At 73.7% G+C, this 162693-nt stretch carries 130 protein-coding genes and 2 pseudogenes (1 of these 132 only partly in view); 55 read left to right on the forward strand and 77 right to left on the reverse strand.

Annotated elements, in window-relative coordinates; genetic code table 11:
• The 4 genes from IE313_RS15520 to allB form a co-directional block, all read right to left on the reverse strand.
• A protein-coding gene (locus IE313_RS15520; protein WP_189932417.1) for a guanyl-specific ribonuclease crosses the window boundary here: on the reverse strand, positions 1-403 show its 5' portion. The gene continues 17 nt to the left of window position 1, outside the view; 403 of the gene's 420 nt are visible here — the first part of the coding sequence; the start codon lies at positions 401-403; the stop codon falls past the left edge of the window.
• A gap of 178 nt (positions 404-581) precedes the next feature.
• Positions 582-1406, reverse strand: a complete 825-nt coding sequence (locus IE313_RS15525) for an AIM24 family protein (RefSeq protein WP_189932419.1) — start codon at positions 1404-1406, stop codon at positions 582-584.
• A gap of 233 nt (positions 1407-1639) precedes the next feature.
• Positions 1640-2833, reverse strand: coding sequence for an allantoicase (alc, locus tag IE313_RS15530; protein ID WP_189932421.1), 1194 nt, complete (start codon positions 2831-2833; stop codon positions 1640-1642).
• A 4-nt stretch (positions 2834-2837) separates the two neighbouring features.
• The gene (gene allB, locus IE313_RS15535) at positions 2838-4316 is read right to left on the reverse strand and encodes an allantoinase AllB (protein WP_229924681.1); all 1479 of its coding nucleotides are present in this window, start codon (positions 4314-4316) and stop codon (positions 2838-2840) included.
• 643 nt (positions 4317-4959) lie between these two features.
• On the opposite strand from allB, the gene IE313_RS15540 reads away from it, so the two are divergent.
• A complete protein-coding gene (locus tag IE313_RS15540) occupies positions 4960-5760 on the forward strand; it encodes an IclR family transcriptional regulator (RefSeq protein ID WP_189932425.1) in 801 nt (266 codons plus the stop codon).
• 229 nt (positions 5761-5989) lie between these two features.
• On the opposite strand, the gene IE313_RS15545 is transcribed toward IE313_RS15540, so the two are convergent.
• Positions 5990-6259, reverse strand: a complete 270-nt coding sequence (locus IE313_RS15545; protein WP_373316996.1) for a DUF5955 family protein — start codon at positions 6257-6259, stop codon at positions 5990-5992.
• Between the two features lie 501 nt (positions 6260-6760).
• Between IE313_RS15545 and IE313_RS15550 the strand changes: the two genes are divergently transcribed.
• A complete protein-coding gene (locus IE313_RS15550) occupies positions 6761-7459 on the forward strand; it encodes a nucleotidyltransferase family protein (RefSeq protein WP_229924665.1) in 699 nt (232 codons plus the stop codon).
• A gap of 347 nt (positions 7460-7806) precedes the next feature.
• A complete protein-coding gene (gene aceB, locus IE313_RS15555) occupies positions 7807-9435 on the forward strand; it encodes a malate synthase A (protein WP_189932429.1) in 1629 nt (542 codons plus the stop codon).
• A 341-nt stretch (positions 9436-9776) separates the two neighbouring features.
• On the opposite strand, the gene IE313_RS15560 is transcribed toward aceB, so the two are convergent.
• The 11 genes and pseudogenes from IE313_RS15560 to IE313_RS15610 form a co-directional block, all read right to left on the reverse strand.
• A complete protein-coding gene (locus tag IE313_RS15560; RefSeq protein ID WP_189932431.1) occupies positions 9777-10673 on the reverse strand; it encodes a HipA family kinase in 897 nt (298 codons plus the stop codon).
• A gap of 548 nt (positions 10674-11221) precedes the next feature.
• On the reverse strand, positions 11222-12130 hold the full coding sequence (locus IE313_RS15565) for a polysaccharide deacetylase family protein (RefSeq protein WP_229924666.1): 909 nt from the start codon (positions 12128-12130) through the stop codon (positions 11222-11224).
• Positions 12127-12843, reverse strand: a complete 717-nt coding sequence (locus tag IE313_RS15570) for an isochorismatase family protein (protein WP_189932433.1) — start codon at positions 12841-12843, stop codon at positions 12127-12129. The genes IE313_RS15565 and IE313_RS15570 overlap by 4 nt, the downstream gene beginning before the upstream one ends.
• A gap of 18 nt (positions 12844-12861) precedes the next feature.
• On the reverse strand, positions 12862-13761 hold the full coding sequence (locus IE313_RS15575; protein WP_189932435.1) for a cyclase family protein: 900 nt from the start codon (positions 13759-13761) through the stop codon (positions 12862-12864).
• Positions 13758-15308: a sugar ABC transporter ATP-binding protein gene (locus IE313_RS15580; protein WP_189932437.1), complete on the reverse strand. Its 1551-nt coding sequence runs from the start codon at positions 15306-15308 to the stop codon at positions 13758-13760. Before IE313_RS15580 ends, IE313_RS15575 begins: the two co-directional genes overlap by 4 nt.
• Positions 15308-16477 (reverse strand): sugar ABC transporter substrate-binding protein, encoded by a 1170-nt coding sequence (locus tag IE313_RS15585; protein ID WP_189932439.1) that lies wholly within the window; start codon positions 16475-16477, stop codon positions 15308-15310. Before IE313_RS15585 ends, IE313_RS15580 begins: the two co-directional genes overlap by 1 nt.
• Positions 16478-16582: 105 nt before the next feature.
• Positions 16583-17602 carry an ABC transporter permease gene (locus IE313_RS15590; protein WP_189932441.1) on the reverse strand — a complete coding sequence of 340 codons (1020 nt, stop codon included), beginning with the start codon at positions 17600-17602 and terminating at the stop codon, positions 16583-16585.
• On the reverse strand, positions 17599-18903 hold the full coding sequence (locus IE313_RS15595) for a CaiB/BaiF CoA transferase family protein (protein WP_229924667.1): 1305 nt from the start codon (positions 18901-18903) through the stop codon (positions 17599-17601). The genes IE313_RS15590 and IE313_RS15595 overlap by 4 nt, the downstream gene beginning before the upstream one ends.
• Entirely contained in the window at positions 18896-19792 is an 897-nt protein-coding gene (locus tag IE313_RS15600; protein ID WP_189932444.1) for an HpcH/HpaI aldolase/citrate lyase family protein, read from the reverse strand. Before IE313_RS15600 ends, IE313_RS15595 begins: the two co-directional genes overlap by 8 nt.
• The gene (locus IE313_RS15605) at positions 19789-20520 is read right to left on the reverse strand and encodes an IclR family transcriptional regulator (protein ID WP_189932446.1); all 732 of its coding nucleotides are present in this window, start codon (positions 20518-20520) and stop codon (positions 19789-19791) included. Before IE313_RS15605 ends, IE313_RS15600 begins: the two co-directional genes overlap by 4 nt.
• A gap of 472 nt (positions 20521-20992) precedes the next feature.
• Positions 20993-21100 (reverse strand): annotated as a pseudogene (locus IE313_RS15610) (IS5/IS1182 family transposase); the annotation flags it as partial.
• A gap of 612 nt (positions 21101-21712) precedes the next feature.
• Here IE313_RS15610 and IE313_RS15615 point away from each other — a divergent pair.
• Both IE313_RS15615 and IE313_RS15620 read left to right on the forward strand, forming a co-directional pair.
• Positions 21713-23011 (forward strand): VWA domain-containing protein, encoded by a 1299-nt coding sequence (locus tag IE313_RS15615; protein WP_189932448.1) that lies wholly within the window; start codon positions 21713-21715, stop codon positions 23009-23011.
• On the forward strand, positions 23011-23850 hold the full coding sequence (locus tag IE313_RS15620; protein WP_189932449.1) for a hypothetical protein: 840 nt from the start codon (positions 23011-23013) through the stop codon (positions 23848-23850). The genes IE313_RS15615 and IE313_RS15620 overlap by 1 nt, the downstream gene beginning before the upstream one ends.
• A gap of 232 nt (positions 23851-24082) precedes the next feature.
• Here the strand turns inward: IE313_RS15620 and IE313_RS15625 are convergent, their stop codons facing one another.
• Entirely contained in the window at positions 24083-24826 is a 744-nt protein-coding gene (locus IE313_RS15625) for a winged helix-turn-helix transcriptional regulator (RefSeq protein ID WP_189932451.1), read from the reverse strand.
• A gap of 150 nt (positions 24827-24976) precedes the next feature.
• On the opposite strand from IE313_RS15625, the gene IE313_RS15630 reads away from it, so the two are divergent.
• From IE313_RS15630 to IE313_RS15650, 5 genes are all read left to right on the forward strand, one after another.
• Positions 24977-26185, forward strand: coding sequence for a pyridoxal phosphate-dependent aminotransferase (locus IE313_RS15630; protein ID WP_189932453.1), 1209 nt, complete (start codon positions 24977-24979; stop codon positions 26183-26185).
• A gap of 141 nt (positions 26186-26326) precedes the next feature.
• Positions 26327-26926 carry a histidine phosphatase family protein gene (locus IE313_RS15635; protein WP_189932455.1) on the forward strand — a complete coding sequence of 200 codons (600 nt, stop codon included), beginning with the start codon at positions 26327-26329 and terminating at the stop codon, positions 26924-26926.
• Positions 26927-27086: 160 nt separating this feature from the next.
• Positions 27087-27872 (forward strand): hypothetical protein, encoded by a 786-nt coding sequence (locus IE313_RS15640; RefSeq protein ID WP_189932458.1) that lies wholly within the window; start codon positions 27087-27089, stop codon positions 27870-27872.
• A 247-nt stretch (positions 27873-28119) separates the two neighbouring features.
• Entirely contained in the window at positions 28120-28569 is a 450-nt protein-coding gene (locus IE313_RS15645; protein WP_189932460.1) for an acyl-CoA thioesterase, read from the forward strand.
• Positions 28570-28815: 246 nt separating this feature from the next.
• A complete protein-coding gene (locus IE313_RS15650) occupies positions 28816-29622 on the forward strand; it encodes a chitosanase (RefSeq protein WP_189932692.1) in 807 nt (268 codons plus the stop codon).
• A gap of 293 nt (positions 29623-29915) precedes the next feature.
• Here the strand turns inward: IE313_RS15650 and IE313_RS15655 are convergent, their stop codons facing one another.
• The 10 genes from IE313_RS15655 to ybiA form a co-directional block, all read right to left on the reverse strand.
• Positions 29916-31301 carry an 8-oxoguanine deaminase gene (locus IE313_RS15655; protein ID WP_189932462.1) on the reverse strand — a complete coding sequence of 462 codons (1386 nt, stop codon included), beginning with the start codon at positions 31299-31301 and terminating at the stop codon, positions 29916-29918.
• A 201-nt stretch (positions 31302-31502) separates the two neighbouring features.
• Positions 31503-32585: a factor-independent urate hydroxylase gene (gene pucL / locus IE313_RS15660; RefSeq protein ID WP_189932464.1), complete on the reverse strand. Its 1083-nt coding sequence runs from the start codon at positions 32583-32585 to the stop codon at positions 31503-31505.
• 5 nt (positions 32586-32590) lie between these two features.
• Positions 32591-33118 carry a hydroxyisourate hydrolase gene (locus IE313_RS15665; RefSeq protein WP_189932465.1) on the reverse strand — a complete coding sequence of 176 codons (528 nt, stop codon included), beginning with the start codon at positions 33116-33118 and terminating at the stop codon, positions 32591-32593.
• The gene (gene uraD / locus IE313_RS15670) at positions 33115-33663 is read right to left on the reverse strand and encodes a 2-oxo-4-hydroxy-4-carboxy-5-ureidoimidazoline decarboxylase (protein ID WP_229924668.1); all 549 of its coding nucleotides are present in this window, start codon (positions 33661-33663) and stop codon (positions 33115-33117) included. The genes IE313_RS15665 and uraD overlap by 4 nt, the downstream gene beginning before the upstream one ends.
• A 366-nt stretch (positions 33664-34029) precedes the next feature.
• Positions 34030-34407: a helix-turn-helix domain-containing protein gene (locus IE313_RS15675; RefSeq protein ID WP_189932469.1), complete on the reverse strand. Its 378-nt coding sequence runs from the start codon at positions 34405-34407 to the stop codon at positions 34030-34032.
• The gene (locus IE313_RS15680) at positions 34404-34655 is read right to left on the reverse strand and encodes a hypothetical protein (protein WP_189932471.1); all 252 of its coding nucleotides are present in this window, start codon (positions 34653-34655) and stop codon (positions 34404-34406) included. Before IE313_RS15680 ends, IE313_RS15675 begins: the two co-directional genes overlap by 4 nt.
• 285 nt (positions 34656-34940) lie before the next feature.
• A complete protein-coding gene (locus tag IE313_RS15685) occupies positions 34941-36326 on the reverse strand; it encodes an NAD(P)(+) transhydrogenase (Re/Si-specific) subunit beta (protein ID WP_189932473.1) in 1386 nt (461 codons plus the stop codon).
• Positions 36326-36640, reverse strand: coding sequence for an NAD(P) transhydrogenase subunit alpha part 2 (locus tag IE313_RS15690; protein ID WP_189932483.1), 315 nt, complete (start codon positions 36638-36640; stop codon positions 36326-36328). Before IE313_RS15690 ends, IE313_RS15685 begins: the two co-directional genes overlap by 1 nt.
• A complete protein-coding gene (locus IE313_RS15695) occupies positions 36640-37749 on the reverse strand; it encodes an NAD(P) transhydrogenase subunit alpha (protein ID WP_189932485.1) in 1110 nt (369 codons plus the stop codon). The genes IE313_RS15690 and IE313_RS15695 overlap by 1 nt, the downstream gene beginning before the upstream one ends.
• Before the next feature lie 267 nt (positions 37750-38016).
• Positions 38017-38595 (reverse strand): riboflavin biosynthesis intermediates N-glycosidase, encoded by a 579-nt coding sequence (gene ybiA / locus IE313_RS15700; protein ID WP_189932487.1) that lies wholly within the window; start codon positions 38593-38595, stop codon positions 38017-38019.
• 289 nt (positions 38596-38884) lie between these two features.
• On the opposite strand from ybiA, the gene IE313_RS15705 reads away from it, so the two are divergent.
• The 3 genes from IE313_RS15705 (at position 38885) to IE313_RS15715 (ending at position 43198) form a co-directional block, all read left to right on the forward strand.
• The gene (locus IE313_RS15705) at positions 38885-39808 is read left to right on the forward strand and encodes a TIM barrel protein (protein WP_189932489.1); all 924 of its coding nucleotides are present in this window, start codon (positions 38885-38887) and stop codon (positions 39806-39808) included.
• 67 nt (positions 39809-39875) lie between these two features.
• A complete protein-coding gene (locus IE313_RS15710) occupies positions 39876-40805 on the forward strand; it encodes a 2-hydroxy-3-oxopropionate reductase (RefSeq protein WP_189932491.1) in 930 nt (309 codons plus the stop codon).
• A 320-nt stretch (positions 40806-41125) separates the two neighbouring features.
• Entirely contained in the window at positions 41126-43198 is a 2073-nt protein-coding gene (locus tag IE313_RS15715; RefSeq protein WP_189932493.1) for a phosphocholine-specific phospholipase C, read from the forward strand.
• Between the two features lie 163 nt (positions 43199-43361).
• On the opposite strand, the gene gcl is transcribed toward IE313_RS15715, so the two are convergent.
• Entirely contained in the window at positions 43362-45146 is a 1785-nt protein-coding gene (gcl, locus tag IE313_RS15720; protein ID WP_189932495.1) for a glyoxylate carboligase, read from the reverse strand.
• A gap of 504 nt (positions 45147-45650) precedes the next feature.
• On the opposite strand from gcl, the gene IE313_RS15725 reads away from it, so the two are divergent.
• Together IE313_RS15725 and IE313_RS15730 are read left to right on the forward strand one after the other, a co-directional pair.
• Positions 45651-46412: an SDR family oxidoreductase gene (locus IE313_RS15725; RefSeq protein WP_189932497.1), complete on the forward strand. Its 762-nt coding sequence runs from the start codon at positions 45651-45653 to the stop codon at positions 46410-46412.
• 146 nt (positions 46413-46558) lie between these two features.
• Positions 46559-47239, forward strand: a complete 681-nt coding sequence (locus tag IE313_RS15730) for a TetR/AcrR family transcriptional regulator (protein WP_189932499.1) — start codon at positions 46559-46561, stop codon at positions 47237-47239.
• On the opposite strand, the gene IE313_RS15735 is transcribed toward IE313_RS15730, so the two are convergent.
• The 5 genes from IE313_RS15735 to IE313_RS15755 all read right to left on the reverse strand — a co-directional run bounded on the left by IE313_RS15735 (position 47202) and on the right by IE313_RS15755 (position 51554).
• The gene (locus IE313_RS15735) at positions 47202-47789 is read right to left on the reverse strand and encodes a TetR/AcrR family transcriptional regulator (protein ID WP_189932500.1); all 588 of its coding nucleotides are present in this window, start codon (positions 47787-47789) and stop codon (positions 47202-47204) included. The genes IE313_RS15730 and IE313_RS15735 overlap by 38 nt on opposite strands.
• 67 nt (positions 47790-47856) lie before the next feature.
• Positions 47857-48285: an ester cyclase gene (locus IE313_RS15740; RefSeq protein WP_189932502.1), complete on the reverse strand. Its 429-nt coding sequence runs from the start codon at positions 48283-48285 to the stop codon at positions 47857-47859.
• Between the two features lie 227 nt (positions 48286-48512).
• Positions 48513-50024: an FGGY-family carbohydrate kinase gene (locus IE313_RS15745; RefSeq protein ID WP_229924669.1), complete on the reverse strand. Its 1512-nt coding sequence runs from the start codon at positions 50022-50024 to the stop codon at positions 48513-48515.
• A gap of 34 nt (positions 50025-50058) precedes the next feature.
• A complete protein-coding gene (locus IE313_RS15750) occupies positions 50059-50853 on the reverse strand; it encodes a DeoR/GlpR family DNA-binding transcription regulator (RefSeq protein ID WP_189932504.1) in 795 nt (264 codons plus the stop codon).
• Positions 50850-51554, reverse strand: coding sequence for a histidine phosphatase family protein (locus tag IE313_RS15755; RefSeq protein WP_189932506.1), 705 nt, complete (start codon positions 51552-51554; stop codon positions 50850-50852). The genes IE313_RS15750 and IE313_RS15755 overlap by 4 nt, the downstream gene beginning before the upstream one ends.
• 217 nt (positions 51555-51771) lie before the next feature.
• Between IE313_RS15755 and IE313_RS15760 the strand changes: the two genes are divergently transcribed.
• The gene (locus tag IE313_RS15760) at positions 51772-52926 is read left to right on the forward strand and encodes a 2-hydroxyacid dehydrogenase (RefSeq protein WP_229924670.1); all 1155 of its coding nucleotides are present in this window, start codon (positions 51772-51774) and stop codon (positions 52924-52926) included.
• Positions 52923-54401 carry an FGGY-family carbohydrate kinase gene (locus IE313_RS15765; protein WP_189932508.1) on the forward strand — a complete coding sequence of 493 codons (1479 nt, stop codon included), beginning with the start codon at positions 52923-52925 and terminating at the stop codon, positions 54399-54401. Before IE313_RS15760 ends, IE313_RS15765 begins: the two co-directional genes overlap by 4 nt.
• 277 nt (positions 54402-54678) lie before the next feature.
• Here IE313_RS15765 and IE313_RS15770 read toward each other — a convergent pair whose 3' ends face one another.
• Genes IE313_RS15770 through IE313_RS15785 form a run of 4 tightly spaced genes read right to left on the reverse strand, consistent with a single transcriptional unit; the run spans position 54679 to position 58587 of the window.
• Positions 54679-55392, reverse strand: coding sequence for a glycerophosphodiester phosphodiesterase (locus IE313_RS15770; RefSeq protein WP_189932510.1), 714 nt, complete (start codon positions 55390-55392; stop codon positions 54679-54681).
• Positions 55389-56756: an ABC transporter substrate-binding protein gene (locus IE313_RS15775; protein WP_189932512.1), complete on the reverse strand. Its 1368-nt coding sequence runs from the start codon at positions 56754-56756 to the stop codon at positions 55389-55391. Before IE313_RS15775 ends, IE313_RS15770 begins: the two co-directional genes overlap by 4 nt.
• Positions 56753-57631 (reverse strand): carbohydrate ABC transporter permease, encoded by an 879-nt coding sequence (locus IE313_RS15780; RefSeq protein WP_189932515.1) that lies wholly within the window; start codon positions 57629-57631, stop codon positions 56753-56755. Before IE313_RS15780 ends, IE313_RS15775 begins: the two co-directional genes overlap by 4 nt.
• Positions 57628-58587 carry a carbohydrate ABC transporter permease gene (locus IE313_RS15785; RefSeq protein ID WP_229924671.1) on the reverse strand — a complete coding sequence of 320 codons (960 nt, stop codon included), beginning with the start codon at positions 58585-58587 and terminating at the stop codon, positions 57628-57630. The genes IE313_RS15780 and IE313_RS15785 overlap by 4 nt, the downstream gene beginning before the upstream one ends.
• 348 nt (positions 58588-58935) lie before the next feature.
• Here IE313_RS15785 and IE313_RS15790 point away from each other — a divergent pair, with 348 nt between their 5' ends.
• A complete protein-coding gene (locus IE313_RS15790) occupies positions 58936-59730 on the forward strand; it encodes a polysaccharide deacetylase family protein (RefSeq protein ID WP_189932699.1) in 795 nt (264 codons plus the stop codon).
• Between the two features lie 180 nt (positions 59731-59910).
• A complete protein-coding gene (locus IE313_RS15795) occupies positions 59911-60405 on the forward strand; it encodes an SRPBCC family protein (protein WP_189932517.1) in 495 nt (164 codons plus the stop codon).
• A gap of 175 nt (positions 60406-60580) precedes the next feature.
• Here the strand turns inward: IE313_RS15795 and IE313_RS15800 are convergent, their stop codons facing one another.
• The 5 genes from IE313_RS15800 to IE313_RS15820 all read right to left on the reverse strand — a co-directional run bounded on the left by IE313_RS15800 (position 60581) and on the right by IE313_RS15820 (position 67627).
• Entirely contained in the window at positions 60581-61948 is a 1368-nt protein-coding gene (locus IE313_RS15800; protein WP_229924672.1) for a glycoside hydrolase family 6 protein, read from the reverse strand.
• 219 nt (positions 61949-62167) lie between these two features.
• Entirely contained in the window at positions 62168-63361 is a 1194-nt protein-coding gene (locus IE313_RS15805; protein WP_189932519.1) for an XdhC family protein, read from the reverse strand.
• 356 nt (positions 63362-63717) lie between these two features.
• Positions 63718-66195 carry a xanthine dehydrogenase subunit D gene (gene pucD, locus IE313_RS15810; RefSeq protein WP_189932521.1) on the reverse strand — a complete coding sequence of 826 codons (2478 nt, stop codon included), beginning with the start codon at positions 66193-66195 and terminating at the stop codon, positions 63718-63720.
• On the reverse strand, positions 66192-66728 hold the full coding sequence (locus tag IE313_RS15815; RefSeq protein WP_189932523.1) for a (2Fe-2S)-binding protein: 537 nt from the start codon (positions 66726-66728) through the stop codon (positions 66192-66194). The genes pucD and IE313_RS15815 overlap by 4 nt, the downstream gene beginning before the upstream one ends.
• Positions 66728-67627 (reverse strand): FAD binding domain-containing protein, encoded by a 900-nt coding sequence (locus IE313_RS15820; protein WP_189932525.1) that lies wholly within the window; start codon positions 67625-67627, stop codon positions 66728-66730. The genes IE313_RS15815 and IE313_RS15820 overlap by 1 nt, the downstream gene beginning before the upstream one ends.
• 308 nt (positions 67628-67935) lie before the next feature.
• Between IE313_RS15820 and IE313_RS15825 the strand changes: the two genes are divergently transcribed.
• Both IE313_RS15825 and IE313_RS15830 read left to right on the forward strand, forming a co-directional pair.
• Entirely contained in the window at positions 67936-69660 is a 1725-nt protein-coding gene (locus tag IE313_RS15825; protein WP_189932527.1) for a helix-turn-helix domain-containing protein, read from the forward strand.
• 278 nt (positions 69661-69938) lie between these two features.
• Positions 69939-70715: a hypothetical protein gene (locus IE313_RS15830; protein WP_189932529.1), complete on the forward strand. Its 777-nt coding sequence runs from the start codon at positions 69939-69941 to the stop codon at positions 70713-70715.
• 69 nt (positions 70716-70784) lie between these two features.
• Here the strand turns inward: IE313_RS15830 and IE313_RS15835 are convergent, their stop codons facing one another.
• Positions 70785-71711 carry a GntR family transcriptional regulator gene (locus IE313_RS15835; protein ID WP_189932531.1) on the reverse strand — a complete coding sequence of 309 codons (927 nt, stop codon included), beginning with the start codon at positions 71709-71711 and terminating at the stop codon, positions 70785-70787.
• Between the two features lie 590 nt (positions 71712-72301).
• Here IE313_RS15835 and IE313_RS15840 point away from each other — a divergent pair.
• Together IE313_RS15840 and IE313_RS15845 are read left to right on the forward strand one after the other, a co-directional pair.
• Positions 72302-73198: a (2Fe-2S)-binding protein gene (locus IE313_RS15840; RefSeq protein WP_189932533.1), complete on the forward strand. Its 897-nt coding sequence runs from the start codon at positions 72302-72304 to the stop codon at positions 73196-73198.
• 262 nt (positions 73199-73460) lie between these two features.
• The gene (locus tag IE313_RS15845; protein WP_189932535.1) at positions 73461-74513 is read left to right on the forward strand and encodes a DUF2637 domain-containing protein; all 1053 of its coding nucleotides are present in this window, start codon (positions 73461-73463) and stop codon (positions 74511-74513) included.
• Positions 74514-74681: 168 nt separating this feature from the next.
• Here IE313_RS15845 and IE313_RS15850 read toward each other — a convergent pair whose 3' ends face one another.
• The 3 genes from IE313_RS15850 to IE313_RS15860 form a co-directional block, all read right to left on the reverse strand.
• Complete coding sequence (locus IE313_RS15850; RefSeq protein WP_189932537.1) at positions 74682-75092, reverse strand: ATP-binding protein; 411 nt, start codon at positions 75090-75092, stop codon at positions 74682-74684.
• Between the two features lie 308 nt (positions 75093-75400).
• Complete coding sequence (locus tag IE313_RS15855) at positions 75401-77143, reverse strand: pyruvate dehydrogenase (RefSeq protein ID WP_189932539.1); 1743 nt, start codon at positions 77141-77143, stop codon at positions 75401-75403.
• A gap of 110 nt (positions 77144-77253) precedes the next feature.
• On the reverse strand, positions 77254-79452 hold the full coding sequence (locus tag IE313_RS15860; RefSeq protein ID WP_189932541.1) for a protein phosphatase 2C domain-containing protein: 2199 nt from the start codon (positions 79450-79452) through the stop codon (positions 77254-77256).
• Between the two features lie 699 nt (positions 79453-80151).
• On the opposite strand from IE313_RS15860, the gene IE313_RS15865 reads away from it, so the two are divergent.
• The 3 genes from IE313_RS15865 to IE313_RS15875 all read left to right on the forward strand — a co-directional run bounded on the left by IE313_RS15865 (position 80152) and on the right by IE313_RS15875 (position 82906).
• Positions 80152-80631 carry a DUF456 domain-containing protein gene (locus IE313_RS15865; RefSeq protein ID WP_189932543.1) on the forward strand — a complete coding sequence of 160 codons (480 nt, stop codon included), beginning with the start codon at positions 80152-80154 and terminating at the stop codon, positions 80629-80631.
• Positions 80632-80960: 329 nt separating this feature from the next.
• Positions 80961-81335, forward strand: a complete 375-nt coding sequence (locus IE313_RS15870; protein WP_189932545.1) for a PPOX class F420-dependent oxidoreductase — start codon at positions 80961-80963, stop codon at positions 81333-81335.
• A gap of 185 nt (positions 81336-81520) precedes the next feature.
• The gene (locus tag IE313_RS15875) at positions 81521-82906 is read left to right on the forward strand and encodes a bifunctional transcriptional activator/DNA repair enzyme AdaA (protein ID WP_189932547.1); all 1386 of its coding nucleotides are present in this window, start codon (positions 81521-81523) and stop codon (positions 82904-82906) included.
• A gap of 208 nt (positions 82907-83114) precedes the next feature.
• Here IE313_RS15875 and rsgA read toward each other — a convergent pair whose 3' ends face one another.
• On the reverse strand, positions 83115-84200 hold the full coding sequence (gene rsgA, locus IE313_RS15880; RefSeq protein WP_229924673.1) for a ribosome small subunit-dependent GTPase A: 1086 nt from the start codon (positions 84198-84200) through the stop codon (positions 83115-83117).
• Between the two features lie 409 nt (positions 84201-84609).
• Complete coding sequence (locus IE313_RS15885; protein WP_189932551.1) at positions 84610-86001, reverse strand: radical SAM protein; 1392 nt, start codon at positions 85999-86001, stop codon at positions 84610-84612.
• Positions 86002-86252: 251 nt separating this feature from the next.
• On the opposite strand from IE313_RS15885, the gene IE313_RS15890 reads away from it, so the two are divergent.
• Together IE313_RS15890 and IE313_RS15895 are read left to right on the forward strand one after the other, a co-directional pair.
• Positions 86253-87521, forward strand: coding sequence for a D-arabinono-1,4-lactone oxidase (locus IE313_RS15890; protein ID WP_189932553.1), 1269 nt, complete (start codon positions 86253-86255; stop codon positions 87519-87521).
• 56 nt (positions 87522-87577) lie between these two features.
• Positions 87578-90583, forward strand: a complete 3006-nt coding sequence (locus IE313_RS15895; protein WP_189932555.1) for a glycoside hydrolase family 2 TIM barrel-domain containing protein — start codon at positions 87578-87580, stop codon at positions 90581-90583.
• A 162-nt stretch (positions 90584-90745) separates the two neighbouring features.
• Here the strand turns inward: IE313_RS15895 and IE313_RS15900 are convergent, their stop codons facing one another.
• Positions 90746-92002, reverse strand: a complete 1257-nt coding sequence (locus tag IE313_RS15900) for a YihY/virulence factor BrkB family protein (protein WP_189932557.1) — start codon at positions 92000-92002, stop codon at positions 90746-90748.
• 17 nt (positions 92003-92019) lie between these two features.
• Between IE313_RS15900 and IE313_RS15905 the strand changes: the two genes are divergently transcribed.
• The 12 genes from IE313_RS15905 (at position 92020) to IE313_RS15965 (ending at position 105541) form a co-directional block, all read left to right on the forward strand.
• Positions 92020-93669: an acyl-CoA dehydrogenase family protein gene (locus IE313_RS15905; protein WP_189932559.1), complete on the forward strand. Its 1650-nt coding sequence runs from the start codon at positions 92020-92022 to the stop codon at positions 93667-93669.
• Between the two features lie 393 nt (positions 93670-94062).
• The gene (locus IE313_RS15910) at positions 94063-95349 is read left to right on the forward strand and encodes a GAF domain-containing protein (protein ID WP_229924674.1); all 1287 of its coding nucleotides are present in this window, start codon (positions 94063-94065) and stop codon (positions 95347-95349) included.
• Positions 95350-95855: 506 nt separating this feature from the next.
• A complete protein-coding gene (locus IE313_RS15915; protein WP_189932561.1) occupies positions 95856-97553 on the forward strand; it encodes a nitrite/sulfite reductase in 1698 nt (565 codons plus the stop codon).
• A 145-nt stretch (positions 97554-97698) separates the two neighbouring features.
• Positions 97699-97881: a hypothetical protein gene (locus tag IE313_RS15920; RefSeq protein WP_189932563.1), complete on the forward strand. Its 183-nt coding sequence runs from the start codon at positions 97699-97701 to the stop codon at positions 97879-97881.
• On the forward strand, positions 97878-98591 hold the full coding sequence (locus tag IE313_RS15925) for a phosphoadenylyl-sulfate reductase (RefSeq protein ID WP_189932565.1): 714 nt from the start codon (positions 97878-97880) through the stop codon (positions 98589-98591). The genes IE313_RS15920 and IE313_RS15925 overlap by 4 nt, the downstream gene beginning before the upstream one ends.
• Positions 98588-99157, forward strand: a complete 570-nt coding sequence (cysC, locus tag IE313_RS15930; protein WP_189932566.1) for an adenylyl-sulfate kinase — start codon at positions 98588-98590, stop codon at positions 99155-99157. Before IE313_RS15925 ends, cysC begins: the two co-directional genes overlap by 4 nt.
• Positions 99158-99221: 64 nt before the next feature.
• Positions 99222-100148 carry a sulfate adenylyltransferase subunit CysD gene (gene cysD, locus IE313_RS15935; protein WP_189932568.1) on the forward strand — a complete coding sequence of 309 codons (927 nt, stop codon included), beginning with the start codon at positions 99222-99224 and terminating at the stop codon, positions 100146-100148.
• 3 nt (positions 100149-100151) lie between these two features.
• A complete protein-coding gene (locus IE313_RS15940) occupies positions 100152-101489 on the forward strand; it encodes a sulfate adenylyltransferase subunit 1 (RefSeq protein WP_189932570.1) in 1338 nt (445 codons plus the stop codon).
• Between the two features lie 286 nt (positions 101490-101775).
• On the forward strand, positions 101776-102918 hold the full coding sequence (locus tag IE313_RS15950) for an aliphatic sulfonate ABC transporter substrate-binding protein (RefSeq protein WP_373316998.1): 1143 nt from the start codon (positions 101776-101778) through the stop codon (positions 102916-102918).
• Positions 102919-102988: 70 nt separating this feature from the next.
• Positions 102989-103777, forward strand: a complete 789-nt coding sequence (locus IE313_RS15955) for an ABC transporter ATP-binding protein (protein WP_189932574.1) — start codon at positions 102989-102991, stop codon at positions 103775-103777.
• Positions 103764-104681, forward strand: coding sequence for an ABC transporter permease (locus IE313_RS15960; RefSeq protein WP_189932576.1), 918 nt, complete (start codon positions 103764-103766; stop codon positions 104679-104681). Before IE313_RS15955 ends, IE313_RS15960 begins: the two co-directional genes overlap by 14 nt.
• Before the next feature lie 107 nt (positions 104682-104788).
• Complete coding sequence (locus IE313_RS15965) at positions 104789-105541, forward strand: sirohydrochlorin chelatase (RefSeq protein WP_189932578.1); 753 nt, start codon at positions 104789-104791, stop codon at positions 105539-105541.
• Between the two features lie 58 nt (positions 105542-105599).
• On the opposite strand, the gene IE313_RS15970 is transcribed toward IE313_RS15965, so the two are convergent.
• The 8 genes and pseudogenes from IE313_RS15970 to IE313_RS16005 form a co-directional block, all read right to left on the reverse strand.
• Entirely contained in the window at positions 105600-106001 is a 402-nt protein-coding gene (locus IE313_RS15970; protein WP_189932580.1) for a nuclear transport factor 2 family protein, read from the reverse strand.
• Positions 105994-106539 (reverse strand): DUF1697 domain-containing protein, encoded by a 546-nt coding sequence (locus IE313_RS15975; RefSeq protein ID WP_189932582.1) that lies wholly within the window; start codon positions 106537-106539, stop codon positions 105994-105996. The genes IE313_RS15970 and IE313_RS15975 overlap by 8 nt, the downstream gene beginning before the upstream one ends.
• 251 nt (positions 106540-106790) lie before the next feature.
• Positions 106791-108040 (reverse strand): annotated as a pseudogene (gene mgt / locus IE313_RS15980) (macrolide-inactivating glycosyltransferase).
• Positions 108041-108276: 236 nt separating this feature from the next.
• Positions 108277-109647, reverse strand: coding sequence for an ABC transporter substrate-binding protein (locus tag IE313_RS15985; protein ID WP_189932587.1), 1371 nt, complete (start codon positions 109645-109647; stop codon positions 108277-108279).
• 29 nt (positions 109648-109676) lie between these two features.
• Positions 109677-110525 (reverse strand): carbohydrate ABC transporter permease, encoded by an 849-nt coding sequence (locus IE313_RS15990; RefSeq protein WP_229924675.1) that lies wholly within the window; start codon positions 110523-110525, stop codon positions 109677-109679.
• Positions 110526-110533: 8 nt separating this feature from the next.
• A complete protein-coding gene (locus tag IE313_RS15995) occupies positions 110534-111466 on the reverse strand; it encodes a carbohydrate ABC transporter permease (protein ID WP_189932589.1) in 933 nt (310 codons plus the stop codon).
• Positions 111467-111811: 345 nt separating this feature from the next.
• Entirely contained in the window at positions 111812-112291 is a 480-nt protein-coding gene (locus IE313_RS16000) for a RidA family protein (protein ID WP_189932591.1), read from the reverse strand.
• Positions 112292-112557: 266 nt separating this feature from the next.
• Entirely contained in the window at positions 112558-113760 is a 1203-nt protein-coding gene (locus IE313_RS16005) for a cytochrome P450 (RefSeq protein WP_189932593.1), read from the reverse strand.
• 1664 nt (positions 113761-115424) lie between these two features.
• Here IE313_RS16005 and IE313_RS16010 point away from each other — a divergent pair.
• Together IE313_RS16010 and IE313_RS16015 are read left to right on the forward strand one after the other, a co-directional pair.
• The gene (locus IE313_RS16010; protein ID WP_189932595.1) at positions 115425-116924 is read left to right on the forward strand and encodes an amidase; all 1500 of its coding nucleotides are present in this window, start codon (positions 115425-115427) and stop codon (positions 116922-116924) included.
• 639 nt (positions 116925-117563) lie between these two features.
• Complete coding sequence (locus IE313_RS16015; RefSeq protein ID WP_189932597.1) at positions 117564-118430, forward strand: phosphotransferase enzyme family protein; 867 nt, start codon at positions 117564-117566, stop codon at positions 118428-118430.
• Positions 118431-118544: 114 nt separating this feature from the next.
• Here IE313_RS16015 and IE313_RS16020 read toward each other — a convergent pair whose 3' ends face one another.
• Positions 118545-119645 carry a LacI family DNA-binding transcriptional regulator gene (locus IE313_RS16020; protein ID WP_308439177.1) on the reverse strand — a complete coding sequence of 367 codons (1101 nt, stop codon included), beginning with the start codon at positions 119643-119645 and terminating at the stop codon, positions 118545-118547.
• 682 nt (positions 119646-120327) lie between these two features.
• Between IE313_RS16020 and IE313_RS16025 the strand changes: the two genes are divergently transcribed.
• Positions 120328-121968 carry a glycoside hydrolase family 13 protein gene (locus tag IE313_RS16025; RefSeq protein WP_189932710.1) on the forward strand — a complete coding sequence of 547 codons (1641 nt, stop codon included), beginning with the start codon at positions 120328-120330 and terminating at the stop codon, positions 121966-121968.
• A 454-nt stretch (positions 121969-122422) separates the two neighbouring features.
• Here IE313_RS16025 and IE313_RS16030 read toward each other — a convergent pair whose 3' ends face one another.
• Positions 122423-123142, reverse strand: a complete 720-nt coding sequence (locus tag IE313_RS16030; protein WP_189932599.1) for an exonuclease domain-containing protein — start codon at positions 123140-123142, stop codon at positions 122423-122425.
• 374 nt (positions 123143-123516) lie between these two features.
• Positions 123517-124770, reverse strand: a complete 1254-nt coding sequence (locus tag IE313_RS16035) for a DUF5919 domain-containing protein (protein ID WP_189932600.1) — start codon at positions 124768-124770, stop codon at positions 123517-123519.
• Positions 124771-125332: 562 nt separating this feature from the next.
• Here IE313_RS16035 and glgX point away from each other — a divergent pair.
• The 3 genes from glgX to IE313_RS16050 all read left to right on the forward strand — a co-directional run bounded on the left by glgX (position 125333) and on the right by IE313_RS16050 (position 131766).
• Positions 125333-127453 carry a glycogen debranching protein GlgX gene (gene glgX / locus IE313_RS16040; protein ID WP_189932602.1) on the forward strand — a complete coding sequence of 707 codons (2121 nt, stop codon included), beginning with the start codon at positions 125333-125335 and terminating at the stop codon, positions 127451-127453.
• A gap of 195 nt (positions 127454-127648) precedes the next feature.
• Positions 127649-130303 carry a malto-oligosyltrehalose synthase gene (gene treY / locus IE313_RS16045; protein WP_189932604.1) on the forward strand — a complete coding sequence of 885 codons (2655 nt, stop codon included), beginning with the start codon at positions 127649-127651 and terminating at the stop codon, positions 130301-130303.
• Positions 130304-130476: 173 nt separating this feature from the next.
• Positions 130477-131766 (forward strand): M14 family zinc carboxypeptidase, encoded by a 1290-nt coding sequence (locus tag IE313_RS16050; protein ID WP_373316999.1) that lies wholly within the window; start codon positions 130477-130479, stop codon positions 131764-131766.
• Between the two features lie 140 nt (positions 131767-131906).
• On the opposite strand, the gene IE313_RS16055 is transcribed toward IE313_RS16050, so the two are convergent.
• The gene (locus IE313_RS16055) at positions 131907-132458 is read right to left on the reverse strand and encodes an FHA domain-containing protein (RefSeq protein WP_373317000.1); all 552 of its coding nucleotides are present in this window, start codon (positions 132456-132458) and stop codon (positions 131907-131909) included.
• A 396-nt stretch (positions 132459-132854) separates the two neighbouring features.
• On the opposite strand from IE313_RS16055, the gene treZ reads away from it, so the two are divergent.
• Together treZ and IE313_RS16065 are read left to right on the forward strand one after the other, a co-directional pair.
• On the forward strand, positions 132855-134624 hold the full coding sequence (treZ, locus tag IE313_RS16060; protein ID WP_189932608.1) for a malto-oligosyltrehalose trehalohydrolase: 1770 nt from the start codon (positions 132855-132857) through the stop codon (positions 134622-134624).
• Between the two features lie 151 nt (positions 134625-134775).
• Positions 134776-135795: an aldo/keto reductase gene (locus IE313_RS16065; protein ID WP_189932714.1), complete on the forward strand. Its 1020-nt coding sequence runs from the start codon at positions 134776-134778 to the stop codon at positions 135793-135795.
• A gap of 136 nt (positions 135796-135931) precedes the next feature.
• Here the strand turns inward: IE313_RS16065 and IE313_RS16070 are convergent, their stop codons facing one another.
• Entirely contained in the window at positions 135932-137077 is a 1146-nt protein-coding gene (locus tag IE313_RS16070) for an aminopeptidase P family protein (RefSeq protein WP_189932610.1), read from the reverse strand.
• Positions 137078-137437: 360 nt separating this feature from the next.
• Between IE313_RS16070 and IE313_RS16075 the strand changes: the two genes are divergently transcribed.
• Entirely contained in the window at positions 137438-137890 is a 453-nt protein-coding gene (locus tag IE313_RS16075) for a VOC family protein (protein ID WP_189932612.1), read from the forward strand.
• A gap of 79 nt (positions 137891-137969) precedes the next feature.
• Here the strand turns inward: IE313_RS16075 and IE313_RS16080 are convergent, their stop codons facing one another.
• Positions 137970-138593 carry a LysE family translocator gene (locus IE313_RS16080; RefSeq protein ID WP_189932614.1) on the reverse strand — a complete coding sequence of 208 codons (624 nt, stop codon included), beginning with the start codon at positions 138591-138593 and terminating at the stop codon, positions 137970-137972.
• Between the two features lie 236 nt (positions 138594-138829).
• Positions 138830-141010 carry a germacradienol/geosmin synthase Cyc2 gene (gene cyc2 / locus IE313_RS16085; protein WP_189932616.1) on the reverse strand — a complete coding sequence of 727 codons (2181 nt, stop codon included), beginning with the start codon at positions 141008-141010 and terminating at the stop codon, positions 138830-138832.
• 650 nt (positions 141011-141660) lie between these two features.
• On the opposite strand from cyc2, the gene IE313_RS16090 reads away from it, so the two are divergent.
• The gene (locus tag IE313_RS16090) at positions 141661-143283 is read left to right on the forward strand and encodes a phytoene desaturase family protein (protein ID WP_189932618.1); all 1623 of its coding nucleotides are present in this window, start codon (positions 141661-141663) and stop codon (positions 143281-143283) included.
• Between the two features lie 95 nt (positions 143284-143378).
• On the opposite strand, the gene IE313_RS16095 is transcribed toward IE313_RS16090, so the two are convergent.
• The 5 genes from IE313_RS16095 to IE313_RS16110 all read right to left on the reverse strand — a co-directional run bounded on the left by IE313_RS16095 (position 143379) and on the right by IE313_RS16110 (position 150141).
• Positions 143379-145154 (reverse strand): MOSC and FAD-binding oxidoreductase domain-containing protein, encoded by a 1776-nt coding sequence (locus IE313_RS16095; protein ID WP_189932620.1) that lies wholly within the window; start codon positions 145152-145154, stop codon positions 143379-143381.
• A gap of 119 nt (positions 145155-145273) precedes the next feature.
• Positions 145274-145399 (reverse strand): hypothetical protein, encoded by a 126-nt coding sequence (locus IE313_RS36005; RefSeq protein ID WP_268256709.1) that lies wholly within the window; start codon positions 145397-145399, stop codon positions 145274-145276.
• A 263-nt stretch (positions 145400-145662) separates the two neighbouring features.
• The gene (locus IE313_RS16100; protein WP_189932622.1) at positions 145663-147276 is read right to left on the reverse strand and encodes an NHL repeat-containing protein; all 1614 of its coding nucleotides are present in this window, start codon (positions 147274-147276) and stop codon (positions 145663-145665) included.
• A gap of 99 nt (positions 147277-147375) precedes the next feature.
• Complete coding sequence (locus IE313_RS16105; protein ID WP_189932624.1) at positions 147376-149187, reverse strand: flavin-containing monooxygenase; 1812 nt, start codon at positions 149185-149187, stop codon at positions 147376-147378.
• A gap of 189 nt (positions 149188-149376) precedes the next feature.
• Positions 149377-150141 (reverse strand): SDR family NAD(P)-dependent oxidoreductase, encoded by a 765-nt coding sequence (locus tag IE313_RS16110; protein WP_189932626.1) that lies wholly within the window; start codon positions 150139-150141, stop codon positions 149377-149379.
• A gap of 259 nt (positions 150142-150400) precedes the next feature.
• On the opposite strand from IE313_RS16110, the gene IE313_RS16115 reads away from it, so the two are divergent.
• Positions 150401-151045: a TetR/AcrR family transcriptional regulator gene (locus IE313_RS16115; protein ID WP_189932628.1), complete on the forward strand. Its 645-nt coding sequence runs from the start codon at positions 150401-150403 to the stop codon at positions 151043-151045.
• Positions 151046-151255: 210 nt separating this feature from the next.
• On the opposite strand, the gene IE313_RS16120 is transcribed toward IE313_RS16115, so the two are convergent.
• Both IE313_RS16120 and IE313_RS16125 read right to left on the reverse strand, forming a co-directional pair.
• Positions 151256-151813 carry a CGNR zinc finger domain-containing protein gene (locus IE313_RS16120; protein WP_189932635.1) on the reverse strand — a complete coding sequence of 186 codons (558 nt, stop codon included), beginning with the start codon at positions 151811-151813 and terminating at the stop codon, positions 151256-151258.
• A 137-nt stretch (positions 151814-151950) separates the two neighbouring features.
• The gene (locus IE313_RS16125; RefSeq protein WP_189932637.1) at positions 151951-153033 is read right to left on the reverse strand and encodes an agarase; all 1083 of its coding nucleotides are present in this window, start codon (positions 153031-153033) and stop codon (positions 151951-151953) included.
• Between the two features lie 403 nt (positions 153034-153436).
• On the opposite strand from IE313_RS16125, the gene IE313_RS16130 reads away from it, so the two are divergent.
• The 3 genes from IE313_RS16130 to IE313_RS16140 all read left to right on the forward strand — a co-directional run bounded on the left by IE313_RS16130 (position 153437) and on the right by IE313_RS16140 (position 156244).
• A complete protein-coding gene (locus tag IE313_RS16130; protein WP_189932643.1) occupies positions 153437-154114 on the forward strand; it encodes a haloacid dehalogenase type II in 678 nt (225 codons plus the stop codon).
• Between the two features lie 188 nt (positions 154115-154302).
• A complete protein-coding gene (gene ku / locus IE313_RS16135) occupies positions 154303-155355 on the forward strand; it encodes a non-homologous end joining protein Ku (RefSeq protein ID WP_189932650.1) in 1053 nt (350 codons plus the stop codon).
• Between the two features lie 178 nt (positions 155356-155533).
• Complete coding sequence (locus IE313_RS16140; protein WP_189932652.1) at positions 155534-156244, forward strand: restriction endonuclease; 711 nt, start codon at positions 155534-155536, stop codon at positions 156242-156244.
• A gap of 27 nt (positions 156245-156271) precedes the next feature.
• Here the strand turns inward: IE313_RS16140 and IE313_RS16145 are convergent, their stop codons facing one another.
• Positions 156272-157297, reverse strand: coding sequence for a LacI family DNA-binding transcriptional regulator (locus tag IE313_RS16145; protein WP_189932654.1), 1026 nt, complete (start codon positions 157295-157297; stop codon positions 156272-156274).
• 124 nt (positions 157298-157421) lie between these two features.
• Between IE313_RS16145 and IE313_RS16150 the strand changes: the two genes are divergently transcribed.
• Positions 157422-157742: an L-rhamnose mutarotase gene (locus IE313_RS16150; protein ID WP_189932716.1), complete on the forward strand. Its 321-nt coding sequence runs from the start codon at positions 157422-157424 to the stop codon at positions 157740-157742.
• An 82-nt stretch (positions 157743-157824) separates the two neighbouring features.
• Here IE313_RS16150 and IE313_RS16155 read toward each other — a convergent pair whose 3' ends face one another.
• From IE313_RS16155 to IE313_RS16175, 5 genes are all read right to left on the reverse strand, one after another.
• Complete coding sequence (locus tag IE313_RS16155; protein ID WP_189932656.1) at positions 157825-158523, reverse strand: DUF624 domain-containing protein; 699 nt, start codon at positions 158521-158523, stop codon at positions 157825-157827.
• Positions 158520-159416, reverse strand: coding sequence for a carbohydrate ABC transporter permease (locus tag IE313_RS16160; RefSeq protein WP_189932657.1), 897 nt, complete (start codon positions 159414-159416; stop codon positions 158520-158522). The genes IE313_RS16155 and IE313_RS16160 overlap by 4 nt, the downstream gene beginning before the upstream one ends.
• Positions 159413-160384 (reverse strand): carbohydrate ABC transporter permease, encoded by a 972-nt coding sequence (locus IE313_RS16165; protein WP_189932659.1) that lies wholly within the window; start codon positions 160382-160384, stop codon positions 159413-159415. The genes IE313_RS16160 and IE313_RS16165 overlap by 4 nt, the downstream gene beginning before the upstream one ends.
• Positions 160385-160419: 35 nt before the next feature.
• Positions 160420-161727 (reverse strand): ABC transporter substrate-binding protein, encoded by a 1308-nt coding sequence (locus tag IE313_RS16170; RefSeq protein ID WP_189932661.1) that lies wholly within the window; start codon positions 161725-161727, stop codon positions 160420-160422.
• A gap of 19 nt (positions 161728-161746) precedes the next feature.
• On the reverse strand, positions 161747-162693 hold a 947-nt coding region (locus tag IE313_RS16175), incomplete at its 5' end, for a polysaccharide lyase family protein (protein WP_268256710.1).

Raw genomic sequence — 162693 nt, forward strand, 5'->3', positions numbered from 1 at the left:
CCAGGTCGAACGACTCGTAGTGGTCGGAGGTGTAGTAGTCCTCTTCGGTCTGCTGGCCGGTGATGATGCGGCGTGCGCCGCGGTCCGGGGAGCCGGGGGTCTCGACGGTGTACTCGTGGTAGTAGCCGCTGGACTGCTGAGGGAGCAGGCCCTCGCGGTTCTGGAAGACGCCGTCGTCCTCCGGGTAGGGGTAGGGGCCGCCCTGGTCGATCAGATCCAGCGTGTCGTGTGCCTCGGCGGGCAGGTCGGAGTAGCAGATGTCGCCGACGGCCGTGATCTGCTGGGTGATTGCGGGGGCGGCCGCGTGCGGGGCCGGGGCCGCGCTCGCGGCGGCGACGGGGCCGCCGAGGAACAGGGCGGCGGCAACGGCAGAGATGCTGAGGATGCGTGTGGGGGTTCGCATGCCCCCTAGCATGACGCGCGTAGACCGTGTCGTGTCAATGTCAAAGACGGTGAGTTTGCTGAACGTTCACGAATCACGGGCCCGTTGACGGTGCCGCGGCCGGGCGTGCGAACGGCGATCGGGCCGACGCCTGGGTACGGCTCCTGCACGGCGCCGGGCAGGCGCCGCGCACGTACCCTCACCCGGCGTGGGTCGAGAACATGCCTCCGGTGGGGCCCTGTTTGTCGCCGCCCTGGGCCTTCTTGAGGGCGTTGGCCAGCCCTTCGATGGTGAGGGACTGGAGGATGACGCGGCCCTGGCCCTCGAGGGTGGCCAGGGAGAGGCCCTCTCCGCCGAAGACGGCGTTCATGATGCCCTGGCGGTTGAGGCCGCCGACGCGCTGGATGCCGTACTGGATGCCCTCCTCGAACGCCACCACGCAGCCGGTGTCGACCTCGATGCGGCCGCCGAAGTCGGCGGGGTCGAGGTCGATGAAGTTGCCCGCGCCGCAGATGATGACGGTGCCGTGGCCGGTGAACTTCTCCAGGATGAAGCCCTCGCCGCCGCTCATGCCGGTCCTGCCGCCCTGGAAGGCGATGCCGAACTCGACGCTGGACTCGGCGGCCACGAAGGCGTCCTTCTCGGCGAACCAGGCACGCGAACCGGTGAGTTCGAGGGCGCGCATCTCACCGGGCAGGACGCCGGCGAAGCCGACGGTGCCCTCGCCCCCCTGCGAGGTGAAGTACTGGAACGCCAGGGACTCACCGGCCAGGTAGCGCTGGCCGACCTGCATGGCGGTGCCCATGGCCTGCCGGAGCATGCCGCCCATACCGCCGCCGCCCTGCTGGCCCTGGCCCTGGCGCTGGCCGCCGCCGGACGACGGACCCGCCAGCCGGGTCTCCATCGTCACATTGGACGTCTTGAACAGGAACTTGCCCGCCTCGCAGTAGACGGTCTGGCCGGGCTGGAGGTTGACGACCGCCATCTGCATGGCATTGCCGACTATCTCTTGCTGCAGGGTCACGGCGGTCTCCTTGACGCGCACGATCGGGCCGGTGCGGAACGCGGGTGCTCCCGCTTCCGTGCCGGGTGGGGCCGGCCGGTTCCGAGGGGTCAACGAAGGAAGCGGCCCGTTCGGTTCCGGTCAGGCGCCCACGGTATCCGCCCGGGCTCCCCGCTCGGACGGCGGACGCCCCCGCCCCGGCGCGGGCCGCGGCGGAAGCCGGGCCCGCCGGGGACGTGGCGTACCGGCCGGGCTCAGCCCGCGAGCTCCGCACGGCGCTCCGCGAGCCGCCGTGCGCCCCGCGCGGTGAGGGAGCCGTGCAGCCGCAGCCGGGAGATGCCCCCGTCCGGATGGATGTCGATCCTCGCGTGGGTGCCCGCGACGGGGGCGGGGAGCACGAAGCGGTGGTTGGTGTCGGGCTGGAGGCGGGTGCGGGGCAGTGCCTCGGTCCAGCGCCCGGTGGGACCGTCCGCACCGGGGTCGCCACCGGGTCCCGCGGGGCCACCGGGCCCTGTGGGTCCGGTGGGCTCGGGTCCGTCCCCGGCGTCCATGACCGACACCGAGGCCCAGCCCGCGGCGTTCCCCTTGAGGCAGGCGGTGTCGATCTCGATGGCGCGGATCTCGGCGTGCGCGGCGAGCCGGTAGCGGATCCAGTCGTGGCCCCGGTCGCGGCGCCTGCGGGTCTCCCAGCCGTCGTCCATCCGCCGGGAACGGCCGGGCCTGATGGTGTTGGCGGCCGGCGAGTAGAAGAGGTCGGAGGCGCCGACGACCCGGCCGCCGTGCTCCAGCGCCACCACGTCGAAGGTGCCGAGCAACGTCAGCCAGTCCACGTCGGGCACCACCTCGCCGTGCACGCGCAGCCGTGCGATCCCGCCGTCCGGATGCTGGTTGACCCGAAGATGGGTGAAGCGCCGCGGGTCGGCGACGGCGAAGCCGTTGGCGGCGTGGCCGCCGACCTGTGTACGGGGCACCAGCGTGTGCCAGGGCGTCCCGCCGGCCAGCAGGTCCTGCGGGTCGGGCGTGCCGTCGTGGCAGGTGGCCTCGACGGAGACGGCGTGCGGGTGGTTGCCGCGGAAGTGGGCGGTGTCGACGACGATGCCGTGCACCACGCCGCAGGCACCGAGCCTGATCAGCGCCCAGTCGTGGTCCCAGGCCGCAGGCCAGGGCTGCTCGTCGCAGGCGCCGCGCCTGCGGCGGGTCTCCCAGCCGTCCATGATCTTCCCCTTGGGCCCGAAGCGCTCGGGCTCGAAGACGGGGCGGTCCGGCGCCAGCAGGTTCTCGCGCGGTGCGAAGAACTCGTCGTTGGCCGCGATGACACCCGCCCCGAGCTGCCGGTCGGCGAGGTCCGGGTAGCCGGTGAAGGGCAGGTCCGCGGAGCGGTAGTCGGCGTAGGGGTCGCCTCCGGCGTAGGGCGCGGCGGGACCGGTGAAGTGCGGGATGGCCGTCACGTGATCAGCTCGTCCTCTCCAGGAGCCGCCCGGTGGGTGCGGCGAATGCGGGGCCGAACGCGTGCGCGGATGCCTCGGGGCGCGCGAGGTGCGGTGCCGGATCGGGCGCCGCGGGGCGCGCCGTGCGCGCGGGGTTCTGGGTGCGCGCCGTGTGTTCGGGGCTGGGTGCCTGGGCCGCGTGTGCGTAGACGCACCGGCCGCGCAGCCAGGTGGAGGTGACCACGCCGTACAGGGTGCGGCCCGCGTACGCCGTGACCGGGTTGCGGTGCTGGAGCCCGGCCGGGTCGACGGTGAAGGTCCGCTCGGGCTCGAACACCGCGAAGTCGGCGTCGCGGCCCGCCTCGATGGCGCCCTTGCGTCCGAGGCCGGCCAGAGCGGCGGTGCGTGCGGACATCCAGCGGGCGACGTCCTGAAGCGTGTGGCCGCGCCGCCTGGCCTCGCTCCACATGACGGGAAGGCTGAGCTGGAGCGAGGAGATGCCGCCCCAGGCGGTGGCGAAGTCGGCGGTCTTGAGGTCCGCGGTGGACGGGGAGTGGTCCGTGACGACGCAGTCGATGGTGCCGTCGGCGAGCGCGGCCCAGAGCAGGTCCCGGTTGGCGGCCTCCCGGATCGGCGGACAGCACTTGAAGGAGGTCGCGCCGTCCGGGATCTCCTCCGCGCAGAGCGCCAGGTAGTGGGGACAGGTCTCCACCGTGATCCGCACGCCCGCGCGCCGGGCGGCGGCGATCGCCGGCAGGGCGGACGACGACGAGAGGTGGAGCACGTGCACCCGGGCACCGAGCTCGCCCGCGAGGCCGATCAGGTGCTCGATGGCGGCGTCCTCGCTGATGGCGGGCCGCGAGCGCAGGAAGTCCGCGTACCGGGGGCCGCCGGCCCGCGGGGCGCCGGCGAGCCGGCCGGGATCCTCGGCGTGCACGATGAGCAGGCCGCCGAACCCCGCCGTCTCGGCCATCGCCGCGGCGAGCCGGGCCGCGTCGAGCTCGGGGAACTCGTCGACGCCGGACGGCGTCATGAAGCACTTGAACCCGAACACGCCGGCCTCGTGCAGTGCCCGCAGGTCCTCGACGTTGCCCGGCACGGCGCCGCCCCAGAAGCCGACGTCGACGTGCGCGGTGTCCCGGGCGACGGCCTGCTTGGCACGCAGGTGGGCGACGGTCGTGGTGGGGGGCAGGGAGTTGAGCGGCATGTCGACGAGTGTGGTGATGCCGCCCGCGGCCGCGGCGCGGGTCGCCGTGGCGAAGCCTTCCCACGCGGTGCGGCCCGGGTCGTTCACGTGCACGTGGGTGTCGACGAGGCCCGGGAGCAGGACGGCGTCGCCGAGGTCCCTGACCGCGGCGCCCGCGGGCGGCGCGGCGTCGTACGGAAGCACGGCCGCGATGCGCTCCCCCTCGACGGCGACGGCGGCCGGCCGGGTCCCGTGCGGGGTGACCACACGGGTGGAGCGCAGCACCAGGCCGGGCGCGGACGAGCGGGCGCCTGCCACGGCACGGGACGGGACGGCGGCCCCGTCCGCGCCACCCGGCGGCGGGGATCCGGACGGCACGGCGCGCGACGGCACCGCATCCGACGGCAGGGCGTCCGACGGCACGACACCGGACGGCGTGCCTCCGAACGGCGAAGCACCGAAGGACGAGATACCGGAGGCCGAGGCGCCGAAGGACGAGGCACCGAAGGACACGGCGTCGGACGGTTCGGCTGGTGACACGTGTACCTCCCTGTCGCTCGCGCGGCTGCGGTGTACTCCCGGCCCCATCCACAGGATTTCAACGTTCTGTTGAAGAAGTCTTGCCCCACGCCTCATGCCACGTCAAGGCGCACCCGTACCGCCCACGGCACCGCACGGCACCCTCGGGAAGCCGGGCAACCACTCCTGGACTTTTCCGTTACTCGGAATTAGGATTCCGAAGTCGCCCATATCCGTATACCGGCCGCCGCCGCGCGCCAGAGCCCGCCGCGTCCGCGAGCCGCACCCCGCACATGGGCTCTGACCGGCGCGAACGCCCGCCGATCGGCCACCGGGAAGCCCCCCGCCGGGTACGCTGACTGCTTGCCCGTCCATCGACCGACCACCCGCACCCAGAGGCCCCAGGGCCCCTCCGGCTCCTGAGTCTCGAAAGGAACGCGCCGTGCCGCCGTCAAGCGCCAGCACCACCGACGCCGACAAGTCCCCTGCCGCCACCGGCTCCTCCGGTGGCGTCCAGTCGCTCGAGCGCGCCTTCGACCTGCTGGAGCGGATGGCGGACGCGGGCGGCGAGGTCGGCCTGAGCGAGCTCTCCGTGAGCAGCGGGCTGCCGCTGCCCACCATCCACCGGCTGGTACGCACGCTGGTGGCCTGCGGCTACGTCCGCCAGCAGCCCAACAGGCGGTACTCGCTGGGCCCCCGCCTCATCCGCCTCGGCGAGTCCGCGTCCCGACTGCTGGGCACCTGGGCCAGGCCCCATCTCGCACACCTGGTGGAGGAGACGGGCGAGACGGCGAACATGGCCCTGCTGGACGGCGACGAGGTCGTCTACGTGGCACAGGTGCCCTCGAAGCACTCGATGCGGATGTTCACGGAGGTCGGCCGGCGGGTGCTGCCGCACTCGACGGGCGTGGGCAAGGCCCTGCTCGCCCAGTTGACCGCCGAGCAGGTGCGCGCGCTGCTGGCCCGTACCGGCATGCCCGCCGCGACCGAGAAGACCATCACCACCCCGGACGCGTTCCTGGACGCGCTCGAAGAGGTCCGCCGCCTCGGCTACGCGCTCGACGACAACGAGCAGGAGATCGGCGTCCGCTGCCTCGCCGTCTCCGTGCCCGGCTCCCCCACCGCCGCGGCCATCTCCGTCTCGGGACCCGCGGGCCGCGTCACGGAGGCCGCCACGGAGAAGATCGTCCCGGTGCTGCAACAGGTAGCGGCGGAACTCTCGGTGGCCCTGACGACCAGTTAACCGATCGGTTAATCAGCGTTCCCGGTGACGGCCCGGATCTTCGGCAGGCCGGTGCCGGATTCCTACCGGTCCAGACCATGGCCCTTACCGGAGCCATATCCGTCCGAGGAATTACCGGAGAATGTTGGGACGGCTCCAGCAGAAAGCCCGAAGGCTCCCGGGAGAAGTCCGAGGAATATCGTTCGATAACCTCGGCTCCCGGGAGCCTTCGGGCTCGGGGTGAGGGGTCCTACGGGCCCTCGGTCCGCGGCCGCTCGCCGAACAGCTCCACCGCGATCCGCACCTGGGCGAGGCTCGGCGCAAGGGCGCTGACCGACCCTATGGCCCCCGCCACCAGCAGCAGCGACCTGCGCAGCCGCCGGATCTCAGGTTCCCCGCCGAGCGCCATCGCACAGAGCGCGGCGAGCTCGTCCTCGGCGATGCCGCGGTCGGGGAACTCGGCCGGATGCGCGGCGAGTTCGCGGCGCAGCCGGGAGACGGCGGCTCGTAAATTCGCCACCCTGACGTCCTGCTCTCCACTGCCTTCCACGGTTCTGTGCCCCACGCTCTGCAACACAGCCCTCCCCCTTGCACGCCGTTGTGCGCCGCCGTCGCATTCCCCTGTTGTCACGCACACCCCAGGACGACCCCTATCGCGCATAGGCCAAAGCCTGGAGTCGCGGTCAGTAAACGCCACGCGCCGGGCTCGGCGCCACAGAATGGACGGAATTTGCCCGCTGTACGAGATGTCCGAACGTGATAACCAGCGCGTCTGTGATTCCGAACCGCAGGTACTCCGCGCCTCTTCCCGTACCGGGAAGGCGCCATTCCCCCGGAGCGCGCACACGGAGGCGCGTCCGGGGGCACGAGCGCGCACCGAAGGGCGCGAGCGCGCACCGGCAGACGCGGGCCCTGCCGGTGCGCGGGCGGGACCTGCCGGTGCGCGGGGCGGGTCGCGGGATGATGACCGCGGTATGCAGGCGGTAGGCCGATCCTCGGCCGGGCTCGGGAAGGCGGGCGGTTGACGGTGACGGATGGCGGACGGGGCGTGCGGGCCCGCCCGGCGGGCGAGGTGGTGGGGCTGCTGCTGGCAGCGGGTGGCGGTCGGCGGCTCGGCGGGCGCCCGAAGGCCCTGCTGCGGCACCGCGGCCGCCCGCTCGTGGAGCACGCCGTACGGGCGCTGCGGGCGGGCGGGTGCGAGCGGATCCATGTGGTGCTGGGCGCCGAGGCCGCCCGGGTGCGGGCGGAGGCCGAACTGTCCGGGTGCGCGCTCGTCGGCAACCCGGCCTGGGAGGAGGGCATGGGCTCGTCGCTGCGTACGGGCCTCGCATCGCTCACCGGACCCGCAGGACCCACCGGGTCCGCCGGACCGGCCGAAGGCACAAGGCACGTGGACGCACACGTCCCCGGTGCCGCAGTGGACGCCGTCCTGGTGATGCTCGTCGACCAGCCGGGCATCGGGGCCGAGGCGGTGGCGCGGGTCCGGGCCGCGTACCGCTCCCGCGACTCGCTCGCGTCGGCCGCCTACGACGGGCGGCGCGGGCACCCGGTTCTGTTCGGCGCGGAGCACTGGGCAGGGATCGCGGCCGGCGCCCGGGGCGATCAGGGGGCGCGCGCCTATCTCGCGGCGCACGCCGATGCGCTCACCCTCGTCGAGTGCGGGGACGTGGCGGAGCCGTACGACATCGACACGGCCGAGGACCTCGGGCGCCTGGAGTGACCGGCCCCGCGCGGGGAACAGGGCATCCACGGCTCCGTACGGAAGAGGGTGGCACCGTGCGCCGGGTTGTGTCGACGGAAAGAGTCTCGACATCAACAAACCATTGAAGTTCCACCATAAGAAAACTAGTATCCACTGATCAGAAGCACTCGATCGTCACGACGGCATACCCGGCCGCGCCCTCCGCTCTGGCACACAGTGCCCGCCATCCCGGCGACCGGTGGCCGGCGACCAGCAGCCGGCGACCAGTGACCGGTGGCCGGCGGAGCGCCCGGGGACCGGTGGCCGGGCGCACCGGCCGGGTCCGTGCGTGATGCCCCGAAGCTCGCTGAAGGAAGTGAGAGTTCATGTCCGCACCAGCGCCCTCCGTGCCGGTCATCGTCGACGCGGAGCCCCTGCCCCGGCAGGACGAGGTCCTCACCCGGGAGGCCCTGGCCTTCCTGGGCGAGTTGCACCGGCGCTTCACCCCCCGGCGCGACGAACTGCTCGCGCGCCGGGCCGAGCGCCGCGCGGAGATCGCCCGGACGTCGACGCTCGACTTCCTCCCCGAGACGGCCGCGGTGCGCGCCGACGACTCGTGGCGGGTCGCTCCGGCACCGGCCGCGCTGGACGACCGGCGGGTCGAGATCACCGGTCCCACCGACCGCAAGATGACCATCAACGCCCTCAACTCCGGAGCGAAGGTCTGGCTGGCCGACTTCGAGGACGCCTCCGCGCCCACCTGGGAGAACGTCATCCTGGGCCAGCTCAATCTGATCGACGCCTACGAGCGGCGCATCGACTTCACCGACGCGGCCAGCGGCAAGTCGTACGCCCTGAAGGACGCCGACCAGCTCGCCACGGTCGTGACCCGGCCGCGCGGCTGGCACCTGGACGAGCACCACCTCCAGGTCGACGGGCGCCCGGTGCCCGGTGCGCTGGTCGACTTCGGCCTCTACTTCTTCCACAACGCCCGGCGGCTGCTGGACCTCGGCAAGGGCCCCTACTTCTACCTGCCGAAGACGGAGTCGTACCTGGAGGCCCGGCTGTGGAACGACATCTTCGTCTTCGCCCAGGACCGGCTCGGCATCGAGCAGGGCACGGTCCGCGCAACCGTGCTGATCGAGACGATCACGGCGGCGTACGAGATGGAGGAGATCCTCTACGAGCTGCGGGACCACGCCTCCGGCCTGAACGCGGGCCGATGGGACTACCTGTTCTCGATCGTGAAGAACTTCCGCGACGGTGGCGCGCGGTTCGTCCTGCCGGACCGCAATGCGGTGACGATGACGGCCCCGTTCATGCGCGCCTACACCGAACTGCTGGTGCGCACCTGCCACAAGCGCGGCGCGCACGCCATCGGCGGCATGGCGGCCTTCATCCCCTCGCGGCGCGACCCCGAGGTGAACGAGGTGGCCTTCGAGAAGGTCCGCGCCGACAAGGACCGTGAGGCGGCCGACGGCTTCGACGGCTCCTGGGTGGCGCACCCGGACCTGGTGCCGATCGCGATGGCGTCCTTCGACGCGGTGCTGGGCGACGCGCCGAACCAGAAGCACCGGCTGCGCGAGGACGTCTCGGTTGCCGCGGGCGATCTGATCGCCGTCGACTCGCTGGACGCCCGCCCCACCTACGAGGGTCTGGTCAACGCCGTGCAGGTCGGCATCCGCTACATCGAGGCCTGGCTGCGCGGCAGCGGCGCGGTCGCCATCTTCAACCTCATGGAGGACGCGGCCACCGCGGAGATCTCCCGCTCCCAGATCTGGCAGTGGATCAACGCGGGCGTGGTCTTCGAGAACGGCGAGACGGCCACGCCCGAGCTGGCGCGGAAGGTGGCCGCGGAGGATCTCGCGGCGATCCGCGCGCAGACCGGTGAGGACGTCTTCGCGGCGGGCCGCTGGCAGGAGGCCCACGACCTGCTGCTGAAGGTGTCGCTGGACGAGGACTACGCGGAGTTCCTCACCCTGCCGGCGTACCGGCAGTTGGTGGCACGGGGCTGAGCGCCGGCCCCGGTCCCCCGCAAGGGCCTGGGCCGCACGACCGGGGCGGCGGGCCGCCCCCGCGGGCCCTGCGCCCCGGGGGACGGGCCGCCGCCCCGGTCTTCGTACCGTCGGTCGAGCCACGCACCGGTCGAGCCACCGCACCGGTCGAGCCGCCGGTGCCCGCCGGATGACACGATCCCCGCGGCGCCGGTGCCCGCGGGATCACACGATCCCCGCCTTTGCCTGGGGATCACACGGTCCCCGCCCGTATCTGCGGGATCACACGATCCGGTCACCGTCGCGCGCACGACGCCCCGCAGCGCGGCCGCGGGGAGTCCCGGCCGCAGGAAACCCCGCCCTCAGCGCACCGCGGGCTTTCCGCTCAGGTCCGGAACGTGCTTCAGCCAGGCCGGGCGGGCCGCTTCCGTGGCGGCGGCGCGGCGGGCGTCCTCGGCGGCGAGCTGGTCGCGGTGCGGGAAGTCGCGGGGCAGCCAGGCCGCGGAGTCGCGTGCGCGGGCGGCGAGGTAGGCGACGTAGCCCTCGCGTACGGCGTCGGGGCCCGTGAAGCCGGGTTCGCCGGCCAGCCACTCGTCCGGCACCAGGCCGACGACCTCGCGGAGCAGCGCCTCGGTGACGCGGGGCGAGAGCTCGGCGTCGGCGGCGACGGTGTCGGGACCGTAGCCGCCGAGGGCGTGGGTACGGAAGTCGTAGGCCTTCCCGACGGTGGCGGCCGCGGTGTCCCAGCGGTGGTGGAAGACGAGGGCGGCACCGTGGTCGATCAGCCAGAGCCTGGGTTCGCGGGTGCCGGAGCTGGGCCAGACCATCAGGTTGGGGCTGTGCACGGTGCGGTCGACGTTGGCGGTGAGGGCGTCGAGCCAGACGACGCGGCCGGCTTCCAGCGGGGTGACGGTGACCGTGTTCAGGTCGGTCGCGGTGAAGTCGACGGCACCGGGCAGGAGGTCCATGCCGAGGTTGGGTCCGGCGCTGGCGCGCAGGAGGTCCTGGACCTCCTGGTGCGGCTCGTCCGCGGCGACGGCGGGGTCGAACTCCATCCGCACCAGCTCGGGCACCCGCAGCCCGAGCCGCCGCCCCAGCTCTCCCACGATCACCTCGGCGACCAGCGCCTTGCGGCCCTGCGCGGACCCGGTGAACTTCACGACGTACGTCCCGAGATCATCGGCCTCCACGATCCCCGGCACCGACCCACCGGAGTGCAGGGGAACGATGTAGCGCGTGGCGGTAGCCTCTCTCAGCATCTTTCAAGGATCCACATCTGTTTTGCCTTGCGTACCACGGCACACTCCAACGCTGCGCAACCCAGGAAACTTCCCGATCAGCTCTGGGGAGAATCCGGGGGGCGGCTGGCATCCTCGTCCCCTGGCTCCCCGGGAGTCCGTCGACGGCGACGCGGCCCTTGCCGCCGGCCTCCGGCATGAAGTGAGCATAATAACCAAGCGCGACAGCCGGGGAGGAGTGTCCGAGCCCTGCTGCCAGGGCCACCGCGGACCCCCCAGCCTCCAGCACCGTCGAGGCGTAGGTGTGTCGCAGCAGGTGGAGGCCGGCCTCCATCACCGGCCCACCGGCCCACCGGCGCGCTCGCCACGTGGGCGGCGACTGGTTCGACGTGATCCCGCTGTCCGGCGCCAGGGGCACCCTGGTCGTCGGCAATGTGGTCGGGCACGGCATCGAGCCCGCGGGCGCCACCGGCGCCCGACGGTCCGGGGGCGGTCCCGGGGCGGTCCCTGGACCGCCCCGCGGCACCCCCCGACACGCCCGCCGGCGTGGCCCGCCCCCGGTTCGCCGCTCAGGACGGCGGCGGGTGCTGGGCCTTCCATGTCGCGGCGATGTCCTCGCGGCGGGCCACCCACACGTCGCCGCGGGCCGCGACATGGTCGAGGATCTCGCGGAGCGCCGAGGCCCGGGCGGCCTGGCCGGTGAAGCGGGCGTGCAGGCCGATCGTCATCATCTTGGGCCGGTGTCCGGCCTCCCGGGCGAGTTCGTCGATGCCGCGCACACACGTGTCGACGAAGCCCGCGGGCGTCAGGCCGTGGGCGGCGTAGCGGGAGTCGTTGTAGGTCAGGGTGTAGGGGACGACGAGGTGGGAGCGGCCGGCGACCCGCGTCCAGTAGGGCAGGTCGTCGTTGTAGGCGTTGGAGTCGTAGGCGAACCCACCCTCGGCGACAAGGAGTTCGCGGGTGTGCTCGCTGGGCATCCAGCGGTTGTACCAGCCGGCCGGGCGGCGTCCGCAGGTGCGGGTGATCGAGTCGACGGCGGCGGTGATCCGGGCTGCCTCCTCCTCCCGGTCCACGGTCCAGTCCTCGCTCCAGCGGTGGCCGTGGCCGCACACGTCGTGCCCGGCGCGGCGGATCCAGGCGCACACCTCCGGGTTGCGCTCCAGAGCGACGGCGGCGGCGAACAGAGTGAGGGGCATGGCGTACTCGTCCATCATCCGCAGGATCCGGAACACCCCGGCGCGGCTGCCGTACTCGTAGACCGATTCGGTGGCCAGGTCGCGCGCGGGCGCGGCGACCGGTCGGCCGATCTCGCCCAGCGACTCGTTGACCCCGTCGCCGGGCATGGTCCGCTCGGAGCCCTCCTCGTAATTGAGGGCGATGTTGAGGGCGAGGGCGGCGCCGCCGGGCCAGACCACCTCGGGCGGGACGGCTCCGTGGCCGATGAGGTCGCGGCCGTCCCCGCAGGCCGGGGCGGTCACGGGGCGGCCACCCGGCCGGCCAGTTCGGCCAGGACGTCGGCGGCCGGCCGTACGTCGCCGTACTGGCGGTCGAGGTCGAACAGGGCGGTGGTGTGGGAGCGTTCGAACCGGTCGAAGACGCAGTCCTCGACGATGGTGGTGCGGTAGTTGTACGACATGGCGTCCACGCAGGTGGCGCGTACGCAGTTCGACGTGGAACCGCCGGTGACGAGCAGCGAGTCGACGCCGCGGTCGACCAGTAGCGGCAGCAGCGGGGTGCCGAAGAAAGCGCTGGGCTTCTTCTTCACCATGACGATGTCGCGCGGGCCCGGTGCGGCGGCCGGCACGATCTGCGCGCCCACGGTGCCGGACAGGCACCAGCCGTCGATGGCGAGCAGGTCCCGCTTGCGCAGGTAGACGCCGCCGTCGGAGCCGTCGGGCGCCAGTTCGAAGCAGGTGTAGAAGATGGGGACGTCCAGTTCCCGGGCCGCGGGGAGGAACCGGGACAGCACCTCGACGGCCGCCTTCCCGGCTTCCCCGCAGGCCGACGGGTAAGGGCCGGCAGGGGCAGCGGGCGGCGGGCCGACCATGTAGTTCTGCACGTCGATCACGACGACGGCGGGCCGCTGCCCAATGCCGACGCGGCGGCCGAATCCGGCGCCGTCGATCCGGGCGCGTTCCTCGCCGTTCAGCCGCGCGCGCCAGTCGGGGGCGCCCCCCGTTCCGTGCTCCATGTTCCCTGCTCCGTTCACTCAGACCACCGCCACGGGATTGACCATGGATCCGGACGCGCCCTGCAGGCGCAGCGGCGCGACGACGCACAGGAACTCGTGCGCCCCGTCAGCGGCCAGTTCCTCGGTGCGGACGTTCTCCATCAGGTAGACGCCGTGGCGGGTGATCGTCTCCTGGTGCACGGGGAAGGACTCCTCGCCGGGGGTGAGCGGTACGCGTTCGACGGCCCAGTTGTCGGCGCCGATGACCGTGACGCGGCGTTCCAGCAGCCAGCGGGCGCCGGTGAGGTCCAGGCCGGGCTCGCTGCGGGCGTAGCGGTCGCCGTCGCCGTCCCAGTGCGCGCCCCAGCCAGTGTGCAGCAGAACGATGTCACCGACGCGAACCCGCACGCCGGCGGCCTCTTCCGCAGCAGCGAGGTCCTCGGCGGTCACCGGCTGCTGGTCGCCGAGCACGTCGGTGGCGTGCACGGCGGCCACGTCGAGCAGGATGCCGCGGGTGACCAGCGGCGGAACGTGTTCGATGCCGAGGTCGGTCAGGCCCTCGGCGCTGATGATGTCGGCCCAGGGCCGGCCGCCGTAGGCGTGGGAACCGATGCCGATGTGGCCGAGGCCGTCGAGATGGGTGCCGCTGTGCAGTGCGCCGCTGACGGCTTCCTCGACGAACGTCTGCCGGTTGGTACCGAAGCCGCGTTCGGGCGCGGTGCGGTCGGTGAGCAGCGTGTGCTTCCAGTAGCGCCACATCTGGTGCGGTGAGCTGGGCCGCAGCACCTGGCCGAGCGCGTACCGGCGGCCGTCGGCGACCAGGCGGGCGGCAGCGGTAACGGCCTCTGGACCGATCTCGTTCGCGGCGCCGATGCGGTCGTCGTCGCCGTAGGGGCGCGGTACGTCGGAGTGCGGGGCCCTGCGTGCGGGCTCGGTCATCCGTGGTCCTTTCGGGGTGCGGTGGTGGCGGCTCCCGGCGGGGCGGCGAGCAGGCAACTGCGGGTGAGAGCGTCCTCGGTGAGCCCGGCGCCGGACAGCTCTGCGCCGGGCCGGCCGTGGTGCAGTACCAGTACCCGGTCGCACAGGCTGGCCAGGTCCTCGTACTCCGAGGAGGCGATCAGCACGCCGGTGCCTGCGTCGGCGGCGGCCCGGATGATGCGGAAGATGTGGGCGCGGGAGGCGATGTCGACACCGTGCGTGGGCTCGTGCAGCAGCACCACGCGGGGGGAGTCCTGCAGCCACTTGGCGAGCAGGACCTTCTGCTGGTTGCCGCCGGACAGGGCGCCGAGCCGCTGGCCGGGGCGGGGCGGCCGTACGTCGTAGCGGGTGATGAGGCCGCGCACGGCGGAGCGTTCGCGGGCGTGGCGCAGGCGGCCGCCGGTGAAGAAGCGGTCGAGCACCGGCAGGGTCATGTTCTCCCCGACGGTGGCGCCGGGGGCGCCGCTGGCGCGGGCCCGGTCGGCGGGCAGCAGAGCGACGCCCGCCGCGCGCATCCGGCGGGGCCCGACCCGGTCGACCGGGGTCCCGTCGACGCTGACGCGCCCGGAGCGCAGGGGCAGCGCCCCGTACAGCAGGTAGGGCAGCTCGTCCTGGCCCATACCGACCAGGCCGGTGATGCCGACGACCTCGCCGCTGCGAATGCGGACGTCGACGCCCTGGACGAGCCGGCCGCTGACGTTCTCGGCCGCCAGGACGACATCGGTGCCGGGGGGTTCCCGATCCGGGTAGACGCGGCCGGCGTCGCGGCCCAGCATGAGGCGGACGAGTTCGTCCCGGTCGGTCTGCGCGGTCTCCACGGTGGCGACGTGGAGACCGTCGCGGAGCACCGAGACCCGGTCGGAGACGGCCATCACCTCGTCCAGCCGGTGCGAGACGAACAGGACGGCGGACCCGGCGGCCGTCACTTTCCGCACGGCGCGGAAGAGGAGCTGCGCGCCGCTGGGCGGCAGGCAGGCGGTGGGCTCGTCGAGGACGAGCACGCCGCCGCGCTCCGGCAGGGCCTGGACGGCGGTGGCGAAGCCGAGCAGGGCGCGTTCGGCCAGCGGCAGCCGGGAGGCGGGCTGGTCGGGGTCGGCGGTCAGGCCGACGGAGGCCAGCAGGGCGCGCACCCTCTCCCGTTCGCGGCGCCATCGGATGCGGCCGAGGGCCCGGTGCTCGTAGCGGCCGACGCGGATGTTCTCGGTGACGGTCAGGGCGGGGGCCACGGGGGCGTCCTGGTGGAGGAAGGCCATGCCGAGGCGGGCGGACTCGCGGGGCAGCAGGGGCAGCCTGACCGGCTCGCCGTGCACGGCGATGCTGCCTTCGTCCGGCTCGTGGTAGCCGGCCAGGGTCTTGATCAGCGTGGACTTGCCGGAGCCGTTCTGGCCGATGAGGGCGTGCACCTCCCCCGCCCGCAGCTCCATGTGCAGGTCGCGCAGCGCCCAGACGGCGCCGAACCTCTTGCCCAGGCCGCTGAGGGCGACGACGGCGGCCGGTGGCGTGCTCATCAGGACAGGCCCCAGACCTTCTTGTAGGAGTCACGGAAGGAGGACCCGAACAGCGCGCCGGTGTCCTGGGTGTCGACGCCCTTGAGGTTGCCGGCGCCGAACAGGCGCAGGGGGATGTTCGGCGGCACGGGCCGCTGGCCGGCCAGGGCGCGGCCGAGCATGTCGACGCCTGCCCAGCCGGACCAGGTGTCGGGCTCGCCGACGTCGGCGACCTGGACGTCGCCCTTGGCGACGAGATCGAGGTTGGCGCTCACCGCGTCCGAGCCGACGACCTTGACCTTGTCGGCCAGGCCGGCGCTCTTGATGGCGGGGACCACGTAGATGCCCTGGGCATCGTAGGTGGGCAGCACCCAGGCGATCGCCGGGTCGCGGCGCAGCAGGGTCTGCGTGGTGCGCTGCAGGTCGGTGCCGATGGTGGCGACCTGAGTATCCTGCACGGTCAGCTTGCAGTCGGGGCACAGCTTCGTGAACTCGTCGCGCATGCCCTGGACGCGGGTGACCTCGCCGGGGAACTCGTTGTCGCTGAAGATCAGCACGTGGGCGTCGCGGGTGCCGTGGGCGATGACGTAGTCGGCCTGGAGGCGGCCGGAGTCGTAGAAGGAGATGCTGGCGTGGGCGAAGGTGCCCGGCACCAGGGGGTCGCGGCTCTGGTCGGCGGTGAGGGTGTCGACCACGGGGATGCCGGCCTTCTTGGCCGCGGCGATGGCCGGCTTCATCTGTGCGGGTGAGGCGCCGACGGTGATGATGCCGTCGACCTTCTGCACGACGGCCTGGTTGATCACGCGTGACCATTCCGTGACGCTGCCCTTGCCGTCGACGACGGTGGCCTTCCATCCGATCTCGCCGGCGGCCTCCCGGGCGCCCTTGGCGATGTTCGCGACGAAGGGCACGGCGAGGGTGGAGGCGAGCACGGTGATCCGCTTGCCGGCCAGCTTCCCCATGTCCACCGGGGGGTTGGCGGTGAACACGGGCGTGGCCATGGCCTTGTCGACGGCGGCCACGGCGGTGGCGCGGCCGGGTGCGGTCTTGGCGGCGGGGGCGGCGGCGTCCTTGGCGCCGCCCGTGCCGGCGGTGGTGGATCCGCAGGCGGCGAGGGCCGCGCCGGTGACTGTGGCGGTGACGCCGAGGACGGCCCGGCGGCACAGGGCAGAGGTGGGCAGGGATCGCATGTCGTGCCTTTCAGTCGTGCTGGTGTGCTGGTCCTTCGCGGTGGGCCGCCGGGTCGGCGGCGGCGGTGTCGAGCCGTGGTGCGGGGTCGAGGGCGGGGAGCGGGGTCAGACCCGGTCGGCGCGGGAGACGAGCCGGGCGAAGGTGACGGCGAGGACGAGGGCGGCGCCGTTGAAGACCTGCTCGACCCAGGAGGCGGCGCCCAGCAGTTGCAGTCCGGTGACGCCGACGACGAGCAGCGCGAGTGCGACGACGGTCCCCCAGGCGTTGAAGCGCCCGGGCTTGATGACGGTCGTGCCGAGGAACGCGCCGGCGTAGGCGGGCAGCAGGTAGGAGCCGCTGGCGGAGGGGTCGGCCGAGCCCAGCAGGCCGACGGCGAGGATCCCGCAACCGGAGGCGATCACCGAGGCTGCGACGAACGCACCCCACCGCAGCGGCTTGACGGCGACGCCGGCCAGCCGGGCGACCTCGGGGCCGAGGCCGATGAAGGTGAGGTAGCGGCCGAGCGGGGTGTACTCGTACAGGTACCACAGCAGGACGGTCAGGGCCAGGGCGATCCACACCGGGACGGCGAGGCCGGCGACGGTGGTGGTCATGGCGGTGCCCAGGGCGGACGGGATGCCGCTGAGGATCTGACCGCCGGAGACCAGCAGGGTCAGGCCGGTCAGGACGGTGCCGGTGCCCAGGGTGATGATGAACGCGTTCACCCCCACATGGACCACGAACAGCCCGTTGACCAGTCCGACGACGGCACCGATCAGGAGCACCACAGCGATGGTGGCGGGCAGCGGCCAGTGCGCGGTGCCGCTGAGGTAGCCGGTGAGGATGCCGCCGAAGCCAAGTCCCGAGGCGACCGACAGATCGAACTCGCCCACGGCCAGCGGGAGGGTCAGCGCCAGTGCGAGGATCAGCAGGACCGCCTGGGAGTTGGCGATCGTGGTGAAGTTGCCGACTGTGAAGAAGGTGGAGGGCCGCAGCAGGGAGAAGGCGGCTGTCATCGCCACCAGGACGATGACCACCGTATAGCGGTACAGGAGTTCGCTGCCGCGGCTCTGGGTCCGCCGGACGCGTTCCACCGGGGGCGCGTCGTCGTGCACCGGTGGTGAGGAGCCTGCTGTGACACTCATCTGGGGCCTCCTGGGGCTGGCGGGCCGGACGGCGCGGCCGGGTCGTGCGGGGTCGGGTCGTGTCTGGGAGGGGCGGCGAGCCAGCGGTCGAGGGCGGCGCGGTCTGCGTCGATCTCGGTGCGGCCGGTGTGCCGGATGGTGCCGGGCGTGCGGCTGAAGTGCGGCAGCGTGTTCTGCATGACGACCTCGCCGAGGTCGGGGTCGGGGACGGAGACGATGGAGGCCCTGGCCAGGAAGTGCGGGTCGGCGACGATCTGGGCGGTGTCGTAGACCGGGGCGATCGGCGCCTGATTGGCGGAGAAACGTTCCAGCACGTGGGCCTGGTCGTGCTGGGCGATCCATTCGGCGACGATGGCGTCGATCGCGTCGGAGTTCTCGCGGCGGGCGAGCGGGCTGGCGAAGCGAGGGTCATCGGCCAGATCGGGGCGGTCGATGGCGGCGAAGATCCGGTTGGCGATCTGCTGGGTGCCGGCCGACAACGTCACGTAGCGGTCGTCCGCGGTGCGGTAGGCGTTGCGGGGGGCGGTGCGCGGTGATCGGTTGCCCGTGCGCTTCTGCACCCTGCCGGTCTGGGTGTACTCCACGACCTGCGGGCCGAGCAGCGAGAACAGGGGCTCGTACAGGCTGAGGTCGATCACCTGGCCGGTACCGCCGCGCGCGTCGCGCCAGTACAGGGCCATCAGCGCCGCGGCGGCGCCGACCGCGGATGCGACGCCGTCGGCCAGGCCGAACGGCGGCAGGGTGGGCGGGCCGTCGGCGGCGCCGGTCATGTGGGCGAAGCCGGCGAACGCCTCGGCGAGGGTGCCGAAGCCGGGCTCCTGGCTGCGCGGACCGGTCTGCCCGTAGCCGGTGACCCGCACCATGATCAGTCCGGGGTTGTCCGCGCTCAGCCGGTCGTAGCCCAGGCCCCAGGACTCCAGCCGGCCCGGCCGGAAGTTCTCGATGACGATGTCGGCACGGGCCGCGAGCCGGCGCACCACATCGCGGTCGCCGGCGTCGTGCAGGTCGAGGCGGACGAGCTCCTTGTTGCGGGAGATCACCTTCCACCACAGCGGCACGCCGCCGCGCGAGAGCCCCCAGCGGCGGGCGTCGTCGCCGCGCGGATGTTCGACCTTGAGGACTTCTGCGCCGTGGTCGCCGAGGTTGGTGGCGATCCACGGCCCTGCGTAGAGACTGGAGAGGTCCAGCACCCGCACGCCCTCCAGGGCCGCGGGGCCCGTCGCGGGCGGCGTGGGCGGCACGTCGGGGAAGCGGGGCGGCCCGCCGGGGGCCCCGGGTGCGGCGGGGCGCGAGTCAGTCACGGCCCACCGCCGGGGCGAGGGCGCGGGCGGTCTCCAGCAGGGCGCGGGCGCGGTGGGCGACCGGGTAGTCGACGAACTGCCCGCCGATGACGACGTTGCCGACCCCGAGCCGCTCGCTCGCGTCGAACTCCTCAACGATCCTGCGGGCCCGGCCGATCTGCTCGTCGGTGGGCGTGAAGACCGCGTCGATCACCGGTATCTGGTCGGGGTGGACCGCATGCTTGCCGAACATGCCCAGGTCGCGGGCCTGTTCGGCCTCCCGGCGCAGTCCTTCGGCGTCGCGGAACATCGGGTAGGTGCCGTCGTGCGGGGCGGCGATACCGGCGGCGCGGGAGACCAGCACCAGGCGTTCCTTGGCGTGCAGCACGAGCGCGCTGACCCCGTTGCGGGCCGGCCAGTCCAGGCCGACGTCGAGCGAGAAGTCACCGGCGCCCAGGACCAGGCACTCCACCCGGGACCCGGCGCGGGCGATGTCCGCGGCTGCCTCGAGACCGGTGACCGACTCGATGATCGGCATGATCCGGACGGTGCCGACCGGCAGCCCGGCCTGCTGCTCCAGCCCGGTGAGGTACCAGTCCACGGCCTCGACGTCCCTGGCCGACTCGGCCTTGGGCAGCAGCACGCCGGCCAGGTGCGGGCTGAACACGGCTCGCAGATCGGCCTGGCAGGCGCCGGGCCGGTCGGCGTTGATCCGCACCCACAGCGGGACGCTGGTGAGCGGCGCGGCCAGCACGGCCGCGACGGCGGCGCGGGCGGCCTCCTTGCGCTGCTCGGCGACCGCGTCCTCCAGGTCGATGATCAAGGCCGGGGCGGTCAGGTCGGGGATCTTCGCGAGTTTGCGCCCGTCCCCGCCGGGGACGAAGAGCATCGAGGTCATCAGGGGGCTCACAAGGTTGCTCCTAGCCGTGACGAAAGGGCGGTCGCGGCGTCGAGCACCGCGCCCTCCATGGCGGTCGCCGCCGACCGTGTCCAGCGGTCGGCGGGGCCGGCGACGGTGATCGAGGCGATCACGCCGTGCGGGTTGAAGACGGGGGTCGAGACCGCTCGGATGCCGGTGGTGCGGTCGTTCTCGGTCTGCAGCACGCGGGCGGCCCGCGCCTCGGCGAGCACCCTCTCCATCGCGTCGCGCTGCGGACCGGCCAGGCCGGCCGCGTCGTAGACGGCGTCGCGGGCGGTCTGCTCCAGGTGGGCGAGGATGACCTTCCCGGATGGTCCGACGTGCAGGGGTATCGAGTCGCCGAGCGGCACCACCCGGCGGACCGGGTGATGGCTCTCGGCGCCGTCGACACACACCCGGTGGGTGCCGGCAAGCAGGTGGAGGCTGCTGGTCTCGCCGCTGCGGTCGCGCAGGGCGGCCAGGTGCGGCCCGGCCAGCGACCGGATGCTGCTGCGGGCGTTGACCGCGGCGGCCAGGCCGTACATGGCCGCGCCCACCTCGTAGCGCCGGGTGGCGGCGTCGCGCGACAGCAGTCCGCGCTCGACCAGGGAGGCCAGCAGCCGCTGGGCGGTGCTCTTGTCGACGCCGGTCTGCCCGGCGACCTCGGTCAGGGAGACGGGCCCGCTCGCGCCGACGACGGCGACGAGCAGGGCCAGAGCACGGTCGACTACTTGGGCCACGTCTGTCCTCTCACTAGATGAGAACGCATCCCACTGAGTGGGTGCGAAGAGAGTGAGGGTCGAGAGGCCGCGAGTCAAGGGCTGGAAAACGTCTGGTTACAGGCGAAACATCAATGTCACACGATTAGTCCAATTTGCACAGTGTCCTACCTGGTCAGTTCGAGGCAGCGCTCGTAGCCGCAGAGGGCTGCGGCGAGCTAGCGAAGAGGGGCAGGTGCGTGGGTGACGTTCGCACCGAGGAGACGGGCGGAGTCAGCCGGTCAGCCAGGAGGATGGGGCGTCCGCGCGGTGAGGCGCACACTGTGAGGCGAGTCCTTGTCCGCGCGGCCTCCCGCCGCACCGGACATGGCGGTTCCCCGGTCACCCGGCTTTCCCAGTCACTACTGCGCGGGTGGTCTGGCCGGCCGTTCCGATCGGACGCGGTCGTGGCAGATGTCGCAGGTCACGAGGGTTCCAGGGCGTCGGTTGAGCATGATCCCAACGTGCCGCGAGCGGTCGGATTCGGTCCCGTCAGCGGTCCCGCTTTCGCGGCCCGCATGCCGACGGAGTCGATCGCGCGCCGCGACCAGTCGATTTCTCCGCCCCGCTCCGCCCGCGCGCCGCTCCGCGCTCCGCCCGCGCCCGGCTCGCACCCCGGTCCGGACCGGCTCCGAACCGGCTCCGGACCGGCGCGGGCGGGCCGTGCGGCCACCTGCACGGCCCGCCCCGCCGGGTCATACCCGGGCCACCCCGACGTCCACGAAGAGTTCGGAGCCGGTGACGTAGCTGCTGTCGGCCGAGGCGGGGGGAGCGCCGCGGGGCGACCTTCCCGGGCTGTCCGACACGGCCGAGGGGCAGCGTGGCCGCGATCCGCTCCAGGTGCGCGTGGACGCGGATGCCGCGGTCCCTCGGATCGAGCGCCATGGACCGCGCCTGCGGCCTGACCGCCGTCCTGGCGGCGCCGTAGGCACCGAGCCCCTCCCATGGCCAGGGCGCTGACGGCGGAGGAGACCGGCACGACCGACGCGCCGTCGCCGTGCCGCGGACACCGGTCCTCGTCACCTTCGAGCCGACGGCGGACGGCTGCGGTCCAAGCCGTGCGCTCGACCGGTTGGCGGTCCGGAGCCTTGCGCACGCGGTGGACGCCCACGGCGGCCGACGCCCGCCCGGGCCCGGTTTGAGCCCGGCGGCCCGCGATCAATAGGATCCGCCGATGATCACAAGAAAACGGTCGGCGGCCGCGCTCTGCGCCCTGCTCGCCGCCCTGGCCCTTGGGCTGCCCGCGGCGGGGCCGGCCTTGGCGGCGGCCCCCGCGGCCGACGACACCCCGGCACGGTCGGAGCAGGACGCGCCCAAGGTCGATCTGGTCCTGGACGTCAGCGGTTCGATGCGGGCCCGCGACATCGACGGCGGCTCCCGGATGGCCGCGGCGAAGCAGGCGTTCAACGAGGTGCTGGACGCCACCCCCAAGGAGGTCCAGCTCGGTATCCGCACGCTCGGGGCCAACTACCCGGGCGACGACCGCAAGGTCGGCTGCAAGGACACCGCCCAGTTGTACCCGGTCGGCCCGCTGGACCGTACCGACGCCAAGGCGGCCGTCGCCACCCTCGCGCCCACCGGCTGGACCCCGATCGGCCCGGCGCTGCTGAAGGCGGCCGGGGACCTCGAAGGCGGCAACGGCTCCCGCCGTATCGTGCTGATCAGCGACGGCGAGGACACCTGCGCGCCGCTCGACCCCTGCGAGGTGGCCCGCGACATCGCGGCCAGGGGCATCCACCTGACCATCGACACACTGGGCCTCGTCCCGGACGCCAAGACCCGTGACCAGTTGCTGTGCATAGCCGAGGCCACCGGCGGCACCTACACCTCCGTCCGGCACACGGACCAGCTCACCGACCGGGTGGGCCAGTTGGTGGACAGGACGGCCGATCCCGTGGTGACCCCGGTGGGCGTCAAGGGCGCCGACCGGTGCGCCGACGCGCCGGAGCTGAAGCCGGGTCTGTACGACGACCGGGAGGTGTTCGGCGAGCACCGCTGGTATCGGGTGGACGTCGCGCCCGGCGAGGAGCTGCGGGCGTCGGTGAGCGTGGCGGCCGACCGGGCCGTGAACCGGGACTACGGGGTGCTGCTGCGAGCGGTCACGGAGCACGGCAGGGAGATCGTGCGCGGCTCCGAGGCCGGCGACGGGCGCACGGACGTGATCTCGACCGGGCTGCGGTATCCGAGCCCGGAGCGCGACGACGACTCCGGCACCGCCCCGGACGTGGAGCGGGTGTGCCTGGAGGTCAGCAACTCCTACTCGGCCGCCCCTTCGGTGAAGACGACACCGGGTCTGCCGGTCGAGTTGACCGTCGACGTGGTGGACGGCCCCTCCAACGCCTCGGACGTGGCCGCGTTCGGCCTGGGCCGCGGCTGGTGGCTGCTCGGCGCCCTGGTGGTCACCGGGTTCGTCGCCGGTGTGGTCTGGGGATGGCTGTCGCGGTGGCGGGTCGCGGTCTGGAGGAGCAACTGATGCGTACTCATCGTGGCAACGGCGGAGCACGCCGGGCGGTGGCCGCTGCGCTGCTGGGGCTCGGCGCTGCGCTCGGCCCCGTGGCGGTGCCCGCGCTCGCGGACACCTCACCGTCGCCGGCGGAGTCCGGCAGCTCCTCACAGGACGCGGCGCCCACCGAGGCGGGCACCTCGTTCCGTACCGCGGCGGCGATCCGGCAGGACCAGCAGGCCACCGCGAGCGCGTCCACCGGTGACTACCTGTACTGGTCGTTCCCCGCGGACTCGGGGCAGCGGCCCACGGTCCGCGCGACCGTGCGGCTGCCGCCCGCGTCGGCCCGGCATGCCGACACCACGTGGCAGATCGACGTCTACGACGGACTGCGGCGCAGGCAGGCGTGCATGTACGGGGCGCAGACCAGGACGGCGGCGCCGGGCACCGGCTCCCTCGAACTCGCCTGCACGTTGCGGCCCGTGCGGGCCTGGTCCGAGCCGTGGGCCGACGATCCGCTGCCCGGCACGTACTACGTCCGGCTGACGGCGGTCGGTCTGGGCGCCGCGGACGTCGGCCAGCCGGTGCAGGTGTCGGTGGAGGCACTCTCCCACGACGTGGGCGGTGCACACGCCGTGGGCGGCGGCCTTTCCGAGCCGCTGGTCCCCGGCGTCTCCGTGAGCACCGACGACTCCGGCACGGCCGCCCTCTCCAAGGGCGAGCCGGACGGCGGCTGGTCCTCCGGCTGGTGGACCGACCGCTGGCTGTGGACCGCGGCGGGCGGCATCCTGGCGTCCCTCGCGGGCATCGCCGGCTACGCCCTGACCCGCGGCCGGGGCCGCCCGTACTCGGTGCCGCCGCGCGTCTGAGCGCCGGCCGACGGGCCCGCCGCCACCCTCTTCGCGAGGCGGCGGCGGGCCCGTCGCCTGCCGTCCCGGGTCCGCGGGGCGCCGGCCCGGGTCCTCGGTCCACGCGACGGGCCCTGCCGCCGCCCCGGCCGCCACCAGGCCCCGACCGCCACCAGCCCCGGCGGCCACGCCGCCAAGCCGCCAAGCCGCCGCGGAGAAGCGCAGGCGCCGGGGAGTGCGCGCCCGAAGGCGGTCAGCGGGAGCCCGCGGGCTCGTTCCCGGAACAGAGGGCTTCCGCGAACGCGCCCTCGCCCTCCACCCTCGCGCGCCCCTCGCGCACCGCGTCCCCCACCGCCAGCTCTCCCGCCGCCACCGCGGCGCAGGTCCCGGCGTCCAGCCACAACCGGACATCGGGCCCGTCGGGCGCGGCCCCGTCCCCGTAGACCCGGCCGGAGACGGCCGGTTCCCCGATGTACAGGTGGAACACGCCCTCGTCCAGGTGAACTTCGGCCACCCCCGTGCCCCCCGACTCCGCCAGTCTGCGGCGCAGCGGAAGCGCGAACCAGTGCGCACGCACCGCGTCCGTCGGGCGCCGCTCGGCCAGGTCCGCCGCGCCCCACGCGTAGAGGGCTTCGAGGACGGGAAGCAGGCCGCGGCCGCGGCCGGTCAGCTCGTAGACCGCCGCGGAGGCGGGCGGCGGCAGCCGGCGGCGCGTCGCGATCCCCTCGCGCTCCAGGTCCTTGAGCCGGGAGGCGAGCACGTCCGTGCTGACGCCGGGCAGATCCGCGTGCAGGTCCGTGTAGCGCCGCGGGCCCGCGAGGAGTTCGCGGACGATCAGCAGGCTCCAGCGGTCCCCGACGGCATCGAGGGCACGGGCCGCGCCGCAGTAGTGGGCGTAGCTGCGGCGGTTCAGGGGGCCCGGCTGCCCGGTACGCGCCGGCGCGGCTGCCCGGTCCGGCTGAGGTGACTGACGTGGCATGCGTCGCAGTCTAGACATGTTGTTGGACTTTCCAAGCCCGCACTTGGTAAAACCAAGTTGGACGCGGGGCCGCAGCACCGGCACGACGCCGCGTTCCGTGGGACACCGCAGGCGCGGGCCACGGAGGTCCGAAGGCGCCGGGGTCAGCAAGTCGGAGGGGCGGTCGTCATGGAGTTCCGGCAGTCGAGCAAGCTCAGCGAGGTCTGTTACGAGATCCGGGGCCCGGTCATCGAACAGGCCGACGCACTGGAGGAGGCCGGGCACAGCGTGCTCCGGCTGAACACCGGCAATCCCGCGAGCTTCGGCTTCGAGGCGCCCGAGGAGATCGTCCAGGACATGATCCGGATGCTGCCCCAGGCGCACGGCTACACCGACTCCCGCGGCATCCTCTCGGCCCGGCGCGCCGTCGCCCAGCGCTACCAGACACTGGGCCTCGACGTGGACGTGGACGACGTGTTCCTCGGCAACGGCGTCTCCGAGCTGGTCTCCATGGCCGTCCAGGCGCTTTTGGAGGACGGCGACGAAGTCCTGGTCCCCGCCCCGGACTTCCCGCTGTGGACGGCGGTGACCACGCTCGCCGGCGGACGGGCGGTGCACTACCTGTGCGACGAACAGGCCGACTGGTACCCGGACCTGGACGACCTGGCATCGAAGATCACGGACCGTACGAAGGCCGTCGTGATCATCAACCCGAACAACCCGACGGGCGCGGTCTACCCGAAGGAGATCGTCGAGGGCATCCTCGACCTCGCCCGCCGGCACGGCCTGATGGTCTTCGCCGACGAGATCTACGACCGGATCCTCTACGACGGCGCGGTGCACCACGGCGCCGCCGCGCTCGCCCCCGACCTGGTGGTGCTCACCTTCTGCGGACTGTCCAAGACGTACCGGGTGGCGGGCTTCCGGTCCGGCTGGCTCGTGGTCACGGGCCCGCGGCAGCACGCGCGCGACTACCTGGAGGGCCTGACGATGCTCGCCTCCATGCGGCTGTGCCCGAACGCGCCCGCCCAGTACGCCATCCAGGCCGCGCTCGGCGGCCGCCAGTCGATCCGGGAGCTGACGGCGCCCGGCGGCCGGCTGCACGAACAGCGCGACCGCGCCTGGCAGAAGCTGAACGAGATCCCGGGCGTCTCCTGCGTCAAGCCGCGCGGCGCGCTGTACGCGTTCCCGCGCATCGACCCGAAGGTGCACGCCATCCACGACGACGAGAGGTTCGTCCTGGATCTGCTGCTGCGCGAGAAGATCCAGGTAGTCCAGGGCACCGGCTTCAACTGGCCCCGCCCCGACCACTTCCGCATCCTCACCCTGCCGCACGCCGACGACCTGGACGCCGCCATCAGCCGCATCGGGCGGTTCCTGGAGGGCTATCGGCAGTGAGAGCGGCTGCCGCAGCGCGCCGGGCGGCACGTGCGGTGCGGCGGCGCGGCAGTGCGGGTGGCAGCCTTGGTGTCGTCCCGGAGCACAGGGTTGCGGGACGAGGCGCAGGCCGGCGCACGCCGGCGGAACAGGAAGACGCACATGGGTGACCTGCTGCTGGTGCGGCACGGCGAGACCGAGTGGTCGCTTACGGGACAGCACACGAGCTGGACCGATCTGCCGCTCACCGGCAACGGCAGGGAGCGGGCACGGGCGTTGGCCCCGATGCTGGCCGCCCTGCCCGTCGCCGCGGCCTACACCAGCCCGCTGCGGCGGGCCCGGGAGACCGCGCAGCTCATCGGACTCGGCGACGCCCGCGTGGACCCCGATCTGCACGAATGGGACTACGGGGGGTACGAGGGGGTCACCACGGCCGACATCCACCGCACCCGGCCCGGCTGGTTCCTCTTCACGGACGGGGTGGCCGAGGGGCCGCCCGAGCACCCCGGCGAGAGCCCCGAGCAGGTGGGAGCCCGGGCCGACCGGATGCTGGCCAAGGTGGACACCGCCCTGCGCGAGGAGGCGGGCCCCGTCGTGTTCGTGGCGCACGGCCACTTCCTCCGCGTCCTCACCGCCCGCCGCCTCGGCCTCCCGCCGTCCGCCGGCGCGCTCTTCCAACTGGCGACGGGCACGGTGTGCCGCCTCAGCACCGAACACGACCGGCCGGTCGTCGCCGGCTGGAATGTCAGTCCCCGGCCGTAGGCTGCATCCGCAACGGGCCGGTGCACCGACCTCGGGGGGGCGCCGGCCTCCGGCCCCTGCCCCCCCGCACCCGGCCGAGGCCGGGCCCGTGCACGTCCCCGGACCCGCGCTCGGCCCCGAGCCCGGGTGCCGCCGGTCCGCCCATGGCGAGGAGGCAGTCGTGGCACAGGCACCGAACGCCGCGCAGCGGCGGATCATCGCGGCCGCCGACCCCGTGACGGGCCGGCTCGGCGGACCTGCGGGGCAGCTCGCCGCCCTGGTGCGCCTCGGCCTCGCCTTCCGGCACCCCCGCCCTCCGCACGACACCTTCCTCACCCCGGCGGGCCACCGCGCCCGCGAGGCCGCGAGGGCAGCCGCGGCGGACGCGCCCTCCTCCGGTCCGCCCGCCCCCGCCGGCCCCGTGCCGGGACCGGACGCACGCGCAGCGGGCCGCTCCCCCGGGTCCGGGCCGGCCGGGCAGGGGCCGGTGCCCGCACCGGACACGGACGGACGCGAGCCCGGCGGGTCCCCGGCCGGGTCCGGCGCGGGCGGGCAGGAGCCCGCGGACCGCGTCTTCGCGGCCCGCACCGGCGACGAACCTGAGCGGTACGACGGCCCCGGACGGGCGCGGCAGGTGCGCAGCGCCTGGCAGGGCCTCGTCGAACTGCGCCGCATGACCCATCCGGACGCCGCCACCGACCGGCCCTGTCCCTGGGAGCGCACGCACCTGGTGCAGGCGGCCGCGCTCGCGCTGGAGGCGGCCGGCTGCCCACCGGGCACCGCCGGGTCCGGCGGCTACCGGGTGGCGGCGACGGCCCAGCCGGAGGCCGTCGCCGTCCACGCGCCGACCACCAGGGAACTGCGGGTTTGCGCCGCCGCGTTGGAGCGCGCGGGCTGGCAGCCCTCGGAGCACACCGACCGCAGGACCGGCGCCCGGTACCTGCTGGCGTCACCGCGCAGGGCATGAGGCAACCGGCGGCCCCGACACCCCGGCGGGGCCACCGCGGCCGACGCGTCCGGGGGCCGCGGCGACCCGCAGCGGCCCTGCGACGGCGAGGCCGGACCGGGCAGCGGCCCTCCCTCGCACTCCTGTCGCCCACGGCGACTGCCTAAGATGAGCAAGCGCTCAGAAACCAGTAGACCCAGGGCCCGGCACCCCACGCGGCCCGTCCCGCGCGCCATCGCACCGTCCACACCATCCGCAGGAGAGCACCATGTCCGAGCCCACCCCCGACGCACCGTCCGGCCCGCCCTTCGCCGTGCCGATCACGGTCCGCGGCTACGAGACCGACACGCAGGGCCACCTCAACCAGAGCGTGTACCTCCAGTACGCCGAGCACGCCCGCTGGTCGCTGCTGAAGGCGGCCGGCATCGGGCAGCAGGACCTGGTGGGCCACGGCGTGGGCCCGGTGGCCCTGGAGACCACCATCCGCTACCTCAAGGAGCTGCGCGCGGGCGACGAGACGGTGATGAGCTGCCGGTTCCGCTGGGGCACGGGCAAGACCTTCCGCATCGAGCAGACGCTCACCACGGCGGACGGAACGGTGGCCGCCGAGGTCGCGGCGGTCGGCGGGCTGCTCGACCTGACGGAGCGTCGGCTGATCAAGGACCCGGGCGGGTTCCTGCGCGAACTCGCCGCGGATCCGGGCCTGCTCGACCGCTGAGCGCCCAACTCCCGCCTCCCGACGGGTAGGCGTCGCGCCCCAACTCTGGTAGGAAAGTTTCCTAACAGTGCGCACCGCCGTACACGGCATTCCCACCGCGTACGCAGGCACCGCGTTCCGGCAGGACCCGCGTTTCGTCAGGACCCACCGCGGTGCGCACCGTCCACCGGCACGACCCACCCTCTTGGAGGTCACGTGCACTCCCCCCACACCCCCCGCCCCCGCCCCCGCCCCCGCCGGCGCACGATGCTCACCCTGATGGGCGCCGCGCTGGTCGCCGGACCCGCCCTGTTCGCCGGCCAGGCCGCGGGCGCCGCGGGCCGCAGCCCCGTGGGCGCCGCAGCCGTCGGGCTCGACGACCCGGAGAAGAAGGAGATCGCGATGCAACTGGTCTCCAGCGCGGAGAACTCCTCGCTGGACTGGAAGGGCCAGTACGGCTACATCGAGGACATCGGCGACGGACGCGGCTACACCGCAGGCATCATCGGGTTCTGCTCCGGCACCCACGACATGCTGGAGCTGGTGGAGCTCTACACGGACCGGGTGCCAGGCAACCCGCTCGCGCCGTTCCTGCCCGCGCTGCGGGAGGTGGACGGCTCGGACTCGCACGACGGCCTCGACCCGGGCTTCACCGACGCCTGGGAGGAGGCGGCCGAGGACGAGGCGTTCCAGCAGGCGCAGAACGACGAGCGCGACCGCGTGTACTTCAACCCGGCGGTCAGCCAGGGCAAGGAGGACGGCCTCGGTGTCCTCGGGCAGTTCGCGTACTACGACGCGATCGTGATGCACGGCGGCGGTGACGACCCGACCGGCTTCGGCTCGATCCGGCAGCGCGCCCTGGACCGGGCGAGCACTCCCGCGGACGGCGGCGACGAGGTGGAGTACCTGAACGCCTTCCTGGATGCCCGGGTCTGGGCGATGGAGCAGGAGGAGGCCCACTCGGACACCAGCCGGGTGGACACCGAGCAGCGGGTCTTCCTGGACGCGGGCAACCTCGACCTGGACCCGCCGCTCGACTGGCACGTCTACGGCGACCCCTTCCACATCGGCTGACGGGCCCGCACCGGAGCAGGCCCGCACCGAGCGGGCGGCCGGCCCGCCCCCGGTGCGGACGGGGCCGCCGCCACGACCGGGCGGTGCGGATCCGGCCTCCGCACGGATCCGCACCGCCCCCGGTTCACGGCACCACGGCGATACGGAGCCGTGGTGCCGCGGCCGGAGACGAGCGGGGAGGCACCGGCCCGCCCCCGGAGTCCCGCACCCACCGGCCGGGTCCGCGCCCACCGGCCGGGGTCTGTTGTCTCCTGCCGGGGTCCGTCGTCTCCTGCCGGAGGCCGGGCGGGCGGTCAGCCGATGCCCGCGCGGCGGGCCAGCCGCCGGGCCTCGTCGCGGGTGGCGCGGGCGACGGCGTCCTCGTCGACGTGCAGCAGACGGCCGTGTTCGGTGACGGGCCTGCCGCCGACGAGGGAGAGCGTGACGGGTGCCGGGGCGCCGAAGACGAGGGCGGTGACCGGGTCGGCGATCGAGGCGTGCGCGAGGGTGTCCATCTTCCACAGGACGAGGTCGGCGAGCTTGCCCGGCTCCAGGGAGCCGATCCGGTCGGCCCGCCCGAGCACCGTGGCGCCGCCGTGGGTGCCCAGGCGCAGTGCCTGGCGGGCGCCGAGGGCCCGCTCCCTGTGCGGGCCGAGGCGGTTGACGAGCAGGGCGTTGCGCAGTTCGGTGTGGAGTTCGCCGGACTCGTTCGAGGCGGTGCCGTCCACCCCGAGTCCGACCGGGACGCCCGCGGCCAGCAGGTCGGGGACCCGGGCGATACCGGCGGCGAGCCGGGCGTTGGACGACGGGCAGTGCGCGACGCCCGTGCCGGTGCGGGCGAACGCCGCGATGTCGGAGTCGTCCATGTGGACGCAGTGCGCCATCCACACGTCGTCGCCCAGCCACCCGGTGGACCGGAGGTAGTCGGTCGGGCCCATGCCGAACTTCTCGTGGCAGAACTTCTCCTCCTCCACCGTCTCCGAGCCGTGGGTGTGCAGCCGCACCCCCTTGCGGCGCGCGAGTTCCGCGCTGCGCCGCAGCAGTTCGGTGGAGACGGAGAACGGTGAGCAGGGTGCGACCGCGATCTGCGTCATCGCGTCGGGCGAGGGGTCGTGGTGGGTGTCGACGGCCGCCTCGGTGGCGGCGAGGGCGTCGTCGAGGGACTCCACGGCGAAGTCCGGCGGCAGTCCGCCGTCCGACTCGCCGAGGTCCATGGAACCGCGGGCCAGCGTGAAGCGGACGCCCGTCCCGGCCGCCGCCCTGATGATCGCGCCGGTCAGGTCGCCTGCGTCCTTCGGGTAGACGTAGTGGTGGTCCACGGCGGTCGTGACGCCGCCGCGCACCATCATCGCCAAGGAGCCCTGTGCGGCCGTGTAGGCCATCTGCTCGTCGATGCGGCCCCAGACGGGGTACAGCGCGACCAGCCAGTCGAAGAGGTTGCGGTCGGTGGCCATGCCCCGGGTGAGCCACTGGTAGAAGTGGTGGTGGGTGTTGACCAGGCCCGGTGTGAGCAGGTGGCCGCCGCCGTCGATCCGGCGGGTCACGGCGGCGAGGCCGGCCGGGGCCGGACCCGGTCCCACGCTCTCGATCGTGTCGCCCGCGACCACCACGTGCCCCGAGGCGTACTCGGTGTCCCGGGCGTCGACGGTCGCGATCGCGCAGTTCTCGATGACGAGGCGCTGGGCTGCCGTGGGTGCCATGGTGGGTGCGTCCTCACTTCTGTCGGTGTGCGGTCTTTTGGGCCCTCGTGGTGCTGTCGGTGCAGGGGCTCAGCGAATCTCCCCGGCTGCGCCGGCGCGCGGCTCCTCGTGCTCCTGTGCGGGCACCGGCTCCTGCCTGTGCGGGTCTTTCCCATGGCGGCTTCCCCGCGTGCGGCACCTGACGCCCTCGGATGCCGGGGCTCAGGGATGGGTCAGGTCGGCGGGGATGCGGGCCTCGCGCCCGGCGCGCAGGACGGTGCCCTCGATGAGGCCGAAGGGGCGGTCGGCGGCGAAGTACACCTCGTTGTCGTTGCCGAGGCCGAACGGTTCGAGGTCGACCAGGAAGTGGTGCCGGTTGGGCAGCGAGAAGCGCACCTCGTCGATCTCCGGCCGGTGGTCGATGATCCGCTCGCCCATCCGGTACAGCGTCTGCTGGAGCGAGAGGGAGTAGGTCTGCGCGAAGGCACCCAGCAGGTGCCTCCTGGTCTCCTGGTAGGACTCGTCCCAGGCGGGTGCCGGCTGCTCGCCGCCGTGCCAGCCGAACCGCCAGCAGCCGGTGACCCGGGTGGCGAGGATGCGGTCGTACGTCTCCGCGAGGGTCGTGTAGCGGTCCTTGGCGTAGCCGTGGAACTCGGAGTCGGTGGAGTTCATGACGACCAGGTCCCGCAGGCCCGAGACGACCTCCCAGGTGTCCCCGTCGAAGGTGACCTGGGTGGTGCGGGTCTCGCGGCCGCCGCGGACGAAGGAGTGCGGCGCGGGCGCGGTGCCGTCGGCCCCGGCGGCACCCGCCTGGCCGTCCGCAGTGCCTGTTGGACCGTCGGCGGTGCCGGTCCGGCCGTCGGCAGTACCGTCCGTGCCGGGGCCGCCCTCCGCGGGGCGGGCGATCTCGATACGGTCCCAGCCGTACTCCTCGACCCTGATCCTGGCCCGGTGGATGGCTTCCTGGGAGGTGACGAAGTGCCGGGCCAGGTGGATCGCGAACTGCTCCGCGGACTCGACGCCGTGCTCCTTGGCGAAGGCGAACACGGTGTTCTTGGCGGTGTCGGTGGGCAGCACGTGGGCGTTGGAGCCGCGGTAGTGCGCGTCCTCCATGGCGCCCGACAGCGCGACGGAGACGTTCAGGTCCTTTATGTGGTGCGTTTCACCGTCCCGTGTGATCCGCACCACGCGGGTCTCGGCCTTGCCGTACTGGTTCTGGCCGAGCAGCACCGGCCTGGTGCCGCCGGACGGCTGTGCGGTGCGCGGGTCGGGCGCGCCGGTCGCGGCGCGGGCGTCGGTGGTCATCTCTGCTAGCTCCCTCGGTATACGGAGTAGCCGAACGGGCTGAGCAGCAGCGGTACGTGGTAGTGCTCCCCCGGCGTGACGGCGAACGTGACCGTCACCTCGGGGAAGAACGCACCGCCGCCCCCTGCGCGGGGGGCGTCCCGTTCCGCCTCGGCCGGCCCGCCGGACGGTGCGGGGCCGCTCGTGACGCCGGCGCCGTCTGCGGTGCCCGGGGCGTCCGCGGTGTCTGCGGTGCCCGGGGCGTCTGCGGGGGCTGTGGCGGCTGCGGCGTCCGCCACGAGCGTCTCGGCGCCCGTGGCACCGGCGACGTAGGTCCCGGTGCCGAAAGTGAGCCGCACATGGGCGGTGTCCTGGGGCGGCACCGGCAGGTCCCTGCACCTCCCGTCCCGGTCGGTGTGCGACCCGCCGAGCGGCAGCCACTCGGCGCCGCGGTCCGGGCGGGCGGCGAGAGCGACCGGCACGCCCACCGCCGGACGGCCCGCCGCGGTGTCCAGGACGTGGGTGGACACCGTCGCCGTGCGGCCGCTGGTCACGGGCGCTCCTCTCCGGCCTCCGCGAGCCGGGTCAGCCGGATTCGGTTGATCTTGCCCAGCTCGCTGCGGACGACCTCGCGCTCGCGCCGGGGCGGGTTGCCGATCCGCTCCCTGAGCGCGTCCCGCATCTCCTCGCCGCTCCGGCCTGTCGCACAGATCAGGAAGACATGGCCGAACGTGTCCTGGTACCTCAGGCCGAGTTCCAGCATCTCCCGCCTGAGCCGCTCGGACGCGCCGGCCATCCCGCGCTGCTCCCGTGCCGCGAGGGCGTCACCCGGCTCGGGACGGCCGATCGGCGGATGGCCGGCCACCGCCTCCGCCAGGTCGGCGGCGCTCAGCGCGGCGGTGGCGGCGTCCTGGGCGCCGAGCAGGTCGCCGACGGTGGCGTAGGGGCGCCGTGCGAGCAGGATCCGCACCCAGGCGGCGCAGGAGCACACCTCGCGGAGTGCGGCGGCGGCCTCGGCGACCGGGAGGGAGTTGAACCGGACGAGGCCCGCCGGGGTCTCGGGGACCGCGCGCGCGGGGCCCTGGGTACACGACGTCACGGACGCCTCCGGCCTGGTACTGGACGGGCTGGGCTGCGCCCATCCCATACCCTGGACCAGCAGCCGTCAACACTTTGTTGAAAAAGGTCGTCCGTCCGTGGCCGCACCGGGGCCACGCCGCGGGTGCGGGGCGCCGGGCGGGGGCCCGGGCGGTTTCGCGGCCGGCGGTGCGCAGGGCGTGCAGGGCCCGGAACCGGCCCCACCGCCTCGGCGTCCCACCCGCCGCCGGGACAGCAGGCTGCCGCACCGGCCTGCCGCGGCCCGGCAGATGCACACGGGAGCCCCGTACGCGGAGGCACACGCGCGCGAGCCGTGCACACGGCAGCCAGGCAGGCGCGGGCCGTGCACACGAGAGCCGTGCACCCGCTAGCGCTCCTTCGCCGCCTGCTCCCTGTTCAAGTAGTTGTAGACGGTGAACCTGCTGACTCCGAGGGCGCTCGCGACGGTCTCCACGCCGTGCCGTACCGAGAACGCGCCCCGCGCCTCCAGTTGCCGCACCACCTTCTGCTTCGTCCTGCGGTCGAGGTCGGCGAGGGGTCTGCCGTGCTCGCGCTCCAGTGCCGCAAGGATGCGGTCCAGGGAGTCGGCGAGCTGCGGCAGGCGGACGGCCACGACGTCCCTGCCCTGCCAGGCCAGTACGACGTCGTCGGGGCCGGCCTGCGCCGGCGGCAGCATCTCGCCGCCGATGGCGTCCACCAGCGGCTTGACGGCCCGGGCGAAGGGGTCGTCGGCGCGGCCGGTCAACGGCCCGCCTCCTGGACGACGTTGACCTGGAGGGAGATCCGGGTGGCGCCGGCCTGGAGGCTGCGGCGCAGCACTGCCTCGATCGCGCCCAGCACGGCCGGCGCCTCGCCCTCCGCGGTGTTCCCGAACGGGCCCACGTCGACGGCGTCCAGGTCGGCGGCCTGGATGACCTCGCGGGCGGCCAGCGCATGCCCGGGCGGCTCGTCCAGGTCGAAGGGTTCTGTCGTGAACTCCACGGTCAATCGCACGGTTCCCCCAGGCTCCTCGATCCGGCCCGAGCATTCTCGCAGCCGGTCGCAGGGCGGGGCACGTCCCGGGCACCGCTGCCGGCCCAGAGGACCCGCCTCGCAGGCTGCGCCACCACAACCGGGCCAACAGCGCGCACCGGGCCGCCCGTGACCGCCGCCGCCGTCCCCGCGCGCGGGCCCGCCGCATCGTGCGTGCGACGGGCCCGCGCCGCCCCGGGCCCGGGGCGGCTGCCCCGCGGCCCGGGCGACCCGGACCGCGGGGAGCGCCGGGCCGCGGGGGCCGGTTCACAGCGCCTTGAGCTCCTCCGTCACCTCCAGCACCGACTTCTTCGCGTCACCGAACAGCATCGAGGTGCGGTCCGCGTAGAAGAGCGGATTGTCGATGCCGGCGAACCCGCTGCTCATCGACCGCTTGAGCACGATGACGTTGCGGGACTCGTCGACGTTCAGGATCGGCATCCCGTGGATCGGGCTGGACGGGTCGGTGCGGGCGGCCGGGTTGGTGACGTCGTTGGCGCCGATCACCAGGGTGACGTCGGTACGGGCGAACTCGTCGTTGATCTCGTCCATCTCCTTGAGCGCGTCGTAGGAGACGTCCGCCTCGGCGAGCAGCACGTTCATGTGTCCCGGCATCCGGCCCGCGACCGGGTGGATCGCGTACTTGACCTCCACGCCCTTGGCCTGGAGGAGCTTCGCCAGGTCCTTGACGGCATGCTGGGCCTGCGCCACCGCCATGCCGTAGCCGGGTACGACGATCACCTGCGAGGCGTAGGCCATCTGCACGGCGGCGTCGGCGGCGGAGGTGGAGCGGACCGTGCGGTCCACGCCGTCGGCGGCGCCCGGCACGAGGCCGCCCGAGCCGCCGAACCCGCCGGCGACGATCGCCGGGATGGTGCGGTTCATCGCGATCGCCATCTGGTGGGTGAGGATGGACCCGGACGCACCGACGATCATGCCCGCGACGATCATCGCCGTGTTGTCGAGCGCGAGCCCCGCGGCCGCGGCGGAGAGTCCCGTGGCGGCGTTGAGCAGCGAGATGACGACGGGCATGTCGGCGCCGCCGATCGGGAGGACGACGAGCACGCCCAGCACCGCGGAGAGCACCAGGAGCAGGATCACCCACACCTGCGGCGCGCCGCCGAGCCCCGCCACCACCGCGCACGCCACGGCAACGGCCAGCAGCAGGAGGTTGACGCCCTGCTGGGCCCTGCCGAGCCCCATCGGCCTGCCGGGCAGCACCTCCTGGAGCTTGCCGAACGCGACCAGCGAACCCCAGAAGGAGATGGATCCGACGAGCGCGGCGAACATCGAGGCGACGACGACATGGCCGGGGCTGTCCGCGAAGCCGTCCGAGGTGCGGAACTCCGACCAGGCGATGAGCGCGACGGCCCCGCCGCCGACGCCGTTGAACAGTGCCACCATCTGCGGCATCGCGGTCATCTTGACCCGCCGGGCGGCGGGCACGCCGAGGACCGTGCCGGCGAGCAGCCCCACCACGATCAGCGCCCAGTTGTGGTCGACCTTCAGCAGGGTCGCGACGACCGCGACCAGCATGCCCGCGGCGGCCGTCTTGTTGCCGCGCACCGCCGTCTTCGGTCCGGTCAGACCGGACAGGCCGTAGATGAAGAGGGCGAACGCGACGATGTAGAGCACCCGGACCGTGGTGTCCATCAGTCGTCCGCCTTCTTCTCGGCCGGCCTGGACTTGAACATCCCCAGCATCCGGTCCGTCACCAGGAAACCGCCGATCACGTTGATCATGCCGAACGCGATGGCGATCACCAGGATCACCGAGTCGAGGACCGAGGGGTCCTTCAGCTCGCCGAGCACGGTGAGGCCGCCGAGGAGCACGATGCCGTGGATGGCGTTCGTACCCGACATCAGCGGGGTGTGCAGGGTGTTCGGCACCTTGGAGATGACGGCGAATCCGACGAACCCGGCCAGTACCAGGATCGCGACGTCGGCCACCAGACTGCCCGACTCCATCAGGACTCCCTCCTCGTGACGCAGGACGCGGCAAGGACCTCGTCGGACCAGTCGGGTGCGACGGCGCCGGACTCGTCGAGGACCAGCGCCAGCAGCGCCGCGACGTTGCGTGCGTACAGTTCCGAGGCGTGCTCCGGCATGGTCGCCGGCAGGTTGAGCGGTGCGGCGATGGTGACGTCGTGCCTGACGACCGTCTCGCCCGGCTCGGTCAGCTCGCAGTTGCCGCCGCTCTCGCCCGCCAGGTCGACGACGACGCTGCCCGGCCGCATCCCCTTGACGGCGTTCGCGGTGACGAGCGTCGGCGCCTTGCGTCCCGGCACCAGCGCGGTCGTGATCACCACGTCGAAGCCGGTGATGGCCTCTTCGAGGCGGCGCTGCTGCTCGGCCCGCTCCTCCCCGGTGAGTTCACGGGCGTAACCGCCCTCACCGGCCGCCTCGATGCCGAGGTCGAGCCACTGCGCGCCCAGCGACCGCACCTGTTCGGCGACTTCGGGGCGGACGTCGTAGCCGGTGGTGCGGGCGCCGAGGCGCTTGGCCGTGGCGAGCGCCTGGAGGCCGGCCACGCCGACGCCGAGCACCAGGACGGTCGCGGGCTTCACGGTGCCGGCCGCCGTGGTCAGCATCGGGAAGAACCGGGTGGAGCGCTCCGCGGCGAGCAGGACGGCCTTGTAGCCGCCGACGTTCGCCTGCGACGAGAGGGCGTCCATGGACTGCGCGCGGGAGATCCGCGGTACGGACTCCATCGCGAAGCCCAGCACGCCGGCCTCGCGCAGCGCCGCCACCGTCGTGGTGGCGACGAGCGGGTCGAGGAACCCGATCAGGGCGGTGCCCGGGCGCAGCCGGCCGATCTCCCCGGGTGTCGGCGGGGCCACCTTCACCACCACGTCGCACGCCCACGGATCGCCGATGGTGGCGCCCGCGGAGACGAACAAGTCGTCGGGGATGAGGGCGCCGAGCCCGGCGCCGGACTCGACCACCACGCCTCCGCATGTGCCGCGGAGCCTTTCGATCACTTTCGGTACCAGGGCAACCCGGCGCTCACCGGCGCCCCGTTCACGGGGCACCCCCACGGTCGCGCCCGGGGAACGCTGCACGGTCTCAGCGCTCATGGACACATCCTTGCGATCGCACTGCCGTACCTCCAACGTCGGAAACCGATGCCGTCCCGGATCCGGCCGACCGCGTCCGGCGGGGCCACTGGCCCCGCGCGCACCCCGCCGCCCGGCACAGGACGGACGGCGCCGGCACGGGTCGGTGCCGCCGGCGCCGCGCAGCAGGCTATGCGCCCTGGCCGCGCCGCGCCGGGCACACGGCAATGCACTGGCCGACCGGGTGGTCGCGGCGTGGGTGGGCGGAAGGGCCCGTCTGCGCTGCGGCTACGGCTCCTCGCGGCGGCCCGCCAGTCGGGCGCGGGCCTCCATCAGGGCGAAGCCGAGCAGGTTGCGGCCGCGCCAGCGGGACGGGTCGGTGGCGCGTTCGTCGGACGCGGCGAGCCCGATGCCCCAGAGCCGGTCGCGCGGGCTGGCCTCGACCAGCACCCGCTCGCCGGTGCCGAGCAGATAGGCGCGCAGTGCGGGATCCTGGCCGAACTTCGCCGTATTGCCCGCGACGACCAGCTCGAAGCGGGCCCGGGCCCAGCGCTCCTCGTCGAAGCCGGTGACCAGGCGGCCCAGCTTCTTCGCCTCGGCGGGGGTGCGGGCGGCGAGGATCGCCGGAAGCGAGGCGTCATCACCGAACAGCGCCGCCTTGCCCGCCATCATCCAGTGCTCGGCGGTCGCGTACCGGGTGCCGTCGACGGTGAACGGGGCGGGCCACCACTGGCTGAGCGCGCCCGCGCCCACGGAGCCGTCCCGCTGCGGGCGGTGGCCCCAGAACATCAGCCACTTGACGCGTGCGCCCGCGGCGATCAGGGCGGTGAGGTCCTCGGGGGTGCGGGCTCGGGCGACGGTCTCCATGCCCGCCATCCTGACACCCGCGCCGCCGCGGGAGCGAGGTATATGCGCCCACCCCTCCTCCTCCCGCCCGCTCCCCTCCTCGTCCCTTGCCCCGTACCCGCTCTTGCCCTTGTCCCTCCCCGCCCCTGCCCCTGCCCCTGCTCGATGACCCGCTGCTCCCGCCGCGGCGGGCCCGGGGCGCATGGACCGGGCGGCCCCCTCCCGACCCTTGACAAGGCTCACCCCCGGCGGCAGGCTTCCGTAAAGCAAAATTACACTTCCGACATACGGAAGGAGTGCCGCCCCTCCCATGGCCCCTCTTCCCTCACCCTCCCCCTCCGACCCCGCCACACCGGACGGCGCGGCCGCCGCCCCGCACCCGGGGCCCGGTGCCGCCTTCGGCACCGACCACCGCTTCGACGTGAACCTCTCCATCCTGTTCACGGAACTCCCCCTTCTGGAGCGCCCGGCCGCCGCCGCGGCCGCCGGCTTCGGTGCGGTCGAGCTGTGGTGGCCCTGGGTCGAGACGCCCACGCCCGAACGGGCCCGGCTCGACGCCCTGCGGGGCGCCATCGAGGACGCCGGCGTACGCCTGGTGGGACTGAACTTCTACGCGGGCCGGCTACCCGGCCCTGACCGCGGCGCGCTCTCCGTGCCCGGCGCCGAGTCCGAGAAGTTCCGCGCCAACGTGGACGTGGCGGCCGACTTCGCCGACTCGCTCGGCTGCCGCGCGCTGAACGCGCTGTACGGCAACCGCGTCGAGGGCGTGCACCCGGCCGAGCAGGACGCCCTGGCACTGGAGAACCTGCGGATCGCCGCCCTGGCCGCCGACCGGATCGGCGCGAGTCTGCTGATCGAGGCCCTCAACCGGCCCGAGTCACCGCGCTGTCCGATCGTCAGCGCCCCCAAAGCCGTCGAGATCGTGGACCGGGTGAACGAGGTGACGGGTCTCGACAACGCCCGTTTCCTGATGGACCTGTACCACCTCTCCATGAACGGCGAGGACCTGCCCTCGGTCATCGACCGCTACGCCGACCGCACGGCACACGTGCAGATCGCGGACAACCCGGGCCGCGGTGCACCCGGCACCGGCTCCCTGCCGCTCGCCGACCTGCTCGGCCGGCTGCGGAAGGCGGGCTACGACGGCTGGATCGGGCTCGAGTACAGGCCGGGCGAGAGGCCGAGCGCCGAGGCGTTCGACTGGCTGCCCGCCGCGGCCCGCACCGCGCGCTGACGCGCCCCGGCACGCTCGGCCGGCGCGCGGCGCCCCCACGCAGCAACGCATCCGGAGAGGCACCCTCATGACCAGCAGCAACCTTCCCGACCCCGCCGCCACCACCGAAGCCGCGCGGCCGCGCATCGCCTGGATCGGCCTCGGCATCATGGGTTCGCCCATGTCCGAGAACCTGGTCAAGGCCGGATACCCCGTCACCGGGTACACGCTGGAGCCGGAGAAGCTGGAGCGGCTGGCCGCGGCGGGCGGCACTCCGGCGGGCTCGATCGCCGAGGCGGTCTCCGAGGCGGACGTGATCATCACCATGGTGCCCGCGTCCCCGCAGGTCGAGGCCGTCGCCTACGGTCCCGACGGCATCCTGGAGAACGCCCGCAGCGGTGCCCTGTTGATCGACATGTCCTCCATCACCCCGGGCACTTCGATCGATCTGGCGGCCGCGGCCCGCGAGAAGGGCGTCCGCGTGCTGGACGCGCCGGTCTCCGGTGGCGAGGCGGGCGCGATCGAGGCCGTGCTGTCCATCATGGTCGGCGGCGAGCAGGCCGACTTCGACGCGGCCCGGCCGATCTTCGACGTCCTGGGCGCGACCGTGGTCCTGTGCGGGCCGCACGGCGCCGGCCAGACGGTGAAGGCCGCCAACCAGCTCATCGTCGCCGTCAACATCGAGGCCTGCGCGGAGGCGGTGGTCTTCCTGGAGAAGTCCGGGGTGGACCTCGGGGCCGCGCTCGACGTGCTGGGCGGCGGTCTGGCCGGCTCCACCGTGCTGGCGCGCAAGCGGGACAACTTCCTGAACCGGGACTTCACGCCGGGCTTCCGGATCGATCTGCACCACAAGGACATGGGCATCGTCACGGACGCCGCGCGCAGGGTGGGTGCCGCGCTGCCCGCCGGTGCGCTCGTCGCCCAACTGGTCGCCTCGCTGCGCGCCCAGGGCGACGGCGGCCTGGACCACTCCGCGCTGCTGCGGGCCGTCGAGCGGCTCTCCGGCAACCAGGTCTGAGAGGCCGGGCGCCCGCAGCACCGAGGACCCGCAGGGGAGCATCCGCACCGGGGCACCCCGGGCGGAGCACCCGCACAGCAGGACACCGCACCCGGACTCCGGGCCGCGGCGGCGCTGACACCTGCCCTGTCGCGCCCGTGCGCCGCCGCGGCCCGGCCCCCTCGTGCCCCCGGCACCGCCCCGCCGAACACACCGGGTTGGCCGAGGTTTTCCCTCCGTTTCCCTTGCGCGCCGTGGAGAGTTCGCGATCACATGACGAGACTGGCGCGCTTCCCCCCACCCTGCCTGGTCCCGGCACGACCCAGAAAGACAGGTCCTTCATGACCGCGCTCAACCGCAGACATTTCCTACGGCTTGCGGGCGGCACCGCCGGCGCGACCGCGTTCGGCACGCTCTCCGCCAGCATCGCCCGGGCCGCGGACATCCCGGCCAACCGCCGCACCGGCTCGATCCGGGACGTGGAGCACATCGTCGTCCTCATGCAGGAGAACCGCTCGTTCGACCACTACTTCGGCACGCTGCGCGGCGTGCGCGGCTTCGGGGACCCGCGGCCCGTGACGCTGCCGAACGGCAAGCCGGTGTGGCACCAGTCCGACGGCGCCAAGGACGTCCTGCCGTTCAGGCCGGACGCGGACGACCTCGGACTGCAGTTCATCCAGGACCTCGCACACGGCTGGAACGACACCCACGCCGCCTTCGACCAGGGCAGGTACGACGGGTGGATCCCGGCCAAGACGGCCACCTCGATGGCGTACCTGACCCGTGAGGACATCCCCTTCCACTACGCGCTCGCCGACGCCTTCACCGTCTGCGACTCGTACCACTGCTCGTTCCTGGGCTCCACCGACCCGAACCGCTACTACATGTGGACGGGTCACACCGGCAACGACGGCAAGGGCGGCGGCCCGGTCCTCGGCAACGACGAGGCCGGCTACTCCTGGACGACGTACCCCGAGCGCCTGGAGCAGGCCGGGGTCTCGTGGAAGATCTACCAGGACATCGGCGACGGCCTCGACGCGGCCGGCTCCTGGGGCTGGATCGACGACGCCTACCGGGGCAACTACGGTGACAACTCCCTGCTCTACTTCGACCAGTACCGCACCGCGGCCCCCGGCGACCCGCTGTACGACAAGGCACGCACCGGTACGAACGCCAAGGGCGGCGACGGCCTCTTCGACATCCTCAGGGCGGACGTCAAGGCGGGCAGGCTGCCGCAGGTCTCCTGGATCGCGGCACCGGAGGCGTTCACCGAGCACCCCAACTGGCCCGCCAACTACGGCGCCTGGTACGTCTCCCAGGTGCTGGACGCGCTGACGTCCAACCCGGACGTGTGGTCCAGGACCGCGCTGCTGCTCACCTACGACGAGAACGACGGCTTCTTCGACCACGTCGTGCCGCCGTACCCGCCGTCCTCGCCGGAGCAGGGCCGCTCGACCGTGGACGTCGGCCCCGACCTGTACGAGGGCTCCGACACGTACGTGCCGGGCTCGTACGGTCTCGGGCAGCGAGTGCCGATGCTGGTCGTGTCGCCGTGGAGCAAGGGCGGCCGGGTCTGCTCCCAGGTCTTCGACCACACCTCGATCATCCAGTTCATCGAGAAGCGCTTCGGCGTGCACGAGCCGAACGTCTCGCCGTGGCGGCGGACCGTGTGCGGCGACCTTACCTCCGCGTTCGACTTCTCCGGCAAGGACACCGGCGTCCCCGCCCTCCCGGACACCAAGGGGTACGAGCCGCAGGACAACGACCGGCACGACGACTACGTGCCCACGCCGCCCGCCGACCCCGCGCTGCCCCGGCAGGAGCGCGGTCTGCGCCCCGCGCTGCCGCTCCCCTACGACCTGGCCGCGGACGGCACCGTGAGCGACGCGCCGGGCAGCCTGCGGATCGACTTCGCCAGCCGCGGCGAGGCGGGTGCGCAGTTCTACGTGACGTCCCGGACCCTTGCGGAAGGGCCCTGGACGTACACCGTCTCGGCCGGCAAGCAGCTCTCGGGCACCTGGAGCGTCGGCACCGGGGACGGCGGCGCCTACGAGGTGTCGGTGCACGGCCCGAACGGCTTCCTGCGGCAGTTCGCCGGCCACGCCGCCGGCAGGGGCCCCGAGGTGACCGCGCGCCACGCACCGCACGGCGGGCAGGTCGAGCTGGTCCTCACCAACCACGGCACCGCCTCCGTACGCCTGGCCGTCAGGGACGGCTACGGGGCCGGGCACGCCGCCGTGTACCCGCTGAAGCCGGGCGCCAGTGCCGTGCACACCGCGCAGACGGGTGCCGGGCACGGCTGGTACGACCTGTCGGTGACGTCCGCTCAGGACGTCGCGTTCCTGCGCCGTCTCGCCGGCCATGTGGAGACCGGCGAGATCAGCACCAGCGACCCGGCCGTCATCACCGGCTGACCCGCCCCGGCCGGCCGCGCGTCCGCGGTGCCGCGGTGCCGCGGTGCGCGGCACCGTGCACCGGCGTGCGGTGCGGGCCCGCCCGTCCGGCGAGGGCCGGTCGGACGGGCCCGCGGCCCGCGGTCGCGGGCCGCGGGTACCGGCGTATTCGGCGTATTCGGCGTCAGACCTTCAGCGGCTTGATGGAGGTCGGCGCGTGCCAGGGCTCGGTGGCGATCTCCTCGAACTCGACGACGTCGCCGATGTCGTTGGTGCCGCTCATGGAGATGTTGGTGATCCGCTCCAGGATCGCCTCCACGACGACCGGCACACGATACTCCGCGGCGAGCTTCTTGGCCTCCTCGAAGGCGGCGCCCAGCTCCCTCGGGTCGGTGACCCGGACGGCCTTGCAGCCCAGCCCCTCGGCGACCTTCACGTGGTCGACGCCGTAGACCCCGAGCTCCGGCGAGTTGATGTTCCTGAACTCCAGGTTGACCTGGAAGTCCATGTCGAACGCGCGCTGCGCCTGGCGGATCAGGCCCAGGTAGGAGTTGTTCACCAGGACGTGCACGTACGGGATCCTGTGCTGGGCTCCGACGGCCAGTTCCTCCAGCAGGAACTGGAAGTCGTAGTCACCGGAGAGCGCGACGACGGGGGTGTCGGGGTCGGCCACGGCCACCCCGAGGGCGGCGGGCACGGTCCAGCCGAGCGGCCCTGCCTGGCCGCAGTTGATCCAGTGCCTCGGGCGGAAGACGTGCAGCATCTGGGCGGCGGCGATCTGGGAGAGACCGATGGTGGAGACGTAGCGGGTCTCGGGGCCGAATGCCTTGTTCATCTCCTCGTAGACCCGCTGCGGCTTGATCGGGATGTCGTCGAAGTGGGTGCGGCGCTGGAGGCGGGCCCTGCGCTCCTGGGTTGCCTCGGCCCACGCGGAGCGGTCGGGCAGCCGGCCCGCCGCCTTCAGCTCCCCGGCCACCGTGACGAACAGCTCAAGGGCGGCGGCCGCGTCCGAGGCGATGCCGTAGTCGGGGGCGAAGATCTTCCCGATCTGGGTGGGTTCGACGTCGACGTGCACGAAGGTGCGGCCGGCCGTGTAGACGTCCAGCTTCCCGGTGTGGCGGTTGGCCCACCTGTTGCCGATGCCGAGCACGAAGTCGGACTGCAGGAAGGTGGCGTTGCCGTAGCGGTGCGAGGTCTGCAGGCCGACCATCCCGGCGTTCAGCTCGTGGTCGTCCCCGATGGCGCCCCAGCCCATCAGAGTGGGCACCACGGGCACCCCCGTCAGCTCGGCGAACTCCACCAGGAGGTCGCAGGCGTCGGCGTTGATGACCCCGCCGCCCGCGACGATCAGCGGGCGCTGCGCGGCGTTCAGCAGGGCGAGGGCCTTCTCGATCTGCGCGCGGGAGGCGACCGGCCTGTAGACGGGCAGCGGCTGGTAGGTGTCCGGGTCGAACTCGATCTCGGTCTGCTGGACGTCCAGCGGCAGGTCGACGAGGACGGGTCCCGGCCGCCCCGAGCGCATCAGGTGGAATGCCTGCTGGAAGACGCCGGGAACCTGCGCGGCCTCCAGCACGGTGACGGCCATCTTGGTCACCGGGGCCGCGATCGAGGCGATGTCGACGGCCTGGAAGTCCTCCTTGTGGATCACCGCGGTCGGGGCCTGTCCCGTGATGCACAGGATCGGGATGGAGTCGCCGCTCGCCGAGTACAGACCGGTGAGCATGTCGGTGCCCGCGGGCCCCGACGTGCCGATGCACACACCGATGTTGCCGGGGCGGGTGCGGGTGTAGCCCTCGGCCATGTGCGAAGCGCCCTCGACATGGCGGGCGAGGGTGTGGCGGATCCCTCCCGACGCCCTGAGCTGCGCGTAGAAGGGGTTGATCGCGGCACCCGGTACGCCGAAGGCGTCCGTGACGCCCTCGCGCTCCAGGATCTCGACTGCCGCACGGGCAGCGGTCATACGAGCCATGGGTACTCCTGCTTCGGCTGTTGGCTTCGCCGCTCCCGTCGCGCCCCGCGGTGAGCATGCGTGGTCCGTTCCTGCCCTGCTCCTTGCTCCCACTCCAGCCGCAGCCGCCCGCGCGCCCGTCCGCTGCGGGTCCACGGACCCATAGCGAGGTATTTCGCATCGCGGAAGTCTGATTCTGTTATGTGGAAGCAACAGCAATGTAGAAGGGTGCGGAGACACCGTCAAGGACGACCCCGCGCCGGCAGGCCCGTCGACACCGCGCCGCACACCCGGGGCCACCCGGAACCCCGGACGGCGGCTCGCAACCCCGGGGGGTGCGCCCGACACCCCTCGACGGCGACGCCACCCAGGGCGAATGCGATGTGACGCCCGCCACACCCCGGACGAGCCCTCCAAAGATATGGACGTGGCGTTCATCTCTGTGCTTATATGAACGCGGCGTCCACAAAATGGTGTCGGGAGGGTCCCGGCACCGGCGGGCGCGCACGAGGAGAGGACTGGGCCATGGCCACCACGCAGAACACCACTTCGGGCAGCGGGTCCCCACGCGTCGCGGTGGTGACCGGAGGCTCCGGCGGAATAGGCCGGGTGGTCGCCGAACGACTGGCCGCCGACGGCATGCACGTCATCATCGGCTACGCAGGCAACGCGGCCCGCGCCGAGGAAGCCGTCGAAGCGATCACGCAGGCAGGCGGCACCGCCGCGGCCGTCAGGGCCGACGTCGCCGACGACGACGAGGTCACCGCGCTCTTCGACCGCACCGAGGAACTCTTCGGCGGCATCGACGTCGTGGTCCACACCGCCGGCATCATGCTGCTGTCCCCCCTCGCCGAACTCGACCTCGCCGACTTCGACCGCATGCACCGCACCAACGTGCGCGGCACCTTCGTCGTCAGCCGGGAAGCCGCCCGCCGCCTGCGCCGCGGCGGCGCCCTGGTCAACTTCTCCACCAGCGTCACCAAACTCGCCCTGCCCGGCTACACCGCCTACGCCGCCACCAAGGGCGCCGTCGACGCCATGACCATGATCCTCGCCAAGGAACTCCGCGGCCGCGACATCACCGTCAACGCCGTCGCCCCCGGCCCCACCGCCACCCCCCTCTTCCTCCAGGGCAAGGACCAGACCACCATCGACCGCCTCGCTGCGGTCCCACCCCTCGAACGCCTCGGCCGCCCCGAGGACATCGCCGAAACCGTCTCCTTCCTCGCCGGACCCGCCCGCTGGATCAACGGCCAGATCCTCTACGCCAACGGCGGAGCCGCCTGAACCCCGATAACCGGACGCGAACAAGCACCCCGCCACCGGCACCGGGCCATCCGACGCCGAGGAGGAGGCCACCGCGCCGTGCGGGCGGCCCCCGCGGGCGGGAGCCGGCACCGTCCACCGCGCACACCCCCGTGAGGAGCACCGCCGTGGCACCCACCCCAGACGGCCCGACCGCCTCCGCCGCACCGCGAAGTGCACGGCCCCGCGCGCCGCAGGGCACCCACCGGGGCCGCGGCCGGCGACCGGCCGGCGAGGTACGCGCCGACATCCTCAGGGCGGCCGGGGCGCTGCTGCTCGACGAGGGCATGGCCGCCTTCACCATCGAGCGCGTCGCCCGTGCCGCGGGCGCCAGCAAGACCACCATCTACAAGTGGTGGCCGTCCAAGGGCGCCCTCGCGCTGGACGGGTACATGCACGCCGTCGAGGAGACGCTCGCCTTCCCCGACAGCGGCGACATCGTCGCCGATCTGACGGCGCAGCTAGGCGCCTTCGCCACGCTGCTCACCCGCACGCGGGCCGGCCGGGTGCTCGCCGAACTCATCGGCCAGGCCCAGACCGACCCCGACCTGGCCGCCGCCTACCAGGCGCTCTACTCGGCGGGGCGCAGGCGGCTCGCGGGCGAGGTCCTGCTGCGCGCACGGCAGCGCGGCCAGCTCCGTGCGGACGTGGACCCGCGGGTCGTCATCGACCAACTGTGGGGTGCCTGCTACCACCGGCTCCTCGTCCCCGACGAGCCGATCACCGAGGAGTTCACCGCCGCGCTCGTCGACAACCTGGTGCGCGGGCTGCTCAGCGGCCCGGGAGCGGGTCGCCGGTCAGCGCGGTGACCAGGGTGGCCGCGGTGTCCCTAAGCTCTGCGGGCCCGTAGTGGGCGCGTTCCAGCACGGCGAGGCCCCGGGTGGTGGTGACCACGAGGCGGGCCGCGGCTGCCAGGTCGACGGTCAGGTCACCGTCGACCGCGGCCAGCCCGTCACGGACGACGTCCTCCAGGTCGCCGAGGAAGCCGCGCACCGCCGCCTGGACGGCCGGCACGTCCGTGCCGGCGTCCACGGCCGTCCGGGTGGACAGGCAGCCGCGCGAGGGCGCGCCGGCCGTGAACGTCCGGACGCAGAAGTCGAAGAAGGCGAGGAGCGCGGCGCGCTTGTCCGCGCGGCGCAGTTCCCGGGCCGCTTCGGCGAGGAACCGGCCGGAGTAGTCGCCGAACACCTTCAGGAAGAGCTGCTCCTTGCCGCCGTAGGCGTGGTACAGGGAGCCCCGCTGGACTCCGGTGCCGGCGGCGAGGTCGAGCATCGAGGTCGCCCGGTATCCGTGCGTCCCGAACACCTCCAGGGCACGGCCGAGCACATCGCCCTCGTCGAATCGGCGTACGCCTGCCACCTGGCTCCCTCCGTCCCACCGGCCCCGGGGGCCGCTTGCGCGTGCGGCGCTCCTTCGGCGCCGCTCCTCAGTGTGCCGCGGTCTGCGGCGCGCCCAGCCGCTGGAACAGTTCGTGGGACGCGCGCTCGACCCAGTTCTGGAGCAGCTTGCCGTCCTCGCGCACCGCCCAGACCGCCGTGCCGGTGAACGAGATCGGCCGCCGGTCGGGCTCGGAGCCCATGATGCCGTTGTTCTTCCCGTGCACCTGCCACCGTGACACGACCCGGCTGCCGTCGTGGTTCTGGAAGGTTTCGATCACCTCCATCTCCAGGTCGTGCACCTGGTCCAGGAACGCCCTGATCCACGCCTTGAAGTTCTCGCGCCCCTCGATGCGCCGGCCCGCGTTCGTGATCACGAAGTCCTCGACCACGAAGTCGTCGGCCTTCTCCGGATCATGTGCGTTCCACACGTCCCTCCAGAACGCCTCCACGACCTCGACCGGGTTCACACGCGCCATGTCACCCTCCGCTCGCACTGCGCTTTATGTTTGACAGTGCTGTCAAACATAACGGCAGGCGTCCGCCGTCGGCAACCCGCGCCGGATCACGGCACCCCGGGACGCGGCCCCCTCGCCTCCGCCGGAGCGTGCGCCGGATGCGCGAAGGGCCCGGTCCATCGACGGCACGGCCCGCCGGCCCTCGCGGCGGCGGGACGTCCGGCGGCTCACCGCGCGGCGTCCGGCGGCTACGGGAGCCAGCCGCGTGCCGCCAGCTCCTCGCGGAAGCAGCCGTAGGAGTCCTCCAGCGCCCCGCGCTCCGCCTCCAGCGGCTCGATCAGGTGACCCCGTCCGGTCATCTCGCGGGCCGCGGCCGCGAGGTCGGGGTGCAGGGTTCCGCAGGCAGCGAGCAGCGCCGCGCCGAAGGCCGTCTCGGCACGCTCCACCACCCGCAGGGGCAGGCCGAGGACGGTGGCGCGCACCCGGTTCCACAGCGGACTGCGGCTGCCGCCGCCCGCCGCGTACAGCGGCGCGGCCACATCCGCCCCCAGGGCGCGCACCCGTTCGAGGGCGAGCCTCTCGACGAACGCGACCCCCTCCAGGACGCCGCGGTGCCGGTCGGCCTCGTCCACGGGCTGCGCCGTGCGGAACCCGCGGGCCGCGCCCGCCACGAACGGGAAGCGCTCGCCCTCGCGCCGCAGCGGATAGCAGACGTGGGAGGCCGGGCCGCGCGCGTCAGCCGCCGCGTCCAGTTCGGCCAGCCGCCCCGAGCCGGCCGGGGTCCCGGCCGGCTCCCGGTCGTCCGGCGCGGGGACCGTCAGCGCCTCACCGCCGGTGTTCGAGGCTCCGCCGGGCAGCCACCAGCCGTCCGGGTGCCGGTGGCTGTAGAGCGCGCCGGCCGGGTCGGTCACCAGCTCGCGGGCGACCCCCTTGAGGACGTACGTCGTCCCGAGCACGCCCACGAACTGCCCCGGCTCCACCGCCCCGGTCGCCAACTGCCCGGCGCAGCCGTCCGTCATCCCGAGCCTGACCCGGCAGCCCGCAGGCAGCCCGGTCTCCGCCGCGGCCAGCGGGCTCACCGTGCCCACCTGCGTACCGGGCGGCTGCACCCTGGGCAGCAGCCGGGCGGGCACGTCCAGGGCGTCGAACACCTCGAAGGCCCAGCCGCCCGCTCCCGGGTCGTAGCCGGTCTTCAGGGTGTGGCTCCAGTCGGCGGCCACCGGGCCTCCGGTGAGGCAGTGGCCGAGCACCTCCGGGGTGTGCAGAACGTGGCGGACGCCCGCGTGGTTGCGTACGCACCAGACGAGGCGGCCGAGCGCGGCCGTGGGGCCGACGGTCAGGCCCAGCGACCGCCAGCGGCCCGCGCCCAGCTCCTGGGCGAGGGCGTTGATGTCCGCCGCACGCCGGTCGTCGTACATCAGTGCGGGGCCGAGCGGTATCCCGTCGGCGTCGGCGGGCACCAGCGTTCCCGAGGTGGCGGACACGGCGACGGCCACCACCTCACGGCCGAGCCCGGGCAGTGCCGAGGTCGCCTGCCGCAGTGCCGAGGCGGTCGCGGGCCACCAGGTGCCCGCGTCCTGCTCGCTGCGCCCGCCCGGCCCGCGCACCGGCCGCGGCAGCTCCGCCCCGCCCTCCGCGAGCACCCGCCCCCGGGCATCGGCGCACACCACCCGCACCGCGGCGGTGGCGACGTCGACACCGGCCACGACGGGCACCGGACGGCGTTCTGCGGGAGCACCGGCGCTGGTACGAAACATCATGCCTGTGAAATTAACACGTCAGCATGAGAGTTTTTCAGACAGTGTCGGCCACGCGCACGTCGGTGCGCTCCCGCAGCTCCCCGAGCAGTTCCCCGCCGATTCCCGCGTCCACCACCAGGTGGTCGAAGTCGCCGACCGGCGCGAGGCGGTGCAGGGCCGTCCTGGCCAGTTTCGTACGGTCCATGAGCAGGACCTTCCTGGTGCCCGACGCCAGCATGGCGCGCTTGACGAGGACCACGTCCTGCTCCTGGTGGTAGGTCATCCTGGCGTCCATGGCCGAGGTGGAGACCAGCACCATGTCCACGGAGAGCGCGTCGACGGCCTCGACGCACGGCACTCCGAGGAAGGAGTCGTGGGTGTGGGAGTACTCGCCGCCGAGCGCGATCAGCCGGATCCCGTCGCGGCCCGCGAAGACGTCCACGACCCGGCGGGCGTTGGTCACCACGGTCAGCGGCTGCTGGTCGACCAGCAGCCGGGCGAGCGCGAGTGCCGTCGTCGAGTCGTCGAGCATCACCGACATGCCCGGTTCGACCAGTGCGCAGGCGGCCCTGGCGATGGCCTCCTTCTCCGCGACGTTCACACCGAGCCGGTAGTCGAGGTTGCTCTCGAAGACCGTGGACGGCAGCGCGGACACCCCGCCGCGGAACCGCCGCAGCACCCCGCGCCTGGCCAGCTCGTCCAGGTCGCGGTGGACGGTCATCACGCTGACCTTGGTCAGCTCCGAGAGCTCCGCGACCGTCGAGGTGCCCCGCGCCAGCACGTGCTCGGTGATCAGTTGCCTGCGGGCGTCCTGGGGGCGGGCCGAGCCACTCGTCGTACCGGTCGTCATGCGCTCAAGTCTGTCCCATACGGTGCGGGCGCCTCGCGGGCGGCCTCGGCGCCGGCCGGGACGGCGGGCAGCGCGGGCACGTTGAGGGAGCGCAGCGCGGTGCGTCCGCCCGCCACCTCGATCTCGGTGACGGCGGCGTTGTCGAGCCGGGGCAGCACGAGCCGGTAGCGGCCCACCGGGATGCCGAGCATGCTGCACAGGGCGATCCGCAGCAGCGTGTTGTGCGCCACGACCAGGACCGTACGGCCGGCGTGCCGCACCGCCAGCCGGCGCAGCGCCGCGGTGGCGCGGGCCGCCGCGGCCGACGGCGGTTCCGAGCCGGGGAACGCACCGGTCTCGGCGTCCGCGCGGAAGCGGCGCACCGCCTCGGCGTCCTCGGCGGCCATCTCCTCGATGGTGCGGCCCTCGCCCCAGCCGAAGTCCACCTCGCGCAGTTCCTCGACCACTTCGAGCGGGGTGCCCAGCAGATCGGCGGCGGGCTGCGCGGTCGCGCGGGTGCGGCCGAGCGGTGAGCAGGCGACGGCGTCGACACCGCGCCGGGCGGCCCACTGCCCGAGCCGGGCCGCCTGGCGCAGGCCGCGGTCCGTCAGGGCGACATCGGAGACGCCCGCGTAGCGGTTCTCCGCGTGCCACACCGTCTCGCCGTGCCGTACCAGCAGCAGCCGGGCGGGTTCGGTCGGCGTCGTCGGCGTCGTCGGCATCTGTGCGCCTCCTCGGGGCGTCCGGGCGGGTACTGACCGTCCTCGTGCGCGGGGTGATCGCGGTGTACGGGGGCCCCTGGTGGACGGGGGGGCCGGGCAGTCGGGCTCCGGTCCGTTGATTCTTCACGTGGCGGCTGTTAAATCTATCAAGGGCGGTGATGGGGAGCTGTGATGCCTTCCCGCCGTCTGCGCCCCCGACCCGTACGAAGGGCCCTCCATGCGTATTCTCGCCGCCGGCGACCACTTCGTCCGCCCGGATCTGATCCGTGCGGCACTCGATGAGGAACTGGCCCTCCGCTCCCCCGCCGCCCCCCTCGATCCCCCCGGTCCCCTCGGACCGCCCGAACCTCTCGCATCGCTCGATCCACTCGATCCACGACGTGCGGCCGCTCCCGCGGACGGACCGCGGCTGGACGTCACCGACCTGGTGCTGCCCTGGCCGCACGAGCCGTTCGGCCCCGTCGGCGGTGTGCAGGAGGCCAGCGGCACCGAGCAGCGGCTGATCGACGCGCTCGGCGGCGCCGAGGTCTGCGTCACGCAGATGGCACCGTTCACCGCACGGGTCTTCGAGGCCAGTCCCGCACTGCGGATGGTCGCGGTGTGCCGGGGCGGCCCGGTCAACGTGGACCTGGACGCCGCCACCCGGCACGGCGTCGCCGTCAGCTTCGCGCCGGGCCGCAACGCCCCGGCCGCCGCCGAGTTCGCCATCGGTCTGATGCTGGCCGCGATGCGCCGCATCCCCACCGCCGACGCGGAGCTCAAGCAGGGCCGCTGGCGCGGCGACTTCTACGCCTACGACGAGAGCGGCGGCGAGCTCGACGGCGCCACCGTGGGCCTCGTCGGCTACGGTGCGATCGGCCGGATCGTCGCCCGGGTGCTGCTCGCCTTCGGTGCGAAGGTGCTCGCCGCCGACCCCTATGCGGACCCCGAGGCGGTGCGCGCGGACGGCGTGCAGCCGGTCGGGCTCGACGACCTCCTGCGGCGCAGCAGCGTCGTCAGCCTGCACGCCCGCCTCACGGCGGAGACCCACCACCTCATCGACGCCGAGCGCCTCGCCCTGCTGCCCGAGGGCGCGGTACTGGTGAACTCGGCACGCGGCGCCCTGCTCGACCACGCGCCGCTGCCCGGCCTGCTGAGGAGCGGCAGGCTGCGGGCGCTCGCCCTGGACGTGTACGACGTGGAGCCGCCACCCGCCGACTGGCCCCTGCACGACGCACCGAACGTCGTCACCGCACCGCACCTCGCGGGCGCCACCCGGCAGACGGCGCACCGCGCGGCGGCCATCACCGCGGCCGAGGTGGGCCGGTTCCTGCGCGGCGAGGCGCTGGCCCACCCCGCCAACCCCGAGGTCGCGGAAGGCCCGAGGCCATGACCCCGCCCGCGCCCTCCGGCGCCCCCTACATCGGGGTGGACATCGGCACCTCCGTCACCAAGGCCGTGGCCTACGGCCCCGATGACACCCCGCTCGCCTCCGCCTCCCGCGCCAGCCGGCTCGACCGGGGACCCGGCGGCCGGGTCGAGCAGGACCCGCAGGACGTGCTGCGCACGGTCGTCGACGTGGTGCGCGAGACCGCGGCCCGGCTGCCCGCCCCGCCCGCGGCCCTCGCGCTCACCGGGCAGGGCGACGGGCTGTGGCTGCGGGACGCGGCGGGTCGCCCGGTACGGCCCGCGATGTCCTGGATGGACGGCCGGGCCTCCGACATCGTCAGCGGCTGGCTGGCCGACGGCACCGTCCAGAAGGTGTACGCACACACCGGCTCCGGCATGTTCCCCGGCTGCCACGCGCCGCTGCTCGCCTGGCTCCAACGGCACGAGCCGGACGTCCTTGCGCGCGCGGCGACCGCCGGGTACTGCGTGGACACCGTCGCCGAGCGGCTGACCGGCCGGGTCTGCGTGGACGCCTCCGACGCCACCCTGCCCTTCCTGGACCCGGTGCGCCGCGGCTATGCCCCCGAGGCGCTGGCGGCGTGCGGGATCCCGGCGCAGGCCCGGTTGCTGCGCCCGCCCGCGCCCCCCGGCACCGTCCTGGCCCTGGACGCGGCGGGCGCCGAGCTGCTCGGCCTGCCGGAGGGCCTGCCGCTCACCGCGGGCCCCTACGACCTGCCCGCCTGCGCCATCGGCAGCGGTGTGCGCGAGGTCGGCGACGGGCTGCTCATCGTGGGCACCACGCTCGCCTGCCAGGTGCTCACCGACCGGGTGGAGATCGATCCGGCCGCGGAGCCCGCGGGCATGTGGATCTGCCTGCCGGAGCCGGGGCGCTGGCTGCGCGCGATGCCCGCGATGGTCGGCACCGCGGCCCTGGAGTGGGTGCTCGCGCTCACCGGTGCCGGCACCGACGACCTCGACGCCCTGCTCGGCGCCAGCCCGCCCGGCGCCCGCGGGGTCACGGCGCTGCCGTTCCTCTCCGACGCGGGCGAGCGCGCGCCCTTCGTCGAACCGGCCGCCCGCGGCAGGCTCGACGGGCTGACCCTCGCGCACACCCGCGCCGACGCGGTGCGCGCGGTGTGCGAGGCCATCGGCTACGCCGCCCGGCACTGCCTGGAGAGTGCCGGGCTCACCGGTACGCTCGCCGCCTGCGGCGGCGGGGTGCGCTCCGGCACCTGGGCGCAGTTGTTCGCCGATGTCCTCGGCACGCCGGTGCGCATCCCGCTGGAGGCGGAGGTGGGCGCGCTGGGAGCGGTGACGGTCGCCCGCCGCGCCCTCGGCGAACGCTCCGCCGACCGGAGCGCCGGCCCCGAACGCTTCCGGGTCGTGGCACCCCGCCCGGCCGTGCGGGACGTCTACGAGGCCGGGTACGCCGCGTACCGGGCGGGCCTGGAGGCGGCTCGCACGCAGTGGGCCGGGTAGCCGCAACGGTGCCGCGTACCGCGCAACGACCGGCTGCGCGGGCGAGGTCGGCGAGCTGTGCGCCCTGAGGGCCGGGCCGCACGCGGACGGGGGCGGGCCGCGCACGGTCGACGGGGGCGCGCCCGCCGGGGCGGCCCGCCTGCCGCTGCCGGGCGCGTGACGGCGCCTGCGACCGGCCGCGCGCCGCGCCGCCGCCGCACAGCGCCGCACGGGGCCGCACCCGATCGGATACGGCCCCGTGCGGTCCGGCCACCCCCGTACGGCGGCCAGAGCCGGCTCACCGCCCGGTGTCGCCCTCCGTCAGCCACTCCGCGATCCGCCCGGGGTGGTCCGTGGTGACCGCGTCCGCCCCGATGTCAGCGAAGAGCCGGGTGTTGCCGCGGTCCGCGGCGGGCCACGCGTCGACCTGGACGCCCGCCGCGTGGCAGCGGTCCACCAGCTCGCGGGTGAGTTCGGGCTTCAGTTCCGGGCACACCCAGGTGGCCTTGAGGTCCAGCGCCGACTGGAGCATCTCGGCGCCCGGGTGGTGGCTGATCAGACCGCGCGGGACGTGCGGCAGCAGCCGGGCGGCCTCCTCCACCGCGGTCCTGCTGAAGGAGGTCAGCACCACCTGCCCGGGCAGCGGGGTGCGCCGCTCGCGCTCGGCGAGCGCCTGGACCGCCTCCAGCGCCTTGATCTCGACCTGTACGAGGTCGCCGCAGACCTCCATGGCCTCGTCGAAGGTCGGGATCCGCTCCCCCTGGCCGGCGTCCAGCTCCTTGATCTCCGCGAGCGTCAGCTCGGCGATCGGGCCGCTGCCGTCGGTCGTGCGGTCGACGTTCTTGTCATGGATCACCACGAGGTGGCCGTCGGCGCTGACGCGTACGTCGAGTTCGATGCCGTCGGCACCGAGGGCCAGGGCCCGCCGGTAGGAACGCAGCGTGTTCTCCGGCTCCTCGGCCCTGGCTCCGCGGTGCGCGTACACCAGGGGACGCGTCACGGGGTGGTTCACAGATGCTCCTCGATCATGGTGCCGTAGCGGTCGACCCCCTTGCGCAACTGGTCGGCGACCTCGGAGAAGGCCTGTTGTGCGGGGGTGTTTCCCGACCATATGCGTTGCAGGGCGATATAGATACGCACATTTGCGTTCGGGATCATCATCCGCACCTGATCGCCCTTGCGGGTGCGTTCGAGCTGCTTGACGGCGGTGGTGAAGTTCGGGTCGTCCCGCATCAGCCTGACGAGCGGGGCCTGTTCCACGGCGGCGGGCACGACGGGCAGGTAGCCGGTCTCGACGGTCCACTGGGCCGCGTTCTCCGGCCGGGCGAGGAAGCGCACGAACTCGGCCGCCGCCTCCTTGCGTTCCCTCGGCACGCGTTTGAACATGCCGAGGCCGCCGCCGCCCGTGTTGACGGCGAACTTCTTCTGCCGGGGCAGGAAGCCCGTGCCCAGCTCCCAGCCGTTCGCCGCCGCCATCTCGTTGATCTTCTTCAGGCCGCCCGTGGAGGTGACGAGCGTGGCGATGAGCTGGTTGCCGATGTCGGCCGTCGGCTCGGTCGCCATGTAGGCGATCCGGTCCTTGAAGATCAGTTTGCGTTGCCACTCGCCCGCCTCGACGGCACCGCCCTCGTCGATGGTGACGTCCAGGCCCCTTGAGTAGGCCCCGCCCCACTGCCATGCACTGCACTGGAACTGCCAGTCGCCGTCGACCTTCTGGTACGCCTCCAGGGCCACCCTCTTGCCGCCCGTGGTCTGCTTGGTGATGCGGTGCGACCAGTCGTAGAGCTCCTCGTAGCTCTCCGGGGCGCGGACGGGGACGCCGGCCTTCCTGAAGAGCGTCTTGTTGTAGTAGAAGAGCGGTGTGGAGCGGGCCAGCGGCAGCCACCAGGTGCGGCCCCTGGCCTGGCCCTCGCTGAGCAGTCTCGGGTTGTAGGTGGCCGCCAGCTCGCCGGGGTCGAAGTAGGAGTCCCAGGGCTCCAGGGCGTCACCGAAGTAGAACTTGTACCACTTCACGTCGGACAGCACGCACAGGTCCGGGGCCTGGGCGCCGAGCAGGCTGATGACGGCCTTCTGGGCGCACTCGTCGTAGGTGCCCTGGAACTGCACCTCCACGTAGACGTCGCGCTGCTCCCGGTTGAAGGCGTCGACGAGCTTTTGCAGGGCGGGGCCGACGGGGTCGGCGAAGGTCGACCAGAGCACGACCTTGGTGCGCCCGCGGTAGGCGTCCGGGACCGCCCCGCCCGGCTGGGAGACCGCTCCGGTGGTCTGGCCGCAGGCGCTCAGCGCCGCGCCGAGCCCGAGCCCGGCCCCCGCGCCGAGCAGCCGGCGCCTGCCGAGCGCGGGGCCCGTGCGGTGCCCCGGCGAAGGACGCGTCATTTTCCGGCTCCCTGGGTCAGCCCGGCGATGATGTAGCGCTGGGCGAAGAAGAACACGACAAGAACCGGCACGATCACCATCACGGCTCCGGCCAGGATCGCTCCCCAGTTGGCGAAGGTCTCCGTGTTCTTGAGGAAGAGCAGCCCGATGGGGAGGGTGCGCATGTCGTCGCTGCTGGTGATGATCAGCGGCCAGATGAAGTCGTTCCACTTGCCGACCATGACGACCAGGGCGACGGTGATCACCATCGGGCGCGACATCGGCAGCACCACCCGGAACAGGGTGCGCAGATGGCCCGCGCCGTCGATCCTGGCCGCGTCGGTGATCTCCTTCGGCAGCGTCAGCATGTGCTGGCGCAGCAGGAAGGTGCCGAAGACCGAGCCGAGGCCCGGTGCGATCAGGCCCGCGTAGGAGTTGACCCAGCCGAGCTGTGCGACGGTCAGGAAGTTCGGCAGCAGGGTGACGTGGCCCGGCACCATCATCGCGCCGAGCAGGAAGAGGAAGAGCACCTTCTTGCCGGGGAACGGCAGGAAGACGAAGGCGTACGCGCACAGCAGCGCGGCCACCAGCTCGATCGCGGTGCCGACCGCCGAGACCACCAGGGAGTTGAGGAAGTAGCGGCCGAAGGCCGCGGCGTGCCAGGCGTCCGAGAAGTTGGACCAGCGCAGGTCGGTGGGTATCCAGTGCGGCGGGTAGCTGTAGATCTGCGGATTGGTCTTGAGCGCCGAGGAGATCAGCCAGTACAGCGGGCCGCCGGCGATCAGGGCGACCAGGACGAGCAGGGCGTGGAGGCCGAAGCGCCGGGCGCGTCGGACACCGGTGCGGCTGCCCGCGTCGGCCGGGCGGAGGTCCGGCGGGGACTCGAGGGCGGTCACTGGTAGTGCACCTTTCGCTCGAGGAAGCGCGCCTGGAAACCGGTGATCAGCAGCAGGACCACGAACATGATCATGGCGGCGGCGGAGGCCCGGCCCGCGTCGAAGGTGCGGAAGCCCTGGTCGTAGATGAACCAACTGAGGATCGAGGTGGAGGTGCCGGGCCCGCCCTGGGTCATCATGGCGATCACGTCGAAGGCCTGGAAGGTGCTGATGGTGCAGGTCACCAGGAGGAAGAAGGTGACCGGTGAGAGCAGCGGCAGGATGATCCTGCGCAACCGTGTCCAGGCACCGGCGCCGTCCAGGGCCGCGGCCTCGAAGACGTCCCTGGGCAGGCCCTGGAGACCGGCGAGGTAGACGACGGCGACGAAACCGGTGTTCTTCCAGAGGTAGACCAGTACCAGGCCGAACAGCGCCCACTTGGAGTCGGTCATCATCGCCGGCGCGGCCATGCCGAGGGGGGCGAGCAGTGGGCGGACCAGGCCGTAGTTGGGGTCGAAGAGGAACAGCCACAGGGTGCCGACGGCGGCCCCGGAGAGCACGTAGGGGGCGAAGGTCAGGGTCCGGACGACATCGCGGCCGCGCAGCCGCTGGTTGAGCAGCAGCGCGGTGGCGAGGCCGAGCACCAGGCCGCCCGCGACGACGCCGACCACGAACAGCACCGTCGTCCACAGACTGCCGCGGAAGTCCGGGTCGTCGAACAGGGACGCGTAGTTGTCCAGGCCGATCATGTGCCAGGACGAGGAGACCATGTCCCAGTCGGTCAGGCTCAGATAGGCGTTGTAGACGACCGGCCAGTAGGCGAAGACCAAAAGGAAGAAGAAGTTCGGCGCGGCGAAGGCGGCGAAGAGCAGGTAGTCGCGCCGCCGCCGGGCGCGGAGCCGGCGGCCGGCCTCACCGGGGGCTGCGCGGCCCGGCGGGGCGGCGGCGGTGCCGTCCTGCTGCACGTCGGTGGTCAAGGCAGCGGTGTCCTTCCGGTGAACCGTACGGCGCCCCGGACTGGGCGCAGTCCCGCCCCTAGGAATACCAACAAGGTGAACGAGAAGAGAACACCGTGTCGTGTTACGACTTGGCAGCCGATCCGGCCCCAACGTCCCGCACGCCGTCGGCCGCTTCCCCGCTGATCTGCTGTTACAGCGGAGGCGGACGCGGCCGTCCGGACTTCACACATTCCATGTGATGACGACTTCCCCCGCGCCCGCACCCCTCGCTATACACTCGACGTATACAGCGAGTGTATAGTCGTCCGCATGCTCGTTTCGATCAAGAAAGCCCTCGGGGCCGAGACCCGGCGGAAGAACGGCGACATGCCTGCGGGGGGCGCGACGCGCCCGGCCCGCGGGCGGCTCCTGGTGCGACGTGCGGGGCCGGCGCTCGCCACGGCCGTGTCCCTCGCCCTGGCCGTCGGCGGCTGCACCCGGTACGACACCACCGCGCCCAGTGACGCCCGCGCGCAGGCCGGCGCCGACCACCCGGCCCCGCTCGGCGCCGTCGACTGCCGCAAGGTCAAGTGCATAGCGCTCACCTTCGACGCCGGCCCCAGCGGGAACAGCCCGCGACTGCTGGACATCCTCAAGGAGAAGCACGTCCACGCGACGTTCTTCCTGCTCGGCAAGAAGCACATCGAGCGCTACCCGCAGTTGGTGAAGCGGATGGCGGCCGAGGGCCACGAAGTGGCCAGCCACACCTGGGACCACCGGATCCTCACCGAGATCGAGCCCGACGAGGTCCGGGCCGAGCTGAACCGCCCCGACGCGGCGATAGAGAAGCTCATCGGCCGCAGGCCCACGTTGATGCGCCCGCCCCAGGGCCGCACCAACGAGGAGGTCAACGACATCTGCCGCGAGCTGGGCCTCGCCGAGGTGCTGTGGAGCGTCACGGCGAAGGACTACCTGACCACCGACTCCGACCTGATACGCAAGCGCGTCCTGGACCAGGCGGGCCGGGACGGCATCATCCTGCTGCACGACATCTACAAGGGCACGGTGCCCGCCGTGCCCGGCATCATCGACGCCCTCAAGGCACGCGGCTACGTGTTCGTCACGGTGCCGCAGCTACTGGCTCCCGGCACCGCGAAGCCGGGAACGGTCTACAAGCCCTGACGGGGACTCACCCACGGCACGGCCGGGCCACTGCCCCCGCGCGGCGCCGTGAGCGCCGTGAGCGACAGCGGCGACAGCGGCGACAGCGGCAAGGAAGGGCTCCGGCACGTGCCGGGCCCCACCGGCGGGTCGCCCCGCCAACCACCGGACAGTGCCGTCCGACGTGCCTACCATCGGCGGATGGCCCTCTTCCACGTGGTCCGCGACTCCCCGTACGACCTCGGCGAGACCTGGCGGCGCCTCACCTCGTGGGAACGGCACGCCGACAGCGTGCCGTTGACCCGGATCACCGTTCTGACACCGGCTCCGAACCGGGTCGGCACCACCTTCGTGGCGCGTTCGGGCCCCGCCCACTCCCGGTGGGGGCGCACCCGCGCGGGTGCCGCGGTGCTCCGGTGGACGGGGGCCCGGCGGCTCGGGTTCGACGACCCGATGGAGGTCACGAGGTGGCAGCCGCCGTCGGACGGCGCGGCGGGCCTGTGCCGACTCGACAAGCGCGGCGGCCTCGTCACCGGCTGGGCAGAGATCGAGGTCCGGCCCCGCGCCACCGGGGCCAGGGTCCTCTGGCGCGAGGAGCTGCGGGTGCGCGGACTGCCCCGGTTCCTGGATCCGCTGCTGGGGGCTGCGGCCCGGCTCGTCTTCGGACGTGCGGCGGGACGGCTGCTGCGGGACTGACGGCGGCGCGGCGGGACGGCCGCCGCGGGCCCGGCGGCGGGCGCGCCGGAGTGCGGCGGAGGGATGGGCGGCGGGCGCTCGTGGGCGAGGTGCGCGGGCGCCTTCGGCGGGCCGCTCGCGGCGCGCCGCGACGGACGCGCGGCGGTGTCCGCGGGGTGGGCGCCGCCGGCGAACGTCACCGCCGCGGCCCGCGGCCGGCGTCGGCCGTCCCGCCCGCGGACGGGTCCCGGCTGCCGGGAAGCACCGGTGGGCGGGCCCCCCGGACCAGTTCCAGGGCCATGTCGGGGAACCAGGCGCCCGCCGCCGGGTCGGGGCGCCCGCGCCCGGGGTCGTCGGGCCCCCTCGTCCCGCGCAGGCAGGCACCGTCCGACTCGCCCGGGATCTTGATCCAGAGCCGGGCGTCCTGCAACGGGTCGCCGGTGCGCCGGGTCGGCCGGGCGCCGAGGCCGCGGTCGGGCGGATTGCACCAGACCTCGGCGGACCGGAACCTGCCGCGGGGCGCGGTCCACGGCCCGCGGCCGTTGCGGCCGGTGTCGGTGACGAAGTGCGGCAGGGCGGACGGCGGGGTGTGCACCCGGGCGGCGAGCCAGGCCCGTGCCCGCGCGTGCGGGGTGCCCAGGTCGGGGCAGTCGGCCACGGCACCGCCGTGCGCGGTGTGGTCGACGCACGCGGCGACCAGCTTCCCGTACCAGGCGTTCGCCGCGTCCGTCTGGTAGTTCGCGACGTTGACGAAGAACCCCGCGGTACGCGTGACACCGGCACGGACGAGCCGGGCGGCGGTGGTCCTGACGCCGCGCCAGGAGGGGTTGCCGCCGTCGAGGTAGAGCCGGACCCCGGCGAGCGGAGCGAGCGCCGCGACGGCGTACCGGAGGTCCGTGTAGCGCGCGGCGGTACGGGTGCCGCGGCGGTCGTCCCTGCCGCAGTCGGCGGGCAGCAGCGCCAGCGAGTCCGGCTCCAGCACCACCAGCGCACGGCCGCCGCCGAGGCCCCGCGCCACCGCGTCGAGCCAGGCCCGGTACGCGGCCGATCCCGTGGCGCCGCCCGACGAGTACTGCGCGCAGTCGCGGCCCGGCACGTCGTAGAGGACGAGGACGGGCACGCTCCCGGCGCGGGCCGCTTCCCGCACCAAAGTCCGGACGCCGCGCTCGGTCCCGTCCGGGCCGCGTCCGCCGAACCACACCGCACGCGGCGTCCGCGCCATGGCCAGCACACCCGCCGCCTCGGCCCGCCGCCCCGCCCGCCCGAGCTCCGCGGCCTGCCGCACCGCGCCCGGCGGGGCCCCGGGCGCGTAGAGCCGTTCGGCAGGGGGGACGGCGGCGGCCCGGTCGGCGGCCCAAACCGCGGAACCCACCCGGTCGGCGGCACCCGGTCGGCTGCCGGGTCCGGCCCAGGTCCGGCCGTTCGCCGGCGCGGCGGACCGCGCGTTCGGTGCGGGCGGAGCGGGCCGCGCGGCCGCGCCGGCGCCCGCCGCGAGCACGGCTCCGGCCACCACGGCCGACACCCCGGCGGTCAGTACCGCCGGCCAGCCCGGCATGCGTCCCATACAGGTGCTCCCGCGTCGAGAAGGGCCACGGAGTCCAGCATCCGGGAGCGTTCCCGGACACGCATCCGCCGGATTCGCGTGGATCGTACGGGAACGTTCCCAGGGGGTGCACGGAAGGGGGACGGCGCGTCCGAGCGGCGGTCACCACTGCCCCGCCGCCGGTGCGGGCGCGGCCGGGACGGGCACGCCCGACACGGGCGAGGGGCCCGCGGCGGCGGCCTACGCGATCGGGTCGGCCCTGTTCGGAGGCGCGGCGGTGGGCGGCGGGGCGCGGTGGATGGGTGAACGGGCGTCCGTCAGCGGGGTACCGGTGCCGCCGCGGCGGTGGGCGACGATCTCCGAGGCGATGGACAGGGCCGTCTCCTCAGGCGTACGGGCACCGAGGTCGAGGCCGATCGGCGAGCGCAGCCGGGCCAGTTCGGGTGCGTCGACGCCGACCTCGCGCAGCCGCCGGGCGCGGTCCTCGTGGGTACGGCGGGAACCCATCGCGCCGACGTAGGCGACCGGCAGCCGCAGCGCGAGCCGCAGCAGCGGGATGTCGAACCTGGCGTCGTGCGTCAGCACGCACAGCACCGTGCGCCCGTCGACGTCGGTGCGCTCCAGGTACCGGTGCGGCCACTCGACGACGACCTCGTCGGCGTCCGGGAACCGGGCCCGGGTCGCGAAGACGGGCCGTGCGTCGCAGACCGTCACCCGGTAGCCGAGGAAGGCGCCGACCCGTACCAGCGCCGCCGCGAAGTCGATCGCGCCGAACACGATCATGCGGGGCGGTGGCGCGGAGGACTCCACGAAGAGGGTGAGCGGGGCGCCGCAGACCGCGTCCGCGCCCGGCTCGCCGACCGCGTCCGCGTCCTCGTCCGCGTACCGCAGCTCCACGGTGCCGGTGCGTCCCGCGTCGAGCAGGGCCCGCGCCTCCGCGGTGGCCGCGCGGTCGAGTCCCTCGCCGGCGCCGAGCCCGCCCGTGCGGTGACCGCCGGGGCGTACGCACAAGGTGCGGCCGACCAGGTCGGAGGGGCCCGACACGATCCGTGCGACGGCCAGGGCCTTTCCTCCCGCCGCGGTGGCCAGGGCGGCGGCGACGGCATCGCGCCCGGGCGATGCCGCGCGTACCGGGGTGACGAGGACGTCGATCACTCCACCGCAGGTCAGTCCGACCGCGTAGGCGTCCTCGTCGCTGTACCCGAAGCGTTCCACCACGGAAGCACCGTCGTCGAGCGCCTGCCGGCACAGCTCGTAGACGGCGCCCTCCACGCAGCCGCCCGAGACCGAGCCGACGGCGGTGCCCTCGGTGTCGACGGCGAGCGCGGCGCCCGGCTGCCGCGGTGCGCTGCCGCCGACGGCGACCACCGTGGCCACGGCGAACTCGCGCTGCTGCTCGACCCACCGGTGCAGTTCCTCGGCGATGTCCAGCATCTCGGCCTCCCGTGCGCGGACGACGGCCGCGGCTACCGGGGCTCCGGTGGGGCGGTCCCGGGTGGACGGGCACGCGGCCGGGTTCGGGTTTCGAGTATGGGCCCACGGCAGTCGCCGGTGCCGTCGGCGAGGAACGCCTTGGGCGGTCCCGCCCGTCCGCCCCCGGCCGCCCTCGGTGCCGGCCCGCCTCCCCGGCGCCGATGCCGGAGGGGACGGCGCGGGCCCGTAACGCGAAGCGCGAAGCACAGCAGGAGCGTGCGGGCGAGGAGGAGGAGCGGGACGGGCAGGGCTCCGGGTTGGCCGGCTCGTCCAAGGGCCGTCGGGGTCGTTCTGCCCCGGTGTACGAGACCGGCCCCTCAGTTGCGCGCGGTCCGCCCCGGTGCGGCGGCGAGCGCGGCGGCGACCAGGTGCTCGGGGCGGACCGGAGTGTGCGTGAGGTCCAGGCCGGTGGCATCGCGGACGGCGGCGAGGACCGCGGGGGTCGACGAGAGGGTGGGCGCCTCCCCCGCCCCGCGCAGCCCGTACGGGGCGTGCGGGTCGGCGAGTTCGAGCACGTCGACGGGGAGGGGCGGGGTGTCGAGGATGGTGGGGATCAGGTAGTCCGTGAAGGACGGGTTGCGCACCTGCGCCGTCACGGGATCGACCACGATCTCCTCCATCACCGCCATGCCGAGCCCCTGCACACTGCCGCCCTGGATCTGGCCGACCACGGAGAGCGGGTTCATCGCCTTGCCGACGTCCTGCGCGCAGGCCAGCTCGACGACCTTCACCAGGCCGAGCTCGGTGTCCACCTCGACGACGGCCCGGTGCGCGGCGAACGCGTACTGGACGTGTCCGTCGCCCTGCCCGGTGTGCGGGTCGAAGGGCCGGGTGGGGCGGTGCCGCCACTCCAGTTCCGCCTCGACGGCCTCGTCACCGAGCACGTCCGCCAGGTCCGCCAGGGCCTCACCGGCGTCGGTGACGACCTTGCCGCCCTCCAGCAGCAGCTTTGCGGTGGCCCACGCCCGGTGGTACGTGCCGAACTTGCGGCGGCCCATCCGGAGCACCTGTTCGCGCACCTCCCGGCAGGCGTTGCGTACGGCGCCGCCCGTGACATACGTCTGGCGGGAGGCCGAGGTGGAGCCGGCGGATCCGACACCGGTGTCGGCGGGCTGGATCGTCACCCGGGAGATGCCCAGCTCGGTTCGGGCGATCTGGGCGTGGACGGTGACGCCGCCCTGGCCGACCTCCGCCATCGCGGTGTGCACGGTCGCGACCGGCTCACCGCCGCTGACCTCCATGCGCACCCTGGCCGTGGAGTAGTCGTCGAAGCCCTCCGAGAATCCGACGTTCTTCATGCCGACCGCGTAGCCGACACCGCGGACCACGCCCTCGCCGTGGGTGGTGTTGGACAGTCCGCCGGGCAGTTGGCGGACGTCCGCCCCCTCGGTGGTCTCCCACTGCCGCTCGGGCGGCATGGGCCGCGCCTGTACGCGGCGCAGGAGTTCGGCGACCGGCGCGGGCGCGTCGACGCGCTGCCCCGTGGGCATCAAAGAGCCCTGTTCCATGGCGTTGCGCTGCCGGAACTCGACCGGGTCCATGCCCAGCTCCGCGGCGAGCCGGTCCATCTGGGCCTCGTAGCCGAAGCATGCCTGGACGGCGCCGAAGCCGCGCATGGCCCCGCACGGAGGGTTGTTGGTGTAGAGCGCGAGGGCCTCGATGTCGACGTGGTCGACGACGTAGGGGCCCACGGAGAGCGAGGAGGCGTTGCCGACGACGGCCGGGGAGGCGGAGGCGTAGGCACCGCCGTCCAGCACGATCCGGCACTTCATGTGGGTGAGCTTGCCGTCCCTGGTGGCACCGTGCTCGAAGCGGAGCTTCGCCGGATGGCGGTGCACATGGCCGAAGAAGGACTCGAAGCGGTTGTAGACGATCTTGACGGGTTTTCCGGTGCGCAGCGCCAGCAGGCAGGCGTGGATCTGCATCGACAGGTCCTCGCGGCCGCCGAAGGCACCGCCGACGCCGGCCAGCGTCATGCGGACCTTGTGCGCGGGCAGGCCCAGCACCGGTGCGATCTGCCGCAGGTCGGAGTGGAGCCACTGGGTCGCGACGAACAGGTCGACGCCCCCGTCCTCGCCGGGCACCGCGAGCCCGGACTCCGGGCCGAGGAACGCCTGGTCCTGCATGCCGAAGGTGTACTCGCCGGTGACGACCACGTCGGCGCGCCGGGCGGCCGCCCCGACGTCGCCGCGGACGATCGGCTGGCGGTGCACGATGTTCGGGTGCGCGCCGTGCGGAGCGCGGTCCGGGTGGAGGACCGGTGCGCCGGGCGCCAGCGCCGAGGCCTCGTCCGTGACCACGGGCAGCTCGCGGTACTCGACCCTGATCCTGTCCGCGGCACGGCGTGCGGTCTCGGGGTGGTCGGCGGCCACCAGCGCGACCGGCTCGCCGTGGTGGCGGACCCGCCCGTGCGCGAGGACCGGGGTGTCCTGGATCTCCAGGCCGTAGTACCGCACGTCGGTGGGCAGGTCGTCGTAGGTCATGACCGCGTGGACACCTGCCTGGGCGAGGGCCCCGGAGACGTCGATGGACACGATCTCGGCATGGGCGACCGGTGAGCGCAGGATGTGGCCCCAGATCATGTCCTCGTGCCACATGTCGGAGGAGTACGCGAACTCCCCGGTCACCTTGAGCGTTCCGTCCGGCCGGAGCGTGGACTCGCCGATGCCGCCCCTGGCCCGGGAGCCCTGGGTGAGGCCGGTGGGCGCGCCGGTCGCCTTGCGGGTCCGGGCCCGCGGCGGCGGACCGGCGGGCCCGGTGGCCGCGCCGGGCGGGGTGTGGTCGTGCGTGCTCATCGTCGTGCCGCCTCCCCCTGGCGCGAGGCCGCGAGGCGGACCGCGTCCATGATCTTCTCGTAGCCGGTGCAGCGGCACAGGTTGCCCGACAGGGCCTCGCGGATGTCCGCGTCCGACGGGTTGGGCTGCCGGTCGAGCAGTTCGTCGGCGGCGACCAGCAGGCCGGGGGTGCAGAAGCCGCACTGCACGGCGCCCGCGTCGATGAACGCCTGCTGGATCGGCGCGAGCGCCGCCTGGCCCCCCTCGCTTCGAGCGGGGGCCCCGCCGGAGCGCTGGGCGCGCTGCCCGGCGTGCGCGGCCAGGCCCTCGACGGTGACGACCTCGCGGCCCTCCGCCTGTCCCGCGGCGACCAGGCAGGCGCAGACCGGCACACCGTCCAGGCGCACCGTGCACGAGCCGCACTCGCCCTGCTCGCAGGCGTTCTTGGAGCCCGGCAGTCCCATGCGCTCGCGCAGTACGTACAGCAGGCTCTCGCCCTCCCACACGTCGTCGGCCTCGTGCTGTCGGCCGTTGACCGTGAAGTGCACACGCATCAGACGGCTCCTCCTTCCCGGCGGTCCGCGGCGGGGGCGGCACGGTATGCCTCCCAGGTCCAGGTCAGGGTGCGGCGGGCCATGACGCCCACGGCGTGCCTGCGGTAGTCCGCGGTGCCGCGGACGTCGTCGATGGGGTCGCAGGCGGCGGCGCACAGGCCGGCGAACTTCTCCGCGAGCGAGGGCGCGATACGGGCCCCGCTGTCCCACAGCCGCTCCTCGTCCAGGGCCGCGGCCAGGAACGCCTCGGCCTCCTCGGCACGGACGGGGGTGGGCGCGGCGGAACCGATACCGGTGCGGACACGGCGCTCGGCGGGGTACAGCGCGATGGCGAAGGCGCACACCGCGATCACCATGGCGTTGCGGGTGCCCACCTTGGAGAACTGCTGGGGTCCCCGGGCCTTCCTGATGCGCACGGCCCTGATGAGCTCGTCGGGGGCGAGGGCGTTGCGCTTGACGCCGGTGTAGAAGGCGTCGATCGGGATCAGCCGGGAGCCGCGCACCGACTCCGCCTCGACCTCGGCACCCGCGGCGAGCAGCGCGGGGTGGGCGTCGCCGGCCGGCGAGGCCGTTCCCAGGTTCCCGCCGACCCCGCCGCGGTTGCGGATCTGCGGGGAGGCCACGGTGTGCGAGGCGAGGGCGAGCCCGGGCAGCTCGGCCCGCAGGCTCTCCATGATCTTCGTGTAGGGCACGCCGGCACCGAGCCGTACGGTGTCCCGGTCGGTCTCCCAGGTGGCGAGTTCCTCGATGCGGCCGAGGTCGAGCAGGTGTTCGGGGCGCCGGTGGCCGAAGTTGATCTCGACCATCACATCGGTGCCGCCGGCGATCGGCACGGCCGCCGGGTGCTCCGCCTTGGCGGCGAGGGCGTCCTCCCAGCTTGCGGGGCGGAGGAAGTCCATGTGCGGCTCTCTTCCACGTCTGGTCGGCGTCTCTTCGTCCGGTCGGGCTGCCCGCCCTCGGACGGCTGCTCGTGGGGGGTGCTCCGGCAGGGCGGTGGCTGCTGCCCTGCCGGTGCGGCGGCTGGGGGGAGGCCGGCGCCGCGTCGCCCTCCGGGGCCTCCCCGCCAGTACACCGCACCGCCACCGGTCAGGTCAGTCACCGAAACTCTGAAGGAGTCGGCTGGCCAGAGAGCCCATCTTGTAGATTCGTATGAATGGCGGGGTGAGGGCGGCCCGGCCTCCCTCACGAGAGATCGGCGGGCGAGGAGATGCGGCTGCGCGCACTGCTGGACACCGATGCGCTGGGTCTCAGGCTGCTCGGCGGCGGCAATGAGCTGGACCGCGTGGTGCACGGCGTGATGACCACCGACCTGCGGGACCCGAGCCGCTATCTGTCCGGGGGTGAGCTGGTCCTCACCGGGCTTGCCTGGCGGCGCGCACCGGCCGACTCGGAGCGTTTCGTCGCCCTGCTCGCGGCCGCCGGTGTGGCGGGCCTCGCGGTCGGGGAGGCGGAGCTCGGTGACGTCCCGGAGGACCTGGTGCGGGCCTGCGCCGGAAACCGTCTGCCGCTCTTCGCCGTACACGAGTCGGTTGCCTTCGCCACGATCACCGAGTACATCGTCCGCCAGGTCTCCTCGGAACGCGCCGGGGACCTGGCCGCCGTGGTGGACCGCCACCGCCGGCTGATGTCACCCGGGTCCGTGGGCGGCGGCCCGGACGCCGTGCTCGACCTGCTCGGCTCGGACCTGGACCTGCGGGCGTGGCTGCTCTCCCCGACCGGCCGGCCGGTGGCGGGCCCACGGCCCTCGGGCCCGGCGCTGCCGGCCCAGGCCGCGGGCCGGCTGGCCGCGGCCTACCTGGGCGCGGCCCGCTCCGGGCGGCCGGGACCGTACCGGGTGGCGCTCGGCCCCACCACCTACTCCCTGTTCGGGGTGCGCGGCTCGGCAGCGCAGCCGCCCGGCACGGGTGCCCCGCAGGGCACCGACGGCCCGCGCGGTGCCGTGCTGTCGGACTGGCTGCTCGCCGTGGAGGCCGACGCCGGGGACTGGCCGGCGGAGCGGCTCGACCTGCTGCACGGCGTCACCCGGCTGATCGCGGTCGAACGCGACCGGCGCGACGCGGCCCGCACGGTGCGCCGCCGGCTCGCCCAGGAGATCGTGGAACTGCTCGGGACCGGCGCGCCCTCGGCCGAGGTGGCGGCACGGCTGAGGGTGGCCGCGCCGGTGCTGCTGCCGGGGCTCGGCGCCGCGCCGCGCTGGCAGCTCGTGGTGGGCCGCGTCGACTGGGACGCGGCCGGCCCGGCCCCCGACGCATCCGGCGCACCGGGCCATCCGGAGACGGGTGCGGTCGCCCGGGCACTGCTGGAGGAGGTCCTCGTCGACCCGCGGTCCACCGGTACCGAGCCCTCCGACCGGATCGCCGTCGCCCACACGGGGGACGAGGCGGTGGCACTGGTGCCGCTGCCCTCGGTGGGCGGCGCGCGGAGCGCCGAGGCCCCGGAACTGCGCGCCGAAGCACTGCTCTCCGCGGTGCGCGAGCCGCTCTGCGCAGGGCTCGACGGCGAGGGGCGGCTCACCCTGGGCGTCAGCGCCGCGGTGCGGTCCGCCGAGGGACTGCGCGGCGCGCTGGAGGAGGCCCGGCACGCCCGCCGGGTGGCCGCCGCGCGCACCGGCCGGGTCTGCGCCGCCGGCCACGAGGAGCTGGCCTCGCACGTGCTGCTCCTGCCGTTCGTGCCGGACGACGTACGGCACGCCTTCACCGCCCGGTTGCTCGACCCGCTGCGGGAGTACGACCGGCGGCACCGGGCCGAGCTCGTCCCGACCCTGGAGGCGTTCCTCGCCAGCGACGGCTCCTGGACACGGTGCGCCGCCCGGCTGCACCTGCACGTCAACACCCTGCGCTACCGGATCGGCCGGATCGAGCAGTTGACGGGCCGTGACCTGGCACGCCTGGAGGACAAGCTGGACTTCTTCCTGGCCCTGCGGATGAGCTGAGCCCGTCCCTGCGGGCGGGGTCCGTCCCTGCGGGTGAGCCGGGGCCGTCCCGCGGGTGGGCCGGGTGCGTCCCGCCGGTGGGCCGGAGGCGCCCTGCGGACGGGCTGACCGGACACCCGGGCGGCCTCGGTGGCGGTTGACCCGCCGCACGGCCGCGCCGCCCCGCCCGGTCCGGACTTTGTGAAATCATTCACCCACGCCCTCTTGGCCGGGCCCGCCCTTCCGTGCTGAGATGCGGCCACGACTCAACATCACAATGGCGTGCTAGGGGAGGGAACGTGGCGCGTACCGCCATGTCTGGTACCGGAACGACCGCAGGAAACGATCCACTCCAGACCGCGGTATGGCGGCTGCGCTCGCGCGCCTGCTGGGCCGACGCTGCCGCCCTCCTGGAAGAGCGCGCGGCGACGGACGCGGCGACTGCGCTCCAGCGCGTCACGCTGCTCGTCGAGCGCTGCCTGTACACCGAGCAGGGCTGGGCCGAGGCCGAGGACGCACTGCGCACGGCGGAGGCGCTCGCCCAGGACGACGGCGAGCGGGGCGCCGCCGCCTGCGAGCGCGGCCACCTCGCGTACGCGGCCACGCTGTTGCGGGTGCGCGACCGCGCGGACGAGGCGCGGGCTGCGCTGGGTCGCGCCGCCGCCCTGATCGCACCCGGCGCGCCCGGCCGCGCGCTGCTCGACTTCAGACGCGGGCTGATCGCGGAGAACCTCGCCGGCTCCGCCCAGGCAGCGCGCGCCGCCTACCGCAGGGCGCACGCGGGCGCCACGGCGCACGACGACCAGTTCCTGCTCTCCTACACCTGGCGCCACCTGGCCGGACTGGCCCTGCGCGAAGGCGAGTTGACCGAGGCCAGGCACGGCTTCGCGGAGTCGCTGCGGATCCGTGAGGAGCTCGGCTACCTCGTCGGGACGGCACCGGCACTGGTCGCGCTCGCGGATGCGGAGGCGGATCCGGAGGCGGGCCGGCTGCGCGCCGAGGCGACGCGGCTCTTCCGGTTGCTGGGCGGCGTACCCACCTGGCTCGCGGACCGGCTGACGCCTTCGGCCGCATAGCCGTGCCGGGCCCCGGCGGCCCGGCACGGCGGGCGCCCGGGCACCGGACGCGGTCCGGCCGGGGCGCGCTCAGGTGCCGGCGCCCCGGAAGTGCTCCCGCATCAACGACTCGACCACCGCGAGGTCGCGGACGGTGAGGGCGTCGAGGAGCGCGGCGTGCTCCGCCGCGTCAGCCAGCAGGCCGGCGCGGCGTCCCGCGGGCGGCCCGCCGGGCACGGGCCACTGCGCGCGGCGGTGCAGTTCGTCCGCGGTGCGCACCAACTGCTGGTTCCCCGACAGGGCCAGCACCGCACGGTGGAACGCGCGGTCCGCGACCGCGTAGCCCGCCAGGTCGGCGCGGGACGCGGCGACCGTGGTCGCCTCGGCCAGCGGCCGCAGCTCCACCCAGCGCGCGGCCGACAGGGTACGGGCCAGGTGCAGCACGACGGGCACCTCGAGCAGTGATCTGACCTCGGCCAGCTCGGCCAGCTCCCGATCGCTGCGGCGCACCACCCTGAAGCCCCGGTTGGGCACCACCTCGACGGCACCCTCGCCCGCCAGTTGCTGCATCGCCTCGCGGACCGGAGTGGCGGACACCCCGAAGTGCTCGGCGAGCACCGGTGCCGAGTAGACCTCGCCGGGCACCAGGTCGCCGTCCACCAGCGCGGTGCGCAGCGCGTCGAGGACCTGCCCGCGCACCGAGCACCGCTGCACCTGCGGGCGCCCGCCGGGCGTCCGCACCTCCTCGGACGGCGGGCCGCCCGTGCCCCGCGCGCGCTGCCCGGGTACGTGGCCGGCAGCCGCCCGCGGCCCGTGCCCCGTCGGGGCCGGCGCCCCCCGGGCCGCTTCCGCCGCGGCCCGAGGGCCCGCCCGGTCGCCGGCCGCGGCCCGGCCGTCCGCACCGGCGAGGCCGTCCTGACCCTCCGCACCGCCCCGCCCGTCCGCGCCACGGGCGGCCTCGGCACCACGGGCGGCCTCGGCACCGTCGCCGGCGTCCGCGGCATCCGCCGCACGCACACCACCCGAGGCGTCCGCGTGAGCGAGGGAGGCGTCCGCACGGGCGGGGGAGGCACCCGCGTGAGCCGGGGAGGCACCCGCGTGAGGCGAGCCGGCCGCATCAGCCGACGTTCGCGGACCGTCGGGGGCGGCCCGCGCCTGAGGGGTCCGCGGGCCGCCGCCGACACCCGGTACCGGCCCTTCCGGGTCCGGCCCTTCCGGGTCCGGCCCTTCCGGGTCCGGCGGCAGGCCCGCGGCCTGCCGGCGCCGCTCGGCGGGTGGCGCCTCGTGCCCGGTGGCCGACGCACCGCCGCCGCCCCCGCCGGCCCCGCCGGCCGCGATTCCACCGTCCGGCGGGCAGGCGTCCCCCGTCCGCGGCAGCCCCGCGGTGCCGGCCGCGGCGCTCCGTGTGCGGGGCTGCTCCACTCTGCGCTCCTTCTGGCCGTTTCCCGGTCGTGCACGACTCTGTGCGGTTCTGCGCGGCTTGTACCGCGGCGGGCGAGGTGCACCGTCGGTGAGCACGATAGGACGCCCCGGCTCCGGTGGAAACCTCGATCAACTCAGGTAAGGTAAGGCTTACCTGTCAACGATCGAGGTTCGGTGGTCCCTGCATGCCCGCTCCCGCCCTGGTCGCACCCGCCGCGGGCCGCCGCGCCACGCGGCCGGGCGCCGCGCCCGCACCCCACACCTCCCCGGTGGCGGACGCGTACGCGCGGCTGACCGGGGTCTTCCCCGGGCTGCGGGTGAGCGAGCTGGGCCCGGGCGAGCGGACTCCGCGGGAAGAGGGCTGGGTCTCGGCGGCCGCCCTCGCGGACGGCGGCGCCGCGCTCGACGCCTTCCTCGCCCGGGACGACGAGCAGGTCCTGCGCGACCACGGCCGCCGCGCCCGCCCCGACGTCGTCGCCACCTTCGCGCTGCACCGCTATGCGTGGCCCGCCTGCCTGCTGTTCACGGTGCCCTGGTTCCTCGACCGCCGGGTGCCGCGCCTGCCGGTGTCGGACGTCTCCTACCAGCGTCGCGCCGGTCGGATGGCGGTGCGCACCGCCGCCTTCGCCTGCCTGCCCGGCGACCCCGCGGCGGCACTGCCCACCGCACGGGTGGTGTCCGGCGAGGAGGAGCTGCGCGCGGAGCTGCGCGCGGCCGTGGCGGAGCACCTCGGGCCGCTCCTCGGTGCGTTCGGGCCGCGGATGCGCCGCCGGGGCCGCGCGCTGTGGGGCATGGCGACCGACGAGGTCGTGGAGGGCCTCTGGCACATCGGGCACCTGCTCGGCGAGGAGCGGCGCGCGATGCGGGAGCTGGGCCTGCTGATGCCCGGGTCCACCGCGCCCTACGCGGGGAACGCCGCGTTCCGCGAGCTGACCGGCCCGCGGGGCCGGGCGCTGCCCACCCGGGACCGCGTGAGCTGCTGCCTCTTCTACACCCTGCGCCCGCAGGACACCTGCACGACCTGCCCGCGCACCTGCGACGCGGAGCGCGTCGCACGGCTCGCGGGGCCCGCCAGCGGCTGACGGCCACTGACGGCCACCCTCCCGGGGGTGGCACGGAAGCGGTTCCGCGCATCGGCTATTCTTCGATTCCCTTGCGGGCGGCCTGCATTCGCATGCGTCGAACGCAACTGGCATGATCCATACGGGAGTTCGAGGAGAACGCCGTCATCGGCCCGTACGGGCACCTCCTTGGCGTCCTCTTGCTCCGAAGACCCCCGGCATCCCACCGGAACTGAGCCACTATGGCGCCCGAAACGCCCGAACCCGATGCAAGGGACCCCAGATGAGATTGACCGACATATCGATGGACTGGTTGCTCCCCAGTGCCGTGCTGCTCCTGGGCATGGGCGTGGCGGTCGCGGTGCTCGCCCACCAGCGGCGCGCCAAGGAGACCAGCTCCTCCGATGACTCGTGGGAGCGCAGTGAGGAGCGCAGGCGCCGCAAGGAGGCGCTGATGGGCACAGCGTCGTACCTGCTGCTGTTCTGCTGTGCGGCGGTGGCCGCCGCGCTCTCCTTCCACGGTCTGGTGGGTTTCGGTCAGCAGAACCTGGGGCTGTCCGGCGGCTGGGAGTACCTGGTTCCGTTCGGGCTCGACGGTGCGGCGATGTTCTGCTCGGTGCTCGCGGTGCGTGAGGCCAGCCACGGTGACGCGGCGCTCGGCTCCCGCCTCCTGGTGTGGACGTTCGCCGGTGCCGCCGCCTGGTTCAACTGGGTGCACGCGCCGCGCGGCATCGACCACGCGGGCGCCCCGCAGTTCTTCGCCGGTATGTCCCTGTCCGCCGCCGTGCTCTTCGACCGCGCGCTGAAGCAGACCCGCCGGGCCGCGCTGCGCGAGCAGGGCCTGGTGCCCCGCCCGCTGCCGCAGATCCGTATCGTCCGCTGGCTGCGTGCGCCGCGTGAGACGTTCGGCGCCTGGTCCCTGATGCTGCTGGAGAACGTCCGCACCCTCGACGAGGCCGTGGACGAGGTGCGTGAGGACCGCAGGCAGAAGGAGCAGAACCGGCTGCGCAGGCGGGACCAGCACAAGATGGAGCGGGCCCGGCTGAAGGCGATCACCCGCAGCCACCGGCGCTGGCCGACCCGGGGCGGCCGCCAGGTCGACATCCAGGGCGGACACAGTTCCTCTGCGCCCGCCCTGCCCTCTCCCGAGAGCGCCGGGGAGTCCTCGGCCCATGCCGAGCAACTGCCGATGCGTTCCCGGCCGTCCCTGCAGGCCATCAGGAGCGGCGGCGACTCGATCACGGTGGACCTCACCGCGGAGGACGACACACAGACCCTGCCGCGGCTCGACTCCCTGGAGCGGAAGCTGAAGGACCTGGAGCAGCAGTTCGGCTGACGGGCGTGAGGCACGGGCCGGGCAGCCGCTGCGGCCACCGGCACGGGCCCGGGAGCAGCCGCAGCGAAGGCGCCACCGCGATCTCGCGGTGGCGCCTTCGCGTGTGCCGTGTGCGGTGTGGCGTGTGCCACGTGTAGTGCGTGAGGTGCGCCGTGTCCGGCCGGCCGGTCACCCGCCGTCGGCGTCGAGCTCGAACCACACCACCTTCCCGCTGCCCTGCGCCCGCACTCCCCAGGCATTGGCCAGCGACTGAACGAGCAGCAGGCCCCGTCCGTTCGTGCCCTCGTCCGCGCCGGGCGCTCTCGGCCTGGGGACGCGGTCCACGAAGTCCTTGACCTCCACCCGCAGGACGTGCGGCCCGACGGTGGCCGTCAGGACGGCCTCGTCGTCCGTGTGGACCAGGGCGTTGGTGATCAGCTCCGTGGTGAGCAGCTCTGCTGTTTCGGACCGTCCCGGCTTCCCCCAGTGCTCCAGCAGGGCCCGCAGCGCATGCCGTGTGTCGGGAACCGCCTGGAGATCAGCGCGTCCCAGCCTGCGCCTCAGCCTTGTCCGCTCAGTGTCCCGTGCTTCCCTTGCCATGTCCCCCGTCCACACGTTGCTACCGGTCCTTCCCCCTGAATGCCCCCTCGAACAGGTACACGAGATGCATGCCCCACCCGGTGTGCTGCACTCATGTCCTTTCATGGGACACCCAAGGCGTCACGGGACAGTCATGATCAGGTCATGGAAAGTCATGGTCGCGTACCAACTTGGGACGGCACGGGAAAGCGGCCACGAGCGGGATCCGGAGCGTTTCGGGCAGGGCTCGCCGTACCGCTCCGGATCATGGTTGTGCCGGGGAATTTCTGACCTGAAACGTTCAGGGCCCTGAAAGAAAGCCCGCGAGGTCAGGGACGGGGGACATTCCGCAGATTGGAGCGCGCCATCTGGACCATCCGGCCGACGCCGCCGTCCAGCACCATCTTCGACGCGGAGAGCGCGAATCCGGTGACCATGTCGGCGCTGATCCGCGGTGGAATGGAGAGCGCATTCGGGTCGGTGACCACGTCCACCAGGGCGGGCCCGTCGTGTGCGAAGGCGTCCTTCAGCGCGCCTGCCAGTTGTTTCGGCTTCTCCACCCGCACCCCGTACGCCCCGCAGGCCCGGGCCACCGCGGCGAAGTCAGGATTGTGATTGGTCGTGCCGTGCGCGGGCAGACCGGCGACGAGCATTTCCAGCTCGACCATGCCGAGCGAGGAATTGTTGAAAAGGACGATCTTCACGGGCAGCCCGTACTGGACCAGCGTGAGGAAGTCACCCATCAGCATCGAGAAACCGCCGTCGCCCGCCATGGCCACCACCTGGCGGTTCCGGTCCGTGAACTGCGCACCGATGGCCTGGGGCAGGGCGTTCGCCATGGAGCCGTGCGAGAAGGAGCCGATGATGCGGCGCCGTCCGTTCGGCGTGATGTAGCGGGCCGCCCACACATTGCACATTCCGGTGTCCACGGTGAAGACCGCATCGTCCGCGGCCAGCTCGTCCAGGACGGACGCCACGTACTCCGGGTGAATCGGAACGTGCCGCTCCACCTTCCTGGTGTACGCCTTCACCACGCCCTCCAGGGCGTCCGCGTGCTTCTTCAGCATCCTGTCGAGGAAGCGGCGGCTCGTCTTCGGAGAGACCTTGGGGGTGAGGCAGCGCAGCGTCTCGCGGACATCTCCCCACACGGCCAGGTCGAGCTTGGTCCGCCGGCCGAGGTGCTCCGGCCGTACGTCGACCTGGGCGATGCGCACGTCGTCGGGCAGGAACGCGTTGTACGGGAAGTCGGTGCCCAGGAGGATCAGCAGATCGCACTCGTGGGTGGCCTCGTACGCGGCGCCGTAGCCCAGCAGACCGCTCATTCCGACGTCGAAGGGGTTGTCGTACTGGATGAACTCCTTGCCGCGCAGGGCGTGCCCCACCGGCGACTTGATCTTCTCGGCGAACTCCATGACCTCCGCGTGCGCACCGGCCGTGCCACTGCCGCAGAACAGGGTGACGCGGTCGGCCTCGTCGATCATCGCGGCCAGCTTCTCGATCTCCTCGTCGCCGGGCCTGGCGGTGGGGCGCGAGGTGACCAGGGCGTGCTCCGCGGCCTGCTCCGGGGCCGGCTCGGCCGCGATGTCCCCGGGCAGCGAGACCACGCTCACCCCGGACCGGCCCACCGCGTGCTGGATGGCCGTCTGGAGCAGGCGCGGCATCTGCCGGCGGTTGGAGATCAGCTCGCTGTAGTGGCTGCACTCGCGGAACAACTGGTCGGGGTGGGTCTCCTGGAAGTAGCTGAGTCCGATCTCGCTGGAGGGGATGTGCGAGGCGAGCGCGAGAACCGGCGCCATCGAGCGGTGCGCGTCGTACAGCCCGTTGATCAGGTGGAGGTTGCCCGGGCCGCAGGACCCCGCGCAGGCGGTCAGGTGGCCGGTGACCTGGGCCTCGGCCCCTGCGGCGAAGGCGGCGGTCTCCTCGTGCCTGACGTGGATCCACTCGATCCCCGAGTGCCGTCGGACCGCGTCCACGACGGGGTTCAGGCTGTCGCCCACCACCCCGTACATGCGGGTGACCCCGGCGCGCACCAGGATGTCGACGAACTGCTCCGCGACGTTCTGCTTGGCCATGGTTTCGGGCAACTCCTCGGTGGATCCTTCGTGCCGCCCGGCCGGGCGGCACCGCTGAAGACCATGGTTGACACACATGGGCCCCCTACGCCTCCCCCGACACCGGGGTCCTACGCGTCCCACACGCCGACGGCCGTCCGGTCGTCGGCGTAGCCCTTCACCCTGACTTGGGTGTCCGCGAGGAACTCCGCGAGCCCGGGCGGTCCGCCGCGCGTCCAGCGGGTGGCGAAGTGCTCGACGAGCGCCGGGGCACCGCGCAGCGGCTCCGCGAGGCCCGCGCTGCACATCAGCAGGACGTCACCGCGGGCCCCCGCGGCGGCGTGGAAGCGGAAGGCCGGGCGGGCCGGCTCGGGCACGGGCTCGTACGGACCCGCCGGTGCCGTGGTGCCGAGCCGCATGGTGCGCGGGTCGCCGTCGATCGGCCGCGCGGGCATCGCGCCGGGCCCCGGCACGACGTTCCGCGGCTCCTGCGGCGGCCCCGGCTCGATGTCCTGCCAGGCGCCGCCGCGCAGCCGGAAGAGACCGCCGGGCCCGACGCCGAAGAACACCCGCATCCGGCAGCGCGGATCGGCCGGCAGCAGCAGGCACCGCAGGGTCGCCGCGTACTCCCCGGGCCCGGCCCCGGACTCCGCAGCCCGGCTCCTGGCCCTGCCGAGGCAGCGGTCGGTCAGCCGGTGCAGCCCGGCCTTGAGCGCGCCGCGGCGCCCCGCTGCCATGTCCTCCGCGAGGCCGCGGTGGTGGCGGCCGACGAACCTGCCGATCTCCTGGCAGACCTCCGCGGCGGCCCGGTGCGCGCCCTCGGCGGCCCGGGCCCCGGTGGCCACGGCGACCAGCACCAGCGCACGCTCACCCGTGCCGAAGCGCGCGGTGAGCAGGGAGTCGCGGCGCGGCTCGCCCCGGTAGCGCGCCGAGTCACCGCGCATCGACACCGCGCGCACGGTGCAGGCGCCGTACCGAGCGCCGTCCAGCACGGTGTCGGCGACCAGCTCGCCCAGGTGCTCGGGGTCGGCCGCGGGGAGCGCGGTGGGCTCGGCGTCGTACGTGGGCGGCCGGTCGCCCACGTGGCGGACGGCGGGGGTGGGCGGCCCACCGGCCGGGAGCGCCCACTCCTCGACGTCCTCGGTGTCCTCGGCGTCCTCGGCGTCGGCTTCGGAAAAGGCCGAAATTCGGGGGGTCGGGACGGGGGGCTGCTGTGGCGGTCGGGAAGCGGGTGGGTGATGCGGCCCGGGTACCGCCGGGCCTGCACCGGGTGCGGTGGGACTCGGACCGGGTGCGGTGGGACTCGGACCGGGCGGTGCCGGGTTCGGGGTGGGCGCGGCGGGGCCCCGGGGTGGCGGGGCGGGGTGGTCGGGGGTGTCGGCCGGCGGGCGTCCGGTGGTGGGCGGCGACTGCCAGGGGGCCGCGGTGGCGGGCTGGCCGAGGTCGGGGGTGGACGGCCGGTGGGGCGGTCCGGAGGGGGCAGCGGTCTCGGCGGTGCCCGGGGCGGGGGCCGGGGCCCTGCCGGTGCGTGCGTCGGGGACGGGGACCTCGCCGGCGGGCGGGGCGGGCTCGGAGCCGGGACCCGGAGCGCGGTCCTCGTCGGGGCCAGGGCCGGGAGCGCGGTCCTCGTGGGGCCCGGGGGCCGCGGACGGGGATGGGGCAGGCCGGTTCGCGGGGGCGGCGGGGCCCGGGGCGGGGGCACCGGGGGCGGCCGGGGGGCGCGGTGGCTCCCACGGTTTGCCGGGTGGCTCCCACAGGGTGTCCGCGGGATCCGGGATGTCCGCGATCAGGGCCTCGCTCGGCATCGGCGGAGGCGGTGAGACCGCCGCGGTGGCGGCGGAGCCCGCGGGGTCGTAGGCGGGCGGCTCGTACTCCGGGGGCTCGTACGGCGGCGGCTCGTAGGCCGGCGGCTCGTACGGGGGCGCCTCGAAGGGCAGGGCCGGATCGTCGGTGAGGGCGAAGGCGGGGCTGTCGGCGCGGGTCGGCGACTCCGGCAGGCGGGGCGACCGGACGGTGGGCGGCTCGGGAAGGTGCGGCGCCTGCGGAGCGTCCGGGGTGCGCGGAGCGGCCGGGCCCCCGCGGGTGCCCGGCCGCTCGGGGCCGGCGGGCTGTCCGGGCTGTCCGGAGGGCAGGCGCGGGTCCGGGACGGGCGCGTTCTCGGGGGTGTCCGGTGCCGTGGGCGGCTGGTTCACCGCGGTGCAGGCCGAGGCGAAGCGGTCGTCTAGGGTGTCGCCGGCGCGGGTGGGTCCCGTGTCGTCGGCGGCGCCGTCGTACAGGTCGCCCCACCAGTCGTCCTCGTGGCCCGAACGCCTCTCCCCCTGCTGACTCATGACCTTAATTGTCCACCGCGCAGGCGGTCGGAAAACGAAGCGGAGGGAAAAACCCGCGGCGTGGCGCGCCCCCGGCGTGAGAAGACCGCCGGGCGACCCCACCCCCCACGGGAGAGCCGCCCGGCGGTCGCCGGTGTGACCTGGGCCCGCCTCTGTCGTGCCCGACAGGCCCGGATCACGGTCTGGGCGGCGGCAGCACCGTATGCATGCGTCAGTCCCCCGAACGGGTGACCCGACCGGCCCAAGCGTCCTATGCGGAAGCATTGTCGTCGAGTCCACCTCGGCGCGTCCACGTGGTCCACGTCCTGAGCACGGCATGATGCGCCACGCTGAGCACCTATCACGATAGTTTTCCGCCATAGGCGCAGCGAAACGGAACCTCGGGGTACGGATTCGCGTCGTTGCCTTCCGGAGATGTGTGTCCGCTGACCGGTGCCGTGTGCCCGTTCGCCCCGCACGTACGCGCGCCGGATCTGCGCATCCGCCGGCCGTGTGACGCGGTGGAGCCCGTGGAGCTGGGCGGCACGGGGAGGCGCCGGGCCGCGTACGCCGGCGCACACGGCCCCCCGCGTGCTCTGCGCCCGTGGCCACGTGCGCCGGCGTAGGACACCCCGTGCGCACCGGGCGCACCGTGTGGCCGGTGGCGCCGCCGCCCGTTCATCCCCTGCGGTGTGCCGTGTTCTCCTGCACCCTGGGCAGATGGGAGTGTGGGAGCTCCTGCTGGTCGGCCTCGTCATGCTGCTCGGCCTCTGCGGGGTGCTGGTACCCGGTGTGCCGGGGCCGTGGCTGGTGTGGGCCTCGGTGCTGTGGTGGGCGCTCCAGGACCGCACGACGCTCGCGGGCCTCGTGCTCGCGGGCGCCACCCTCGTCCTGCTGGTGGCCCAGGCCGTGCGCTGGCAGTTGCCGCCGCGCCGTCTCAGACAGGGCGTGGTCACCCACCGGCTGGCGGTACGCGCCGGTGCGGGCGCGCTCATCGGGTTCTGCGTGCTCCCGGTGATCGGGGCGATCCCGGGCTTCGTCGCCGGGATCTACCTGGCGGAACGGGTCCGTCTCGGCGGGCACGGCGCGGCGGCCGCGGCGACCAGAGCGGTGCTGCGGGCCGGCGGCTGGAGCGTCCTGACCGAACTCTTCGCCTGCCTGCTGATCATGGGGGCGTGGCTGGCGGCGCTGTCCGCCTGACGGGCGGCACGGCACGGCACCGGCGGGACCCACGGGGCGGACCAAACAGGACGGCTCCCACGGCGGGACTCGGACGGACAGGGACCGGATGCACCGGAGACACCGGGCGCACCGGAGACACCGGGCGCACCGGAGACACCGAGACACCGGAAGCACCGCGCGGACCGGGCGCACCTGGCGGACCGGGCGGACCGGGAGCGCTGTAAGGGGCCGGCACCTCCGGGTCCCGCGCCGCGCTCGGCCCCGACCGGCCCGACCGGCCCCCGCCCCCGTGCCGTGCTCCCGTGCCTCCCCGTGCCGAGGCCGCCGCCGCGTGGCACGCTCGGTCCATGGTGGAGTTCAGCGAAGCGGAACGCGCCTACCTCCGGTCCCAGCGGCTCGGGAGGATGGCGACCGTCGACCCGCACGGCCGGCCCCAGGCGAACCCGGTCGGGTTCTTCCCCCAGGACGACGGCACGATCCTGATCGGCGGCCGTGCGATGGGCGCCACGAAGAAATGGCGCAACCTGCGGGCCAACCCCGGCATCGCGCTCGTCGTCGACGACATCGCGAGCCTCGACCCCTGGCGGGTACGGGGCGTGGAGGTCCGCGGCGAGGCCGAATTGCTCACCGGGCCCCACGAGCTGGGGCCGCGGTTCAGCCCCGAGGTCATCCGGATCCATCCGCGCCGGATCCTGAGCTGGGGCCTGGAGGACGCCTCCTAGCGCCTCCCGCCCCGGCCGCCCGCTGTCCCGGCCCCTCTCCCCGGGCCCGGCCCGTCCGGTCCGTCCGGCCCCTCCAGGCCCCCGGCCCGCTCGCCCTTGGGAGCCGCGGCCCTGCCGGCCGCCGGACCCGGCCCTCCGGCTCCCTGTCCGATTCCCGCCGGAACGACGCCCTCCGGCGCCGCAGAATGGGCGGTGTGACCGACGAGGAGACCAGGTACGAGGCGGTGCGCAGCAGGGATGCCCGCTTCGACGGGGAGTTCTTCTTCGCCGTCGAGACGACCGGCATCTACTGCCGTCCCAGTTGCCCCGCCGTCACGCCGAAACGCGCGAACGTCCGCTTCTACGCCACCGCGGCCGCCGCCCAGCGCTCCGGCTTCCGCGCCTGCCGCCGCTGCCGCCCGGACGCCGTGCCCGGCTCGGCGGCGTGGAACGTGCGCGCCGATGCCGTGGGCCGTGCCATGCGCATGATCAATGACGGCGTGGTGGACCGCGAAGGCGTCGCCGGGCTCGCGGCCCGCCTCGGCTACAGCGCCCGGCAGGTGCAGCGCCAGCTCACCGCGGAGCTGGGCGCGGGCCCCGTCGCGCTCGCGCGCGCCCGGCGCGCCCACGCCGCGCGCGTGCTGCTGCAGACGACCGCGGTGCCGATCACGGAGATCGCGTTCGCGGCGGGGTTCGCGAGCGTACGGCAGTTCAACGACACCGTCCGTGCCGTCTACGGCGTCACCCCGACCCAACTGCGCAGGTCCGCCGGGACCCGCCGGCCCGCCGCCCGGCACGCGCCGGCGGCGCCCGGCGCCGCCGGCATCCCGTTGCGCCTGTCCTACCGGGGCCCCTACCGCGCGGGGCCCGTCTTCGACCTGCTCGCCGAGGAGGCCGTCCGCGGCGTCGAGGAGGTGACCGGCGCTCCGGGCGCCCGCACCTACCGCCGCACTCTGCGCCTGCCGTACGGCACCGCGGTCGCGGCCGTCGACGAGGGCACGCCCGCGGCTCCCGGCGGCTGGCTCGACGCCCGGCTGCACCTCACCGACCTGCGCGACCTGACGACCGCCGTGCAGCGCCTGCGGCGGCTCTTCGACCTGGACGCGGACCCGTACGCCGTCGACGCGCGGCTCGCCGCGGACCCCGCACTCGCACCGCTCGTCACGGCCCGCCCCGGGCTGCGCTCACCGGGCGCCGCCGACCCGGAGGAGATGGCGGTGCGCGCACTCGTGGGGCCCGCGGGGGCCGAGCGGCTCGTACGGAGCCACGGCAAGCTGCTGGACGCGCCGTACGGCACCCTCACGCATCTCTTCCCAGAGTCCGCCGCCCTCGCCGCGGCCGAGCCCGACGGGCCGCTCGGCGCCCTGACCGCCGCACTCGCCGACGGGGTGCTGCGGCTCGACGCAGGCGCCGACCGGGAGGCCGCCCGGGAGGTGCTGCGCGGCCTGCCGGGCGTGAGCGCCCGCACGGTCGCGGACATCCGCGTCAGGGCCCTCGGCGAGCCCGACGTGGCCCCGCCCGGCGTCACCGCCCCTGGCGCCTGGCGCCCGTGGCGCTCCTATGCCGGACGCCACCTCCGCACGGCGGCGTGAGCGGCGGCCCCTGGCCGGGCCGCCGCACGTCCGCCCCGGCCGCCGCGCCACGACCGGCCGGGCACCCGGGCCGACCGGCACCGCGGGCCCCCGGCACGGGACCGCTCCTCGGGTGTCCCACCGCCGGGCGGAAAGGGGTGCGGCGGACCGGGCCGGAATCGCGACCGGGACCGGGACCGGCTCCCGGGAACCGCCGGCGGGAGCGGCCCTACCGGAGCCGGCCCCGCTTGGCCTCGCTCGCCGCGCGTCCCTGCGCGCCACGGAGCTTCCACTGGCGCCTCAGCTCCGCCCGTGCCCGTGCGTCCGTCTTCGCCACGATCCGCTCGTTCTCGCGCAGCAGCTTCCGGTACGAGTCGAGCCGCCGCCCCGGCAGCGTGCCGTCCGCCACCGCGGCCAGTACCGCGCAGCCCGGTTCCGCGAGGTGCGCGCAGTCGTGGAACCTGCACGACCCCGCCAGTTCCTCGATCTCGGAGAAGACCTGGCCGACGCCCGTCCCGGCGTCCCAGAGCCCCACGCCGCGCAGACCGGGCGTGTCGATGAGGACGCCGCCGCCGGGCAGCACCAGCAGGTTGCGGGTCGTCGTGGTGTGCCGGCCCTTGCCGTCCACCTCCCGGACGTCCTGCACCTCCATCACGTCGTCGCCGAGCAGCGCGTTCGCCAGCGTCGACTTGCCGGCGCCGGACTGCCCGAGCAGCACGCTCGTCGTGCCCGCGACCACCGCCGCGAGTACGTCCACGCCCTCACCGGTCGCCGCGCTGACCGGCAGCACCTGCACCCCGGGCGCCGCCGTCCCGGCGTCCTGCACCAGGTGCTCCCTGACCACCGGGTGCGGCACCAGGTCGGCCTTGGTGAGCACCAGCACCGGCTGCGCTCCGGACTCCCAGGCCAGCGCGGTGAACCGCTCGACACGGTCCAGGTCGAGTTCGGCGGCCAGGGAGACCGCGATGAGGGCGTGGTCGACGTTGGCCGCGAGGATCTGCCCCTCGGACCGCCTGGAGGAGGTGGAGCGTACGAACGCGGTGCGCCGCGGCAGGTAGTCCCTGACGAACCGGGGGCTTCCTGCGGGCTCCACGGCGGCCCAGTCGCCGGTGCAGATCACCCGCAGCGGGTCGTGGGGCGTGACGAAGGAGGTGTCGGCCCGCAGTGTCCCGCCGGGGGTGAGCACGTCGCACTGGCCGCGGTCGACGCGCACCACCCGGCCGGGCAGCAGGCCCTGGGCGGCGTACGGGGCGAAGGCGGTGGCCCACGCGTCGTCCCAGCCGTAGGGGGCGAGCGCGGTGTCGATGTCGTTCAAGGGGAGACCCTTCACGCAGGGGCGGCCCCGGCGCCGCGCGCACAGGCGCGGCTTGGCGCTGCTCAGGCAGCGGTTCGAAGGCGGCCGGGAGCCACGGGGGTGGACAGGAGGTACTTCCTGGTGCGGACAGCGCCCGTCTCGGAGACAGCCATCGGTCACACCTCCCTGTCCTGCGCTCGGTCTGCGGTGCACGCACGGGTGCGCACGCCCGGTACGGCGGGCCGCGCCCGCCGTGGGGAACGCACGAACCCTAGCCCGGCGGGTCCGTGCGCCGCCAACGTTTTTCCGTCGCCGCCGCGGGCCTTCGGGCCCGGCCCGGCCGGGCCGCGACCACCGCCGTGCCCGACCGGCTCCCGTCCGGCTCCCGGCCGGTCCGAAGGCCCTGCTCAGCCGGCTCGAAAGGCCGGGCTCAGCCCCCGGCCGGAGCCTCGTCGTGGGCGGCGGGCGCCGCCTCGTCGGCACCCGGCAGGCTGTCCATGAACGAGCTCACCGAGAACACCGCACGCCCGGCGCCCGGCAGACCGTAGCCGGGCGGCGAGGAGAGGCCGTACTCGTCCATGGTGGCGCGGTAGGCCTGGAGCAGCCTGATGTGGTATTCGAGCGGCGCGCCCTGCGGGTTGGCCTTGCCGAGCGGGGTGGTCGGCTCGGGGCACCAGGTGGTGAAGCGGGGGGTGATGCCGCGGGACATGAAGAACCTGAGGCCCTCGGTGGTGGAGTCGATCGCCTCGTCGACCGTGGTGAAGCCGAACGGCTCGGCCATCTCGACACCGGCCACGAAGTTGGGGATCACGTTGCGCGGCCCGAACACCTCGGCGGAGTCCAGGATGCGGCGGTGCCACTCGTCACGGCCGACGTAGCGCTCCTTGCCCGGGCAGTACAGCTCGAACAGGCGGCGGTCCCACACCTCGAAGTTGGGGTGGTAGATCTGCACGCCGTGGTCCTTGAAGCGCTGCACGTCCGCCTTCGGCAGCGCCTGGGCGACGACCTTGCCGATCCAGCGGCCCGGGAAGCGCTCCTCGATGGCCTGCGCGTACTGGCCGTAGAACTCGGCCTCGTCCTTGCCGCCGATGTGGGAGGTGATCGCGCCCCCGGTGAGCGTGTAGGCGGTGGACGCCTTCGCGGTGTCGTACCGGTCGATGATCTCCAGCGCCTCCAGGACCTCCTCGACGGGCTTCACACCGGTGTAGGGGCGCCCCGCGGCCTTGTGCTGGCGCCAGTTGTGGTTGATGTCGCAGTACTGGCACTCCTCCTTGGCGCCGAAGTACTGGCAGACGCGGAAGACGGTCAGGTAGATCAGGTAGCCCCACTGGATGGTGGGCGCGACCTCCATCACCGACTTCCCGTTGGCGAGGGTGTGCCGGTAGTAGTCCGGCATCGGCGGCACGCCGACGTCGGCGATCCGCCTGCCGTCCAGGTAGAGCCCGAGCATGCCGTCGTCCGAGGCGGCCACCCGGTACGGCGAGCCCGGGTTGACCCGTACCGACACCACGGTGCGGCGCAGGTCGTAGGGGCCGCCGGTGAGGACGATCTCCTCGGGCGGCCGGCGCAGCGCGGCCTCGCCCAGTTCCGGCAGGGTGCCGTGGTCGAAGGAGAAGATGAAGTAGGACTTGGGCTTGACCTCTCCGTTCTCGTTGTCGCTGAGTGCGGAGTCGTCGAAGGCGACGCCGCCGCGCAGCAGGTCCTCCTTCAGGACGGCCTCCCGCGGCACTCCGGGGAACCGCTCCATCAGTTCCTCGACCAGTGCGGTGCGGTGCTCCGGCCGTGTCCGTGACGTCCCCGGCCCGGTGCGGGTGACACTCATCGCTTCTCCTCGCTTCCTGCGGTGTGCGCGGTCCCTGCCACGCCCGCGCACGCCTCTCACGGTATGCCCCCGCCGTCCGGCGCCCCGCCAGGGGCGCGGGAAACGGCACGCGCGGGCGGGGCACCGGCCGGTGTCCCGATACGACCGCAACCGCCCCTTCGGCCCCCGGGGACCCCTGCGCACCCCCATGACGGACAATGGCGCACGTACCACGCGCACCAGCATGCGCACGGCGGCAGTGAGGGGCTTCGATGACCGACGGCATACGGGCCGTGACGAACTGGGCGGGCAACATCACGTTCTCGGCACGTGAGGTCGCCTCGCCCGGCTCGCTCGGCGCACTGCGTGAGCTGGTGGCCGCGAGCAGACGCGTGCGCGTCCTGGGCAGCGGTCACTCGTTCAACGAGATCGCCGACACCGACGGGGTGCTGCTGTCGCTGGCCGCCCTGCCGGCCGAGGTCGACGTGGACACCGCGGCGCGCACGGTACGGGTGTCGGGCGGGGTGCGCTACGCCGAGCTGGCCCGCCGGGTCCACGCACAGGGGCTCGCGCTGCACAACATGGCGTCGCTGCCGCACATCTCCGTCGCCGGCTCGGTGGCCACCGGCACCCATGGCTCCGGCATCGCCAACGGATCCCTGGCGTCGGCCGTCCGTGCGGTGGAGCTGGTCGCGGCGGACGGCTCGACGCGCACGCTGCGCCGCGGCGAGGACCGGTTCGACGGGGCGGTGGTGTCCCTGGGCGCGCTCGGCGTGGTGACCGCACTGACGCTCGACCTGGAGCCCGCGTACGAGATGCGCCAGGACGTCTACACCGGGTTGCCGCTGGCGGAGCTGGACTTCGAGGCGGTGGCGTCGGCCGCGTACAGCGTGAGCCTGTTCACGGACTGGCGTGCGCCGCGCTTCAACCAGGTGTGGTTGAAGCGGCGCGTGGACGCCGCGGGCCCGCCCGCGCCACCGCCGGCCGGCCTGACGTGGACGCCGGCCACCGAGCCGCAGCACCCGGTGCCCGGGATGCCCGCGGTCAACTGCACCCCGCAGCTCGGCGCCGTCGGCCCCTGGCACGAGCGGCTGCCGCACTTCCGCGCCGAGTTCATGCCGAGCAGCGGCGCCGAGTTGCAGTCCGAGTACCTGCTGCCCCGGGCCCATGCGACGGAGGCGCTGCACGCCCTGGACCGCATCCGCGGGACGCTGGCCCCGGTGCTCCAGATCTGCGAGGTGCGCACCGTCGCGGCCGACCGCCAGTGGCTCAGCCCGGCGTACGGCCGCGACACGGTGGCGCTGCACTTCACCTGGGTGCAGGACACCGCGGCCGTGCTGCCCGTCGTCGCGGCGCTGGAGGACCGCCTCGCGCCCTTCGAGGCCCGGCCGCACTGGGGCAAGGTCTTCACCGTCGCGCCCGAGGTGCTGCACGCCCGCTATCCGCGGCTCGCGGACTTCGCCGCGCTGGCCGCGGCGCTCGACCCGTCCGGCACGTTCCGCAACCGGTTCCTGGACAGGATCCTGTCAGGGGGGTCTTGATCCACGCGGTCCTCTCGGGTGGGGTGGTGTCGTCACTCCGCAGCACGAGGAGACCGATGGCAATCGAGCACGACACCGTCTTCGCCGCCCCCGGGGCCGTCCCCGGACCCGGGGGCACCCGTTCCGACGACACCACCGGCGACCGGCCCCGCGCGGGCCTGCCCTACTACGAGGACGTCTCACCGGGCCGCGGCTGCCTGCCGCCGCGCGCCTGGTACGCCGGCTCCGACGCCGCCGTCCTCCCGCTCGACGGCGACTGGCGCTTCAGGCTGTCCGCCACCGCCGACGCCCACGACACGGCCTTCGCCCTGCCCGGCCACGACACCTCCGGCTGGTCCACGGTCGCGGTGCCGGGCCACTGGGTGCTCCAGGGCGGCGGCGCGTTCGGCGCCCCGGCCTACACCAATGTGGACTACCCCTTCCCGGTGGACCCGCCGCGCGTGCCCACGGCCAACCCCACCGGCGACCACCTGCACACCTTCGACCTCCCCGACGGCTGGCCGGACGGGCCCGCGGTGCTCAGGTTCGAGGGCGTGGAGTCCTGCGCACGCGTCTGGCTCAACGGCACGGAGCTGGGCGAGTTCAAGGGGTCCAGGCTGCCGCACGAGTTCGCGGTCGACACGCTGCTCAAGCCGTCGGGCAACGTGCTCGCGGTCCGTGTCCACCAGTGGTCGTCCGGGTCGTACCTGGAGGACCAGGACCAGTGGTGGCTGCCCGGCATCTTCCGCGAGGTGACCCTGCTGCACCGGCCCGACGGCACCGCGGCGGACTTCTTCGTGCACGCCTCCTACGACCACCTCGGCGGCACCGGAACGCTGCGCGTCGACGCCTCGGTACCGGGCCGCGTCACCGTCCCCGAGCTGGGCGTCGACTGCGCGGCGGGAGAGAGCGTCACGGTCGCGGTGCGGCCCTGGACGGCCGAGACGCCCCGGCTGTACGACGGCGAGCTGGCCACCGCCGGGGAGCGGATCCCGCTGCGCATCGGCTTCCGCACGGTGCTGGTCGAGGACGGCCTGATCAAGGTCAACGGCCGGCCGATCCTGCTGCGCGGCGTCAACCGCCACGAGTTCCACCCGGACACCGGCCGCACCGTCGACGCGGACACCATGCGCCGCGACGTCCTGCTGATGAAGCAGCACAACATCAACGCCGTCCGCACCTCCCACTACCCGCCGCACCCGGCGTTCCTGGCCCTCTGCGACGAGCTGGGCCTGTGGGTGATCGACGAGTGCGACCTGGAGACCCACGGCTTCTGCCGCGACGACTGGCGGCGCAACCCGGTCGACGACGACCGCTGGACCCCGGCGCTGCTGGACCGCGCCGCCCGCATGGTGGAGCGCGACAAGAACCACCCGAGCGTGATCTTCTGGTCGCTCGGCAACGAGTGCGGCACCGGCGCGGGCCTGACCGCGATGGCCGACTGGATCCGCGGCCGCGACCCGGACCGGCTGCTGCACTACGAGGGCGACAGGTCGAGCAGGGACACCGACGTCTACTCGCGGATGTACGCGGACCACGCCGAGGTCGACGCGATCGGCAAGCGCGCGGACGACGGCCCCGAGCGGCGCCGCGCGCTGCCGTTCGTGCTGTGCGAGTACGGGCACGCCATGGGCAACGGGCCGGGCGGGCTCCTGGAGTACCAGCGGCTCTTCGAGACCCACCCGCGCTGCCAGGGCGGGTTCGTCTGGGAGTGGATCGACCACGGCCTGAGCCACCCGGACCTCGGCTACGCCTACGGCGGCGACTTCGGCGAGGAACTGCACGACGGCACCTTCGTCTGCGACGGGCTGCTCTTCCCCGACCGGACCCCCTCCCCCGGTCTGACCGAGTACAAGAAGGTCATCGAACCGGTCCGCATCGACGGCGACGGCGTCCGCGGCACGGTCCGCGTCACCAACGGCCACGACTTCGCCGACCTGGGCCACCTCGCCTTCACCTGGTCCTACGAGGTCGACGGCGAGGCCGTGGCGAGCGGCGACCTCGGGGTGCCGGCGCTCGCACCGGGCGAGAGCGCCGAGTGCGCCCTGCCTCCGGTGCCCGCCGCGGCACCGGCGTCCGGCGGTGAACGGCACTGGACGGTGCGGGCCGTGCTCGCCCGGGACACCGCCTGGGCGGCGCGGGGCCACACGGTGGCGTGGGGGCAGTGGGCCGCGACGCCCCGGGTGCCGGTGGTCCCGGCGCGCGGGGACCGGCCCGTGCGGGCCGGGCTGGACGCGGCGGGGCGCGAGGTGGTCGCGCTCGGCCCCGGCGTCTTCGACGCGCGTACGGGCGCGGTGCTGCGGATCGGGGACGTGCCCGTGAAATGGCTCGGGCTCGATGTGTGGCGGGCGCCCACCGACAACGACGGCGGCTCGCCCGGCGGACCGCCCGCCGCGCTCGTCGGCAGGCAGTGGCGCCGGATCGGCCTGCACCGCGTGCAGCACCGGCTGGACGGGGTGGGCACGGACGAGGGGCCCCACCCGGCCCTCGTCGTGCGCACCCGGGTGGCACCCGCGGCCGCACAGCTCGCCCTGGCCACCGAGTACCGCTGGACCGCGGGCGGCGGCCGGCTCACGCTGACCGTCTCGGTCACGCCCGAGGGCAACTGGCAGGTGCCGCTGCCCAGGCTCGGGGTGCGGTTGGGGATCCCGGCCGGGTACGGGCGGGTGAGCTGGTTCGGCGGCGGGCCCGGGGAGGCGTACCCGGACACCCGTACGGCGGCCCGGCTGGGGCGCTGGACGGCCGGGGTCGACGAGCTCCAGACGCCGTACGTGCACCCGCAGGAGAACGGCGCACGCACGGACGTGCGGTGGGTGGAGTTCACCGGTGGACGCGCCGCACCCGGCGGGCTGCGGGTGGCGGCGGAGCCGGTCTGCTCCTTCGCCGCCCGGCCCTGGACACCGCAGGCGCTCGACGCGGCCCGGCACCGAACGGACCTCGTCCCCGGCGACACCCTGTGGGTGAACCTCGACCACGGCGTCCAGGGCATCGGTTCCCAGTCGTGCGGCCCCGGTGTCCTGCCGCAGTACGAACTCACCGCGGCACCCGCGCAGTTCTCGTTCACGTTCGGGTCCGGGGGGTGACCAGCCTCCCCGTCCACCCGCCTACCGCCGCGTCCATCAGCCGGTCCCGGGGGTGAGGACGGCCCCGCCGGTGCGTCGGCGGGGCCGGGCCCGCCCCCAGCAGGGGGCGGGCCCGTTCCCACGCCCTGTCCGATCCGGCAGGGCCGGCCTCGCGCCCGGGGCCTAGGAGCGCCCCTGGCGGCGAGGCCCCTCCCGGCCCGTGCCGCCCGGCCGGTCGGCGTCCGCGCCGCCCGGCTCGCCGCCGCCCGCGTCGGAGCCCCGGGGCCGGCCGGTGCGGCGGGCGTGGGCGCGCAGCCGCGAGGTGACGTCCTCCGGCGGCAGGAACTTCGACCAGCGCTCGGGGAACTCCGAGGGCATGGCGGCCTCCCGGCCGTCGGCGCCGTCCGCCTCCTCGTCGCCTTCGTCGCCGTCGCCGCCCAGCGCGCGGTGGGCCGCCCACCAGGCGCGGTACTCGGTGCTGAGCGCGGTGCGTGCGCGGTCCTGCGCGGCGCGCGCCGCCGCGGTGGCCACCGACGGCCAGACCCGGTCGAGCGCGGCGTTCACGGCGGCGCCGACGAGCACCGCGAAGGCCGACACGCCGATCCACAGCAGCACGGCCACCGGCGCGGCGAGCGACCCGTAGATGGTGGGGCCCTCCACGGTGTTGGTGAGGTAGATGCGCAGCAGGAAGCTGCCGAGCACCCACATGGCGAGCGCGACCAGCGCGCCAGGCATGTCCTCCACCCAGGGGGAGCGCACCGGCACGGAGACGTGGTAGAGCGTCGTCAGGAAGACGATCGACAGGACGATCACCACCGGCCAGTACAGCACCCGCACCACCGTGGTGGACCAGGGGACGACCTGGACGACCGCGTCCGGCCCCGCGACCATCAGCGGCAGGGCGACGGAACCGATCAGCAGCGCGACGACGAAGAGCCCGAACGACAGCAGCCGGGTCTTGACGATGCCGCGGGTGCCGTCCAGGCCGTACATGACGGTGATGGTGTCGACGAAGACGTTCACCGCCCGGGAGCCGGACCACAGCGCGAAGACGAAGCCGATGGAGATGACGTCCGGTCTGCCGCCCTTGGTCACGTCCTCCAGCAGGGGCCGGGCGATCTGCCGCACGCCCTGGTCGGACAGGACGGTCCGGGACGCCTCCAGGATGTTCTTCTCCAGGCCGGCGATGGTGTGGGCGCCCGTCCAGGCGTCCACGTAGCCGAGCAGCCCGATGATGCTGAGCAGCAGCGGCGGCACCGAGAGCAGCGTGAAGAAGGCCGCCTCTGCGGCCAGGCCGAGGATGCGGTACTCCATGCAGGAGTTGACGGTGTCCTTGAGCAGCAGCCAGGCGGTCCTGCGCATCGACATGTCGCGGTACATCGCACGGGCACGGCCCAGTCGGCCGGACGGCCCTGCAGGTGTTTCTTTTGCCTGGTGCACCTCCTTACCGTATCGGCATGGCAGCGACCACCCACACAGTGACCAACCAGGCTCCGCCGCTGGTCGGATATGACGTATTCGCCGCGGACCGGGCCCTTCGCGAGGCCGTGGCCCGGCACCTCGATCCCGCGCAGGCCGAGCAGGCGCGCACGGAACTGTCCGTGCTGGGCCGCGCCGCGGGCTCGGCGCAGGCCAGGGAGTGGGGGGCGCTGGCGAACGAGAACCCGCCGAAGCTGCGCACCCACGACCGCTACGGCCACCGCATCGACGAGGTCGAGTTCCATCCGGCCTGGCACCGGCTGCTCGCCAAGGGGGTCTCCGCGGGCATGACCGCCGCCTGGACGCGGCCCGGGGGGCACGTCCGCAGGGCCGCGGCGTTCCTGGTGTGGACGCAGGCCGAGGCGGGGCACGCCTGTCCGCTGTCGATGACGCACGCCGCGGTGCCCGCCCTGCGCGCGGAGCCGGAGCTGGCCGCCGAGTGGGAGCCGCGGCTGACCGCGATGATCTACGACGAGGGGCTGCGGCCCGCCGCGCAGAAGGCCGGCGTGCTCTTCGGGATGGGCATGACGGAGAAGCAGGGCGGCAGCGACGTCAGGGCCAACACGACCCGCGCCGAGCCGCTGGCGGCGCAGGGCGAGTACCTGCTGACGGGGCACAAGTGGTTCTGCTCGGCGCCGATGTCGGACGGTTTCCTGGTGCTCGGCCAGGCGGCCCCCGCCACCGGGGAGGGCGGCCTGACGTGCTTCCTGGTGCCGCGGGTGCTGCCGGACGGCGAGCGGAACGTGTTCCGGATCCAGCGTCTGAAGGACAAGCTGGGCAACCGCTCGAACGCCTCGGCCGAGGTCGAGTTCGAGGGGACCTGGGCCCGCCGGGTCGGCGCGGAGGGCCGCGGGGTGCGCACCATCATCGAGATGGTGGCGGCCACCCGGCTGGACTGCGTGCTGGGTTCCGCGGCGCTGATGCGGCAGGCCGTGGCGCAGGCGGTGCACCACTGCGCGTACCGGGAGGCGTTCGGCGGCAAACTGATCGACAAGCCGCTGATGCGCAACGTACTGGCCGACCTGGCGCTGGAGTCGGAGGCGGCGACGACGCTCGCCCTGCGGCTGGCGGCCGCCTACGACAGCGACGAGCCGCACGAGCGTGCTCTGCTGCGGCTCGCCGTGCCGGTCGCCAAGTACTGGGTGACCAAGCGCTGCACGCCGATGGTGGCGGAGGCGCTCGAATGCCTGGGCGGCAACGGCTACGTCGAGGAGTCGGACATGCCGCGGCTGCTGCGCGAGTCGCCGCTGAACTCGATCTGGGAGGGCGCCGGCAACGTCCAGGCGCTGGACGTGCTGCGGGCGCTGCAACGCGAGCCGGAGGCACTGAACGCCTTCCTGGAGGAGCTGGGCCGCACCCGCGGCGCGGACCACCGGCTGGACGCCGCCGTCAAGGGCCTGCTGACCGAACTGGCCGACCTGGAGGGCATCGAGGCGCGGGCCCGGCGGCTCGTGGAGCGGATGGCGCTGGTGCTCCAGGGCTCGCTGCTGGTGCGGTTCGCACCGCCGGAGGTCGCCGACGCGTTCTGCGCGTCCCGGCTGGGCGGGGACCACGGTGCGGCCTTCGGCACCCTGCCGGGCACCCTGGACCTCGCCCCGGTGGTGGAGCGGGCCCGCCCGGTGGAGTGAGCCGCGGGGGCGGCACGGCGCCGATCCGGTGCCCGCGGCTCAGGTCGCACGGGGGTGGTGCCGCGCCGACACGGCACCACCCCCGCGTTCGGGCTTCCGCGAGGGTGCCCGACTGCCGCCGGGGCGGCATGGCGCCAGCTTCATCGACCGCACGGCTGTTCGCCAGGGTTGCGGGGGGTTGCAACGCCTGCCGGTCCGCCGGGGGAGGCGTCCGCCCCCGGGGCCCGGCCACGGCACGATAGGAGGTGTACCGGCCGTGCGCGCCCGTCCGCTCGCTGTGCGGCGGGGCACCGGCCCGGCCACCGGCTCCGCCGCCGGGCCCGGCGGCACGGGCACGTCGCCGTACATCCGGCTCGGCCCCCGGGGGGCAGGGGGCGCTATGGGGAGGGCCAAGTGGGGCAGGCACTGCAGATCGATCCGACCGGGCTCACGGGCCCGGACGCCGGCCGGGCGGCCCGGCTGCTGAAGGAGGCACGGGCCGCGGCGCTCTCCGGCCGGCGCTCGCGGCTGGTGCCGCGGCCGGTGATCGGTGAGTCCTGGGAGCGCGTGATCGAGCGGGGCGTGGACCCCGACCACGACCACCGGGCGGGGCTGCTGAGTCTGGAGGAACTGGAGGAGCGCCGCAGGCGCTCACCGCTGGCGGAGGTGCTTCCGGTGCTGCGCGAGGGCCTGCTCTCCGTGGCGGACGCGGCGCAGCACATCATGGCCGTCTGCGACGCGGAGGGCCGGGTGCTGTGGCGGGAGGGCAGTGCCGCGGTGCTGCGGGTCGCCGACGGGATGGGCCTGGAGGTGGGCTCCGACTGGCGCGAAACCGTCGTCGGCACCAACGGGCTCGGTACCCCACTGGTGGTGCGCCGTCCGGTGCAGGTGTTCTCCGCCGAGCACTTCGTGCGCACGCTGCACCCCCTGACCTGCGCCGGGGCCCCGATCACCGATCCGCGGGACGGCAGGCTGCTGGGTGTGGTGGACGTCAGCGGCCCGCTCGACAGCATGCATCCGGTGATGCTGGCGCTGGTCGGCTCGGTGGCCCAGTTGGCCGAGGCCCGGCTGCGGGAGCGGCACGCGGTGGCGCTGGACCGGCTGCGGGCGGTGGCGGCACCGTTACTGGCCCGTGTCGGGGGCCGGGCACTGGCCGTGGACAGGCACGGCTGGACGGCCGCGGTGGCGGGCATGGCACCGGTGGACCGCCTGGCGCTGCCCGCGTCCTTCGGGGTGGGGCGCAGCCGTCTGGCCGCGCTCGGCATGTGCCTGGTGGAGCCGCTGCCCGGTGGCTGGCTGGTGCGGGTGGAGGACGGCCGGGAGCGGACCGGGACCACCCGGGTGGTGCTGGACCTGCGCGGTCCGCGCTGCTGGTGCGTGACCGTGTCGGGCGGTGCGGGCGAGTGGACGCACGAGCTGAGCCCGCGCCACGCCGAGCTGCTGTACCTGCTGGCGGCGCACCGCGGCGGGCGCAGCGCCGCGCAACTGGCGCAGGACGTGTTCGGGGACGCGGCCCGCACCGTGACGGTGCGGGCGGAGGTGTCCCGGATCCGGCGCTATCTGCACTGCCTGCTGGAGCACCGGCCCTACCGGTTCCGGGAGGGCACCGAGGTGGGGCTGCTGCTGCCGGACCGCCCCGCGGACCTGCTGCCGCACTCGACGGCGCCGGCGGTGCGGCGGGCCCGGGTGGGCGGGGGCTAGGATCCGGCCATCCGCGCGGGGCCGGCCGGCGGGCGCTGGATCGCCCGCGCTGGATCGCCCCGCGCCACTGCCCGCCCCCACTGCCCACCGCCCGCACCCACCGCCGCGCTCCCTGCGCGTACGCCCGGGGCACATGCCCCCGGCCCGCTCCGCCCCGGCACCGGCCCGGATATGACAGCGACCGATCAACGTATTAGGGTGTGAGACAAGAGTGTCCACATCTCGGACTTAGGTGGACTGCCCCGAGATCTCCGTGACACGCTTCCCTCATGTCTGGAGCTGGAATTGTCTTGGTGAGCCGGCGGCACGTCGACCACGGCCGCATGTCCAGCGCCATCTGTCCGGCGGGCTGACAGTCACAGCACCGCCGGTTTTCCCGTGTCCCCGCGGCACCCTCTGTTTTCCTGAGACCACTGCGCAGCGCCGCGCCCGTATGCCCGCATCTGTCTGCACGTGCCCGTATGCGCAGGTCAGAGCCGCCTGCCTGTCCCGAAGGACGTACCACCATGGCTGCCACCCCACGCAAGCCCGCCGCTGCCACACCGCGCCGCAAGGCGGGCCGCCATCGTGGCGAGGGCCAGTGGGCCAAGGGCCACTTCACGCCGCTCAACGCCAACGAGCAGTCCAAGAAGGACGACGACGGTCTCAACGTGCGGACGCGCATTGAGACGATCTACTCCAAGGCGGGCTTCGACTCCATAGACGGGGCCGACCTGCGCGGACGCATGCGCTGGTGGGGCCTCTACACGCAGCGCAAGCCCGGGATCGAGGGCGGCAAGACGGCCATCCTGGAGCCCGAGGAGCTGGACGACCGCTACTTCATGTTGCGGGTCCGCATCGACGGCGGCCGGCTGACCACCGGGCAGCTTCGGATCATCGGCGAGATATCCGCGGAGTTCGCCCGGGGCACGGCCGACATCACCGACCGGCAGAACATCCAGCTCCACTGGATCCGCATCGAGGACGTCCCGGAGATCTGGCGGCGCCTGGAGTCCGTGGGCCTGTCCACCACCGAGGCATGCGGCGACGTGCCCCGGGTCATCCTCGGCTCACCGGTCGCGGGCATCGCCGAGGACGAGATCATCGACGGCACTCCGGCCATCGAGGAGATCCACCGCCGGGTGATCGGCAACCCGGCCTACTCGAACCTGCCGCGCAAGTTCAAGACGGCGGTCTCCGGCTCGCCGCTGCTGGACGTCGCCCACGAGATCAACGACGTCGCGTTCATCGGCGTCGAGCACCCCGAGCACGGCCCCGGTTTCGACGTCTGGGTCGGTGGCGGCCTGTCCACCAACCCCATGATCGGGCAGCGGCTCGGCGCCTGGGTCCCGCTGGACGAGGTCGCCGACGTCCACGAGGCGGTCGTCTCGGTCTTCCGCGACTACGGCTACCGGCGCCTGCGCACCCGCGCCCGTCTGAAGTTCCTCGTCGCCGACTGGGGCGTGGAGCAGTTCCGGCAGGTCCTGGAGGACGAGTACCTGCGGCGGCGGCTGGTCGACGGCCCCGCGCCCGAGCAGCCCGTGGCGCGCTGGCGCGACCACGTGGGCGTGCACCGCCAGAAGGACGGCCGCTTCTACGTCGGCTTCGCCCCGCGGGTCGGCCGGGTCGACGGCACCCTGCTGACCAAGATCGCCGAACTGGCCGAGGCACACGGCTCGGGCCGGGTGCGCACCACCGCCGAGCAGAAGATGCTGGTGCTCGATGTCACCGAGGACCGCGTCGACTCGCTGGTGGAGGGCCTGGAGGTACTGGACCTGACGGTTCGCCCCTCGACGTTCAGGCGCGGCACCATGGCCTGCACCGGCATCGAGTTCTGCAAGCTGGCGATCGTCGAGACCAAGGCGCGCGGCGCACAGCTCGTCGACGAGCTGGAGCAGCGCCTGCCGGACTTCGACGAGCCCATCACCATCAACCTCAACGGCTGCCCCAACGCCTGCGCCCGCATCCAGGTCGCCGACATCGGCCTCAAGGGCCAGCTCGTGCTCGACGAGAACGGCGAGCAGGTGGAGGGCTACCAGGTGCACCTGGGCGGTGCGCTCGGGCTCGAGGCCGGCTTCGGCCGCAAGGTGCGCGGACTCAAGGTGACCTCCAGGGAACTGCCCGACTACATCGAGCGCGTCCTGCGCCGCTTCCAGGCGGAGCGCAACGAGGGCGAGCGGTTCGCCACCTGGGCGGCACGCGCCGACGAGGAGGCCCTGTCGTGAGCGGCGCGGCCCCCGGCCCCGGCCACAGAGGGCTGCGCCCCGACCGCGTCCCGCTCACGGCCTGCGCCGCACAGCCGGGCGAGGACGCCGCGCACCCGGGCACCGCACGTACCCGAGGCACCAGCGCACGCCCCGGAGGCGCCGCATGAGTGAGCGTGCCGCCCCCTTCTACTGCCCGTACTGCGGTGACGAGGACCTGCGCCCCAGTGAGCAGGGACACGGTGGCGCCTGGGAATGCGCGGCCTGCAATCGAGCCTTCCAACTGAAGTTCCTCGGGTTGCTGACCCGTGGACTTCAGCGCGACACGAGCGGAAGGAACGGAACATGACCACGGTCTCCGCCCAGGGGCGGGCCACTTCGGAGCTCAGGGAACTGGCGGAGCGGGCCGGACGCGACCTCGAAGGTGCCTCCGCCGCGGAGATCCTCGACTGGGCCGCCGGCACCTTCGGCAGGCGCCTGTGCGTGACGTCCTCGATGGAGGACTCGGTGGTCGCCCACCTCGCCTCCCGGGCGCTGCCGGGCATCGACGTCATCTTCCTGGACACCGGCTACCACTTCCCCGAGACCATCGGGACCCGGGACGCCGTCGCCGCCGTCCTCGACGTCAACGTCATCACGCTCACGCCCCGTCAGACGGTGGCCGAACAGGACGCCAGGTACGGACCGGGGCTGCACGACCGCGACCCCGATCTGTGCTGCCGGCTGCGCAAGGTGCAGCCGCTGGACGAGGGCCTTGCGGGGTATGACGCCTGGGTGACCGGCCTGCGCCGCGACGAGTCGCCGACCAGGGCGGGCACACCCGTCGTGGCCTGGGACGAGAAGCGGGAGAAGGTCAAGGTCTCCCCCATCGCCCGCTGGACGCAGGAGGATGTGGATGCGTACGTCGAGGAGCACGGTATGCTCACCAACCCGCTGCTGATGGACGGATACGGCTCCATCGGCTGCGCGCCCTGCACCCGGCGGTTGCTGGAGGGTGAGGACGCCAGGGCCGGCCGCTGGGGAGGCCGCGCCAAGACCGAGTGCGGGTTGCACGGATGAGCCAGGACTCTCACGAACCCAGGGGGAAGCACGTGACCGGAGCCACCGTCTGGCTCACGGGTCTGCCGAGTGCGGGCAAGACCACCATCGCCCACGAACTCGCCGGGCGGCTGCGCGGCGACGGGCACCGCGTGGAGGTGCTGGACGGCGACGAGGTGCGCGAGTTCCTCTCCGCGGGCCTCGGTTTCAGCCGCGAGGACCGGCACACCAACGTCCAGCGCATCGGCTTCGTCGCGGAGCTGCTCGCCAGCAACGGCGTCACGGTGCTGGTGCCGGTGATCGCACCGTACACCGACAGCCGCGAGGCGGTGCGCAAGCGCCACCAGACCCAGGGCACACCGTATGTGGAGGTACACGTCGCCACTCCGGTGGAGGTGTGCTCCGTACGTGATGTGAAGGGACTCTACGCCAAGCAGGCGGCGGGCGAGATCGCCGGCCTGACCGGTGTCGACGACCCGTACGAGGAGCCCGAGGCGCCCGACCTGCGCATCGAGTCCCAGCACCAGACCGTTCAGGAATCGGCGTCGGCGCTGTACGCGCTGCTCATAGAGAAGGGCCTGCTGTGAGCGGTGCACGCGCACGCGCGGCCGCTCAGCGGCAGGCCACGACGGCGAGCGAGAGGGGTGTGGCATGACCGTGATCGCCCAGGAGACCGACAGTCCCTACGCACTCAGCCATCTGGACGCGTTGGAGTCCGAGGCCGTACACATCTTCCGTGAGGTGGCCGGCGAGTTCGAGCGGCCGGTGCTGCTCTTCTCCGGCGGCAAGGACTCCATCCTGATGCTGCACCTCGCGCTGAAGGCGTTCACCCCGGCCCCGGTGCCCTTCGGCCTGCTGCACGTCGACACCGGCCACAACTTCCCCGAGGTGCTCGACTTCCGCGACCGGACCGTCGAACGGTACGGGCTGCGGCTGCACGTCGCCTCCGTGCAGGAGTACATCGACGCAGGCAAGCTGCGCGAGCGTCCCGACGGCACCCGCAACCCGCTCCAGACCCTGCCGCTGACCGAGGCCATCCAGCAGCATCGTTTCGACGCGGTGTTCGGCGGCGGGCGGCGCGACGAGGAGAAGGCCCGCGCCAAGGAGCGGGTGTTCTCGCTGCGCGACGAGTTCTCGCAGTGGGATCCGCGCCGCCAGCGCCCCGAGCTGTGGCAGCTCTACAACGGCAGGCACGCGCCCGGCGAGCACGTGCGCGTCTTCCCGCTCTCCAACTGGACCGAGCTGGACGTCTGGCAGTACATCGCCAAGGAGCAGATCGCCCTGCCCCCGATCTACTTCGCCCACGAGCGCGAGGTCTTCCAGCGCGCCGGCATGTGGTTGACCGCCGGGGACTGGGGCGGGCCGGCGGACGGCGAGCCCGTGGAGAAGAGGAAGGTCCGCTACCGCACGGTCGGCGACATGTCGTGCACCGGTGCCGTGGAGTCCGACGCGGACACGCTGGACGCCGTCATCGCCGAGATCGCCGCGTCCCGGCTCACCGAGCGCGGTGCGACACGCGCCGACGACAAGCTCTCCGAGGCAGCCATGGAAGACCGCAAGCGCGAGGGGTACTTCTAAGCCATGACCACCACGGACCACCTCGCCGACCCCACCGCCACCACCCTGCTCAGGTTCGCCACCGCAGGCTCCGTCGACGACGGCAAGTCGACCCTCGTCGGGCGGCTGCTGCACGACTCCAAATCCGTCCTCAGCGACCAGTTGGAGGCCGTCACGCGCGTCTCGCAGGGCCGCGGCCAGGACGCCCCCGACCTGGCGCTGCTCACGGACGGGCTGCGGGCGGAGCGGGAGCAGGGCATCACCATCGACGTCGCCTACCGCTACTTCGCCACCCCCCTGCGCCGCTTCATCCTCGCCGACACCCCGGGCCATGTGCAGTACACCCGCAACATGGTCACCGGCGCCTCCACCGCCGAACTGACGGTGATCCTCGTCGACGCCCGCAACGGCGTGGTCGAGCAGACCCGCAGGCACGCGGCCATTGCGGCGCTGCTGCGCGTCCCGCACGTCGTGCTGGCCGTCAACAAGATGGACCTGGTCGGCTACGAGGAGCGCGTCTTCGCCCGGATCGCCGAGGAGTTCACCGCCTACGCCCGGGAGCTGGGCGTCCCCGAGGTCACCGCCATCCCGATATCGGCGCTGGTCGGCGACAACGTGGTGGAGGCCTCCGCCACCATGGACTGGTACGGCGGCCCGACGGTGCTCGAACACCTGGAGACCGTGCCCGTCAGCCACGACCTGGCGCACTGCCACGCCCGCCTGCCGGTGCAGTACGTGATCCGCCCCGGTACCCCGGAGCACCGCGACTACCGCGGCTACGCCGGCCAGATCGCGGCGGGGACGTTCCGCGTCGGTGAGCCGGTGACCGTACTGCCTTCCGGGCGTACGTCCACCATCTCGGGCATCGACCTGCTCGGCACCCCGGTCGACGTCGCCTGGACGCCGCAGTCGGTGACGGTACTGCTCGATGACGACCTCGACATCTCGCGCGGCGACCTCATCGTGCCCAGCGAGGACGCGCCGGCCACCACGCAGGACGTCGAGGCCACCGTCTGCCACGTCGCCGACCAGCCGCTCACCGAGGGCCAGCGGGTGCTGCTCAAGCACACCACCAGGACGGTGAAGGCGATCGTCAAGGAGATCCCCTCCCGTCTGACCCTCGACGATCTCTCCCAGCACCCCCGCCCGGGTCGGCTGGTGGCCAACGACATCGGCCGGGTGAAGGTCCGCACGGCCGAGCCGCTGGCGCTCGACTCCTACGAGGACTCCCGCCGCACCGGTTCCTTCCTCCTGATCGACCCGGCGGACGGCACCACTCTCGCGGCCGGCATGGCGGGCGACGCCTTCTCCGCGGAGCACACGCCCGTGGCCGCCTCCGACGACGACGGCTGGGACTTCTAGACATGACCGCGATCGACGTCTTCTCGACGTTCGCCAAGGAGGGCGGCCGCATCGGCAGCGGCGCCCTCGGCAGCGGGCAGGGCGGAGTGGCGCGATGTGCGGGCTGACGCCCGCGCACCCCGCCCTCCGCCTCCGGCGCGGGGCGGGTGCCGCCACCGTCCGCACCACCCCCCACCGCCTGCCGCGTCGCCTGCGACGAAGACCTGACGATCACCCGGTCGCGTCCCGCTCACACCCCACCGCACGGGGGACGTAAGTTTCCGGGCCAACGAGAGGACACCCTCCCGTGCCTGCACACCTGCCTCGCGCGCGAACCCGTTCGACCGGGGGGCCGCTGCTCACCGCCCGCCGTGGCCGCGCCGCCACCGCGCTGGCCCTGCTCGCCCTGGCCGCCAGCGCGTGCGGTTACGGCTCCAAGGCCGACGAGAACGCCTCCCACGAGGCCAAGGCGCACGGCAAGAAGCTGTCCGCCGACTCCGTACGGATCGGCTACTTCCCCAACCTCACCCACGCCACGGCGCTGGTGGGCGACGAGAAGGGCATCTTCCAGAAGGAGCTGGGCGGCACCAGGGCCTCCTACGCGCAGTTCAACGCCGGTCCTTCCGAGATCGAGGCGCTGAACTCCGGCTCGATCGACATCGGGTGGATCGGCCCCTCCCCCGCCATCAACGGCTACACCGCCTCCGACGCCAAGAGCCTGAAGATCATCTCCGGTTCGGCGTCCGGCGGGGTGAAACTGGTGGTCAACCCCAAGAAGATCAAGTCGCTGAGCGACGTCAAGGGCAAGAAGATAGCGACGCCGCAGCTCGGCAACACCCAGGACGTGGCGTTCCTGCACTGGATCGCACAGCAGGGCTGGAAGGTCGACGCGCAGAGCGGCAAGGGCGACGTGTCCGTGGTCCGCACGGACAACAAGATCACACCGGACGCCTACCGGTCGGGATCCGTGGACGGCGCGTGGGTGCCCGAGCCGACCGCGTCCAAGCTGGTCTCGGAGGGCGCGAAGGTGCTGCTCGACGAGTCGACGCTGTGGCCGGGCAAGAAGTTCGTGATCACGAACGTCATCGTGTCGCAGAAGTTCCTCAAGGAGCACCCGGACGTGGTCGAGGCGGTGCTGCGCGGCTCCGTGAAGAGCAACACGTTCATCAACGAGCACCCGGCCGAGGCCGAGAAGGCCGCCAACGACAAGCTCAGGGAACTGTCCGGCAAGGCGCTGCCGGCCGACGTGCTCGACCCGGCGTGGAAGTCCATCCGGTTCATCGACGACCCGCTGGCGGCCACGCTCGGCTCCGAGGCGGACCACGCCGTCAAGGCCGGACTGCTGGAGAAGCCCGACCTGAAGGGCATCTACGACCTCGCCCCGCTGAACAAGGTCCTGAAGGCCGAGGGCAAGCCCGCGGTCGGCGCCGCGGGTCTCGGCGCCCAGTAGCAGGCCGCGCTCCTGCCCGTGCCGTCCCGGCCGGGGAGGGCCCCATCGTTCCCCGAGGAGGAGTCCGACCGTGGCAACCACTATCGCCAAGGCCGCCGATGGAGTCGATGCGAGGGACTACGCGGCGCGCATCACCCACGTCTCGAAGTCGTTCGACGCCCCGGGCGGGCGGAACACCGTCCTGGACGACATCACGCTCGATGTCGCGCCCGGCGAGTTCGTGACGCTGCTGGGCGCCTCAGGGTGCGGGAAGTCGACGCTGCTCAACCTGGTCGCCGGGCTCGACCTCCCGACGGCGGGGACGATCAGCACGCAGGGCCGACCCGCGCTGATGTTCCAGGAGCACGCCCTGTTCCCGTGGCTGACCGCGGGCAAGAACATCGAGTTGGCGCTGAAGCTGCGCGGGGTGCCCAAGGCCGGGCGGCGCCAGGCGGCCGAGGAACTGCTGGAGCTGGTGCGGCTGGCCGGTGCGCACGGCAAGCGGGTGCACGAGCTGTCCGGTGGGATGCGCCAGCGGGTGGCACTGGCCAGGGCGCTCGCCCAGGACAGCAGGCTGCTGCTGATGGACGAGCCCTTCGCGGCGCTGGACGCGATCACCCGGGACGTGCTGCACGACGAGCTGACCCGTATCTGGCGCGAGACCCAGGTCTCGGTGCTGTTCGTGACGCACAACGTCCGCGAGGCGGTCCGGCTCGCGCAGCGCGTGGTGCTGCTGTCGTCGCGGCCCGGCCGGGTGGCCCGTGAGTGGACCGTGGACATCGCCCAGCCGCGCCGCATCGAAGACGCCGCCGTGGCGGAGCTCTCTGTCGAGATCACCGAACAACTGCGTGGGGAGATCCGCCGCCATGGTCAGCACTGAGACGGAGCAGAATCCCGGCGCGAAGCCCGGGCCGGCCGCCGCGGACACGGGTGACCTCGCCGGTCTCGAAGCCGGTCTGGACGCGCTGGAGACCCGGCACACCGGGCGGCCGCCGCTGAGCCAGACCCTGGTGCAGAAGGTGCTGCCGCCGGCCACCGCCATCGTGCTCGTGCTGGTGGTGTGGCAGCTACTGGTGTGGGCGAAGGTGACCGACAGCTACAAGCTGCCCGCGCCGTCCTCGGTGTGGAGCGAGGTCGAGGACTCCTGGACCCGGGGCACGCTGCTCGGCTTCATCTGGACCAGTGTCTCGCGGGGCCTGCTCGGTTTCCTGCTGGCACTGGTGATCGGCACGCCGCTCGGGCTGCTGGTCGCCCGGGTGAAGTTCGTACGGGCCGCGATCGGGCCGATCCTGTCGGGCCTCCAGTCGCTGCCTTCGGTGGCGTGGGTGCCGCCGGCGGTGATCTGGCTGGGCCTGAACGACTCGATGATGTACGCGGTGATCCTGCTCGGCGCGGTGCCCTCGATCGCCAACGGTCTCGTCTCGGGCATCGACCAGGTGCCGCCCCTTTTCCTGCGGGCCGGCCGTACGCTGGGGGCCACGGGGCTGCGCGGCACCTGGCACATCGTGATGCCCGCGGCGCTGCCCGGATACCTGGCGGGCCTGAAGCAGGGCTGGGCGTTCTCGTGGCGTTCGCTGATGGCCGCCGAGATCATCGCCCAGTCACCCGACCTGGGCATGGGCCTCGGTCAGCTACTGGAGGCCGGCCGGACCAACAGCAGCATGTCGCAGGTGTTCCTGGCGATCCTGCTGATCCTGATCGTCGGCATCGCCATCGATCTGCTGATCTTCAGCCCGCTGGAGCGCTGGGTGCTGCGCAGCCGGGGCCTGCTGGTGAAGAACTGACCGGCCCCGCCGGAGCACCCGCCGCCACGCGCCGCCCCGTCCGACCTCGCACCGACCCGTCCGCCCGCACGCCGATCCGTCCGACCCGTTGGGAACCCTCCGTATCGATGTCCGCGCCCGCCCTGCTCCTCATCGCCCACGGCAGCCGTGACCCACGGCACGCCGCCACCGTGCACGCGCTGGTGGCGCGGCTGCGGGCGCTGCGTCCCGGGCTGCGGGTGACGACGGGCTTCCTGGACTTCAACGTGCCCTCGGTACCGGGCGCGCTCCAGTCGCTGGCGGCGCGGGGGGTGCACGAGATCGTGGCGCAGCCACTGCTGCTGAACCGCGCCTTCCACGCCAAGGCGGACATCCCGGCAGTGCTGCGCAGGGCCCCCGCGCAGCTCCGCATCCGGCAGGCCGAGGTGCTCGGCCCCTCGCCACTGCTGACCGCGGCCCTTGAGCGGCGGCTGCACGAGGCGGGTCTCGCTCCCGCGGACAGGGCCTCGACCGGGGTGGTGCTGGCCTCGGCCGGATCCTCGGACCCGGAGGCGGTGGCGGCGTCGCTGGCGATGGCGCGGCAGTGGCGGCGCGCCGGCTGGGGCGGGGCGCTGGCCGCGTTCGCCTCGGCGTCCGCACCCCGGACGCCCGTGCCCGCCACCGAGGAAGCGGTGCGCCTGCTGCGCGCCGAGGGGGTCCGCCGGGTCGCCGTCGCCCCCTATGTCCTGGCTCCCGGTTTCCTGCCGGACCGGATCGCACGGGGCGCGGCGGGCGCCGATGTGCTCGCGCCGGTGCTGGGCGCCTCGCCCGAGGTGGCGCAGGTGCTGCTGCGGCGCTACGACGAGGCCCGGACGCCGGTGCTCGGGGCGCTGGGCGCCTGAGCCGCGCACTGCGCCCTTGCGCTGGTGCCCGCCCCGCCGAGGGCGCGCGGCGCCGGGGTCAGGTGCCTTCGGCGGGGGGTTCGGCGGCGCAGAGGGTGCCCTGGTGGAAATAGAGCTGCCAGCCCCGGTCGGTGCGGCGCCACAGGGAGCTGCGGTGGGCGCGGCGGCCGTTGTCGTCCGTGTCGAAGGTGAGGTGGACCAGGTCGGGGGCGAGCTGGACGCCGTGCATCCGGCTGGCGGTGGCGGCCCGGTCGCCGGGTTCGGTGGACGCGCTCAGCATGGCGAGGGTCGCCTTGCGGTCCCAGATCCGGCCCGAGGCGCCGATCTCGGTGAACTCCGGGTGCAGCAGGGCGCCGGCCAGCTCCGGCGAGCGGCGCACCTCCGGTTCGAGGAGGCGCAGCTCGGCGTCGACGGCCGCCAGGACGGCGGAGTCCGCAGGGTCGGATGCGTGCTCAGGCACCGGTCATCTCCACGAGTCTGGCGACGGTGTTCCAGTTGCGGCTGGTGGCGACGAGGCCCTTGAGCACGGTGGGCCTCGCGAGGGCGGCGGCGAGCGGGGAGCGGCCGAGGCCGTCCGGGACATAGAGGTAGAGCACCCGGTCGCCGAGCCGGAACTCCTCGGGGAGGAAAGACTGCTGGTCGAGCCCCGCGAAGCGGGACGCGTCGACCGGCTCGGCGAAGAACGTGGCGTGCAGTTGCCTGCCCTCCAGGGTGGCCGCCGGGAAGGGGCAGGCGGCGGACACCGCCCGCAGGTACGCGCCGTCGCGCACGAGGCAGGCGACGGGGAAGCCGAAGTGCTTCTCCACGGCCCGCTCCAGTTCCGCGGCCAGCAGCTCCTGATCGGCCGTCTCGCTCGTGAAGACGGCGTTGCCGCTCTGCAGGTAGGTGCGTACGGCGCCGTGGCCCAGCCCTTCCAGCAGGGTGCGCAGCTCGGGCATGGGCACCCGCTTGCCGCCCACGTTGATACCGCGCAGCAGTGCCGCGTACGTCGTCGTCATGCCAACACCCTATGGCCGGGCCCGGGCCGGGCAACCGCACCGCTGCCGGGCGGCGGGCCCCGCCTGGCGCCGCGCCGGGCGGCCGGGCGGGCGGGGCCGGCGCGTGCACGGGTCGACGGCACCGGTGGGGCGCGGCACCGCTGCCCCGCGAGCCCGGGCCCGGCGCCCGCCCCCGGCACGGCCGGTGCGCACGGCCGGTGCGCACGGCCGGTGCGCACGGCCGGTGCGCACGGCCGGTGGCGGTGTGCGGCTCACTCGGGGCGCAGTACGGCCTCGATCAGGTCGGCGGCGCGTGCCGTGCCGCCCTCCTCCGCCATCCCGGCCCGGATCTCACCGAGCCGCCGGGCCACCTCGGGGTCGCCGACCAGGTCGAGGACGGCGGCACGCAGGGCGTCGGCGGTGGCCTCCGCCATGGGCAGGTGGCGGGCGACGCCGAGGTCCTGGAGGATGTCCGCGTTGCCGAACTGGTCGACGGCCTGCGGGACGGCGACCATCGGCGTGCCGGTGGCCAGGCCCTCCTGGCAGCCGCCGGCGCCCGCATGGGTGACGAAGGCGTCGGCCTCGCGCAGGATCGCCCGCTGGGGCACCCAGGGGTGCACCTCCACCTGCGGCGGGATGGCGCCGAGCTCGGCGACGTCCACGTGCCGGCCGATCGCGAGGACCGTGTGCCAGCCGGGCAGGGCGCCGAACGCCTCGATGCACTCGCGGTAGAAGCCCGGCTGCTTGGTGAAGGTGGAGCCAAGCGAGACCAGCAGGACCTTCTCGGCGCCGGGCGGCCGGCGCCATTCTTTCTGCGCGGGCGGCTGGTCCTGGCAGCTTCCGACGAAGGTGTAGACGGAGCGGTCGACGCGGTCGGCGTGCGGCTGGAGGACCTTGGGGATGAGGACCAGGCAGCGGTCGGGGCGGCCCATGAAGTGCTCGACGTCGATGTCCATGCCGTTCTCGGCGATCCAGCCGGCGAAGGTGTCGTAGAAGGCCTTGCCGCGCGGGGTCCGCTTGAGCGGCTCGAAGAGCGCTCTGCCGACCTCCTCCTCGTACCCCTCCCAGGCCACCATGTTCGGTGACAGTTGGATGATCGGGACGCCCCAGCGGTGCGCGAGGATCCTGGCGGGGTAGGCGGTGATGTCGTAGAGCACCAGGTCCGGACTGTCGTCCTGGTAGGCGGCGGTGAGCTGCGGGAGGGCCTGGACGGCATCGGCGAGGAACGGCTCGACGTGGTCGATCAACTCGGTGCCCCAGGCCTCGGGGTCGTCGTCGGTGGGCAGCGTCGAGTGCCAGATCCGGGGCTCCGCGCCCGCTTGCGCGACCTTGTGGGCGAAGGCCGGGGGAATCGCGTACGACACCCGGTTTCCGCGGGCGACCAGCTCCCTGATGACGGGGAGGCTCGGGTTCACGTGCCCGTGGGCCGCAATGGAGAACATGGCGATATGGGCCCGTTGGGAGCTGTTCCTGCGGATCATGCCACCAGCGTAACGAGACGAGACGTCTCGTGCAAAGCAATAACGGTTGCGGGGCGCAGGGGCGCGGCGGGACGCACTCGGCCGCACGGCGGCACGGCAGGACCGCGGGACGGCAGGACCGACGGTCGCCGGGGTGAGCGGTGGCCGGAAGGCAGGCGGCGGTCGACGGGGCGGCGGGGCTGCGGGGCGACCGACGGTGGCCGGGGGATGAGCGGTGGCCGACAGGCGGGCGGCGGGCAATGCGGTCGGCGGACGCGGGCGGGGCGGGCCGGGCGGGTCAGCGCTGGTAGCGGGCCAGGAGCAGATTGCCGTCGTGTTCCAGGCGGTGGCGCAGTTCGGCCAGGTCGATGGCCCCGCTGTAGTACTCCTGGAGCGCGGGGGTGGCGATCTTGTCCTTCCACTCGGCGTAGCCCCGCACGGACTGGGCGGGTGCCGGGCGCAGTTGGCCGGCGAGCGCGGCCCCGGTCGCCCAGTCGTACTCCTCGGTGTGCAGGGCGGGGTCGGCGAGGGCGCGGCTGCCGGTGGGCAGCAGCCAGTCGCCGAGCGCGAGCCGCACCATGTTCGCCGGCCTCAGCAGGAACGCGACGAAGGCGGCGGCCGCCTTCTTGTGCGGGCAGTCCTCGGCGATGGACAGCGTCTGCGGGCTGACGCCCTGGGCGAGTCCGCCAGGCCCGGCGGGGGCGGGCAGCACCTGCCAGTGGAAGCCCTTCGGCGCCTGCTGGGCGATCTGCTGGCGGTAGGAGAACCCGAGCGGCACCATCGCGTACCTTCCGCCGAAGAACCCCGGCAGCGTGTCGGAGCCGCCCATCCCGAGGGTGGCCGCGGAGGCGCTGCCGTCCCGGAGCACCTGGTCGTGGACCGTGCGCGGCACGACCGCGTCGGCGGCCTCGAAGCGGATGGTCACCTTGCCGTCGGGGCCCCGGTGGAAGAGCCGGCCACCGGTGGACAGGCCGAGGTTCAGGGTCGCGGAGACGGGCTCCTTCAGCGGCCAGGCGACGCCGTACCTGCCGGGCCCGCTGAGCCGCTTGGTGACGGTGCGGAACTCCCGCCAGCTCCAGGGGTGCCGGGGCGTCGGGATGCGCACGCCCGAGGCGCGCAACCGGTCGGCGTCGGCGATCAGGACCCGCGGCTCCTGGAGGAACGGTACGCCGTACACGCCGTCGCCGAAGGTGGCCATGGACCAGCTCCGTGCCGGGATGTCGTCCACCAGCGCCTTCGGCAGCAGCCCGCGCAGGTCGGCGAGGTACCCGCCGTAGGCGAAGTCGGCGAGGTCGTCGGAGGCGTCGTGGATGACGTCGGGTGCCTCGCCGCCCTCGAAGGAGGTGAGCAACTGGTCGTGGACGCCGTCCCAGCCGCCCTGGACGTAGCGCACCCGGATGCCGGGGTGCGCGGCGTTCCACTCCGCGACCAGTTCCTTGTTGGCCTCGACGGACTCCTTCTGCCAGGCCAGCGACTGGAACGTGAGCGTGATCCGGCCGTCGTCGGGCGCCTGCGAGGAGGAGCACCCGGCGAGCAGCAGCGTGAGCGACAGCGCGGCGGCGGCAGCGGCGCGCACGGCGCCCGTGCCGCGCAGCAGCCGTGCGCGGGCCGTGGCGCGCGGGCGGGGGCGTGTGCGTGCCTGGGAACGCGTGCATACCTCCGGACGCATGCCTGCCCGCGGGTACGTGCGGCGGCGCATCAGTGCTTCACCGCCCCGGCGAGCATGCCGCCGGTGATCCGCTTCTGGACGGCGGCGAAGACGACCAGCGAAGGCAGCGTCGCGCACAGGGCCCCGGCGGCGAGCGGCCCGAGATCCGCGGTGCCCTCAGCGCCGAGGAAATGGGTGAGGACGACCGGCAGCGTCTGCTTCTGCGGGGTCTTGAGCAGGACCAGTGCGAAGAAGAACTCGTTCCAGGCGCTGACGAAGGCGAACAGGCCCGTCGCCACCATGCCGGGCCCGAGCAGGGGGCCGGTGACGGAGGCCAGGATCCGGGCGCGCCCGGCGCCGTCCACCGCGGCGGCCTCCTCCAGCTCCACGGGCACGGCACGCACGTACCCCACCAGCATCCACAGGGCGAACGGCAGCGCCCACACGACGTAGACCAGGATGAGGCCGGGCAGCGAGTCGATCTGGTGAAGGTTCTTCAGGAGCAGGAACAGCGGGACGATGACCAGCACGAACGGGAAGGCCTGACTGACCACCACCCAGCCGGCGGCGGCGCGGGCCGGCAGCGAGCGGCGCCTGGCCAGCACATACGCCATCGGCGTACCGACGGCCACCGCGAGGAACGCGGCGCAGGAGGCCGCGACGAGGGAGTTCAGTCCGGCCCGCAGCAGGGGCTGCTCGTCGAAGGCCTGCCGGAAGTTGGCCAGTGTCGGGTCGGCCGGGATCCAGGTCGGGTGCAGGCTGCCCAGCTCGCGCGGCGGCTTGAATGCCGTGGAGAGCAGCCAGAGGAAGGGGAAGGCGAGGAAGGCCAGATAGGCGAGGAGCGCGAGGTACTGCCCGGCCCGCACCAGGCGCCCCGTCCGCCGCGTGGTGGGCGGCACCGCAGGTCTCACCGTTCGCCGCCCTTCAGCCGTCCCGCCAGGTAGCAGGCGAGGATCACCGAGATCACCGCGACCATGACGCACCCCATCGCTGCCGCGTAGCCGAACTGCCCGTACCGGAACGCCTCTTCGTAGGCGAACAGGCCCGGCAGCCGGGTGCGTCCGCCGGGGCCGCCCGCGGTGAGCACGTAGACCAGGGCGAAGGAGTTGGCGTTCCAGATGAAGTTGAGCGAGCTGATGGCGAGGGCGACCGGGCGCAGCGCCGGCCAGGTGACGGTGGCGAACCTGCGCCAGGCGCCCGCACCGTCCATCGCGGCCGCTTCGTGCAGCTCCCGCGGGGTGTTCTGGAGGCCGGCCAGCAGCGCGACGGTGGTCTGCGGCAGCCCCGCCCACACGCCCACCACGATCACCGCGGGCAGCGCGGTGCCGAGGCCGGCCAGCCAGTCGTGGCCGTCGCCGAGGCCGAGCCGGCGCAGCGTCTCGTTGAGGACGCCCGCGTCCGGGTGGTAGACGAGGCGCCACATGATCCCGACGACGACCTCCGGCATCGCCCACGGGACGAGGGCGAGCGCCCGTGCCAGCCAGCGCAGCCGCAGGTCCTGGTCGAGCAGCAGCGCGAGGCCGAGGGCGAGCAGGAACTGCGGCACCGTGACGCCGACGGCCCACAGCAGGCCGATCCGGAACGACTCCCGGAACAGCGTGTCGTGCAGCAGGTCCTGGAAGTTGAGCAGGCCCGTCCACCGGGTCGCCGCGATCCGCCCCGACTGGGCGTCGGTGAAGGCGAGCCCGATGCCGTACAGCAGCGGGCCCACGCTCAGCACCAGGATGGGCAGCAGCGCGGGCAGCACCAGGAACCAGGTGCCGTGGTCGGCGGGCTGCCGCACGGCCCCCGGTGGCGGCACCCCCTGCGCCGACCGCGTCGTCGCGGTCGCCAAGGTCACGGGATCGGCTCCTTCGGGGCGTGGTCACGGGCGCCCGGCTCACCGGTCGGGAGCGCCGTACGGCCGCCCCGGTGGACTGTGACATCGTGCTGATGCGGGGGTGTGCCGTCAAGGCGGCGTGAACGTCGCGGTGTCACGGTGGCCGACGGGCAGGAGCCCGCCGTCGGGAGCGCTTCCCCGGCCCGGGCATCCGGCCCGCTCCCCCCGCCCGGGCGCCCGGCGCGGCCGCGGCGGACTGCCCGGCTGCCCGCTGCCGTGTCCGACCCGCGGCAGCAGGTGGTCGCGGCACCGGCTCGGGTCGGTCGGCCGCACCGTCCTGACCACCGCGTCGGCGCTTCCGCCGGCTCAGCGGATCATGACCTCGGCCTCGATCTCCACGGGGATGCGGAAGGGGAGTTCCGCGAGGCCGACTGCCGACCGGGCGTGGCTGCCGGCCTCCGGTCCCCACAGTTCGAGGATCAGATCGGAGAAGCCGTTGATCACCGCCGGCGCCGAGGTGAACCCGGGCGCGGCATTGACCATGCCGAAGACCCTGAGCCAGGCGGTGACACGGTCCAGGTCGCCGAGTGCCGCTCGCAGGCTCGCCAGGACAGCGAGCGCGGTGGAGCGTGCGGCGTCGTATGCCTCGGACTGCGACACCTCGGCCCCCACCTTGCCCAACGTCGAAGGAAGCGATCCGTCGCGCAGCAACGGACCGTGACCGGAAACGAAGGCACGGCTGCCGTGGATCCTCACCCAGGGAAAGGGCAGGACAACACCCGGGGGCAGCTCCATCGGTTCGGGAAGCTCCAGCCCCAGTTCGTCCAGACGCCTCTCAATGTCCATGGTCATCCCTGCGCCAGGGCCGGCGCAGGATGCGCCGGCACGTATCTCATCTTTGTACCGCTCCACCGAAACCGGGACGTACCGGGGGCCACCGGGGCCGGAGGCGCCCCGAGCCGCACGTGCGCCGGCGGGCCCGGTGCCGATCCGGCAGTGCAGCGTGAAGCGCCGTACACGCCGCCCCGGCCACGGGTGCCACGACCGTGTACGACGCCCTCACGAACCGGGGGACACCGCTTTCGTACGGCGTCCCCAGGCGGCGGTCGCCGTTACCAGGTGATGGGCAACTCGTTCACCGAGTACACGACGTTGTCCTCACGGAAGTCGATCTCTTCGAAGGGGACGGCGAGGCGGAGGCCGGGGAAGCGCTGGAAGAGGGCGGGCAGCGCGATCTGCAGTTCGAGCCTGCCCACGTGCTGGGCGATGCACTGGTGTATGCCGTGGCCGAAGGACAGGTGGTGCCGGGCGTCACGGCTGATGTCGAACTCGTCCGGCGCGTCGAAGGCGTCCGGGTCCCGGTTGGCGGAGTGGATCGGGATGATCAGGCCCTCGCCCTTGCGGACGGTGACGCCCCCGATCTCCAGATCGGCGGTGGCCACCCTGCGCAGGCTGACGTGCACGATCGACAGGTAGCGGAAGAGTTCCTCGATCGCCGCCGGCCTGACCTCGGGCTCCGTCAGGAACCGCTGGAGCTGTTCGGGATGCTGCAGCAGCACGATGGTGCCCAGGCCGATCATGCTGGCGGTGCTCTCGTGGCCCCCGATCACCAGCAGCGCCCCCATGCCGCCGATCTCCTCCTTCGTCAGCTCCCCCGTGCGCAGCCGGTTGACGGCCAGGTCGCTGAACATGTCGTCGCCCGGGTGGCGTTCCTTCTCCTCCACGAGCCTGATGAGGTACTCGGCGATCGCCGTGCGCGCGGCGTACGCCTCCGCTTCGGTGGCCCGCATGTCGCCGATGGTCGCGGAGTTGGACAGGAACAGCTCCCGGTCGGCGTAGGGGACGCCGAACAGTTCGCAGATCACCTGGGAGGGCAGCGGGCGGGCGAAGTGGGTGAGGAGGTCGACCGGCCGCGGCATCTCCTCCATGGCGTCGAGCAGGTTGTTCGTCAGCTCGGTGATGCGCGGCCGCAGCCGCTCGACGTTCTTGATCATGAATGTCCGGGTCACCGTCCTGCGCATCGCCGCGTGATCCGGTGGGTCCATCTGCATGAAGTTGCCGAGACTCGGCTTCGGCTCCTCCGGACGCGGAGAGGGGAACCCCGTCTTGGTGATGTCGGAACTCATGCGCGGGTCGCCGAGCACCTCACGCATCTCCTTGTACCGGGTCACCAGCCACGCCGTCCCGCCATTGGCGATGGCGATACGGCGAATCGGGCCCTCGGCGCGCCATTCGGCGAAGACGGCAGGCGGGTCTAGCGGCGAGTCGCCCCTGTGGAACGGGAGCGAGGGAGTCGTCGAGTTGGCGTTGGCCATGGGGGGAACCACCTCTGCGCTGGTCGGCTGCTCGGCTTTTTCTCTGATCCACTGGCGGGTCACGTTCGTCGGAGCGGCTGCGGGCGAGGACACAGCTTCTGGTTACACGTGTCGGCAGCCAGGACGCACCATTCCCACCAGGAGCTTCGCGTGCTTGTCACCCGGCACGGGACATGCCTGACGACCGCCGGCGGACAGGCGGTGTCAACGTCCGGTGAAGGCCGGGAGGGGAATGCCGATAAACGGCAGGCGTATTACCTAAGAGGCGCTCGAAGAGGCGCCGAACTGTCTCATGGGGGCGAAGTCGGGCCTCGCCGCCGTGTCCGTGACGGGATGATCGGATGTCTCCGGCAGTTCTTCGACCCGGTCGTCGCGCCCGTAGGCGGCCCAAGCAAAGAGGCCCATTCTTGTCTCCTGCCGGAACTTCCGCACAAGAGTCCGTCCGTTCATGTCCGGTGCCCCGCAGACCCGGAATGGCCGACGGCACACACACACGATCGAGAGATAAGCGCAGAAACGATTCTGCCGCTTACCCGAACCCCATGCGGTGATGATTCTTGGTGAACTGCGTCCGACTTCCCTGTCGGCACTCGGGTGATGGTACCTGCCCTCACATACCCAAGATCAAGAGGAAATATGTGAAGAGTCAAGTCAACAACAGGGAAGAAACCATCCGAGGCCCGTATAATTCGGTCATCGAAGTGTCGATGCGAGGTCTCCGGCCCCCTCCCCACTCGGGAACCGGCCGGCGGTGGGCATCGGAGAACGGCCGGCGCGGGCGGCAGGGCGCGTGCCGGACCCTGCCCGGCCGGGCCGAGGGGGGAGGCGCCGCCGCCTGTTCCCGCCCACGCGGCGGTGGAGAACGCGCGGGGTACCGCAGGGGTGTCCGTGGGGGTATCCACGCACAATCCGTGCACGCGCTCCCGGAAATCCCCCCTGCCGCCCGCCGCGGCCGTGATGGAGGCAGTCCCGCACCCGATCCGCGTGAGCGGCGGAACGCCTTCCGACCCCGGCGCCGTCCGCCGCCGAACCGGTACCGCGAATAGCGTGGCGATGCCCCGATGGGCGGACGCCGGACGGAGATGGCGCTCAAGGGGGAAAAAGAACGAGGAGAAGGGAGAAGGGAGAAGGGAGAAGGGGGAAAATGACGTAGTGGGGACCGCCCGGAACGGTGGAGGAACCGCGCCGTCCAGGGGGCGCCGCCGCCGAGTGGCCGCAGGCGAAACGACCCACAGGGCGAAATGACGCACGCTGCCGAATGACACGACCGAAGAGATGACGCGGGCCTGCGTCACGCTCTCGCGCTTCCCGGCCCCGATGCGGCAGGGTCCCGAAATGCAGGCGGATCCTCCCGGTTCCCCGTGATCGGCGGGCCAGGGGAGCGGGAAGCCGGTGGACACGGTCCTCCGTGGATCACGCAGGTGTCGAGGCTTCACGATGCGCAAGGGTGCCGCGTCCATCACCCCCTCGCCTCTCGTCCGATGCCGTGTCGTCACGACCCGCCGGGGCGGCACGGCACCCTTTTATGACGCTCAGTCACCAACCCGACGTCCCCGTAAGCCGAACGTGCGAAACCCTAGCTGAACATGGCCGAAACTAGACGGCAAAAAATCGACCCCTAAGGTTGCCCCACCTCAACACAATCCCGGAGGAAAGGCGCCCTGATGACAGACGTGAGCAGGCGGGAGATCCTGCGCTGGGCAGGCGGTGCAGCCGGTGCGGCCACGGTCGCCGGCGCTGCCGTTCCACAGGCCCGGGCAGCCGGTCGCAGACTGCGTCCGGGCAGCGTGGCACAGGCCGCAGCCATGCTGCGCAGCGGCGAGGCGACCTCGGTCGAACTCACCCGGGACGCGCTGGCCGCCGCGACCGCGCTGCAGCCGAAGCTCAACGCGTTCATCACACTGACCTCCTGGCAGGCGCTCGACCTGGCCGCGCAGCGGGACGCCGAGCTGGCCGCGGGCGTGGATCGCGGGCCGCTGCACGGAGTCCCGATGATGGTGAAGGACCTCTTCGACACCGCCGGGGTGAGGACCACGGCCGGTTCGCAGGCGTACGCCGACCGGGTACCGACCGCGGACGCCACCGTGATCCGCAGACTCCGCGAGGCCGGCGCGGTGAGCATCGGCAAGACCAACCTGAACGAGTTCGCCGCCGGCATCGACGGCAGGAACGCGTACTTCGGCGACGTGCACAACCCGTGGGGTCCGACCCGGTCGCCCGGCGGCTCCTCCAGTGGCACGGGCGCCGGTGTGGCTGCGGGCATCACCGTGGTCGGCATCGGCAGCGACACCGGCGGGTCGGTACGCGTACCGGCCGCGTGGAACGGAATCGTCGGCATCCGGCCCACGCACGGCCTGGTCAGCCTGCGCGGCGCCATACCCCGGGCGCCCAGCTTCGACGTCGTCGGCCCGTTCGGCCGGACGGTGCGCGACGCGGCCGCGATGCTGACCGCCATGGCCGGCCACGACCCGCAGGACCCGTACTCACTGGACCTGCCGCACACCGACTACCTGTCCGGGATCGGCCGCGGGATCGCCGGGCTCAGGATCGGCATCATCGAGGACTACAGTCTGACCGGAATCGACCCGGACGTGGAACGGCAGGTGCACCAGGCCATCCGCACGTTCTCCCACCTCGGCGCCCGGATCAGGACGGTCCGGGTGAGCAACCTCGCCACCATGCTCGATTTCGACCCGGCCTTCACGATCCTGCGGTACGAGTTCGGCCAGGCGATGAAGGACATCTACTGGTCCGCACCGGACAAGAGCATCTTCGGACCGACAGTTCAGGCGGACATGAACGCGTCGGCCCAGATCTCCGCGTCGGACTACGAGGCGGCCCTGTCCCGCCGCCCTTCGGACACTGCCCCGCTGCGCGCGACCCTGAGCGAGGTGGACGTCCTGCTCACTCCGATGATGCCCACCGTGGCACCGGTGCAGGACACCACCTCGGACGAGTACACCCGCGGCCGCCGGTACACCATGCCGTTCAGCTACGCCAACCTGCCCTCGGTGGTCGTCCCCTGCGGCTTCGGCGACGCGGGCCTGCCGGTCGGCCTGCAACTCGTCGGTGCCGAACTCGGCGAGCCCCTCCTCCTGCGCACGGCAGCGGCCTTCGAAAGGGCTGTCCGCCTCCACCCGTCCCTCCCCCCGGCCCACGCCTGACCGGGCGCCTGGCGGGCCCCTCGGGTGAAGTCGCCCCGTGGCACCCGAAGACGTCGCCGTGACCCGCAGGGGCGTGGTCCGTGCACAACGAACCGTGTCCGCCCATGCGGAACTGCGTCCGTCCGCGTTCCGGGGAGCCTCCGGGGAGGATCACCCCGAGATCCGGGCAGCGTCCCGCCGGAACGCCGGGTTCCTGACCCGTTCGGAGGGCGTCCCGATTCCGGTTCGCGAAAATGGCGGGTCGCGCGCTCCAGGACACCGCGGCACTCCCTGGCGTCGCTACGGCTCGACTTGCGCCGAGTCGGGCACCCGGCCCGGGGGCGGGCGGACGGGCAGGCGCGACGGCCCGGGCACCGGCGAGCGCGGCGGCCCCCTGACATCGGGCGCCGGCACCGGCACCCACACCCGCACCCGCACCCGCACCCGCACCCGCACCCGCACCCGCAGCGAAGGGCGCGGTGGCCGGCCGTGCTGGAGGGGATGCGAGACTTGCCGGCGCGGGCGCGCATGCGCCGTGGCCGGTGCCGCGCGGTGCGTGCGCCGCGGGAAGAGGCACGGGACGCGCGGTGCGTGCGCCGCGGCAAGAGGCACGGGAGCGGGCCGGGTACGCCGGTCCGCAGGCTCATCAGGAGGTCGGCGGTGGACGAGGCGCGGGCGCGCGAGGTGCTTGCGGCGGCCGGGGTGCTGCCGGCCGGTGCGGTGGCCGGGGCCCGGCTGCTGGCGCTGGGCGAGAACGCGGTGTTCGCGGCCGGTGACGTGGTGGTCAAGGTGGGCCGCGGCGCGAAACTGCTGGAGCGCGCGCGGCGGGAGCTGCGGGTGGCCGACTGGCTCGCGGGTGCCGGCGTTCCCGCGGTGCGGGCCGCGGAGCCCGAGGCCCTGCTGGTCGACGGCCGGCCGGTGACGGTCTGGCGGCGGCTGCCCGAGCCGGTGCGTCCGGCGGGCCCCGCCGACCTCGCGGCACTGCTGCGTCAGGTGCACGCCCTGCCCGCGCCCGGCTTCGAGCTCGTGCGGCGTGAGCTGCTCGACGGTGTGGAGCGCTGGCTGCGGCTCGCCGGTACGGCGATCGACCCGGCCGACGCCGCGTATCTGCGCGAGCGCCGCGACGGCTTCGCGGCGGCTGCGGCCGCACTCGTCCCGCATCTGCCCCCGGGCCCGATACACGGCGACGCGCTCCCCCGCAACGTCCACATCGGCCCCGAGGGACCGGTGCTGGTGGACCTGGAGACCTTCTCGTCGGACCTGCGCGAGCACGACCTCGTGGTGATGGCCCTGACCTGCGACCGCTACGGGCTCGGGGAGGCCGCGTACACGGAGTTCAGCACGGCTTACGGCTGGGACGTACGCGAGTGGGAGGGGTGCGGGGTGCTGCGCGGCGCCCGGGAGACGGCGAGCTGCGCCTGGGTGGCCCAGCACGCTCCCACCAACCCCAAGGCCCTCGCGGAGTTCCGCCGCCGGGTCGCGTCCCTGCGGGACGGCGACGAGACGGTGCGGTGGTACCCGTTCTGACGACGCGTTGCGAGGACGGATGACCGGGAGGCCGCAAGACCGCGAGCCGGAAGACCGCGAGGCCGCAAAACCGGGGATCGGAGGGCCGGGCGCCGTGCGCCCGAGGACGGCGGGTCAGTCCCGGGTCCGTGCGGTGCCGTCCGGTGCGTCCGGTGCGGGGAGCGGGCTCGATGTTCCCAGGGGGGCCGTGGTCCCGAGAGGGGCCGTGCTCGCACGCGGGATGAGGCGGGTCGGCAGCACGCGGTGCAGGGCGGGGTCGGCGTCCGGGTCGTCGATGAGGGAGCGGGCCAGTTCACCGGCGGTCCTGCCGATGTCCTCCGCGGGCTGGGCGACCGTCGACAACTGCATCCACTCGGCCATCTCGTGGTCGTCGAAGCCGAGCACGGACATCCGCCCGGGCACGTCCAGGCCCGCGCCGCGCAGCACCCCCATCACCTCGATGGCGACCTGGTCTATCTCCGCGAAGATCGCGGTGGGCGGCTCGCGCAGACCGAGCAGCCCGCCCACGGCCTCCTCGGCACCGCGCCTGCCGCTCGCCGCAACGTCCACCACCAGACGTCGGTCGACCTCGACACCCGCCTCGGCGAGCGCCTCGCGGTAACCGAGGAAGCGCCGCTGCGAACTGAACGAGAACCCCGAGGGACCGCGCGCCGCGTGCACGTACCCGATCCGCCGATGCCCCAGGTTGATCAGGTGCCGCACGCCGTGTCTGGCGCCCATGACGTCGTCGACGTAGACGCTCGCACGGCCCGGCGCCTGCTGGCTCACGTAGACGATGGGCATGCCGAGGCCGTCCAGCCGGGCGCTCTCGTCCGCGGTGAGGTCGAACGAGACCACCAGGAGGGCGTCGGCGTTGCGGCGGGCGGGCAGGCGGTCGAAGAACGCGGCCCGGTCGGCCATGTCGGAGACGCTGTAGACGAGCAGGTCCAGGCCGGTGCCGCGGAGCCCCGCGCCGAGGCCCGAGAGCGCCGCTCCGACGAACCAGGACTTGAGCGTGGGCACCAATACCGCCACCGCACCGGTCTTCCCCGTGACCAGGCCGGAGGCCTGACGGGAGATCACGAACGACAGCTCGCGGGCCGCCTCCTCCACCCGGCGCCGGGCGTCGGGCGAGACGGTGGGCAGACCGCGCAGGGTGCGCGAGACGGTGGAGACCGAGACTCCCGCGCGCTTGGCCACATCGGCCATGGTCGGATGGCGCTGAGCTGGCGGCATGGCGGGAACGTAACACACCTCCGGCCCCCCGTCCGCCGCCTTCGTGACAGCGCTGTCACCGGTCGTACCGACGTCCTCGCCGCCCTGTGCCGGTCATCCAGAGCACCAACTTCCATGAACGCGGCAGGGGGGCATAGGCGGATGTCCCATACCAGCAGGTCCCCGTGTGCCGTATTGGTCGGCCTCATCCATTGACACCCCGCTTGGCACATCCTTAGCGTGCAAGCGTTGTCACACAGTGAGCCGCCCTCTGCCGCCTGGAGCGTCCTGCCATGCCGCCACGCCGTAGCACCCACATGGTCACCGGCGCCCGCGCGGCCGCGGCCGCCACCGCGCTCTTCGCACGGGTCAGAGGCGCGGACCCCGGCGGACCCTGGCGCACGGACGGCACCCCGCGACCGCTCCGGCCGGGCGGCGGAGCGCCCGGCCCCGCTCCCGGCCGCGGTGACCGGCGCGGCGTGTGGCAGCGCTCTCCCCGGGGCCCGGGGAGCCCGGCCGAGAAGCGGTGACGTCCGGCCCGCACCGGCCCCGTGCCCCTGCCGCACCGACACGGCTGCTTCCCACCGCCGGCACAGCCCCTCCCCACGGGAGCACCGCCCCTCCCCACCGGAGCACCGCCGCGGCCCGCTCCCGCGCCGCCCACCTCGAAGGAGTCCTCGTGACCGAGCACGCCCCGCTGGACATGTCCTCCCAGGACCCCGACTGGTGGCGCCAGGCCGTCGTCTACCAGGTGTACCCGCGCAGTTTCGCCGACGCCGACGGGGACGGCATCGGGGACATCGCGGACATCACCCGGCGCCTCGGCCACCTGGCGGCGCTGGGGGTGGACGCGCTGTGGCTGAGCCCCTTCTACCCGTCCGAACTCAAGGACGGCGGTTACGACGTCGCCGACTACCGCAACGTCGACCCCAGGCTGGGCACGCTGGACGACTTCGACGCGATGGCCGCCGAGGCGCACCGGCTCGGTATCAAGGTCATCATCGACATCGTGCCCAACCACTCCTCGGACCGGCACGCGTGGTTCCAGGAGGCGCTGGCCGCGGCGCCGGGTTCCGCTGCACGGGACCGGTACGTCTTCCGGGACGGGCGCGGCAGCCACGGGGAGCTGCCGCCGACCGACTGGGAGGCCAACTTCGGCGGCAGCGCATGGCAGCGCGTGCCGGACGGGCAGTGGTACCTGCACCTCTTCACGCCGGAGCAGCCCGACTTCAACTGGGGCAACGAGGAGGTGCGCGCCGACTTCCGCACCACCCTGCGCTTCTGGTCGGACCGGGGCGTCGACGGCTTCCGCATCGACGTGGCCCACGGTCTGGCCAAGGACCTGTCGGAGCCGCTGCGCGACCTCGGTCCCGACCAGCACCACGGCATGCAGAACGGGGTGGTGGACGGCACGCATCCGTACCTGGACCGGGACGAGGTGCACGAGATCTACCGGGACTGGCGCAAGGTCTTCGACGCGTACACACCGCCGCGGATGGCGGTGGCGGAGGCATGGGTGAAGAATGCCCGGCGCGTGCTGTACACCCGCGCCGACGAGTTGGGGCAGGCGTTCAACTTCGAGTACCTGGAGACGGACTGGTCGACCACGAGGCTGCGGGAGGTGATCGCCACCTCGCTGGAGACCGCGCAGGCCGCCGGGGCGTCCGCGACGTGGGTGCTCTCCAACCACGACGTGGTCCGGCACGCGTCCCGCCTGGCGCTGCCGCCCGGCACCGATCTTCAGGCGTGGCTGCGCTCGGACGGCACGGAGCCGATGGCCGACCCCGCGCTGGGGCGGCGCCGGGCGCGCGCCGCGACCCTTCTGATGCTGGCGCTGCCCGGCTCCTCCTACCTCTACCAGGGCGAGGAGCTGGGGCTGCCCGAGGTGGCCGACCTGCCGGCCGAGGTGCTCCAGGACCCGGTCTGGGAGCAGACGGGGCGGCGCCGCAAGGGGCGTGACGGGTGCCGTGTGCCGCTGCCCTGGACCCGCTCCGGGCCCTCCTACGGCTTCGGCACCGGCGGTGCCTGGCTTCCGCAGCCCGCGGTCTTCGGACCGCTCTCGGTCGAGGCGCAGGACGGTGTGGCGGGCTCGACGCTGGAGCTGTACCGCACGGCGCTGCGGCTGCGCCGCAAGCTGCTCGGCGACGAGACCCTGACGTGGCTTCCGACACCCGACGACGACGTCCTGCACTTCGCGCGCTCCTCGGGATGGCAGTCCCTCACGAACCTCTCCTCGCGCTCCGTGCCGCTGCCCGCGGGTGAGGTGGTGCTGGCCAGCAGCGAGATGACGGGCACCCGGCTGCCTCCGGACACGACGGTGTGGCTCAGGGCGGCGGGCCACTGACAAGCCTGCGTGACGCCCGGGTGACCGGCGTGGTGCCCGCCCTCCCCGTGCCGGCGGGCCCCTGCTCGGCGGGTCCCTGCTCGGCGGGGCGTTCCCGGACGCCCTGTCCTGGGTGGGCGCAGCGCTCCCGGGCGCGGTCCTCGCGGCTCGGACCGGCCAGGGCTTCCACGCCGGGAGGGGCTCCACGCCTTCCGGGCGGTCTTCTTCCGAGGATTCTAGGAGGGCATCGGGAAAAGCCGCCGGCGCTTCCGCCGGATGCCGCTGTGCTGCACGGACAGGGGCCCGTGCCGGCGGACGGCGCCGAAGCAGGGGCCGGTGCCCGTCCGGCGGTGCGGTCCGGCAGTGCGGTCCTCTCGGGCGGTTCGGCGGGCGGGCGCCGCACGGACCGGGGTCCGGGGTGTGCCCCGGACGAGGCCCGGCGCGCCCCGGCTGCGGCCCCGCGTGCCCGGAGGCCTCATCCCACCGCGCCCGGTGGCTCCCGCAGCGGCCACCGGCCGTCGACCACGGCGGTGCTGTCGCCCTGGCGGCGGAGGTGGGCCTGGTAGTCGGCGGCCCGCAGGGCCGACCACTGGATCTGCCGGTGGTGCAGGTCCGCGACGGGCAGTTCGGCGACCTTGCGGTGCCTGCCGGCTATCGCACAGGCGAGCCGGGCCGCGGCCAGGGCGTCTGCCGCGGCGTCGTGCGCGGCCTCCAGCAGCACGCCGTACTCCGCGCAGACGGCTTCGAGGGTGCGCTTGCCCCGGCGGTAGCGGTCCACGGCGCGGTCGATGGTGTACGGGTCGATGACGGGGGCGGGGTCGGCGCCGTCCAGCCGCTCCCGCAGCGAGGGCAGACCGTGCCTGCGCAGCTCCGCGGCGAGCAGGGTCAGGTCGAAGGAGGCGTTGTACGCGACGACCGGGACGCCGGCCCGCCAGGCACCGGCGAGGACGCCCGCTATGGCGTCGGCGACCTGGTCGGCGGGCCGGCCGGCGGCGGCGCGCTCGTCGCTGATGCCGTGCACGGCGACCGCGTCCGGCGGGATGGGGACGCCGGGGTCGGCCAGCCACTCCCTGCGGCCCAGCGGTCGGCCGCCGCCGACCTCGATCACCGCGGCCGTGACGATCCGCGCCTCGGCCGGGTCGGTCCCCGTCGTCTCCAGGTCGAAGCCGATCAACGGCTCCGTGTGCCAGGCCATGCGTCCCCCTCCGTGTGGTCCCTGACGGCGCTCCTCACCCGCGGACCGGCGCGGCCGCCGCGGGCGACCCGCCGACGGCCGGCGCACGGGCAGGCCGCGCGGACACACCACGCAGGCTGCCGTGGCACGCCCCGGCACGGTGCGCCGCGAGTGGTCCCACCCTCGCACGGGCCACTGACAACCGGCCGGCCTCCCCGCGCTCGCGCCCGGGCCACGGCCCGAAGCCGGGACCGGGGCCCGAAACCGGGACCGGGCCCCGGTCCCGCAGCGAGCGGCCCGCCTGTCCGGGTCCGCGGGGGCGGTGGGCGGCCCCTCCGTCCCGACCCGCCGCGGGCGGCCCCGCCCGCCCTCACCCCGGCAGGCGGTCCCGCGCGTCAGGACACCGGTCGGGAGTCGGTCCAGGCCTGCTCGAACTCCTCGCGGTAGACGGCGAAGAGGCTGCTCTCCGGCGCTGTCCCCGGCTCCCCCGGCTTCACCAGCCGCCCGCCGCCGCGCAGCACGAACACCGGCGTCTCCAGTCCGCGGGTCCTGCGCAGGTACGACTGGACCACCGCCACACCGTCCGCGCCGTCCCCGTCGACCAGGTAGGCCGTGAAGCGCGGCGTCTCGTCGAAGACGTGGATCTCGAAGGCCCCCGGGTCCCGCAGCCGGGCCCGTACCCGCCGCATGTGCAGGATGTTCATCTCCACGGACCGGCCCAGCTCGCCGCGCTTGAGGGTGAGTTCGCGCTCCCGGCGCTTGACGGCGCTGCTCGCGGGGTTGAGGAAGAGCAGCCGGACCCGGCAGCCGGACTCCGCGAGGCGCATCAGGCGGCGCCCGGAGAAGTTCTGGATCAGGAGGTTCAGTCCTATGCCGATGGCGTCGACGCGGCGTGCCGCGCCGAAGATGTCCTCGGCGGGGAACTGCCGCAGCAGCCTGACCCGGTCGGGGTGCACCCCGACGACGTCCGCGTACCGGTCGCCGACCAGGTCCTCGACGGCGTCGACGGGCAGCCGCCGGGCCGAGGGCAGGTCGGAGCCGGCGCCCAGGATCTCCAGCAGCCGGGCGGAGGCACGCTCGGCCTGGGCGAGCACCGTCTCGGACAGGGCGCGGTTGCGGGAGACGACGTTGCGGGCGACCTCCAGCTCGTCGAGTGCGAGTTCGACTTCGCGGCGGTCCTCGACGTAGGGCTGGAAGCAGGGCCAGTGCTGGACCATCAGCTCGCGCAACTGCGGGAGCGTCAGGAAACTGATGACATTGTCGTCGGCGGGGTCCAGCAGGTACCCCTTGCGGCGGCTGACCTCGCGCACCGCGACGGCCCGCTGCACCCACTCCTGGCCCGCGGGCCCGGCGGCCGCTACGACCCAGTCCTCCTCGCCGTGCACGGGCTCGTAGACCGGGCGCAGGACGGCGGCGACGACGGCGCGCAACCGCTGCTCGACGAGGTTCAGCCAGATGTAGGCGCGGCCGGCGCGCTGAGCCCTGGTGCGCACCTCGCTCCAGGCGTCCACGCCCCAGTCCAGCTCGGGGCCGATCTGGGACTTCACCTCGACCGGTCGCGCCAAGGACACGCCGGTGGGCGGGACGTCCGCGGAGCTCCCCTCGTGGCCGTCCTCACCAGGGGGCAGCTCCAGCCCTCCCGAGCTCACCCGTGCACCGCCTTCCGCTCCCCCGAGCCCCACCCCGTTCAACGATCAAGGAAGGGTACTCCGCGAGCGGCGGGCGGTGCAGCCGGATGCGCACCCTGTTTCCTCAACTCCCGCCCTCGGCGTGGCCGTTCCCACGAGGGGCCCGGGACCGGGTGAGCGGACATCACTGTAGTCCCCTCGTGGGGCGGGTGGGGCGCCCCGGGGTGCCGTGGCGGAACCGGGCGTCCGGAGGGCGCTCGCACAGGGCCGTCGGGGTGTCTGCCCTGGTCTCCTTCTGATCGTTTGCTCGGTCCCTCTGGTGGGCTTCGAGACGCTTCCCGGACGTTTTCGAGCACTTCCGATCATGGTTCCGGTCCATACCGGCCACCGGAGCCCGCTCGCACACTCCCGGCGGCCACGGCGCACCGGCGCCGTGGCCGAAACGAATGACGCCGCGCCACCTGCCGTGTGCGGATGGGTGGTCATCCCGCCCGGCCAGGCCGAATTCCTAGGACGTCTGACCACTTTCCGGGAGACTCTGGGCGCAATGGCCCCCGGGGCCGGAAGCGGAGGGCTCGTATCCATGCAGGTCTGGCCTGGACAGGCGTACCCACTCGGTGCCACGTACGACGGCGCCGGGACCAACTTCGCGGTCTTCTCCGAGGCCGCCCAGCGTGTCGAGCTGTGCCTGCTGGCCGACGACGGCACGGAGACGGCGGTGGAGCTGCGGGAGACCGATGCCTTCGTCCGGCATGCCTACCTGCCCGGGATCATGCCGGGGCAGCGGTACGGCTTCCGGGTGCACGGGCCGTTCGCTCCGGAGCGCGGTCTGCGGTGCAACCCCGCGAAACTGCTGCTCGACCCGTACGCGCGTGCGATCAGCGGCCAGATCTCCTGGGGCGAGGAGGTGTACGACTACCCGTTCGGCGCGCCCGACCAGCGCAACGACATGGACTCCGCGCCGCACACCATGACCTCGGTGGTCGTCAACCCCTACTTCGACTGGGGCGACGACCGCCCGCCGCGCACCGAGTACCACCGCACGGTGATCTACGAGGCCCATGTGAAGGGCCTGACGATGACTCACCCGGCACTCCCCGAGGAGCTGCGCGGCACCTATGCGGCGCTGACCCATCCGGCGATCCTGGAGCACCTGAAGGAGCTGGGAGTGACGGCGCTGGAGCTGATGCCCGTACACCAGTTCGTCAACGACCACCGGCTGGTGGAGATGGGCCTCAACAACTACTGGGGCTACAACACGATCGGCTTCTTCGCCCCGCACAACGCCTACGCCTCCTGGGGCGACCGCGGGCAGCAGGTGCTGGAGTTCAAGTCGGCGGTCCGCTCGCTGCACCAGGCGGGCATCGAGGTCATCCTGGACGTGGTCTACAACCACACGGCCGAGGGCAACCACCTGGGTCCGACGCTCTCCTTCCGGGGCCTGGACAACACCTCGTACTACCGCCTCACGGACGACGCCCGGTACTACATGGACACCACGGGCACCGGGAACTCCCTGCTGATGCGCTCGCCGCACGTCCTCCAACTGATCATGGACTCGCTGCGCTACTGGGTCACCGAGATGCACGTGGACGGCTTCCGCTTCGACCTGGCGGCGACCCTGGCCCGGCAGTTCCACGAGGTGGACCGGCTGTCGTCCTTCTTCGACCTGGTCCAGCAGGATCCGGTGGTGTCGCAGGTCAAGCTGATCGCCGAGCCCTGGGACGTCGGCGAGGGCGGCTACCAGGTGGGCAACTTCCCGCCGCTGTGGACGGAGTGGAACGGCAAGTACCGCGACACGGTCCGGGACCTGTGGCGCGGCGAGCCGCGCACCCTGGCGGAGTTCGCTTCACGGCTGACCGGCTCCTCCGACCTCTACCAGGACGACGGCCGGCGCCCGCTCGCCTCCATCAACTTCGTCACCTGCCACGACGGCTTCACCCTGCACGACCTGGTGTCCTACCACCACAAGCACAACGAGGCCAACGGCGAGAACAACCGGGACGGCGAGAGCCACAACCGCTCCTGGAACTGCGGCGCGGAGGGCGAGAGCGACGACCCGGCGGTGCTGGAGCTGCGCGAGCGGCAGATGCGCAACTTCGTCGCCACGCTGATGCTCTCCCAGGGCGTGCCGATGCTCAGCCACGGGGACGAGTTCGCCAGGACCCAGCGCGGCAACAACAACGCCTACTGCCAGGACAGCGAGCTGACCTGGGTGCACTGGGAGTACGGCGATCCGGAGACCAGGCAGCAGCGGCTGGCCTTCACCCGCGCGATGGTCTGGCTCCGCCGCGACCACCCCGTCTTCCGCAGGCGCCGGTTCTTCCACGGCCGGCCGGTCCAGGGCACGCACGACGACCTCTCGGACATCGCGTGGTTCACCCCGGAGGGCGAGGAGATGACCCGGCGGGACTGGAGCGCGGCACAGGCCAGCGCGCTGACCGTGTTCCTCAACGGCAACGCCATCTCCGAGCCGGGGCCGCGCGGCGAGCGGATCAGGGACGACTCGTTCCTGCTGATGTTCAACGCCTCTCCGGAACCGCTGGAATTCGTCGTGCCGGTCAACCACGGCCACCAGTGGGAGGTGGTCGTCGACACGGCCCGCCCCGACGGCGTCCCGCGGGGCACGGGGCCCAGGGTGAAGGCCGGCGACCGCCTGCCCCTGGTCGACCGCAGCCTGACGGTGCTCCAGCGGCCCGCCTAGGAAGCTCCGGTGGGCCCGCCCGCACGCCCGCCGGGCCTCGCGCCGGGCCCCTCAGGGAGGCGACCGGGGCCCCTCCCAGGGAGGCGTCCGGGCCCCGCCCAGGGGTGCCGGGGCGGGGCCCGGACGGCGTGTTCAGGCCACCCGCGTGGGTCACCCGGCGGGCGCGCGGGCGCCGTCCGGGGTACGTACGTGCGCATGACCCCTGTGTCCAGCGGACCCGCGGCGCGCGTGCCGACCGCCACCTACCGCCTCCAGCTCCAGCCCGCGTTCCCGTTCGCGGCCGCCGAGGCCGCCGTGCCGTACCTCGCCTCGCTGGGGGTCTCGCACCTGCACCTTTCCCCGGTGCTGGAGGCCGTGCCCGGGTCGGTGCACGGCTACGACGTCGTGGACCACGCGCGCGTGCGGGAGGAACTCGGCGGCGAGGAGGGCCTGCGCGCGCTGGCGGGCACCGCGCGGCGGCACGGCCTCGGCCTGGTGGCGGACATCGTGCCGAACCACATGGCCGCCGTGCCGCGGTACAACCGCGCCCTGTGGGAGGTGCTCGCGCAGGGGCCCGACTCGCCGTACGCGCGCTGGTTCGACATCGACTGGGAAGCGCACGGGGGCCGGCTGCTGCTGCCGGTGCTGGCCCGACCGCTGCGGCACGAGCTTGACCTGCTGCGGGTCGCGGACGCCAGGGCGCCCCGCCGGGGCGGGGGCACCGGCCCGGGCGCCCCGGCGGCCGGCGGCGCCGCCTCCCCGGCCCGGGGCCCCACGGCGTCCGGCCCCGGGCCGGAGGGTCCGCACGCGGGCCGCCGGCCCGCCCTGCACTACGGCGGCCAGGTCTTCCCGCTCAGGGCGGGCACCGAGCACCTGCCGCTGCCAGGGCTGCTCGACGCCCAGTGGTACCGGCTGTGCTGGTGGCGGCTGGCCAGGACCGAGCTCAACTACCGCCGCTTCTTCACCGTCTCGGAGCTGATCGGGGTGCGCGTGGAGGACCCGGAGGTGTTCCGGCTGACGCACGCCAAGGTGCTCGCACTGCTCGACGAGGGCGTCCTCGACGGGCTGCGCGTCGACCACCCCGACGGCCTGGCCGACCCCGGCGGCTACCTGCGGCGGCTGCACAAGGCGACGGGCGGCCGCTGGACGGTCGTCGAGAAGATCCTGGCGGACGGCGAGCGGTTGCCGGCCGCCTGGCCGGTCGCGGGCACCACGGGTTACGACGCGCTGCGGCAGGTGGACGGGGTGCTCACGGACCCGGCCGGCGCGGGCGAGCTGCTCGGCCTCTACCGCCGGTTCGCCGCGCCGGCCGCGGACCGCGGCGGCGACTGGCAGGCCACGGTGCGGCGCGCCGCGTACAAGGTGATCGCCGGCGAGCTGGCCGCCGAGGTCGACCGCCTCACGCGCGCGTGCGCACGCATCTGCGCGGCGGACCCGCTGCTGCGCGACCATGCGCCCTGGGCGCTGCGTACCGCCCTGCGCGAACTGCTGGTCCGGCTGCCGGTCTACCGCCCGTACGCGGAGACCGACACCGGGCGGGTGCTGTCCGAGGAGGCCGCCCGGGACGCCAGGGCGGTGTTCGCGGTGCCGGAGGAGGCGGCGGCGGTCGACGCGGTGCGGGACCTGGCACTGGGCGGGCTCGGGTCCGGTGGGGACAAGGACAGGGAGGAGTTCCGCGCCCGGTTCGCGCAGACCGCTTCCGCGGTGCGTGCCAAGGCCGTCGAGGACACCGCGTTCTACCGGTACACGCCCCTGCTGTCGGCCGCCGAGGTGGGCGGCGACCCGGGCCTGCCGTCCGTGCCGCCCGCGTCCTTCCACGCGCACTGCGCGCGCGTGCAGCGCGGCTGGCCGCTGACCGGCACCGTGCTGTCCACGCACGACACCAAGCGCAGCGCGGACGTGCGCGCCAGGATCGCGGTGCTCACCGAGTGCCCGCGGCGGTTCGCCGACCTGCTGGCCGAGGCGACGGCGCTGACGGCCGCCGGAGGTGCGGCCGCACCCGACGCCGGTGTGGCCTGGGCGGCCTGGCAGACCGCCGTCGGCCTGGCGGGGCCCGGCGCCCCGGAGAGCGGCCGCATCGGGCGGGCGCTGCTCAAGCACGTCCGCGAGGCGGGCCTGCGCACCGGCTGGACCGAGCCGGACGAGCCGTACGAGAAGGCGGTGGCCGACTTCGCGGCGGCCGGCCCCGGCGGCGAGGCGCACCGCCCGGTGGCCCGCCTCGCCGCCGCCCTGCGCCCCCATGTCCGCGCCAACGTCCTGGCCGCCGCGCTGCTCCACCTCACCATGCCCGGTGTGCCGGACCTCTACCAGGGCACGGAGTACGACTACCGGGCCCTGGTGGACCCCGACAACCGCAACCCGCCGCGCTTTCCCGACACACCCCCGTACGGCACGTCCCCCGCCGAAGCCCGCGCGCCCGACGCCCGCACCCGCGCCGCGGCACGGGCCGGCGCCTGCCCCACCGCCGCGGTGCCGGACGGCGCGTCCGGCCCAGGCGGCCTTTCTGCCGAGAAGCACACCCTGACGGCGACGGCCCTGCGGCTGCGTGCCCGGCGCCCCGAGCTGTTCGGTGACACGGCGTCCTACCGGCCCCTCCAGGCCCACGGCCGGGCCGCCGCCCACTGCCTGGCCTTCGTGCGCTCCGGGGCGGTCCTGACGGCCGTGACGCGCCTGTCCCTGCGCCTCGCCGACGCCGGCGGCTGGGGCGACACGGAGCTGGTGCTGCCCGAAGGCGAGTGGCACGACCTCCTCGCGCCCGGCCGGAGCCGCACCGGGCACACCCGTCTGACCGATCTCTTCCGCACGGCGCCGGTGGCCCTGCTGGAACGGGCGCAGGGATCGGGGGACCGGGCGCCGCGGCGGCCCGGCTGAACGTCGGCCGGGCGCGGAGCCGACAGGTGCGGCCCGCCGCGCACACCCGCGCCCGCCGGCTCCGCGCCCCATGCTCCCCGCCGCCCCAGAAGAAACGTTTCCAGCTCTGGTGACACGCGCCGCGCAGCAGCGTCGGGCAGGCGTCCGCGCTCCTTGACACGCCGCCGCGCGGCATGGGGTACTGCGGGTGCGCACGTTCAGGAGGACCCTGGGGGGTGAGTCACCTGACGGATCAGCGCTATCCCACTGTGCCCGAGCTCGTCTCGTCGGCGCGGACGCTGGTGGCCCGGCGCCCGGATCTGGGCCGGCTGCGGCGGATCGGCACCTCACGCGCCGGACGGCCCCTGCACCTGCTGTCCATCGGGCACGCTCCGCACGCGGTCCTCGTGGTCGCCGGGGCGCACGCCAACGAGCCCGCGGGCGGCTCCACCCTGCTGCACCTCGCCGAGCGCGCCCTGGGCGACCCCGGGCTGCGCGCGGGCACCGCCTGGCACTTCCTCCTGTGCGCCGACCCGGACGGCGCGGCCCTGCACCGCACGCCCGCGCCGCGGACACTGCTCGACTACCACCGGAGGTTCTTCAGACCGGCGGGACCCGAGCAGCCCGAGTGGTCGCCTTCGGTGCTGCCGCCGGACCGGCTGCCGCCCGAGACCAGGGCGCTGACCGGCGTGATCGACGAGTTGCGGCCCTATCTCCAGGTGTCCCTGCACGGCACGGACCTGGGCGGAAGCTGGGTACAGCTCACCAAGGACGTGCCCGGCCTCGCGGAGCCCTTCGCGAAGTCGGCAGCGCGGCTGCACATCCCGGTGGAGACGGGGGCCTCGGACGCGGCCGGCTGGCCCGCGTCGGGGCCCGGGGTCCATGTGATGCCGGCGCCGGACTCGGACGCCGCCTTCCCCAGCCTGCCCGACGACGCCCGGCTGAGCACCTGGCACCACGCGCACCGCTACGGCGGCCTGACCGCGATCGTCGAGGTCCCCATGTGGGCGAGCGACCTCGTCGACGACGATGCGCCCCATCCCGCACCGGACAGGGAGCTGCGCCGCCTTGCGGCGCGGCTGCGCGAGGACGCGCGCCTGGTGGAGGAGGTGCTCGCGGAGGCACTGCCCAGGCTCCCGGGGCCCGAGGGCCCGCTGTTGCGCGCCGCGCGCTGGGCCCTCGCGCTGGCGCCCGGCCTCGCGGAGGACTGGGGGCGGCCGCCGCTGCCGGGGGCCACGATGGCGTCCGTCGGCAGCATCGACGCCTTCGGACGGCGGCTGCCGCTGCGGGCCGCGGCGATGCTGCTGAGGGTCCTGGAGGACGCGGGGGACCGTGCGGCACCCCGGCTCGAAGGCATGGTGACCACCTGGTGCGCCTCCTTCGCCGAGCGTTTCCGGGCCCGCTGGGTGCCGCTCGACCACCAGGTAGCGCACCAGGCCCGCACGGTCATCGAGGCCGCGCGGCACGCGCGCCTCGCGGCCTGAGGCCCACGGCCTTCAGTGCGGGAGGGCCCACCGTCGGCCACCCGCCACCGCAACCGCGGTCACCGCGGCGCCGCCACCGCACCGCGGCCGGCGCCGCCGTCACCGCAGCGCCGTAACGGCCCCGCCGCACCGCCCCGCCGTCACTGCGCCGACAGGCGGAACGCCATCTGGCCGAAGCTCACCTGGTCGCCGTCGCGGACGACGGTCGCGCCCACCACCCTGCGGCCGTTGACCACGGTGCCGTTGGTGGAGCCCAGGTCCCGCAGCACCCACAGACCGTTCTGCCGGCTCAGCTCGGCGTGCATCAGGGAGACCGTCTCGTGGCTGAGCCGCAGGCCGTTCCTGGGGTCGCGGCCTATGAGCAGCGGCTGGGCCGCGGACGGCGCGGGCAGCAGCAACTTCGGCAACCGCTCGGCCTGCCAGGCGCTGCGCAGCCGCATGGTGAAGCCGGACAGGGCGCCCACGGAGCCGAAGACCATGCGGGACCAGCGGCCCTCGGTCCGCAGATCGGCGGTGAGCGCGGCGAGTTCGGCGGCGTCACGCGCGGCGAGGGCGCGCTCCATGCGCATCAGGAAGGTGTCGTGGGAGAGCTTTCCCTGGGCGGCGCCTTCTCTGAGGATCAGCAGTGTCTTCTCGCGCTCGGCGTCGGACATCCGTGCGGGGGTCAGAGGGGGTTCGGAGGGCGACGTCACGAAGCTGATTGTCGGTCAGCCCGTCCGGGGTGTCCAGAAGCCGCGGGAACGGCAGCTCACCGCCTTCGCACCGCACTGACCTGGGCGGACGAGGAGGGATGCGACTGGTGCCCGGAAACCGGTGCGCACCTGGGACGGCCCCGTGACCTCCCGATGACACCCGTCGGCGCCCGCGCCTATCGATGTCCCCCCGTAGGGGGATTTCAGGTGAATCGACCGCGCCGGTCCCTCACGGGCCCGCACCATGGACGTCAGGGCCCACCCGGCGCCGCTGAGGCCGCACGCACCGCACCACCGCACCGTGCGGCCGTCGCGGCGCCGACCGCGGCAGGGCCGTACCCGCGGGCAGCCGGCCGTGCCGCGGCGGCCGTGCCCGCCCGACGAGGGGATGCACCCGTGGAGTTCGAGGTCTGGGCACCCGCGGCGGAACGCGCCGTCCTCCATCTGGCGGACGGCACGCGCGCGATGGAGCGCGCCGCGGGACGCCCGGGGTGGTGGACGGCCGAGGCCGACGCGGCCGACGGGACACGGTACGGCTTCTGCCTGGACGAGGGCCCCGTTCGGCCCGATCCGCGCTCCGGGCGCCAGCCCGACGGGCCCGACGGCCTCAGTGCCGTCGTCGATCACGAGCGGTACGCGTGGCGGGTGCCGTGGGCGGGGCGCGGCCTGCCCGGCGCGGTGCTGTACGAGCTCCACGTGGGCACGTACACCCGCGAGGGCACCCTGGACGCGGCGGCCGACCGCCTCGGGCACCTCGCGGACCTCGGCGTCAGCCATGTGGAGCTGATGCCGCTGTGCCCGTTCCCGGGGCGGCACGGCTGGGGGTACGACGGCGTCGCCCCGTGGGCCGTGCACGAACCGTACGGCGGCCCCGAGGCCCTGAAGCGCTTCGTCGACACGGCGCACGGCCACGGTCTGGGGGTCGTCCTCGATGTCGTGCACAACCACCTCGGCCCCTCGGGCAACCACCTCCCCTCCTTCGGCCCCTACTTCACCGAGGCCCACCGCACCCCGTGGGGCGCGGCCGTCAACCTGGACGCACCGGGCTCCGACGAGGTCCGCGCGTACCTCGTCGGCAGCGCACTGGCCTGGCTGCGCGACTACCGGCTCGACGGGCTCCGGCTGGACGCCGTGCACGCACTGTGCGACACGCGCGCGTACGGGTTCCTGGAGGAGCTGTCCACGGCGGTGGACGGCCTGGCCGTGGAAACCGGCAGACCGCTGTTCCTGATCGCCGAGTCCGACCTGAACGACCCGCGCCTCATCACCGCACGCGCGCACGGCGGCCTCGGCGTGCACGCGCAGTGGAACGACGACTTCCACCACGCCCTGCACTGCGCGCTCACCGGCGAGGCGCAGGGCTACTACGCCGATTTCGCAGGGGCGCCCCTGGCCGCGCTCGCCAAGACCCTGACGCACGGCTTCTTCCACGACGGCACCTACGCGGGCTTCCGGGGGCGGCGGCACGGCAGGCCGCTGGACCGTACCCTGCTGGCCGCCCACCAACTGCTCGGCTACGCACAGAACCACGACCAGATCGGCAACCGCGCGGCGGGCGACCGGCTCGCCGCGTCAGTACCCCCCGGGCTGCTCGCCTGCGCCGCGGCGCTCACCCTGACCGCGCCGTTCACGCCGATGCTGTTCATGGGCGAGGAGTGGGGCGCGACGACACCCTGGCAGTACTTCACCGACCACACGGACCCGCTGATCGCCGAGGCGGTGCGCAAGGGCAGGCGGCGGGAGTTCGCCGCGCACGGCTGGGCGGGCGAGGAGGGCCCGGCCGCCGTACCCGATCCCCAGGACCCGGCCACTCGGGACCGCTCCTGCCTCGACTGGTCGCAGCCCCGCGAGGAACCGCACGCACGCGTGCTCGCCTGGCACCGCGAACTCATCGCGCTGCGCGCCGCCCGCACCGACCTCCTGGACCCCGACCTCGCGGCCGTCCGTGTCGCCTACGACGAGGCGGAGCGCTGGTGCGTCGTCCGGCGCGGCGACCTGGCGACCGCGGTGAACCTCGGCCCGGGCCCGGTGGACGTCCCCGTGGGCCGCGGGGCCCGTGCCGTGCTCGCGGCCTGGCGGCCCGAGGAGACCCGGCCACCCGGTGCGGACGGCCTGCTGCGGCTGCCTGCCGAGTCGGCGGCGGTGCTGGCGGCCGTCCAGGCGTGACGGGAGGACTCCGCCGTCCCGGGAGCACGACCGCGGTCGGCGCAGACCGACGGCGCCCACGGCGGTTCCCCCTTCCCGTGCCCCGGACTACTGACGTTTCGCAGGTCAGCGCGGAACCGGTTGCGGCGGGTGGAAGAAGAGCGGCATGAGCATGGAGCAGCGGTACCTCGGGCGCACCGGACTGCGGGTCAGCGAGCTGTGCATGGGCACGATGACGTTCGGCGGCGCCGCCGACGAGGCGACGTCCCACCGGTTGCTGGACGCCTTCGCGGCGGCCGGCGGCACCTTCGTCGACACGGCCGACGTCTACGGGCACGGGGCGGCGGAGGAGATCCTGGGACGCTGGCTGAGGGGGCGCAGGCGGGAGGACCTGGTCATCGCCACCAAGGTCTTCGGCGCCATGGGCCGGTCGCCGAACGCCGGTGGCCTGACGCGCAAGCACATCCTGTCCGCGGTGGAGGCGAGCCTGCGCCGCCTCGGTACGGAGTACATCGACCTCTACCAGACGCACGTCTGGGACGCGACCACTCCCGTGGAGGAGACCCTGTCCACCCTGGACACCCTGGTCAGGGCGGGCAAGGTGCGCTACCTGGGGGCGAGCAACCTGTCGGCCGCCCAGTTGCAGAAGGCGCTGTGCACGGCACGGGAGCACGGCTGGGAGCCGTACTCCTGCCTCCAGCCCCTCTACAACCTCCTCGCGCGCTCCGCCGAATGGGAGTTGCTGCCGCTCAGCGTCGCCGAGGGCGTCGGCGTCATCCCGTGGAGCCCGTTGCAGGGCGGCTGGCTGAGCGGCAAGTACCGGCGCGGTATGGTCTCGGCCCCGGTCGGTTCCCGCGAGGCCGCCCACCAGCGGGACCAGGGCCGCGAGACCTGGCGGGCGCGGGACACCGAGGAGACCTGGCGGGCCGTGGACGCGGTGCTCGCGGTGGCCGAGGAGTCCGGCCGCAGCCCGGCCCAGATCGCGCTGCGCTGGCTGCTGCGGCAGCCCGGCGTGACGGCGCCGATCATCGGCGCACGGTCCGTGGAGCAGCTCGCGGACAATCTCGGTGCGGTCGGCTGGGACCTGACGGAGGTCCAGGCACGGCGGCTGACGGAGGCGAGCGACCGGCCGCTGCCGTATCCGTACGACGTCCTGCGCCGCTTCCGGGACCGCGAGCCCCGCGAGGACTGAGCCCCGCGCCGGCGGTGCGCGGCACCGGCGCGACCGGGCCGCCGGTGCCGCACCGCCGGTGCGGACACCGCGGCTCCCGCCGCAGCACGCAGGCTCCGGCGCCCGGTCCGCGCGCCGGACGGCGCGGGCCCGCGGCTCAGTGCACGACGGCCATCTCCCGCGACGTGGTGTTGAGGCGCCGGACACCGTCGTCGGTGACGGTCACGATGTCCTCGATGCGCACTCCGAACCGGCCGGGCAGGTAGATGCCGGGTTCCACCGAGAAGCACATGCCGGGCACCAGTTGCTGCCGCTCCCCCTCGACCATGTACGGCGGCTCGTGGGTGGTGACGCCGATGCCGTGCCCGGTGCGGTGGATGAAGCGGGGGCCGTAACCGGCCTCGGTGATCGTCTCCCGGGCCGCCCGGTCGATGTCCTGGCAGGCGGCACCGGGGCGTACGGCCCGTACGGCGCGCTCCTGTGCCTCGCGCACCACGTCGTGCACCCGCCGCTCCTCGGCGGTGGGCTCGCCGACGTGCACGGTCCGGGAGGTGTCGGAGCCGTAGCCGTGCACGAGGCCGCCGAAGTCCAGCACGACCGTGTCACCGGCGGCGATGACCCGCTCGCCCGCCTCGTGGTGCGGATCCGCGCCGTTGGGGCCGGAGCCGACCACGGTGAAGTCGACCTGCGTATGGCCGAACCCGCGCAGCAGGCCCGCCAGGTCGGCCGCGATGTCGGTCTCCCTGCGGCCCTCGAAGCGGACGTTCCTGATCTCGTCGTAGGCGGCGTCGGCGGCCGCGCCCGCCGCTGCCATCCGGTCCAGCTCCGCGGCGTCCTTGACCGCACGGAGCATGGGCAGGGCCTCGCCGAGCGCGGTGAAACCGACGCCCGTGGGCGCCGTGCGCCCGAGGCCCAGCAGGTGGACGGCCCAGGTGCTGTCGCTGACGGCGTAGCGGCCGCCGGCGTCCAGCAGCGGTGCGGTCGCGGCGTACGGGTCCTGGCCGTCGGTCCAGTCACGCAGGGTGAGTGCGGGTGCGCCGGGAGCGTGTGCGGCGTCGCCCGCCTCCAGGGTGGGCACCACGAGCACCGGGTCGCGGCCGGCGGCGAGCACGAGCAGGGTGAGCCGCTCGGTGTCCGCGGTGGGCTTGTAGCCGGTGAGCCAGGAGAGGTCGGGGCCCGGTGCGACCAGGAGCCCGGCGAGGCCGGCGGCGTCGGCGGCCCGCACGGCGCGCGCCATCCGGGCGCGGTAGTCGTCGGTGGTGAACGCGGCCGGGGCCGTGGGACTCGCGGGTGTGCCGGTCATGGGTCCTCCAGGGTCAAGGAGTCGGGGAGCTGCCGTCAGGCGCCGGACGGGGTCCGCGTCCGGTCGCCGGCACCGGTCGCCGGTGCCGGGGCCGCGCGCGGGAGCCGCAAGCGGCGCGCCGGATGCCTCGGGGGCATCCTGCCGTGCGGACGGCCGGACCGCCGCCCGATCGGCGTAGGCCCCGCGCGGGACGCCGCCCGGTACGGCCCGTGATCGACTTTCGCCGCCCCCGGTTCTCGCCCACCATGGCGGTGCGCCCCGAACACGCCGGCGTGCCGTCCGCAGCGGTGCCCGACCACCCGCTCGGGGCTCCCCGGGCACCCGCCGCCCCAGCGGAGCGGGCGCGGATGGGAGACCGACATGCGTCGTGAGGATCTGCCGGCCCCGGAGGCCGGAATACTGCTCACCCACTTCCTGACGGTGTCCGACGTGGCCCGCTCCCGGGCGTTCTACGCGGACGTGCTGGGCGGCGAGGTGGTGCTCGACGAGAACCCGTGCATCGTCAGGCTCGCCAACGGCTGGATCATCATGAACCCCGGCGGTGGCCCCACCCCCGACAAGCCGGACGTCACCCTGCGCCCGCCCGGCGACCCGCAGACGGTGTCGGGCTTCCTCAACATCCGGGTGGCGGACATCGGGGCCTGCCACCGGGAGTGGAGCGCCAGGGGCGCCGAGTTCCTCACCCCGCCGCTCGACCGCAGGGCCGAACTCCGCTGCTACCTGCGCGACCCCGACGGATACCTGATCGAGGTGGGACAGGCCACCGGCATGCTGGAGGGTGTCTTCGCCGACCCGCCGGCGGGCACCCGCTGACCTGCTCCTCATCGGGCACCCGCTGACCGGCTCGTCATCGGGCGGGCGCCGGCCGTGGTTCGCCTCCGCATCCGCCGGGTCAGCCCTCCAGGGCGAGCCGGGCGCCCAGCAGCAGCAGGATGCCTCCGGAGACCTGTTCGAGCCGCCGGCGCACGCCGGCGCGGGACAGCACCGTCCTGATCCGGCCGACGAACCAGACGTACAGGCCGTAGTAGCCGACCTCGAAGACCGCCCACAGCGCGGCGAGGCCGACCATCGCGGGCAGATGCGGGGCGCCGGGCGGCACGAACTGCGGCAGGAACGACATCGCGAAGATCGCGGCCTTGGGGTTGGCCAGGTTCAGCAGCAGACCGTGCCGGTAGGAGGCCGGTCCTGACTTGGCCCGCTCCCCGCCCGCCGCGTCGATGCCCGCGGCCGCCGGGCGCCGGGCGTGCCACAGCGTCTGCACGCCGAAGCCGACCAGGACCACGGCGCCGACGACGCGCATGACGCCGTAGGCGAGTTCGGAGGCGGCGAGCAGCGCGGTCAGCCCGAAGGCGGCGACCAGTCCCCAGGTGAGCACTCCCGTCTCGTTGCCCAGCACGGTCATGAACCCCGACCGCCTGCTCCGCAGCGAGTGCTTGATGATCAGCACGGTGCTCGGGCCCGGCGAGGCGGCGACCAGGAGGCAGGCTCCGAGGAACGCGGCGAGGGTGCTCGGCATGCGGTCATCCTGGCCCGGGCGCACGGCGGCGGCCACTGCTTTTCCGCGCGCGCCCGGCGGGGCACCGCCCCTCGGCCAGGTGCGCCCCGGGCCCCCGCGCCGCACCCTGCGCTCGGCCCACCACCCGCACCGGCCCCCGGCCCAAGGTCCCCGCTCGGCCCCTCGACGGACGGGCCCGGGGCCCGGCGCGTCCCCGGCGGCCGAGCGGGGCGGCGGGGCAGGCCGCGGCCCGCGGCTCAGGACACCGCGGAACGGGGGATGCGCAGGGCCGGCGCGGGGTCGGCCGGGACGGGTCGCAGCGGCGTGGTCAGGCGCCGCGCGAGGTCGGCCTCCGTGTATCTGCGGCACCCCAGGTGCCAGTTGAGGATCCCGGCCATCCAGTTCTCCAGCTCCTTCACATAGCCGTCCAGCGCGGCCCGGGCCTCGTCCGTCAGGCCGAAGTCCTCGTAGAGCACGGGGAACTCATGGGCGGTGACGTGCTGGAACTGCCGCATGCGCTGCACCATCAGGTCGGCCACGACGGCGCGTGCGTCCGCCTGGTCGCAGCCGAAGAAGTTCTGCACGACGACGACCGCGTTGTGGATCTCGCCCTCGTACTCGACCTCCTTGCGGTAGGAGACGATGTCGTTGAGGAGGCAGGCGTAGTCGGCCGCCGCGTTCTCCAGGGAGCGGACCGGGCCGCTGCGGTAGATCTCGGCCGGGACGGCCGGGCCGTGGCCGAGGCGGCACAGGCTCATGGTGAGGTCGGAGCCGAAGGTGGCGCGGCGCATCTCGATGTAGTCCACGGGGTCGGGGACGCGGTGCTGGGCCTGGTTGGACAGCTCCCAGAGCCAGGACTCGGTCATCACCTCGATCGCGGCGCGCAGGGTGCGGCGCTGGTCGGGCGCCATCTCGGCCGTGGTCCACGCCCACAGGTCGGCCAGGCCGCGTTCCAGGGCGTTCGCGGGGGGCGGGATCTCCTCGGCGTCGACGGGCATGCACGCCGACAGGCGCTCGGTGCACAGGGCCGCCCCGGCCAGGTCGCGGCGGTGTCCGAAGACCAGCGGGTAGTAGTCGTCGCCGTAGGTGCCCCAGGCCAGCCAGGCCGAGCTGAGGTCGAGCCCGTCCTCGGTGGCGTCGGGGTGGATGCCGGCGGCACACAGCGGGAGGTCGTACGCGTCGAGGCGGTAGGCGTCCCAGATGCCCTCGCTGAGGATGCCCATCCGGGTGCACCAGGTGGCCACCCGCTGCCGGGCGCCCGGCAGATGGGGGCTGAGGGTGAGGGGGAACGGCATGGCGAAGTCGGGGAGTTCCTCGGGGCCGACGCGCTGGAAGGGGACGTGGGTGTGGCGGCGCAGCCGTTCGGCGCCGAGGGCGGCCAACAGACCCGGGATGTCGGCACCGGCGGTTCCGAGGCCCTTGGGCCCGCCGAGCGGGGAGGTGCGCAGCGCGCCCTCGTTCATGTAGCGGCTGGAGCGCAGGTGCCACTCGTGGCCGCCGGACTGCCAGTCCTGGAGGCCCTTGGTGTACGCGGCGACGGCGGCCACCTCGCCGGGGGCGAGCCCCTTGAGGGCGGCCAGCGCGGGCACCTCCGTCAGCGCGGTGTGCTCGAACTGGTGCAGCCGGGAGGTGAGGACGTCGTTGACCATGTCCGCGGCCTGCTGGGTGGAGCATCCGAAGAACGTCTCCAGCACCAGCACCCCGTTGCTCAGTTCGCCCTCGTCCTCGACCTCGCGCTGGTAGGAGAAGAGGTCGTTGCGCAGGTGCACGCCGTCCGAGAAGGTCTCCATCAGCACCCGCAGCGGCCGCTCCCGCGCGACGCCCGCGGGCACCTCCGCGGTGGCGTACTCGACGAGGCCCGCGGACCAGGGGGCGCCGCCCACCTTGCGGCGCATCTCGATGTACTCGACCGGGTTGGCGATCCGGCCCTCGTTGATGTTGGAGAGTTCCCAGAGCGATTCGTTCAGGAGGTTCTCGGTGCTCAGGGCGAACCTGGACCGCCAGCCCTCCGACATGGCGGGCACCGTGCGCGCCCACAGGTCGGCGAGGCCCGCCTCCACCGGGTTGGCCGGCTCGGGGACGGCGGTCGACAGGTCCATGGGCATGAACATCGGCAGCCGGTCGAGATGGGCCCTGCCGCCCTCCCGGTCCTGGGTGCGCTTGAACATCTCCAGGAAGTGGTCGTCGAAGAAGAACACCCAGACGTACCAGTCCGTGATCAGCGACAGCGCCTGCGCGTCGCAGTCCGGGTGGGTGTAGGCACACAGCAGGGGGTAGTCGTGGGCATCGAGGTCGGCCTGGTCCCAGACGCCGGAGCCCTCCAGCATGCCCATGGAGCGCGCCCACTCACGGGTGTGCGTGCGCGCCTGTTCGACGTGCGGGTTCAGGCGGGCGGGATACGGCATGTAGAAAGGGGGCAATTGAAACGGCTGCGTCATGGCCCGGCACTACCCAGGGCCCCCGCGCCCCATCCGCAACACCGCAGATCATCGCACCATCGCGTGAACCGATGAGAGATCCGGTGACACACGGGGCCATGCCGTGCCCACAGTGGCCGGCCATGCGTCCGCGTCGGCCCTGAGCCCCACCTGGCCGCCCACGCGTCGGCCTCGTCGGCGGTGGGCACCGCGTCCAGAAGGTGCGGGAAGCGCGCCTCGAACTCGTCGCGCCGGATGACGACGCAGCAGCGCGTGCCCTCCTCGACACATCGGCCCGGAAGACGCCGATGCCCGGATCGAGCGCGGCCGTACCTGCCAGGGCCCCGCTCCTGCGGCCGACCCCGAGGCCCCGGTCCCCCGCCGCCGCGAGCGCGGCCGCCGCGGCCCTGCCCGGTGCCGGAGCCTGCTCTCGTGACGATCACCACTCGACCGGTGCAGACCCCACGCGTTCCTTCTGACACGGCCCACCCCCACTTCTCCACGGGCAGGCTCCGGGGACCCGCGCCGCGCCCTTCCCTCCCCGGGCCCGCGTCCGTCACTCCCCCGGGCGAGGGCCCGGGCGCGATCCGCTTCCGGGCGGCAGACTGGTCTGGCGCGCCGGTCCGGCGGAGTCCGCCGCTGCCCCGCAACCCGATCGCAAGGAGACGGCGATGACGGACGCCACGGACGCAGTGGTGATCGGCTCGGGCGTCAACGGCCTCGTGGCCGCCGCGGAGCTGGCCGGCGCCGGCTGGTCGGTCAGGCTGTTCGAACGCAATGAGCGGCTCGGCGGCTTCATCGCCGGCGAGGAGCGCACCCTCCCCGGGTACCTGCACGACACCTTCTCCTCGTGGCACCCCCTGTTCGTCTCCGGACCCGCGTACGGCGTCCTCGGTGACGCGCTGCGGCGGCACGGGCTGCGCTACCGCAACAGCGACGGAGCGCTCGCCGCGAGCGTCGCGGACGACGGCCGCACCGTGCTGGCGCAGCGCGACCCGGAAGCCACCGCCGCCGGTTTCGCGCACCCCGCGGACCGCGACCGCTATCTGCGGGCACTCGCCGCCTTCCAGCGGATCGCACCCGAGGTCGGGGCCCTGATGAGCACGGAGCTGCGGTCGGTGCGGGTACTTCGGCCCGCGGGCCGGCTGGTCCGGGTGCTCGGCCGTGCCGGGACGGAACGTCTGGTGCGCGACCTGCTCACCAGCGGACGCGCCTGGTGCCGGCGGGAGTTCACCGGTCCCGAGGTGGACCACCTGTGGGTCCCGTGGCTGCTGCACGCGGGGCTCTCCCCGGACCAGGCCTCGGGCGGCTTCATGGTGCCCGTGCTCGCCGCCGCCCTGCACGGATTCGGGGTGCCCGTGGTCGAGGGCGGCGCGGGCAGGTTCGTCGCCGCCTTCGGTGCGCTGCTGCGGGAGCGCGGTGTGCACATCCACACATCGGCACCGGTGGAGCGCATCCTCGTCCGGCACGGCCGGGCCACCGGCGTGGTGGTGGCCGGTGAGCGCTACGGCGCCCGCCGTGCGGTCCTGGCCTCGGTCGCGCCGCAGGCGCTGTACGGGGCGCTGCTGCCGCCCGACGCCGCGCCGAGGGCCGCCCGCGAGGTCCGCGGATTCCGTCCCGGCCGCGCCGCGGTGCAGATCCACGTGGCGCTCTCGGCACCCCTGGGGTGGCGCGACGAGCGGCTCGGCGGCCTGCCGCTCGTCCACCTCTCGGACGGCTCCGCGAGCACCGGTGTAGCCTGCGCGCAGGCCGAGGCCGGACTGCTGCCGGAGCGGCCCACGGTCGTGGTCGGCCAGCAGCACCTGCTCGACCCCTCCCGGGTCCCCAGGGGTGCGGCGGCCCTGTGGATCCAGTTGCAGGAAGCACCCTTCAGGCCCCTGGAGGACGCGGGTGGACGGTTGCCCGCGGCGGACGGCTGGACGGCCGGGCTGGCCCACGGCTACGCCCTGCGGGTCCTGGACCGCATCGCGCGGCACGCGCCGGACCTGCACGACAAGCTGCTCGCCACCGATGTCCTCACGCCCGTGGACCTCGCCGCCGCCAACCCCGGCGCGTTGGCGGGCGATCCCTACGGCGGCTCCACCGAACTGGACCAGAGCTTCCTGTGGCGTCCCGTGCCGAGCGCGGCACGCCACAGGACGGCGGTCCGCCGCCTGTGGCACATCGGGGCCTCGACCCATCCGGGCGCGGGGCTGAACGGCGGCTCGGGGCATCTGGCCGCGCAGGCCCTGCTCGCACCGGGCCGCGCCCGGGCCCTCGCCCTCTCGGGTGTGCGGGGAGCGCTCGGCCGGTAGGGGCCGGGCCGCGGGCCGGACCGTCCCGGGTCGCCGGGGCCTCCCGGGTCGCCGGGCCGTCCCGGACCGCCGGGCCGTCCCGGACCGCCGGGCCGTCACAGGTCGAGGACGACCTCGCCGCGCGGCACGGAGCAGCAGGTCAGGGCATTGCCCTCGGCAGGAGGGTCGACGGGCTCGGGAGAGTAGGCGACCTCGCCCGACAGGAGTCCGGTCTCGCAGGTGTGGCAGATGCCCGTCCGGCATGTCCAGCGCACCGGGACGTCGCAGGCCTCGGCGAGTTCCAGGAGGCTCAGGTGTTTCGGGTCCCAGTTGGCGCTCACTCCGCTGCGGGCGAACGACACGCTCGGCCCCGGGCCCGGGGGCCCCTGCGGGGGGTGCGGGGGCCCGGCGGGCTCGGTGGTCGCCGTCACCCCGGGCGTCACCGGGGGTTCGGTGCCGAACGTCTCGGTGCGGATCCGGCCGGGTTCGAGGCCGTACTCCACGAGGCCGCCCAGCATGTCGTGCAGGAAGGACGGCGGACCGCACAGGTACGCCTCCGCCTCCGTCGGCACCCCGAGTTCGGCGAACCGCGCGGCCGACAGCCGGCCCTTCGCCGCGTAGTCACGGCCCGGCCGGTCGTCGGGCAGCGGCGCGCTGTAGCAGACGTGCGCACGGGCCCGGGGCAGCCGGTCCAGCAGGGTGCGGGTCTCCTCGGCGAACGCGCGCTCCGCGCCGTTGCGTGCTCCGTGCAGCCACCACACCTCACGTGGGGAGCGCTCGGCCGCGAGGGCGTGCAGCATGGCGAGCTCGGGTGTCACGCCCACCCCGCCGGACACCAGCAGGACCGGCCCCTCGCCGGGCGCCAGCGTGAACGTGCCGCGCGGCGCGGCCACGTCCAGGAGATCTCCCTCCCGCACGTGCTCCAGCAGGTATCCGCTGGCGCGGCCGTGCGGCTCGTGCTTGACGGTGATGCGGTACCGCGAGGCGTCCGGTGGGCCGGAGAGTGAGTAGCTGCGGATGAGCGGCGACCGTTGCGACCCGGGGTGCAGCCGCAGCGTGAGGAACTGCCCCGGGAGCGGGACGGGCAGGGGCTGCGCCGGGTGGGCGGCCAGCGTCAGCGAGAAGATGTCGCGGCTCTCGGTGGCGATCCGGGCGACGCGCATCGGGCGGAAGCCCGGCCAGGCGGGCGGCGGTCCCTGGGCGGCCGTGTTGAGTGCCGGGTTGCCGCCCGCGGTCTCCTTGCCGGCACCGCCCTGGTCGATAAGGGTCTGCAGGGATGCCTTCCATCCCGGGCTGAGGGCGGGGATGCGCTGGACGCGCTCCAGGTCGTCCCGCTGGTGGCCCGGCAGGTACAGCAGGGCGTCGATCTCGGTGACGGTGATCGCCTCCGGCCCCTCGGAGACCTTGACGATCTCGTCGCCCGCCGTGACCCGGCCCTCCGTGATGACGCGGAAGTAGAAGCCCGGCCGGTGGTGGGCCACCAGGAGCGCGGCCATCCGGGGCTCCCCCATCCGCAGCCCCACCCGGTAGCAGGTGACCCGCGGCTGCGTCACCTCGAAGACCGCGGTGCCGATCCGGTAGCGGTCCCCGATGCACACCTCGTCGTCGGGCAGCCCCTCGACGGTGAAGTTCTCGCCGAACTGGCCGTAGCCGAAGTCGTCCCTGCCGAAGTACTCCTGCCAGTACCGGTAGGAGTCGATCTGGTAGACGAGGACGGCCCGTTGCTCGCCGCCGTGCCCCGCGAGGTCGCCCTGCCCGTCCCCGTCGATGTTGAGCCTGCGCACCGTCCGCGGCCCCTCGACCGGGTGCTTCCACACGCCGGTGCGGACCGTGCGGCCGTGCCAGGGCACGTTCCGGGGCAGGCCGACGTTCACCGACAGCAGTCTTGCCACCACCTGCTCACCTCGCCGTGAGGGTCCGCGCCGGGCCGGCGCGCCGGTGCCGTACCCCCCATCCTCGTCCGGCCCCGGGCCTTCGCAAGCGGGGGCACCGCGGGGCCCGGCCGTCCGGGTCACCGGCGCACGGTGTGCTCCACCGGCGCGCCGACGGTGCGGGCGAACTTTCCGGCGCCGGGTGCGTCCGACAGGCCGGAGCCCAGGTGGTCGGGGGCGATGGCACGGTGGCGTCCGGCCGGCACCGGGACACGGGAACACATGGCCGAAGCTGCATCCGGGCGCCACGGGCCGCCTCGTCCCGGAGTGCCGTGCGGCGGCGCTCCCGCACACCGCCGAGGTGTTCCGCCGGACCGCACAGGCGTACCGCCCCGCGGCCGCGGAGGGCGAGGGGGACGGCGCGGCCCCCCGCTGACCGCGGGGGCGGCCGCCGTCTGCGCCGGGCGGTGCGGGGGACGGCCGGGAGCACCGGCGCGGAGCGGACCGCAGGGGCCGCGCACCGCGTCCGTCAGTCCGCCTCGTGCCGCGGCGCCAGCCGCAGCACGGTGCCCTCCCCGTTGGCCGACAGGAGCAGGGAGCCGTCGGGGGCCAGGGCGAGGCCGGCGAACGGGCGGGGGCGGTGCGGGACGCCGGGCACCGGATCCGGTTCGGTGCGGGTGGTGCCGGGCGGCAGGCCGACCGGCAGGTCGCGGGCCTCGGTGCCGACGGCTCCGGTGGTGAGCGACACCGAGGTGAGGCGCCGGTGGGCGGTCTCGACCGTGAACAGTTCGTCGCCCACCGCGACGAGGCCCTGCGGTGCGCCGAGCCCGTCCGCGACGGTGGTCACGGTGCCGTCCTCCTCCAGACGCAGCACGGCGCCGCGCCGGTCGTCGCTGACGTGGCACCGGCCCTCGGTGTCGAAGGCGATGTCCACGGGGTGTTCGAGCTGGTCGGCAAGGACGGTGACGGTGTCCGCCGCGTCGATCCGCAGGACGCGGCCGGCGCCGGTCTCGGCCACCACCAGCCCGCCGTCCGGTGCGACGGCGATGCCGGTGGGATCGTCAAGGCCCCTCACCCGCACCCGGCAGGTCCCGGCGTCCGGCTCCCAGCTCCGGACCTCGCCGAGACCGGTGGTGATGTGGAGGAGCGCGCCGTCCGCCGTGATGCCGCGGGCGAAGTGCAGCAGGCCGAGGGTGTTCGCGCCGTCCTCCTGCTCCCCGTCGTGGCCGCTGGGGCTGGCCAGCCGCCAGTGGTCGGCCGCGTACACCGTGCCGCCGCGGCCGGCCGTCACGCCGAACGGGCCGTTGAACCCGCGGGGGACGAGTGCGCGGGTGCGGCCGTCGGGGTGCACCTGGGTGATGCCGCCCGCGGCGTAGCTGGAGACGAACATCCGGTTGTCCGTGTCGAACGCCGCGTTGTCCAGGCCGGCCAGGCCGCTGGTGGTGACCGTGCGCACACCGGTGGCCAGGTCGATACGGGTGACGATGCCCGCCGGGCCCCGGGAGAGGACCACGAGGACACCGCCGAGGTCGAAGCGGACGGCAACCGGGTCGTCCACCTCCTCGGCGACGAGTTCCGGCGGTCCCCCGTCCGGGGAGATCCGCCAGACCTGGTTGTCGACCATGTGCGGGTAGTACAGCAGCCCGTCCGGACCGAGCTGCATGGCGTTGCCCCAGGCGAGAGCGTCGGTCAGCACCACCGGCCGGCCGCCGTCGGGGAACAGCTCCAGCAGCCGGCCGCCGGTGCGCATCTCGTTGACGAAGAGCCGGTCGCCGACGCAGGTGATGCCGTTGGGCACCGTGACCTCGTCGGTGACCAGCGAGTACTCGCCCCACGGTGTACGCCGCCAGACCCTGCCCGGGGTGAGGTCCGCGATGTACATCGACCCGTCGGCCCCGAACGCCAGGTCGTCGGGCGTCTGCACGGGACCGTCCAGCGGCACCACCACCTCGACGTCCCCGGACGCCGGGTCCACCGCGCTGATCTGCCCGGCGAGGAACTGTGCCACGTACAGGCGGCCGTCAGGACCGAAGGTGATCCCGTTCGAGCCCCACAGCGGGTTCGGCGGGTTCAGCCTTGCCACGCGCCGGCGGCCGCTGCCCGGCCGCAGCCGGCCCGACTCGTCGTACCGGCTGGGTCGCATCCGCGCTCCTTGAGTGCTGCTGGGCTGTTCGGGACCGTGCGCCGTGCACCGGGTGCGGCGGGTCCGGCGTCCGGGGAGCCGGCATCCGCTGGACCGGCGTCACGGGACGAGGACGTCGCGCATGCCGGTCTCGGCCCGCCAGCGCCGCACCAGGTCGTAGAACCTGATCGGCCCGCCGCCGTACGACTCGCTCCGCTCCCGGGGCATGCCCTCGTTGTTGTAGTAGCTGGGGGTGCACTCGGCGAGGAACCTGCGGGTGTCCTGTGCGGTGGCGCGGATGGCTTCGACCCAGGCGGCCTCCGCCTCCGCGGTCGGCTCGACGAGGCGCGCGCCCCGCCTGCCCGCCTCGGCGACGACCTCGGCGATGTGCGTGGCCTGCTCGTCGAGGACGTGGACGTAGTTGACGGCGACGGCGTTCTGCAGCGAGCCGAGGTGGAAGAGGTTGGGGAAGCCGTGGCTGTAGAAGCCGTGCAGGGTCCTCGGCCCGTTGCGCCAGGCGTCGGCCAGGGTGCGGCCGCCCCGGCCGGTGACCGGGAGCCCGAGCCGCTCGGCCGGTGCGGCCCCGATGTCGAAGCCGGTCGCGAAGATGATGCAGTCCACCGCGTACGGGGTGCCGTCGACCACGACCGCGTCCTCGGTGATGCGCTCGACGCCCCGGCCCCGGGTGTCCACGAGCGTCACGTCGGGCCGGTTGAAGGTGTCCAGGTAGGTGTCGCTGAACGTGGGGCGCTTGCACATGTAGCGGTACCACGGTTTGAGGGCCTCGGCCGTGGCCGGGTCCTCGACGACGGCGTCCACCCGGGCGCGGATCCCGTTCATCTTCCGGAAGTCGGCCATCTCGGCCCGCAGCCACCGCTCCTCGGCGGACAGCTCGGTGTCGGCGCCCACCGGCATGAGGCTCTGCAGGAGCTGGGCGCTGGTGGTCCAGCCGTCCTGCACCAGGTCCTCCTCCGCGCCGCCGCCCGCGACGTTCGCGAGGAAGTTCTCCCTGCGCCGCCGGTGCCAGCCCGCGTCGAGGGACTCCGCCCACTCGGGGTCCGTGGGCCGGTTGCCGCGGACGTCCACCGAGGAGGGGGTGCGCTGGAAGACGTAGAGGTGCCGAGCGTCCCGGCCCAGGTGGGGGACGCACTGGATGGCGGTGGCGCCGGTGCCGATGAGGCCGACGCGTTTGTCGGCGAGCCCCGTGAGGTTCCCGCTCGCGTCGCCGCCGGTGTAGCCGTAGTCCCAGCGGCTGGTGTGGAAGGTGTGGCCCCTGAAGGACTCGATGCCCGGGATGCCCGGCAGCTTCGGCCGGCTGAACGGACCGCTGGAGACCACCACGTAGCGCGCCCTCGTCAGGTCGCCGCGATCGGTGCGCACCACCCAGGAGCCGTCGCCCTCGTCCCAGGTGAGGCCCGTGACCTCGGTGCGGAAGCAGGCGTCGCGGTAGAGGTCGAAGTGCCGTCCGATCGCCCGCGCGTGCTGCCGGATCTCCTCGCCGGGCGCGTACTTCCAGCGCGGCACGTAGCCGAGCTCTTCCAGCAGCGGCAGGTAGACGTAGGACTCGATGTCGCAGTGGATGCCCGGGTACCGGTTCCAGTACCAGGTGCCGCCGAAGTCGGCTGCCTTGTCGACGACGCGGATCTCCCGCAGTCCGGCCTGGCGCAGCCTGGCGGCCGCCAGCAGCCCGCCGAACCCGCCGCCGACGACCAGCGCCTCCACCCGGTCCGCACGGGGCTGCCGGGAGAATCCGCCTTGCGCGTAGGGGTCGTCGACGTAGTAGCCGAAGTCGCCCGTGGTGCGCTGGTACTGCCTGCTGCCCTCGGGGCGAATCCGCCGGTCGCGCTCGGCCCGGTACCGCCTGCGCAGGGCGTCGGGGTCGAACCAGGGCACCCGCGGTTCGGGGGTCGGGCGCTTGTCCCTTGGCGACACTCTCTGTCCTCTCCGGAAGGTGGGCTGGTGGCTGCGGACTTCGCGGCGGCCTTTCGGCCGGTGCCGCCCGGGACGCGGTGCGCCGTCCTTCGTCCTCTTCCTTGTCTTCCTTCTCTTTCTTCTCTTTCTTCTCTTCCTTCTCTTTCTTCGTCCTCCGTCCTTCGTCCTCCGTCCTCCGTCCTTCGTCCTTCAGACAGCGGACCAGCCGTCGTCGACGGGCAGTACGGCGCCGTTGACGTGCGCAGCCGCGTCCGAGGCCAGGAAGACGATGGCGGCGGCCTGCTCCTCGGCGGCGGCGATGCGGCCCATGTTCCCCGCATGGGCCCCGAGGACCGCCGGCCCGTGGGTGTCCGGACGGGCGTCGACGCGGATGGCGGTGGCCGTGCCGCCCGGCGCGATGGCGTTCGCCCGTATGCCGTGCGCCCGGTACATCACCGCCAGGGACCTCACCAGGCCCACGACACCGTGCTTCGACGCGGTGTAGGCGGTGCCGGCCGCGCTGCCGCGCAGTGCCGCCTCGGAGGCGGTGAAGACGAGCGCGCCGCGACCCGCGGCCAGCATGTGGGGGAGCGCGGCACGCGTCAGCAGGAAGGGCGCCGTCAGATTGACCCGCAGGACGCGGTCCCACTCTGCGTCGTCGGTCTCCGCGGCGGCCGAGAACCGGTCCATGATGCCGGCGTTGTTCACCAGCACGTGCAGGCCGCCGAACTCCGTCACGGCCGCCTCCACGACCCGATCCACCACCGGCTGCTCGCTGAGGTCGCCGACGACCGCGCGGGCCTCGCCCCCCGCGGCCCGGACCTCCTCGACGGCGCCCTCGGCTGCCTCCCGGTCCAGATCGGCCACCAGCACCCTGGCCCCTTCCCCGGCGAAGGCGAGGGCCGCGGCCCTGCCGATCCCCGAACCGCCGCCGGTGACGACGACGCTGCGGCCGTGCAGACCGGTGCTGCGCACGCAGCACTCCCTTCCTGCGGGTCCGGCGCGTACGACCGCCCGGCGCGGGACGGCGCCGCGTGCGGCACGGACAGAGTGATCGGCGGTGGAGCTGCGCTCACCCTACAGTTTTTGGCACTCACTGCCATAGTGGCGATCAGAGGCGAAAATCAGTCACGCTCACGCCGCCCGCCCGCCTGCCTGCTCGCCTGCGCGTGCGAAGGCGCTGGTTAGGGTGGGGGCACGAGAAGCGGCTCGGGACGGCGGGACGGGGACGACGGTGCAGCAGCCTGGAACACGGGCGGCGGAGCGGGCGGAGGGACCCCGCCCGTCCGGCCGGCCGCCGTTGACCGAGCGCCGCAAGGCGGAGACCCGGCTGGACATCGCGTACGAGGCGGTACGGCTGTTCGCCGAGCGCGGTGTGGCGGCGACCTCGGGCGAGGACATCGCCCGGGCCGCCGGCATCTCACCGCGCACCCTGTGGCGGTACTTCCCGTCCAAGGAGGAGTGCGTGCGCCCCCTGCTGTCCACGGGTCTGGAGACCACGGCCCGGCGGCTGCGCGAGCTGCCCGCCGACCGGCCGCTGCGGGAGGGCCTGGAGGCGGGCCTGCCCCAGGCAGGCGAAGCGGACACCACGACGGCACAGTTGCAACTGATCCGCCTGCTGCCCGGCGAACCGGGGCTGCGCGCCGTCTGGCTGAGGGTGCACCACGACGCGGAGCACGTCTTCGCGGGGATCATCGCCGCCCGAACCGGTGCCGACCCCGCCGACCTGGTACCACGGCTCAAGGCGGTCATGCTCAACGGCGCTCTGCGCGTGGCGGCGGAGGAGTGGGCCAGGCGCTCCGCCGAGGCGGACCAGGCGGCCGGCGTGGAGGGCTTCCGCCAGGCGGTGCTCCAGGCCACTGAGGCCCTTGGGTTGTGAGGCCGGTGCCGGGGCCGTGCGATCAGCAGCGGCCCAACAGCAGCCGCGAGCGACCGGCAGCGACCGGCAGCAATCAGCAGCGGCCGACAGCGACCATTCGGCGACCGGCAGCGATCAGAAGTGGCCGACAGTGATAAGCAGCAGGGTACGCACGGCGGGGGACGGGCGACGGACGGCGGGACGCGGGCTGCGGGCGGCACCACGGCCGGGTCACTGCGCCGCCGGCACCCGCGCCTGCTTCTTGCGGGCCCGGTACGCCGCCGCCTTGACCCTGTTGCCGCACGCCTCCATGCCGCACCACTGGCGGCGCATCCCCCGCGAGCGGTCGATGTACACCCGGGTGCACTCCGGATTGCCGCACTCCTTGAGGAGGGGCACGTCGGGGCCGCTGAGGAGCTCGACGGCCAGCCGCGCCACGAGCGAGAGCGCCTCCACGGCGGTGGCCTCGGTCCACCGGCCCGCGGCGGTCAACTGGGGCGTCGCGGCGGGCACCCGCGCCGCGCCGTTCACCACGGCGAGCGCCGTCTCGTCGTAGTCCTCGCCGGCCCGCCGTGCGCTGACCAGCTCGTAGATCGCCTCACGCACCGCCACCGCCTGCCGGAGGTCGAACTCCTGGCAGGCCGAGACGGCGTCGACGAGACCGGACTCCAGGTACCAGGCGACGAGCCGGTCGGGCGACGTCAGCACCTCCAGACGCGCCGTACGGCGGGCGCGCAGCGTCACCAGGAAGTCGAGTGCGGGGTTGCCGCATACAAATGCATGGTCCACGTCACCACTCTGACGAGTGACAGCATCGGACGCAAGCTCCCCTGCGAGGACGGCCGCGCCGTCCGGTACCCGCTCCGTCCGGCACCGCCGCGCCGAACCCCTCCGCCGGGCACCGCTCCGCTCCGCCCGGCACGCTGTCACCGCTCCCCCGCCCCGGAGATGTGCGCAAGCCCGAGCAGCCGGTGGTTCGCCTCGGTCACCGCGTCGGTGAGATCGCGGTACGGCTCGTCCCACGGGTCCTTCAGCCCGAAGCCCCGGTGCGGGTTCTCCAGCCAACTGCACCAGTGCCAGCCCAGGCACCAGGGCCGCGCGGCGAACGCCTCGGCGGACTCGACGTACCCCGCGCCCCGCTCCCGCTGGTCACGGGCCGAGCCGGTGCGACCGGGGTTCATGGTGGTGGGACACCAGTTGCCGGTGTCGGCGATGAGGACGGGCCGGGTGGTGCGCTCGTGCCAGCGCCCGATCCGTTCCAGGGCGTCCTCCAGCGCTCCGGGGCCGGGGCCAGGGAACGTCTGGACCGACAGGACGTCCACATACGGTGCCGCGGCGTCGAGCACCGCGTCCGGCACGCCCGTGCGGGTGCCGTAGCGGTCGCCGAGGATCAGGTGGTGCGGGTCGTGGCGGCGGATCGCCTCGGTCGCCACGCGGTAGTACGCCTCGGCGATCGCCGCGAGTTCACCGGCCGGATGGCCGGAGCCGGTCGGGTGCCGGTCCCAGCAGGGCACGTCGACGAGGAAGTAGCCGAGCAGGTTGGGGTCGTCCGGACGGCACACCGTCCTGGCCAGGTGGTCGCACCACTGGGCGAAGGCCGGTGTGCGCGGGTCGCGGTAGGCGGGGAAGGCGTTCCAGTGCTCGATCTCCGCGATCCGCAGCGACAGCGTGTACGGCACGCCCGCCCCGGCCAGCTCCTCGGCCGGCAGGCCGTCCGAATGGCCCAGGTCCACGACGCCGCCCTGCGTGGCGAGGCCCGCGCCGCTGACGTACTCGGACGTCCAGCCCAGCGTGTTGAACCCCCAGGAGGTCATCTCCGGCACCAGCCCCTCCCGTACCCAGCGCCGGCGCGAGCCTCCGTAGCGGTTCCGGTGGATGCCGATGTTGTGCGGATAGCGCAGGTTGGTGTCGTCCGCGTGCACGACGCCGATGGACAGGAACGGGTCGCCGTCGGGCGCCCTCAGCCGCCATCGGTCCTTGCGTTCGACGGTGAAGACGGGGCTCGTCACGGCGGGTGACTCCTTCCGGTTGGGCGGGGCGCCCGGTCCGGCCGCCGTTTCCTCGCCGGGCCCGGACCCGGCGCGAGGGGGCACCGGATCCAGGGCCGGCCACCGTGAGGACGCATCACCCCATACGCGCCGCGGACGGCGCCCTTCTTACCTGCCGTCCGGCCCGCGGCCGGCACCGCCTGCGAAGCCGCAGCCCGGGCCCCCGGGACCCGGCACCCGGCACCCGGCACCCGTGGACGACGGCACGGGACCACGGCAGCGGGCCGACGGCACGGGACGGCACGGCGCGGGACGGGAACGGCACGGGACGGCATCCGGCGGGCCGGGTAAGAACCACCAACCGTCCCCCGCTCAAGCAGCAAGGACGGCCATCCGGCCCCCGCCGAGCAGACAGGGCACTTCCATGGCACACGTGATCGCCTTCGACGTCAACGAGACGCTGCTGGACCTCAGCACACTGGACGAGCCGTTCCGGCAGGCGTTCGGCTCCGCGGCCTTCCGCGGCCAGTGGTTCGCCTCGATGCTGCAGCTCTCCTTCGTCGGCGGCCTGACAGGCTCCTACGTGGACTTCACCACGGCCCAGCGGGCCGCCCTGCACATGCTCGCGCAGCGCGAGGGGACCACCCTCACCGAGGGCTTCGTCGAGGGCGTCGTGGAACGGATGAGTGCCCTGCGGCCGCACCCGGAGGTGCCCGAAGCCCTGCGCAGGCTGGCCGGCACGGGGCTGGCGGTCGTGGCGCTGACCAACTCGGTGCAGCGTGTGGCCGAGGCGCAGTTGGCGAACGCCGGCATCCGCGGCCTCTTCGCCCGGGTGGTCTCGGCGGACGGCGTCCGGCGCCTGAAGCCCGCCCCCGAGCCGTATCTGGGCGTGGCCCGGTCCTTCGGCGTGCCGCCCGCGGACGTCCGGCTGGTCGCGGCGCACTCCTGGGACGTCACCGGCGCCCTGCACGCGGGATGCCGCGCCGCGTTCGTCGCCCGGCCCGGCCAGGTGCTCAGCCCCATCGGTCCGCAGCCCGACATCGTGGGTCCCGACGTCGCGGCGGTCGTCGACCGCATCATCGACACCGACCTGGGGGTGTGACCCGCGGTGCGCCCGCCCCCGCCGGGGGGGGCGGGCGCACCGGCGGCCGGACGCCGCGGCGACCACATGCGCACCCCGCACCGGGGTACCCGCCCCGATGTACGGGTTCCCGCCCGGGCCGGCCGACCGGAGGCCGGGACGTGACCGGGCGGAAGCACCGGGCAAGAGCGTGAGGAGGTGGCCAGGCGATGGCACGCCCTGTGTGGAGCGGTGCCCTGACCTTCGGTCTCGTGTCCCTGCCCGTCGGTCTCTACTCGGCCACGGACAGCCACACCATCCGCTTCCACCAGTTGCAGCGCGGCACGTCGGACCGGGTGCGCAACCGGCGGGTCAACGAGCGCACCGGCGAGGAGGTGCCCCTCGACGACGTCGTCAAGGGGTTCGACGCCGGCGACGAGTACGTGGTCCTGGAGCCCGAGGAGCTCGACGACATCGCACCCGGCCGCTCCAGGGCACTGGACGTCAGCGGCTTCGTCGACCTGGCGGACATCGATCCGGTCTACTTCGACAGGACGTACTACCTCGGCCCGGGCGGCGAGGGCTACGCGAAGGTGTACGCGCTGCTGGTGAGGGCGCTGGCGCGGGCCGGCAAGGCGGCCGTCGCGACGTTCGTGATGCGCAGCCGCGAGTACCTGGTGGCGGTGCAGGCGGAGGGCGACGTCCTGACCCTGCACACCCTGCACTGGGCCGACGAGGTACGCGATCCGAAGCGGGTGATGGACGTCCCGTCGCGGCGCACCCAGGTCTCCGACCGCGAGCTGAGGACGGCCGAGCAGCTCATCGAGAGCCTCACCACCGACTGGGACCCCGGTGGGTTCCGGGACACCTACCAGGAGCGGGTGGCCCGGCTTGTGGAGGCCAAGCAGAAGGGCGAGACGGTCGAGAAGGCCGAGTCCCCTGCCGATCCCACCAACGTGGTCAACCTGATGGACGCCCTGCGGGCGAGCGTCGACCGCGCGAAGGACACGGGCCGCGGCGGCGGCCGTGGGTCCGCCCGCCGCGGTGGTGGCGGCAGTGGCGGCCGCGGCACGGGAGGCCGCACGGCGGGGGCCGGTGGCGGCCGGGAGCGCGGCAAGGCGGCCGGGAAGGGCGCCTCCTCCCGCGCCCGGCTGGCGGACCTGACCAAGGACCAGCTCTACCGGCGGGCCTCCGATGCCGGGGTGCACGGCCGTTCCGGTATGAACCGCGAGGAGCTCATCAGGGCCCTGAGCAGCAACGACGGCCGCCGGGCCGCCTCCTGAACGGGCGGCGGCGAGCACGGCCGCCGGCCCGTCCCGTCCTGAGCGGCGAGCACGGCCGCCGGCCCGGCCCGTCCTGAGCATTGGCCAATAGCCCGTCTTCCGCCGCGTCCCCCCGGTGACCACACTCTCAGGGACCGGCCGTGGCACAAGGTGCCGCACGTGGGGATCGGGGGGATCTGTGGCGAGCAGACGAGGACGCCGTTCGGCCGCGCGACGGCGGCGGTACGCGGCGCGTGCGAGGACCGCGCTGGGCGGCGGCGCCTGCGCGCTGGTGCTGCTGGCCGCGTTCTGGTCGCGGATCTGGCCGTACGTCGTGGGCGCCGCCGTGCTCGGCGCCGCCTCGGGTGCCCTGTGGTGGCTGTGGCGCACGGACCGGCTGGCCCGCGACCGGGACCGGCGGTGGCGGGAGCAGGACCGTGTCCTCGTGGGCCGCCGCTCGCTGGCCGAGGTCGACGCGATGAGCTGGCAGGACTTCGAGCGGTACGTGGCGGGCCTGTGCCTGCGCGACGGCTGTACGGATGTGCAGGTCAGCGGAAGGTCGGGCGATCTGGGCGCGGACGTGCTCGGCAGACTGCCCGACGGGCGGCGGCTGGTCGTCCAGTGCAAGCACTACGCCCCGCACCGCACCGTGCCCAGCGGCGACATGCAGAAGTTCGTCGGCACCGCCTGGCTGCACCACAGGGCCGACGTGGCCGTCTTCGCCGCCACGTGCACCTTCACCAGGGCGGCCCTGGCCCTCGCCGTCCAGCAGGGCGTCCTCGCCCTGCACCGCGACCTCCTGGGCCAGTGGAACACCGGCACCCCGCTCCAGGACCTGCTGCACCTGAACGGCACCGGCCAGGGCGACCGGAGCCGCGGCAGACGCCGGAAGAACCCCTACGGCACCTGACGGACGGCCCGGCTTCGCAAGGCGCGGTCACAGCACCGACTCCCACGTCGACGCACGTACCACCAGTTCCGGCTGGAGGACCACCGACCGGTGCCGGTGGGCCGAGGCGGTGGGGGCCGTTTCCTCGGCGAGGAGGCGGGCCGCGGTGCGTCCGAGGAGTTCCGCGGGCTGGCGCACCGAGGTCAGGGGAGTGGCGGCGGCCGCGGCGAACTCGATGTCGTCGTACCCGACGATGGCCACCTCCCGCGGCACCGCCACGCCCGCCGAGTACATCGCCTGCAACACGCCGAGAGCCAGCAGGTCGTTGGCGCAGAAGACGGCCGCGGGCGGTCTGGGCAGGCCCAGCAGCCGGGCTCCGGCGTCGAGTCCGGACGCCACGTCGAGCCGTTCGGTCCGCAGGTGCTCCAGCGCGCCGGCCCCGAGCCCCGCCTCCCGTACCGCCGCCAGTGCCCCGGCGTGCCGGTCGCGGCACTGCTGCAGGTGCATGGGGCCGCTGACATAGGTCACCGAGCGGTGGCCGAGGGCCAGCAGGTGGCGCACGGCCAGCAGGCCGCCTACAACGTTGTCCACCGACACCGAGCACCCGTCGTCCAGGCCCGGCAGCACCCGGTCGACCAGCACGAACGGGATCCGGTGCCGCCGGAAGTCGCGAAGGGCCCGTCCGGTGCCGTCGGCGGGGCTGACCAGCACGCCGCGCACCCGCTGTGCGCCGAACAGGGAGAGGTACTCCGCCTCTTCGACGGCGCTCTGCGCGCTGTTGCACAGCATCACGCCGAGCCCCGCCCGCCGTGCCTCCCGCTCAGCGCCGCGGGCCACGGTCACGAAGAAGGGGTTGGCGATGTCCGGCACGAGCATGGCGATGATCCGGCTGCTGCCGGCACGCAGTTGGCGTGCGCTCTCGCTGCGTACGTAGCCGAGCCGGTCGATGGCGGCGAGGACCCGGGCCCTGGTGGCCGCGGTGACCGTGTCCGGGCGGTTGAGGACGTTGGACACGGTGCCGATCGAGACGCCCGCCTCGCGTGCCACGTCCTTGATCCCCACGGTGTGTGCCACCCGACTGCTCCGTGTGGTCTCGACGGACTGGAGTCTTCCTATGCTGTTCGGCGGTGCCGGCCTGCGGACGCCAGTTCCGACGTCCGACCGCGCACCGTCCGAACCGATGTCCAAGGGGGACGATGTGGAACGCGTGTGCTTCCTGCTGCGGGTGCGCAAGGAGCGGATCGAGGAGTACCGGCGTCGGCACACCGAGGTGTGGCCCGGGATGCTCGACGCGCTGCGGGACGCGGGCTGGCGCAACTACTCGCTCTTCCTGCACGACGACGGCCTGCTCGTCGGCTACCTGGAGACGGACGACTTCGCCGCGGCGGAGCGCGCCATGGCGGCGGCCGACGTCAACACCCGCTGGCAGCGGGAGATGGCCCCCTTCTTCAAGGCGCCGGACGGCAGCACCGCCGACGACGCGAGGGTGCTGCTGACCGAGGTGTTCCACCTGGACTGACGGGCTGCCCGGGGCACCACCGCCCCGGCCGCCGGCTGTCCGGGCGACGCCCGCGCACGGGAAACCGCCGGCGGCCGGGGCGTCACTCCGCGCCGGCTCCCGCGCTCCCCCGTGCCGCTACCACCGACACCGCGTACGCCAGCGGCCCCGCCATGAAACCGGCGAACGCCGGGATCACCGCGATGAGCGCGGCGACGCACGCGCAGGCGGCCACCACCAGGACGAGGGTGGCGGGCGCGGACCGCACCCGCCGGCCCGCCGTCCGCAGCGCGTCGCCCCACGACCGCGGCGCAGACCCCGGTCCCGCGGCCCGGCAGGCCACCGTGAACAGGGCGAACGCCACCGCGCCCGCCCCGAGCAGCGCCAGGGCCGCGGCCTCCACCGGATAGCCCGGCAGGCGCGACGCCAGCACCACCCGCACCTCGACGAGGGCCACGGCCGCCACCGCAAGCACCGCGCACTGCACCGCGAACCCGGGCAGCAGATCGCGCCTGACGGTACGCGCGAACGTGCGCAGCAGGGCGGGCTCCCGCTGCCGGTGCCAGCCGGCGGTGATCTCGGCCGCGGCGCACCAGGCGGCCCCCGCGGTGACCAGGGGCAGCGAGAAGAGGACGACCAGCACGCCGACGGCCATCGTCTCGGCCGCCAGGCGCACCTGCTCGGCCCACTCGGGGCCCAGCACAGCCGTCCCCTCCCGCCTGCGGCGGTCCCCCGCCGCGGCCACCTGCCCGCGCTCCGCCGACGGCGCCCGGGTGCCGCGCGCCGCACCCGCGCCGCTCATCCCTTCAGTCCGCTCGACGTGGCCCCGTCCACCAGGAGCCGCTGGAAGGCCAGGAAGAAGAGGAACACCGGCAGCAGCGCCAGGATCGACATCGCCATCATCGGTCCGTACGACGTCATGCCCGTCTGGTCGACGAAGAGGGAGAGACCGATCGGCACGGTGAACTTGTCGGTGTTGTTGAAGTACACGAGTTGGGTGAAGAAGTCGTTCCACGTCCAGATGAACGCGAAGATCGCGCTGGTGATCAGGGCCGGCCGGGTGAGCGGCAGCAGCACCCACAGGAAGGTGCGGTAGGGCCCGCAGCCGTCGACCCGGGCCGCGTCGTCGATCTCCTTGGGGATGCCCCGCATGAACTGCACCATGAGGAAGATGAAGAACGCCTCGGTGGCGAGGAACTTGGGCACCACCACCGGCAGATCGGTGTTGATCCAGCCGAACGTCTTGAAGATGGCGTACTGCGGAACGATCAGGACGTGGTACGGCAGCAGGATCGTGACGACCATGACGGCGAACAGCGCGGAGCGGCCCGGGAACGAGAGCCTGGCGAAGGCGTAAGCCGCGAGCGAGCAGGACAGCAGCGTGCCTGCCACCGCCAGCACGGAGATGACCAGCGAGTTCATGAAGAAGTGCCCGAAGGTCACGCCCGGGTTGGCGTCCCAGCCGGCCGAGAAGTTCTTCAGGGTTCCGTGCAGCGGCCAGGGCCGGTTGGACGTGACGATCTCCGTGGCGGGCTTGAACGAGGTGCCGATCATCCAGATGACCGGGTACACCACGACGAGCACGACGACGATCACCGACAGGTGCCACAGGAGCGAGCGGCCGCGCCCCCGCCCCCCGTGGCGTCCAAAGAGCGCCGGCGGCCCCCCGCGCAGCGCCTGGTCGGACTCGCTCATCGGCTTCCTCCGTCCGTGTAGAAGACCCAGGCACGCGAGGCGCGGAACATCAGCGCGGTGAGGACCGCGACCGTCGCGAGCAGTGTCCAGGCCATGGCCGAGGCGTATCCGAACCGGAAGTCCGTGAAGCCCCGCTGGTACAGGTACAGCGTGTAGAAGAGCGTCGAGTCGGCCGGTCCCCCGCTGCCGTTGCTGATGACGAACGCCGGGGTGAACGCCTGGAAGGAGTTGATGGTCTCCAGCAGGACGTTGAAGAAGAGGACCGGGGACAGCAGCGGCAGGGTGACGTGCCTGAACCGCCCCCACGTGCCCGCCCCGTCGACGGACACGGCGTCGTACAGCTCGGACGGGATCTGTTTGAGCCCGGCGAGGAAGATCACCATGGGGGCGCCGAACTGCCAGCAGGCGAGCAGGATGATCGCCGGCAGCGACCAGGTGGTGCTGTTGATGAAGTCGGTCCTCGGCAGGCCGAGCGAGCCGAGCCCGTTGCTGACCGCCCCGCCCTGGCCGAACATCGAGCGCCACACCAGCGCGACCGCGACGCTGGTGCCCAGCAGCGACGGCAGGTAGAACAGCGAGCGGTACAGGCCCACGCCGCGCCGCCTGCGGTTGAGCAGCACGGCGACGGCGAGGGCGAGGGCGAGCTTCACGGGTGTCACGACCACCACGTAGATCAGGGTGACCTTCACCGCGTGGTAGAACCGCGGGTCGTGGGCGAACATCTCCCGGAAGTTCGCGAGGCCGACCCAGTGCGGCGGTTGCAGCAGGTTGTAGTCGGTGAACGAGAGGTAGAGCGAGTACACCAGCGGACCGACGGTGAAGATCGCGAGCCCGGCGAACCAGGGCAGCAGGAACACGTAGCCGGCGGTGCGATCGGCGAGGCCCTTGATCGGTGTGGTGCGGTGGTGCGTTCTCTTCGGTGCCGCGGATGTCGGCACCGGTGGGTCGAGCCTGGCCGTGGAGCTCACCGGCTTCCTCCTTGTCCGGCCTCGGGGGCGGGCGGTTACTTGGCGAGCGCCTGCTGGGCCTGCGCCATGAAGTCCTTGGCGCCGGCGGCAACGCTCTGCTGGCCGAAGCTGATGCCGCCGTAGATGCGCTGCATCAGCGTGATGAGCTGGCCGTCGCCCTTCGGCGGGGCGGTGGGCGTGGGGCTCAGGCGCGCCGCGTTCGCCGCCTCGTAGTCCGAGACCACCTTGTCGTCCCCGGTGGCCGAGGCGGTCTGGCTCTTACGGACGCCGAGGTTGGGGAAGAGGCCGCGGCTGGTGCCGAGCGCGCCCGCCGCCTTGGGGTCGTTGACGAGGAAGCTCAGCAGCTCGGCCGCCTCCTTGGGGTGCTTGGAGCCCGCGTAGACGGACAGCAGCATGGACGGCTTCGCGTACATGCCGGTCTTCCCGCCCACGGTCGGCAGGGGCACCAGCACCAGGTGGTCCTTGTTGGCGGCGGCGTGGCTGGCGTAGATGCTGTCGTAGTCCCACTCCGCGGCGGCGGTGTTCTTCGCCAGCGGGTCCTCGGCGGGGCCGTTGGCGAGGGTGGCGGTCTGGTTCGCCGGGGTGGCGGCGCCGGACTTGCGCAGGCCTGCGCAGAAGTTCCAGAAGCCCTCCAGGTCGGCCTGGGTGAAGCCGAGCCTGCCGTCCTTGGTGTAGAGGTCCTTGCCGCGCTGGTACAGCCAGGACTGGAACGCCGCCCAGGTGGTGCCGGGGTCGCTGAGGCCGGCGACCTCGCCCTTCGACCTGTCGTGCACGGCCTTGCCGAACGTGGCCACGTCGTCCCACGTCCAGCCGGCCTCGGGCACCGGGACGCCCAGCGACTTCAGCTCGGTCTCGTCGACGACGAAGCTCTGCGTCGTCTGCCCGAAGGGCAGCGCGACCTGCTTGTCGCCGTCCTTGCCGCTGCTCGCGAACGCCGGGTCGAGCCCGGAGAAGTCGACCTTGGCGGCACCCGAGGAGAGGTCGAGCAGGGTGTTGCTGCGGGCGTACTGGCTCTGGTTGCCCCAGTCGATCTGTATGAGGTCCGGTGCCCCGCCGCCGGCGATCTGCGTGGCGAGCTTCTGGTTGTACGGGCCGAACTGCGCGTACTGGGTGCCGACCTCGATGGTCGGGTGGGCCTTCTCGAACAGCTTGATGGCGGCCTCGGTGGACTTGGCCCGTGAGGCGTCCCCCCACCAGGAGAAGCTGAGGTGGACCTTGCCGTCGCCCGATCCTCCCGATTCCCCGCCGCAGGCGGTGAGGGTCAGCGAGGCGGCCACGGCGGTGGCGGCGATGACGGCGGTGGCCAGCTTGGACCGGCGCGTTGGTGCGACCCGGATTCTCATGGCACGTACTCCTTGGGTGTCAGTTCTTCGTGGTCCAGGGCCAGGTGGCGGTCCGGGCCGACGTGGTGGTTCGTGTCCGTCCGCCGTCCGCGCTCACCGCCAGGACGACCGCGCGCGGATCGACGGTGGTGCCCTCGGGCAGGGCGGCGGTGACGCGGAAGGTGGTGGCCGCGCCGGGCGCCAGCGAGGCCGCCACCGGCACGGGGAAGAGCGCCGGGTCCCGGCCCGTGACCGCGAGCGGTTCGCCGCCGCCCCAGCGCGTCTGCCGCCGGGCGCCGGTCAGCCGCAGGTCGTGGGCGGTGCCCCGGCCCCCGTTGCTGACCCGCACCGTCCAGGTGGCCGCCTCGCGCGTCCCGGACAGGCCCACCACATCGGCCTTCAGCTTCGCCGCCGGCACCGCGCCCGGGGTCGTGGCGGTCCCGGGATCCACTTCGAGCAGCAGCGTGTCCCAGCCCATGCCGTCCCCGGCCGGGATGGTCGCACCGCGGCTGAGGGTGAGGGTGTTGGCGCCCTCCTTCAGCATGGACGCCGGAAAGCTGAGCGTGCCCAGGCGCCGGCGGCCGCTGCGGTCGGCCTGGCGGCCGATGGTGCCGCCGAGGCCGTTGCCGTCGTGGCCGTCGTCGTCGGGCAGGCTGCCCGTGATGCCGTCGGTGGCGCCGTTCACGGCCACGGTGGGGGTGCTGCCCCCCTGCATCGAGGAGGAGACGGTGAGCACGGCGGTCCCGGCCGGTACCCGGTCGAGGGTGAAGCGCACGGTCCAGGTGCCCGGGTTGGTCTGGGCGTAGTACCAGTCGGCGGGCTCCCAGCTCTCGCCCACGGTGAACGTCAGGTCCCCCGGGATCCGGGACGGCTTGTCGTAGTCGCGGGGGTGCTCCCGTTCGACGGGGTGGGTGGCCAGCGCGTACTCGCCGCCGGTGCGGTCGGAGCGGCCGATCTGCCACAGGAAGGTGCCGTGTCCGGCCGGTG

The organism is Streptomyces sulfonofaciens (genome assembly GCF_014656295.1).
In the GTDB taxonomy this organism is placed as follows: domain Bacteria; phylum Actinomycetota; class Actinomycetes; order Streptomycetales; family Streptomycetaceae; genus Streptomyces; species Streptomyces sulfonofaciens.

What these genes read in the sequence shown, in the direction of transcription:
- IE313_RS15820 (WP_189932525.1), bottom strand. Translation starts at nt 67,627, where the DNA reads ATGGACTTCCTCCGCCCCGCAAGCTGGGAGGACGCCCTCGCCGCCAAG.
- IE313_RS16080 (WP_189932614.1), bottom strand. Translation starts at nt 138,593, where the DNA reads ATGCCGAGCACCCTCGCCGCGTTCCTCGGAGCCTGCCTCCTGGTCGCC.
- IE313_RS15905 (WP_189932559.1), top strand. Translation starts at nt 92,020, where the DNA reads ATGGCAGCGACCACCCACACAGTGACCAACCAGGCTCCGCCGCTGGTC.
- IE313_RS15845 (WP_189932535.1), top strand. Translation starts at nt 73,461, where the DNA reads ATGAGATTGACCGACATATCGATGGACTGGTTGCTCCCCAGTGCCGTG.
- IE313_RS15690 (WP_189932483.1), bottom strand. Translation starts at nt 36,640, where the DNA reads ATGGAGTCGGGCAGTCTGGTGGCCGACGTCGCGATCCTGGTACTGGCC.
- IE313_RS15795 (WP_189932517.1), top strand. Translation starts at nt 59,911, where the DNA reads ATGGCCCTCTTCCACGTGGTCCGCGACTCCCCGTACGACCTCGGCGAG.
- IE313_RS16005 (WP_189932593.1), bottom strand. Translation starts at nt 113,760, where the DNA reads ATGGCCAACGCCAACTCGACGACTCCCTCGCTCCCGTTCCACAGGGGC.
- IE313_RS15860 (WP_189932541.1), bottom strand. Translation starts at nt 79,452, where the DNA reads ATGAGTCAGCAGGGGGAGAGGCGTTCGGGCCACGAGGACGACTGGTGG.
- IE313_RS16070 (WP_189932610.1), bottom strand. Translation starts at nt 137,077, where the DNA reads ATGACCGGCACACCCGCGAGTCCCACGGCCCCGGCCGCGTTCACCACC.
- IE313_RS15775 (WP_189932512.1), bottom strand. Translation starts at nt 56,756, where the DNA reads ATGACGCGTCCTTCGCCGGGGCACCGCACGGGCCCCGCGCTCGGCAGG.
- IE313_RS15975 (WP_189932582.1), bottom strand. Translation starts at nt 106,539, where the DNA reads ATGACGACGACGTACGCGGCACTGCTGCGCGGTATCAACGTGGGCGGC.
- IE313_RS15875 (WP_189932547.1), top strand. Translation starts at nt 81,521, where the DNA reads ATGGGCGGTGTGACCGACGAGGAGACCAGGTACGAGGCGGTGCGCAGC.
- IE313_RS15590 (WP_189932441.1), bottom strand. Translation starts at nt 17,602, where the DNA reads ATGAGTGTCACAGCAGGCTCCTCACCACCGGTGCACGACGACGCGCCC.
- IE313_RS15655 (WP_189932462.1), bottom strand. Translation starts at nt 31,301, where the DNA reads ATGGCACCCACGGCAGCCCAGCGCCTCGTCATCGAGAACTGCGCGATC.
- IE313_RS15620 (WP_189932449.1), top strand. Translation starts at nt 23,011, where the DNA reads ATGCGTACTCATCGTGGCAACGGCGGAGCACGCCGGGCGGTGGCCGCT.
- pucD (WP_189932521.1), bottom strand. Translation starts at nt 66,195, where the DNA reads ATGAGCACGCACGACCACACCCCGCCCGGCGCGGCCACCGGGCCCGCC.
- IE313_RS15965 (WP_189932578.1), top strand. Translation starts at nt 104,789, where the DNA reads ATGTCCGCGCCCGCCCTGCTCCTCATCGCCCACGGCAGCCGTGACCCA.
- ybiA (WP_189932487.1), bottom strand. Translation starts at nt 38,595, where the DNA reads ATGGAGACCGTCGCCCGAGCCCGCACCCCCGAGGACCTCACCGCCCTG.
- cysC (WP_189932566.1), top strand. Translation starts at nt 98,588, where the DNA reads ATGAGCCAGGACTCTCACGAACCCAGGGGGAAGCACGTGACCGGAGCC.
- IE313_RS15695 (WP_189932485.1), bottom strand. Translation starts at nt 37,749, where the DNA reads ATGAGCGCTGAGACCGTGCAGCGTTCCCCGGGCGCGACCGTGGGGGTG.
- IE313_RS15870 (WP_189932545.1), top strand. Translation starts at nt 80,961, where the DNA reads ATGGTGGAGTTCAGCGAAGCGGAACGCGCCTACCTCCGGTCCCAGCGG.
- IE313_RS15890 (WP_189932553.1), top strand. Translation starts at nt 86,253, where the DNA reads ATGACCGACGGCATACGGGCCGTGACGAACTGGGCGGGCAACATCACG.
- IE313_RS16155 (WP_189932656.1), bottom strand. Translation starts at nt 158,523, where the DNA reads ATGAGCGGCGCGGGTGCGGCGCGCGGCACCCGGGCGCCGTCGGCGGAG.
- ku (WP_189932650.1), top strand. Translation starts at nt 154,303, where the DNA reads ATGGCACGCCCTGTGTGGAGCGGTGCCCTGACCTTCGGTCTCGTGTCC.
- IE313_RS15560 (WP_189932431.1), bottom strand. Translation starts at nt 10,673, where the DNA reads ATGCTGAGAGAGGCTACCGCCACGCGCTACATCGTTCCCCTGCACTCC.
- IE313_RS15575 (WP_189932435.1), bottom strand. Translation starts at nt 13,761, where the DNA reads ATGACCGAGCCCGCACGCAGGGCCCCGCACTCCGACGTACCGCGCCCC.
- IE313_RS16010 (WP_189932595.1), top strand. Translation starts at nt 115,425, where the DNA reads ATGACAGACGTGAGCAGGCGGGAGATCCTGCGCTGGGCAGGCGGTGCA.
- IE313_RS15650 (WP_189932692.1), top strand. Translation starts at nt 28,816, where the DNA reads ATGCTCACCCTGATGGGCGCCGCGCTGGTCGCCGGACCCGCCCTGTTC.
- IE313_RS16100 (WP_189932622.1), bottom strand. Translation starts at nt 147,276, where the DNA reads ATGCGACCCAGCCGGTACGACGAGTCGGGCCGGCTGCGGCCGGGCAGC.
- IE313_RS15960 (WP_189932576.1), top strand. Translation starts at nt 103,764, where the DNA reads ATGGTCAGCACTGAGACGGAGCAGAATCCCGGCGCGAAGCCCGGGCCG.
- IE313_RS15685 (WP_189932473.1), bottom strand. Translation starts at nt 36,326, where the DNA reads ATGGACACCACGGTCCGGGTGCTCTACATCGTCGCGTTCGCCCTCTTC.
- IE313_RS15920 (WP_189932563.1), top strand. Translation starts at nt 97,699, where the DNA reads ATGAGTGAGCGTGCCGCCCCCTTCTACTGCCCGTACTGCGGTGACGAG.
- IE313_RS15865 (WP_189932543.1), top strand. Translation starts at nt 80,152, where the DNA reads ATGGGAGTGTGGGAGCTCCTGCTGGTCGGCCTCGTCATGCTGCTCGGC.
- IE313_RS16025 (WP_189932710.1), top strand. Translation starts at nt 120,328, where the DNA reads ATGTCCTCCCAGGACCCCGACTGGTGGCGCCAGGCCGTCGTCTACCAG.
- IE313_RS16090 (WP_189932618.1), top strand. Translation starts at nt 141,661, where the DNA reads ATGACGGACGCCACGGACGCAGTGGTGATCGGCTCGGGCGTCAACGGC.
- IE313_RS15790 (WP_189932699.1), top strand. Translation starts at nt 58,936, where the DNA reads ATGCCTGCGGGGGGCGCGACGCGCCCGGCCCGCGGGCGGCTCCTGGTG.
- IE313_RS15570 (WP_189932433.1), bottom strand. Translation starts at nt 12,843, where the DNA reads ATGGAGCACGGAACGGGGGGCGCCCCCGACTGGCGCGCGCGGCTGAAC.
- cyc2 (WP_189932616.1), bottom strand. Translation starts at nt 141,010, where the DNA reads ATGACGCAGCCGTTTCAATTGCCCCCTTTCTACATGCCGTATCCCGCC.
- gcl (WP_189932495.1), bottom strand. Translation starts at nt 45,146, where the DNA reads ATGGCTCGTATGACCGCTGCCCGTGCGGCAGTCGAGATCCTGGAGCGC.
- IE313_RS16160 (WP_189932657.1), bottom strand. Translation starts at nt 159,416, where the DNA reads ATGAGCGAGTCCGACCAGGCGCTGCGCGGGGGGCCGCCGGCGCTCTTT.
- IE313_RS16030 (WP_189932599.1), bottom strand. Translation starts at nt 123,142, where the DNA reads ATGGCCTGGCACACGGAGCCGTTGATCGGCTTCGACCTGGAGACGACG.
- IE313_RS16065 (WP_189932714.1), top strand. Translation starts at nt 134,776, where the DNA reads ATGGAGCAGCGGTACCTCGGGCGCACCGGACTGCGGGTCAGCGAGCTG.
- IE313_RS15715 (WP_189932493.1), top strand. Translation starts at nt 41,126, where the DNA reads ATGACCGCGCTCAACCGCAGACATTTCCTACGGCTTGCGGGCGGCACC.
- IE313_RS15710 (WP_189932491.1), top strand. Translation starts at nt 39,876, where the DNA reads ATGACCAGCAGCAACCTTCCCGACCCCGCCGCCACCACCGAAGCCGCG.
- IE313_RS15755 (WP_189932506.1), bottom strand. Translation starts at nt 51,554, where the DNA reads ATGCCGACGACGCCGACGACGCCGACCGAACCCGCCCGGCTGCTGCTG.
- IE313_RS15815 (WP_189932523.1), bottom strand. Translation starts at nt 66,728, where the DNA reads ATGCGTGTGCACTTCACGGTCAACGGCCGACAGCACGAGGCCGACGAC.
- cysD (WP_189932568.1), top strand. Translation starts at nt 99,222, where the DNA reads ATGACCGTGATCGCCCAGGAGACCGACAGTCCCTACGCACTCAGCCAT.
- IE313_RS15805 (WP_189932519.1), bottom strand. Translation starts at nt 63,361, where the DNA reads ATGCTGGACATCGCCGAGGAACTGCACCGGTGGGTCGAGCAGCAGCGC.
- IE313_RS15630 (WP_189932453.1), top strand. Translation starts at nt 24,977, where the DNA reads ATGGAGTTCCGGCAGTCGAGCAAGCTCAGCGAGGTCTGTTACGAGATC.
- IE313_RS16075 (WP_189932612.1), top strand. Translation starts at nt 137,438, where the DNA reads ATGCGTCGTGAGGATCTGCCGGCCCCGGAGGCCGGAATACTGCTCACC.
- treY (WP_189932604.1), top strand. Translation starts at nt 127,649, where the DNA reads ATGACCCCTGTGTCCAGCGGACCCGCGGCGCGCGTGCCGACCGCCACC.
- IE313_RS15855 (WP_189932539.1), bottom strand. Translation starts at nt 77,143, where the DNA reads ATGGCCAAGCAGAACGTCGCGGAGCAGTTCGTCGACATCCTGGTGCGC.
- glgX (WP_189932602.1), top strand. Translation starts at nt 125,333, where the DNA reads ATGCAGGTCTGGCCTGGACAGGCGTACCCACTCGGTGCCACGTACGAC.
- IE313_RS15585 (WP_189932439.1), bottom strand. Translation starts at nt 16,477, where the DNA reads ATGCGATCCCTGCCCACCTCTGCCCTGTGCCGCCGGGCCGTCCTCGGC.
- IE313_RS16170 (WP_189932661.1), bottom strand. Translation starts at nt 161,727, where the DNA reads ATGAGAATCCGGGTCGCACCAACGCGCCGGTCCAAGCTGGCCACCGCC.
- IE313_RS15750 (WP_189932504.1), bottom strand. Translation starts at nt 50,853, where the DNA reads ATGACGACCGGTACGACGAGTGGCTCGGCCCGCCCCCAGGACGCCCGC.
- IE313_RS16020 (WP_308439177.1), bottom strand. Translation starts at nt 119,645, where the DNA reads ATGCCGCCAGCTCAGCGCCATCCGACCATGGCCGATGTGGCCAAGCGC.
- IE313_RS15840 (WP_189932533.1), top strand. Translation starts at nt 72,302, where the DNA reads ATGCCCGCTCCCGCCCTGGTCGCACCCGCCGCGGGCCGCCGCGCCACG.
- IE313_RS15615 (WP_189932448.1), top strand. Translation starts at nt 21,713, where the DNA reads ATGATCACAAGAAAACGGTCGGCGGCCGCGCTCTGCGCCCTGCTCGCC.
- IE313_RS15760 (WP_229924670.1), top strand. Translation starts at nt 51,772, where the DNA reads ATGCGTATTCTCGCCGCCGGCGACCACTTCGTCCGCCCGGATCTGATC.
- IE313_RS15895 (WP_189932555.1), top strand. Translation starts at nt 87,578, where the DNA reads ATGGCAATCGAGCACGACACCGTCTTCGCCGCCCCCGGGGCCGTCCCC.
- IE313_RS15635 (WP_189932455.1), top strand. Translation starts at nt 26,327, where the DNA reads ATGGGTGACCTGCTGCTGGTGCGGCACGGCGAGACCGAGTGGTCGCTT.
- IE313_RS16000 (WP_189932591.1), bottom strand. Translation starts at nt 112,291, where the DNA reads ATGGACATTGAGAGGCGTCTGGACGAACTGGGGCTGGAGCTTCCCGAA.
- IE313_RS15925 (WP_189932565.1), top strand. Translation starts at nt 97,878, where the DNA reads ATGACCACGGTCTCCGCCCAGGGGCGGGCCACTTCGGAGCTCAGGGAA.
- IE313_RS15580 (WP_189932437.1), bottom strand. Translation starts at nt 15,308, where the DNA reads ATGAGCACGCCACCGGCCGCCGTCGTCGCCCTCAGCGGCCTGGGCAAG.
- IE313_RS15915 (WP_189932561.1), top strand. Translation starts at nt 95,856, where the DNA reads ATGGCTGCCACCCCACGCAAGCCCGCCGCTGCCACACCGCGCCGCAAG.
- IE313_RS15765 (WP_189932508.1), top strand. Translation starts at nt 52,923, where the DNA reads ATGACCCCGCCCGCGCCCTCCGGCGCCCCCTACATCGGGGTGGACATC.
- IE313_RS15745 (WP_229924669.1), bottom strand. Translation starts at nt 50,024, where the DNA reads ATGATGTTTCGTACCAGCGCCGGTGCTCCCGCAGAACGCCGTCCGGTG.
- IE313_RS15625 (WP_189932451.1), bottom strand. Translation starts at nt 24,826, where the DNA reads ATGTCTAGACTGCGACGCATGCCACGTCAGTCACCTCAGCCGGACCGG.
- IE313_RS15850 (WP_189932537.1), bottom strand. Translation starts at nt 75,092, where the DNA reads ATGGCAAGGGAAGCACGGGACACTGAGCGGACAAGGCTGAGGCGCAGG.
- IE313_RS15725 (WP_189932497.1), top strand. Translation starts at nt 45,651, where the DNA reads ATGGCCACCACGCAGAACACCACTTCGGGCAGCGGGTCCCCACGCGTC.
- pucL (WP_189932464.1), bottom strand. Translation starts at nt 32,585, where the DNA reads ATGACCACCGACGCCCGCGCCGCGACCGGCGCGCCCGACCCGCGCACC.
- IE313_RS15940 (WP_189932570.1), top strand. Translation starts at nt 100,152, where the DNA reads ATGACCACCACGGACCACCTCGCCGACCCCACCGCCACCACCCTGCTC.
- IE313_RS15800 (WP_229924672.1), bottom strand. Translation starts at nt 61,948, where the DNA reads ATGGGACGCATGCCGGGCTGGCCGGCGGTACTGACCGCCGGGGTGTCG.
- IE313_RS15985 (WP_189932587.1), bottom strand. Translation starts at nt 109,647, where the DNA reads ATGCGTCCGGAGGTATGCACGCGTTCCCAGGCACGCACACGCCCCCGC.
- IE313_RS15645 (WP_189932460.1), top strand. Translation starts at nt 28,120, where the DNA reads ATGTCCGAGCCCACCCCCGACGCACCGTCCGGCCCGCCCTTCGCCGTG.
- IE313_RS15740 (WP_189932502.1), bottom strand. Translation starts at nt 48,285, where the DNA reads ATGGCGCGTGTGAACCCGGTCGAGGTCGTGGAGGCGTTCTGGAGGGAC.
- IE313_RS15885 (WP_189932551.1), bottom strand. Translation starts at nt 86,001, where the DNA reads ATGAGTGTCACCCGCACCGGGCCGGGGACGTCACGGACACGGCCGGAG.
- IE313_RS15705 (WP_189932489.1), top strand. Translation starts at nt 38,885, where the DNA reads ATGGCCCCTCTTCCCTCACCCTCCCCCTCCGACCCCGCCACACCGGAC.
- aceB (WP_189932429.1), top strand. Translation starts at nt 7,807, where the DNA reads ATGTCCGCACCAGCGCCCTCCGTGCCGGTCATCGTCGACGCGGAGCCC.
- IE313_RS16050 (WP_373316999.1), top strand. Translation starts at nt 130,477, where the DNA reads ATGGGGTACTGCGGGTGCGCACGTTCAGGAGGACCCTGGGGGGTGAGT.
- IE313_RS16130 (WP_189932643.1), top strand. Translation starts at nt 153,437, where the DNA reads ATGGCACACGTGATCGCCTTCGACGTCAACGAGACGCTGCTGGACCTC.
- IE313_RS15825 (WP_189932527.1), top strand. Translation starts at nt 67,936, where the DNA reads ATGCGGCTGCGCGCACTGCTGGACACCGATGCGCTGGGTCTCAGGCTG.